This window comes from Leeia oryzae DSM 17879 (assembly GCF_000376945.1).
GTDB classification, from domain to species: domain Bacteria; phylum Pseudomonadota; class Gammaproteobacteria; order Burkholderiales; family Leeiaceae; genus Leeia; species Leeia oryzae.
In genome coordinates, this window is record NZ_AQXU01000022.1 from 57,142 (window position 1) to 255,009 (window position 197,868).

The following is a 197,868-nucleotide window of genomic DNA, read 5'->3' on the forward strand; positions in this document are numbered from 1 at the left end:
CAATGTCAACCCGGACACCATGCGCGGCATCCACCTGAGCGAACTGCTGGGCAAAGAGTTGTTTGAACGCAATCGTCCCTATTTCGAGAAAGCACTTCAGGGCGAGATGCAGATTTTCGAGCGGGCCATTCCCAAACCGGATGGTTCCGGGATGCGGTATTCGCTGGCCAATTACTTGCCGGATATCGTGAACGGAGAGGTGCGGGGGTTTTTCGTCTTTGTCTATGATGTATCCGATATTACCGAAAGCCGGCAGAAACTGGCGCTCGCGCTGATGGAAAACAAGGTATTGCTGGATACCATCAACGAGCAGATGCTGTATTCGGTGGCGGATCTGAACGACCACATCATCGAGATCAACGATAACTTCTGCAGGATCAGCGGTTACCAGAGAGAAGAACTCATGGGCCAGTCCCATCACATCCTGAATTCGGATGTTCATGATGCGGCTTTCTGGAAAGAACTGTGGGCGACCATTTTGTCCGGTAAACCCTGGCATGGCGAAATCTGCAACCGGACCAAAGACGGCCACCTGTATTGGGTCGATACCGTGATTGCGCCATTTATAGGGCCGGATGGCAAGATCGAACGCTATGTGTCATTGCGCACGGAAATTACCGCCAGAAAACAGGCAGAATCCGAGCTAAAGCAGGTCAATGCCTTGCTGAACAACGTGCTGAGATCTGCGTCTGAGTTTGCCGTCATCGCCACCGGGCTGGATGGACTGATTAGCGTGTTTAACGAAGGGGCAGAGCGGATGCTGGGGTATAAGGCATCGGAACTTGTCGGCAAATGTACCCCCTACGCATTCCATCTGCCGGAAGAGGTCGAGGCGCAAAACCGGCAACTCACCGAGGAGTATGGGATACCGCTGAATGGTTATACCGAGGTTTATCAAAAGCTCTCTGAAGTCAAATCGGCAGAAACCCGTGAATGGACCTATGTCCGGAAAGATGGCTCAAGACTGCCTGTATCGCTGACAATTTCTCCTATCCGTAACCATGACGGCAGCTTTGCCGGGTATCTGGGTATTGCCCAGGACATTACAGAGCGAAAACGCGTCAGCGAGGCGCTGCGGGATGCCAAGGCTGCTGCAGAGGCTGCCAGCGCGGCCAAGAGCATATTCCTGGCTAACATGAGCCACGAAATCCGTACCCCCATGAATGCCGTCATCGGCATTACCCATCTGCTTGAACGCAGTCCACTTGATCAGGAGCAACGGCTGCTGGTGGGCAAACTGCAAAATGCCGGTCGGTCACTGATGGGTATCATCAATGATGTGCTGGACATCGCCAAGATCGAGGCCGGCGAGATGCAGCTGGACAACATCTGGTTCAACCCGGGCGATATTTTGACGGAGCTCGCCGAGCTGTTCAGCCCCCAGGCCAGCGCCAAGCAGCTGGAGTTTGAAGTTGAAAGCAGTCCGGGTCTGCCTGCCTCTTTGCTGGGGGACGCCATGCGGCTCCGCCAGATTCTGATGAACCTGATCAGCAATGCCATCAAGTTTACTGACCGGGGCCAGGTCATGGTCCACCTGCGGCACGACTTCGCACCTGATGGTACGGTCTGGTTATTCTATACCGTCGAAGACAGCGGCTGCGGCATTAGCCTTGAAGCACAAGAAAAGCTGTTTACCCCGTTTGTTCAGGCCGATGTTTCTACAACGCGCCGTTTTGGCGGCACAGGGCTTGGCTTGTCGATAGTGCAACGTCTGGTGACCATGATGGGCGGTGAGGTTGGCGTTGAAAGCCATGCCGGAGTCGGCAGCAAGTTCTGGGTCCGCTTGCCGTTTGCCATGGCGGGTATGCAATCTTTGCCAGACACGCAGCCCGTTGAGGCTAAGGATAACCAGGTTGAGGTATGCGTGGTAGACGACAGCGATCAGGATCGCATGATACTGACGGGCATATGTCGGGCTTTGGGCTGGCAGGCCATTGGCTTGGCGAATGGCACCCAACTGCGCACCTTGCTGCAACAACGGATCAATGCTGGTGCAGCGTTACCGGATGCCTTGCTGGTCGACTGGCAAATGCCGGACATGGATGGTTTGACGTTGTTGGCGCTGCTCAAGGATGAACTCGGAACGCAGCCATTACCGGCGACCCTGATGATTACGGCCCACGATGCTGCATATGTCCGAAGCCGGGATGTACATCATCTTGTTGATCAGGTGCTGGAAAAACCCGTGAACAGCTCTGACCTTTTCAATGCCGTCAATGCCTGTATGGCCGGCAAAGAGGGTAATACGGAACGGCTGGTAAAGGCCACCCGCATCCAGGGCGTCAATACCCAATGGCTCTTGGGGGCACGCCTGCTGCTGGTGGATGATAGCGACATCAATCTGGATGTTGCACAGCGCCTGCTGAGTCTGGAGGGGGCCATTGTGCAGGTCTGCCGGGATGCGCCGACAGCGCTGGCGTTGCTCCGCGGGCAGCCAGACCAGTTTGATGCGGTGCTGATGGATATCCAGATGCCGGGCATGGATGGCTATGAGGCCACCCGGCTGATTCGTAATGACCCCGCGCTATCGACCTTGCCGGTTGTCGCGCTGACAGCAGGCGCACTGGAAGAAGAACGTCGGCAAGCCGAAGCCGCCGGCATGAATGCATTCCTGACCAAACCGTTAAACCCGGTTCTTATGGTAAAAATCTTGCGGCAAGTCGTAGAGCGTGCAAGAGGCAAGCCACTGCCGGTGCATCATCTGGAGACGGCCGAGCCAAACCCCTTATGGCCGACGATAGACGGCATTAACGAGACAGAGGTGACACACCGGCTTGGCAACGATGTTTCCCTGTTTTTGAGCATTCTGCAGCGGCTGTTAAACGAATTTGCGGATTTTGCATCCAGTGACGCCATTCAGGCAGCCCTGCAGGCGTCCCGTGAGCAACTGGCTGCACGAACCCATAAGCTGTGCGGTTCTGCCGGCTTGTTGGGTGCGCATCAGGTGTATCGGTTCGCCAGAGGACTGGAAACCTTGTTACGGAATAACGAGACGGAAGAAGCCGTTTTGCAGGCTATCCGCCTGCTTACACAGGCATTTGCAGCGTTGGCAGATAATGCCCGGGCAGCCCTGGCAGTGCAAAGTGCTGCCATGCCTGCCGAGAAGGTAGTGATACCGGGTCAGTCTGCCAATCCGGAGGCCATTCAAGAACTCGTCAGCATGCTCAGGCAACAGGACATGATGGCCATAACCCGTTTTAAAGAGATTCGGCCTGATCTGCTGGTGCTGGGAGGGCAGACCCTGTTTGACCGTTTAGGCAAGCTGATTGACAATCTGGATTTTACTCAGGCGCTGGAAATGCTTGAAAAAGCGGTTAAACTGCATAATGAACCCGCCCAGCGGGAAACGTAAGGATTGCACCATATGATGTCTCCTGATCCATCAAAGACCAATATACTGTTGGTTGATGATGATCCTTCTTCCATTCAGGTACTTAGCAAAGCCTTGACCGGCCTGGGGCGCATCCGTTTTGCAACCTCCGGTGCAGATGCCTTGCGCCTGGCCCTGGAAGTACCGCCGGACCTGGTGCTGCTGGATGCAGAAATGCCTGGCATGAACGGTTTTCAGGTGTGCCAGGCCATGAAGTCAGAACCGGTGCTTGCCAATATTCCGGTTATTTTTGTGACCGGGCATAGCGAAGAATCCATGGAAGAAAGCGGGCTTGCGCTCGGGGCGGTGGATTTCATCGCCAAGCCCATTCGGCCCGCGATTGTTGTGGCCAGGGTAAAAACGCATCTGCGCCTGAAACACGCCAGTGATGTTCTTTTGCAACTGGCCAATACCGATGGACTGACCGGGATAGCCAACCGTCGTAGTCTGGATCAGGTGCTGATTCGCGAGTGGCTGCGGTCCCGTCGGCTTCAGAGCCCGCTGTCGGTGCTGATGCTGGATATCGATTATTTCAAACTGTACAACGATACCTACGGACACCTGAAAGGGGATGAAACCCTGATCAGCATCGCCAAGGCCATTCAGGCATGCATGAGCCGCCCTTGTGATCTGGTCGCAAGATATGGTGGAGAAGAGTTCGTCGCCGTCTTGCCGGATACCGGCCTTACCGGCGCTTTGAACATCGCCTCGACCATCATGGAAAAGATAAAAGCACTGGCCTTGCCGCACACTGCGACTGACAAGGGATATGTAACTGTTTCTATCGGTATCGCATGTTTTAACGGCAAGCACATTCTCAGTTCAGAAGGCGTACTGACCAAGGCAGAAAGCCAGACCCTGAACGAAATCCAGAGCGTCGCAGAACTCTTGTCTGTCGCCGACCAGGCGCTCTACCAGGCCAAGGACGCTGGCCGGGCCAGCATTGCAGTTGGCAAGAGCCTGAAGCCGGTTGTCCAAGAACAGTAATGGCAAACGTCACTTTTATCTTTTTTTCATGAGCGCCAGTCCAGGTGGTGAGTGATGCCCGGCAGAATCAGCCATTTATTTTTTAATAGACGGCTTTGACTGGCAATGTTGATGAGAACATTGGGGAGGGACGGGAACGTACCCATAAAATCCTTACATTCGCGAGGATTTTTACAAGTAAACCTGCCAAAAAACTGAAATCCGCACGATCAAGTGGATTTCTTGCCAATCTTGTTGTTTTGATCCACAATCCTTACAAATGTGAGGATTTATCATGAAAATACCTATCGAAAATGCAGCCGCCATTGGTAAGGTGGTGCGCGCCAGCCGTAAGGCTCAGAAGATTCGCCAGGATGATGCGGCGGGCAGCATCGGTGTTAGCGAGAACTTCTTGGGCAAGATAGAGCGCGGTAGTGATTCCGTACAATGGGGAAAGCTCTTTCAGGTACTTGAAGGGTTGGGTATCCGAGTCATGGTGGATGTCCCGGAGAGTGTGGCTACCTATCTGAACCATGCTGAAACCGGCAAGGAGAAACCATGAACGGCCGGTTCTTGCGCGCATCCATCAATCAGATAGAAGTGGGTGTCTTGCAAGAGGTGAGCGGCCTGTGGAGCTTTCAATACACATCAGACTGGCTGGGTAACCCGGATGGGTTTGCACTAAGTCCACACCTGCCACTGACTGTTGAACCTTTGCTGGATGGGGCAAGCCAGCGCCCTGTGCAGTGGTATTTCGATAATCTGCTGCCGGAAGAAGGGCAGCGTATGCTGTTAGCCGGAGATGCCAAGCTCGATGTCGCAGATGCTTTTGGTTTGCTGGCCTGGTATGGGGCAGAATCTGCTGGCTCCGTTACTTTGCTGCCTCCGAATCTTGTGCCTCAAGTCGCTGAACCCCTACGGCCATTGCCGGATACTGCGCTGGAAGCGCGTATCCGCCAGTTGCCCAAAGCCCCGTTGACGCATGCAGCCATCAAACGCATGTCGCTGGCCGGTGCCCAGCACAAGCTTGCCGTCGTGCTGCTACAGGATGACCTGTTTGAGCCCGCCGGTGCAACACCGTCCACGCATATCCTGAAACCGGATCACCCGGATGAAGACTACCCCCATTCAGTGATCAATGAATGGTTTGTGATGCGCCTGGCCAAGCGAGTCGGCCTGGCGGTGCCTGATGTACACCGTCGCTACGTACCTTCCCCTGTGTATCTGATAGACCGCTTTGACCGGATTGTAGATGTTCAGGGTTGGCAGCGCCGACACGTCATCGATGCCTGCCAATTGCTAGGGCTAGACCGCAGCTTCAAATACAGCCAGGGCAGTATGGACAGTCTGGCCGCATTAGCCAATGCTTGCCGCAGCCCGGCGGTAGCGCGCGCCCGGCTTTTTGGCTGGCTCGTGTTCAATGTACTTGTTGGCAATAGCGATGCCCATCTGAAAAACCTGAGTTTTCTCGTCTCGCACGAGGGTGTCCAGTTGGCGCCATTCTACGATTTGCTCAGCGTGGCCACGTATGATTCGCCAGCCTTTGGCAAAAAGGGCTGGCCAGCACAAACCAGACTGGCATGGCCGATACTGGAGGTAAGCCACTTTTCGGATATTACCCGAGAATTGCTACTGAAGGCCGGTGCATCGTTAAATCTGGCCAAAGGCACGGCCGAGCGTTTGCTTGAGAACCTGCGTAGCCGCATTGTGCAAGAGGCGGACGTACTTTACACCGAGGTGGAAACTGAGAATGCCCGGATTGCCCAGATGCATCCCGAGTTGTCTGCAACGATGGCTGGGGAATCACGCTGTATCAGAGCTATTGTGCACAGCGTGATTAAAGAGATGGTCAGGCAGATGGCGCCAAGCGCGTAAATGGCTCCAACGGGTATTCCGCTATCCAACATATGCCGGTCCCTATCGACGACATGCCGCTCATGTACCTGCGTCCGTTGCAAAATAGCGAGACTCTGAACTAACTACTGCCCCTCGATGCTCAGAAGCATTTCGCGTGATTGCCCAGCAATAGCAAGAACGGCTAGACGCAGCGAGTAAATTGATATTTCGGATGTTGTGAGTGGTGCGTGAGGTGAAATCAGTCAAATATGATGTCTAAAAATAGTGAAATGAAATATTCATTTGGAATTATAATTTTGAGTTTATGCTATAGTCCTTAAAGCGTTGGTGCTAGACACAAAGACGCTCCTGAAAGCGTGTGATTTTCCTGTTGGAGAGGGCTATGGTTTATAAGTTTGTAACTCTGGCTGTTTTAAGTACGCTTTGTACATCGGTGTTCGCGGAAGAAAAGACGATTTCTCTGAATGAAGTCGAATCATTGAGACAGCAAGGGAATTCGATCAGAACATTCACGCCAGTCTTCAGCCAATTAGTGACATTTTCCTTTCCTAAAGGATTTGTGCCAGCATATGAGGCTGCACAGGGTAGCCAGTATATTCAAGAAGCCGTCTTGGAAGGTGAAAGTGTCAAAAAATGGTCCCAGATGATTACGCTGACAGGGGGAAAAAGCCTCGCTTCCAATCCAAATATCAACCCGGCGCGATTTGCCAGCGCAATGGCAAGTGGTTTCAAACGGGTATGTCCAGATTCATATGCCACTTCGGACCTTGGTGACATCAAGATTGGTTCTTACGATGGACATGTTTCAGTGGCTAGTTGCGGTATTGTCAACCCGACGGACGCGCTCTATAGCGAATCCATGCTCATGATTGTTATCAAAGGTGAGAAAGACTACTACACGATCCAGTGGGCGGAGCGGGGCGAGTCTTCGATGACACCGATCAAGTTTGATAGTGACAAATGGAATGATAGATTAAAGAGACTTTCACCTATCAAATTGTGCCCAATAGTCCCTGGTGAGCAGCTTCCCTACCCGAGTTGTACTAAACAATCCTGATGTGATCCATGAACCATGTTGTCGATACGTATCTGTTTTTTACTGCTGGAACAGACAACTGTGATTCAGGCGAGTGAATTTAAGTGCGGGGCATGAAGGGTTTTGTCGCAAATCCTCTGCCTTTTAATAATGATTATTGTGACGATTGGAGAAATAACATGCGTTTGATACTGGCGATTTTTTTGCCATGGCTTCAATTCTTTACCATTGGTCGGCCACTTGCCGGCATTTTTTGTCTGATTTTACAGTTGACGCTTATTGGCTGGATTCCAGCTGCAATCTGGTCTGTATATGCGCTTAGCCAGTACAAAACAGATAAAAAAATTGAAAAGGCGCTTGCAGGCGTGAAGTAGATATTTGCAGAAAATTGCTTGTCATTCCTAAGTGCCTTACATGCTCAGATCGTACGGTAGAAATAATGGGAAAAGGCCAATATCTCTGCCGTACTTGTGTGCAAAGCCGTGTACCCAGGTAGTTCACACAACAGATACACGTGCAGAGACATTTTTAGGGGATAACATGCCAACAAAGCTGTTACGCATCACTTTGTTACTTTGCTGTATTTCGATCATATCCGGCTGTTCAGTTGTCGCTCCAAGCCAAGGGTATCGTCAAGCCGGCTCGACAGCGGCTCCATGGCAAATAAGTGGCGAACTGTATGACTTCACGAATGTGAAGATTTTCATTAATGGTGCCAAGGTAATTGATGAGCGCCTTTCTCTACTGTCCGGTGATGGTGAGTTTCAGTCGCGATATGACGGAAAAAATATCGTGGCGAACTGTTCGACCAGTGCGGGGTTGCTAACTACTGCTACAAGGTGCATGGTTTTTGTGGAAAATGAAAAAGCTGCCACGCTCAGCTTTTAACCGTAAATCCCGCTCGATGCTCATGTGAAAATCATGCGGGCTGTCAGCCCGGCATACTGCGCCCAAAAGACTGTAAGGGTTGCCCTGATTACTGCCGCAAGGCTTTTGCCTGTGCCAGTTGTTCCAGATTCGTGACCCCTCTTGTCACCCTGCGCTCAGCCGGGATGCTGACTGCCTGCCCTTGCCAGTGCTGTTCGATAGTCATCCGTTGGGGCTGGTTGCGGAACTGGGCGATGAACTGGTTGATCTTTTCCAGCAGCCCGGCGTTTTCTGGCAGGGCGGCGACGGCGGCGGTGTAGCACCAGGGTTCGCTGGTGAGTGCTTGCGGCAGGATTTCCAGTTTGCCGTACCATGGACTATCAACGTTGTTGGCGGCCCAGTAGTAGATGGGCTGGTCGATCACGAAGGCATCGACAATGCCTTCTGCCAGTGCATCGTGAATGCGGGTCTGGTCTGAAAACACGATCAGGTTTTCCAGCTGGATGCGGCCGCCAGCCTGTTGTTGGTTGGATTGCCAGCGGATGCCCAGGTTTTCCAGCGCGGCAAAGGCGGTGGGGTCGTTGCCGCAACCCAGTACTTTGCCTTGCAGGTCTGATATCTGGCGGATGCGCTCGTCGCCCTTGCGACGTGCCATGATGAGCGGGAAGAAGGTGTACGGGTCTGAAAACGCGAGCCCGTGAAAAGCATCCGACGGGGGCAGGGCGCTCCACATGACATCGGCGGGGGGCTCGTTACGGTGCTTGCCAAAGTAGAGCATGCTCATGCACTGGTCCCAGGTTTGCTCTACAAACTCTACTTCTACACCCAGCCACTCGCCGAACGCCCGGGCGTAATCTATGTCCAGCCCCTGTAACGCGCCATGCCGCTGGTTGCGGAAAGACAAGCCGATAAACGCGGGCTCGATGGCGATGCGGATTTTCTGGCGGGTGAGGATATCGGCCAGCCGGTCATAAGTCGGGTCGGTAGAAATGAACTGGCGTTCCAGTAGCGCAGTGGTGCGTTCCAGCTGAACATCGGCTGGCTGGATGATGATGCTGGAGGTCTCACGGGTCAGGTCCACGCCGCGGTCGATGCGGGTGAGCAGCTGGCGGGCCCGCTTGGCCAGCTGGGGAGAGGTTTCCTTGATGACTTTGTTGGTGTCCAGCAGGTTGTCCACGTTCTGGTCTACCACCTGAAACAGCGAGGTCATTTGTTCCAGTGACTGGCTGAGATGGCCAGACAGGCGGGTCAGGTGTTTGTCACCATGGTCTGCGGTGCTGGCAACCCGTTGCTGGATTTCCGACAGGTCCATTTTTTCTGACGCGCGCTGGGCGCTATCCATGGTGCGCTGGGCCAGTTTGCGTACTTCTTCTGCCACCACGGCAAACCCTCGGCCGGCTTCACCCGCACGGGCCGATTCGATAGAGGCATTAAGCGCCAGCATGTTCACTTGCTTGGCGATATCGGCAATTTCGCCAAGAACTGATAACACTTCTTCCGATTTTTCTTCAATGCGCAACGTGGTTTCGGTCAGCTGGTGGCGGACCTCTGTGCCGACCTTGTGCACTTCTGCCGTGAGGGCTACCTGCATGTTATTGGCCAGTATGGTGCTTTCTTCCATGTGGCGGGCAGCGTCTTCCAGCGCTTCTTGCATTTTCTGGCTGCGTTCTTCGATCTCTGCGGCGGCCTGGATATTGGTCTGGATGCCGTCCGAGACATTCAGTTGCAAGAATTCCAGCGTGTACAGGCCGCGCGACAGCAGTTTGCCGGTGGCTTTCCAGTGGCTGGCGGCCAGTTGCCGGTTAACGGTTTCTGCAGGCGCTTCGTGGACGATGGTAAAGCCGGGGGATGATTTGAACCATTGCTTGAGCATTGCGGTTTAACCTCCTTGTTGTTCGGTAGAGATAGCGGCACGGATGACGGCCTGACTGGCTTGCAGGTTGTCTGGCTTGAGGCTGGCCGCCGGGGAGCGGATGTCGGTCAGGTAGGCGTGCATCTGCTGCAAATAGAGGGCGGTGCCGCCACCTTCCTTGTTACGGCTGAGCAGTTTGCTCGGGCCATGGAAGCGGTAGGAGTTGAGCATGGCGATCATGTCGAGTTCGCTGACACTGTCCGGGGTGGGGGCGACGGCCTTGCGCAGTTGCGGGAACAGTTCTTTCCAGCGGGCGTTGTTATTGATCCAGTTCACGGCGTCTATCCAGCCTTTGAAGAACCCGTCCAGTTCTGCGGGGGTTGCCAGGCTGGCGATGTCTGGCTGTGCCAGCATGCCTTCCGGGATGACACCGGGCCAGCGGGCGCTGTCTCCCGCTTCTTCTCCTTGGCCCTGACGGCGGGCTTCTAGCGCAAACGGGTCGTAACTGACAATCAGCGGGTATTTGCCTTTGATGAAATCCCGGGTCAGTGTGTCTGGCGGGGCTTCTTCCATACGGATGTCACTGGCTTTGAGGCCTTGTTCGTTCAGATAGCGGGACAAGAAGAACCCGATGGGCGCGGCATTCAGGTACACCCCGACGGTGGCGCCTTTCAGGGCCGCCGGTTTCAGGTGGTTACGGGCAATCAGCTTGTCGCCCCCGTGGGACCAGCCGGTTTCCGCCAGAATCACCAATGGCGTGCCGGCCTGCCTGAAGCTGAACGCATTGCCGATCATCGACATCATGATGTCGATTTTGCGGGCCCGGAAGGCCTTGAGGGCGTCTGTGTCTGACCCGAATGTGACTACTTCTACATCAACGCCGGCCTTTTGCCACAGGCCTTTGGCGCTGGCGACCTGCAAAGGGGCAAAACCTATCCAGGGAAAGGTGCCCACTTTCAGGGTTCTGGCCTCCAGATGGGTCAGTAACGATAGACTCAGGCAAATCCATAACACCAAGCGATAACGAAACATGCCGGGTTCCTTTTGACGGGCAAGCAGTCCTCTGCCTGCCCGTCAAAACGGGCAGGTGGCGAGTGGCAGATAGATGGGGGTTGGTCAGTACACGCTGGCGCTGCCGGTGCTGCTGTCCGGGACGGGCGTCGCATCCGGTTTGTATTTTTTGCGCAGGGCATCGGCTGCCTGTGCCAGCAGGGTGGTATCTACCCCCACGGCCACAAACAGGGCGCCCAGCTCCAGATAGCGTCTGGCCAGTGCCTCGTTGGTCATCAGAATGCCGGGCGCTTTGCCGCACGTCAGAATGGTGCCAATGGCGGTGGTAATGGCGGCCTGGACTTCAGGGTGCGTCGGGTTGCCGATATGGCCGAGGTCGGCCGACAAGTCTGCCGGGCCAATGAACACGCCGTCCACACCTTCAACGGAAGCGATGTCTTCCAGATTGTCTAGCCCTTTGCGGGTTTCGATCTGGACCAGTACGCAGACCTGGTCGTTGGCTTCGTGCAGATAGTTGCCGATACGGTTCCAGCGCGATGCGCGCGCTAGCGCACTGCCAACACCACGGATGCCATGCGGCGGGTAGCGGGTGGCCGCAACAGCCTGGCGGGCTTCTTCGGCCGTCTGCACCATGGGTACCAGCAGGGTTTGCACGCCCAGGTCCATGATCTGCTTGATGCGCACCGGGTCGTTCCAGGGCGGGCGCACAATCGGGTGGCTCGGGTACGGGGCGATGGCTTGCAGCTGAGCCAGCATGCTTTGCAGCTCGTTGGGCGCGTGTTCGCCGTCGATCAGCAGCCAGTCAAAGCCAGCGCCAGCGAGCAGTTCTGCGGTATAGGCGTTGGCAAGTCCCAGCCACAGGCCTGTTTGTGCCTGTCTGGCTGCCAGTGCCTGCTTGAAGGTATTGATGGGGGTATTCATCCTGTACGTCTCCAAAGGTACATATCCAGATCGGGGCGCTTACACAAAGCGGCAGCTGATGGCACCCAGCGGGCCGTAGTCCACATGGAAGGTGTCACCTGCACGCGCAGGTACCGGGCGGGTAAACGAGCCACCCAGAATCACTTGCCCGGGTTGCAGGGTGACGCCAAACGGGTGCAGTTTGTTGGCCAGCCAGGCCACGCCGTTGGCCGGGTGGTTGAGCACGGCGGCGGCCACGCCGGATTCTTCGATCACGCCATTGCGGTAGCAGATGGCCGATACCCAGCGCAGGTCGACTTCTGTGGGTTTGACCGGGCGGCCGCCCATCACCACGCCGGCATTGGCGGCGTTGTCAGAGATGGTGTCAAAGACTTTGCGCGGGCGTTTGCTGTCCGGGTCGATGGACTGGCTGCGCGCATCGATGATTTCTGCTGCCGGGATGACATAGTCGGTGGCGTTATACACATCAAAAATGGTGCAGTTGGGGCCGGATAGCGGCTTGGCCAGCACAAAGGCCAGTTCGACTTCCAGACGCGGGACGATGAAGCGGCTGGTGGGAATGTCCGAGCCGTCAGCAAAGAACATGTCGTCCAGCAGGGCGCCGTAATCGGGTTCGTCAATCTGGGACGAGTACTGCATGGCCTTGGAGGTCAGGCCAATCTTGTGTCCTTTCAGGGTACGGCCCTCATTGATTTTCATCGCCACCCATTCGCGCTGAATGGCGTAAGCGTCCTCGATGGTGATCTCGGGGAAGTCCAGCGACAGCTGGCGGATCTGCACGCGGTTCTTTTCGGCTTCGTGCAGGCGGTTGGCGCACAGGGTAATGATTTCCTGATTCAGCATGGTGTTCTCCGTAAGGTGGGCGGTCAGATGCCGCCAAAGCACATGTATTTGATTTCCAGATATTCTTCGATGCCGTATTTGGAGCCTTCACGGCCCAGGCCGGACTCTTTGATGCCGCCAAACGGGGCGGCCTCGTTAGAGATCAGTCCTTCGTTGATGCCGACCATGCCGCATTCGAGTTTTTCTGCCACCCGCCAGGCACGGCCGATGTCGCGGCTATAGAAGTAGGCGGCCAGGCCAAACTCGGTATCGTTGGCCAGGCGGATGGCATCCGCTTCGGTCTCGAACCTGAACAACGGGGCGATTGGGCCAAAGGTTTCGTCTTTGGCCACCACCATCTCGCTGGTCACGCCTGTCAGTACGGTTGGCTCAAAGAAGAGGCCGCCGCGCGCATGGGCCTTGCCGCCGGTGGCGACTTGCGCACCTTTGCCCAGTGCATCTGCCACGTGGGTCTTGACCTTGTCGAGCGAAGCCTGATTGATCAGCGGGCCTTGCTGGTAGCTGCCTTCCAGAGCCGGGCCGACTTCCATGCGGGCGACAGCGGCGGCCAGCTTGGCGGCAAAGGCGTCATAAACCCCGCTTTGCACCAGAATCCGGTTGGCGCAGACGCAGGTCTGGCCGGTGTTGCGGAACTTGGCAATCAGCGCGCCTTGCACGGCGGCGTCCAGATCGGCATCGTCAAACACGATGAACGGCGCATTGCCACCCAGTTCCAGCGAGAGCTTCTTGATGGTGTCTGCGCATTGCGCCATCAGCAGTTTGCCGATGCGGGTAGAGCCGGTGAACGACAGCTTCTTGACGATGGGGTTGGCGGTCAGCTCGCCGCCAATTTCGCCAGAACGCTTGCCGGGCACAATATTGATCACGCCCTTGGGAATGCCGGCTTTTTCGGCCAGTACCGCCAGCGCCAGGGCCGACAGCGGGGTTTCTGTGGCCGGCTTGACCACCACGGTGCAGCCTGCGGCCAGCGCCGGGCCCACCTTGCGCGTGATCATGGCGTTGGGGAAGTTCCACGGCGTAATGGCTGCCACAACGCCAATGGGCTGCTTGATGACGACCAGACGCTTGTCGCCGGACGGGCCAGGGATGATGTCGCCGTAGACCCGTTTGGCTTCTTCGGCAAACCATTCGATGTAACTGGAGCCGTAGAGAATTTCGCCTTTGGCTTCTGCCAGCGGCTTGCCTTGTTCTGCGCTCAGTAAGGTGGCCAGATCATCAATATGGGCCAGCATCAGGTCATACCATGTGCGCAGCAGGTTGGCGCGGGTCTTGGCGGTCAGGTCGCGCCACGCAGGTAGCGCAGCTTCTGCGGCCGCAATGGCGCGGGCAGTATCGGCCTGATTGGCAGAGGCGACTACGGCAATGACCTCACCGGTGGCGGGGTTGCTGACGTCAAAGGTCTGTCCGTCACTGGCGGCTACCCATTGGCCATCGATATAGGCGTGATGCTGTAGTAGGGATTGATCTTTCAATTGCATACGGGGGCCTTTCTGGGTCATCCATGCCGTAACGGCATCAAAGGGGTGGTCAGGTGTCTGAATGCCAGTAGTGCTGCCAGAGAACCGCAGGCGCATGCCAGCATCACCAGCGTCATGGCGTGGTCTGAATAGGGTTGCAGCGCGGCCACGCTTAGACTGGCCAGCGCGCCGAAACCGAACTGGGCAGAGACCGCCAGCGCACTGATCGCGCCAATCTGTTGCTGGTGGCGGCCCAGCAGCGTGGCCAGGCTGTTGGCGTTAATGGCGATGGTGAGGCCGACAAACACCACCACACAGGGCACCAATGCGAACAGGGAGCGGGTATCTGCGATAACCGCCAGTAGCCCGGCCAGACTGGCAATCGTGCTGCCAGCACAGGCAATGGAGAGCGGTGGGTAGCGTTTGAGCAGGCGGGTGTTCCACAGGGTAAAGACCGCCTGACCGACAATATTGGCGCCGAACAGAAAACCAAAATGCCGGCTATCCACGCCAAAACGCTGGATATACACAAAGGCAGAGCCGGTAATAAAGGCAAACATGCCGGCAAAGGGCAGGCTGAGCCCGGTGATCAGCAGCAGGTTGTGCTTGTCTTGCAGCAATGCCGCGTAATGCCGGAGCACGGTAGGCAAACCACCTGCTGCTTTGTGATGGTCCGGCAGGGTTTCCGGCAAATAGCGGTACACCAGCCAGGCGCTAGTCAGCCCTTGCATCGCCAGCAGGATGAACACGGACCGCCAGCCCCACACGCCTGCCAGCCAGCCCCCCAGTAGCGGGGCGATCAGCGGGGCAATCATGGTGACCAGCGCCATTTGCGACAACACATGGGCGGCGTCTTCTTTCTGGAACACATCCCGCACGATGGCACGCGCCATGACGGATGCCGCCCCACCACCCAGTGCCTGCATGACCCGCAAGCCAACCAGCACCTGGGCATCGTTCACCAGTGCGCAGAGCAGGCTGCTGACGACATATAGCAGAATACCGCTCAACAGCAGTGGCTTGCGGCCAAACCGGTCTGATAGCGGGCCATAGAACAGCATGCCGACACAAAATCCCACCAGAAAGGCGCTGACGGTGTGCTGCATGGTCTCTGGCGAGGCATGCAGTGCCAGGCCCATCATGGGCAGATTCGGCAGATACATGTCGATGGCAAACGGCCCGAAAGCCACCAGCAGACCCAGTAGCGCAATCAGCCAGCCATGCGAAATCTTGAGTGCAGGGGTGTTCATGGCATGCATCGCTGGTTTACTTGAAACGGGCATGCACGTTGTTGTGCTTGTAGTTCAGCACCGGGTGCAGCTCGTCTATCTCGAACGACAGTGCCAGATAGCGCTCGGCCATCAGGCCGGCAAAATGCTGTTTGATCATCTCGAACAGATGGTCCCCCACCACTTTGCGGGTGGCTTCATCCCGGCCAGTGCCAATCTTGAGCGTGATATGCACAAAGGCATAGTCTGCCGCTGCATCGGCCATGCGCCAGGTATCCAGCCAGTGAACCCGGCTGCGGATGCCGCCAATCGGGAAGATGCCCGTGTCGGCCATATAGGTGTGTACCTGCTCGAACAGGGCCGGAAAATCTGCTTGCTCGCGCAGGTTATCGGTACATTCGACGATGAAATGCGGCATGGAGGTGTCCTTTTAAACCGGGAAGATGGCGTTCAGCTGGCCGGTGCCGGAGCTCGGGAACAGCTCGGTAATGATCTCGGCTTTGCCCTGGTACTGATCCCACCCCAGCGCGCCCAGCAGCATGGCGGTATCGTGCATTTTGCCCTCGCCATTACAGTAAGCCGCGTACTCCGGCAGCATGGCGCAGAACTCGGCAAAGCGGCCTTGCTTCCAGAGTTCGACTACATGCATGTCAACCTGGCGGTCGAACTCGCGGGTGTAACGGAACATGCCGCCTTCGGCCAGACGGTCGTCAATAAAGGTATGGGAGAGAGACCCGCTGGCAAAAATGGCCACCGTGCCGTCGTAAGCGTCAATGGCGGCCTTCACGGCCTCGCCAAACTTGCGGCTGTCTTCCAGCGCGTGCACCTGGCACCAGCCCGCTACCGAGACCACCTTGAACTGCTGGTCTTCGTTCATGTAGCGCATCGGCACCAGCGTGCCGTATTCCAGTTCCAGGCTAGGGATGTTGTGCGCTTTGGCGCGTACATTGCGCGCAACTGCTTCGCGTGCAATCAGTTCGCCCAGCAATGGATTTCCCGGGTAGCTGAATTTCATGTCGCGGATAAAATGGGGCAGCTCGTTGCTGGTGTACACGCCTTCAAAGCGTTCGCCACAATTGATGTGGTAGGCGCTATTGACCAGCCAGTGGGTGTCAAACACCACAATGGTATCTACGCCCAGTGCGCGGCAGCGGCGGGCGATTTCCTTGTGGCCGTTAATGGCGGCCTCGCGGCACCCCTGGTTCGGGCCGGGCAATTCGGACAAATACATTGACGGCACGTGGGTGATTTTTGCGGCTAGTGCGAGCTTGCCCATGGTTTTTCCTTTTTGTGCTTTGCGTGTGCCAGTGATGTCATCATCGGCATGGTTTGTTTGCTTGTCCCCGTCATCCGGACGAGGACTGGTTTGCATTGCAGACAGTGGCTGACGGCATTGCAAACCAGACTGGGTTCAGTCATCGCGCTGTGCACCGTGTTGGCGGTATCTGCCGGGCAGACATGCGTGTGAAAGCGCAAGTCGGGGCAGAAGCACGCGGGGTGCTATGTTTAGCTGGCTTAGACCGGGAAGATAGCGTTTACCTGACCGGTGCCGGAGCTGGCAAAGTAGTCGGTAATGATCTCGGCCTTACCTTGGTACTGGTCCCACCCGAGCGCACCCAGCAGCATCGCGGTATCGTGCATCCAGCCTTCGCCATAACAGACTTTGGCGTAGGTCGGCAGCATGGCGGTGAACTCTTCAAAACGGCCTTGTTGCCACAAATCCAGCGCGCGCAGGTCAGACTGGCGGTAGAACTCGTCACTGATGGTAAAGAGACCGGCATTGACGTTCTTGTTGTCGTGGATGCGGTGCGACATGGAGCCACTGGCCACAATGGCAACGGTGCTGTCAGAGGCTTCAATCGCTTCGCGGATGGCTTCGCCCACCAGGCGGCTTTCTTCCATCGAACCCCAGGCTACCCAGCCGGCAATCGACACCACCTTGAACGCCGCATCGGTATTCATGTAGTGCATCGGCAGCAAGGTGCCGTATTCCACGTCCAGCGTCGGGATGTTGTGCGCGCGGGTGCTAACGCCTTTGTCAGAAGCGATGCGGGCAATGGCTTCGCCCAGCGCGGTATTGCCTTTGTAGTTGTAAGGCAGGTTCTGTATGAAATGCGGGAACTCGTTACTGGTGTATACGCCTTCAAACTGGCTGGCGGCATTGATGTGATACCCGGCGTTGACCAGCCAGTGGGTATCAATCACGACGACCGTATCCACCCCCAGTGCCTTGGCACGACGACCAATTTCCCGATGACCGTCAATGGCGGTCTGACGACAGCCATGGTTGGGGCCGGGCATCTCGGAAATCAGCATGGAGGGGACGTGTGTTACTTTTGCTGCAAGGGCGATTTTTCCCATGATAAGTGCCTCTCTGGTTGATAAAACAATGCGCTGTAGCACATGCGGCCAGCCTGTACCCATGGGTCAGGCGGGCCTTTATGGTTTGCAACTATGCAACCACCGCGCCTCAGGCACCCCATTTCGGGATCGGATGGCTGCCGTAAGACACGGCCACGTTCTTCGCTTCGCAGAACACTTCGTAACTGTAGTGGTTGCCCTCGCGTCCGGTGCCGGATGCCTTGACGCCACCAAACGGCTGGCGCAAGTCACGCACGTTCTGGCTGTTGACAAACGTCATGCCGGCTTCGATGGCTTTGGCCATGCGCATCACGCGGCCGGTGTTTTCTGTCCACAGGTAAGAAGACAGGCCGTATTGGGTATCGTTGGCAATGCGCAGTGCTTCCTCTTCGGTCTTGAAGCGGATAATGCACGGTACCGGGCCAAAGATTTCGTCCTGGGCAATCTTCATCTTGTTGTCGACATCGGCAAACACGGTCGGTTGCACCCAGTTACCGCCTCGCAGGTGTTCGGCCACATTCGGCGTATCGCCACCAAAGACCAGTGTCGCGCCTTCTTTCTGACCCAGTTCGATGTAACCGTTGACCTTGGCCTGATGTCCCTTGCTGATCATCGGGCCGATGATGGTGTTCGGGTCCAGTGGGTCGCCCACCGTCAGGCGGGCGGCACGGGCCGCAAAGTCCGCCACGAATTTGTCGTAGATACCGTCTTGCACCAGAATCCGAGAACCGGCAGTACAACGCTGGCCGTTATTGGAGAAGATCATGAAAATGGCGGCATCCAGCGCGCGTTCGTAGTCGGCATCGTTAAAGATGATGAACGGCGATTTGCCGCCCAGCTCCATGGAGAACTTCTTCAAGCCGGCCGATTTCACGATGCGGTTACCGGTGAGCGTGCTGCCGGTAAAAGAAATGGCCCGGACATCCGGGTGGCTGACCAGCGGCTCGCCCGCGGTGTTGCCGTAACCGTGCACGATGTTGAACACGCCGGGCGGAATGCCGGCTTCCAGCACCAGTTGCCCCAAGCGGTCTACCGTCATTGGCGATAGTTCGGACATCTTCATCACCGCCGTGTTACCAAACGCCAGGCACGGGGCAGTTTTCCAGGTGGCGGTCATGAAAGGCACGTTCCAGGGGGAAATCAGTGCCACTACGCCTACCGGTGTCCACAGGGTGTAGTTCAGGTGGCCGGTGTCAGAGTCGTAAGTCTCGCCATGCTGATGCTGGATCAGCTCGGCAAAGTAATGGAAGTTGTCTGCCGCGCGCGGAATCAGCGCTTTTTTGGTCTGGCCGATGACCTGGCCACAGTCGTTGGTTTCCATCTCGGCCAGTTCCGGCACGTTCTTGGTGATCAGGTCACCCAGGTTACGCATCAGACGAGCACGCTCTTTCACGGGCGTGGCGGCCCAGCCAGGGAACGCGGCTTTGGCGGCAGCCACTGCTGCGTTGACTTCGGCCTCACCACCGCTGGCCACGTCGGCCAGTACTTCACCGGTCGCCGGGTTGAGGGTCTGGAAAGTTTCCTGGCTGTCTACCTGCTGGCCATTGATCAGATGCTTGATCATCATGCTGCGTTCTCCTTCAACATTTGTTCGTATGCTGCTTCGCTGACAATGCGGTTTGCCAGACGGCCTACCTGTTCCACTTCTACCTCTACCAGATCGCCCGGCTGCACGTCCGACAAGCCTTCCGGCGTGCCGGTGCAGATCATATCGCCGGGGTTCAGGGTCATGAAGCTGCTCAGGTAAGACACCAGAAACGGCACGTCAAAAATCAGGTCTTTGGTACTGCCTTCTTGCCGCAGCTCGCCATTCACATAGGTGCGTAGCGTCAGGTTATGCGGGTCGGCCACGTCTGCGGCATCTACCATCCACGGGCCGATGGGGGTCAGCGTGTCGCGGCTTTTGACGCGCAGGTTAGGGCGGTAGTAGTTTTCCAGGTAATCGCGCACGGCGTAGTCGTTGCACACGGTGTAACCACCTACGTACTGCATGGCGTCTTCACGGCGGACGTTTTTAGCGGTTTTGCCAATCACCACCACCAGCTCGGCTTCGTAATGCATGTATTCAAGGTTATCCGGACGGACCGATACCTGGTTATGACCGGTGAGGGTGTTCGGGCCTTTGATGAACACCAGCGGTTCGGTGGGGGCCTTGAAGTCCAGCTCGGCAGCGTGGTCGGCATAGTTCAGACCCAGTGCAAAAATTGTGCCGCTGGCGGGGGGGAGCCACGTTACATCGGTGGCGTTCAGCCGGGTGCCATCGCTCAGGGTCAGCGCATTGGCATCGTCAACGGTGGCCTGGTACACGCGGTTCTGATAACGGACGGTAGCGTGCTTCATGCGCGGGCTCCTTTTTCTGCCACAACGGTGTTTTCCAGACGGCCGATCTGCTCGATCTCGACAGTGACGGTGTCGCCTGCTACCAGCGCCACGTCCCGCAAGCCGGTGCCGGTGATGATCAGATCGCCCGGTTCCAGGGTCAGGAAGTTGCTGATGTATTCGATCAGGGCCGGCACGCGGTGAATCAGGTCGGCTGTATTGCCGGTCTGGCGCAGTTCGCCATTAACGAATGTTTTGAGGGTCAGGGCCGTGACATCCACGCTGTCTGCACTGACCACCCATGGACCGACCGGGCAGAAGGTATCGCGACATTTGGCCTTGATGGCAGGGCGGTAATAGCTGGTTTCGGCCAGGCTGACTTCGTTGACCACGGTATAACCGGCCACGTACTGCATGGCATCTGCCTGCATAACCTTGCGTGCCTGCTTGCCAATGACCACGCCGAGTGCAGCGCCTGCATAGGCGGTTTCACCGTCTGCGGGGACTTCAATCACCCCCTGATGGGCATTGTGGGTATTTACCGGCTTGAAGAAGTACACCGGTGTCTTGGGCGGCGTTTTGTAAGGGGCTTCCTGCAGAGAAGGCGCCAGACGGTTCATGAGCGGGCGATTGTTGAGGGCCACGCCAATGTAGGTGCCTTCTGTGGCGGGTAGCCACTGGTAATGCCCCGGCTCTGCTGCAGGAGTGCCGCTCGGGTCGACGGCAACGGTCTTGATGATGCCGTTTTGAAGAATCCTTGCCTTTTTCATGCTGTCTGGCTTTCTTTCGATGTCGGATGGGGGCTGATCATTGATCAGGTAATCCCGATAAAGTTAACATGTTAACGTTATACGATCGCCAAAATGAAATGTCAATCAGCTGGCGCATCGGTCTGCCGATATTGGATAGTCATGCTATTGACGCTATAGATAGGCGTTGTGTTAAATTGACACTGTCTTGAAACTGCACCGGTTATCGCTGTTTCAGGGGCATTATTTCCCCTGTCATCGGGGATGGTGATCAGTCAAGATTTAATATGTTAATGATATTGCCTGGGCGGGTGGTCATGCGATGTCAGGTCTTTTAGGGTTTTCACGAGCTGTAGCGCCTTGGCCGCCCGTCAGTATTCTGCCGGCGCGGCGTTTTTTTGGAGGCATTCATGCTGGAAGCAAAACAGGTACTCACGCTCAGTGCAGAGACTGCCAATGCGCTGGTAACCGCGGCGCTAGCGCGTGCGCAACAGGATGGGCTGAATGTCTGTGTGGCGGTGGTGGATCATGCCGGACATCTGCTGGCATTTTTGCGTAGCGCGCAGGCGCCTTTGCATTCCACTGATATCGCCATTGATAAAGCCTATACCGCAGTCAGTTTTTCCAGAGCGACCCATCTGTGGGAGCCGCGTCTGGCAGAAGCGGGCCAGATGCTGAAAATGGGTCTGGCCAACCGTCCGCGGTTTGTCGGGTTTGGGGGCGGTTACCCGATCATGATCAGCGGCATGGCGGTAGGCGGTATAGGGGTTTCTGGCGGGACAGAGACACAAGACATGGTCTGTGCAACGTTTGCGCTGGATCTGGTCAGTGCCGGCGGAAAAGTTACGCGGTAGCGTCTGCTGTCGTGTGGGTGGGTATCGGATGAGCAGCAAGTCTAGCCGCAGTTTGATGCCGGTCAATTATCTTAATGAATGGTGGCTGTCGGGGTATAAGACCATGTTTGATGATATGCATTATCTGGCCCTAAGGCATATATTTACTGACTTTTCTGGATTTGGTGCTATCATTTTATTTCGATATGAATAAAAAGCAAACGCAATGAAAAAACTGCATACTTCACTGACCATCGCCCTGTTAAGGGCCCGTGAGACGACCATGGGCTTTTTTCGCCCTTTGCTCAACAAGCACGGCCTCACAGAGCAGCAGTGGAGAATCATGCGGGTGCTGGCCGAGAAGAACACCATGGAATTCCAGCATCTGGCCGATCTGACCTGCATCTTGCGTCCCAGCATGACCGGCATTCTGACCCGCATGGAAAGGGATGGACTGGTCATCAAGCTCAAGCCGACATCAGATCAGCGCAAAATCTACGTCGCCCTGACCGAGCACGCCCAGCAGATGGTCGAAAACATGGCAGATGAAGTTGCAGAAGCCTATCGCCAGCTGGAAGACCAGTTAACAGTAGAAAAAATTGACCAGCTGATGGCCTTGCTGGAAGAGGTCAGCCAGCTCAAGATACCAGAGCAGGAAGACGATACTCAGGAAACCGAAGCTGCCTGAGCCAGACACGGGCGGGTGGCAAATGGTTAACGCAAGCAATGTCTAATCCGACAATCCCCAATATCGATATTGGCAAGGTCTACGACCATCAATACGACGGGGCGGAAGTCCATTACGAATCCTTCGGGCGTATGGCCGACTTTTTTGGCCGGACTACCGCCGCCCATCATCACGACCGCTTTTATCAGATCCATTTTCTGGATTCCGGCTATATCCAGCTGCAGCTGGACCAGCAGTTTTACCTGGCCCGGGCACCGCTGGTATTTTTCACCCCGCCAGCCATTCCGCACGCGTTCTCGACTGAGCCGGTGGCAGAAGGCCATGTGCTGACCATCCGCCAGGACATTATCTGGGACATGCACACCGGCATAGCCAACGCGTTTCCGGCCGTCTACCTGCAGCAACCGTTCTGTCTGGAAGCCGCCCACCTGTCTGTATCCGGGCTGAAAGCTTTTGATGACATCCGCGCGCTGGTCAACGTGCTCAAAACCGAATTCCAGTCGCAGCACACCGGGCGCTCGTTTGCCCTGAGACAACTGACACAGTACATCGTGCTGGCCCTGTGGCGACTGGCGCCCAATTCCTCTGTGGCCCAACAGACCGGACGCGACGACACCCGCCTGTTTCTGCAGTTTACCAAGCTGGTAGATGCCCATTACACCGAGCACTGGCCCCTGAAAAACTATGCGGACCAGCTGTGCATTACCGAGGCGCGTCTGAACGAAGTCGCCCGCCGCGTGGCCAATCTGTCTTCCAAGCAACTGGTGTTCGAACGCCTGATGCTGGAAGCCAAACGACAATTGCTGTTTGCATCGTCCTCCGTGGCCCAGGTAGCGTACCGGCTGGGCTTTAAAGATCCGGCGTACTTCAGCCGCTTTTTTACCCGCCAGGCCAGCATGACGCCGCTGCAATACAAACAGGTCTCCGCAGAGAAAATGTCCCGGCTGGCCATTGCGCAAGATCCACCCGCCTGATCTGCCCGATGCCAGATGTGCCACCGCTTAACTTCTGGCTCATGCATGCTAAAATCTGTGCTTATCCTGGCCGGCCTTGCCGAAGATTGTCCAATTCCAGAGAGCATTTCATGAGCAGCGAACTACAGATCGAAGACATCATCGTGGGTGACGGTAAAGCGGTGGTTAAAGGCGCCCTGATCACCACCCAGTACAACGGGTATCTGGAAGACGGGACCAAGTTCGATTCGTCTTACGACCGTGGCAAGCCATTTCAGTGCGTCATCGGCAGCGGGCGGGTCATCAAGGGCTGGGATCAGGGCCTGATGGGCATGCGGGTCGGCGGCAAGCGCAAACTGTTTGTCCCTGCACACCTGGGTTATGGCGAGCGCCAGGTTGGCGCACATATCAAACCTAACTCCAACCTGATTTTCGAAATCGAACTGCTCGAAGTGCTGACCCGGGACGACTGATCTTCTATTGTCTTGCCTTGGGTGGCGTTAGCCTGGCACTGCCGGTTTTCTCCCGGCCAGCTGCTTCAGGCACGCCATCCACCACCCGGGCTGATCGGTCCGGGACATACTGCCAACCTGCAAGGTGTCGTTCATGCAGTAGGCAATATTCCCGCAATCATGGGCACAAAATGGCGCTGCCACCAGCGTGAACGCATCCGTATGCCCTGCATCACTTTTGATGCACGCCAGCTGATAGTGATACCCGTCTTTCCAGACATTGTCTTCCGTCTCTGATGTGGGGATCACCGATGCAATATCCGGCCCCAGTTCCGCAAACCGGCACGCATAGCCTTTCTCCGGATGTTGTTCGGCATAGACTTTCTGTGCCTTGCCCAATGCCATCACCGTTTGGCGTGCACGCGCCTCCTGTTTGCGGAGCTGCGATTCGCCAGCCCAAGGGATAGTGATAAGCGCCACAATGGCTAATAGCAGCGCAGCCGGCTTTACCACTGCGACATAACCAGTCAGAAAGCGCCTGCCCACCCAGCAGCCCAACCACGTGGGCAGTAGAATGAACCCCGCTATCAGAATGACCTCGAACGGCAACATCTGGTGAGAGCAGGTAAACACATCCGGCTTGGCTTCAGAAAGCACCAGATGCAGCAGCCAGCCACTGCCATAACCTTTCCCGCCGTCTGTCAGTATCCGGCGCTGCATGCCATGTGCGCCGGAGAGAATCCCCAGCAGAAACAGCACTACCAGCTGCACAACCATGGCAGATTCATTGCCACTGCAAGCGCCGGGTGTCGGCACCAACGGTAACCAATAGCTTGTCAGGCCAATGGCAAACGCAAGGCTTTGGGTTCTGAACGAGAGCTTGGGAGGTGAGGCGTCATTTTGCATGATGCATGCACGTCATGTGGCCGGATACGCTTCATGATAGTCCGGATGGGGCGGTATTGCAGAGAGAATGTGCCGCAGAAATGCAGTACAAATATTCGCTGTTTCCTGCATTCTCTAAAGTGTATTGATTTTGCAGGAAACATTTTCCAAAGGTCAGGTGGTGGGGATGTGCGTCATACCTTAAAACACCAACTGCCAGGACATGGCCCTGAATTGCGATATGCCGTGAGATACCGGTTCCATGCCATCAATGCGCATGCTGGTGGCGGTCACCCAGACCACGTGTGCAGAGACCATTTCGCACAGCATGGTGCGGCCATCTGCAGACCAGGCTTGCGCCATGGAGTCCATGGCGCTCCAGGTAATCGACCCTTCTACCAGTTCCGGGTGGTGAATGGCGCGTCCGTCCTGGTCAATCAGTTTTGCAAATTTTGGCATGTCACGTCTCGGTCATAAGGTGGATGGGGTTCTGTTTCGCGCCATTATCCACTGTCAGGCGCCTTTCCTTCAAATTTGCTGGCTACGGGTTATACCCGTCTTGTCATGCACACCAGGTGGCATTGCCCAGCGCCTTGGCCAGAAAATCGATCAGCAGGCGGACTTTGGCAGAGACATATTGCCGGCTGGGGTAGACCGCATAAATGCCGAATTCGGCTGATCGGTATTGCGGTAGCAGTTCAATCAGGGCGCCGCTGCGCAAATCGTCCTGCACCAGAAATGACGGTTGCAGGATGACGCCTTGGTCCCGTAACGCAACGGCCCTGCAGGTGTCGCCGCTATTGGTGCGCAGGGTAGGGTGAACCTGCACGCTGGTTTTCCCCTCCGGGCCTTCCAGGACCCAATGTTCCCCCATGGTCAGCAGGCTGTATGCCAGTACGGTATGGCTGGCCAGATCAGCCGGGTGGCTAGGCGCACCATGCTTGGCCAGATAACCCGGTGACGCGCACAGAATCATGCGGGTACTGGCCAGCTTGCGGCTGATGAGGGTAGAGCTGTGAAGGCTGCCGATGCGTACCGCCAGGTCATAACCTTCTTTGACCAGATCAACCACCCGGTCCGACAGGGTGACATCCAGCGTCACCTTGGGGTTTTGCACCATGAAGTCTGACCAAAGCGGAGCGAGATGCAAGATGCCAAAACTGACAGGCACATTGATCTTCACCAGCCCGCTGGCTTGGGCAGAGCTGGCCGTAATTTCGGACTCGGCTTCTTCCAGTTCATCCAGCAACACCTTGCACCGTGCGTGAAATGCGCGCCCTTCCTCAGTGAGCGACAGCTTGCGTGTGGTCCGGTGCAAAAGCCGCACCCCCAGACGCTGTTCCAGATCGGCCACATAGCGTGAGACAGCCGCTTTAGACATGTTGAGCGCATCTGCCGCCCGGACAAAACTGCCAGTATCCACCACGGACGCAAAGGTCTGCATTTCCAGAAATTTATCCATTTGTCTCGCTTTCAGGAACAATCAATCCCATTAAGCCATGTTTATCTTCTAGGTTGCAACGACTAAAGTTGAGTCCAAGCCTTAAGCGTAACCAGCCGGTTGCCAGAAAGGCATCTCAAACCTTGAAAGGAAATGGTATGAAAGTTCTAGTGATTGGTGCAGGCAATATGGGTTCCGGCTTTGTGAAACAACTGAGTGCAGCCGGGCATAGCGTAAGCGTCACGGCACGAGATATTGCAAAAGCCACAGCGGTAGCAAGCCAGTTTGCCAATGCCAAGGCAGTCGCGGCCAGCAATGCGGCGGAAGGACAAGATGTCGTGATTCTGGCTACCGGTTATGGGGATGCGGCCGCTGCATTGCAGTCGGTTGGCAGTCTGCAAGGCAAAGTGGTAGTTGATATTACCAACCCGCTAACAGCCGACTACATGGGCCTGACCATTGGCCATAGCACCTCTGCGGCAGAAGAAATTGCCAAGGCAGCCCCTGGTGCACTGGTGGTGAAAGCGTTTAACACCGTGTTGGCACAGGTATTGGCGCAAGGCGCATCGTTGGCAGACGGCAGCAAAGTGACCGTCTTTGTGGCGGGGGATAGCGATACCGCCAAAGCCACCGTCAAGTCGCTGGCAGAGAGCATCGGCTTTGCTACCAAAGATGCAGGCGGCCTGAAAAATGCCCGCTATCTGGAACCAGTCGCCGGCCTGAACATTTATTTCGCTTACGGGGCAGGGCACGGTACGGCCATTGCGCCAGCATGGCAGGGTTTTTAACAGGTTCTTAAGTGGTAGAAAGCTGCTGAATATTGCCCCATTGCCGACGACAGGTTGGCAATGGGGTTTTGCCATTAAGCGGTCTATTGATCAGTTGCTAAAGCGCTAATTGGCACTGGTATTTTGCAGTACCAGCCCTGGTGCCTGCTTGTCCATGGACTTGGGGCGGGCGTATTAGCGGCCCATGTATCCAAGATAATCCGCACCGCCAGAACGGATGCACGCAGGTGCACATCCTGGGTATCTGCAACCTGGCAGTATCCCCAGCACCATTCCAAATACCGGATAAATCTAAAAGTTGTATTGCTGATGCAACATACCGCATAATGAAATATTCAATGTGTCATTTTGAGTCATTCGCATGCTGCTCACCAAATTTACGGATCTTGGACTGCGTATCCTGCTTTATCTTACCCATCAGGAGCGTGATCTTCCTGTGACTATCGGGGAGATTGCACGTCAGTTTGAGGTGCCGCATAACCATTTGATCAAGGTGGTGAACCGTCTGGGCAAACTGGGCTGGATTCAGGCTACCCGTGGCAGAACGGGGGGGCTCAAGCTGTCCGTCAATCCGGCATCCCTGATGCTGGGAGATGTGATCGCCCAGCTGGAAGGGCATACGGAGCTGATCAATTGTGCAGCCCAGCCGTGTGCGCTGCACGGCAACTGCCTGCTGAAATCTGCGCTGGATGATGGTTTGCGTGCGTTTTATCAGCAAATGAATCGCTACAGCCTGACCGATGTGACAAAAAATCCGACCGGAGAAATCATCATCCGCATGCACCACCAGTTTGTTGGTGGCGCGTCTGTACCCGTGTCTCCATTGTCTTCTTGATCCTGATGGCGGTGTTTACCGCATCGGATGCCTTCTTTTGTCTATTTCCTTAGCTGACTAACTTTTTAAGTTGCATCTTATTTACAACTTAAAAAGTTGCATGTAGGATGCAGCTTTTGTGGGGCGGCTAGCCATACAGTTACCGCCACCCTTGTCAAAAAAACAGAACAAGGCACCTTTCCATGAATGTCCTCGCAATCCTGTTGTCTGCCTTCATCATTGCCATCATCGGCTTGATGTTCTTCATCTGGTCACAGCGCAAAAGTCTGGTCGATGGTGGTGATGCTGCAGCACGGGTTATCTTTGGTGCTGATGAAGTCGGTACCATCGAAGATCCGTCTGCCACACCTGCCAACCGCAAGATCCAGCAAACCCATCTTTATTCACACACTGCACCTGGCCACCGGATCAGTGACGAAGACCTGCAGGTTCGCATTCGTGCGGACCAGTCGAGCGCCCGTGTCACGCTGGCATTTTTCTGTATGGCCATTTTCTGGTTGCTGGTCGCATCGGCGTTCGGGCTGATCAGTTCCATCAAGCTGCATGAGCCGGACTGGCTGACGCAATCTCAATGGCTGACCTTTGGCATTACCCGCACGCTGCACCTGAACGTGGTGGCCTATGGCTGGGCGCCCATGGCGGCGCTTGGTGTATGTAACTGGATGCTGCCACGCTTGCTGAAAACGCCGCTGGCTGGCGCACGTTACGCCATTGCCGGGTTGATGATCTGGAATGCGGCGTTAATCGCCGGGCTTGTCGGGATTGCCAACGGTTACAACACTGGGCTGGAATGGCTGGAAATACCGTTGCCAATTGCCGTCTGGCTGGCCATTGGCGGTGCCTTGATCGGCATGCCGCTGGTGGTGACCCTGCAGCAGCGCAAAGTGGCGCATTTATATGTATCGGTCTGGTACATGGGGGCGGCGCTGTTCTGGTTTCCGGCGCTGTTGATCATCGCCAAACTGCCCATCCATCACGGGATCGAGCAGGCGACTGCCAACTGGTGGTTCGGCCACAACGTACTTGGTTTGTTTTATACGCCATTGTCCCTGGCCTCCATTTATTACCTGCTGCCAAAAGTCATCGGCAAACCGGTCGAGTCTTATAACCTGTCGCTTGTCGGTTTCTGGACGCTGGCATTTTTCTATGGGCAAGTGGGTGGTCATCATCTGATCGGCGGGCCTGTCCCTGGCTGGCTGATTGCACTGTCGATTGTGCAAAGCATGATGATGCTGATACCGGTTGCTGCATTTTCCATCAACCAGCATCTGACAATCCGCGGGCACTTCCATATGCTGAAGTATTCTCCCACGCTGCGTTTTATTGTCCTGGGCGGCATGATGTACACGCTGAGTTCCGTGCAAGGTTCTTTCGAAGCGCTGCGCTCGATGAATACCGTCACCCATTTCACGCACTTTACGGTTGCGCATGCCCATCTGGGGCTGTACGGCTTTGTCTCGCTGGTCATGTTTGGTGCCATTTATTTCATCATGCCGCGCATTACCAACTGGGAGTGGCCATATCCGGGCCTGATTGCGCTGCATTTCTGGCTGGTTGTCCTGGGGTTTGCCATCTATTTTGTAGCCTTGACCTCGGCCGGCTGGATGCAGGGCAAGTACATGCTTGATGCCAGCCGTCCTTTCATGGATTCCGTCCATGTAACCCAGCCCGGTCTCATCGGGCGTTCGATTGGCGGTGCCATCATGACCCTGGGGCATCTCGTTCTGGCGGTGCATTTTGTATTGATGCTGCGCCGTTCTGGCCCCAGACGTGAGTCTGCAGCCATTCTGAATCAGGCATCTGCTTAATCCGAGGTCATCATGCATAGCGAAACGAAACTCCTTGTCGGCAGTTCTGTGATTCTCAGCCTGGCGATAACCGCACTCGTTGCACTCCCTTATCTGCAAGAAGAAGACAGCCATCCGCCTGCCGGACTGATGCCGTATACGGATCAGCAACTGCGCGGGCGGCAGGTATATATCGAAAATGGCTGCATTGCCTGCCACTCCCAGCAGCCTCGTACCCGTTTGCAGGCCCCCGACTTTGATCGCGGCTGGGGCAGGGCATCGACTGCCGATGACTATTTCTATGACAAACCCACCCTCCTGGGGACCATGCGTACCGGTCCGGACTTGTTCAATATCGGGGCACGCCAACCCAGCAAGGACTGGCATCTTGGCCATCTTTACCAGCCAAGGGCGTATACCCAGGGCAGCATCATGCCGGCTTATCCTTTCCTGTTCATACTGAAGAACAAGGCATCGCCGGGCGACACCGTGGTCAATTTGCCGCCAGCCCAGGCCATACCGGGGAAGGTCGTCATCGCCAGACAAGAAGTGCTGGATCTGGTCACGTACCTGCAGGGAATGGATCACACCTATCCAGTCGACAAGCTGCCTAACCTCCCTGAGGTGGATAAGGGCACATCCGGCCAGACATCAACGGGGAGCAAATGATGAAGAAACTGACGGAGAAACCCCGGGCCCAAACCCGCGAGAATCCTGACCCGGAAGAACAGATCCGCCCCGTGCCGTGGGTATTGCTGATCGGCATTGCCATTCTGTTTACCTGGGCGGTTGTCTACATTGCCACCACTGATCTGACCGGGCCGGCAAACTGGGGGGACCAGCGTACGCTCGCGGACCTTGGCAAACCGGCCGGGCAGAAAGTAGATGGCGCGGCGCTGTTTACAGCCAATTGCGCTGCCTGTCATCAGGCATCCGGGACAGGTGTACCTGGCGTATTTCCGCCATTGGCCGGCTCAGAGTGGGTCAATGGAGAACCCAAGGTCATCGCGCAGATTTTGTTGCATGGCATTAATGGCCCATTAACCGTCAAAGGGGCTACTTACCATGGGCAGATGCCAAACTTTGGTGGCAAATTCAAGGACGAAGAAATCGCCGCGGTGCTGACGCATGTCCGTAGTCAATGGGGCAACCAGTCTCCGGCGGTTGATACGGATACCGTGAAAAATGCCCGGGAGACGTCTAAAGACCGAACACAACCCTGGAATGGCGATCAGGAGCTGAATGCCCTGAAAACCAGATAATCCGCTTCCAGATCATGGGCAGAACCTTATTCTTGACCTTGGCGTTACTGGCGGGAGCCCTAATGGCCGCTAGCGCATGTACCATGGGGTTTCGCGTATGGACATCAGAGTCTGCCAGGCGCTTGTCCGTTCGCCAGGCGCCGCCAGCGGTACCCGCTACCGCGCTGACGTTGACAGATGGTACGCCGGTGGTACTGGACCAGTGGCTGGCGGCACAGCGCCGGGTAACCATTGTCAGCTTCATTTACACGCGTTGTAACAGCTTGTGCACGGTACTGGGGAATGAATTCCAGCAATTGCAGGCCCGGATTGTGGAGCTTCATTTGCAGCATCGCGTGCAGTTACTGAGCATCAGTTTTGATCCGCAGGGAGATACGCCAGACCGGATACGCACTTACGCCCGTGCCATGGGGGCGAATCCGGCCATATGGCAGTTTGCACGGGTACAGCGTGCAGCTCAGTTGCAGCATCTGCTCAATGCCTTTGGCATCGTCGTGATACCTGATCAGCAAGGCGGGTATGTACACAATGCCGCGTTGCATCTGCTAGACCGGCATGCCCGGCTTGTGGATATAGAAGATCTGGATGCGATACAGCAAACGCTGATCAATGCGGAGGCACTCCCTTGAAACGTTTGATTTCCCTGGCAGATGCATGGGCCGGCAAACCTGCGCTGGCACTGTGGGCCGGGGTACTGTTGATGGGGGCAGCCATTGTCGGGCATGCTGTTCTGGAAGCCAGTATGGTGCTGCACATGCTGGTACAGTTTCCCTTGCTGATGCTGGGGGCTGCGCTGCTTGTGGATGCACTGCCTGCTACCAGCCGGAACAGACTGGGTAGTTTTAACCAACTAGGGATTTCCGGCCTGACATTTGCGGTCTTGATCAGTAGCGTATGGATGATTCCAAGAGCGCTTGATCTGGCCGTGCAGGTGGGTTGGGTGGATGGATTGAAAATACTCACGTTACTGCTCGCCGGCATGGCTGTCCGGCTTTCATGGCCCAGGGCGGTACTGTCATTACAGGCTTTTTTTCTGATTGGCTGGGCCATGATGACCGCGACCATCGGCCTTCTGTATCAGGAAGTCCCCATGCGCCTTTGTACCAGCTATTTGCAGGATGAGCAGACCAATGCCGGGATAGGGCTGGTGGCCTTGTCGGGGAGTCTTGTACTGGTCTGGTTTGGTCAGAGCCTAAGGCGCAAATCCTCAGTCTGACGACACATCCAGTTATCCTGACCTTGCCGTGCACGCTGCTGCACGGTGTCCGTTTTTGTCCCTGTGAGCACGTTAATTAAGTTTTATTAAGCTTCGTATTTTGGGGTGTAATAGGATGTGGTTCATCTCTACTCCCCCCGGTAGGAGCGCCGCTGTCATTCTATGATGACCCTCATCCCCCTGATTTACCCGTCAGAAAGCCCGTTCACAAGCTGGCACCTTGAACGTAACGTCCCCTTGGATGACGACTACACGTCAACCATGACCCGTTCCGGAGGGCAACCATGCAAATAAAAACGGATTGCAAACAGGGTCTGGCATTGCTGGCATTGTCAGGCAAGTTCGACTTTACGGCACGTTCACAGTTTGAGATCGCCTGTCAGCAGCTATTACGGCAGGCCGTGGTCAAGCGTATCCACATTGATTTTGCAAATGTGGATTTTCTGGACCGGTCCGGCATTGGCCAACTGCGGCTATTCAAGGCGCAAGCTGATGCGGCAGGCAAACCGGTGGCACTGTTGAACTGCAAAGGCCTGGTGCTGACCATCATGCAAGTCGGGCATCTGGACCAGATGTTCAAGATGGAAACCCCGGTCGCACCAGCATGCATGGAATACGCGTAGCGATCTGGCGCATAGCGCAGCGCCCGGATATCAGCTGCGCATCACCCCTTTAAAATGGTTTCTACCAGTGACGCCACATGTGCTGCTTCTGCAAACGTAGCGAGTGGCGTCGGCTGGCCAGCCAGCAACAAGTCCAGTGCATCCAGTTGTCCGGCATGCCAGTCGTCAGATTCGATCACGTCGTTGCCGAAATGGCATTCACCCCAGTTGCGTAACGACGCCGTCGCCTGTGTACCGACAAAGGTCAGTGCATTGTCATCGTCAATGTCGCCGGCAATGGCACCATCGACCGTCAACATAACATCTCCAAAGCGGATACGGGCCTGTACGGTATCCTCGCAGCCTGCCGCAGTTCGGGTCAGCAGGCTGGAAACAACCTCGCCCGGCCCCAGAATGCGCTGTGCCAGAAACAAAAAGTGCGAACCGACTTCCCGCAGGTAGCCACCATCTTGCGCCCCCGTTAACCAGCTGGCTGCGCCTTGCTGCCAGGGACGCGGCCAGCTGGCAAATCGCAGGTGCAGACGGGCTTCCCGAATTTCCCCCAGAGCCCCCGAGCTGACCAGATGTTGCAGGTGATGGCTGGCAAGGTGGGTAGCAAACGGGAAGTTTACCGCTTGCCGCACACCGGCGTCTTCAACGGCCCGGGCCAGGGTGGCGGCTTCCGTCAGGTCATGTGCCAGCGGCTTTTCACAAAACACCGCCTTGCCGGCGCGCAGACAGGCATACACGGCTTCGGCATGAAAACGGGGCGGGGAGGCGATATAGACGACCTGCACATCCGGATGTTCACAGACCTCGCGGATCGAACTGACGATGGGGATATCCAGACCGTTCACCACGCCAGGGTCGAACCCGATGACGGGCGTAAACTGTCCGTGCTGACGCATGGTGTCCAGCATGTTGCGGCCCATTCCGCCCAGTCCGATAAATCCGACTCCCCACATGGCACTGCTCCTTTTGGTCATCCGGCAGGTGTTACCGGCTACCACCAGATTATGCCTGCGGGGCCAGAGGGCGACAACGCTACTGGTTTTGCGGGGTAAGGTAGATGCTTTTGCTGCAGAAACAAAAAGAGCATGTCACCGTATGTACCGTGACATGCTCTAAGGGAAGGGCTAGCGTTGTGATCAGTCTGCGGCAAGCAACTTCTGCAATGCCTGGCTGGCATCCCGCATGCAGTTGATCTGCGCGGGCGTGATGCGAATATATCGCCGCACCGCAGGGAAGGTTGCGACCACTTCACTGCCGCCAAAATGCTCGATCACCAGCCGGATACCACTGGCATCGCCCATTAACTGGCAATGCTTGAAATCCAGTGGCATCAGGGCAGTTTGCACCTTGTCTGACACCTGCATTTTACGGATCAGCGATGCCGTGACGGGCGTATTGCCCCCCTTTACCGTGTAGACAAGGCCGGTGCGCTTGATGGCCCCCCCATGGCGGATATCGATGCGGAACGGGGCAACAGGCCTGTCTGACACGCTAAACGAGAATTCACTCACCACCGTATGCGCAAACAGCAGGGGTTCGATCTTCTCTTTCAGTTCGCCAGAGAACGTACCGTCCTTGCTGGCAAAACGCACATGCGACAAAGACTGCTGGTCAAACTGCATGTCGCCCAGATTGCGCATGACTTTTTGCAGCGTGGCGCCTACCCGGTATGCCTTAGGCTGCTTCGGAGCCCAAAACTGCCGCATTGTTTGCAGAACTGCCATGGAGAACCTCCGCTTTTCCAAATTCTTCTTCCAGTACGGTTTCGATATCTACCGGCTTGAACGGGTTTTGTTTCTGCACAACCACGGTCCAGAACAGCGCGTAGATCGCCGTGATGCCCAGAATAATGCCGAACGGTACAAACACGTCTGCACGGGTCATGCCGGGTGGTGCGATATACCACATGGCAATCAGGATACCCACGGTAGAGATGATTTGCGGAATCGGGAAGAACGGTGACTTGTACGCGCGTGGGAAGTCCGGGCGGCGAATCCGTAGCGATACGACTGAAAGTGTCACCAGAATGTAGGCCAGACCCCATGCACACACAGCTGCCAGTACCAGGGCAAAGATGCTGTCCAGGTTACCATCCAGATAAATGGCGTAAGAGGTAGGCATCAATACCGCCACCAGAATACCAACCCAAGGGGTCTTGAAGCGCGGGTGCAGGTAGGCAAAGAATTTAGGCAAGGCACCGTCCAGCGCCATCCCGTAAATGATGCGGGGCACCGCGGCAACCAGCGTGTTGATACAGGCACCACCGGCAAACAGCAGGCCCAGACCCAGCCAGATGCGGCCAAAAGGTCCCATCACGTGTTCAGCAAATGCCGGGATGGCCATCGGGGTATCCAGCAGATGAGCACCGTTCGGGTTTTTCGGGTCCATCGGGGTGTTTTCTACCTGGCGCAGTACCGCCATCCCGTACAGGAACATGCACGATGCCACACCCACCAGGCCAATGCCCATGGCGCGTGGCAGGGTTTTGGACGAGTTCTTCAGTTCTGGTGCCAGCGGGGTGACCAGTTCAGACCCCACAAACATGAACATGGCCAGACCCACCAGACTCAGGATGGCTTCCGGGTCGGCAAACGATAGCGGCGAGCCGAACAGGCTGTCCAGCTTGACTGCCGGCGCTTCCAGTACACCCGCCAAACCAAAGATGGTCAGCGTTGCCCACATGCCAAAGGTTAGAATCACTTCAACCTTGCCAAACACATGGATGCCAAAAGCGTTAAGAATGCCAAACAGGCAGACCAGACCCACACCCACCATCCAAGAGCCACCATGCGCTTCCATCACGCTGTTCATGTGCTCAAAGTTCACCAGCGCCATGATCCCGGACAGAATCGTCTCGGAGGTTCCGGCAAACAGGTGGACAATCAGGTAGGCAGAAATGGTCCCGACAATGGCGAGGAAGCGCCCCAAGCCGCAGGCGATATAGTCGTAAGTCGAGCCGGAGGTCGGCAGGATGGCGGCGGCCTCTGCAAAGGTGGTGGTCTGCGCCAGCATCATGATCAGCGCAATGACCATGGCCAGAGCAAAAGAACCGCCGCCCATGCCAAAGCCGCTGGTCGCGGTCAGAATTACCGGGCTGGCCATAATCACCCCCACCGAGCTTGCAAGCGCGGTGGGGAACCCGACTACCCCTCTTTCGAGATGAGCCTCTAGTTTTTTGTGCAGCGTCATTGTTCTCTCTCCTGGCAATGAACCCGTAGGTTGCAACTTGGTACAACGATATTGACCGGATACCACCTGCTTTTCTGTGTGACAGGCTTTATCCGGTCGCTGTGCTGAGCGTTTGCAACCGGGCGTTTGCACCATGTTGTCACAGCTTAATGCAACAACAGCACGTGTGCTAATTCCGTCCGGTTTTTTACGTCTAATTTTTCAAATACATGCGCCAGATGGGTTTTGACGGTAGGCAGTCCAATCCCCAGCCGTCTGGCAATGTCTTTATTGCTGGCTCCCTGGCAGACCAGGCCGGCAATATGCTGCTCGCGCTCGGTCAGGCTGGCAGCCCCTGTCGATGAATGCATGCCGGAAATGGTCTCGGTACTCATTTCCAGAAAACCTTGCAAGCGGTTCAGTAGCTGCAATTCATCCTGGCCAAACATGCCCAGTGTCATGTCCCGCAGCAAAGACAGCCCAAATCTGGGTTGTCCCTGGCTGCCTACAAAGACTTCGACAACATCCGCCATCTGGTAAGGTGACAAAAAACGCTGCCGGTAATGGTTGACTGCCAGCATGCCGGGCTGGCTTTCTGCAATCGGAACCACCCCTTGCCCCCGATAGCATCTCGCCGGATGCAAGGGGTCCAGCTGCTGGTACTGACCCAGATAGGTCTGGTGCATGTCCTGACGCATGTGCTGCAAAATGTAATCAGAGGGCTGAAGATTGGCATCAATCCGGTAAAATACACTGGCAGATACGGGCAGTACCTGACCGAGTGCACGCATGCAGCGGGTTGCAGTCTCTACATAAGACGATTGAAAACGGTTCATCATCCCTCCGATCTGGCGCCTTCAACCACAAGGCGCCGTCCCTGCCTTATTTCAGCGAGATTTTCGAGAAGCCGGCGTCCAGTGCTTCTACAATTTTCTCGATCTGTTCTTTCTGGATAACCAGCGGTGGAGACAGGATGATTTTGGTGCCGACCGGACGTACAATCACGCCGGCTTCGCGTGCCACTTCTGCTACCGCATTGGCGTAACCGCTCATCGGGTCTACCGGCTCACGGGTGGTTTTGTCGGTGACCAGATCCAGCGCCACCATCAAGCCCTTGCCGCGCACTTCGCCTACCGCTGCAAATTTCTTCTCGAACGGTTTGAGCAGCGACATCAGGTATTCACCCTGAGCGGCAGCATTACCTGGCAGATTTTCGTCCCGCACGATCTTCAGGTTGGCAATGGCGGCGGCGCAAGCTACCGGATGCCCAGCGTAGGTATAGCCGTGGAAGATGGCACCAGAGAAGTCCTGGTTGGCAGCAAATGCAGCTTCAATCCGCTCGTTGACCACGGTGGCACCCAACGGGATATAACCGGAAGAAATACCCTTGGCCAGACACATGATGTCCGGTTTAACGTTCCATAAACGGCTGCCAAACATGCTGCCGCTACGGCCAAAACCGGTCACGATCTCGTCAGCAATCAGCAGGACGCCGTATTTGTCACATACTTCACGAATCAGTGGCCAGTAAGTGGCTGGCGGCACAATCACGCCACCCGCACCCTGAATCGGCTCGGCAATAAAGGCCGCTACCGTATCCGGGCTCTGGAACAGAATTTCGCGTTCCAGCATGGCGGCGCAGATTTTGGCCAGTTCTTGCGGGTCTTCGGTGAACGGGTTGCGGTAGGTCCATGGGGTTTCTACATGGTAGCAACCTGGCAGCAGGGGTTCGTAGCTGCGACGGAACACGGTATTACCATTCACAGAAGCGCCACCAAAATGCGTACCATGGTAACCCTGTTTCAGCGAAATAAACTTGGTGCGATCTGGCTGGCCGACCACTTTCCAGTATTGGCGTGCCAGTTTCAGGGCGGTTTCTACGGCATCAGAACCACCGGAGCTATACACCACGCGGGCCATGCCTTCGGGCTTGAGCATGTTGATGATGTCGGCAGACAGCTCTTCTGCACGCGGGTGACTGATCCCGTCAAACAGCTGAAAGTACTCCAGCTCTTCCAGCTGGTCGGTAATCGCTTTTTTCACTTCTGGGCGGTTATGGCCCACGTTCACGTTCCACAATCCGGCAACACCATCCACCAGCTTGCGGCCGTTTTCATCAAACACAAAACAGCCATCCCCGCGCACAATGCGAATAGGTTCACGGCGTTTCATCTCGTTAGGGTGCAACATCGGGTGCCAGAACTTGGCTTGATCGTATGACATGATTTATTTCTCCTTCAAAGGCGAACAGGGGGCTGTCGGTTAGTACGCAATGCACACGGATTTGAGTTCGGTAAAGTTTTCGACGGCACCGCGCCCAAATTCGCGGCCAACGCCAGACTGTTTGTGGCCGCCAAACGGCATGTTAGGGTCGAGCGGGATATGGCTGTTGACCCACACCGTACCCGCCTGGATTTCCGGCACCACATGCATGACGGCAGACAGGTCGTTGGTCCAGACACTGGCGGCCAGACCGTAAGGGGTGTCATTGGCCAGCCGGATGGCTTCTTCCGGGGTATCAAACGGCATGGCCACCAGTACCGGGCCAAACACTTCTTCACGCACCAGCGTTTTGCTGTGATCCACATTGATCATTACGGTCGGACGCACAAAGTAACCCGGCATGTCTGGCGCGTAACCACCAGCCACCACGGTTGCGCCTTCCTGACGGCCGATATCGATGTATTTGCAGACGGACTGCTGCTGGCGTGCAGAGACCAGTGGGTTGATCTGGGCGGTTACGTCCATGCCGGCACCGACCGTCATCGAGTCTGCTGCAGCGGCCAGACCTTCGACAACCTGTTCAAACTTGCTGCGATGGATATACAGGCGGGATGCCGCGGCACAAACCTGGCCCTGGTTCAGGAAACCGCCCATCATGGCGCCCTGAATGGCTTTTTCAACCGGTACATCGCCAAAAATGATCATCGGGTTTTTGCCGCCCAGTTCCAGCGAGAAGCGGGTCATGTTATCCACCGCTGCATGGCCCACGGTCTTGCCGATCTCGGTCGAACCCGTGAATGAAATCTTGCTGACCAGCGGGTGGCTGGCCAGTGCCTGGCCGGCTACGCTGCCGCGGCCCGTCAATACGTTAACCACACCGGCCGGAATGCCGGCTTCCAGTACCAGCTCGCCCAGACGCAGGGCGGTCAACGGGGTTTCGGTAGAGGGTTTCAGGACAATCGTACAGCCAGCGGCCAATGCCGGAATCAGCTTCCAGATGGCAATCATCAGCGGGAAGTTCCAAGGCACAATCCCTGCCACCACGCCCACCGGTTCGCGGCGGGTGTAGGCGGTATAGCGCGCACCTTCCGGTACCGGAATGGAAACATCCATGGTTTCGCCGGTAATCTTGGTTGCCCAGCCTGCCATGTAGCGAACATATTCGATTGCAGCACCGACTTCGATGGCGCGGGAGATGTGAATGGACTTGCCCTGGTTCAGGGTTTCCAGCTGGGCCAGTTCTTCGGCGTGTGCTTCCAGTACATCGGCCAGTTTCAGCAGCATGCGTTCGCGGTCAGCAGGGCGGGCCTTGGACCATACGCCAGAGGTGAATGCGCGATGAGACGCCTGCACAACGTCATCCACATCCTGCGCATCGGCATCGGCAACCGTAGAAATGACTTCACCGGTGGCCGGGTTACGCACATCAATGCGTTTGCCAGCCCGGGTCGACGCAGACTTGCCATCTATCAGCAAACCATGTTGTTTCTGCAAAAATGCATTTACTTCGCCCAGAACGGGTACCAGATTTTGTGTCATCTCTACGTCTCCTAGAATCTTTCCGACAGGTCATTGGCCAGTCTGTTACTGACGGTGGCAGCATCTGGCAAGTCTGTTCATCAACTGGCGCAATGCGTGCTGCTGTTTGTAGGAGTGAATGTACTTCTTGTGCAGAAAATGCTTTATCCCAAATTGGCAAAGCGAGCTTTTCTGAAGATGGAAACGGTTGGGGGTGGCAACGCGCAAAAAATGGCTGGTCAAAAATGACGTGTATCAGGCTATTGCATCTGTTGCGACAACGTTATACATTAACTCATTAATAAATTAATAAAAAAATGATGAACTGCCTTTTTTCAGCGGGATGGCCGCCACAGGTCAAACCGAAAGAAACTTTGTAGTATGCTTGCAAAAAAGTGCACGATTTCACACACGCGCAATACCAGAGGATGCACATGTTTACCGAATCCAGACAGTTTGAAGATGCCCAGCAGCATGCCATCGCGGTACCCAGCTGGAAGCAGACTTACGACCAGATCACGGCCGGGCGCTTTCACAGTTCGCTGTCGCATGTCACTGTCGGGGACCTGAGCATTTTCAGAGAATTGCTGAATCAGCGGGTGGTGCAGTATGGCCAGGCACCGGCTCGCATGCTTAACTTCTGCATTCCGCTGAGCGTGCCGGGGGCGTGTTCGTTGCAGGGGCGCCCTGTTACGCTAAACTCGGTGTTGGTGCTGGGGGGAGGGGAGGAGTTCGTATTTCACTTACCGCCTAACGTCGATTCCATTCAGGTGTCTGTCCCTTATACGGATATCGAGATTCTGGCGCCAGAACTGGCCGAGCACCTGACCACCAGCCGTCAGCGCCATCCAGTCATAGAAGTACCCGATAACCGGATGGAGCCTGTTCGGTGCATGCTGACAGACGCCTTTGAGCAGGCGCAGGAAAACCCGGATCTGCTTGGCTTTGCGGGTACGCAAAAGCTGATTCGCCACCAGTTCATTTCCTTGCTGCTGGATTTGCTGAACGAGGTCACCACGGGCGCTCGCCACAATATCACCCATGCCACGCACAGCGATATCGTCAAACGCAGTCAGTCCATTGTGATGGCCAGCCCGGAGGAGCCCGTTACCGTGCTGGATCTCTGCCATACCCTGAGAGTCAGCCGCCGCACCCTGCAAAACAGTTTTCAGCTGATTACCAATACCACGCCAGTGGATTATCTGCGTTCCATCCGCCTAAACGGTGTACGGCGCATGCTGTCCAACCCCGCGACGGCAAACAACGCCGTACGCGAAGCGGCCGGGTACTGGGGGTTTTATCACTTGGGGCATTTTTCACGCGATTACAGTCGGCTGTTCAACGAGCTACCATCCGAAACGCGCGCCAAAGGCCTGGCTGCGCAAGTCAACATCAAATTGTCCTGATTGCAAATATTCGGTGCTTACCGGTTGAAATGGTCTGATTAGATGAAGCCTGGCGCTGGGTCAGGCTGCATGATGAGAGGCCGGGAGCCCGGCAGGAATGGGTGTTGCAGAAGTAGTAGACGGTGCAAGCCGCGCTTAGCGGATGGACATGGCTTCGCGATAGTTGGTTTCATCAAATACCAGTACCGAATTGGTATCTGACTCAATGCCCACACAGTCTACCGTGACCTTGACGTAACGGCCCAATCGTCTCCAGATGGCAGATGCCAGCCGTTTGCCAAAAAGCCGCTCCGTTTCCAGTACCGACATCTCCATCTCTGCCGACGCTGTCAGGATAAAAGCACCTTGCCATGGTTTCTGACTGAGCAGTTCTGGTCTGCGCCAGTACTGGTTAATGGCGTCAAGCGCGCGGTGACATTCAAGTTCACTCAGTGGCGCAAGGGTAATCGTAATACGATAGCTTTTCATAAATTCAGTCTAGCATGCACTTTCTGGTCATCACTGTTATCATGACATGTCATTTGAATAATGTAACGTTTTTGCAACGATTTTGACTTAAAGGCAACAACTCAATGCGTACTTTGTCATCCCGACTCGCTTTTTTCGCCGGTCTGGCGCTGTCAGCCACCGTTGGCAACAGCTTTGCCGCAGGTTATCCAGTCAGTGGCCAGTGCGATGGTTACCCCAGAATCAATGTCTCGACCCCCCCTGGGTTTTGTGTGGGCGTGGTGGCAGACGGCTTTACCTTTCCGCGCGGCATTTTGCCATTAAGCAACGGAGACGCTTTATTAGTAGATATGGGCGGTTGGCAAAATAACAAAGGGTCCGTGTGGCGATTACATTTCCAGAATAGCACCGTACAGAAAACCCGTGTGCTGGACAAACTGGACCGGCCGCACGGCATCGTGATGGGCCCGGACAAAAACGTTTACGTGGGCGTGGTGGGCGGCGTCATCCGCTTCAAACCAGATCAGACGCCCGCCGTAGCAGAACACATGATTGGCGGTACGTCTGGCATGCCTGCGCTGCCAGCTACCGGCCGCCATCCACTGGTCAGTCTGTTGTTCGACAAAGACGGACAACTGCTGGTGAATACCGGTAGCGAATCCGACAATTGTGATGCGGCAGCAGGTCAAAGCGTCTGCAAGGAGGCCGAAGGTAAAGAGGCACGCGGACTGGTACGCCGCTACCGCTTTGACAAACCTGGCGGCAAATTTATCGACTGGCAGGTATTTAGCAGTGGCTTGCGCAACTCGGTTGCCCTGGCCCTGCACGGGGAGAGCGGAACAATCTGGCAAGGAGAAAACAGCCGCGATGCCATTGGACGCAAACTTAACCTCCCCAATGATAATGACCTACCGCACGACGAGATCAACCGCCTGGAAGCCGGGGCCAATTATGGCTGGCCTTACTGTTACGACAACAACCTCCCTAGTCCGGAGTTCCCCAAGGCAGACTGCAAGAAGACCAGAACCCCGGTCAAACTGCTGCCCGGCCATGCTGCGCCGCTGGGGATGGCGTTTTATACCGCCCAGAAGTTCCCCGCCAGCTGGCAAGGTAACTTGCTGGTCGGATTTCACGGCTACCGTGATAACGGCCACCGTCTGGTCGCCTTTGCTACCGACCAGAACGGTGCCCCAACCGGCAACTTTAAATCGTTGATTGAAGGCTGGGGTGCCAAAGGTGCTCAACCCATGGGGGCGCCAGTGGATGTGCGCGTGGCCGCAGACGGCAGCGTTCTGATCACGGAAGACCGCAACGCAGACGTACTGCGACTGGTGTATATCGGGAAATAAACGGGGTAGCTGACAAAATTATGCGATCAGGATAAACACGTAGAACCCCGGTGAACGTTTGACGTTATGACATGTTGCATGCCAGAATCATAACGAATATTCGGTCATTTATCCGGGTGTGGTGTGAGATCTGCATCATGCCGCTGAAAGAAGGGGTTCGTATTGGCACTGGCTTATCGCACTGCAATTCGGCAGATTGTAGGCAGTATGTTTGTGTTCTGCTGTCTGGTGCCGGCTTCCCATGCCAGCAAGCCCCGGATCTCTTTTTACACGGAAGAATATCCGCCGCTCAATTTCAGCCGCCAAGGCACACCGGACGGGTTAGTGGTGGACGTAGTGAATGTATTATCCAGAAAAACCGGGACCAATATTTCCGTAACACTGGTGCCCTGGGCCAGGGGCTACAGACTGGCGCAGTTGAAGCCGAATACCGGCCTCTTTGCCACCACCCGCACCCTGGAACGGGAGCGGCTGTTTCAGTGGGTTGGGCCATTAACCACCACCGTGACCAGCTTTTATGCCTTGAGCCGCAATGAGAACTACCGGCACCTGACAATGGCGGATGCCAAAAGAATGGACAATATTGGTGTACCACTGGACTGGGCGTCTTATCAGGTGCTGGAGAAGGTAGGTTTTGACAACCTGGCCGCAGTGTCCGATCCGCAAGTCATGCTGAAACTGCTGAGAAGCGGGCGAGTACCCTTGATTGTGGCTGACCAGCAGAACATGCCGGCCCTGCTGAAAGCCGAGAACATGACAAGCGATCAGGTGACGGCAGTGTTGCCGTTTATCCGTAACAGCACCTACATCGCCTTTTCGCTGCAAACATCGCCAACGTTGGTCAAAAGCTGGCAAAAGGCACTAAACCAGATGAAGCACGAAGGTACCTATCAGGTCATGTTCAAAAAGTGGCTACCGGACGACACACCACCAGATCTGGTTGCGTTGCCGGACATTTCACCCGAACCCCTGGCGGAAGCTAAAAACCGTCAGCATTAAGCATACTGGCGGTTGATTCTGCCAAGCGGACTACACCATCAGCGCATGCGGTTCCAGGAAGCGATGGCGTCTTTTTTGTTGGCTTCCGGACGGCTAATGGCGGTGCAATTGCCGTCTTTTCCATATTTGGCGCATTGTACCCAGACACGGTTAGAGCCTGCCTTGCGGAGTTCTCCGGGCTGGCCGCATTTGGGGCATGGCTTGATATCGGGCAGGGTGGCGGGTGTCGAGGTCATCTTGATCCAGAGTGGGCAACTATCAGGTCTTCATTATAACCATGATGCACCCCATCTGCAGACAGCTACCCTTAAATTGGCCGGTCTGAATGCATTATTCCTGCATAATTCCCCCGAATAACCCCAAGAATCGCTACAATATGCGTCTTATTGTTGCCGAAAGGGTCTGAGCTTTTACGCTCTTGATATGGGTAGTCATATATTACTGGTGTTGTTGGCGTTGTTTCTGGTCGCACTCAATGGCTTTTTTGTGGCCGCCGAGTTTGGATTGGTCAAATTAAGGGCAACACGGGTAAAGGCGATTGCCAAAACACAAGGGTTACGAGGCCGGATTCTGGCAAAAGTCCATGGGCAGATGGATGCGTACCTGTCTGCCTGCCAGCTGGGGATTACCCTGGCGTCGCTCGGGCTCGGTTGGGTAGGTGAACCGGCCTTTGCCGAGCTCTTGACCCCGGTACTGAACCTGGCCGGTATCTTTTCCGAAGAGCTGGTTCACGGCATTTCTTTCTTCTTTGCGTTCTTTACCATTTCGTTCCTGCACATTGTGGTGGGGGAACTGGCGCCAAAGTCCATGGCGATCCGCGTGCCGGAGTCGGTGGCGCTATGGTCTGCCGTGCCGCTGTACGGGTTTTACCATGGCATGTATCCGGCGATCTGGGTACTGAACAACAGTGCCAACGCTGTATTGCGACTGGTGGGGCTGGGGAGCGGCCACGGACATGAAGCCCATTATTCGGCCGATGAACTGAAGCTGATTGTCCGCAGCGGCAAAGATACCAGCAACTTTACCAAGGCGGAGTGGAATATCCTGGCGCATACGCTGGATTTTGGCGAGCTGGAGGTCTCTGACCTGATGCGTCCGTTTAGCGAGGTGGTTGCGCTCAGCGCAGACAAAACGCTGGCAGAAAACCTGGACATCATTGCTCAGCACCGTTTCAGCCGTTATCCGTATCTGGACAAGGACGGTCACATCAAGGGGGTTATCCACCTCAAGCATCTGTTCTTGGCACTGCAAGGCAAACCGGAAGCACTGGACCTGGCCAAGCTGATGCGGCCGGTCGTGTATGTAGCGCCGGATATCCAGGCGATGGAGCTGTTTCGCCGCTTCAAGCTGGGCGGCCCGCATTTTGCCGTTGTTGCTTACCAGCCGGAAGACCCGCTAGGGTTCGTGACACTGGATAACCTGCTGGGCGCACTGGTAGGCGAGATCCGGGACGAGTTCCGCCAGCACTACAATGACTGGACCTTGCTGGATGACGGTACCCTGATCGGCAAGGGGAGCTTACCCATTTTCACGCTGGAGCGAGCGCTCGGTGTGGATGTGGATCAGGATGATGCAGATTCCGTCGGCGGCCTGATCATGTGGAAGCTGGGTGAAATCCCCAAAGAAGGCGACAAGATCAGCTTCGAGCAGTTTGATGTGGTGATCAAGAAAATGAGTGGCCCGCGCATCATTCTGGTTCGGGTGTACCCGCGCGTAGATGTCTCCGCTGTACATTCTCATTAGGGCCTGTTCACACTGTTTTCTCGAGATGCAGCGCAGACCTTTTTGACCGCAACCCGTAGGGAACCGGGTAAAACAACACCTCTCGTAGTTGCGCTCCTCACCCAGGCGCCCAGTCTGGGCTTCGTCACCCACCTGGATTGCCGTTGTTTTCACCCGGTTCACACTCGAAAAAATAATGTGAACTGGCCCTCATTTGGTTCAAAATATCTGTAGGGCTTGTTCTGGTTTTTCAAATGGCTGGCAGATCTGGGTGTGCTAGCATCATCTGATGACCTGCTGCATGCGCAGAGAAGCCCCATCACAAGGAATCCGGATCATGAGCAAACTGCCTACCTATTTTATCTCTCACGGCGGCGGCCCTTGGCCGTACATGCCGGATTTCCGCGCGAAAATGCGCATTCTGGAAGAGTCGCTGGTCGACATGACCCGGCAACTGGGGCATAAGCCCAAAGCCGTGCTGATGATTTCTGGTCATTGGGAAGAATCTGTCTATACCGTGATGTCCAGCCCCAGACCCCCCATGGTGTATGACTACTATGGTTTTCCGCCGCATACCTATGAGGTCAAGTATCAGGCGCCGGGTGATCCGGTGCTGGCAGAGCGCGTGCGGCAGCTGATTACGGATGCCGGTTTGCCCGCTGCGCTGGACCCTGAGCGTGGTTTTGACCATGGTACTTTTGCCCCTTTGGTGGTGATGTATCCGGATGCGGATGTGCCGGTGGTGCAATTATCCATGCGCAGCCACTACGATCCGATGGAGCATGTGAAGCTGGGCAGGGCGCTGGCGCCATTGCGCGATGAAGATGTGCTGATCATTGGTAGCGGACTTAGCTACCACAACCTGCGGATGTTTGGCCCGCAAGGAAAAGAAGCGTCAGAATTGTTTGATCACTGGCTGGCGGATGCCATGGCGTTGACGTCTACAGAGCAGCGGACTGCGATGGTCTGTGACTGGGCCAAAGCGCCGGCCGCACGAATTGCACATCCGAGAGAAGACCACCTGATTCCGTTGATGGTGGCGCTGGGCGCAGCAGAGGCAGAACCCGCCACGCAGGTGTACCACGAAGAAAATATCTTTGGCGGCATTACGGCGTCCAGTTATCGCTTTGGCTAATGTTTGCCGTGCTGGTTGTCGGGCTAAGCCCTGGCCGGTTTGTATTACGGTTAGCGAGTTAGCATGCCGCCGCTGGATTCCCGTACCATCAGTTTGGGCTGCGAGAAGTAATGATTATGCGTCGCAGGGTGGTCCCGCAACTGGTTGAGCAGCATTCTGGAGGCGATTTCGCCTTGCTGCTCCGGGTTGATGGCTAACGTGGTCAGCGGTGGATTGGTATGTTTGGCCGTGGCGATATCATCAAACCCGATCACGGCCATGTCTTTGCCGGCGCGTAAACCGCGATAATCCAGCTCGTTGAGCACCCCCATTGCCACCAGGTCGTTATAACAGACTACGGCGGTTGGCCCGTTTTCCATGTCCAGCAGGATTTTTGCACCGTCCTGCCCGCCTTGCATCGAGACGGGGGAGTCCACTACCCAGGCCGGGTTCAAGGAAATACCTGCCTGTTTCAAGGCTTCTTCGTAGCCCGACTGACGTTGCAGGCCAACCAGACTATTCTGGCTGCGGCCAATGAATCCGATGCGAGTGTGTCCCAGTCTTAGCAGATGTTCCGTCGCCATACGTGTACCATCTACGTTGGCAGCACCTACATAATCGTAATTCAGATCTCCCAGCTGCCGGACCATGATCACAAACGGCAGATGCATTTCCCGCAGCCGGTCTATTGTTTCTACCGAGGTTCCAAACGCAGGACACATCAAAATGCCGGCGGCGTTTTGCTCCCGGAACGATGCAATGACCTTTTCTTGCACCTGCGCGCTTTCAGCCGTATGGGCCATCAGGGTAATGTAACCAGACTGCAGCAGCACCCGTTCAATGCCGATCAGTAATTCGACAAAGAAGGGGTTGGTCAGGTCGTTAACGATAACCCCCACCACATTACTGCTTTTTTGCCGCAGATTAGCCGCCATGCGGTTGTAAACGTAGCCCAGTTTTTCTGCCGCTTTCCAGACTTTGGCAGCGGTTTCCGGCTTGATCAACGGGCTTTTTTTCAGTACCAGGGACACGGTCGATTTGGAGACGCCGGCTTCTGCGGCGATGTCATGAATCGTGATAGCGCTACCAGGGGCTTTGGACAGGGACATTGTCGGATATAAAAAAGTTGTTGACATTCGAATCTTACCATAATAATATTTTTGGAACGTTCCAAATAATGATTAAAACGATCTAAAGAGGTAGTACACATGAATCCGATCCGCTGGGCACTTGTGGGTGCCAGTACCATTGCCCGTGAATGGATGTGCCATGCCATCACGGCCGAAGGCGCCGGCCAGATACTGGCTGTCGTGAGCCAAAGCCAGGACAGGGCCGACAAGTTTGCGGCCGAGTTCAATATTCCCCAAGCCAGCAGCGCTTTGGACGATGTGCTGACTAACGCGGATATTGATGCTGTTTATATCAGTACCACCAACGGTCACCATTTTGCCCAGGCCATTGCGGCCATGAAGGCGGGCAAGCATGTCCTGTGCGAAAAACCATTGGCCCTGACGCTGGACGAAGCCCGTGAAATGGTGGCGGTTAGCCAGCAGGCGGGTGTGGTCATGGCCACTAACCATCATCTGAGAAACGCAGCAACCCATCGCAAGATGCGTGAACTGGTGCAGACCGGAGCCATTGGCAAACCTTTGTTTGCACGTGTGTCCCATGCTGTCTATCTGCCTGAGCATTTGCAGGGCTGGCGCCTGAACCGTCCGGAAGAGGGCGGCGGGGTGATTCTGGATATTACCGTGCATGATGTGGATACCCTGCGTTTTATCTTTGGCGCAAATCCCTTGTCTACTGTCGGGATTGGCCGTAACAGCCAGATGGCCATCCAGGACCTGGAAGATGGCGTCATGGCCGTGATTGAATTTGAAAACGGCGTGCTGGCACAGGTGCACGATGCCTTTACCACCCGGTTTGCAGAGACGGGCATCGAGATACATGGCACGGCTGGTTCGATTTTTGCCAAAAATGTCATGACCCAGAAAGCCGTAGGGACGGTTGAGCTGAAAACCGAAGCAGGTTTGTCTGCCGTGGCTGTGGAACATGAAAACCTGTATGTGCGTTCTGTACGCTGCTTCCACGAGGCTGTGCGCGGGCTGGGCCTGCCTGCTGCCACCGGCGAGGATGGCGTCTGGTCGCTGGCGACGGCGCTGGCTGTGCAGGAAGCCTGCCGCACGTATCGTCGGGTATATGTTGCAATTTAAGTTAGCAAGTTTGTGAGATGGGTGACCAAATGAAGAAGTTGATAAGCCTGAATGAAGCCGCCAGCCTGATTCAAGATCAGGCCGTGGTAACGGTGAGTTCGTCGAGCGGACTGGGATGTCCGGATGCCATGCTGGCTGCTATTGGCGAGCGCTTCCGGGCCACGGGCAGTCCGTCTGCACTGACCATGCTGCATCCGATTGCGGCGGGTGACATGTATGGCATCAAGGGGGTGGAGCATCTGGCACAGCCGGGGTTGATCCGCCGCATCATTGCCGGCTCGTTGCCGAGTGGTCCTTCTTCATTGCCCATGCCGGACATCTGGCGCCTGATCGTAGAGAACGAGATTGCCGGTTACAACGTACCCAGCGGCATCCTGTTTGACATGCACCGTGATGTGGCAGCCCACAAGCCGGGCGTGCTGACCAAAGTGGGGCTGGATACCTTTGTGGACCCGGACCGGCAGGGATGCGCCATGAACGACAAGGCTGCCAGTGAGCCGATTGTGCAGAAGGTACACTTTGGTGGGGACACCTGGCTGCATTTTCCGAATATCGTGCCAGATGTAGCGATTATCCGTGCGACCACCGCAGACGAAAAAGGCAATCTGTCCTTCGAGCATGAAGGGGCATATCTGGGCGGGCTGGATCAGGCGCTGGCGGTAAGAAATAACGGAGGTATCGTCATTGCACAGGTCAAGCGTGTCGTCGCTAATGGCTCGCTACGTACGCAGGATGTGCGCGTCCCGTGCAATCTGGTGGATTATATTGTGGTGGATGAGGCGCAAATGCAAACCACCCAGACCGCGTATGATCCGGCCATCAGTGGAGAGATCCGCCAGCCGGCACATATTTTTGAATACGCTGACTGGGGTACCGACAAGGTGATAGCCCGACGCGCGGCGATGGAAGTGGCGGAAGGCGATGCGGTTAATCTGGGGTTTGGCATTTCGGCCAATGTGCCGCGCATATTGCTGGAAGAAGGGCTGGATGGTGAAGCGACCTGGGTGATCGAGCAGGGGGCGGTAGGCGGCGTGCCTTTATTGGGGTTTGCTTTTGGCTGCTCGGCCAATGCGGATGCCATCATGCCGTCGCCAGACCAGTTTACGTATTTTCAGGGCGGCGGATTCGACCTGTCTTTGTTGTCTTTCATGCAGATTGACCGCATGGGGAACGTCAATGTCTCCAAGCTGGGGGCCAAGCCTTACCTGACCGCAGGTTGTGGTGGTTTTGTGGATATTACCTCGCATGCAAAATCGATTATTTTCTCCGGGTATTTCACGGCGGGGGCCAAGTTTGAAGTCGGTAACGGTGAACTGAAGATCACGCAGGAGGGCCGGTCCCGCAAGTTTGTGGAGGAAGTGGAACACGTAACCTTTAGTGGCAAAATTGCATTGGAACGTTCCCAGAAAATATTGTATGTTACCGAGCGTTGTGTGATGACACTGACCCAAGCGGGTTTGATGGTGACAGAAATTGCCCCGGGGATTGATCTGGAAAAAGACGTACTGGGACAGGCAGAGTTTCCGCTACTGGTATCTCCATCACTCAAGCGGATGGATGCCGCCCTGTTTACCAATGCACCGATGAACCTGACGCTGAGGAAATCCGCATGAGTACGCCAGAAGGTAATATTCGTCTGCATCAGGATGGGCAGATTGCTACCATCCTGATTGATCGACCAGCAAAACTGAATGCCTTGACGCCTTTCATGCTGAACGAGCTGGAAGCCGTGGTGCGTGAACTGGACGCCAGAACGGATGTCCGGGCGGTGATTCTGACGGGGGCCGGAGAGCGGGCGTTCTGCGTCGGTGCAGACATCAACCAGTGGTCCAGTCTGGAACCGTTGGGCATGTGGCGGTCGTGGGTCCGGAACGGGCATCGCATTTTTGATGCATTGGCGCAGTTGAGGATGCCGGTGATTGCAGCCATCAATCATCATGCATTTGGTGGCGGTCTGGAACTGGCGGCCACGGCGGATATCCGCATTGCAGACCCGTCTGCGACGTTTGCCTTGCCGGAGGCTGGCATTGCGACTTGCCCGGGCTGGTCTGGTACGCAACGGCTGGTTGGGCTGGTCGGTGTGGGGGCCGTGAAACTGCTGGCGTTTACCGGGCGCAAGATCAATGCCGAAGAAGCACGGCGGATTGGCCTGATTCAGGAGATATCTGCCGCTGGCCAAGTCTTGCCACATGCCCGGCAGATGGCCGAAGAGATTGCCCGCCAGGCACCGGTGTCTGTGCAGCTGACCAAGCAGCTGATAGATGCTGGTCAGGGAGTTGGTCTGGCCATGACGCTGGAAGCCATGGCCGGCGCATTGTCTGCCACAACAAAAGATGCAAAAGAAGGCTTGCGCAGCTTTCAGGAAAAGCTAAAGCCAGGCTATCAAGGAGAATGAGATGACATTGTTGAACACGCCCGCTAACCAGACGTTGCCTGCCGAACCATTTGTCGGGCAAATGCTGATCAATGGCCGGTTTGTAGAAGCCATGGCAGGCAAGCGAGATACCCGCTTCAGCCCGGCACACCAGATTGCGGTGGGATCGTATCCGCAGGCGCAGGCGGCTGATGTGGACCTGGCGGTGAAAGCCGCACGCACAGCGTTTGATGCGGGCATCTGGTCGGAGATTACTGCGGCAGAACGGGCAGATGTCCTGCTGAAAGTGGCAGACCTGATTCTGCGTGACCTGGAAACGCTGGCGTTGCAGGAGTCGCTGGAATCCGGCAAGCCGCTGGTACAAGCTCGGGACGAAGTCAAAGGCACGACCAATCTGTGGCGCTACGCCGCCGCACTGGCCAGAACCCTGCACGGTGAAAGCTATAACACGCTGGGCAAGGACATGCTGGGGGTGGTGCTGAAACAGCCAATCGGCGTGGTAGCCATGATTACACCCTGGAACTTCCCGCTGTGGATTTTGTGCCAGAAGCTGCCGTTTGCGCTGGCGGCGGGTTGCACGGCGGTGATCAAGCCTAGCGAATTGACCAGCGGTACGACCGTGATGCTAGGCAAGTTGCTGCAAGAAGCCGGTGTACCGGACGGTGTTGTGAATATCGTGACGGGCCTTGGGCCGGATGCCGGTCAGCCGCTGGTTGAGCACGAAGGGGTCGACATGATTACCTTTACCGGCTCTACCCGGGTGGGGCGGGCCATTGCGGAAGTTGGCGGCCGCCAGTTGAAGAAGGTGGCGCTGGAACTGGGCGGTAAAAACCCGCAGATCATCTTCCCGGATTGTGACTGGGACGCCGCAGTGGATGCCGTGGTCTTTGGGGTGTATTTCAATGCGGGCGAGTGCTGTAACAGTGGTAGCCGGATCCTGGTACACGAAGCCATTGCCGAGCAATTTACCGCGGCTGTTATCGACAAAGCCAAGTCGGTCGCCGTGGGGGACCCGCTGCATCCGGACTGTAAAGTAGGGGCGATTGTCAGCGAAGCACAGATGAACGGCATCTTGTCGCATATTGATGCCGCGCGTAAGGCGGGGGCCGAGGTGCGCTTGGGGGGCAAACGCCTGCCATCGGGTCAGGGTTATTATCTGGAGCCCACCATCATTACCGGGGTGTCGCCCGAGATGCCTGTAGCCAAAGAAGAAGTCTTTGGCCCGGTACTGGCGGTGCTGACTTTCAAGGATGTGAAAGACGCGATCCAGCTGGCTAACAGCACATGCTACGGCTTGTCGGCTGCGGTCTGGAGCAAGGACATGGACGTATGCCTGGAAACCGCCCGCGCGATCAAGGCTGGCACGATCTGGGTGAATACCTTCCTGGACGGATACGCCGAGTTGCCGTTTGGCGGATTTGGCGACTCTGGCTTGGGTCGGGAACTGGGCAAGTCGGCAGTAGAAGATTTTACGGAAACCAAAACGGTGCAGTTGCATATCGGACCGCGTCGTCACTGGTGGCTACCGAAGTAACACGGTAGTCATGACCGGCGAGTGCCAGCCGCGTCAACGTAGTTTGCGTTGGCATGGTGCTCGCCGGTTTGCAGAGAAGCTGGCTGACAGGCAGATATGTGCCTGAAAGCCGCTGGAAGTTGGTGTTGTGAGCAGTATCAACAATAAATGGAGAAAAGAGATGAAAAAGAGTTTCTTGCTATCTGCCGCAGTTGCTTTGGTTTATTCACAAATTGGAACGATCCAAGCCGCAACTGACAAAGAAGTAGAGGTCGTGCACTGGTGGACCTCTGGCGGGGAAGCAACTGCGCTGAAGGTACTGAAAGACGATATGCAGAAACGCGGCTTTGGCTGGAAAGACAGCCCGATTGCCGGTGGTGGCGGTGACCAGGCTCGTACCGTGCTGCGCGCCCGTGTTGCCTCTGGCCGTCCGCCAGAAGCCATGCAGATGCTGGGTTTCAATATTCAGGATTACGCAGAAGAAGGCCTGCTGGGTAATCTGGACAGCATTGCCAGCAAAGAGGGCTGGGACAAGGTCGTACCAGCACCGTTGTCTCGTTTCTCCAAATACAACGGTCATTGGGTTGCTGCGCCGGTCAATATCCATCGCACCAACTGGATCTGGGCCAACAAGGAAATCTTTGACAAGCTGAAACTGACCCCGCCAAAAACCTTTGACGAGCTGGTAGCGGTGGCCGACAAGATCCGCAAGGCCGGTTACATTCCGCTGGCACACGGTGGCCAGGCATGGCAGGAAGCGACCATTTTTGATAGCGCTGTTTTGTCTGCTGGCGGGCCAAAATTCTACAAGCAAGCGCTGATTGACCTGGACCCGAAAGCATTGGGCAGCAAGACCATGGAAAAAGCGTTTGCGCAAATGCAGAAACTGCGCGGCATGATGGACCCTAACTTCTCCGGTCGTGATTGGAACGTTGCAACCTCCATGGTGATTAATGGCAAGGCTGCCATGCAAATCATGGGTGACTGGGCGAAAGGTGAGTTCCTGAAAGCAGGCAAGAAACCAAACGTGGATTTCCTGTGCTTCCAGTATCCGCAAACAGAAGGCAGCTTTACCTTTAACTCTGACCAGTTTGCCATGTTCAAGGTGGGGGATGACCAAGCCGCAGGGCAAATGCAACTGGCCAGTGCCATTATGGATAAAGGCTTCCAGGAGAAGTTCAACATTGCCAAAGGGTCTATTCCGGCCCGCATGGATGTGAGCGGTGACAACTTTGACGCCTGCGGCAAGAAATCCATGGCTGACCTGAAAGTGGCGCTGAAAAACGGTTCTCTGCTGGGCAGTTTTGCCCATGGTCATGCCATGCCGGAGTCTGTGAAGTCTGCCGTGTATGACGTGGTGACCAAGTCATTCAATAACCTGCAGGTCACACCGGCCCAGTCTGTACAACAGCTGGTGAAAGTGGTGGAAGACAGCAAGTAAGTTGTACCGGATGTACCTTCCGCAGTCGGGGGGCTATGGAAGGTACATCATTGATTGATACGTCTCACTGCTTGAAAGGGGGCCATGATGACTATTGCCTCATCACCTCGACAAACCAGAGCAGCATCGTTTGCTGACTGGCTGGAAGTCCGATTGCCCAAGCTGGTTCTGGCACCATCGGTACTGATTACACTGGTGTTTGTATACGGCTTTATTGCCTGGACAAGCATCCTCTCTTTTACCCGTTCCAAGACCATTCCCAAGATGGAATGGGCGGGTGTCTTGCAATACGCCAAAGTGCTGGGGCACGAGCGTTGGCATGTGGCTGTCCATAACCTGATGATTTTCGGGGTGTTGTATGTCCTGATCTGCATGGTACTGGGGCTGCTGATTGCCATCTTGCTGGATCAGCGCATCCGCCACGAAGGGACGCTGCGCGCGATTTTCCTGTACCCGATGGCATTGTCGTTCATCGTGACCGGAACCGCCTGGAAGTGGATTCTCAACCCGGGGCTGGGGCTGGAAAAACTGGCACACGACTGGGGTTGGAGCAGCTTTCATTTTGACTGGATCATCAACGAGCAGATGGCGATCTATACCATCGTGATTGCCGGTGTCTGGCAGGCGTCCGGCTTTGTGATGGCCATGTTTCTGGCGGGCTTGCGCGGTATCGACCAGGACGTCATCAAGGCGGCCTCCATGGACGGTGCATCGCTGCCGCTGATCTACTGGCGCATCATCATTCCGCAACTGAAACCGGTGTTTGTCTCTGCGCTGGTGATCCTGACGCATCTGGCCATCAAGAGTTACGAGCTGGTCGTCGCCCTGACGGGGGCCGGACCGGGCTATGCGACCGAACTGCCGTCTACCTTCATGTATGCGCACACCTTTACCCGCAACCAGCTGGGCATGGGGGCGGCCAGTGCGGTGATGATGCTGCTGACGGTAGCGGCCATCATGGTGCCTTACCTGTACTCAGAGGTCCGTGGGCCTCGTACTTCCAGCCACTGAGCCGAGGAACAATCATGTCTAGCAAAAACTGGGATTCCCCGCAAATGGTGCAGGGGTCGGCCAACCGTTGGTCCCGCGTGATCATCTATGGCCTGCTGATCTTCTTTGCCGCGTTTTATCTGATGCCGCTGGTGGTGATGCTGCTGACGTCCTTCAAGCCATTGTCCGAGGTGTACGCCGGCAACATTCTTAAACTGCCAGCGCACTGGACAACCGCTTCCTGGGTAAAAGCCTGGGGCGAGGCCTGTGTCGGGTTGTCATGTGACGGTATCAAGGGCTACTTCTGGAACTCCATCAAGATGGTGGTCAGTGCCGTTGGCGTTTCTACCTTTGTGGGGGCCATGAACGGTTACATCCTGACCAAGTGGCGTTTCAAGGGTGACAACCTGCTGTTTGGCCTGATCCTGTTTGGCTGTTTTATTCCATTCCAGATCGTACTGATCCCGATGGCGGCCTTTCTGGGCAAGGCTGGGTTGGCTTCGTCCACCAGCGGTCTGGTATTTGTGCATGTGGTGTACGGTCTGTGTTTTACCACGCTGTATTTCCGTAATTACTACATCGCCTTTCCGGACGAGCTGGTGAAGGCTGCCATGATTGATGGCGCGCGGTTCTTCCGGATTTTCTTCCGGATTCTGCTGCCGTGCTCTGGCCCGATCATCACCGTGACGGTCATCTGGCAGTTCACCAATATCTGGAATGACTTCCTGTTTGGTGCATCTTTCACCACGGGGGATACGGCACCAATCACGGTGGCACTTAACAACATCGTCAACACGTCTACCGGCGAGCGCGAATACAACGTGCACATGGCTGCCGCCATGATTGCGGCGCTGCCAACCTTGCTGGTGTATGTCGTGGGTGGCCGGTATTTTGTTCGCGGTCTGATGGCCGGTTCGGTAAAGGGTTAAAAGATGTCTTCTCTACATATTCAACAAGTCCGCAAATCCTATGGTTCGACAGACATCCTGAAAGGGATTGATATCGGCATTGATGACGGCGAGTTCCTGGTACTGGTAGGGCCGTCCGGTTGTGGCAAATCCACCCTGTTATCGATGATTGCCGGCCTGGATACGGTAACGTCTGGCGATATCCTGATTGGTAACCAGCGTGTGAATGACCTGCACCCCAGCAAGCGTGACATTGCCATGGTGTTCCAGAGTTATGCGCTGTATCCCAATATGTCGGTGGCTGAAAATATTGCCTTTGGCATGGAAATGCGCAAGGTACCGAAAGCCGAGCGCGAAAAAGCGATTCAGGACGTGGCCAAACTATTGCAGATGCAGCATTTGCTGGATCGCCGCCCCAGCCAGTTGTCGGGCGGTCAGCGCCAGCGGGTGGCCATGGGCCGTGCGCTGGTACGCCACCCGCAGATTTTCCTGTTTGACGAACCCTTGTCGAACCTGGACGCCAAGCTGCGGGTAGACATGCGTACCGAGATCAAGAAGCTGCACCAGCGCCTGAAAGCCACCATTGTCTATGTGACGCATGACCAGATCGAGGCCATGACACTGGCCACCAAGATTGCCGTGATGCGCAATGGCGAATTGCAGCAGCTGGGTTCGCCATCCGAGGTGTATAACAAGCCGGCCAATACCTTTGTGGCCAGTTTTATCGGGTCTCCGTCGATGAACCTGATTCCGGGGCGTCTGGTGCCGCATGGTGATGGCCTGGCGCTGGAAATCGAGCACAATACCACGGAAGGCTTACAGATCCCGTTGCCGCCCCAGCCAGACAGTGTGACAGCGTATGTCGGTAAGGAGATCATTGCCGGATTGCGGCCGGAAGCCATTGGCAACGGTAATCTGCAGAAGCACGAACTGACCCGTCAGGTGCAGGCAGATCTGGTTGTGACGGAACCGACAGGGCCGGATACACTGGCCATTCTGAAACTGGGCGGTTTTGAAGTGACTGCCCGGCTGGAAGCTGACGCGACGTACCCGGCCGGGCATCGTGGCCTGTTTACGGTAGACCTGACCAAGCTGGTGATGTTTGACAGCCAGACCGAGCAACGGATTGCGTAAGCCATCTGGCAGCGGGAGTAACCCAATATGGAAACATCGCAAACAATAAAACGCCCCGTCGCACTGGTTACCGGTGGCCGAAGAGGCATTGGCGCAGCCATTGTGCGTACACTGGCACAGGCCGGGTTTGATGTAGCGTTTACCGGCCGCAGTGCGGATGCCGTCTCGCAGCAACTGGTGACAGAGATTGAAGCGCTGGGCGTCCGTGGCCTGGCATTGGCCAGCGAACTGCAAGATGTAGCAGCGCATCCGGCCCTGGTGGCGCAAGTGGCAGAGTGGGGTGGCGGGATTCACTGTCTGGTCAACAATGCCGGCATCGGTTCTCCGGTACGTGGTGACCTGCTGGATGTCACGCCCGAGGCGCTGGATCTGGTCATGGAGACTAATCTGCGCGGGACGTTTTTTCTGACACAACTGGTAGCCCGGCAGATGCTGGCGCAGAAGGATGAACTATCTTGCAGCATTGTCACGGTATCATCGGTCAGCGCAGACATGGCCTCAATAGAACGAGGCGAATATTGTATGTCCAAGGCTGCGCTGGGCATGCTGACCAAGCTGTTTGCGCTGCGTCTGGCTGCGCATGATATCGGTGTGTTCGAGGTCCGTCCTGGCATCATCCGCACAGACCTGACGGCGGGTGTAGCGGCCAAGTACGAGAAACAATTCGAAACTGGGCTGGTACCGGTGGCCCGCTGGGGAGAGCCAGAGGAAATCGCGCATATTGTGCGCAGCCTGGCCGACAGAGCGTTCCGTTTTGCAACCGGATCGGTTGTGTATGTGGATGGCGGCTTGTCCATCCCGCGTTTTTGATAAGGTTAGCCATCATGAATTTGCAATATGGTGATGTATCCACCATCGCTGATGCGTATGACTATATTGTGCTGGGCGGCGGCTCGGCCGGGTGTGTGCTGGCCACCCGGCTTAGCGAAGACCCTGCTTGCAAGGTCTTGCTGATCGAGGCGGGCGGTGCAGACCGGCATCCGTTTTTCCGCATGCCGGCCGGTTTTGCCAAAATGACCAAGGGAATCGGCTCCTGGGGCTGGTCTACCGTGCCCCAGAAGCACATGAACGGGCGGGTGCTGCGCTTTACCCAGGCCAAAGTCATTGGCGGCGGTTCATCCATTAATGCCCAGATCTATACCCGCGGCGTACCGCAGGATTACGATGACTGGGTCAGCAAGGGTGAGGCGGACGGCTGGGGTTTCAGGGATGTGCTGCCATACTTCAAGAAAGCAGAAAAGAACCAGCGCTACGCCAATGAATACCATGGTTATGAAGGGCCGCTGGGGGTTTCCAACCCGGTAAGTCCGTTGCCGATCTGCGAGGCCTATTTTCAGGCCGGGCAGGAGATGGGGATTCCGTTTAATCCGGATTTTAACGGTGCAACCCAGGCGGGTCTGGGCTACTACCAGCTGACCCAGTTCAACGCAGAGCGTTCTTCCACCTCCATTGCCTATCTGCACCCGGCGTCTGCCCGCAAGAATCTGGATATTCTGCTGAACACCCAGGTTATGCGTATAGTGGTAGAAAACGGCACTGCCACCGGCGTGGAAGTGCTCACTAAAAATGACCGTGAGCGTCGCCTGCTCCGGGCCAACGCAGAAATCATCGTGTCCTCTGGCGCGATTGGCTCTCCCAAGCTGCTGATGCAATCCGGCATCGGCCCGGCTGACCACCTACACCAGGTGGGTGTGCCTGTGGTGCATGACTTACCCGGTGTCGGTAGTAACCTGCAAGACCATCTGGATCTGTTTGCCATTGCCGAATGCACTGGCGAGCACACTTATGATCGCTTCACCAAGCCATGGAATGCCGCCTGGGCCGGTTTGCAATACCTGCTGTTCCGGCAGGGACCTGTGGCCTCCAGCCTATTTGAAACCGGCGGTTTCTGGTATGCAGACAAAGACGCCCGTTCTCCGGATATTCAGTTCCATTTGGGGCTGGGGTCGGGGATCGAGGCCGGTGTCGCCAAAATGCAGCACGCCGGGGTTACCTTGAATTCAGCTTTCTTGCGTCCGCGCTCTCGCGGTACGGTAAGACTGGCCAGCAGCGACCCAATGGCTGCACCGCTGATCGACCCGAATTACTGGGCAGACCCGTATGACCGTGAGATGTCGCTACGGGGGCTGCAAATGGCCCGCGATATCCTGCAACAAGCCGCGCTCAAGCGATTTGTGCTGGAAGAGCGCCTGCCGGGCCGTACGGTAGCCAGTGAAGCACAAATGCTCGATTTTGCCTGTCGTAATGCCAAAACCGACCATCACCCGGTAGGAACCTGCCGGATTGGCGCAGGTGCCGATGCCGTGGTGGATGCCGACCTGCGGGTACATGGCCTGAAGGGCTTGCGCGTGGCAGATGCCTCTGTGATGCCTTTTATCCCCAGCTGCAATACCAACGCCCCGACGATCATGATCGCGGAAAAAGCCGCAGATCACATTCGTGGAAAAGTCATTACCCAGGAGCACGTGTCATGAATATCGTATTACCCACCAAAGAAGGCAACGTAGAACGTTATGCCATGGTATCCAGCTTGTCTCCTGTCGTGACGGCCACAGCCCAGCCATTCAACCGCATTGCCTATGCGGCGGCGCACGTGGTGGTAGATCCGCTGAAAGAAACCAACCCTTGGGACGAAACCGCCCCGATCGACTGGGAAAGGACCCTCGCGTTCCGCGAATACCTGTGGGGGCTGGGGTTCAAGGTGGCAGAAGCCATGGATACCGCCCAGCGCGGCATGGGGCTGGGCTGGACAGATGCGGCAGAGCTGATCCGCCGTAGTGCCGCGCATGCCAGGACCTTTCCAGGGGCAGACCTTGCCTGTGGTGTGGGGACAGACCAGCTGGAAATCACCGACACCACCACGCTGGATGATGTACTGGCAGCATACCGGGAGCAGTTTGACGTAGTGGAGTCTGCTGGCAGCCGTGGCATCCTGATGGCCAGTCGCGCCTTGTGTACCGTTGCCCGTAGTGAGGACGATTACCTGCAGGTGTACGGCAAACTGTTGTCTGAAGCCAAAGACAAGGTGGTGCTGCACTGGCTGGGCGAAATGTTTGACCCGCTCCTGAAGGGCTACTGGGGGTCTGCGGATATCCCGACTGCCATGAATACCGTATTGCGCATCATTGAGGCTAACCAGGATAAAGTGGAAGGGATCAAGGTATCGTTACTGGATGCCAAATGGGAGATTGACCTGCGCAACCGCCTGCCCAAAGGTGTCTCCATGTATACCGGGGATGACTTCAATTATGGCGAGCTGATTGCCGGGGATGAACACCGTTACTCGCATGCCTTGCTGGGCATCTTCGACCCGATTGCACCGGTGGCAGCCAATGCGCTGACGGCACTCGCCCAAGGTGACCTGCAAAAATACCATGCGCTGATGACTCCCACGGTGGCGTTGTCCCGCGAAGTTTTCAAGGCGCCCACCCGCCACTACAAGGCCGGGGTGATTTTCCTGGCCTGGCTAAACGGGCATCAGGATCATATTTCCATGCTGGGCGGTTTGCAGTCTGCCCGCTGTGTCATGCACTATGTGAACATTTTCCGGCTGGCAGACCAATGCGGTGTGCTGATCCGTCCGGAACTGGCACTGCAGCGGATGCGGCGTTTCCTGACCGTGGCCGCTGGTCTTGGAGGTTAATACACGATGGATGACGCGCAATTACTGCGGCTGCTGTTTGATGCTGCCATTGCCGAGGCGCAACCTTCTGTCCGGCTAAAGCATATGCTGCCGGACCCGCCCAAAGGGCGTACCGTGGTGATCGGTGCAGGCAAGGCCTCTGCCGAAATGGCCTGGCAACTGGAGCAATGCTGGCCCGGCCCACTAACGGGTGTGGTCGTCACCCGTTACGGGCAACTGACCCCTTGCAGGCAGATTCGTCTACTGGAGGCCAGCCATCCGTTTCCGGACCAAAACAGCCTGGAGGCGGCGCAAGAGATCAAGGCACAACTCGTCGGGCTGACCGAAGACGATCTGGTGATTGCGCTGATCTCTGGCGGTGGTTCGGCCTTGCTGGTCGATCCGGTAGAAGGGGTGACGCTGGCAGAGAAGCAGGCCGTCACCAAAGCCATGTTTGCGGCGGGTGCCACCATCCGTGAGCTCAATACCGTGCGCCAGCAACTGTCACGCATCAAGGGTGGCAAACTGGCGCAGATGGCCAAACCGGCCAGGGTAGTCACTTACATCATTTCAGACATTCCCGGCGATACACCATCATTTGTTGCCTCTGGCCCCACCGTGGCGCCAACGCCAGCAGAAGATGCATGGACCATCATCCAGCGACTGGGGCTGAGCTTTTCACCCGCTGTAATGCGTGCCTTGCAGGCGCCAGCCAGTCTGGCTGCTGACAGTTATGATCACTGTGAAGTCCGCATGCTGGCTACGCCAATGCAAAGCCTGCAAGCAGCAGCTGCCAAGGCCCGCCAGTCTGGACTGGAAGTCATGATCCTGAGTGACCAGCTGGAAGGCGAGGCCAAAGAGATTGCATTGGCCCATGCCGGGATGGTCAGAAGCATCATGACTTACGATACGCCGATCAAACGCCCGGCATTGCTGCTGTCGGGCGGAGAAACCACAGTCACGTTTGCCAATGGCCCGTCAGGCAAGGGTGGGCGCAATACCGAATTCCTGCTGGCGCTGGGGTACGCCCTGCGTGATCTGGATAACGTCACCGCCATTGCTTGTGATACAGACGGTATTGATGGCAGCGAGAACAATGCGGGTGCCATCTGGCGGCCTGATAGTGCTGCACGTGTCCGGCTGCAGAAGCTTGATCCGCTGGCCAGTCTGTCTGCCCACGACAGCTACACCTTTTTTGAACAGCTTGGGGATTTGATCGTGACCGGGCCTACACAAACCAATGTGAACGATTTCCGGGCCATCTTGGTCCGCTAAGGGGCGGACAATCTTTTTGGGAGATGTTTTCATGAGCGAGGTATCAACCCCCTCTCTGCGCCAGACAGCATCGCTGTCGCTGGGGCTGGCCACCATCGGGGCAAATGCGATTCTGACTGCTTTGAACACCGCCAGCAAAGACGCGGTGGTTGCGGTAGCAGACCCGGCTGGCGACCTGATCTGCCTGAACCGTACCGATGGCGCACCTACACCATCAGTCAAGATTGCCATCGACAAAGCCACAACGGCCGCCAGAATGCAGGTCTCTACCCGGCAGCTCGGGTTGCAGTCCAAGGCAGAAGATTGGGATTTTATCTATTTTGCCGGCCAGCCGATGATTGGCTGGGCTGGCGGCTTGCCCGTCCGAATCGGCGGGCAGGTAGTAGGCGCCATTGCGGTGAGCGGTCTGGATGAGTTGTCCGACGAGCAGTTTGCCCGCATCGGCGTAGAAGCCATCGAAGCCGTGCTATAACTGACCCGGCCAACCGGTGCTGACCATCCAATTGACCAAGGACACCCCATGCTAACGCATATCGTACTTTTCAGATTCAAACCAGCTACAACGCCAGAGGTTGTCACGGCACTGGTGCAAGCGTTCCGGGATCTGAAGTCGCAAATACCGGAAGTTGTCAGTCTGGAAAGCGGCACCAACAACAGCCCGGAAAAGCTGGATAAAGGCCTGACACACGGTTTTGTCCTGACATTTGCCAATGCACATGACCGGGATGTGTATTTGGTTCACCCGATTCATCAGGCATTTGTGGCACAAGTCGGGCCACATGTGGATGACGTACTGGTGTTTGATTTTGACCATTAAGAAGCGGGATAAGCTTTGTAGGGCCTTGGCGGGGACTTGTTCCCCGTTTTTTTAAAAATTGGAACGATCCAATTTTTGTGCTGTGAATGACATCGATAACCATAAAAGAGGAGATGAGTCGATGAAAGTAAAGCAAGTACATGGCAAAAAGAAGGCGTTGGTAGTTGGACTGCTGTCTGCCGCATGTCTGGCAAAAACTGCTCATGCAGAAGACCGGATCGAGGTCATGCATTTCTGGACATCTGGCGGGGAGGCCGCAGCCCTCAATATTCTGAAGGATGACCTCAAAAAGCGGGGGTATGGCTGGCTGGACAGCCCGGTTGCCGGTGGCGGTGGAGAGCAAGCCAAAACCACGTTGCGGGCCCGCATTGCCTCTGGCAACCCGCCAGAGGCAGCACTGACACTAGGGTTTGATACCATCGACTACGCGACTGAAAATTTTCTGGGCAATCTGGACGCCTTAGCCGAAAAAGAAAACTGGGGCACCCTGATCCCGTCTGCGCTGCAGAAATTCAGCAAGATCAATGGGCATTGGGTGGCCGCGCCACTATTGGTGCACCGGTCTAATTGGGTGTGGGCCAACAAGGCCATTTTCACCAAGCTGAACCTGGCGCCCCCCAAGAACTTCAGCGAACTGCTCGCGGTGTCGCAAAAAATCCGCCAGGCAGGATACATTCCGCTGGCGCATGGCGGACAAGCATGGCAAGAGGCGGCACTATTTGACAGTGCCGTTCTGTCTGCCGGAGGCCCCGGTTTCTACAAACAGGCGCTGATCTATCTGGATCCGAAAGCCTTGGGCAGCAAAACCATGGAGAAAGCCTTTGAACAACTGAAGGCGCTCCGTGGCATGACGGACCCTAACTTCCCCGGCAGGGACTGGAACCAGGCCACATCCATGGTAATCAATGGCAAAGCCGCCATGCAGGTCATGGGCGACTGGGCCAAAGGGGAGTTTACCAAGGCCGGTAAGGTCGCCAACAAAGACTATCTGTGCTTTGCCTATCCCGGCACCGAAGGCAGCTTTGTGTTTCTGGGCAATCAATTCTCCATGTTTAAAACCTCTGGCGATGGCAAAAAGCGGCAATTGGCGTTGGCCAGTGCCATCATGAACAAGGATTTGCAGGAGAAGTTCAGCATGCTCAAGGGGTCTATCCCTGCACGGCTGGATGCATCCGATGCCAATTTCGATGATTGCGGCAAAAAATCGATGGCGGACATGCGCAAGGCGGCACTCACCAATAATCTGCTGGGTAGTTATGCTTTTGGTTTTGCGGTTAACGAGTCCATGAAAGGAGCAATCACCGACATCGTCTCCAAGGCATTCAATGACCCAACCTTTACACCAGCGATGGCTACCCAAAAACTGGTCGAAGTCGTGAATGACAACAAGTCATAACTGAACCGGCTGCCCATATCCGCGTGCTGCTGGTATGGGCAGGTTCGATCAGGAGAACTAGGATGCGGACGAAGCATGTTGTCTTTCCTGTCATTCTGCTGGTGATCTTGCTGTCTTGCCGGGCATTGGCCGAGACCGTCAATATCATTTATCCCCGCATAGAAGAACGGATGCAGGATGACTACGGGCTAAAGGTACTGGATCTGGCGCTGAAAAAATCCGGTCTGGATTACCGGTTAAGGCTGTCTGACGAGCTAATGAATCAGGACCGTGCCAAGAAATACCTGGAACTTGGAAAAATATCCGTGCTGGACTTTGGCACCAATACCAGCTTCGAGCAACGATTTCTGCCAGTGTACTTTCCGATTGATGGCGGTTTAAGCGGGTTCCGGTTATTGATCACCAACAGGAACCGCGCTGTTCAGGTGCAGGGTGATGCGATCACTGCCATGAAGGCCAATGTGGCAGGTCAGGGTGCAGGTTGGGCAGATGTCGATATCTTGAGGTTTAATGGCTTTAAGGTCACGGAAGCACCGGTATTTAATGCTTTGTTCCGGATGCTGGAGGCGCAGCGATTTGATTTCTTTCCGCTAGGGGTGGATGAAATTTACCGATTCTATGATCAGAACAAGGAAATCTACCAGAACCTGATCATTGATGAGCATATCGCCCTGCATTACCCGTTTGCACGGCTATTTTTTGTGAGCCGGAAGAATGTGGTGCTCAGAGATGCTATCTACAGAGGCTTGAAAATGGCGTTTGACGATGGAAGCCTGTTGACCCTGCTCAAAAATAATACGGCCTTCTATGCCTCCATGGCCAAATCCAGATTGAATTGCCGGCAGGTGATAGAGCTGGAAAACCCATATGTATCCGATGCATTTTCCCAGATTCCTAAAGCCTATTTCTGGGTAGCCAGCAGCTTAAGCGTACATCCGCCAGCACAATTGGCGTGCACGGTACCTGCATTCAAGGCATCACAGCTTGGCTAAGGTCCCTGAATCTGTCACATGAATGTTGTGACGGCAGGATTAAGGTTGGTTATTTCGGATACTCACGGGAGATAACCTCAATTAAAGATTTTCTTTCATCTTGGCCTGCGCAAACAGCCAGTTGCGCATGGATAAGATGGTCTCTGAATGTTTCCGTTCTTTCGGATACACAATATAGAAGCCCAGGGCTTGCCGCAGGCTGATGTCAAAAGGCTTGTATAGTCTGCCAAGCAGAATATCTCTTTCCACCAAAGGGTCACTCGCCAGCGCGACCCCTTGGCCAGCGATGGCTGCATCAATTGCCAGGGCAGACTGATTGAATCTTGGCCCTTTGCGGGTGTCAATTTTGACATCCAGCTTCAGCGCATGAATGAATTCATCCCAAAGGCTGTGCGCGTCATGCAGCAAGACCTGATCAGCAAGATCAGCAGGTTCTCTTAAAGGTTTTGCACCTTCTTTGCGGTGCGGGCTGCACACCACATACACATCCAGCGGAAATAGCAGTTCTGCTTCCAGCTCTTTGTCAAAAGGCGGCCGGCCAAGCCGGATGGCGAGATCCGCTTCGCCTTTCTGGAAAGAGGATACCTTCTCGCTGGCGATGACCTTTACATCCACGTGCGGAAACGCTTCCTGAAAACTCGACAGGTGCGGGATCAGCCATTTGCTGGCCAGCGAGGGCGTGGTACTGACCGTGATGCCGGAAGATTGCCGCATGAGGTTGTCAGTGGCAACGGCAATGGTTTCCAGCGCTCGCTGGATATCGGCAAAATACACGGCACCTGCTTCTGTCAGCGCCAGGCCTCTTGGCATCCGGTGAAACAACGGTTTTTCCAGCACTTTTTCCAGATGCCTGACCTGTTGCGCCACTGCACCCTGGGTCACAAACAGTTCTTCGGCCGCCAGCCGGAAATTAAGGTGCCTGGCCGAGGCTTCAAAAGCCCGCAGGGCATTTAGCGGTGGCAGGCGGTTTCCAAATCGGTTGGCACTCATGTGGTATTTCATGCTGTAGAAAAACTACTGGATAAAAGCAGAATATGTCATTAGTCATATTAACAGGAGTCCTCTACATTGGCTGCAAGAGGTTTTCATGACAACTGCCTGCCTTGTACGGCATGCCCAATTTGAAAAGGATGCAACATGCGTGATCTGAAAGTCGCTGTCATTACAGCTGGCGGTAGTGGTATGGGGGCTGCTGCGGCCAGAAAGCTGGCGGCAGATGGCTATAAAGTGGCCATTTTGTCTTCTTCTGGCAAAGGGGAAGCATTGGCGAAAGAACTGGGCGGGATCGGCATGACCGGTTCCAATCAGTCTAACGCCGACATTACTCGTCTGGTTGAGCAAACCATGGCAACCTGGGGGCGGATTGATGTGCTGGTGAATAGTGCGGGCCATGGGCCGCGTGCCCCCATCATCGATATCAGCGATGAAGACTGGCATAAAGGGATGGAAGTTTACTTCCTGCCGGTGGTCAGGACCGCTCGCTTGATTGCACCGATCATGCAAGCGCAAAAGTCGGGTTCGATCATCAACATTTCTACTGCTTGGGCATTTGAGCCGAGCGAGATGTTTCCAACATCAGCGGTGTTCCGCTCCGGGCTGGCAGCCTACACAAAAATTTTTGCAGATACCTTTGCGAAAGACAACGTACGCATCAACAACGTGCTGCCGGGCTGGATAGACAGTTTGCCGGCCACAGAAGAACGGCGCCAAAGCGTGCCTATGGGGCGCTATGGCACTGCGGAAGAAATCGCCAACGTGATTGCTTTTCTGGCGTCGTCTAATTCATCGTATATCACCGGGCAAAACCTCCGGGTCGATGGCGGTATCACAGCCTCTGTGTAGACACATCAGCCCGGTAAACCGAGACAGTTTAACCGGGCTGATGGGTGGCAGGTGCTTCAATCTGTGTGGGATGGCTGCAAATGTGGCGCTAATCTTTACCCTTGTATTTCAAGGCTTTACAAGGCGGATATGAGTGATCTCTGATGGTACTCCCAAACGTTTGGGCGGACCCCAATAACCTGTACCACGGCTGGTATATACCCACAGCTGTTCCAGTTTTTTCAGGCCGGCAGTAAAAGGCTGCTGCATGGGCACAAACAGGTTCCAGGGCCAGAATTGCCCGCCATGGGTGTGGCCGGACAATTGCAGGTCAAACCCGGCTGCGGCCGCTGCGGTCGCCGTTCTGGGCTGGTGTGCCAGCAAGACTTTGACACCGACATTGTCGGGTGATCCTTCAAGCGCCTTGTGCGGGTCGCTCCTCTGGGTTTCATCAAACTGGTGTGCGGTATAGTCGTTTACACCCGCCAGCAGCAAGGTGCTGCTTTGGCCGGGAATCAGCACATGCCGGTTTTGCAGCACGTCAATGCCAAGCCTTTCCAGTTCTTCAATCCAGGCCGGTGCCCCCGAATAATATTCATGATTACCCGTAACAAAATAGGTGCCATGCCGGGCTTTTAGCTGCGATAAGGGCTGGGTATGCTGTGATAGTTGTTGCACAGTACCATCTACCAGATCACCGGTAATGGCAATGACATCGGCTTCCAGGTGGTTGACCTTGTCTACAATGCGTTGCAGATAGCCGCGCTTGATGGTCGGCCCGACGTGAATATCGCTGATCTGGGCAATGGTAAAACCGTGGAGGTCGGCCGGCAGGTCAGGGATGGGGACGTCTACCGTTACCACTTTGGCACGACGCAGTACATTCACAAGCCCAACCAGCGATGCCGCGGTGGCCAGTGCCAGTACCCATTGTGCGCTTTCACCTACCCAACTGGCCTCCACATAACCAAACCAGCCCGCAACGGGCAGCAGGATATCCCGCAACAAGGTCAGGATCAGCAGCGATGAAAACCAGCCAAGGGCAAACAGGCCGGTCCAGGCAAGACGGGTAGACCAGACCGGAGAGGGGATGCGTCTGGCCAGCAAACCGGCCGGAATGGTTGCAACCGATACCAGTAGCAGGGAGGCAATAGTCCATGCGCTGGCTGCCGAGCCGGGCCAGTTCCCCAGCAAGCGCCAGCCAATATAGCCATGAAGACTGGACAGCAGCAACAGAACCGTCAGGATGAAACGCTTGGAAGGCATGATCAGACTTTAAAGACAGTAATGAGAATAAGATGGTCATGAACAGGCTTAGTTCAAGTGTGTTGACGTGAATTCAGATTCCCATGGCATGTTAAGCCTCGCTTAAGAATGGCTGTTTATGATGGCTTCACGTTGTTTAACTTTGGAGGCTGGCATGAAAACCGTTACTGCTGTGACTGCAAATGCACGTGAAGCGTACCTGAAAGCCCTGTTGATACTGGTATCATCGGCATTTGGTGCATTGGCGATCTCTTCCATGATCATGGGACTGCATCACTTTTTCTAAACTTTTTCCCGGTCAAGACATCCTGTCTTGACCCTAGTGGCTGGTATGGATCAAAACACATTGTTTGAAGACGAAGGCGTGTCTGTCGAGGCACGTGACAAGGCCGCCCGCAAAAGCACCATCGTCAGTGTGGTGGTGAATAGCGGGCTTACCGTGGTGCAGGTGATCACGGGTATTGTGGCTAATTCGCAGGGGATGATTGCGGATGGCATTCATTCTCTGTCTGATCTTCTGGCAGATTTTGTGGTGCTGTTGGCCAGCCACCATAGCAAACAGGCACCGGACGAGCGACATCACTACGGGCATCAGCGTTACGAGAATGCAGCGTCCCTGATTCTGGGCGTGATGCTGCTGGTCGTAGGCGTGGGCATGCTTTGGGCGGCGGTACACAAGCTGCAAACCCCAGAGCAGATTGCGCCAGTGCATATCAGTGCCTTGTGGGTGGCGGGGATTGCGCTGGTCGCCAAGGAAACATTGTTCCGCTACATGCTGCGGATTGCCCAGCAGGTGCGCTCTGGCATGCTGGTAGCCAACGCCTGGCATGCCAGGTCGGATGCTGCATCGTCTTTTGTCGTGGGGCTGGGCATTTGCGGTAATCTGGCCGGGTATCCCTTGCTGGACCCGATTGCCGCGCTGGTTGTGGGGCTGATGGTGTCCAAAATGGGCTGGTCGTTTGCCTGGGATGCCCTGCACGACCTGATGGATGGCGCTGCGGATGATGCCGAGATTGAACAGATCAAGGTGGTATTACTGGCAACACCCGGCGTACAAGGGCTGCATGACCTGAAAACCCGCAAAACCGGTGACATGATTCTGGTGGATGTGCATCTGGAAGTCGATGCCACGATAACTGTACAACAAGGGCACGATATTGCCGTACAAGCCCGCAAGGCTGTCATGCAGGCACTACCGGTGCTTAACGTGATGACGCATCTGGACCCGGTCGGGCATGTGGATTAGCGATTAACCGGTTTCGCCCAGATGCACCACTTGCAGGTCTTCCAGAAAAGCGGTCATGATGTCTGTATGGTGGCGCTTGTGCCGCGTCACCATATGAAAAGGCACATCGTAATGAAAACGGCCTGGGTTTAGCGCCCGCAGCAGTCCTTGCTGCACATACGGGGCGGCAAAATGCTCTGGCAGATACCCCAGATGGTAACCAGAAAGAATCAGCACCGCGACGGCTTCCATATTGTCGGCTTCGGCCGTGATGTTGATGTCCGGCACATTTTGTTGTGCTTCCGGTAGCGGGTAAGACCGCCAGGCCCAGTCGTGATGGGCCACTTCTTCCGCACTCAGATTCCCCGCGTGTTCATAAAGCGGGTGTCCTTTGCCGCAATACGCCACCTGCCTTTCAATAAACAGGCTGGTATAGCTTAGCGTAGGTACCCGGTGCCAAAAGTACCCCACGGCAATTTCAATATCCCCACTCAGCAAATGTTCTTCCAGGTCGCCCGGCGGGCGGACAGAAATCAGAAAACGCACGGCTTCGTTGCGTTTCTTGAAGCGGGCGATGGCCTGGCTGATGCGGGCGTTCTGGCTGATCGGCGTATGACCGATCAGGCCGATGTTGAGTGTCCCCACCAGCTGCTTGTCCATGTTTCGGGCCTGGGCACTAAAGTCGCTCACCGCTTCAATCAATGATCTGGCCAGTTCAGCAAACCGTTCACCTTTGGCAGTCAGCGCAAATCCGCTTCGGCCCCGGTCGCACAACCGGTACCCCAGTCGGGTTTCCAGGCTGGATAACTGGGTGCTAATAGTGGATTGACCCACGTTCAGCGTGACTTGTGCCGGGGTCACGCCGCCTGCATCCACCACCGCCAGAAAAACGCGGATCAAGCGCAAATCCAGATCACTCAGGTTGCCAAGCATGGTTATTTGTCCTTTGGGGTCGTGGCATTTCAATACATCGATAAATATCAATGTAAATGATGAAAAATTGGAATTTTAAAATATTGCAATCGCTTCATACTAGCAAAAAAACAGGCACTAGCGCATTGCTGGTGAATCAATGTTGTTGGAGACATCTTATGAGCGAACCATTTTTCCAGCCGCAAAGCGGTAACGACATGCCACGCTTTGGCGGTATTGCCACCATGATGCGCTTGCCGTATCAGCCCACCACCGAAGGACTGGATGCCTGCTTCGTCGGCGTTCCGTTTGATCTGGGCACCTCAAACCGGACCGGGGCACGCTTTGGCCCGCGCCAGATCCGTACCGAATCCGTCTTGCTGCGCCCCTATAACATGGCCACCCGGGCAGCACCGTTTGATTCCCTGCAAGTCGCCGATATCGGCGATGTGGCCACCAACCCCTACAACCTGGCCGATTCCATTCCGCGTATCGAAACCGCTTACGACGCCATTATTGCCAATGGCTGCCGCCCGATTACGCTGGGCGGGGACCATACCATTGCCCTGCCCATCTTGCGGGCCTTGCATCGCAAGTACGGCAAAGTGGGGCTGATTCATGTGGATGCCCATGCCGACGTAAACGACACCATGTTTGGTGAAAAAATCGCCCACGGCACACCTTTCCGCCGTGCGACCGAAGAAGGGCTGCTGGATACCAGCCGTGTAGTGCAGATTGGTCTGCGCGGGACGGGGTATGAGGCCGAAGATTTTGACTGGTGCCGCAATCAGGGTTTCCGCGTGGTTCAGGCCGAAGCCTGCTGGAACCAGTCGCTGGCACCGCTGATGAAAGAAGTGCGAGAGCAACTGGCCGGTGGCCCTGTGTACATCAGCTTTGACATCGACGGCATCGACCCGGCCTACGCCCCCGGGACCGGCACACCGGAAATTGCCGGTCTGACCGTGCCGCAGGCACTGGAAATCATCCGCGGTGCCCACGGGCTGGATATTGTGGGGGCCGATCTGGTCGAGGTTTCCCCGCCTTACGACCCGCAAGGCACCACCGCGCTACTGGGCGCCAATCTGGCATATGAACTGCTGTGCGTATTGCCCGGCGTGGCTTACAGAACCTGAGGAATCCAACATGACCCCGCAACAAGAAATACTGTCTGCCGCGCAGGCGCTGGTGAATGTCTTCGGACAGCACGATACCCGCGCATATTTTGAGGCGTTTTCACCAGATGCCACGTTCATGTTCCATAACGTGCCGCAGCGGCTGGATAACCGGGCTGCCTACGAGGCCTTGTGGGCCGAATGGGAAAAAGACGGCTTCAAGGTCTTGTCCTGCGAGTCTTCCAACCAGCATGTACAGCTGCTCGGCGACATTGCCATTTTTACCCACGATGTCAAAACCCGGCTTCGCAATAACGATGGCGAGTTTACCAGCGCCGAGCGTGAAACCATTGTGTTCCAGCATGTGAGTGGAGGTGCATGGCTGGCCGTCCACGAGCATCTATCCGCGCCAACTGTAGCTTGATGCTGATCGGGATAAACAGATGACAATGATGACCCCAGATATTTCCCAGCCCGTGTATGGCGTGCTGATCAATGGTGTTTGGTCTGCCGGCCAGGGCGAGGTGTTCACCGTGGTGAATCCATCTACCGCCCAGCCGCTGGCCACCGTACATACCGCCAGTAGTGCCGATGTGAATCTGGCCGTAGAAGCCGCCAGAAAAGCATTGCCAGCCTGGAAGCATGCCTCACCACAGCACCGTGCCGATTGTCTTAAACGGATTGCCCAGGGTATCGCCGCTGCCAAAGACGAGCTGGTAGCGATGCAGATGCAGAACAGCGGCAAACCGGCGTTTGAAGCCGAGCTGGATGTGGGCGATGCCATTGCCACTTTCGAATATTACGCAGACCTGATCACCCGGGATGACCGCCAGCTGGAGGCCAGCGTCGATGTACCGGATGACGGATTTGATGCCGGATATCTGCTGGAAGCCTGTGGCGTGGCGGGGCTGATCGTGCCATGGAATTTCCCGATGGTGACCACCGCCTGGAAAGTGGCACCTGCACTGGCAGCAGGTTGTACGGTGCTGCTAAAGCCGGCAGAACTCACCCCGCTGACCGAAATCATGCTGGCTCACATTATTCAGGATGCCGGATTACCAGCGGGCGTGTTCAACCTGCTGGTAGGGGCTGGGAGTGAAGTAGGGGCCGCTATTGTAGAGCACCCCGGGATCGACAAAGTGTCTTTTACCGGCAGTAATGCGGTTGGCCGCAAGGTGATGGCCGCCGCGGCGCGCCAAACCAAACCGGTTAGTCTGGAGCTTGGCGGGAAATCCGCACTCATCGTGTGTGGCGATGCCGACCTGGATAATGCAGTAGATCTGGCGTTAAAAGGCGTGTATTTCAATGCCGGGCAGATGTGCTCTGCCACTTCCCGCATTCTGGTTGAAGAAGGCATTTACCCTGCGTTCCGCGAGAAATTTGTGGCCGCCGCCGCGGCACTGGTTGTCGGTGCGCCGGATACGGACGCCGTAGAAATGGGCCCGCTGATCAGTGAAACGCAGCAAAAACGGGTATTGTCTTACATTGAGGCCGGCAAGGCTGCCGGCGCAGTGTGTCTGACAGGTGGACAGGCATTGGCCGGTCAGGCCGGGTTTTTTGTGACCCCAACCGTATTTGACCGCGTACCGGATGACAGCGCCATCTGGCGTGAGGAGATTTTTGGCCCGGTCGCGTGCCTGCGCATCTTCAAGGACGATGCAGAGGCCATTCGCATCGCCAACGATAGCGACTTTGGCCTGGTGGCTACCGTGGCTACCCGCAGCCAGCAAAGAGCCAACACGCTGGCACGGGCACTGCATGTGGGTATGGTATGGGTAAATTCGCCACAGGTGATCTTTCCGCATACCTCCTGGGGTGGCATGAAGCAAAGCGGTATCGGACGTGAACTGGGGCCGTGGGGGCTCAGGGCATTCCAGCAGTTGAAGCATGTAGTGACATTAAAAGGCAGCATGGCGGATTGAGTGCATCCAGACACTTGTCCGCCAGACGACGGCGGGTGGGTGTCCGGGGCGTGATATCGTCAAACGGAATACCAACCTGACTATAAGAGGAGACACACAGGATGGCACAACATAACACAGAGGCTACCGCACAAAAACGCGGTGGCATCGAGACCCGGTCGATTGATTACGTGCCGGAAAACGAACGGCATGGCAAGGTGTCGCATCAGGGGCCGTTCTGGTTCCTGGGCAACTTCCAGTTCTTTACCATTGCCATCGGCTTTATTGGCCCCAGCATGGGCTTGTCGCTGGGTTATACCGCGCTGGCAGGTGCCTTGGGGATTCTGTTCGGTACCCTGTTCATGGCGTTTCATGCATCGCAAGGGGCTGAACTCGGTTTGCCGCAAATGGTGCAGTCCCGCGCCCAGTTTGGTTATCGCGGCGTGGTACTGGTGCTGATCGGTACGCTATTTACCTTTGTCGGCTTTAATGTGGTCGATACGGTACTGGTGGCCAGCGGTTTGCACGGCATCTTTGGCTGGAACGAAACCTCCATCACGCTGGTGATTGCCATCATCAGCACCTTGCTGGCCATTTATGGCCATGACTGGCTGCACCGGATTTTCCAGCTGTGCTTTGTCATCAGCCTGCCGCTCTACATCATTCTGACACTGGCCATTTTCATGGGCGGGGCAGGGGGCAAGGCACCAGCAGTTGCACTGGGGTTCAATCTGGTGGCTTTTGCTGCCCAGTTTGCGGCCAGCGCCAGCTATAACATTACCTATGCACCTTACGTATCAGATTACTCTCGTTATCTGCCACGCCACACCAAACCAAGTTCCATCATTACAGCTGTGTTCTTTGGCGCGTCGTCTTCTGCCATCTGGCTGATTGCGCTGGGCGCATGGCTGGCGACCCATCTGGGCGCGTCGGATGGCCTGGTCGCACTGCATGATTCCGGTAACGCAGTCATGCACGGCTTTGGTTCTGCCGTTGCGCTGACCTCGGTTGCTGCACTGGTCGCGACCATGGGGCTGAATGCCTATAGCGGCATGCTCACAGTCGTAACCGCCATTGATGCCTTGCGCAAAGTCACGCTGGGCAAAGGTATCCGTATTGTCACCATCGTGCTGCTGGCTATCATCTGGGTTGGCATTTCATTGTCGATCAGTGGCGACGCCATCGGCATCCTGTTTGCGGTGCTGACGGTCATGTTGTACCTGCTGGTGCCTTGGACGGCGGTCAATCTGGTGGATTATTTCTTTGTCCGTCGCGGCAAATATGCCATTACCCACTTCTTTACCCCGAACGGTATTTACGGGGCATGGGGCGCCAAAGGCATTACCGCCTACCTGATCGGTTTTGTGGTGACCATTCCGTTCTTTGTATTGCCAGGCGTGTACACCGGGCCAGCTGCCGCGGCGCTGGGCGGGGTCGATCTGGCCTGGCTGGTCGGGCTGATCGTGTCTTCGCTGACCTACTTTGCGCTGAGCCGCTCCATTGATCTGGACGCAGAAATTCCGGTGATCGAGCAAAGCGAAAAAGACCTGAAAAAATTGCAGCAGGTAGACCATACGTCCGAAGAATCCGCCGTACCGGCAGGGGCGTCACTCTAAGAACCCATTGTTTTATATCGTCATGTAGTCGATCGGGGCATGTCAGGCAGTGAATGGCATGCCCGTTTTTTTGCATCATCCAGAGGTAAAAAAATGACCAGCCATATTCATTACTGGAACTACCCGACAGAAATCTATGCCGGAGAAGATGCCCTTGGCCTGCTTCCGTCGGTCTGCAAGCAACAGCATCTGAGACATCTCTTTCTGGTCAGTGATCAGGGCTTGGGCAAACTGGGCATTTCTGCCCGCGCCAAAGCATTGCTCGAAGCGGCCGATATCCAGGTCACCTTGTTTGAAGACGTGCAAAGCAACCCGACAACAGATAACGTCTACGCTGGGGTGGCCGCTTTTCAGGCCGGCCGGTTTGATGGCGTTGTTGCACTGGGGGGCGGTAGCGTCATCGACGCCGCCAAAGCCATTGCGCTGGTCTCCAGACAAGCAACCGCCCTTAGCGATTTTGACTGGAATGTCGCTTTTGAAAAATATCCCTCGCTGGGGAGCTTTCCGCGTCTGGGCGTACCGCCGCTGATCATTATCCCCACCACCGCTGGCACGGGCTCAGAGCTCAGCCGAGAAGCCGTGATCACCCACAGTGCCGAGCAAACCAAGCATGTGGTTACTCATGCAGAGCTGCTGGCCCGGGTAGTGTTGCTAGACCCGGCCTTGACTACCGGTCTGCCCGCACATCTGACGGCGGCTACCGGGCTGGATGCACTCACGCATCATATCGAAGCACTGGTGTCACCCCTGTATCACCCCATGTCCGCCGGTATTGCGCTGGAAGGCATCCGGCTGATCAGCCAGTTTTTGCCGTTGGCGGTCAAAGAGCCCGATAACATGGCAGCCAGAACCCAGATGCTGGTAGCTTCTGCCATGGCGGCGGTTGCCTTCCAGAAAGGGCTGGGAGGCGTACATGCCATCGCGCACGCGCTGGGGGCCAGATACCACAAGCATCACGGCTTGCTGAACGCCATCCTGTTGCCTTATCTGCTCAAGGCCAATGCGGCCGCTATTGAGGAACCATTGCGCTTGGTGGCCAGAGTGGTGGGCTTGCCAGGTGAGCGAGTCGATGATGTCATCGACTGGGTCGTTCAACTGCGGCAAGCATTGGGGATTCCGCATACGCTCGCAGAGATCGGCATGACGGGCGAGGAGAGCGATTTGATTGGTGCTGCGGCAGTGGCAGATTTGTCATCAGCCGATACCAATCCTATTGCCCTCACAGCAGATGACTATGCGCGCATTTTCCTGAATGCAGTGCATGGCCGGCTGACGGAGTCATAACAGATGATTGCATCACGATACCGTTTGTTCCTGTCTATCGGCTTGGCGACCGTTCCGTTGGTCATCATGGGCGTCGGGTTTGCATCGCCAGCGCTCGCGGTAGCGCCGCTTGGGTGGCTACTGGCTGTTACCGTACCGTTATGGCTGGCTTTGCTGTTGCAGGCATTCACCAGTGCACCCTCAACGACTGTGGTGGAAGCTTTGTGCCAACCCTTGCATGCTTTCAATGCGGGCATGGATGTCACCCAGCGGGCCAAGGCGTTCCCAGTTGCCTGGGCTGCGCCGTTGCGCGATGCTATCAACCAGATGCTGGCGGGTCTGAATGGCAATATCGCGTCAGATTTCCAGCTGGCAAAACAGGCTGAAGTGCGTGCGAACGACATGGTCAGTACCGCGGCCCAGTTGCAAGAAACAGTATCTTTGCAGCACCAGGCCGCCAACACCCTGGCCAGTACCGCGACACAGCTTGGCCATGCCATACAAGCGGCAGCACAGCAATCGGTGTCATCCTGCCAGCTGGCAGAACATGCCGGCAGCCTTGCCCAGACGGGGTCTGTCACCATTGCCCAAACCATTGCCGATATCCGCGACATTTCCTTGTCGGTCGCGTCAGCTGCCGAGCAGATTCGCCAGCTGGAAGCGCAAAGCGAGCGCGTCAGTCAGGTGGTTCAGGTTATCCGGGAGGTTGCGGACCAGACCAATCTGTTGGCGTTGAATGCCGCAATCGAAGCCGCAAGGGCAGGGGAACAAGGCAGAGGCTTTGCCGTGGTAGCCGATGAAGTCAGAAAACTGGCCGAACGCACCGCCAGCTCCACCACCGAAATTGCCACTACCATCCAGGCGATGCGCAGCCGCGCAGAAGCTGCAGTAAAAGACATGGGGGTTGCAGAAAAGCGGGTCAGTGCCGGAGTCAGCCGGGCGGATGATGCCGATCAGGCCATCCAGCAGATTCAGTCTTCCAGCCTGCAGATCGTAGAAGAAATCCGCATGGTTACCGGGCGCCTGAATGCCCAGCAAAGTGCCAGCGAAGAAATGGATCAGCACCTGTCAGGGCTGATGCAGCTGGCAACCCAGGCTGATGACTCTGCCAATATACTGGCCAATGGCGCCACAGAAATGCAAAAGCTGGCGTCAGAACAGGTCGGTGTACTGACCCAGTATCGTTTTTGATCATCTGCCTGCCGTCAGCGTGCCTGCCCTGTCAGATGGGGCAGGCACCTGACTACGCTTGCCAGAACACAGGTGTCTGCTCAAATGCAGCCAGCGTCTCCAGAAACCGGGCCTCGCTGGTGTTGTCATGCTGAGCCAGCCATTGTGTACACCGCGCCACGGTTTCTGCCAGCATGGCATCTTGCACGTTCACTCGCATTAACACAGCCGCCGCCACGGCACGGTCATTCATGCCGCCCAATATCTGTTGCATTGCCTGCAATCGGGTCACATAGCGACGCACCTGTTGGCGGGGGTACATCGGGGCAAAAGATTCCACGGTATAGCGGAGTGTCTTGATGCGTTTGCGCAGTTCGTGCCGTTGCGTCACATCAAGGCTCTCCCATTGATCCGCCAGTGTTCTGGCTTTCTTTAGATGGTGCGACAACGCCTTGCCAGCAAATGCCTTCAAGGCAGGCGCCGCGGTTTCCTTTTGTGCCGTCAACGTGGCCAGCCAGGCCAACAGGCTTAGCTGAAAGTGGTTATTCAGGTTTGAATTGGTGGTTTTGCGTGCCATTTGCCGATACTGCAGACATTGCTGCGTCACAGCCTGTTGCAACTGCAACAAGGCCCCCGGTTCCACCACATTGGCCTGTGCCAGCATCGGCAACGTATCCATCAAAAATACATCCGCATCTCTGACTAACCCCAATACTGACGCCAGTTCTTTCATCGGCAACATCACGGTTTGCCAATCTGCATCCGCAATGATTGGTGCAAAAATTTTCCGGGCAGACAGTAGCCGTCGTAAAGCGACCCGCGCTTGATGGATGAACTCCGGGTCTTCCTCCGTCAGCATGCCTGGCAAATTCTGCCGAAAATGCTGCAACGCTTGCGTTGCAATGGCCTGCAACGCAAGACGGGGTGTCATATCCTTATCCACCCACACCGGCGCGGCTTTTGCCGGTATCAGGGGGATGATCGGTTGGCCCAGATCATGGCCTCGCTCAGCCAGCGATAAGGGTTCCAGTGTCAGCGGCACAACAGGCAACAGCGCCAGCGCAAGCAGATACATGGCCTGCGGGTCGCCCTGTTTCAGTTCAATCTCGATTTCATTGATCCGGCATCGTGCTGTCCCCTGAGAGATGTGGCCCGTTTCCAGATGAATCTGCAGGATGTTGCCCTTGGCATCTTGTATCGGCCAGCTTGTCCGCCGGATCTCCAGAGTAAAGCAGGGCAATAGGGCCGCAGAGAGATCTGTTTGCTGAAAAAACTGCCTGATTCGCTTGTTCTGGATCGGCCCTGGTAACCAGGTTGCATTCACCAGACGGGTTTCGGACGCAACCTCACGGCCTTTCTTCACCGGGAACTGCAACGTTTGTAACCACTGGTCCTGGCAAGGGCTCAGTTGCAGGGTAATGCCTTTGCTTTTCAGCGCATGGTCGGGCGTGTCATAAAAAGTGCTGTGAACCTGTTCGCTACTGGGAATGGCATGGGGGAACCGCTCGCCCAGATACTTGCGGAGCACGGTATTTTGCTTGAAAGGGAGAGACAGTCTTAATCTACGCACAAACGGCATTCATCAGACTCATGGTCAGCAATCAGGTAGGGAAGGTTCTCTCCATCTTAGCCAATTTTGAGATGAAATGCGGTCAAGTTGCATCAAATAGGGCAGATATAAACCGCGCAGCTTGCGTACCATCAACAAAAACGGCCACAGTTTCCTGTGGCCGTTTTGCATCCAACCTGGCAACCGTGATTAACGGCTGATTGGCTTGTAGCGGATACGCTTGGGCTTGGCACCTTCTTCACCCAGACGCTTACGCTTGTCGGCTTCGTACTCTTGGTAGTTACCGTCAAAGAAGGTCCACTGAGAGTTACCTTCCGCCGCCAGAATATGGGTGGCAATACGGTCCAGGAACCAGCGGTCATGGCTGATCACGAATACGGTACCGGCAAATTCCAGCAAGGCATCTTCCAGCGCACGCAGGGTTTCCACGTCCAGATCGTTTGATGGTTCATCCAGTAGCAAGACGTTGCCGCCTTTTAGCAGGGTCTTGGCCAGATGCAGGCGGCCGCGTTCACCACCAGACAACATGCCGACTTTCTTCTGCTGGTCGCCACCTTTAAAGTTAAAGCGGCCCAGGTAAGCGCGGCTGCTCATCTCGAACTTGCCAACGTTGATGACCTCGTTGCCGTTGGAGACATCCTCAAACACGGTCTTCTCGCCAGACAGGCTTTCACGGCTCTGTTCCACAAACGCCATCTGCACGGTTTGGCCAATCTCCACTGTACCGCTATCTGGCTGCTCTTTACCGGCAATCATCTTGAAGAGGGTAGATTTACCGGCACCGTTCGGGCCGATGATACCCACAATTGCGCCCGGCGGTACAGAGAAGCTCAGGTTATCAATCAGCAGACGGTCACCAAAGCCTTTGGTTACGTTGGTAAAGTCGATCACCTTGTCGCCCAGACGCTCAGCCACAGGGATAAAGATTTCCTGGGTTTCGTTACGTTTCTGGTATTCAAACGAATTCAGCTCTTCAAAACGCGCAATACGGGCCTTGGATTTTGCCTGGCGTGCTTTCGGATTCTGACGTACCCATTCCAGTTCTTTGTTCAGCGCTTTCTGGCGGGCAGATTCTTGCGATTCTTCCTGCTTCAGACGGGCTTCTTTCTGTTCCAGCCAGCTAGAGTAATTGCCTTTCCAAGGGATGCCCTGCCCACGGTCGAGTTCCAGAATCCACTCGGCCGCATTGTCCAGAAAGTAACGATCGTGCGTTACAGCCACCACGGTCCCCGGGAAGCGAACCAGGAACTGTTCCAGCCACTCGACAGATTCTGCATCCAGGTGGTTAGTCGGTTCATCGAGCAACAGCATGTCAGGTTTGGACAGCAATAGTTTGCACAAGGCAACGCGGCGCTTTTCACCCCCGGACAAATGCTCGATTTTGGCATCCCACTCTGGCAGGCGCAGTGCGTCGGCCGCAATTTCCAGCTGCAGTTCGGCGTTATCGCCTGCACCCGCTGCAATAACGGCTTCCAAACGGGCCTGTTCTTCGGCCAGTTTGTCAAAGTCAGCATCCGGTTCTGCGTAAGCTGCGTAGACTTCTTCCAGTTTTTTCTGGGCATCAAAGACTTCGCCCATGCCGGATTCGACTTCTTCGCGCACGGTTTTCGCCGGGTCCAGCTGTGGTTCTTGTGCCAGATAGCCAATCTTGATACCAGGCTGCCACTGCACTTCGCCTTCAAATTCTTTTTCTACACCGGCCATGATCTTTAGCACGGTGGACTTGCCCGCGCCGTTCAGACCCAAGAGGCCAATCTTGGCGCCCGGGAAGAAAGACAGGGAAATATCCTTGATAATCTGCCGTTTAGGTGGCACGACCTTGCTCACGCGGAGCATAGACATTACGTATTGAGCCATGAAATGTGGGTTCCTGTTAACCAATGGTTAATTGCCGCTTTAACCACGCGATTCTACACCATTGCCCCGACTCGCACATGCCTGACCTGATCAAGTTCCAGCATGGCATCTGTCAGCTGTATGCAATATATCTTTCCTGTATCTGTTTGAAGTATGCTAATTTCCTAACCGGACGTAATGCACGCACGGTTTGTGGTGCTAATAACAGGCTCGGAAATTCTGTAAACTCACTTGCAAGGTGAGTAATAGGGGGTGACATTGATGACTCGGTGGGGGCACGTTGCATGGGTGTTTGGGTTGTTGTTGTCCGGCAAGGTCATGGCATTACCTGCCGAGGTAACCCTGGCATCAGATCAGTGGTGTCCTTATAACTGTGATGCAAACAGCAGTTCTCCCGGCATTCTGATCGAACTGGCGCGAGAGGCATGGCAGCCGCTAGGCGTTAAGGTCAATTATGAGATCATGCCCTGGGCCCGGGCAAAGATGCTGGCTACTCAAAAAGGCAGCATCGGTCTGGTGGGCGCGGGCAGGGGTCTGGATGAAAATGTCTTTGTCTATGGCAAGGTGCCTCCGCTGGTTTCCCCTTTTTGCTTCTATACCGCCATCAATTCTCGCTGGAACTACAGCGGGCTGGGCGCACTATCCAGTATCCGGCTCGGTACAGCATTGGGGTATCACTATGATGGCGAGGTAGGGCAGTACGTAGAAAACAGGATCAAGCAGGAGAGTAATCTGGTTCAACCCGCGCTGGGCGATACGCCCATACTGGTCAATATGGATAAACTGGCAGGTGGCAGGATTGATGCCTTGCTGGAAGACCGACTGGTGGTGCAGCACACCATTTACCGAAACGCATTAAAGGTGCAAACCAGAGAGTCCGGCTGCATTACTGCAGATGACACCATTTATGTGGTGCTGCCAAAACAGATTGGCCAATCAGCTATATTGATGGATCAGTTTGATAAAACCGTGGTGGCCATGCGCAAGGACGGGCGTTTTCAGAAGTTGCTGGCCAAATATGGGGTCACGGTGAAAGGATATTAGCCGATACCTGCCAGCTGCACAGGTATCATATCCAATTACATGGCCTGAACCACGGCCTTTTTGGGCAAACTGATATGCAGCTTGTGTGGGTAAAAGCGCATCACCTTTGCCACATAAGCTTGGGTTTCCTTGTAAGGCGGAACCCCTTTGTACTTGTCTACCGCACCTTCACCAGCGTTATAGGCAGCTGCCACCAGTTTGATGTCGCCGTTGTAGCGGTCCAGCAGCCATCTCAGGTAGCGGATGCCGCCCTTGACGTTCTGGCTGGCGTTGTAGGCATTCTTGACATTAAACCGCTCCGCAGTTGCGGGGATCAGCTGCATCAGCCCCATGGCATTGGCCGGGGATTTGGCGCTGGGTTCAAAACGGGATTCAACACTCACAATCGACAGGGCCAGTCGCGGGTCAACATCATTCCATCTGGCCACTTGCTGAATCATCTCAATCATCCAGCGCTTGTCTTTGGGCAAACTGGCCAACAGGCCTTCCAGTGTCGGGCCGGGCGGAGTCGGTGCTTTAGGGGGCAGGGCATCTGCCAAGACACAGCCAGGCAGCTGGTCAGATGCATAATGAATGGTTTCCAGCATGTCCACCGCTTCCTGATGGCCTTGCTGTGCTGCCATGGCCAATAACGAGGCAGCCGCAGCACGGTCTTCCGGCACACCCTGACCAAAAGCAAACAGCATGGCCAGACGGTACTGCGCTTCTGTAGAACCGCTCCTTGCGCCCTGACAATAGCGCACAGCGGCTGACCATGGGTCAACACCTTCCAGCCGGGTGGCTTCTGCTAACCAGGCTTGCTGTTGCGGGCCATCCAGATCATTGGCGTGGCTGCCGAGACTGACAGATAACATCAGTAACGAAGACCATCCAAGTGCAGAACGGCGGAGGCGGTTAAAGAACGGCAAAGACATGGGCTTTGAAATACCAGATTGCTTTTATTCGAGTCTTGATTGTAGTCCTTCTGTACCTGCTGCGTCTGTATGCTAGGTGGAAGTTTTACAAATTGTTGCAATGCTCGTCGCCCCGATAATGATGACGCAACCGGCAATCGCCTGTAGCGATGGCGTTTCGTGCAACCAAAGCCAGGCCAGTACAATGCCGTAGACCGGTTCCAGTGTGGCTGTCAGGCTGGCCAGCCTGGCAGAAATGCGCTGCAGGCTAAACATGAACATGCCATGGGAGAGGGCAGTAAAGACAATGCCTAGCACAATCAGGCCTAGCCAGGTTTGCGTGCTCAGGGTTAATGGCCAGGATACGAAAGGGGCCAGGCACAGGCAGGCCACCATATTCTGGAGCCACGCCAGACGGAACGCGCCCATCTTGCTGCCTTGCCAGCGGTTGACCAGTGCCAGCAGGGCAAAACTGAATCCTGATGCTATACCCCATAGCAAGCCGGCAATGCTGCCCGCAGACCATTCGGCACCGCGCAGCATCAGCCACATGCCAAATGCCACCGCCAGCGCCGCCCACCAGTCTCCGGCATGACGCTTTTCCTTGAACACGATAGGTTCAAGCCACGCCACAAAAATCGGGAAACTGGCAAAGCCCATCAAACCCACCGCGACAGAGGCTGCGCTGACCGAGGCAAAAAACGTCAGCCAGTGAATGGCGAGCAGCATGCCACACAGGATGACGCTCACGGGTACTGCTTTGAAGCTGAGCTGTTTCTGCGCATAGACCACAGGCGTCAGGGCCAGGGCGGCAAACAAGGTACGCCCGAAGACCAGAATCATGGGCGTCACCGCCAATGCCTTGCCAAATGTACCCGCGGTACCAAACAGCAACACCGCAAGATGCAGTGCCAGCAAAGGTAACAGATTGGAAGATTTCATGTGGCGATCCTACGTTGCCTGATAAAACAGAACAAGCCCGGGCAGGTGATGCCCGGGCTTGTCAGCATGATGTGCAGAACACCAAGATGCGTAATTTAGCGCAACACGACCGTACGGGTGCCATTGAGGAAGACGCGACGCTCAAGGTGGTATTTCACGGCCCGCGCCAGTGCCAGACACTCCATGTCACGCCCGGTGGTCAGTAACTGCTCTGGCCGGTACGCATGGTCTACCCGTTCAACCACTTGCTCAATGATCGGACCTTCATCCAGATCATCCGTTACATAATGCGCGGTGGCACCAATCAGCTTGACCCCGCGGGTATGTGCCTGGTGGTAAGGCTTGGCCCCTTTGAAACCCGGCAGGAATGAATGGTGAATGTTAATGGCCTTGCCGGAAAGCTTGGCCGATAGCTCTGGCGACAATACCTGCATGTAGCGGGCCAGAATCACCAGTTCAGACTCGGTATCCGCAATGATTTTCAGCAGCGCAGCTTCCTGAGCCGGCTTGGTATCGGCGTTGACCGGCAGATGGTAGTAAGGTACGCCATGCGCTTGGGCAATCGGTGCCAGATCCGGATGGTTGGAGACCACCGCGGTAACATCCATATGGATATCACCCATCTTCCAGCGATACAGCAAGTCGTTCAGGCAATGGTCCAGCTTGGAGACCATCAGCAGGACCTTCGGACGGCAATCGCTGTCACGCAGGTCCCAACTCATGCTGAATTTCTGTGCCACCGGTTCAAATTCTTTGCGCAGTGTCGCCAGATCCGGCTCTTCGTTGCTCATCAGATGGAACACGCAGCGAACAAAAAACAGCTTGGTGTCTTCGTCATCAAATACCGCGATTTCATCAATATAACAGCCGCGCTGGTCCAGAAATTGTGACAGGGCGGCAACCTGGCCAGCAGCGCTGGGGCAGGTAAACGACAAAATCAGCTTGTGGCGTTGGGTTGCGGTCATTGTCAGGGATCCTTTTTAATCAATATGCCGACATAGCCTATGTGAGGCATCGCCCGCCGGATGGTAGCAACCCGTCATGTTTTAGTATTTTTCAGACACTTGCGTATTTGTACGTAACTTGTCAGCTATGCCGCTGGCTGCTTTTCTGCATGCTTGTGATCTAGCGCCAGGCTGATCTGCTGCACCAGTGTCTTCAGTATCTTGATACGGGCAAAGTATTTGTTGTTGGCCTCCACCAGCGTCCACGGGGCAACATCCGTACTGGTTCTCTCAATCATGTCACACACGGCCGTCCGGTACACATCCCATTTCTCGCGGTTGCGCCAGTCTTCCTCCGTAATTTTAAAGCGCTTGTAACCAAGGCTTTCCCGGGCTTTAAACCGTGCCAGCTGTTCTTCTTTGCTGATGGTCAGCCAGAATTTCACCAGAATCACCTTGTGGTGATGTAGCTGCTGCTCGAAGTCATTGATTTCCCCATACGCCCTCATCCAGTCTGCCTCGGAGCAAAAACCTTCTACGCGCTCAACCAACACCCGTCCGTACCATGAACGGTCAAAGATGGTAATGCCGCCGTGTCTCGGAATTTGTCGCCAGAATCGCCATAGCCAGGGCTGGCGGCGCTCGTCTTCACTCGGTGCGGCAATCGGGATGATCCGGTATTGGCGTGCGTCCAGCGCGGCGGTCACCCGGCGGATACTGCCGCCTTTACCTGCAGCATCATTGCCTTCAAATACCATGGCAATGGCGTGTTTCTTGAATTCCGGATGACGTGTCAGCAAATTGAGCCGCCCTTGCCATTTTTCCAGCTCTTGCTGGTAATCCTTTTTGCTGAGCGGCTGGTCCAGTTGCAGGGTATCCAGAATATGCAGGTTATCGATGGGGGGCAGAATAGGGGGCGCTTCAATGCGCTGTTCCAGCACCTGGGGTTTCGCCATGTGTTCTTTGATGCGATACAAAATCTGCTGCCCCACCGTCAGGCTCCGGTAGGCTTCATCTTCTCCTTCAACCACTACCCAGGGGGCTTCGCCCGAACTGGTTTGTCGCAACACACGCTCGGAGACTTTGCGGTATTCATCGTAGTGTTTGTAGTTTTCCCAGTCCTGGTCTGTCACTCGCCAGCGGGTCAACGGGTCTTTCTCCAGTTCTGTCAGCCGCTTCTTCTGCTTGTCTTTGGATAAATGAAACCAGAACTTCAGTAACAGGGTGCCTTCATGCGCCAGCATCTTTTCAAAGCGGACAATTTCATCAATGTGAGAAGACAGCCGGTCATCGCTTTCGCCCTGCGTAACATAATCCTCGATCGGGTCCGTATACCAGGAGCCAAACAGAATGCCGATCCGGCCTTTTTGGGGTAGCGCTTGCCAGTACCGCCACATCCGGGGCCGGCTTTGTTCTTCTTCGGTGGGTGACGAAAAGGCCCGGGTGACAATCAGCCGCGGGTCCATCCAGCTATTCAGCAGATTGACCGTTTCTCCCTTGCCGGCTCCATCAATCCCGTTGATCAGAATGACAACCGGGAAATCCCCCCGTTCTTTGAGCTCATACTGAATCTCCAATAACGCTTCTCGCAGTTCTGGCGATTCTTTACGGAAGGTTTCTTTACTGATCTTGTGACCAATCTCTGCGGTTTCAAACATGATGCGACTCCAAAAGGGATTCAACAGAGGCTACAACCGGGTTATGTTGCTGTCAAAGCATATAGCTGAATTTCAAAGGAGAGAGCGAATGCCACGCTTGATCTTGAGCAAACGTTATTGCAATAGCGGGGAAAACAGAGGGGGCTAGGCTGCCAGAATGAGGTGTTACGAAAGCGACAGGCAAAAAAAGAGCGCGATCCTGAGACCGCGCTGCAAACTCCAAAGGAGAAAAGAGGAGACACTATCAAAAACCAAACTTGGTTCAGCTCTTGACGGTTCCCATTATGCCTACGGGCGCAATCGATTGCAAGCTTTTTTTGTGCATAGCAACAACTATTTTGAAGGCTAAGTAATGATACGGATATGGCCGTAGTCAAAAGTGGCTAAAACTTGTTGATGCTGTCAGTGCTCAAGAAAATTTATTGTATACAATATACTTTATGCTGAAAGTGTTTTATATTTAGCTACAATATGTAACAACACTCGTTATTAACCTGTTGGGTTTACGCCTCCAGTTCAGAAAGATAAAGATCATGAGCCGACATACTTTTCATTGCATTGACGGACACACCTGTGGAAACCCGGTTCGCCTGGTGGTAAGCGGTCATCCACCGTTAGAAGGCAAGGATCAGGGCGAGCGTCGGCTGCATTTCCTGAAAGAATATGACTGGATCAGAACCGGACTGATGTTTGAACCGCGTGGTCATGCACAGATGTCTGGCGCATTCCTGTACCCGGCAACCCGGCAGGATTGCGATATTGCCGTGCTGTATATCGAGACCAGTGGCTGCCTGCCTATGTGCGGTCATGGCACCATCGGTGTAGTGACCTTCGCCATCGAAAGAGGTCTGGTAACGCCGCAAACGCCTGGCACACTGCGTCTGGAAACGCCTGCGGGCCTGGTTGTTGCCAATTACGAGATGGATGGAGAATATGTGCGTTCTGTCCGTATCGTTAATGTACCGTCATTCCTGTTCCAGAAAGACGTCAAAATCCACATTCCGCAACTGGGCGAACTGACCGCAGATATCGCCTATGGCGGCAACTTCTACCCGATTATCGAGAGCCAGGCCAACTTCCGCGATATGGCCGATTACAAACCTGCAGAATTGATCGAGATGGGCCGTGCAGTTCGTCAGTACCTGAACGACCATTATGAATTTGTGCACCCGACCGATAGCAAAATTCGTGGTGTACGCCATTGCCTGTGGACGGGCGCACCCACCCAGAGCGGGTCGGATGCCCGTAACGCCGTGCTGTACGGCGAATCAGCCATCGACCGTTCTCCATGCGGCACCGGTACTTCGGCGCGTCTGGCACAGCGATACGGCCGTGGCTTGCTCAAAAAAGGTGACAAGTTCGTTCACGAAAGCATCATTGGCAGCCAGTTTGTCGGCCGTATAGAGGGGGAGACAAAAGTGGGTGACTACGATGCGATTATCCCAAGCATCGAAGGATGGGCTGTCATTACCGGTACCTCGCAGATCACCCTGGACTCACGTGATCCGTACTGCCATGGTTTTGAGGTTGCATAAATGAAACCCCAGCACATTGTTGTCATTGGCGCAGGTATTATTGGCGTGAGCTGTGCGGCCACCCTGAGAAGGGAAGGGCACGAAGTCACATTGATCGATGCCGTCTCTCCCGGCAAATCGACCTCGTTCGGCAATGCCGGCGCATTTGCGATCAGCGATATCATCCCGTTGTCCGAACCGGGTACGTTTCGCCGTATTCCCGGCTGGATGATGGACCCATTGGGGCCATTGGCCGTTCAATGGCGTTACCTGCCAAAACTGACCCCATGGCTGGTCCGTTTTTTGTGGGCAGGTCGTCCATCCAGCATGAAAAAACTGACCACTGCATTAGCCACTTTGCTGACCCGTGCAGAAGCCGACACCAACAAACTGGCTGAATATGCTGGAGTTGATGTCATCTGGCGCAAACATGGCTCGCTGACATTGTATGAAGACGAAAAGTCATTGCAGATTGACCGTGCAAAATGGCAAAAGCGCCGGGATTTTGGCATTGCCTGTGAAGAAGTCTCAGGCGATGCTTTGCGTGCTCTGGAACCCAATCTGAGCGAAAACTACCAGTATGCCGTGTATGTGCCCGGCTGGTCGCACGTAGATGACCCATACCTGTTTACCAAAGGTATTGCAGATAAGGCGATTCAAGATGGTGTTCACTATATCGCTGCTAACGTAGATGATTTTCTGATGTCAGATGGCAAGGTTCAGGGCGTCTCCCTGTCTGATGGTGAGCAGGTTCAGGCTGATCAGATTGTCATTGCTGCGGGTATTTGGTCAGATAAATTGCTCAAAAAGCTTGGATACAGCATTCCGTTAGAGAGTGAGCGTGGTTATCACGCAACACTTCCGAATGCCGGTATTCACTTGAACAAATACATTCTCTCGTCGGCAGAAGGGTTTGTCATTCTGCCTATGGCCAATGGCGGCATCCGCATTGCAGGCACTGTAGAGCTTGCAGACAAGGATGCACCAGAAAACTGGAAGAGAGCGCATGTGCTGGTAGAAAAGGCACAACGGATTCTTCCCATGTTCAATACAGACGGTGTAACCTACTGGATGGGCAATCGTCCATCAGTTCCTGATACGATTCCCGTGATTTCCAGAGCAAATAGACATTATAATGTCTATGTTGCGACCGGCCACGGTCATTTAGGACTGACGCTGGGCGCAACAACCGGACAGCTGATTGCTGATCTGGTCGCGGGCCGATCCGGTGGGTACCCCCAAGACGCTTACCGGTTGGACCGTTTCTAGCACGGAGGCATATATCGCCCCAGATATGCCGGCTTCCCGTTTTCGGGGTGTTTGAGGAGAAAAAACAGTATGAAAAGCAATAAACTCGCATTGTCCCTGATCGCCGTAGCAATGGCTGGTTCATGTGGACTGACGCTAGCGGATACCGTAGTTAAACTGGGCTTTGGTTCTCCATTGACTGGCCCACAAGCTCACTACGGCAAAGACAACCTGAACGGTGTTCAACTGGCTGTTGACGAATTGAATGCTAAAGGTCTGGTAATCGGTGGTCAAAAAGTAAAATTCGAAGTACTGGCAGAAGATGACCAGGCTGACCCACGTACCGGTACTCAGGTTGCACAGAAACTGGTTGACCAGAAAGTTAACGCCATCATTGGTCACTTTAACTCTGGCGTGACCATTCCTGCTTCCAAACTGTACGCTGATGCAGGTATTCCTGAGCTGGCTGTTGCTACCAACCCGCAATACCTGAAGCAAGGCTTCAAGTCTGCATTCCGTCTGGTTGGTAACGATGCTTTCCTGGGTAAAATTCTGGGTGAGTTCGCTGTTAAAACCCTGAAAGCCAAGAGCATTGTCGTTGTTGACGACCGTACCGCTTACGGCCAGGGCCTGGCAGACGAATTCGAAAAAGCTGTTAAAGCCAACGGCGGTAAAGTTGCTCGTCACGAATTCACCACTGACAAATCTACAGACTTTACTTCTATCCTGACCTCTATCAAAGGCAACAAGCCTGAAGTATTGTTCTACGGTGGTGCAGATGCACAAGCCGCACCAATGGCCAAGCAAATGCAAGCCTTGGGCATGAACGCCAAGATCATGGGTGGCGATATGCTGAATACCGACAAGTTCATTGAACTGGCCGGTGGCAAGCCTGCTGAAGGTCACTTTGCAGCTGTTGCTGGTGCGCCAGTAGACAAACAGCCAGGCGGCCCTGCATTCGAGAAGAAATACAAAGACAAGTACAAACAAGACATCGTTCTGTTTGCACCGCAGTTCTACGATGCCGTCTACCTGGTTGCAGAAGCCATGAAGAAAGCTAACAGTGTTGAGCCAGCAAAATACCTGCCAGCACTGCAAAAGATTTCTTACAAAGGCGTTTCAGGTACGTTCCAGTTTGATGCAAACGGCGAACCTAAAAATGCACCTGTTACCATTTACAATGTAAAAGGTGGCAAGTGGGACGTAGTAACTGTTAAGTAATCAGTGTTGCGAGGGAGCGTAATCTCCCTCTTGCCTGAATAACAAATGGGGCCGGATTTTCCGGCCCCATTTGTTTGTATTTTCACCCGCGGTGGCGGGTGGAGATCCGGTTAGGTGTGCATACATCTGCCATCAGGATTGCCGGGTTGTCACAATCGGCCCTGTCAAACCATCCATGCCCAGAGACTTCAGCATGAGCCATTCAGACTGGGTTTCGACACGTTCTGCAATGGTAGCAATACCCACGCTCTTGGCAATGACACAGATGGCTTTCAGCAAGTTCTGGTTACCGGCGTGCTGATCGATATTGCGAATAAAGCTGCCATCCACTTTCAGGTAGTCCAGACCTATCTCGTGGAGCATCGGAATACTGTTGAAATGCCGGCCAAAGTGTTCAATCCCCAGCTTGCATCCCAGCGGACGGATTTTGCTGCTCAGATTGGCAAGCGCCTGCAATTCGCTCTGGTAGCCTAACGTATTGACTTCAAACCATAATTGCTTGACCAATCTGGCATTCTGGTTCAATAGCACAAGCAACTGATCACAGAAATCTGGCTGGAGAATGGATTCAGCTGCAATATTGATGGCAACCGCCCCATGCTGTTGCTCCAGCATGGAGATGCCAAGACGTACTGTTTCCAGATCCAGCTGAGGAATCAGGCCGGCACGGCTGGCATGTGGCATGAACGTACCTGCTGCCCAAAGCTGGCTGGTGTCTTTGTCCTTCAGCCGCAACATCAGTTCCTGATGCAAGGCATGTCCCTCAATATCCACCACAGGGAAAGATGCCGTGGCAAAACGATGGGTTTTCAAGCCATCCAGAATATCTTTAACCCAGTCTTTTCCTGCTTCAGAGCTATCGGCAATGGCCACTTTCTCCAGGAAGGCACTGTTCTCGCCAATATCTTTTGCTTTGGCAAGTGCGGTTTCTGTCCGTGCCCACAGGCTTTCTGGCGTTTGCTCATGTGCGTAAATGGTTGCACCCAGATGGGCTACATTCGATTGTGGTGCAAAGCCTTGCCGATACAGTTCTTCGAGCGATTTGATCAACTGGCTGGCCAGTGCCATGCCCTCCTGCTCGGTTGTGCCTGGCAGCAAAATGGCGAAATCCGGGCCCGTCAGGCGTGCAGTAATGTAGTTATTGCCAGCTCCGGTTGCAGACTGGATCTTTTGCCCCACACGCTTGATCAGTTCATCTGTTTTGGTACGTCCCAACTGCTGGTTGGTTGTCGCCAGGTCAAACAGGCGAACCAGAAGCAACATGCCACTGTCCGGCACATCATCATCGTTCAGCGCGCTGATCAGACGGTTATCAAAGTGGTTTTTATTGGCTAGTGACGTCAGGGCGTCCTGACTGACTTCGTTACGCAGTTGCTGGATACGTGCAGCCTGTTCCTGCAACATGGCTTTTACCCTGAGCACCATGGCATTCATGGCTTTTGCCAGACTGCGCAGTTCAGGTGTTTTGGGTTCGTCTATCGTTACAAAGCGGTATTCGCAAATGCCATTGGCTTGATCCACCACACTGGCCATGGGCTTGCGGATTCTCCGGATCACCACTGAACCCAGAATGCCACTAAAGCAACCGGCGGCCAGAATCCAGGCAAACAGCTTGATGGAGCCTTCCCATAGCGACTGATAGGCAAAGCGGGTGTGGGCCACGATGGTGACTGTGCCGGCCTGCATCCAGCCATCAGACACCTGTGCAGTGGCCGGACTGGTCACAATCGGAAACAGGCTGACAAACCATTCCGGTACTTTGTCAGGCGGTGTCGTGTTGATCCGCTCAACAATGACCTTGCCTTTTGTGTCCGTATAGCGGATCAGGCTAAAGTGCCCATTGTCAAACAGTGCGCTGACCATCAGTTCACTGGTGGCCAGGTCTTTCTTTTGTTGGGACATGGACAGCGCAAGTGAAGCCGCACTGTCTGTGCTTTGGGTAAACAACTGTTGCTCAAGATAACCCTTGGCCGTGACGATACTCACCACGAAACTGCCAGCAAAGGCAATCAGTGCCGACAACATTACAGTGAGCCATATCTGTCTGAACAGCGACATAGTACCTCCTAATCAAAACCTTCTGCCTGCATGCGCAGTAGCAGATCTTTCCAGCGTGACAACCTGTCAACCGAATTGGATGCCGGGGCAGTTGAACCTGCTGCCCAGATACCATCACTGTTAAAACTGAAGATAGGTGCCAGGTCAGGCCTGCGGCTTGCAGGGCGAATGTCAGAAATCAGATTATCCAGAACCAGCGGTTCAGATTCTGGCGTCGCATAATAAGCCAGTACCATGTGCGCCTGAGTGATGGTACTGCTTGGCCCACCTATTTTGGCCCGTACATAAGTCAGTCTCAGTTTTTGGATCGGAACTCCGATCTCTTTGAGACTAAAATATTTTGCAATCACAAAATCTTCGCAGTCTCCGGCATCCTTGCCTATAATTTCCAGAGGGGTCGCCCAATAGTCGGCTTTCCCCCAGACGACCTGATCATCGCTAAATGTAATTTTCCGGTTAAAGAACTCATTGATCTGTTTTAGCTTGTCAGGTTCTGGCACAGTTTTGGTGTCATTCAGCAATGTCTTCCAGTCTTGCAGTAACCGGACATTCGATGCGCCAAATTTCTGTATCAGGGTTTTTTGCAAACGATCAAAGTCAAACCCGAATGCAAGACTAACCGTCAATAGTATTAACACTATTGCCGAGCCCGCTTTTAATAGCCTGTTTGCTAACAGGCCACTGGGTTTGATGTCGAAGGACATATCAAATTGGCGCTTTGAAATTAAGAATTTCTTTTCATTTTATTTGCTTCAAATTGTGTACAAATTCAGTTCACAAAAATTGACAAATGATATTGGTATGATCAGTATAATGTATTATTGCCTATAAAACTTCAAATTGCCACGCGTGCTTTTTAATCATGCAATGGGAGATAAACAAATGTTTAAAATGAAGCCCTTATCATTTGCCATGTTATTGCTGGCACTTGGTTCATACTCTGTAAATGCAAAACCTGTCTCCAGCCTGAAAGAAGCCGCAGAGGCAGCTGTACTGAACAATCCTGAAGTGCTGGCCAAATGGCATGACTATAGCGCTTCTGTTGAAGAGCAAGGTGTTGCCAGAAGCGGCTACTTTCCTAAAGTCGATTTGACCCTGTCTACCGGGCGTGAGCATCTGGAAACCCCGACTACGCCAGCAACTTCCTATAATCGCAATGGCGGAACCATTACACTGCGCCAAATGATTTTTGATGGCCTGTTTACGCCAAATCAGGTTAAGCAGCTGGGTTACGTCAAGCTGGCTAAATATTATGACCTGCTATCCACAACTGATGATACCGTTCTGGAAGTGACTCGCGCTTATCTTGACGTATTGCGTTACAGAAAGCTGGTTGAGCTTGCAAAAGACAACTACGCCATTCATAAAGGCATTTTTGGCCAGATTGAAGACCGTGTAAAAGCTGGTGTTGGCCGTCGTGTTGACTTGGAACAAGCGTCAGGCCGTATGGCATTGGCCGAATCTAACTGGCTGACCGATGCCTCCAACCTGCATGACGTGACTGCACGTTTCCAGCGCTTGGTCGGTGAACTGCCTGCAGACAATCTTGCCGATGCGTCCTCTCTGACCGAGAAATTGCCAAAAGCCGATGACGTGCTGCAAACTGCACTGAACAAAAACCCGGCTTTCCTGTCTGCAGTTGCCAATATTCGTGCTGCACGTGCGGATCTGGAGGTCAGAAAAGCCAATAACTTGCCGACGCTGGAGTTCCGTGCCAGCCGCGAGTTGTATCACAACACAGATGGTGTTTCCGGCGCTCACAAACGCAGCGTGGTTGAGCTGGTATTGAACTACAACCTGTTCAATGGTGGCGGTGACTCTGCACGCGCACGCCAGTTTGCTGAACGTGTAAACACCACGCTGGATCTGCGTGACAAAGCTTGTCGTGACATCCGCCAGACCGTGTCCATTGCCTGGAATGATGTGTCAAAACTGAAAGAGCAGCTTAACTATCTGGAACAGCATCAACTCTCTACAGAGAAAGCACGTGATGCCTACCGCAAACAGTTTGATATCGGACAGCGTACCTTGCTGGACTTGCTGGATACCGAGAACGAACTGTTTGATGCACGTCGCGCGCTGTCCAATGCCGAGTTTGATTATCAGCTGGCCCAGGCCCGTGTTCTGGCGACTAACAGCGCATTGGTACCAGCACTTAATCTGACCCCGGTTGACCGTGCCGCTCCTGACGAACTGGGCAAAGATGCTTCAAATGATGATGATCGTGCGACATGTGGCGACATGATGCCAGCACCGGGTTCTATTGATACCAATTCAGTAGCTGTGCCAAAATATACTGCCTCAACCTCTGCTGATGGCAGCTAATGGCTGAAGTCATCATGTACTAGCCTTACCCGGTACTTAGATGGTGTTTCTGTATCGGGCAAGTGAAGTGCAGACGACATAAAAAAACCGCGCATTACATGCGCGGTTTTTTTATGTCGGTAAATAACTGAATTGTTTGTCAGTTATTAGGACGGATATATTAAATACTTATAAATGAATGGGGTAACCAATTATTCATCCGCTAAAGCGGTTTGAGCCCTCTGGCCAGATACAAATGATGCAACAGGATTACCGCTATTCACCTATCGTCTGGACATTTACTGACAGAGCTTTGTTGTTGAGCTGCTGCATTGAGTCATTAGGAGGTTTTGTTATCGCTGATACTTCGCAACCGCTCTGTTATGCGCCTCCAGGGTATCTGAAAAGACAGAGCTGCCATCACCTCTTGCCACAAAATACAAAGCCTTGCTGTCGGCCGGATGTAACGCCGCATGAATGGATTCCAGGCTCGGAATCGCAATCGGGGAAGGTGGCAAGCCGGCACGGGTATAGGTATTGTAAGGTGTGTCAGTTTGCAGATGTGCTTTGGTCAGGTTGCCATTAAACTGGCTGCCCAGGCCGTAAATGACGCTAGGATCCGTTTGCAACCTCATGCCAATCTTGAGCCGGTTGTTGAATACGGCTGAAATCATGGGGCGGTCACTGGCAACGCCTGTTTCTTTCTCAATGAGAGAAGCGAGCGTTAGCGCTTCATAAGGTGTCTTGACGGGTAGATTATCCGCTTTGGCTGACCATTCTTGCTGTAGCAGCTTTTGCATTTCACCGTAGGCACGTTTTAATACACTGGAGGCTTTGCTCCCTTTGGCAAAGTGGTATGTATCAGGAAAGAAAATTCCCTCTGCATTCACCTCTGCTGGAATACCTAATATCGATGCCAGGTGGCCGGGTGCCAGATCGCCCAGATCATTTTGCAGGTCTGGATGCTTTTGAATTGACTGAAGAATTTGCGACAGTGTCCAGCCTTCAATCAGCGTAATGCTGGATTCGGTCACATCACCGCTAGTCAGCTTTTCCAGTAATTGCAAGGGGGAAGGGGCAGTGCTCAGGGCATAGCTACCTGCTTTAATCTGTTTGGATTGTCCGCTAAGACGAACGAGGAGGGTAAAGCGCCATGCATCCGGCAAGATGCCTTGCTGGGTGAGCTGCTCGGAGATGCTCCGTACGCTACTCCCGGCAGTAATGGTGAATTCCGATGTTTTGGTGTCTATCTCTAGCGGTGTCGTGAGATAGGTGTAGGTGCTAATACCCATAATGACTGCAACCAGAACCAGAATGGCTGCCAGTCGGCTTAACAAACGACTCATCCGCGTAATACCTCTAACAGGTCGCTCTCAAGGTTGAGCATGGTTTTAGCATCGCCAAGTGCGCCACCGGCAATCAGGAACGTATCTTCAACACGCTCACCGAGCGTGGCAATTCTGGCGGAATAGACGCTGACGTGGTAACTGGCCAACAGGGCGGCCAACCGGGACAACAGGCCTGGCCGGTCACCCGCGATAACACTCATGACATAGTAGTTGCCTCTGTCATCCGGGCGGATGTGTACCTGAGGCTCAATCGGGAAGTGTCGAAGAGCACGACTCAACCTGCCGGCGGAAGGTGGTTTGACCGGTGTCTGCTCGGTCAGTGTCTTGGTCAGGTCGTATTCCAGCAGGCTGATCAGATCACGATAATGTTCAACCGTTTCTTCTGGTGGCAATACCCTGAACGTATCAAGCGCATACCCGTGTTTGGTGGTAAAAATCTTGGCGTTCACAATGTTGAAGCGGCTTTTCTCGAACTGGGCACAAATGCGGGCAAAGAGATCCTGCTGATCAGGCATATAGATCATGACCTGCAGGCCTTCACCGCTATTATCCAGTCTGACCTTGACGACGGGGGTTGGCGTTTCTGTCCGGAAAAACAGGGTACGTGCGTGCCAGGCAATTTCCTGGGCATCATGGCGCAAGAAATAAACCGTATTCAGTTGCGACCACAGCTTCTGCGGCTTTTCATCATCAATCGCATACAGGCGAATCAGCCCCAGTGCTTCCTGCTGTCGTTCCTCGATGTAGTTTGGAACCGTATCTTCATCGTTACCGAGCCGGCGTCTGGCCGTCTGGAAAAGGTCTTCCAGCAGTTTGCCTTTCCAGCCGTTCCAGACCTTGGGACTGGTGCCACGAATATCTGCCACGGTCAGCAAATACAGGGCGGTCAGACGCCGCTCGGTTGCGACCATACGTGCAAAAGCTGCAACCACTTCAGGATCGGTAGTATCTTGCTTCTGTGCAATCTGGGACATGGTCAGGTGGTGTTCAACCAGCCAGGATGCAAGGTCGCAATCTTCTTCGGACAAACCATGCTGCTTGGCAAAGCGGTATGCATCACTCTTGCCCAGCTGGGAGTGGTCTCCCCCTCGGCCTTTGGCAATGTCATGAAACAAACCGGCTACATAAAGTACTTCTGGCTGTTCAAAGTCCAGCATCAACCGGCTGCAAAACGGATATTCATGGTTAAAGTCGGGAATTGCAAACCTGCGCAGGTTCCTGACGACCATCAGAATGTGTTCGTCCACCGTGTACACGTGAAACAGGTCATGCTGCATCTGACCAACAATACGACCAAATGCAGGAATGTATTTCCCCAGGATGCCTAACTGGTTCATTTGGCGCAAGACGGTAGTCTGACCGCGTGGTGCTGCCATGATTTCGATGAACTGTTCCCTGTTTAGCGGATCACGCCGGAACCCGTGGTTGATCTTGCCCCTGGCGTGCCACAAGGCACGTAACAGTTCACTGGACCATCCTTGCAGTTCTGGATGGATCTGGTACAGGTAAAACGCTTCCAGAATGGCATTGGGCTGCTGGTCAAAAAGATTGGGGTCTCTTAGGGTCAGCATGTTTTCAGATACTGCAAAGCGGGCGTTGATCGCCAGGCTTTCTACGGTATGGGGCGTGAAAATATGACTTTTCAGGCTTTGAAGCAGCATCTGGTTCAGCTGGCGTACCGTGCGGGCTGCACGGTAGTACGCTTGCATCAATTGTTCTGAGGCACGTCTTTTGGGGTGATCTTCCAGCCCGAAGCGTTTGGCCAGTGTGTTTTGCAGGTCAAAGATCAAGCGGTCTTCCCGCCGGTTCGCCGTTTCATGCAGTGCGATACGGATTGCCTGCAACACACGCTCAGCACGTTTTAATAACCGTACCTCAACGGGCGAGATGAGCCCTGCCTTGGCCAGTTGATCCCAGTTATCACCGAAGCCACAAGCGTGCGCAACCCAAGTCAGCACATGCAGGTCTCTCAGGCCTCCCGGACTCTCTTTGACATTGGGCTCAAGGTTGTTAGAAACACCAAAGTACCGCGCGTGCCGTTGCTGCTGCTCCAGTAGCTTGGCTTCAAAGAAGCCTTTTGCATCAAAATGTGTTTTTTGTATGTCGAGGAATCGGGTGAAGCGTGATTTGCTGCCTTCTAACAGCCTTGCTTCGGACAGGCTGGTCTGAATGGTGATATCAACCGCAGCTTCGTCCAGGCATTCTTGTTCGGTACGAACGCTATGACCGACTTCCAGGCCGATATCCCATAGCAGATGGACAAATTGCTCAATCCGGTTGGCATCCGCTTCTTCCAGTGCGGATGGCACCAGAATCAGCAGGTCAATATCAGAGTATGGATAAAGCTGTCCACGGCCATAGCCACCCACAGCCACCAGTAGCGTATCGTCAGAAAAACCGCCCCTGTGCCAGAGTTCGCCCAGCAACGCGTCAATCAGTTCGCTATGTGCTTCCAGTACCTCTTGAGGTTTCTCGTTGGGCTGAAACTTCTCTCGAAGTGAGAGGCGTGACTGGCGTAACCAGTCACGCAACCCGGCCGTTTCAAGCGGTAGCACATTCTCTGGCATGGTGGCGTATACCCCGAGGTCAGGCTGCTTTGATAAAACCTGGAGGAGGGGGGGTGCCTTCAGATTGCGTCAGAATTTCATAGCCGGTAGGTGTCACCAGAATGGTGTGTTCCCATTGTGCTGACAAGCTATGGTCTTTGGTAACGATGGTCCAGCCATCGTTCAGGGATTTGATTTCTTTTTTACCCGCATTGATCATGGGTTCAATGGTAAAAATCATACCAGCTTCGAGCACAACACCGGTACCCGCTTTGCCATAATGCAAGACTTGAGGGTCTTCGTGGAATTTCTTGCCAATGCCATGGCCGCAGAACTCGCGCACAACAGAGAATCCATGACCTTCTGCAAATTTCTGGATGGCTGCGCCAATGTCGCCCAGGGTGGCACCCGGTTTGACTTTGTCGATACCGATCCACATGCTTTCATAGGTGATTTCACACAGACGCTTCGCAAGGACGGACGGGGTGCCTAGCATGAACATGCGGCTGGTATCGCCGTGGTAACCATCTTTAATCACGGTAATGTCCAGATTGACAATATCACCGTTTTTCAGCACTTTGGGGCCGGGTACGCCGTGACACACCTGATGGTTGATGGAAGTGCAAATGGATTTCGGGTAGGGCGTATGCCCGCCCGGCGCGTAGTTGAGCGGGGCAGGGATGGTATTTTGTACATTTACCATGTAGTCATGGCAAAGGCGGTCAAGTTCTTCTGTTGTGACACCCGGTACAACAAACGGTGTTATGTAATCCAGAACCTCTGCAGCCAATCGGCCTGCAATACGCATTTTTTCAATATCAAATTCGTTTTTTAGGGTAATGCCCATAAGATGTATTCAAGCCGTATAGTAGTTAGCACGAGAACAGCAGGTCGAATGACAAATGACCGTATACCTGAGAGTTTGCCACGAAGAGAGCAGATGAGAAAGGGTTTTATTTGTGGCGTAGTGTTTGGTGGCTCCCCGACCTGGGCTCGAACCAGGGACCTGCGGATTAACAGTCCGTCGCTCTACCGACTGAGCTATCAGGGAACAAGAGAAGCAAGATAATAAAGATGTTACGACTTAAGATCAAGCCCCTTGGTGAAAAAAATGTGTTTCAAACCTTGTAGGGTCGCATAAATGCCTATTTTTTGGGCATAAAGCTCAGTTGGCATCCGTTTGCCTAGTGCTTCCCGGAACGCCAGATGGAAAAGATGATCCACATGCTGTTGAGTACCGCCATGATGAACGCCAGAAAACCGAGTGTTTTCGGGCCTCCCGGTACCGTCATGGCAATGGATGAGCCGATGATCAGTGCTGCAGTAACAATGCCGAGGGTAAGTCGGTTGGCACTTTTATCCAGCTGGTGTCCAAAGCTGTCCAGCCTTTTCAGATCAAGGTCAATTTTGACATTGCCACGGCGGACATCCTTCAAAAGCCGTGCCACGTCTTTCGGCAGTCCGGACAGCAGGTTGATGGTTTCTCTCAGGCCATGTTTGCCTTTTTGCCATAATGCTTCTGGCCTGTAGCGCTCCAGAATCACTTGTTTGACGTAAGGCGTCAGGTGTTCCACCATCCTGAAGTCCGGGTCAAGCTGCCTGCCAAGGCCTTCTAACGTGATGAGCGCCTTAAATAGCAGAGTCATGTCGGCAGGAAGTGCAATGCCGTGCTCGCGCATGATGGTGATAATGTCGTTTAGCAGCGCGGTAATGCGAATATCCTTGAGCGCAATATGCTCATAGTTAAAGATGAATTCGTTGATATCCGCAGCCAGCTGATCATCATCTACCCCACCGCCATCAACCCATTCTTGCAATACATCTGCAATGGCATAGGCGTCACGCCCTGCCAGAGACGCCAGCAGGTTGACGACCTGGTCGCGCCGGGTTTTGGATAGCCAGCCAACCATGCCAAAGTCGATAAAGGCAATCTGGTTATCCGGCAAATAGAAGACGTTGCCCGGATGCGGGTCGGCGTGAAAATAGCCATCGATCAGAATCATTTTCAGTACCGCATCTGCTCCGCGTGAGGCAAGCACCTGACGACTCAAACCATTGATTTCGATTTCTGCAATCTTATTCCCAGGGATGCCCTGGATCAGTTCTTGGACATTGACGGTTTCACTGGTAAGCGACCAATAAACAGCAGGTACATTGATAGTATTGTCATGTGTGAAGTTTTTGGAGAATCGCTCCATGTTGCGGGCTTCGGCAGCAAGGTCCAGTTCTCTGCGCAGGGACTTGGCAAATTGCTCCACAATCTGCTGTGGCCGATAGCGTCGGGTTTCGGGAAACTCCAGTTCAATGAGCTGAGCCAGATAGCCCAGGATTCTCAGATCGGCATCGATTTTGGGGCGAATGTTCGGGCGCCGGACCTTGACCACCACAGGTGTGCCATCCTGCAGACGGGCAAGGTGTACCTGTGCAATGGAACCGGAGCCGATAGGGTCTGGATTGAACTCGCTGAATACCTCTTCAGGCGGGGCGCCAAAGGCTTTGGTGAGTTCTGGTTTCAGTTTTTCATAAGGAACTGGCGGAACATGACTCTGCAGTTTCTCAAACTCGATGATCCAGTCCATGCCGAACACATCGGCGCGGGTGGCCAGTACCTGCCCCAGTTTGACAAAAGTGGGGCCAAGCTCTTCCAGGGCGCGCCGTAAGCGAACCGGTGCTTCGACAAGCTCTTCTTCTGTTTTTGTGGGGATGTGCAGAATCTGGCCTGCACGTTCGAGCAAGGAAGTGACTCCCAGTTTTCTTAGAAAGTCACCCATTCCGTAACGGATGAGAATTGTGCTGACTTCCCTTAGGCGGGGAAGGTCGCGCATCGCGCTTAGTGTCTCACGCAGCATGAACATACCCTGACGTTGATTCAGTTAACAGTATGGCATAAGAATGGAACTTCTACGGCAAATTCCTGTTCCAAGAAACTTTTGCGGTCGTGTGCGGCAAGTTGTTGTGTTGACGCCTTTATGTGCAAAATATTGACCATACGGTGCACGCGGCCTTTACAGACTGATCGATGTCCTTTAAAGTGCTTGCATGAAAAAAAATGTCATTACACTAAGTGCTTGTTTATTATTGGCTTTCGGTACTGCATTGGCGGATGAAGATCCGCTGAGCCAATTGATCTTCAATAAGGTCATGCCTGCCATGCAGCAGGACTCAAGCACAGACGGTAGTTCTACAGAGACGAGTGATAACAAGGCCGGGCAATTAAACTCTGACGAGTTGCTGACTGGTGCACTGTCTCTCATCGGCATCAAATACCGTTTTGGCGGCAATACGCCAGATACAGGGTTTGATTGCAGCGGTTTTGTACGTTATGTGTTCAGCCAGTCGCTAGGCATTGCGTTGCCCCGTAGCGCGGCAGAGATTAGCAACCTTGGCAAGAATGTCAGCCGGGATGAGTTGCAGCCAGGAGACCTGGTCTTTTTCAATACCATGAAGCGTGCTTTTTCCCATGTTGGCATTTATATGGGCAACGGCAAGTTCATTCATTCTCCAAGAACTGGCCAGTCGGTCCAGGTGGTGGATATGCGCGATTCTTACTGGAAAACCCGGTTTAATGGGGCCAGAAGGATTGCATCCATCAAGCAGTAGGCCTGGTTTTCCCGCCCCCGGATTCAGCCTTAATGAAAAAACAAAACCCGCTTTAGGCGGGTTTTGTTTTTTGTGATGAGCAGGTCGAGCAAACGTCCTAGACGGTTTTGTCGAACTCGATCAGTGCATAGGCGGAATGGTTGTGGATCGACTCGAAGTTTTCCGATTCGACCACGTATGCATCAATTCTGGGTTCTGCGTTCAGCTGGGCTGCAACGTCCCTCACCATGTCCTCCACGAACTTTGGATTGTCGTAGGCACGCTCGGTGACAAACTTCTCGTCCGGACGCTTCAACAGGCCGTACAGCTGGCAAGAGGCTTGCGCTTCCACAATGTCGATAATGTCTTCTATCCACACGGTGGTGTTGGTACGAGCACTGACCGTGACATGTGAACGCTGGTTATGGGCACCATAATCAGAGATCTTTTTGGAACAAGGGCACAGGCTGGTGACGGGGACCAGTACCTTGATGGTGAAGTTGAACTCGCCGTTCTTTACTTCGCCGATGAAGGTAACATCGTAATCCAGCAGACTTTCGACGCCTGAAATAGGCGCTTTCTTGTTGACGAAGTACGGGAAGTGCATTTCGATGTAGCCAGACTCGGCTTCCAGCTTCTCTACCATCTCACGCAGCATCGGCTCGAAATTCTCGACAGAAATTTCTCGCTCGCGGCTATTGAGGATTTGCACAAAACGGGACATGTGTGTCCCTTTGAAGTGCTGTGGCAGGTGCACATACATATTGAAGGTGGCAATGCTATGCTGGATACCGCCAGCTTTGTCAGCCAGTTTGACCGGGTGACGGATGGCTTTGATCCCCACTTTATTGATGGCAATATTGCGGGTGTCCAGACTGCTTTGTACATCTTCAATAGGCGCGGAAACGCTGGCGTTCATGACTGTCCTTGTTGAGTATTTTTCTCAAGTATAACGGGTATCAATACTTGAGTAAACTTATCGGGTATTGCTTATTTTACAGTGCCAACTACATGAGCACGATTAAATATTCCTAACGGACTGATAGCTTCAGACTATTAGATGCATTTTGATCCTAAAGATTATCCACTGGCAAGATAAAAGTCTGGATCTGTTCTGCGATACCTTTGGCATCCAGGCCGCATTCGGCAAGCAGCTTGGCATGATCACCATGTTCTACATATTGGTCCGGCAGGCCTAGCAGTAAAACGGCTTTCTGGCGTCTGGATGCGACTAACGCTTCCAGTACAGCGCTGCCTGCACCGCCGGCAATGACGTTTTCTTCAACGGTGACGATGACGTCATGGGTATCGGCAAGCGAGGTGATCAGCTCGATATCCAGTGGTTTGACGAAGCGCATGTTGGCGACAGTGGCATTCAGTGTTTCTGCGGCTTCCAGCGCGGGTGCCACCATACTGCCAAATGCCAGAATGGCCACTTTTTGCCCGTTACGTACAATCTCACCTTTGCCCCATGGCAGTGGTTCCAGATGGGCTTCCGGTGTACGGCCAGGGCCGGTTCCTCTTGGGTAACGAACAGCGGTTGTGCCCTTGTGCAAATAAGCAGTTGTGAGCATCTGCCGGCATTCGGCTTCGTTGCTTGGGGCCAGAATGCTAATTCCCGGGATGCAGCGCATAAAGGAGAGATCAAATGCACCGGCATGGGTAGGGCCGTCCGCACCAACCAGACCTGCGCGGTCAATGGCGAAGGTGACGTCCAGATCTTGTAGTGCGATATCGTGAATCAGCTGGTCATAGGCACGTTGCAAGAACGTGGAGTAAATGGCCACCACCGGTTTTTTGCCTTCGCATGCCAGTCCGGCTGCAAAGGTGAGGGCGTGCTGTTCGGCAATGCCGACATCAAAGTAACGCTCCGGGAAGGCTTGCTCAAAGGCGACCAGCCCAGAACCCTCCCGCATGGCGGGGGTGATACCAACCAGTTGTTCGTCTTGGGCTGCCATGTCGCACAACCAGTCACTGAAGACCTGCGTGTAGGTTTGTTTGGCCGGTGCTTTGCCGCTGGCCAAGCCATTGGCAGGGTCGAACTTGCTGACACCGTGGTAGGCTACCGGATCGTTCTCGGCCAGTTTGTAGCCTTGGCCTTTTTTGGTCACGATATGCAGAAACTGCGGGCCTTTAAGCGCACGAATGTTTTGTAGCGTCGGGATGAGTGCATCCAGATCATGGCCGTCGATCGGGCCGATATAATTAAAACCGAATGCTTCAAACAGCGTAGAAGGGGTAAAGAAGCCTTTGACGTGTTCTTCCCCTTTTCGGGCCAGTTCTTTCAGTGGAGGAGCGACATCCAGCACTTTTCCGGTCGTGTTCTTGAAGGCTGCATAGAATTTGCCGCTCATCAGTTTGGCCAGGTACGAGTTGAGCCCACCCACGTTTGGCGAGATGGACATGTCGTTATCGTTCAGGATGACCAGCAGATCCGTATCCCGGCCGCCTGCATTATTGAGGGCTTCAAACGCCATGCCGGCTGTCATGGCGCCATCACCGATAATGGCAACGGCTTTGCGGTCTTCACCGGACAGCCGGGCAGCTTCTGCCATGCCTTGTGCGGCAGAAATGGAGGTGCTGGAGTGCCCGACACCGAAGGTGTCGTATTCACTTTCTTCCCGCTTGGGGAAGCCGGCCAGGCCATGGCGCTGCCTTAAGGTTGGCATGCGATGTTTACGGCCGGTCAGAATCTTGTGCGGGTAGGTTTGATGGCCCACATCCCATACCAGGCGGTCATACGGCGTCTTGAAGACATAGTGAAGCGCAATGGTTAGCTCCACACAGCCCAGATTGCTGGCAAAGTGCCCGCCTGTCTGGCTGACGGATTCGACAACAAAGTCCCGAAGCTCTTGGGCAAGCTGAGGTAGCTGCTTGCGCGACAGGGCACGGACATCGTCTGGGCTATTGATTTGATCTAACAGGTCGTACATGGGATTGCTCAATATGTGCGCAAGACAATATAGTCTGCAAGTTCTTTTAGTCGCCGGGCTTTGTCACCAAAACCGACCAGCGCGTCATGGGCTTCTGCATGAAGCTCCCGGGCCATTTTCTTGGCATCGCTCAGCCCCATCAGGCTGACATAGGTTGGTTTATCTGCCGCAGCATCTTTACCGGCAGTTTTGCCCAGTGTGGTGCTGTCAGCCTCGACATCCAGAATGTCGTCGACGACCTGGAATGCCAGGCCTATCTTTTGCGCATATTTATCCAGCTGGGCATGCGCGTGCTCGTCTAGTGCCGATTGTGCATCAGGCTCGCAGTGAGCCCCCATACGAACTGCAGCACGGATCAAGGCACCGGTCTTCATGATGTGCATCTGTTCCAGCTCGGGCAGAGTGAGCGGTTTGCCAACGCTGGCAAGGTCAATGGCCTGACCACCCGCCATGCCGGCGGAGCCACTGGCTTCAGCCAGCAGTTTGACTTGCATGATGGACTGCGCGGCCGACAGCGGCAGGCGGGTCAGTAAAATGAAGGCTTGTGTTTGCAGGGCATCGCCCGCCAATAGTGCGGTGGCTTCATCAAACGCAATGTGACAGGTGGGTTTGCCCCGGCGTAATACGTCATTGTCCATGGCGGGCAAGTCATCGTGCACCAGCGAGTATGCGTGGATCATTTCCAGGCTGGCGGCAACGATGCCGACGGTATCGGGCTGACCGTTGACCAGCTCTGCCGCAGCAAATGTCAGCAGCGGGCGTACCCGCTTGCCGCCGCCGAGTGTGGCATAACGCATGGATTCATGCAGGCGTGCGGGGATGTGTTGGGCCGTGGGGAGCTGGTTTCCCAGCACCAGCTCCATGCGGTCTTGCAGTTCTTTCGCCCAGGCGGCGAATGGTAAATCATTCGCTGTCATCGCTGGTTTCCAGAGGCTGTAACTGGTTATCGGTCAGAATTTGCACTTTTTGCTGTGCCTCACTCAGCAGGCCCTGGCAGTACTTGAGCAGTTCGGTACCGCGCCCGTAAGTGCTCAGGGAAGCTTCCAGTGGCAATTGCCCGCTTTCCATTTGCGCGACAATACTTTCCAGCTCTGCCAGTGCTTCTTCAAAACTTTGTGTGCTTTTTGCTTTTGCCATGTCTGGCTCTTTTCTTTATTTCTCTTGGTGTGAAACGTGTATTGCCAATTATTTTGCCTCTAGCAGCGGCTTGAGGTAGTAGCCGGTATGGCTGTCCGGATGGGCTGCGATTTGTTCAGGTGTGCCTTCTGCCAGAATTCTGCCACCACCGGCACCACCTTCAGGCCCCAGGTCAATCAGCCAGTCTGCGGTTTTGATCACGTCCAGATTATGTTCGATAATCACCACGGTATTGCCGTGGTCGCGCAATCTGTGAACTACTTTCAGCAGTAGTTCGATGTCATGAAAGTGAAGGCCTGTGGTTGGTTCGTCCAGAATGTACAGCGTCCGGCCAGTGTCCCGCTTGGACAGTTCGAGTGACAGTTTCACCCGCTGTGCCTCACCGCCCGACAGGGTAGTGGCACTTTGACCAAGCTTGATGTAACCCAAGCCGACATCCAGCAAGGTTTGCAGTTTTCTGGCAATGGTTGGCACGGCGCTGAAGAACTCGGCCGCGCTTTCTACCGTCATTTCCAGTACTTCAAAGATGTTTTTGGTTTTATAGCGAACTTCCAGTGTTTCGCGGTTGTAACGTTTGCCATGGCAAACGTCGCATTCGACATAAACATCCGGCAGGAAGTGCATTTCCACTTTCAGGACGCCATCCCCCTGACACGCCTCACAGCGACCGCCCTTGACGTTAAACGAGAAACGGCCTGGGCCATACCCTCGGGAACGGGCTTCAGGCACGCCTGCAAACAGGTCACGAATAGGGGTAAACAGCCCTGTATAGGTGGCCGGATTGGAGCGTGGCGTACGTCCAATAGGACTTTGATCCACATTAATGACTTTGTCAAAGAAACCCAAGCCTTCGATGTGCTCGTAAGGCGCCGGTTCTTCGTTGCTGCCATACAGGTGACGGGCAACCGCGTGATAGAGCGTGTCGTTGATCAGGGTGGATTTGCCGGAACCGGACACGCCGGTCACACAGGTTAGTAGCCCGACGGGTAATGTCAGTGTTGCGTTTTTCAGGTTGTTACCGGTGGCACCTGTCAGCAGCAGCATTTTCTCCGGGTCTGGACTGATGCGTTTTTCAGGAACCAGAATCCGCTTTTTACCTGACAGGTATTGACCGGTAAGCGAGTTTTCTGCCTGACGAACTTCCTCTGGCGTGCCGGCAACCAGCACATTGCCACCGTGTACGCCCGCGCCCGGGCCGATATCCACGACGTAATCCGCTGCGCGGATGGCATCTTCATCGTGCTCGACGACAATCACGGAGTTGCCCAGGTCTCGCAGGCGCTTGAGCGTGCCCAGCAGGCGGTCATTGTCGCGCTGATGCAGGCCGATGGAAGGCTCATCCAGTACATACATCACGCCGGTCAGACCGGAGCCAATCTGTGAGGCAAGACGAATCCGTTGGGCTTCACCACCAGATAGCGTGTCTGCAGAGCGGTTCAGGTTCAGGTAATCGAGCCCCACATTATTGAGGAAGCCCAGTCGCTCTGAAATTTCCTTGACGATTTTCTCGGCAATGGCTTGTTTCTGGCCTTCAAACATCAGGGTGCTGAAGTGAGCATAAGCTTCACGCAGCGGCAGGCTACTGACTTCATGCAGGTTTTTGCCTGCCACCCGGACATTACGCGCTTCGACACGCAGGCGGGTGCCATGGCATGACGGGCAGGGCTGGTTGTTCTGATATTTGGTTAGTTCTTCGCGCACGGCTGAAGAATCGGTTTCACGGTAGCGGCGTTCCAGATTGGGGATAATCCCTTCAAACGGATGCTCGCGCATGAACATGGTGCCGCGCTCGCTCATGTAGCGGAAGGCGATGCTGGTTTTGCCGGAACCATAGAGCACAATCTGCTGGATGTTTTCTGGCAGCGTCTCGAAGGCGGCATCCACGTCAAAACCGTAATGCGTACCCAGGCTTTCCAGCATCTGGAAATAAAACTGGTTGCGCTTGTCCCAGCCTTTGATGGCGCCAGCGGCCAGACTCAGGTGCGGGAAGGCAACGACGCGTTTGGGGTCAAAAAAGGTAATCTGGCCCAGACCGTCACATTTTGGACAGGCACCCGCCGGATTATTGAACGAGAACAGGCGAGGTTCCAGTTCTGGCAGGCTGTAAGAACAAACCGGGCAGGCAAACTTGGCAGAGAACCAGTGTTCTTTGTCGGAGTCCATTTCGACCGCAATGGCGCGACCATCGGCATGACGCAGGGCGGTTTCGAATGATTCGGCCAGGCGCTGTTTGTGTTCTGCGCTGATTTTCAGGCGGTCAACAACGACTTCTACCGTGTGTTTCTTGTTTTTATCCAGTTTGGGGACGCTGTCGAGATCACAGACTTCGCCATTGACGCGGACCCGGACAAACCCTTGGGCGCGCAGTTCGTCGAACAGTTCGACTTGTTCACCTTTTCGGCCAATGACCACAGGGGCCAGAATCATCAGTTTGGTATCTTCTGGCAGGGCCAGCACATGGTCTACCATCTGCGATACGGTTTGCGAACTGAGTGGCTGGTTGTGTTCAGGGCAGTAAGGGTCTCCCACGCGGGCAAACAGCAAGCGCAGGTAGTCATGAATCTCGGTGACCGTACCAACGGTAGAGCGCGGGTTGTGGCTGGTAGCTTTTTGTTCGATCGAGATGGCGGGTGAGAGGCCTTCAATCAGATCGACATCGGGTTTTTCCATCAGTTGCAGGAACTGGCGGGCATAGGCAGACAGCGATTCTACGTAGCGGCGCTGGCCTTCGGCATAAAGCGTATCAAATGCAAGCGACGATTTGCCTGAGCCAGACAAACCGGTAACCACTACCAGTTGGTGGCGTGGAATATCCAGATTGATGTTTTTCAGGTTGTGCGTACGTGCGCCGCGGATACGTATGTATTCGGTCATGAATTGCCTGTGTAAAGCCCGGAAAGATCAATCCGCTAATATACCGGACTTTGACCTATAACCCAATCGAAACCCGCGAAATTAATGCAGCGCAGCAAGTTTTTTCTTGATCAGCGGCATCAGTTTTATGGCGGCTTGTTCGCCCTCCAGAATGGCCCGGTTTTTACTGTCAAAGTCGTCTGGGGCAATGTCGCCAACGTTGGGGGAAATCAGGATGTCTGCTTCTTTCAGTTCTTGCTCACGCAGGGTTTTGCTCATGATGGAGAGTGACTTGAGCAAGACTTCCTTGGTGGATGTGGCCTGAGATTTGCCTGGCTTGCCGGAGACATCGATGGCAATGGTAAAACCGGCCCCCATCTGTTTGGCGTAGCGGATGGGCACCTGACTGATGACGCCGCCATCGACATAGTCCTCACCATTGATCGTGACGGGCTGGAATACGCCGGGCACACTGCTGGATGCCCGGACGGCCTGGCCTGTGTTGCCACGCTGAAAGAGAACGGATTTGCCTAGCGTCAGGTTGGTGGCTACTGCGCCGAAGGGGAGTTTCAGTTTTTCGATGGGCTGATTGCGAACAGCTTTGTTGACATAGTCCTGCAAGGCCTGACCTTTGACGATGCCCCGATTGGGCAGGCTCCAGTCACTGACATTGGATTCATCCAGTTCAAAGGCCATTTTTTGCAACTCAAAGCCGTTATAACCCGCTGCATACAAAGCCCCGACCACGCTACCGGCACTGGTACCAACCACCATGTCGGGTTTGATGCCATTGGCTTCCAGCATTTTGATCACCCCAACATGGGCGAAGCCTCTGGCTGCGCCACCACCCAGCACCAGGGCAATTTTTACAGGGGCCTTGGGTTTGATGACGGGTTTGGGGGCAACGACTTGTGGCGAGGCCGGGTTTTTGACTGGTGGCGTGCTGCAGGCTGCCAACAAGGCAGCAAAGACTGGCAATAGCAAGCGGCGGATAAACGTAGGTGTCATGTGGATCAATTCAATGGGTAACTGGAGCAGGCCGCAAGCAGATGTCGTCTTACGTGCTCGCGGCGTTTTCAGGGCCGGTGCTCGAGGATGTCGACCTTACAGCCGGCTGGTACCAGATCGAACAAGGTAATCAGGTCTTGGTTCCGCATGCGGATGCAACCGTGCGAGCCGGGCTGAAGGATATCTACACGTTCTGGCGTGCCATGGATATAAATGTATCTTCTTTGGGTATCGACCGTGCCGAAGCGGTTAAAGCCGGGTTCTTCCCCGCAGAGCCACAGGATGCGTGTCAGAATCCAGTCCCTGTTCGGGTGGGCCTGGTCGAGCGCATCGTCAAAAATCTCGCCTGTGGGGCGACGTCCGACGAAAACGGTATTGTCCGGCATGCCTGCACCGATTTTGGCCCGGATACGATGCTTGCCTCTTGGTGTCTGGTAACTGCCCATCTGTTCGCCTGCCCCCTTGGCCGCTGTCGATACCTGAAAACTCCGGATGAGAGTGCCATCTGCAGAGATTAGTTCCAGAACCTGCTCGTCGAGCAGGATCCGGATTGCGACATCTGAGATGGGGCGGGGTATTGGCGTCATGGCTTATTTGGGTAAGCTGGTCTTCAGTTTGGCCCAGTCGGTATTGAGTGCCGGGTAATCTTTGGGATTGATACTCAGGGCCGCCAGGCGCTGCTTCAGACTGGCGACACGCTCTGCCGTATCCGGATGCGAGGAGAACAGATTAACCGTGTTTGCTCTGGTTTCTTTTTGTAGCTTTTCAAACATGCTAACCATGCCTTTGGGCTGAATGTGGTTTTTCAGGAGCAGGTCAAAGCCTTTTTCATCCGCTTCTCTTTCCTGATCGCGTGAAAAACGCAGTTCGCCCAGATCTTTGGCCATTTGGGCAGTCAGGGTACCGCTGTAGTCGCCTAGCGCAAATTCCATCAGGGCTTGCAGGCCAAGACCTTTGACCATGCCTTTCAGGCTGTGACGCTGTTCAACGTGCTGAACTTCGTGTGCCAGTACGCCAGCCAGTTCTTCCGGACTGTCACTGGCTTTGATCAGGCCGGTATTGACGACCACAATCCCACCCGGGACGGCGAACGCATTGATCGTCGGGTCCTGGTTAATGAACCAGCGGTACTGGTAAGTAGAGCCTGCGGTTAGCTGACTGCCGATGGATTCCAGCGCTGCCTGAAGCTGTGGTTGTTCAACCAGTTTGAGACCCGGTTTTTGTGCTTCGAAAATCGACGCACCCAAGGTGGCTTCCTGTTCTGTAGAAATCCGCTCGATGCCCCAATTGGCGATTTTATCGGCCTGCCACCAGAAAATGCCCAGCAGGGCGATGGGCAGCAACACGACCAGTGTGACGATGGTCCAGCCCAGGCGGGACAGCCAGCGACCTTTGCGTTGGCTGGTTTGCAGTTCAGCCAGCTGGTTTTCGAGCCCGATGGGGGGCTTGGCGATCAGTTTTTGCTGGGCGGCGGTATCACTCAGTACCACGCTCCAGTTTGCGCCATCCTGTTTCCAGGTGAAGTGCCATTGTGTCTGGTTAAAGCCGCCTTTGGACAACTTGACGGTGGTCAGTGGCACGGCCTGTCGGACGCCGTCAGCCAGACAGATAACCAGTGAACCCGGTACCAGTTCGACCAGCACGTCTTCCCCCTTGGCTTTGTCAGGTCCAAAGCATTGCGCAACAAAACTGTGGGCAGTCAGGCTGGCGGTGCGACGCATGAAGAATTCCTTTTCTGGTGAACTTGGTAAATGCCGCTTTTGCATTTTCAGGATGGTGGTTGCCGCATCCTGATGAATATGTTGTCTTATGTGTCTTGTACTGCATGGGCATGCACAGACGGCTGATGATTATATGCTTACCAGCCCGTCTGCGCACCGCTTTCTGTCTGGCACTGTGGTTTTATGCCAAAGCGCCGCGAGATGGCGAATAATTAATTATTATCTCCGTCCAGTAACCCGCCCAGCCCGCCTAACAATGAGCCTTCTTCGCGTCCACCGCCACCCTGGGCAAAGCGGGAGGCCGATACAATGCGGTCAGCCATGCGCGACAGTGGCAAGGACTGCAGCCACACACGTCCCGGACCCCGTAAAGTGGCAAAGAACAGGCCTTCGCCGGAGAACAGGGCACTTTTGAGTTTACCGACGTATTCGATATCGAAATCTACGGTAGCCTCCATGGCGACCAGGCAGCCGGTGTCCAGACGTAGTACTTCACCAGGAGCCAGCACTTTCTGGCATACCGTACCGCCCGCGTGGACAAAGGCCATGCCGTCACCGTCCAGTTTTTGCATGATAAAGCCTTCGCCGCCAAAGAAGCCGGCACCCAGTTTGCGCTGGAAGGCAATCCCGAGTGAGACGCCCTTGGCTGCGCACAGGAATGAATCTTTCTGGCAGATCAGGGTACCGCCAACATCGGGCAGGTTGATAGGCACTATATGGCCAGGATAGGGGGCTGCAAATGCAACATGCTTTTTGCCTTGGCCCTGATTGACGAAAACGGTGGTGAACAGAGACTCACCGCTGAGCAGCCGTTTGCCGGCCCCCATGAGTTTGCCGAACAAGCCTTTCTGCTGGTCGGAGCCATCTCCAAAGACCGTGTCCATGGTGATGCCGTCTTCCATGTACATCATGGTGCCGGCTTCACCCACGGCGGCTTCTTGCGGGTCTAGCTCGATTTCGACGTATTGCATATCGTTGCCAACGATTTTGTAATCAATGACATCCATGGCCATGGTGTGAATCTCCCGTAATGCGTTCAATATAAAAACAGATTAACCTTGATGAATCGTTCAAGACGTGTGCTGGGTCAATACCGGTCAACATCTGTCGCCACTTTTGAGGCGCCAGATATGCGTCAATTAGTAACTATATAGGCTGATATGGACATTGCAAGTAGCAGTGCGTTCATTTTCAGTCATTTGGCATGGCGTAAAGCTGTTCGGTCACTGCTGGTAGTCCGTCTGCCAAAGGGCCATGGCCCCGGCGTACCCGGGTGGTGCGGGTAATGGGGTTAGCAGGGTATGGGCTGCTTGTGGCAAAGCTGACTGAAGCACATATTCCCTATCGTCCGTCGGTAGCGTGGCAATTTTGTCCATATGCTGGCTTAAGCCGGTGCCCCATGCTTTCAGTACGGCTTCTTTGCCGGTCCAGATGCGGTAAAAGGTTTCTGCCGTCGGGTATTGTTGAAAACAGGCTTGTTCCGGGGTGGAAAAAAACTGGTCCACAATGCCTTGTAACGAACGCTTGGCATTGCACTTTTCTATATCCACACCAATGTCCATTTGCGAGGATATACCGATCACGCCGTAATCATGGCTATGCGATACATTAAAGTAGAGCGTGCCGTGATCAGGCAGAACCGGTTTGCCCTGATCCGTCAGCATAATACGGATGTCTGCGGCTGGCTCATTCAGATAATGGCTGGCCAGCAAGTGGCGTAAGGCTGCTCTCATGGCAATGAAGGCGTGTCGGGTACCTTGGTGCTTCATGCCGTTGGCGCGTGCTTGCTCAGCAGCCGGTAGCGCGGGTAGTAACAAAGGTACGCAGGGTTCTGCCGCTTGCAAGTCTACCTGCCAGACACGGGCAAGGTGATCCATCGGGGTGGCTAATGCGTGCAGAAGTGGCGATAATAGCGTGTTGTGTGGCATGGTGCTGTAGCGGGTATGTTGACCTGTAGCGTACCGCTAATTGCCGATTTTATCCAATCTAGATGCGCGTTATACGCTGTATTTTTGCCTGTTGATGGAGTTGCTGGTGACTTTAGACGAAGTTTTTGCAGATTCTGGCCCGTTGGCACAAGCGATGCCGGGGTTCAGGGTGCGTCAGCAGCAGCTGGAAATGGCCACCGCGATCGAGTCTGCCATCCGGGATAACCGCTGTCTGGTGACAGAGGCGGGCACGGGGACTGGCAAGACGCTTGCGTATCTGGTGCCGGCGCTTCGTTCTGGCGGCAAGGTGCTGATTTCGACAGGCACCAAAACCCTGCAAGACCAGTTGTACCTGCGGGATTTGCCTGCAGTACGCAATGCGCTGAAATTACCGGCCAAGATTGCACTACTTAAAGGCCGTAGCAACTATGTCTGCCATCATCACCTGAAGCGGTCGGTGGAAGATGGCCGTTTTGCCAGCAAGGAAGATGCTGCCCATTTACCCAAGATTATCCGTTTTGCCGAAAAATCCATGACGGGTGACAAAGGCGAGCTGGGCAGTGTGCCAGAGCAGGCCACGGTCTGGCAGCAGGTAACCTCTACCCGGGACAATTGCCTGGGGCAGGAGTGTGACGACTACGAGAACTGTTTTGTGGTGCGCGCCCGGCGCGAGGCGATGCAGGCGGATGTGGTGGTGGTGAATCATCACCTCTTTTTTGCCGATGTGGCGTTAAAGGATGAAGGGGTGGCCGAGTTGCTACCTGCCTGTAATACCATTGTATTTGATGAGGCGCACCAGTTACCGGATGTGGCGACTGTCTTCTTTGGTGAAACGGTGGCTGCAAGCCAACTGATTGAGCTGGCAAGAGATACCCGGCTGGAATCCATGCTGCACGCCAGGGATTTTTCTGCCTTGCCAGAGGCTGCACAGGCGCTGGAAAAATCTGTGCGTGACATGCGCTTGACCTTTAAGCAGGATGTGGCCCGCTTTGCCTATACCGAGGCGCAGCAGAACCAGGCGTTTGTGGAGCAGCTGGTGATCGTCAACGAGGCGTTGAAAACGCTGCGTGACCTGCTGGATACCCAGCAAAACCGGGCCGATGAACTCAAGCGTTGTACGGAGCGGGCAGCCGAACTGCTGGTGTTGTTTGAGGCCTGGCAGAATGCGGAAGAAACGTCGTTAATCCGCTGGCTGGAGTTGTCTCCCTCTGGCATGCAATTGCACAGTACACCATTATCCATTGCCCAGCAGTTCAGCCGGCAGCTTAAAACCGGTGTGCGAAGCTGGGTTTTTGCCTCGGCCACGCTGTCTGTGGGTGGCGACTTTACCCATTATTGTAATGAGATGGGCCTGTATGAGGCCGAATGCCAAAGCTGGGAAAGCCCGTTTAATTACCCCGAGCAGGCATTGCTGTATGTACCTCAGGATATGCCTGAGCCAAATTCGCCCGCGTATACCCGGGCAGTGGTGGATGCCGCCTTCCCCTTAGTCAAGGCCAGCAGTGGCGGTGCCTTTTTGCTGTTTACCAGCCTGCGGGCCATGCGGGAGGCGCACGAACTGTTGTCGATACGATTGGCGGGGGCTGGGCTCAAATTTCCGTTGTTGCTGCAAGGTGAAGCATCCAGAACCGAATTGCTGGACAAGTTTCGTGCGACGCCTAATGCCATTCTGGTGGCCAGCCAGAGCTTCTGGGAGGGCGTGGATGTGCCCGGAGATGCCTTGCGCCTGGTGGTGATTGACCGCTTACCGTTTGCCGCTCCGGATGACCCGGTATTGGCGGCCCGTATCGAGCACTTGCAGAAGAAAGGTATCAGTCCGTTTATCAGTTACCAGTTGCCGCATGCCGTGATTACCCTGAAACAGGGTGCCGGGCGCTTGATCCGTACCGAAACCGACCGGGGCGTGTTGATGATTTGCGACCCGAGGCTGGTCGATAAGCCTTACGGAAAACGTATCTGGCGTAGCTTGCCACCGATGAAACGCACCCGCGAAGTGCTGACGGCGTGTGAGTTTTTATCGTTAAAAACAGAAAACCTGTAAAAAAATTAAAAAATTTGTGTCTGATGTGTCAACCAAGCTGTATATGACCCGTTATTGAGTGTGTCAGGGGGAGCTCTCCCTGAAAGCAAGATGAAATTTTGTACTTAATTAATTTTGAAAGAATTGAATCATGACTAAACTGTTGTCTGCTCTGTTGGCTGCTGCTTTCCTGACTACTGGCGTTGCTTACGCTGCTGATGCTAAAAAAGAAGCTCCAGCTTCTGCTGCTAAAAAAGTAGAGAAAAAAGCCAAGAAAGAAGCGCCAGCTTCTGCTGCTAAAAAAGCAAAAAAAGCTAAAGCTAAAAAAGCTGAAAAAGCAGCTTCTAAGTAATTAATTACTTAGCTGTGCAGAAAAGCCGCTTGTGATTGCAAGCGGCTTTTTTATTTGCAGGTTTTGAAGCGCATTTAAATTTTTTAATTAATCGTGTCAACTGATCATTTGATAGGGCGTTATTGTAAGTGTCAGAGAGATAATTGCTCTGAAGGCGTTAAAAAGACAATCTTGTTGTTTTATTGCTTTTACTGGAGATGATTACCATGAAAACTTTGCTATCCATGTTGGTTGCTGCTTCTTTCCTGACTTCTGGTGTTGCTTTTGCTGCTGACACCAAAAAACCTGAAACACCTGCTTCTGGCGTGCATAAAATGCACAAAAAACCAATGCACAAAAAACCTATGCATAAAAAAGTAATGAAAAAACATGCAGAGAAAGCTGCTTCTAAATAAGCAGGGTGAGTTTCTGGGTTAAACCAGATTAAAAGACGCCGTAGCAGAGATGTTACGGCGTTTTGTTTTGTGATTCCGGGATGACAAATGGCGTCATTTCGGGTTTACTTGCCGCATGCTATATCTCTACCAATCCAATCGACTGGAAACCCTGTTTGAACTCTTGCTGGCCGTGGTCCGGCAGCCGTTATCCTCTCCTTTTACTCAAGAAGTCGTGGTGGTTCAGAGTAAAGGGATGGGACGGTGGATTACGCTCAAGCTGGCGGAAAAAACAGGTGTCTGCTCCAACATGAATTTTCAGCTGCCGGCTACGTTTATCTGGCAGTTGTTCCGTAGTCTGGACCCGGCTTTGCCGGCAAGGTCTGGCTTTACACCGGATGTGATGGCGTGGCGAATTGCCGATATTCTGGCGGATGATGCATTTCTGATGCAGCACCCGGCATTGGCTGCCTATGTAGCGGGCCAGGACCCGGTGCGCCGGTTTGAACTCTCTGACAAGATTGCGGATACCTTTGACCAGTACCTGATGTACCGGCCTGACTGGATTGAGGCTTGGGAATCGGGCCGTAAACTGGGGCTGGGTGAGGATGAGCATTGGCAGCAGCCACTCTGGCTGCGGTTGGCCAATGAAAATCTGGCCCCGCACCGGGTGCGGATGCTGGATAACCTGTTTGCAGCACTCAAGCGGGGGGAGCGACCTGATCACCTGCCCGAGCGTGTTGTCCTGTTTGGCATGAGTGCCATGCCGCCCGTGTATGTAGAAATCCTGCACCGCTTGTCTGACTATCTGGATGTGGCCTTGTTTGTGCTCAACCCGTGCGAAGTCCCCTGGGGGCATATTGGCAAGCAATCTGCAACCAAGCCCCAGCTAGATTTATTGCTGGGAGAGTCTGGCCCGGCGGGGCCGGAAGACTGGTATGTGGATGTGGATCATCCCTTGTTGGCTTCGCTGGGGCGACAGGGGCGGGATTTCATGGACCTGCTGATTGAACGCCATAGCGCAGAGCTGACCGACCTGTTTACGCCTGCCGATGGCACCACTGTGCTGGCGCAAGTCCAGAATGACTTGTTGGCATTACAAGTGCCGAACGGATCATTTGCCCCCGATGACGCGGATGATTCTTTGCAGGTGCACGTCTGCCATAGCCCGATGCGAGAGCTGGAGGTATTGCACGACCAGTTGTTGCGTCTGTTTGACCGTTACCCGGATTTGCAGCCAGCTGACGTAGCTGTGCTGATGCCGAATATTGAAACGTATGCCCCCTTGATTGATGCCGTATTTGCCGAGCGGGAAGGCGTGCCCTACATTCCCTACGGAATTGCTGACCGGGCCCTGAACAGCGAGCAACCGCTGGTTCAGGTGGTGAGTCAGATTCTGGCCTTGGTGGACTCCCGCTTTGAGGTCAACGAGGTATTGGCGCTGCTGGAAAGCGAGCCGTTAGCGCGCCGGTTTGGTTTGGCCGCACATGATTTGCCGGTATTGCGGGAATGGGTCATTGAAGCCGGTATCCGATGGGGCAGGGATGCCACCCATAAACGTCAATTGGGACTGCCTGAAGACGATGCCCACACCTGGCGGCAGGGGCTGGACCGCATGCTGCTGGGCGTGGCACTGCCGGTGCAGCTGGCCGGATCGGTATTACCCCTGTGGCAGGACACGCTGCCATGCGAAGTGGCCGAAGGCAGCAGGGCCAGCATGCTGGCTGGCCTGACAAAGCTGCTGGATGCGCTGTTTGACTTGACTGGCACCATGCAGCATGCCACCGATGCGGCGACCTGGGTACAGCGGCTGCACGCGCTGCTGGAAGACTTCTTTTTACCGGATACGGATGACGAGGCGGCGCTGCAGCCCGTGCGGGATTGCTTTACCCGGCTGCGTGAAGATACCGAGCTGGCCCGGTTTGCGGGGCAGATACCGTTAGCCTGGGTACGACGCTGGCTGGAGCAGGGCTGGAAGCAAGCGTATGGATCGACCGGGTTTTTGTCGGGCGGCGTGACCTTCTGCGCCATGGTGCCGATGCGCAGCCTGCCGTTTCAGGTTTTGTGCCTGTTGGGCTTGAACGATGGTGATTTCCCGCGTCAGCTGCAACCGCATTCGTTTGACCTGATGCACCGGCATTATCGCCGGGGGGATCGGTATCGCCGCTTTGATGACCGTTACCTGTTTCTGGAGGCCATCTTGTCGGCGCGGCATACGCTCTACATGAGTTATGTGGGAACGAGCATCCGTGACGGCTCGGTTTTACCGCCTTCGCCGTTGCTGGCAGAGTGTCTGGATGTGGTTCGCCAGACTTGCCAGCCGGCCACTGACTGGTTGAATGGACTGGTGATTCATCATCCCTTGCAGCCGTTTGATAGCCGCTATTTCTCTGCGGATGAGCGAATCGTCAGTTATGCTGCACCCTTTGCCCGCGCAGGCGAAATCGCCGGGCAGGGGCAGCTGGTGAGCCATCTGTGGATGCAACAGCCCCTGCCGACGGTTGAACTCCCTCCGCATCAATTGATGGACTGGTTAAGCTGCTTTCGTAATCCATCCCGCTATTTGTTGCAAAAACGGATGGGGGTAAGGTTGGGACTGGATGAGCCGCAAGCCGAGCAGGTGGAACCGTTTGCACTGGACTGGGTGTCTCGCCAGTCGGTGAGGGAGGGGATGGCAGTTGCCCGGCAATACGCATGGCAAACCGGGAAAGACGATGAACGTCTGGTAAAAGCCAGTGGCGTTTTGCCGGCCGGCGCATTGGGCCATGCCCTGTTTGATCAGGAAAAAACCGCACTGGCGGGCTTTTTGTCGCAACTGGGGCAGTTACCGCCTGCATTGCCGGACCGTCTGCCGATTGAGATTGAACTGGCGAGCGGACGACTGACGGGTTTGCTGGGGGGCTTGCATGATGTCCGGCTGACCCGCGAGGGATTATGGGGGGCCAAGGCGGACAAGTTGCGACCATGGCACGAGTTTGCCCTATGGGTGCAACATGTGGTGCTATGTGCGGCCAAACCTGCCGGCATCGCCCTGCAAAGCCAGTGGCTGGCGCTCAGCGACGATGATAAAACCCAATGCCTGCAATTTGCCGTGGTAGAACAGCCGCTGGAGGTTTTGAACGAGCTGGCCAATGCGTTTCATTTTGCCGCCTGTTATCCGCTGCCTTTCTTTATCAAGTCATCCCATGCCTGGTTATCGGCCGAGCAAATCGAGCACGATGGTCTGAAAGCCGCGCATCAGGCCTGGGATGTACCCGCAAACCGGCACAATGCGTTTCATAGGGGCGAGTGCGAGAACCCGTATTACGAGACCGTTTACCGCGGACAAGATCCCCTGGATGAAGAATTTACCCATTGGGCCCAAACCTTGTTGACCCAGATGTTTGCCCACCGTCAGATTACCACCGTGAAAGCAGGAGGGGATGCATGAGCCGCCCCGCCTTGTTTGATTTTCCGCTGCACGACCTGCAACTGATCGAGGCCAGTGCCGGTACCGGGAAAACCTGGACAATTTCCGGCCTGTTTGTACGCTTGCTGCTGGAAGGCAAGTTGTCGGTCGAGCAGATACTGGTAGTGACTTATACCAAAGCTGCTACCGCAGAATTGCGCGACCGGTTGCGCCAGCGGCTGGTGGATGTCAGAACCTGGCTTGCCACCGGGACGTCTGACGACGTATTTGGGCAGGCCTTGCTGCAGGACTACCAGACGCAGCCGCAACGTAACGCAGCGTTGCAGCAGGTGGAGTTTGCCATTCGTGGTTTTGACCATGCCGCCATTTACACCATTCACGGTTTTTGCCAGCGGGTGCTGACGGATGCGGCGCTGGAGGCGGGTGTGCCATTTGAGCAGGAGTTGCTGGCCGATGACCACGCCTTGCTGTTTGAGGTCGTGGCAGACGCCTGGCGCAACTGGGTGGCAGATGGTCATCCGGCCCTGATGGATTGGCTGGCCAGCCACGAATATACCCCGCAAAAAGTGCAAAACGAGCTGGGTCGATTCATCGGCAAGCCCTATTTGCAGCTGGCCGGTGTGCCAGTGGATGATCTGCCTGCGTTATGGTCACAGTTCGAGCAGGCCTATCTGACGGCCAGACCGTTATGGCTGAATCATGGGGAAGACATAGCCAAACTGATGAACAGCGATGGCCTCAGCAAAACCAGCTACAAGGCCGCGAACATCGCAGACTGGCTGAGCCGGATGGATACTTATCTGGCTCCGGAAGCTGCACATGCCGCGCCGTTATTCAAGGAAGCAGTCAAGTTCACACCGGAAGCCCTGGAGAAAGCGACCAAAAAAGGGCAGACGCCGCCGGTACATGCCTTTTTTGATGCCATGGCGCAATTGCTGGTGACCAGAAGCCAGCTTGGCAGCGGTCTTGAGAATACCTATAAAGCCTGGTTGGGCGAACTGTTGCAAACCTGTAATACCCTGCTGCCGCAGCGCAAGGCCAGTCGCGGCGTATTGTCGTTTGATGACCTCCTGAACCGGCTGGCAGAGGCCTTGCAAGGCCCGGCTGCCGCGGCATTGGTCCGGCGGGTGAACGATCAGTTCAAGGCGGCACTGATCGACGAGTTTCAGGATACCGACCCGGTGCAGTACCAGATATTCAACGCCCTGTATGGCAGCAGCGGTTTGCCCGTGTATCTGGTGGGCGACCCCAAGCAGGCCATTTACAGCTTCCGCGGAGCGGATATCTTTACCTATCTGGACGCGCGCCGGGATACCCGTGCGCAACACACGCTGGGCGTAAACCAGCGTTCTGACCATTTGCTGGTGAAGGCCGTCAATGCCTTGTTCGAGCGACCGCAGGTGCCGTTTGCCTTTGACGGGATTCATTTTGACCCGGTGGATGCGAAGCAGGAAGGGGCGTCTGCCTTGCAGGTGGGGGATGGTTTGGCCCCTATGTGCATTAGCCTGTTGCCTGACAATGGGGATGACAAACCCATCAGCAAAGAAAAAGCCAACGAATGGGCAGCCGAGGGATGTGCCAGTGAAATTGTCCGGTTGCTGAACCTGCCGCAGGCAGAAGCCAGCCTGAAAGGCCGGCCGCTCAATGGTGGCGATATGGCAATTCTGGTGCCCAGCCATCGCCAGGGACGGCAAATGATGCAGGCTTTGCAAGCCCGGGGCGTGGCAGCCGTCCAGCAAGCCACGGACAGCGTATTCAATAGCCCGGAGGCCATGCAACTGGCGACCGTGCTGGCGGCCATTTTGTCCCCAGCCAGCGAGAAAACTGTCAGCGCCGCACTGACGACAGAGTTGTTTGGTTTAAGTGGCGAAGCCTTGTTTGCCGAAAAACAGCTAGAAGTCGCCTGGGAAGCCAGACTGGCCCAGTTCGGCCGGTATCACGAGCTCTGGAAAAACAAAGGCTTCATGCCCATGGCACGCTTGTGGCTGGATGAAGAAAACCTGCCCGCCCGATTATTGGCGTATGCCGATGGTGAACGTCGGCTGACCAACCTGCTGCATCTGCTGGAGCTGATCCAGACAGAGAGTGTCAGTTGCCACGGCATGGACCCGTTGTACCAATGGTATGCCACCCAGTGCCAAGAAAATGGCGGGCATCAGGAAGAAACCCAGATCCGTCTGGAAAGCGATGCACACCGTGTCCGGATTGTGACCATCCATGCCAGTAAAGGGCTGGAATACCCGATTGTGTTTTGCCCGTTTGCCTGGGATGGTGCCCTGACCAAACCGGGCAGCTTACTGGCTTGCCGTAACCCGGCAGGTCAGCCGACCCTGTATCTGGATGCGGATGAAACCATCAAGGAACAGGTACGGCTAGAGCAGTTTGCCGAAAAGCTGCGTTTGCTGTACGTGGCATTAACGCGGGCCAAGCATCGCTGCTACCTGACCTGGGGGGCCTGCAAGGATCAGGAAACCGCTGCACTTGGTTGGTTATTGCACCCGCAAGACGCGGCAGACCACGGCATGACGCCAGCCCAGCGTTTTGCCCTGCATGTGGATGCCCTGAAAAAACAGACGCCCGGCACGGTCATGGCCGCTGTCATGCAATTGTGTGAAGCGCATCCCATGCTGTTCAGTGCGCAACCTGTACAGATCAGCCCGTCTGCCGTGTTGCGTCAGGAGATTGCCCCGCAAACATTGTCTGCACGTCAGTTTGGCCGTACGTTGCGCAGCAGCTGGTACATGAGCAGTTTTACCGCCATGACCCGTCATGTCAGCCATTACGCGCTGGAATTGCCAGACCATGATGCCATGCCGTTGTTGCCTGATGCGCCGGCAGAAGAGGCGCCAGCCACCTATGGCATGTTTGATTTCCCGCGCGGGGCGCGCCCCGGGACTTTCTTGCATTCCCTGTTTGAAGAAACCGACTTTACCCAGCCCCCCGGCGATGCCCAGGACCAGTTGATAAAGACACTGCTGACTGACAACGGCTACGGCGAGCATTGGTTGCCGGTGCTGCGGGACATGCTGAATCACACTCTGGCCCAGCCACTGGACGCCGCAGGACATGGTTTGCGGCACGTCAGCAATGCGGAAAGACTGGTAGAACTGGAGTTTACCTTCCCGCAACCGGCTTTTCCGCTTACCAGACTGGCCGATTTGCTGACGCAGCCGGACATGGCGGTCCCGGTTGCCTGCCAGCAGGCCGCCAGACAACTGGATGCCGCCACCAGCCATGGGTACATGAAAGGTTTCATGGATCTGGTGTGTCGCATCAACGGCAAGTTTTATGTGGTGGATTACAAGTCTAACTGGCTGGGTAATACACCGGCCCATTATCAGGAGCCGTATCTGACTGAGGCCATTGCAGCCGAGCATTATTACCTGCAATACCTGATCTATACCCTGGCACTGCACCGGTATCTCAAGCAACGGATTGCCGATTACGATTACGACCAGCACATGGGCGGCGTACGTTATCTGTTCTTGCGGGGCACGGCTACCGGTTTACCTGGCTGCGGGGTGTATCATGACCGGCCTGTGAAAGCATTAATCGAGGGACTTGATGCCCTGTTTGGAGGGCGTCCATGACAACCACCCTGATGAAATCTGACCATGCAACAGCTATCTCGTCCGGCGACATGTTGGGTACGCAGCTGGCGGATGCCTTGTTCCGGCTGGCTGCAGTTGAGGCCAATGATCTGCATGGATTGGTACAAAGACTGGTCGCGGCCATTCAGGCCGGGCATGTCTGCCTGACACTGGACGCCGAAGAATATGCCATTGCCCGGCAGGCCGTATCGTCTGCAAGCCGGCTGGTCGGGCTACCGGGCGAGTTTACGCCACTGATACTGGATGGCCGCTTGTTGTATCTGGCCCGCTACTGGTTTTTTGAGTCGCAGCTGGCGACCAGTCTGCAACAGCGCTTGGCCATTCCGGTGACGGTGCCCGATGAAGAGGCGCTGAAACGGGATCTGGACATCTTGTTCCCTGCTTCTGCGCAACAGCCGGATTGGCAAAAAGTGGCCGCCGCGGCTGCATGTGTGTCCAATGTCACCATTATTTCTGGCGGCCCCGGCACGGGTAAAACCAGTACCGTATTGCGGTTGTTGCTGGTCTTGCAGGCCAGCCAGAAACAACCTTTGCGCATTCGTCTGGCCGCGCCTACCGGTAAGGCGGCAGCCCGTATGGCAGAAGGATTGCGGCATGCCCAAGCCAAACTAACAGAGGCACAGCAGCAACATTTTGCGGCCGTCATACCCTCATTGCCGACAACGGCAGAAACCTTGCACCGGTTGCTGGTTCCTACAGGGCAGGGCAGCGGTTTCCAGCATCACCGCCAGCACCCGCTGGCACTGGATGTATTGGTGGTGGACGAGGCTTCCATGATTGATCTGGGCATGATGTACCGGCTGGTGGACGCATTACCGCCGAATGCCAGGCTGATTCTGCTGGGGGATAAAGAGCAGTTAAGCTCTGTCGAGGCCGGCAGTGTATTTGCCGACCTGTGCGCCAGACAGACGCGCAGCGTGCCCATGGCAGAGCGCTTGTCCGCTCTGACGGGCTTTGATCTGCCGGCCACACGCCTTGTCGCGACACAGCAAAGGTCAGATAACTTTACCCAGACAGAACTCAGTCAGCAGCATCAACACCCGCACCATCCGTTGTCCGAGCATTTGCAGCTGCTGACCCATAGCTACCGGTTTGCCAGCGAGGCAGGTATCGGCACGCTGGCACGCGGCATCTTGCAACAGCAACCGGACGTGGTCAGCCAGGCATTTGCGGAAAATGCCCAGTTGCAATGGGTGGATCAGGCGACACCGGAAGAGATGCTGGATGCCCTGACCGATGCCTATGCAGCGTATTTCGAGGTGATCCGCCATTACAATCCGCAGCAGGATACGCCTGCCGATGCCTTTGCTGCGTTTGATGCTTTCCGGATTCTGACGGTTCTGAAAGACGGGGCATTCGGTGCCAGTGGCATCAACCGTGCACTGGAAAGACGTTTCCAGTTACGGCACTGGATCAAACCCGGACAAACCACGCAGAGCGGCTTGTTTACCGGACTGGCCATCATGGTCTCCAGCAATGATTACAGCCTGAATCTGTACAACGGAGATATTGGCCTGATATTGCCTGATGCCCAAGGGCAGACAAGAGCCTGGTTTCCTGCACCAGACCACGGCTGGCGCAGTGTGGCACCAAGCCGTCTGCCAGCCTGGCAAGCCGCCTGGGCGATGACCGTGCACAAAAGCCAGGGGTCCGAGTTTGACCATACGGCCATTGTATTGCCAGATAAACCAACACCGCTGTTGAGCCGTGCCTTGCTGTATACCGCGGTAACGCGTGCCAAAACCCACGTCAGCCTGTGGGGTAAACCGTCATTGGTGCAAGAGGCCATTTTGCAGCATGCAGAACGGATGTCCGGGCTGGTAGCGCGACTTCAGGGCGACACAGAAACAATGTAAGCGGTTCATCTAGCCGTCGCGCTGTGTGGGTCATGATACAAAGCCCTCAGTTGGGGCCGCGGTTTATGCTAACCTCTGCACCTGTAAAATGGTGCTACAAAAGGGATGTACAACATATGCAGATAGATGGATTGCATTTCAGTCCGCTGGCGTCTTTGTTCGGTGGATTGCTGATCGGGCTGGCGGCGACATTGCTGTTACTGTTTAACGGCCGTATTGCTGGCATCAGCGGCATATTGGGCAATCTGCTCAAGCCATCTACTACAGGCCGTGCGTGGCTATTGTGCTTTGTGCTTGGGCTGATTGTGTCGCCTCTGGTGTATCGGCTGTTTCATGCCTTGCCGGCTTCCAGTGTGCTGGTGTCAGACAAGGCCCTGATCATCGGTGGCTTGCTGGTTGGCTTTGGTACCCGGCTGGGATACGGCTGTACCAGTGGGCACGGCGTATGCGGCATTGCCAGATTCTCTGGCCGTTCAATTCTGGCGACCCTGTGTTTCATGCTGGCTGGTTTTGTCACCGTATTTGTCGTCCGGCACATTCTGGGTGGTGTCTGAGTCTGAACCAAAGGTAATCAATATGCGTTTTCTGGTAGCATTTCTGACCGGTATCCTGTTTGGATTGGGTCTCATCATTGCCGGCATGGCCAATCCGACTAAAGTGCAGGCGTTTCTGGATTTAGCCGGGGTGTGGGACCCGTCGCTCATGCTGGTGATGGGAGGCGCCATTCCGGTGGCAAGTATCGGGTATTTTCTGGCCAAACGCCGTGGCAAATCGATTTTGGGTGATGTGTTGTCCATCCCTGCGGCCCGACATGTAGACCGTGGCCTGCTGTTGGGTAGTCTGCTGTTTGGCACCGGTTGGGGGCTGACCGGTATTTGCCCGGGTCCAGCCCTGCTGTTGCCGGCCTTTCATCTGTCTCAAGGGCTTAGCTTTCTGTTGGCCATGCTGGCGGGTATGGCGATATTTGAACTGTTTTCCCGGTTCGTACTGCACAAGCCGACAGACCAGCACTGATGCTGTTACGGGTATCTCCAGCCCGTTAGCGGGTGCTAGCATAACCGGACGTTTGTCTGATGTACGACTTAGACCGAGGTGCTCTGGATGAATCAAGCTTACTGGCTTAGAAATATCCGGCCTGATGCAGGCAAGCTGCAGGATATCCGGATAGAGAACGGATTGATTTCCGCGTACCGTGCCGCCAGCCAGACACCGGTAACGTCACCAGACATCGATGGCGAGCATCAGATCCTGACGCTCCCATTTGTGGAAAGCCACATTCATCTGGATAAAACACTGTGGGGTTTGCCATGGCTCCCCCATAGCGCTGGTCCGAACCTGCAATCCCGTATCGACAATGAAAAGCGAATCCTGCTCGGGCTGACTACGCCGGTGAGCATGCGTGCGGCTTCCTTGCTGGAGCACTGCATTGCCAAAGGCTCTCTCACGTTTCGTTGCCATGTGGATATCGACCCTTTGCTGGGTATGCAGCACGTTGAAGACATGCTGGCTGTTCGGGATAAATACCAGGACTGGGCTCATATTCAGTATGTTGCTTTTCCCCAGCGCGGACTAATCATCCAGCCTGGTGTGGCCGAGATGATGGCAGAAGCCCTTGCCAAAGGCCTGGATGTGGTCGGCGGGCTGGACCCGTGCGGCATCGACCGCGACCCGATTGCGCATCTGACGAGCATTTTTGAACTGGCTGCCAGCGCAGACACAGGGGTTGATATTCACCTGCATGATGCCGGCGAGCTTGGGCTGTGGGAAATTGAGCGCATTGCCGATTTTACCGAGCGCTATCAGCGTCAGGGTCGCGTCATGATCAGCCACGCTTTTTGTCTGGGGACGCGTCACTGGACGGCCTTGCAAGCGTTGGCAGACCGTTTGGCCGCACTGCAGATTTCCATCATGACCACTGCGCCTGCCGACATCGAGGCTCCGCCATTTGCACTGCTAACAGCCGCAGGCGTGAATGTCTGCCTGGGGTCTGACGGCATTCGGGATGCCTGGTCCCCCTTCGGGAATGGCGATATGCTGGAACGCGCCGCTTTTCTGGCCATGCGCTTTGATGCCCGGAAAGATGAAGACCTTCAAGCCGCCTTCACGGCAGCTACCCGTCATGGTGCCAAGGCATTAGGATTATCCGATCCGGGTTTGCAGGTGGGGAGTCCGGCTGACTTCCTGCTAATGCCCGGCGAGACGCTGGCAGAGGTAGTAGCCACACGCCCGGCGACACGGACAGTCATCAAGGCGGGCAGGGTGATTGCCAAAGGCGGGCAACTGTTGCATAGCCGGCTTGACCGTTAAGCACGCGATCCATCAACAGGGGAATGGCCATGCAAACGCGCACAGAGATTGCCATTGAGTTCTTGCACATGGTGGCTGCCGGGCAAGTGAACACGGCTTATGCCCGGCATGTGGCGGTAGACTTTCGTCACCATAACCCGTTCTTTCAAGGTGACGCAGCCTCTCTGGCCAATGGCATGCAGGAAAATGCCAACGCATTCCCTCACAAGCAATTACAGGTTCAACAGACCATGGCAGAAGGCGAGCAGGTCATGGTGCTTTCCCATGTCATGCTACAGCCTGATACACCTGGACTGGCGCTGGTCCATATCTTCCGCTTTCAGGGCGACAAGATCATCGAATTATGGGATATCGGACAGCCCATCCCGGCTGAGATGATCAACGAAAACGGGATGTTCTGACACATGGTTTCACTTGCCCCGGACAAAGTGCATATGGACGAAATTTGACGGGTTTGTATAAGATGCTTGCCGGTGTGTCCAACACATTACTATAAGGAAACAGGAATGAAACTGATCGGAATGCTGGATTCACCCTACGTACGCCGTGTGGCGGTCTCTTTGCAGTTACTCGGGCTGCCTTTCGAGCATCAGGCTGTCTCGGTGTTTCGCCACTTTCCAACCTTCCAGTCCATCAACCCGGTCGTCAAAGCGCCAACACTGGTGTGTGATGACGGCGAAGTGCTGATGGACTCCAACCTGATTCTGGAATATGCAGAACTGCTGGCCGCGCCGGACAAGCGTCTTTGGCCGACAGACCTCAAGGCAAGACAGCATGCGATTCGTTTGACGGGCCTGGCGCTAGTGATGGCCGAGAAGAGCGTTACGGTGGTCTATGAGCGGCTGCGTCCGGCAGACAAGCAGTATGCATCCTGGATCGAGCGCTCTATCTTGCAACTGACGGCCGCCCTGGACCAGCTAGAAGCCGAACTGGCGCGTGCACCGTTATCTGCCGCACCGGGGCAGATCAACCAGGCGGGCATCAGCATTGCCGTCTGCTGGTATTTTGCCGAGCAAATGCTGCCGGATATCGTGAAAGCGGCAGATTACCCGGCCATTGCCGCATTATCTGCCGCGGCCGAAGCGCTGGATGCCTTCAAAGCCGCACCGTATGGTGATGGCACCTATCCTCACCGATAGGTGGTACGGATGCATGTCGTAAATGTAACCTCTCTCTCGGCGCCGCTCCAGCAGGGTCTGGCAGCCTTGCTGATGGATTCCGTCATGCATGGGGCATCCATCGGCTTTTTGTGGCCGCTGACACAAGCGGACGCAGAAGCTTACTGGGGATCTGTCGGGCAGGCGCTGGATAAGGATCAACTGTTATGGGTGATCGAAGAACAGGGTGAATATCTGGGTACGGTACAGCTGGCCCGTTGCCAAAAGCAGAATGGTCGCCACCGCGCAGAAGTCCAGAAGCTGATGGTGCATAGTCAGGCCCGCGGAAGAGGACTGGCCAGCCGTTTGATGCAGCAGCTGGAGGTTCATGCCCTAACAGTTGGTATCTCTCTGCTGGTATTGGATACCCTGGCCGGGTCAGATGCCGAGCAGTTTTATCAGCAGCGGGGCTGGCACAGGGCAGGGCAGATTCCGGACTATGCGGCCGCCCCCGATGGGGCTTTGCACCCGACTGTCTATTTTTACAAGCATATCTAGTCAGCCAGAAATTGGCTGTGCCAGGCGGAAAACAAAAAACCAGCGCTTGCGACGCTGGTTTTTTGCTGGGCCCGACAGCCGGTTATCTGTTTAACACTTGAAGCGGCTGATGGATTTTTGCATGTTTTCAGCCAGCGACTCCAGCATGTTGGCCGTCTTGTCATTAGATACCGCCACTTCACGGCTCTGGTCGGTCATCTGTACGATCTTTTCCATATGCTCGGCTACTTGCTGAATCGCAATATCCTGCTCGGTAATCGAGTCGGTAATGCCTTGCACATGCTGGGCAATGTTACGTGTTTCAACGCCGATATTGCGCAGCACTTCTTCCATGCTGGAAGCCAGCTGGTGGCTCTGGCGCGCTTCATCATTGGCTTCTTGCATGATGCTGACCGTCCCGCCGACATCGGCCTGGATGGCAGAAATCAGGTTACGGATTTCTTCCGTCGCAGAAGAGCTTCTCTCTGCCAGCTTGCGAACTTCATCCGCTACCACGGCAAACCCGCGGCCTTGCTCGCCGGCACGCGCAGCCTCGATGGCGGCATTCAGTGCCAGCAGGTTGGTCTGGTCGGCAATTTCACGAATGGCCTGCACAATGCCGCCAATCTTTTGTGAACTGTGCTCCAGCGTACTGACTTTCACACTGGCATTGCTGATCAGGTCGGTAATCTTGTTGACGTTCCTTACTGTATCCAGCGTGGCGTTCAGGGCATGCGCGCTTTCTTCGCAAGCCTTGTTGACCACATGCGTGACGGTTTTTGCACTGGTGGCGGTTTCACTGACACTCACGGAGACCTGTTCGATGGCTGCTGCAATGGCAGAAGCAGCATCGGCTTCGGTTGCGGTTGATTTGTTGACCTGATCGCTAGATACCACCAGCGATACGGACGCATCGCTGATCTGTTTGCAAAAACCGTTCATGTCAGTGAGGATGTCGCGGAATTTATGCATCAGGTTATTGAAAGCCTGAGACGAGCGAACAACCTCGACAACACCTTCTTCCGGAACCGTACGGGTAAAATCATCCTTTTGCGCGGCAAACTCGGCAATCTCCACGGCCTTGTTCAGTGGGTGACGGATACTGCGGGCCACCCATGTGGCAACGGCAACGGTCAGGCCGATACCTGCAATAGCGGCCAGGCAAAATACCACCAGGGCCTGGAATGCCTTGTCCAGCTGAGCTTGTGCAACATCGTTTACATGCTTGGCCACTAAGGCCTCTACATCATGCAGGCCGTCAATCTTGGCCGTCATGGTTTTAAACCAGACCGTCGCATCAATATCAAAACCGCCCGTGGCAGACTTGGCTGCCATGATGGCGCGCATCTTGTTGACTTCCTGGCTGCTGGCAGACTGCTGTACGGCGGCCAGTGCAGCTTTTTCACTATCGTCTGCATTGGCGGCAAACAGGTCGTAGTAGCCTTCTTGTTTGTAGATTTTTTGCAGGATGCCGCGGTAAGCAGCGGGCTCAATCTGGTTGCTGACAAAAGCCTGGGTGCTCAGGGCACGCTCACGTCCGGTGTACTCTTTGGCGTAAACCAGGGCCAGAAAGGTGTTGGTACGGCGCACCAGTTCCGGGCTGGTATCCTGACGGGACAAGCCTTCGATCACGTGGGTCATCTCGGCAATGGTGGCGGTGTAATAAGCTGTCGTGTCTGTGGCCGCGATTTGCTGCTGGTCGACTTTGCCACGGATGTTACCCAGTTGATCGAGCTTCTGGCTGGCCTTGTCCATGACGGCGGCCATGCCTTTTAACTGACGGAATACCGGGTCCGCCATGGTATTTTTCAGCACTTCCAGATTACCATCTTCCGTTTTCCGAAGACCAGGTAGCACATCTGCAAATTTCTGCCCTTTGGACTGCACAAATCCGGCCGTAGCCCCCCGTTCTGCCTGCATGCCGTGAATGGCCTCGCCGGTGACTACCGCGAGGTGGGTCAGTTGAACCGTATTTTTTGCATTCTGCCAGGATTGAAACGAGGTCCAGACCAGAGAAACAGACGCGATCAGCAATGCCGTCAGCGGGACAACCGCCAGTATGAATAGCCGCTTTGCCAGTGTTGTGTGATGTTTTGTATTCATGTGAATCCCTTTTTTATGGCTGGATTTTAGCGTAGCTGTTTGCGGGGGGACTTTAATGTACATCAAGAATTGCACAGGATACACATTTTGGGGGACGACATAACCAGTACACCGGTGCAATATAGTACATATGCTCTGCATATCACAAAAATTAACATGGCGGATGCTGAAGATAGTGCTTGCGGAACTGGCTGGGCGTCATGCCCTTGATGCCTTTGAACTGCCGGTTAAAGTGTGCCAGCGATTCATATCCGGACTGGTTTGCAATCAGGGCAATGGGCTTGTCGGTCTGGATCAGCAACTGGCAGGCGTGTCCCAGTCTTAATCTGGCGATGTATTCGAGCACGGTACACCCCGTATGCCGCTTGAAAAACCGATGAAAAGCGCCGACTGAGAGGGCACTGACTTGTGCCAGTTCGGCGATGGCAGGCGGGTGCTGAAATTGCGCGTGCAGCAGGTCCAGTATGCGGTTAAGGCGATTTCTCCCACCGGTATCGGTCACCGTTGGTACTGCCTCGCTGGCCAGCGGGTTGGCTGCCGTGTCTTTGGTGAGTTCGATCAGGATTTGCAGCAGGACAGGAATCCGCGCAGGTTCTGATAACTGGTTGAGAGAACGCATCAGCGGCACAACCTGCGCTTTGACGGCATCTGAAAAAACCAGCCCACGATGTGCCCTGGAAAAATACTGATACAGCGGGCGCAATTCCGGCAGGATGGCGGCCAGTTTTTCCAGCCATTCGGTGGTAAACCAGATCACGATGGCCAGCATGGGCCGGGTGTCATCAAAGCGATGGCTGGCAGACCAGGTATGTGGCTGGTCTGGCCCGACCAGCACCAGATCCTGATCGGTAAAGTTATCCAGATGATCCCCGATGTACCGTTGACCCTGTGCATTGAGCGTCAGCGTCAGCTCAAACTCCGGATGGTAGTGCCAGATAAACGGAATCTCCGGCAGTTCCCGCCACAGTAGCGACCAGGAATGCCCTTGTTCGATGGTGACATGTTCTAAAAGTGGACGCATTGTTATCTTTTGTCGTATCAATACGTTAGTATCGTATCATTTTTGATGAGTCTGGTAGCACTCTGCTGCATGGTTTGGCATCAGAATGCGTTCATGGATGTTCAGCACAACGAGGAGACACCACCATGAATGACCGATACCATTATGGCGACCAGCGCCCCGGTAACCCGACCGTTGCCTATACCGATCAGGTCCAGTTGAGAGACCTGCAAAAAACCTTGCCCCTGCGGGTACTGTCTGATGCCGATTTTGCCCACTGGCAGCGTTATGGCTTTGTGGTGATCAAGCAGGCAGTCTCTCCGGAGCAAGTGGCAAAAACCACGCAGTTTTTGTGGGAGTTTCAGGAGCTGGACCCGACAAAGCCCGCTAGCTGGGACCAGCCGGAGCTAAGAAGTCACGAGATGAAAGAACTGAATGGTTCTGGCATGGTAGAGGCGTATCATCATCAGACCATGTGGGATAACCGCCAGACCCAACGGGTGTACGACGCGTTTGTCGATATCTGGGACCGTGAGTCGCTGTGGGTGACCATCGACCGCGCCAACCTGAATACGCCAAACCGTGGCAAGCGCAGTTTCAGCGGGTTTATTCACTGGGATGCGGATACCACGCTGGACCCGCTTCCCGTGAATGTCCAGGGGGTGTTGGCCTTATCGGATACCCATGAGCATTCTGGCGGGTTTCAATGCATTCCGGAACTATTCGAACATTTTATCGAATGGCGAAAAACGGCGCCTGCTGACAGAAACCCATGGCAACCCGACCTGGAGACTGTACCGTGGTCACCCAAGTTCGTACCCATGCAGGCGGGCGATTTGCTGATCTTTAACAGCCTGTTGGCTCATGGTATCCGCCCGAACCTGTCAGAACAGGATGTCCGTCTGGCGCAATACATTTCATTTACCCCGGCCGATGCCGGTAACATCCGTTTGCGGGATGAGCGAATCCGCTCATGGTATTTGCGCGAGCCTGCCAAGGGGTATGCCTTTCCGGGGGACCCGCGGCATTGGGAGCAAACCAGGTATCCGCGTGCGACGTTGACACCACTGGGGGAGCAGATTCTGGGACTGCGGGAGACACAGGATGGTCCCAGGGTAGTGGCACCGGAAAATCTGGCTCAAGGTACATAAGCCAGAGGGCCGCGAGTAACAGTCACAAGACATGCGGCACTTGCCCTGAAGGCCGGTGCCGCCATCGTCGTTTACAGCACAGGCCTGGCCAGGCTGAAACGGTCTTGGGTGGTGGTGTAGTCATCTCCTCCCATTTTACCAACGGCTTGCAGCAAGTCTGGCTGAATTTTGCCATCCAGCAGAATATCGTCCTTGACACTGATGTGGACCAGATCCAGTAACACCAGCTGTCCACCCATGGGCTCTGTGCCAATCGAGATGACCTCGCGCAGGGTGCATTCAAACCGGACCGGGGCACCCGCCACACCCGGCGCTTGTACGCACTGGCTCTTCACCTCCGGGATGCCGACCGCAGAAAATTCGCTGACGCCAGGCGGATAATTGGCGCAACTGGCATTCATGACATCCGCCAAAGACTGGCTGACGATATTCACCACGCATTGCCTGGTGGCTTTCAGGTTACGCAGGGTGTCTTTTTCGGTTTGGGTTCTTGGGGTCACATGGTTAAACGCCAATACAGGCGGGTTAACACTGGCTACTGTAAAGAAAGAGAACGGCGACAAATTGGTAACGCCATGCGCATCAATGGTGCTAATCCATGCAATGGGGCGGGGCACAATGGCACCCACCATCAGTTGGTAACAGTTTTGCGGCGGGAGTGTACTTGGGTCAAATTCCATGATGTAGATCGTCAGGGTATGAGATTGAAATGAGATAGCGGGAGATTGTGCACCAGATCAAGCAAGCTGAGAAATACGCGTCGTCAAATCAGGAGTGATCCGTTTTGGGATTTGCCGCCAGCATTTTGCGTTTTCTGGACTGGATACGGAAATACACATGCAGCCGCCAGATGATTTGAACCAGGCAATAACCGGTAACGCCAATCACGCTGGCAATACAGAAGAGGCCAATCACAAATGGCCAGCCCATATGGCTGAGCCAGGTTGTAATGGCATCGCTCCATTGATGAAATGACAAATGATGCAGGTCAGGGAAATCAACCGGCTGTTTGCTGACGTCGTGCGTTATCCAGCTGCCAATGGTCAGTGCCGCCAGGTAGATCGGGATAATGGTGATCGGGTTGCTGTAAAAGGTAAACGCCACCGCCACCGGCATATTTACGCGGAAGATCACCGACAGCACAATCGCAGACACAATCTGCAACGGGCCGGGGATCAGCCCCGCAAACGCACCTGCTACAATGCCGCCGCCAATGCTGTGCGGGGTCAGGCGCCAGAGCTTGTCATGGGATAACACCGGACTCAGCGGTTTCAGAAACCGGTTATGGGCAATGAAGTCACGTGTGGGTTGTAACCACCGGCGAAGCTGTTTTCTGGGCACGATATTACTGCCATTCCTGTCTGTGTGGGTAATCGCTTAGAGCTATCCGGGTGCGGACTGGTTCCCGCCACCTTCAGGTGGGCGGCAGAGCATGCTGTGTGGTCTGGTTCCACATCCAGGCATCCCATGGGGGTGTCTCGCCTATTTCGTCACTCAGATAATCCACAAAAGCCCGCGCTTTGGCGGGCAAGTGCCGCCTGCTTGTGTACACCGCGTACAGGTTCAGGCTGGCCGTCGGGTAGGGGATCAGCAAGGGAACCAGCGCACCGCTTTTCAGCGCATCACCTACCGAGAAGGTTGGCTCCATGATAATGCCTTCCCCGCGAATGGCTGCCTGTTTTAGCAAGTCACCGTTATTGGTCATTAACGTACCGCTGACTTTTATCTCTTTGCGGTTTTCACCGGACCCAAACGACCAGACATCCGGATTGTGCCCGTTGGTATACACCAGGCAGTTGTGCTGTTGCAGCGCATCTGGTGTCGTTGGGGTGCCATGCGTTGCCAGATAGTCCGGAGATGCACACACGCACAAGTGAATGGTGGTAATGCGTCTGGCAATCAACGTGGGCGACAGCTGGTTGCTGATGCGCAAGGCCAGGTCGCAGCCTTCTTCGATCAGGTCGACTATCCGGTCTGCCAGCGAAACATCCAGTTTCAGGTTTGGATGTGTGGCCTGGAACCCGGAGATGAGCGGCGACAAATGCAAAATGCCAAACGTCACCGGGGCATTGATGCGCAGGGTGCCGGTCAATTGCCGTGTTTCGCAACGGATGCTGGATTCGGCTTCTTCTATATCGGCCAGTATCTGGTAGCAGCGTTCCAGATAGCTTCTGCCAGCCTCGGTCAGGCTCAGCCGCCGGGTGGTCCGCTGCAGTAATCGGGTGCCAAGGTGCTCTTCCAGCTCGGCCACCATCCGGGATGTCGCCGTGTTGGAGATATCCATCTGCTGTGCCGCTTTCACAAAACTGCCGGCTTCTACCACCCGTACAAACACACGCATAGATGCAAGCATATCCATGGCAGACCCTTTGCACATCGTCATGACGAGAATGAATCTTATTGTGCCATATATCGGGATAAATAATTCCGGTTTGCAATATTTATCCAAATATTCAAAACAATCATACTTCGTTCATCAAAGTTTGTCGGAATAACTTACCGGTAAACGCCAAACAACCCGCTAAAGGAACGAAAATGATTGATAACAAAACTGCCCCATACGCTGCTCTGGTTCTGCGCCTTGCCCTGGGTAGCATGTTTATTGCCCACGGTCTACTGAAGGTGATGGTCTTTACCTTGCCGGGTACGGCCCAGTTCTTTGCGACGGTCGGCTTCCCCGGCTGGCTGGCATACCCGACTGCTTTTGCAGAGCTTGCCGGTGGCGCCGCCTTGATTCTGGGCGTGTATCCGCGCCTGGTAGCCGCTGGCCTGATCCCGCTACTGATTGGCGCAAGCACGGTACATCTGGGGAATGGCTGGTCATTCACCAACCCGAATGGCGGCTGGGAATATCCGGTGTTTCTGGTCGCTGCGGCACTGACATTGGCCTTGCTGGGGGATGGTGCATTTGCGCTGAAAACCTTCACACGCAAAGGCTGAACCCGGAACATACATTGAACAGACATGCCCGGAACCAATCCCGGGCATGAACATCACGAAAAGAGAAACATCATGAACACCCGTTTGCCCACTTACTTTGTGTCTCACGGCTCTCCCATGCTGGCGCTAGGTGCTGGCAGATTCGGGAAAGCATGGCAAGATATCACCCAGGAAATCACGCCACCCAAGGCCATATTGATGGTGTCTGCGCACTGGGGCACGCTGGCACCGGTTGCCAGCGCGGCGGAAAAACCAGAAACCATTCACGACTTTGGCGGCTTCCCGCGTGCCCTGTTTGAAATTCAGTACCCGGTGCCAGGCGCACCGTGGCTGGCAGAGCGGGTGGCGGAACTATTACAGGCAGAAAACTGGCCCGTCACGATTCATCCGGATCGCGGTCTGGATCATGGTGCCTGGGTGCCCCTGCAGGAAATGTATCCCATGGGGGAGGTGCCGGTCACACAGTTGTCCATCCAGCCTCGGCAAGACCCTGAGTATCATTACCGTTTGGGGCAACTACTGGCGCCGCTGCGGGACGAAGGCGTGCTGATCATTTCTTCCGGCAGCATGACGCATAATCTCGGTGACATTGACTGGCATCTGGGGGAAGAAGACCCAAGCATCGCCCCCTGGGCTGAGGCTTTCCAAAGCTGGATGCACGAACGTCTGGATAACAAAGACATCCCGGCACTGATGGATTACCGTAAACAGGCGCCATACGCCGTGCATGCCCATCCATCTGATGAGCATTTGCTGCCCTTGTATGTCACGCTGGGGGCCGCGAGTGATGCACCCGCAACCCGCACCTTTGCCGGTGCCATGCTGGGTACACTGGCGATGGATGTGTACCGGTTTGGGTAATGGTGATACGAAACAGAACCCCTCAGCAAAACCGTGTTTTGTTGAGGGATCCGCATGAAGTCCCCGATACCTGTCAGACCGGCTATTCAAATATCTGATTCTTGGTGCTTTTCTCGGAATCTGTCCATTGCCTAATCATTAAAATTCGATTGCAAAAGATTCGTATGGTGCGAGTCTTGTCTTATTCTCCAGATCGTGACGAATGGTGTAGTTACTGATGATCCCTTTGCCTTTGATCGTGTTCAATTCACGCGGCAGGTTTAGCTCTATGGGCTGTGCACTGAAGCTGTTGACGACCAGCAAACGCTGCTCACCAAGGTGCCTGAGGTAGGCGAATATCTGCGGGTGATCTTCCAGCAAAGGCTGATAGTCCCCATAAGTGAGTAGCGCGGAAGTTTTGCGCAGCCGGATGAGTTGCTGGTAGTGGTAAAAGATGGAGTCAGGATCTGCCAGGGCGGCTTCTGCATTGATTTGCGGGTAGTTGGGGTTGAGCTTTAGCCAGGGAGTGCCGGTGGTAAAGCCTGCGTTGGCCTGGTGATTCCATTGCATCGGAGTACGTGCGTTGTCCCTGCCGTTGGCGTAAATGCCTTCCATCATCTCTTCGTGCGGTACGCCGGCGGCGATGCGTTCGTGATAGTGGTTGAGCGATTCGATGTCCTGATAGTCGTCAATGCTATCAAAGCGGACATTGGTCATGCCGATTTCTTCGCCCTGATAAATATAGGGCGTGCCTTTAAGGCAATGAAGTGCCGTTGCCAGCATCTTGGCGGAGGCTACACGGTATTTGCCCGGGTCACCATATTTGGAGACGGCACGTGGCAAGTCGTGATTGTTCCAGAACAGCGAGTTCCAGCCGCAGTCTGCCAGTTCTGTTTGCCATTTACCGATAATGCGCTTGAATTCGACCAGATCGAAGGGACGCGGTTTCCATTTGCCATGAACCGGGTCCCATGTCTGCGTGATGTGTTCGAACTGGAAGATCATCGATAGTTCTTTGCGGGCCGGGTCGGAGTACAGTTTGGCGATTTCGGGTGTGGCGCTCCAGGTTTCTCCGACGGTGAGCACGTTGCGTGACCCGAAGCTTGCCTGATGCATGTCTTGCAGCAGCGGGTGCAGGCGCGGGCCATTGGTGATTATTTTTTGGTCTACCTGTTTGCCGATCAGGTCGATCACGTCCATGCGGAAGCCACCAATGCCTTTGTCGAGCCACCAGTTCATCATCTGGTGTACTTCTTGCTGTACGGCCGGATTTTCCCAGTTAAGGTCTGGCTGGCGTTTTGAAAACAGGTGATAGTAGTACGCCTCGGTTGTCGGGTCCCATTCCCATGCACTACCGCCAAAGAAGGAACGCTGGTCATCCGGTGGAGACCCGTCTGCCAGGGGGGCGCGCCAGATATAGTAGTCCCGGTACGGGTTGTCTCTGGATGATCTGGCGGCGATGAACCAAGGGTGTTCGTCAGACGTATGGTTGACGACCAGATCCATCAGGATGCGGATGTTGCGTTTGGCGGCTTCTGAGATCAAGGTTTCCATGTCAGCCAGCGTACCAAACTCGCTGGCGATGTCTTGATAGTCTGAAATATCGTAGCCGTTGTCATCCATGGGGGATTTGTAGACGGGCGACAGCCAGATCAGGTCGATACCGAGTTTTTGCAGGTAATCGAGCTTGTGGATGATGCCGGTCAGATCGCCAATGCCATCGCCATTGGCATCGCAAAAGCTGCGCGGGTAGATTTGGTATACCACGCTGTTGTGCCACCACTGCGTGTTTGTATCCGGATAAGTTTGGTCAGGCATGACGAAGTGACTCCATGTTTGAACGTGTGCTGATGGTGCGCTGCCCGGGTTAATGGTGCATTACAGTTTTCGGCTTGCCGGTTCATGTTTGAAACAGGTCCGCTGGTCTGGTTTTGCGTACCCCTCTCTCTCCTGTTTGTCTTTTCCATTATTTCGATTGTTAACGCTTGGGCTGATTTTCGTCATTAGGGGTTAACAGGCGAGCGTTTTGATGTTGATGCCGGACAAGGTGCAGGCCTTGCCGTGCCGGATGGCCCTGCTTTTTGCCGGGTCATCACGACAAAACATCAAGATTGCATGTACATGGAGAGAGAGAATGAATGTGAAGTTGGTTTGTGTTGCATTAGTCGGGTTGTACTCTTGCGCGGCGTTTGCCGAAGTGTCGATCAGCGGCAAGATTTCTGGTGCCTATGCATGGCGCCAGAGTGTGGATGCCCCTTCACAATACGGAGTGAAAGATGCCGGTTCTGAAATCGACTTTTCGGGCAGCGAAGACCTTGGTAATGGCATGACGGCCATCTGGCGGATGAATAACAATATTCACGTGGCGGCTTCTCCGCTGGGGACGACACCTGCCGGTGATACGTTTGCATCCGGCGATACCTGGCTGGGATTATCGGGGCCGGCAGGGACCATCAAGCTAGGGCATGGCATCAATGCGTATGGTGATGGGTATTGGAACGGTAACTTTTATGATCTGGGGGACCATGGCCCAGACAAAGGGGTGGGTGGCGTCATCGGCAAGGGGGATGCAGGTGGTCAGAAGGGGGCCATCAAGTATGAAACGCCTGTTTGGGGGCATGTCAGCGGGGCTGTCAGCTATGCATTTGCCGAGCGTGCCGGGGCCGGTAATGGCAATGCCTGGGCTGCCAGTGCAAACTGGGAGGATACGGCGTTTGGGGTGCATGTCGGCTACACCCGTCAGGCGCTGGTGGACAGCAACCAGAATGATGCCGGGCACGTGGCAGACTGGCTGCTGGCCGGCAAGTTCATGCCGATTGCGGGGCTGACCCTGAGTGTCGAAGATAACCATTCCCGATTGTCTGCCAATGCACTGACTGGCTCGGTGCTGTCGTTTGCCGTGCCGTCAGGCAATGCAGCCCAAAACAGTGTGTCATTAAGGGCGGAATACAAGCCGCAGCGTCTGGCCCTGCGTGCCGGTTATATCCATACCAGCAACTACCGGTATGACCCGGGCGTGAAGCGTGACGAATATCTGCTCGGTGTGGGATACAGTTTGTCCAAACGCAGCAGCATGTTTGCCGAATACCTCCACAGCAAGGTCAGTAGTGATGCCCGTGCCAGTAAAGGGCTGGAGTTTGGTTTGCGGATCAACTTTTAAAGCAGGAAGTGCTTCTGATATTGGCTGCTGACGTGTTGGCAGAGCAAGTGGGGAATGGACGGCAGATGTCCATTCCCCGCCTGTGCTGGTGCAATCAGGAGCGCAATGAGTGGTTTTTTGCCTGTTGACCCCTTTGAAATATGCGGTTCACACAGGCGTGGTGATATCTGTGGCCAAGTCAGAGGTAATGATGGAATATCCCGCATACTTGCTGCTCATGTGGCGGCGGCTGGCAGAGTAGGGGGCGCAACCGGTATGATCTGCCATCAACTATAATGATGCTACATATAAAAAAATGACGCCATGTACGTCAATACAAAGGAGAGACACAGACGTGGAGGAGAAACATCGTATTCTGATTCTGGATGATGATCCGGATGTGCGAGAGTGGCTGCAAGGTGTGTTTGAATCGGCCGGTTTTGCAGTGTCTGCCGTGGAGGATAGCAAAGCGATGCAGGAGCGGCTGAATGCGGCTCCTCATTCTTTGGCGGTGGTTGATCTTAAGCTCAAGGGTGAGGATGGCCTGGCGGTTGCACGCATGCTGCGAAAGGGCTCTCCGATACCGATCATCATGATCAGTGGCCAGGGTGACGAGACAGACAGGGTGCTCGGGCTGGAGCTGGCGGCGGATGACTTCATCAATAAGCCTTTTTCTGCACGCGAGTTGCTGGCCCGGGTACGTGCCCAACTGCGCCGAACAACGGAATTGTCGATTCCCCGCCCGGCAGCCATGGCCGGTAGCGGCCCGCGTTTTAGTTTTGATGACTGGGTGCTGGACATGGGCACCAGAACCCTGACGCGTGGCGAGGGAGAGCCCTGTATTCTGACGCAGGGAGAATTTGCTTTGCTGGCGGCCATGGTACAGCATCCTTCCCGCATCTGGTCGCGAGACCAGCTGTTGGAGCAAACCCGCGGTTTTGATGCCGATGTATACGACCGAACCATTGATGTGCTGATCCTGCGTTTGCGCCGCAAGATCGAACCAAACCCGCAGCAACCTTCTTATATTCGTACCGAGCGCGGCATGGGGTACGTTTTCTCTGCTCCGGTTACCCGGCTGTGACACGCCTGCCGCGCCTGTTCTATTTGCCCGGTCTGGCCAGTGTACGCGGCCGGCTGATCGCGACTTTTCTGCTGCTGTTCTGCATTACGCTGGGGGTGGTGGCCGTTGGCGTGCTGGGTTTGCGAGCCAACCAGAAGGCGCTGGACGAGTATGAGGCGTATGTGATTCCGGAAATTGCCCGCGTGCTTGAGCTGTCGGAAAAAGTGGCGCGGTTGGCGGCAGTAGAACCCGGAATGACATTAACCGAAAACTCGGCCTTGTTGCATGATGATACGGCATTGCTAAAGGGCCTGCTGGGCGATATCCGCCGCTTGTCACTGGACCTGACCGGCAAGGGAGGCGAACGTCTGGCCATTTCTGAAGAGCTGGATGGTATCGACACGGATCTGACCCGCTTTCTGGTGTTGTCCGGCAAGCAGCGCCAGCTCAGAATCAAGTTGGGTGAGATGGGACGAACGGTGGACCGGATTGGCGGTAGCATCTACCGGCATCGTGCTGAAATTGCGCAAACGGCGCCGACGCTGCTGAACATCTGGGTGAATACGACGCTAGGGCTGCAGGCGGCCGAGCACGCGGCGCTGGGGATGGCAGAGAGTGATAACGAGGCACTCTGGTTGCAGGTGATGGTCAGAGGAGAACAATTGCGCCAGCCGCAATTGGCGGATGCACTCCGGCAGCTTGATGAAGGGCCGCGCAATGTGTTTGACCTGAGAAGGGATTATCTGGCGACCGAGGATCAGATCAGCTATCTGGTGGCGCTGATGCGCAGCCATGCCGAGCACCTGAGCAGTAACGCCACCCGATATGTGGAAGAATTGCGCAGCGTGGCACGGCAACGCCGAGACGCCATGCGCAAGGTGGCGCTTTCCAGCCAGTCCGGCTTATGGGTTCTGGCAATGGCGGGCGTGCTGCTGGCCGTGGCGGGCATTATTTATGTCGGACGGGTGTTGCAAAAAATCCAGTCGATGACGCGCATCATGGCGCGGCTTGCTTCGGGTGATACATCACACCGGATTCCGTCGACCGACCGCCCGGATGAAATAGGCGAGCTAGCACGTGCGTTTGAGGTGTTTCGCAGTAATCTACTGGAAAAGCAGCGATTGGCTCAAGGGTTGGAGGCGCAGCGCCGGCAGCAGGAAACCGTGTTCAATTCGATGAATGACGGGGTCTCTGTGCATGATGCGCAGGGGGGGCTTGTGACGTGGAACCCGACCTTTGTCAAATTACTGGGTTTACCGGCGTCTGCCTTGTATGTTGGCATGACGCTGGCTGAACTGCGCAGGGCGGTGCCGGAGCCCGTGCGTTGGCGTGCAGTATCCCGACAGACGGCGACCCGCATTGCTGGCGGTGGTACGCGCATTGCCAGTTCTGCCGAGCTGCATTTGGCGGATCAGCGCATTCTGGAGTTTCATAGCCAGGCTTTGCCCGGCGGCGGCTGGGTAGCGGTGTCCCGTGACCTGACCAGCCGCCGGGCGGTGGAGGCTGAGCTGCGCCAAGCCCAGAAAATGGATGTGCTGGGTCAGCTTACCGGTGGTGTGGCGCATGACTTCAATAATTTTCTGGTGGCGATTCTGGGGAATCTGGAGCTGCTGCAACCCCGGCTGAATGACCATCCGGAACTGCAGGTCATGGCCGAGCGCGCGCGCAGGGCGGCGGAGCGCGCCAGCAGGCTGACCCGGCGGTTGCTGGCGTTTGCCAGACGCCAGCCATTGCAGGCCGAGAATATTTCGGTGCCAGAGATGCTGGCCGAGATGCTGGATTTGATCGAGTACGCTGCCGGTGCCAATATCGAGGTTGTACTTGCGCCTTGTGATGTGGCCCTGTGGGTTCATGTTGACCGGGGGCAACTGGAAAACGCCATACTCAATCTGTCTCTCAACAGTGCAGCCGCAATGCCAAATGGCGGGAGGCTGCTGCTGGCGGCAGAGGCTGTTGTGGCGCCTGCGTGCCTGCCCGAGGTTGCACAGGCGGTTGTCCTGCGGGTAAGCGATAGCGGGACCGGGATTCCGCCCATGCTGATCGACAAGGTGATGGAGCCATTCTTTACCACCAAAGCGCCTGGCGAGGGTAGCGGGCTTGGTCTTAGCAGTGTCTATGGTTTTGTACGCCAGAGCGGTGGCGACATGCAGATTCATAGCGTCTTGGGGCAGGGGACCCAGGTAGAGTTATGGCTGCCGGCTGTTAATCGGCCTGTCGTACCGACTGCGTTACCCCAGACGCCGCTGCTATTGCCAGCCAAGCAGGGCCGCGTGCTGGTGGTGGAGGATGACGCAGAGGTGCGTGAGACCACATTGAGCCAGCTAGTAGCGCTGGGCATGGTGGCCGATGCGGTTGACAGTAGTGTTGCTGCGCTTGACTGGCTGACCACAAATGGTCCGGTGGACCTGATATTGTCGGATATTTCGCTGGGCGCAGGCGGGAATGGTATTGCGCTGTCCGCCGAGATCCGTCGCCGTTGGCCTGGGCAGCGTATCGTACTGACCTCCGGTTTGCCGCAAGAGGTACACCAGCGTCATCCTGACTGGTGTGCAGACCTGCCTTTTCTGGCCAAGCCGTTCGATCTGGCTGCGCTGGCCACCTTGTTCAACTGAATGCCTCCGATGATTGTCGGTCAAATATTTCAAATGTTAATCCAGCCCCGGGTTTTCGAAATTACCAGTTAACTCGTCTGCAGTGTAATGAAGTTGCCTGATTAGACAATTTCAACCGTTCGTGCCGGTCGCGCCCCCGGGTGCACCTGCGTTAGCGAGACAAGAGGAGAAACAAGGTATGAAGATCAAGACTGGTATCCTGGCGGTGATCGCCACCCTGGCAGCAGGACACGCTTCAGCAGCGGTGCTGAGACTGGAATGCGGTGCACCCGGCCCCGGACAAGACGTCTGCATGACCTCGGCCAAGGAATGGGCTAAGAAAACCGGTAACGAGATTCAGTTTGTCGCGACACCCAATGACTCGAACGAACAGCTGGCACTCTTGCAGCAATTGCTGGGCAGCGGCTCGGACAAAATTGATGTCTTGCAGATTGACGTAGTCTGGCCCGGTATTCTGGCCAATCAGTTGCTGGATCTGAAAGGCTATAGCAAAGGGGCCGAAAAGCAGCATTTTGCCAGCATCATTGCCAATGACACCGTGGGTGGCAAGCTGGTGGCAATGCCTTGGTATATTGATACCGGTATGATGTATTACCGCAAGGACCTGCTGGAAAAATATAACCAGAAACCCCCTGTCACCTGGGATGAAATGACCGCAACGGCCAAGAAAATCCAGGATGCGGAGCGTGCGGCCGGTAATGACAAGCTTTGGGGTTTTGTGTGGCAGGGCCGTGCTTATGAAGGCCTGACCTGTGATGCCTTGGAGTGGTTGAGCAGCTTTAATGCGGGCACCATCGTAGACCCGTCGGGCAAAATCTCGGTTAATAATGCCAATGCAGCCAAGGCACTGGATACCGCTGCCAAGTGGGTAGGGAGCATTTCACCCAAGGCTGTGCTGAACTTTGCCGAAGAAGAGGCGCGCGGCGTGTTCCAGTCTGGCAATGCCGTGTTCATGCGCAATTGGCCTTATGCCTGGTCGGTCATGAGCCAGGATGGCAGCGTGGTCAAGGGCAAGATTGGCGTGATGATGCTGCCAAAAGGCGGTGCCGCCGGCCGTCATGCTGCCACACTGGGCGGCTGGCAACTGGCTGTTTCCCGTTATTCTAAAAATCCGGCACTGGCGGCCGATCTGGTCATGTACCTGACCAGTGCGCAGGTGCAAAAATTCCGTGCCATCAAGGGGTCGTTTAACCCTACCATGCCTGCCCTGTATCAGGATAAGGACATCATCAAGGCCAGTCCGTTCATGGCCGAACTTTACCCCACCTTTGCCAGCGCAGTACCGCGTCCTTCTACCGTGACGGCGACCAAGTACAACCAGGTCAGCAATCAGTTCTGGAATGCGGTTCACGATGTGCTCTCTGGCAATGCCAAGCCGACTGACGCCTTGGCGCAGCTGGACGGGTCGCTCAAGCGGCTATCGGCAAACGGCACCTGGAAATAATTCCCTGTTGAACTGAGCGCTGGCCATCTGTGATGGCTAGCGCTGTGGAGAACTCATATGTCAAGCGAATCCCTCTCTCTGGACGGGCGCGCTAGCCAGCGGCCGTCCGTAGCGGTCAGACGCGCGTCCCCGCTGGCGCAGCAGCGCCGTCGGCAAGCCTGGTTGCTGGTGCTACCTGCCATGCTGATGCTGGTGGTGATTGCAGGCTGGCCACTGCTCAGGACTGTCTGGTTCAGTCTGACCAGTGCGCAATTGTCGGACCTGACACAACACCCGTTTGTCGGGCTGGACAATTACATTGGCGAAAACGGTGTACTGCGTGATGGTGAATGGTGGCATGCAGTGGGCAATACGCTGATCTTTGCCGTTATTTCCGTGTCGCTGGAAACTGTCCTGGGACTGGGAGTCGCGCTCTTGCTCAATACACCTTCACGGGTACGTAGCCTGCTGCGTGCGGCTGTGTTGGTGCCATGGGCCATCCCGACCATTGTATCTGCCAAGATCTGGAGCTGGATGCTGAACGACCAGTACGGGGTAATCAATGCCATCTTGCTGCATCTGGGCGTGATCGATCATCCGCTGGCGTTCATTGCCGATCCGGATCTGGCTTTTCCGACCATTATCCTGGTGGATGTCTGGAAAACCACACCTTTCATGGCCTTGCTGATGCTGGCGGCCTTACAGATGGTGCCTTCTGACTGTTATGAGGCGGCCCGGCTGGATGGTGTGCCACGCTGGCGGGTATTCCGGCATATTACGCTGCCGCTGATTCTGCCAGGCGTGCTGGTGGCCATGGTGTTCCGCATGCTGGATGCGCTGCGCGTTTTTGACCTGATCTACGTGATGACGTCAAACAGCCGACTGACCAAGAGCATGTCCATCTACGTACGCGAACAACTGGTCGATTTCCAGCAGGTGGGTTTTGGATCAGCCTCTGCCATTGTGCTTTTCCTGCTGATTTCGACTTTCACCATCGCGTACATGGTGTTTACGCGTCGTCGCATGCAAGGAGTGTGAGATGAAAAAACTGACTCTAGGTACCTTGCTGTATTACGTGCTGGTCTCGATTGTACTGGTGGCCTGTCTGTTCCCCTTCCTGTACACGATCGGCTCTTCGCTCAAGCGCGGCAACGAACTTTTTGCCACTTCGCTGTGGCCCGCACATCCGTCATTGAGCAATTATGCAACGCTGTTTCATGACCAGCCGTTTGGTGCATATCTGCTGAATTCGGTACTGGTTTCCGGTGGGGCTGTCGTGTTGTCGCTGCTGGTCTCTGTGCTGGCGGCCTATGCCTTGGGCCGTGTGAGTTTCCGCGGCCGTGGGGTACTGATGATGTGCATTCTTGGCGTATCGATGTTCCCGCAGGTGGCCATTTTGTCCGGCCTGTTTGAGCTGGTGCGCTGGCTGGGCCTGTACGACCGTCTGGGTGCGCTGGTGTTGACTGACCTGATATTTACGCTGCCATTCACCATCTGGGTGCTGGTCACCTTCATGCGTGAATTGCCCAAAGAGCTGGAAGAAGCCGCATTGATGGACGGTGTTGGCGTCTTTACGCTGATCTTCCGCATCTTCATGCCGCTGTTGTTACCGGCGCTGGCCGCGACATCGCTGCTGGCATTTATCGGTGCATGGAACGAATTCCTTTTTGCCCTCACGTTCACGATCTCTCCAGAACAGCGGACAGTACCGGTGGCCATGTCCATGATCGCCGGTGCGTCCAGTTTTGAATTGCCTTGGGGCACCATCATGGCCGCCTCGGTCATTGTGACGGTTCCGTTAATCTTGCTGGTGCTTGCTTGCCAGCGCCAAATCGTTTCCGGCCTGACGGCTGGCGCAGTCAAAGGATGAATATTATGGATAAGCAGCAAAATGAATGGTGGCGCGGTGCGCTGATTTATCAGGTGTATCCGCGCAGTTTTCAGGATACCAATGGCGACGGGATTGGCGATTTACCCGGTATCACCGGGCGGCTGGAGCATATCGCCCGTTTGGGGGCTGAGGCTGTTTGGATTTCTCCGTTTTTCAAGAGCCCGATGGCTGATTTCGGGTACGACGTATCCGATTATCGCAGTGTTGACCCGATGTTTGGTGATCTGGCCGACTTTGATGCGCTGGTGGCGCGTGCCCATGCACTGGGTTTGAAAGTGCTGATTGATCTGGTCTTAAGCCATACATCCGACCAGCACGCCTGGTTTCAGGAGAGCCGCGCCAGCCGCGATAACCCGCGCAGTGACTGGTATGTGTGGGCTGATGCCCAAGCGGATGGGAGTCCACCTAACAACTGGCTGAGCGTGTTTGGCGGTTCATCCTGGCAATGGGATACCCGGCGCCTGCAATATTATCTGCACAATTTTCTGGCCAGCCAGCCTGACCTGAACTTTCACAATAAAGACGTGCAGGATGCATTGCTGGATGTCGCACGGTTCTGGCTAGACCGTGGCGTAGACGGCTTTCGTCTGGATGCGATCAATTTCGGTACCCATGACCCTGAGTTGCGCAATAACCCGCCACTGCCAAGAGAAATGGAAAGCCCGGGCGCGCCACGCAGCAACCCGTATACCTACCAGCGCCACCTGTATGACAAGACCCAACCTCAGAATCTGGTGTTTCTGGCCCGTTTGCGGGAGTTGATCAATCAGTATCCGGGCGCCATGACGGTTGGGGAAATCGGTGATGACCTGCAGTACCCAACGCTGGCAGCTTATACCCGCGGTGACCAGCACCTGCATATGGCCTATGTGTTTACGCTGCTGACCGAGGAATGTAGTGCACCTTACCTGCACCGCGTCATGACCGATTTTCTGGCAGAAGCAGGAGATGCCTACGCCTGCTGGTCGCTCGGCAACCATGATGTACCGCGTGTGGTGAGTCGCTGGGAACAGCTTGGCGGATCGACAGAAGAACGGGCACGTTTGCTGTTGGCCTTCCTGCTGGCCTTACCAGGTGCCGTATGCCTGTATCAGGGAGAGGAATTGGCGCTACCAGAGGCTGACGTACCGTTCGAATTACTGCAGGACCCTTATGGAAAAGTCATGTGGCCAGAATATAAAGGACGCGATGGCTGCCGAACACCCATGGCATGGGATGCCAGTACCAATGGCGGTTTCAGTGAGGGAGACCCCTGGTTACCAGTCGCGGCAGAGCATATCGAACGGGCCGTGGCCAACCAGGAAATGCAGGCCGGCTCGACCCTGGCATTTTACAGGCATCTGATCGAATGGCGGCGTGCTTACCCGGCACTGCGCTTTGGCGGATTACGCTTGCTACCGGCACACGAGCAGGTTTTTGCATTTGAACGTGAGTATCAGGGCGAGCGCATCCTGTGTGCATTCAACTTTTCTGATCGTCCTGCCCGTTACGAGCTGCCTTATGATCTGAACCTGGAAACGCTCAGCCAGACCAGTTTCCAGTCTCATGCTGGTCACAGTGTGGTTGGGCTACCCCCATTGCAGGCATGCTTTGCCCGCATCAAGGAAGGAGTATAAACATGTGTGCGATCCAGTTATCCGGTATCCAGAAAGGATTTGGCAGTACATCGGTGCTTTCAGGAGTAGACCTGAGCATCGAGCAGGGGGAGTTTTGCGTTTTCATTGGACCATCGGGTTGTGGAAAATCAACCTTGCTACGCATCATTGCAGGCCTGGAAGACCCAAGTGAAGGGGATATCCGTATCGATGGCGTCCGCGTCAATCATCTGGAGCCGGCCAAGCGGGATGTGGCCATGGTCTTCCAGAGCTATGCCCTCTATCCACACATGACAGTGAAGCAAAACCTGGAATTTGGCCTGAAACATCAGAAACTGCTAACGGCCGAAATCGACAAACGGGTGGCTGCCGCCGCAGAAACACTGCACCTGACACCACTGCTGGAACGCAAGCCTGGCGCGCTCTCTGGTGGTCAGCGCCAGCGAGTGGCGATTGGTCGTGCGATTGTGCGCAAGCCCAAAGTTTTTTTGTTTGACGAACCGTTGTCCAACCTGGATGCCACCCTACGGGTGAAGACCCGGGTAGAGATCGCCAAGCTGCACCGCGCGCTCAACACCACCAGCATGATCTACGTGACCCATGATCAGGTAGAAGCGATGACGCTGGCCGATAAGATCGTCCTTTTACGTCCGCTTGCCGGACAGGAGCACATGGTCAGTATCGCCCAGGTTGGAACGCCACTTGAGCTTTATCACCATCCTGCCAACCGGTTTGTCGCCAGTTTTATCGGTTCACCTTCGATGAATTTTATTGCAGGAGAGGTGGCGGCGCTGGCCAGTGATGGCATCGTCACGGCAGTGGCTGAACACCAGATCAATGCTGCTGTCGCCCCTGGGGCACTGAAGGCAGGGGACAAGGTCACGCTAGGGATTCGTCCCGAGCATATCGAGCTTGGCAGCGGTTCGCTCACGGGGAACGTGGCCCATGTAGAGTATTTGGGCGAGCATGCCTATGTGTACCTGGAAACTGAACTCTCCCGTCAGCCGCTTGTTGCCAAGAGCGCGCACCAGGACATTGAGATTGGCTCGCTGCTACGCTTCAACCTTCCCGCCACCAGCCTGCATCTGTTTGATGGTAATGATGTGGCACTGCCAAGGTTATTGGGGAGTGTACGCCAGGCAGCCTGACCAACGGATGTGCTTGCCAGAAAACCGGCCCGCCTCAAAGTCGGGCTGGTTTTTCGGATATTTCACTGCTGATAATCATGCAGGGCATGGGTATCTAAAGAGAGAGGGGATTTGGTAAAGATGCGGCTGACGCGCCCGGATTCATCAGGGGCGCTTTCTGCTATCCCCAAACCCCAAGGCTGAACTTTGCGGGGTTCATCACAGGCTGTCTAGCACGAAGAGGCCGGGTTCTCCGGCGAGCAGGCACTGCCGGTAATCTGGTCCAGCAAGCGCTTTAGCTCGGTAATTTCTTCTAGCGTAATCCCGAAGTGTTCAAACATCTGTGCCGGGATCGGTTTGGCTTTTTCTTTCAGGTTGCGGCCGGTACTGGTCAACAAGATGCGAACTTCGCGTTCGTTCTCTGCCCGGCGCTGGCGGATGATAAACCCGGAGTGCTCCAGGCGTTTCAGCAGCGGGGTAAGGGTGCCGGAATCCAGCGCCAGCTTCTCGCCAATCTGCTTGACGGTAATATCGTCTTTCTCCCACAGCACCAGCATCACCAGATATTGCGGGTAGGTCAGGTCCAGACCCGCCAGCAGGGGCTGGTACGTACGTGTCATTGCCCGAGACGCCGCATAGAGGCGAAAGCACAGCTGGGCATCCAGTTTTAACAGATCATCAGGGTTCATGAATGGCTTGCAATAAAGGGCAAGCGTCCATTTTACGGATGCTTGCCCCAGGCTGGCAACCCGGGTTGCCACATTAAAGAATCAGCTTGAACCGGCAATGTGCTTAGATGACTTCAATCTTGACATCGACATTGCCACGGGTAGCGTGAGAGTAAGGGCAAATATCCTGATGAGCCCGGTCTGCCAGGGCTTGGGCCACGGATTTTTCCAGGCCTGGCAAAGACACCGTCAGTGCGGCCGTAATGCCAAAACCACCCGCTGCACGCGGACCAACGCCAACCGTGGCGGTGACAGAAGAAGCGGTGATGGCGATTTTCTGTTCTCTGGCCACAAAGCGGATGGCTGATTCAAAACACGCGGCATAACCAGCGGCAAACAGTTGTTCCGGATTGGTGGCTTCTCCGCCTGGCCCGCCCAATGCTTTTGGCAAGGCCAATGCAACGTCCAGTTTGCCATCATCTGCAACAACCCGGCCTTCACGGCCACCGGTTGCGGTTACGTTTGCGGTGTAAAGTGTCTGAATGCTCATGGTCAATATCCTGTCTGTGTAAGTGAGTGAGGCTAACGGTTTGCCCGAAGTCGCGGTTGCGATGGATGAAATATATCAAACAATTAAATTGTACACAATACAAATATCAACAAATAAATTGTGTAATGTTAGAAGAGGTAAAAAATACCCCGGCATGGGCCGGGGTAGAAGAGGGGGGTCAGACTGCAGGAACTGGCTTGACCCGGAACCAGACTGCATACAGGGCCGGCAGGAACAAGAGCGTCAGAATGGTGGCTACCAGTAGTCCGCCCATGATGGCATACGCCATCGGACCCCAGAAAATGCTGTGGGTGAGCGGGATCATGGCCAGAATGGCCGCCAGTGCTGTCAGCATGATGGGCCGGAAGCGCCGCACGGTCGATTCGATAATGGCCGTCCAGGGGGCCATTCCTTCATGGATGTCATGCTCTATCTGGTCAACCAGAATCACCGAGTTACGCATGATCATCCCCGCCAGGGCAATGACGCCAAGGTTGGCGACAAAACCGAATGGCTGCTGGAAAACCAGCAACACCAGCGTGACACCAATCAGGCCGAGCGGTGCCGTCAGCAGCACCAGGAACATGCGCGAGAAGCTCCTGAGCTGCAGCATTAGCAGGGTGACAACGGCAAACAGCATCAAGGGCATGACGGCTGCAATCGAGTCTTGGGATTCTCCGCTACTTTCCTTGCTGCCGCCCAAGTCGATTTTGTAACCGGCCGGGAGTGTTTTTTCCAGTTCACGCAGCTTTGGTTCAATCTGGTCAGACACATCAGGTGCTTGCAGGCCATCTGCAATATCGGCACGTACGCTGATTTCCGGAATCCGGTTTCTGCGCCAGATGGTGCCTTCTTCATACCCTAATGTCACGCTGGCAATCTGCGATAAAGGCACGGTTTTGCCACTGGCGGTACTGATGGGCAGATCCGCCAGCCGTGCTGTATCCGGCGATTCCTGCTTGTCCAGGCGCGCCACAATATCGATACTCTGGTCGCCTTCACGGTAATGGGAGAGGGTTTCCCCGGCCAGCATCATGTTCAATGTCTGAGACACCCCCGCAGTAGACACACCCAAGGCACGTGCTTTGTCCTGATCCACCTTGATGTTCAGGATTTTAGCCTGACCATTGATATCCAGATTCACATGGCGCGTATTGGGGTTGGCGCGCATGATGCTGGCTATCTGGTAGGCAATGCGTCTTACCTTGTTTTCATCCGGCCCGTTGATGCGGAACTGCACGGGATACCCCACTGGCGGGCCGTTTTCCAGCCGGATGGCGCGCCCGCGTACCGCTGGCATGCGCTTTTCAAACAGTTCATTCAGCTGTGCCAGCAGTGCCTCACGGTCTTCCAGCGATTTGGTCATGATCATGAGCTGGGCATAGTTGGCGCTAAACAGCTCCTGATTGAGCGGCAGGTAAAAACGCGGACTGCCCTGGCCGATATACGCCGTCACATTTTCGATGTGCGGGTTGTTTTTCAGGTGCTCTTGCAACAAGCGGGCTTGCTGTTCTGTGGCCGTCTGAGAGCTGCCTTCCGGGAGCCACAGATCTACCATCAGCTCCAGGCGGTTAGAACTGGGGAAGAACTGTTTGGGCACGTACTTGAACCCCATGATGCTGGCCACAAAAATCAGCAAGGTGATCGAGATCACGGTTTTGCGATGCGTCAGACACCATGCCAGCAGTACCCGGAAGCGGCGATAAAATGGCTTCTGATAGACGTCGGCATGGTGATCATTCGCTTTGCGTTCCGGCAGCAACTTGTAACCGAGGTACGGTGTAAAAATGACCGCAACAATCCAGGAGATCACCAGCGCAATGCCTACCACGGCAAAAATACTGAAGGTGTATTCACCCGCGGCCGATTTGGCGAGCCCGACCGGTAAAAAGCCGGCCACGGTAATGAGGGTACCGGTGAGCATCGGGAATGCCGTTGCTGTATAGGCGAAGGTGGCGGCCGTGATCCGGTCGTAGCCTTGTTCCAGCTTGGCGGCCATCATTTCTACCGCAATGATGGCATCATCCACCAGCAGGCCCAGGGCAATAATCAGCGCCCCCAGCGAAATCCGTTGCAGGTCAATATCAAAGATATACATGCCGACAAACGTCATGGCCAGCACCAGCGGGATAGACAGCGCAACCACAATGCCTTCTCTGAGCCCCAATGCAACAAAACTGACCACCAGCACAATGGCTACCGCTTCTCCGAGCGATTTCATGAATTCATGCACGGCATTCTGTACCACCAGCGGCTGGTTGGAGACCTGATGCACCTCTACCCCAAGCGGGAGTTGCTGGCTGATATGCGCCAATGTTTGCTGCAAGGATTCCCCCAGCTTGATGACATCGCCCCCTTTGGCCATGGCCACTGCCAGCGCAATGCCAGGCTGGCCCTGATATTGAAACTCATAGGTTTTAGGGTTCTGGTAGCCGCGATGCACCGTTGCAATATCCCCAAGCCGTAAAGTCCGGCCTGCAACCGTCAGGGGGGTATTGGCTACGCTATCGACACTGGTCAGGCTGCCAGATACCCGCAGGTTCAGTCTGTCCATGCCTTCTTCGATAAAGCCGGCAGGCTGCACCCCGTTTTGCCGGGTCAGCACGCTGGCCACCAATTGCGGGTCTATCCCCAGCGTGGCCAGCTTGCTGCTGCTTAAATCCACGTAAATGGTTTCAGGCTGGATGCCAATCATTTCGACTTTCTTGACCGCAGGAATACCCAGAATCTCCTGTCGGGAGCGGTCTGCATATTTACGCAGCTCTTCCATGCTGTAACCTTTACCAGTAAACGCATAGATAGAGCCAAAGGTATCGCCGAATTCATCGTTAAAGAACGGCCCTTGCACACCTTCTGGCAGGGTGTGCCGGATATCACCCACGTTGCGCCGGACCTTGTACCAGATATCCGCCACCTCTTTGGGCGGGGTGTCCCCGCGCACTTCAATGAACGACAGGCTCTCCCCTGGTTTGGCAAAAGAGCGGACCGATTTCAGATAGGGCGTTTCCTGAAGTTTGCGCTCGATCTTGTCGAGCACCTGATTCTGCATTTCATCCGCTGTGGCACCAGGCCAGATGGCACGGACAATCATCAGCCGAAAGGTAAACTCCGGGTCTTCTTTCTGACCCAGTTTGCCAAACGTGATCGCCCCGGCCAGCATGAACACCAGCATGAAATACAGCACCAGCGTCTTGTTGCGCAGCGCGATCGCCGACAGGTTGAAGTTTTTCATGTCAGATGTCCTCTGCCGGACGCACTTTTTGCCCCTCATGCAGCAGGTTGGCGCCTGCTACCACAATCAGCTGGCCATTCTGCAAGCCAGACTGGACCTGTACCATGTCTTTGTTTACGCCAGCTGTCTTGATGCTGACAAAATGCACCTGCCGGGTCTGGGTGTTGTAGGTCCATACCCCTTGCCCATTACCGCCATTAAACAGTGCCGTGAGTGGGATAACCGGCAAACTGCCAGGCTGACGTGCTTGAATGCGTACTTCTCCCGTCATGCCGGCCTCGGCAGGCGCCGCATCTGGCAGGCGGACTTTGGCCGTAAAGGTGCGGGTAGTGCTATCCGCTTCTGGCGACACCTCGCTGAGTACACCCGCCCAAGCTGTATTGCCCAAGGCATTGATTTTGATGGTCAGACCCGGTGCTGTCTTTACGTCAGCCAACCGGTTTTCCGGGATGCTGATCCACAAGGTTTTTGCCCCTGTGGCAGACAATTTGCCAATGACCTGACCCGCCGCCACCACCTGCCCGGGCTCCAGGTTCAGCTGGCTGATTACCCCGTCGTATTCTGCTTTCAGACTGGTATAGCCAGCCTGGTTCTGGCTCGTTCTGGCATTGGCCATGGTTTGGTCCAGCTGCGCATTGCTGGTGTCGAGCAGGGTTTTACGGCGCTCAAATTCGGCAGGGCTGATAAACCCCTTGTCCAGCAGCGCTTTATAACGCACCAGATCTTTACCGTTCTGGCTACGTTCTGCCGCAGCTGCCGTCACCTGAGCGTTGGCAGCGCTGCTGCCGGCTTGGTAATCACTGGCATCCAGTCTGGCAATTAATTGGCCCGCCTTGACCGCATCACCCAGCCTGACAGATTTTTCACTCACCTTACCGCTTACCCGGAAGGCAAGCGGGGTTTCTGTTGCCGCATGTACTTCGCCGGGCAACACCAGCAGATTCTCTGCCGGCGCAGTTTGTACTGCCATCAGTTTGACTTGCCGTATATCTTGCCAGGCCGCTTGCGGGGTTTCTTTGGTACAAGCTGCCAACCCAAGAACAGTCATGCCAGCCACAACGAGACTGGAAAAAGGAACGGGCAGGGGATGAGTTATGGCAGACGGCTTCATGGGGTGTTTCCTTCGGTTGGCAAGGGCTGGGGTTCCACAGGCTTTTTTAGTCCCTCGGTCATGATATCCAGCATGGTATTGATGTATTGCTTGTAATCGATCTGGAAAACATCCGAAAAGCAATGCTTCTTGACCACCGCATAGACCATCGGCGACATCAGCAAATGCGTCGCATCTTGCGGATCGACCTCCCTGATCTCCCCACGGGCAATACCCGTGCGGATCAGCGATTCCAGGTATTGCGTAATGGGGATCAACACTTTGGTTTCATAGTAGTTGGCCACATCCGGGAAGTTGCCGCCTTCCGCAATCATCAGCTTCATGATGGCCGAGCTTCTGGTTTCCAGCACGGTAATCCGCCAGTGGTGCGCAATTTGTGCCAGTAGCCCGAGAACAGGCATGTTCGGGGCACTTTCAGACAGGCTCAGCAATTCTTGCAGGCGCGGTTCAATATCCGTTTTGATGATTTCGCAAAACAAGTCTTCCTTGCTGGCAAAATACCGGTAGGTGGTCCCCTTGGTGACCCCGGCTTTTTGGGCAATATCTTCCATCCGCGTGGCAGCAAAGCCTTTCTCAGAAAATAGCGCCAGCGCAGCCTCCATCAATTCAGAAGGCCTGGCATCTTTGCGGCGTACCCAGCGGCTAGGGCACAGGGAGGATAATCCGTCACTTGTCATTGTTCTTCCTGAGTTCATTCAATGCCGGTACATGATGTTTTGGCTGGTTAAGTGCTTGTGTATGCCCGCACTGTCACACCAGAATCATCAATAAATAAATAACCGGTTATTTATTTATTGCACTTTAAGGGATACCTCTACAAGAGTCAAGCCAAGTTATATGTCATGAAGTGGCAGGCAAAGCCTGTCAGCCGCATGGGAAATGGAACCAGAAAATAAAACCAGCAAGGCAGGGCAATGAATGGAGCGTAGCAATATCTGCCAAAGCAACACCCTAAAGGTACACATACAAGACTCTTCACACAGGTTCACACATGAAGTATCCGGTTAATCTTGGTACACTCCACGCTCACCCCAAAATGCCAAGATCAGAATGTCTCATTTAAAATACCTGACCGGATACCCGCCACACCTGCTGCAGCAAGTGCAGAAACTGGTCGAAGAGGACAAACTAAAGCCATACCTCGCGCAACGCTATCCGGCAACGCACCAAATTCAGAGCGACCGCGCCCTGTATGATTACGCCAATAACCTGAAACAAACCTACCTGAAAAATGCACCACCCATCGACAAAGTCTATTTTGACAGCACCCTGGGTCTGACACATCACGCCCTCGGGTTGCATACCACTGCGTCGCGCGTGCAGGGCAGCCGGCTGAAAACCAAAAAAGAAATCCGCATTGCTTCGCTGTTTCGGCAAGCCGCGCCAGAGTTTCTGGAAATGATTGTGGTGCACGAACTGGCCCACTTCAAAGAAAAGGAGCATGGCAAAGCCTTTTACAAGCTTTGCGAGCACATGCTGCCCGGCTATCACCAGATCGAGTTTGATCTGCGGTTGTATTTGACTTTGCTGGATGCTTAGCTGGGGCGGGTTGATAGCCGATTAGCGCGTTGAAAGGTGGTCAATTCTGCATAAATAAACCGCAGGAAAGAGCTTTGATTGACGTCTTTAGTCCAGAAACGTCCATGTATCTGCACCATCAAAGCGCCGGACCCGGACTGAGGCAATCAGTGCAGGGTCAAAGTTCCCCAGATTGATACCATGTTTGACCCCTGGGGTCGGATTCAATGGCTCCCAATGCGTGACACACCCGCATAGCTTGCAATGAATCGTCCGTAGCGTCTTGTCACCCCAAATGTACTCGGCTGTGTGTTCGGGATGCCCCTCAATCTTGACCGTGCCGAACTCAAAATACACCCAAGGCCCGCCAATCCGCCGGCAAAGCGAGCAGTTGCAATCCGTAGCCACTTCCGGCGTAGACGGTAGTGTCAAACGTACTGCGCCACAGTGGCATGAGCCTTGATGCATTTGGTCTCCTCGGTGTCGATCACATGATTGCTATTAGCAAAGAGCTGAATGGCTGCATTTGCTTATGCTAAAAGTCGCAATACGTTTATTCAGTCTTGAGTTGGCTGACGATCTTTTCCCAATTGTTTTCAAAGGGTTCTGCCTGCGAACGAGTAAGATTAATTACACCAGGCCTATCACCATATTCTACCCCGTGCTTTTCCTTATAGCGCTGATCATAAGCAGCATCTAATGGTGCAAGTATGTTGTGCAATTCTGTTTGGGTGAGAATGAAGAATCTTGGAGGCGCATCATTCAGCTCAGGAATCAACACAAAAACCCAAGGTTTGTCTGCAGGATGAGGCACTCTTCCGCCAACAACCCATTTCGGTTTTGACGTGCTTTTGACTTCGATAAGAACAGCACGTTCGGATGAACTAGAGAATGCAACTACATCCGCACTTTTTGCATTTCCATAGGTAACAGAGGCCGCAATATTCAAACGCTGTAGTTGGGCGGCAACAAAATACTCTCCCGCCATTGCCAAATGATACTTCTCTGCCTGTGTAGCCATCGATTTAGAAAATAATTGAGTTAATTTGAAATGATTATACTGAAACGTATTTACTGCTCCCAATCTTTAATGTCAAAAGCCGTTTTGTATCTTCACTACTTTTCATTCTCAACCTGCGCCTCTATCTCTGCCAAAAAATGCTGCAAATGGGCGGCGCTGGATTTTTCCCATGTGGCCAGGCCCATGGCCAGATAGGCATCCGGATTGTCTATCGGTATATAGCAGACATGCGGTATCTGCACACAGGATAGCGGGGAAGGCAGCAGGGAGACGCCGACACCGGCGGCGACCAGGCCGATCTGGGTGGTGGCTTCGCGGGCTTCCTGGGTGATGCGGGGCTCGAAGCCGGCTTGCAGGCACAGGCGGCGGATGAGGTTTCTTAGCCCGGAGCCAGTGCCGGGCGGGTAGCAAATAAAGGGTTCATCTTGCAGGTCTGCCATGCGGATACTGGCTTGGCGGGCCAGCGGGTGGCTGTCGTGTACCACCAGCCTTAACTGGTCGCGGCCAATTTCCTTGAGCGAGATACCCGTCGGAGCATCAAGGCCGGTAAAGCGGACAAAGCCTACATCCAGCTTGTCTTGCTGCAATGCTTGGTATTGGTCCAGCGTAAACATCTCCCGTAGTGTCAGGCGTACATCCGCAAATTGCTGCCGGTAGGCGTGGATAACCCGCGGTAGCAGGTTGCTAAAGGGGAGCGAAGACGTAAAGCCGATCCGCAGTTCTCCAGCTTCCCCCAGACCAATCCGCCTGGCTTCCTGGCTGGCGGATTCTGCGTTGGCGAGTATTTGCCGGGCCTGGGCAAGAAAGTGCTTACCCGCGGGTGTTAGTGCGACATGCCGCTTGCTGCGTTCAAACAGCGGGGTACCGATTTCCTGCTCTAGTGCCTGTATTTGCTGGCTAAGCGGTGGCTGGCCAATGTGCAGCTTTTCTGCTGCCCGGCTAAAGTGCAGTTCTTCTGCCACTGCCACAAAGTAGCGCAAGTGTCTTAGTTCCATGGCGATTTGCCTTATTAATACTTTAAAAATATAAATAATGACTTAAATATATATTGGACGACTAATAAACGCGAGCCTAATATCATCTCATCCACACAAGATACAGAAAGCAGGTTTGCCATGCCATCCAGTTCTTGTACCCTTAATGCAATGATTATCCATGCTCCAACACCATCGTCCGACATTGCCGGCAAGCATCAGGCAGGTACCGCTGCGTACCGGCGCGCCAATGGCGCCATGTTTTTTGGCGGGTTTTCGACTTTTGCCTTGTTGTACGGTTTTCAGCCGCTGATGCTGGTGTTCTCGCAAGCGTTTGATCTGTCTCCCGCCCAAGCCAGCGGTGTGGTGTCTGCTTCTACCGGGGCACTGGCGCTGTCACTGATTCCTGCCAGTCTGGCGGCAGACCGGTTTGGCCGTAAACCCTTGATGAACGCCGCGCTGGCGTTGTCTGCCATCCTGACCTTGCTGGCGGCTTTTGCTGATTCGTTTGGCCAGTTACTGGTTCTGCGGGCTTTGCTGGGCATCGCCATGGCCGGCTTGCCTGCCGCAGCCATGGCCTATCTGAGTGAAGAAATCGAGCCTCAATCTCTTGGCCAGTCCATGGGGCTGTATATTGCCGGGAGTGCGCTGGGTGGCATGGGGGCACGCTTCTTGTCTTCTGCCCTGGCCGGCATGTATGGCTGGCAGGTGGCCGTCGGGGTGCTGGGCGGCATCGGCATGGTGGCTGCGGTGCTGTTCTGGAAATTCCTGCCGCCTTCCCGTCATTTCAAACCGGCAGCCATTGATGCACGACAGTTTGTGCAGGACGTGCAGATGCACTTTAAAGACCCCGGACTGCGCTGGCTGTTTGCCGTGTCTTTTACCCTGATGGGTTGTTTTGTCAGTCTGTACAACTATCTGGCGTATCGTCTGGCGGCTGCACCGTTCGGGCTGTCGCACGGGCAGATTGGCTTGGTGTTTACCTTATACATTCTGGGCATGGTGGGTTCTACCTGGTCTGGCCGCTGGGCGGACCGTGTCGGGCGCCGCAATGTACTATGGCTGATGCCTTTATTGATGGTGGCCGGCTTGTTGCTGACGCTGTCAGATCAACTGGCCTGGGTGATGGTCGGGGTAGGGGTATTTACGTTTGGCTTCTTTGGTGCACATTCGGTAGCCAGCAGCTGGGTTGGGCGCCGCGTCGTCAAGGCGCGAGCCCTGGCGTCGGCCATGTACCTGTTCTTCTACTATCTGGGTTCCAGTAGTCTGGGCACAGTCTCCGGCATGATGTGGGGCGTGGGCCACTGGACAGCGGTGGTTAGCCTGTTGCTGGTGATTTTGCTGGCAGCAACCGGCATTGCCTTGCACTTGCGCCGTTTGCAGCCGTTGCCAGTGGCGTGAGTTATTGCCAGCCCTGAAGCCAGATGTTTTGATCCAGCAGTGCCTGCCATGGCATGGTATAGCGCTTGCCGGAGTAGATGGCTTCCAGCTCGATCATATCGGGCGGTGAGTCCGGATTCTCTGGCTCTACCAGCGTTACCACCAGAAAGTGTTTTTCCTTGTGTTGGGGGGTAACGGCAGTCCATTTGCTCATCAGCAATTTTTTGGGGTTCAGGCGACGGGTATCCGGCATAGAGGTCTCGCTGGCAAAATGTGGGTTCAGCATAAGCCGGAATGCGGCCGATGGCTAGCGGGAGAAGGGTTGTATGCCCAGTCCATCATCGGTCACCAAACAAAAAGCCGACCACACTGGTCGGCTTTTTGTTTGCAGCTTGTGGCGTATCTTGCAGATCAGAGATCAATAGCCGGCGTTAATCAGGTCTTCACGGGTCAGCAAGAAGACAAACTGGTCACCACTGGCCGTGTCCAGCCAGGTAAAGGGTAGTTCCGGGTAACTGGCTTCCAGATCTTCGCGATTAAAGCCGATTTCCACCACCAGCAAACCACCCGGGATCAGATAGCTACTGGCTGTTTCCAGAATCACCCGTGTTGCATCCAGCCCGTCTTCACCACTGCCCAAGGCCAGTTCTGGCTCGTGCAGGTATTCTGGCGGGAGAGCATCTACAGACTCAGCATTGACATACGGCGGGTTGCTGATGATCAGGTCGTACAGTTTGTGCGGTACATCGGTAAACAAGTCAGACTGGATCAACTGCAAGCGGTTTTCCAGACCATAGTCGGTCACGTTCTTTTCTGCCACTGCCAACGCATCTTCCGATAAATCCACCGCATCGACTTCTGCATTCGGGAACACTTCTGCCGCCACAATCGCCAGACAGCCAGAGCCGGTACACATGTCCAGCACGCTGACGACTTCGTCCGGGTTTTCAATCCAGGGGTTTAACTGGTCTTGCAGCAGTTCTGCAATGAAAGAACGCGGTACGATTACCCGTTCGTCCACATAAAAGCGGAAGTTGCCCAGCCATGCCTCGTTGGTGAGGTAGGCCGCTGGCTGGCGGGTTTCTACCCGTTTCTGGATCACATCCAGTACGGTACGGATTTCGGTTGGAGTCAGGCGTGCGTCAATGTACGGTGCCAGGTCATGAATCGGCAAATGCAGGGTATGCAAGACCAGATAACTGGCTTCGTCATGTGCATTGGTGGTGCCATGCCCGAAAACCAGCCCGGCTTCTTGAAAACGGCTGACAGAGAAACGAATCAGGTCTCTGATGGTACGCAGGTGCAAGCTGGCTTCGGTAAACATGTTGGCTTTCTGACTTAGACGTTGGCGTGCTTGCCCAGCAGCTGGACCAGCGCACCATGATAAATGTTCGACAGTTTTGGAATGTCTTCTACCGCAACACATTCATTGATTTTATGAATGGTGGCGTTCACAGGGCCGAATTCTACCACTTGCTTGCAGATCCGTGCGATGAAGCGGCCATCAGATGTACCGCCCGTGGTCGACAACTCGGGTGTCAGCCCGGTTTCTGCCTGAATGGCCATGGTTAGTGCGTTAGAGAGTTCGCCCGGTGCGGTAAAGAACGGCTGGCCAGAAATGCTCCACTCCAGGTCATAATTCAGATGGTGTTTGTCCAGAATGTCATGCACCCGTTTTTGCAGACTGGCCACGGTCTGTTCGGTAGAAAAGCGGAAGTTGAACATCAGTTCGACCGTGCCCGGAATAATGTTGGTTGCACCCGTGCCGCCCTTGATGTTGGAAGACTGCCAGCTGGTCGGCGGGAAGTAGTCATTGCCCTTGTCCCACTCGGTAGCGGCCAGTTCGGCCAGCGCAGGGGCAATCAGGTGAATCGGGTTTTTGGCCAGGTGAGGGTAGGCAATGTGCCCTTGAATGCCTTTAACCACCAGATTGCCGGACATGGAGCCACGACGGCCATTCTTGATGGTGTCGCCGCATTGCGCAGAGGAGGTCGGTTCGCCCACGATGCAGTAATTGATTTTCTCGCCACGCGCTTCCAGCATGTCCACAATCTTCACCGTGCCATCGGTGGCTACGCCTTCTTCATCCGAAGTAATCAGTAGCGCAATCGACCCTTTGTGGTGCGGTTCTTCGGCCACAAAGCGTTCGATGGCGGTGACAAAAGCCGCCAGTGAGGCTTTCATGTCCGCTGCGCCTCGTCCGTAGAGGTAACCATCCTGAACCGTCGGGATAAACGGGTCTGTATGCCAGTCGGTCAGCGGGCCGGTTGGCACCACATCGGTATGGCCGGCAAAACACAGAATCGGCCCGCTGGTACCGCGACGTGCCCAAAAGTTGTCCACGCCGTTGCTGTGCAAACGCTCCACCACAAAGCCAATGGCTTCCAGCCGTTCGATCATCATGTCCTGGCAGCCGCCATCCACCGGGGTGACAGAATGGCAGGCGATCAGTTGTTCGGTCAGTAATTGCGTCGGGTTCATGGCGGCTTCTTTATATCGTGTTCGGTTGGCGGTAGTGTAAGGCGTTGGTGTGCTTTGGGTCAGGCAAAGGCTTTTGCGTAGGCGGCTTCATCAAAACCGAGCAAGGCATGCTGTTCGGTGACGATGACAGGGCGTTTGATGACACTTGGCTTTTCCATCATCAGGGCAATGGCGGATGCCTCATCCGTCACAGCGGCTTTTTGTTCATCAGTTAGCTGGCGCCAGGTTGTACCTGCACGGTTGACCAGTTTCTCCCATGGGAAGTGCTTCAGCCAGTCACGCAGCAATGCTTCGCTGACACCTTGTTTTTTAAAGTCATGAAACGTGACATCCATCTGATGATCTGCCAGCCATACGCGGGCTTTCTTGACGGTATTGCAGTTGGGGATGCCGTAAACGGTAATGGTCATGATGGGTTCCGTATCTGGGGGCGGCCAGTCGTCCGCATCAGGCGTACTGGCTAAATGCTAATCGTTACTAATGATAAGACACAAATTGGGGCGCATCATAATGTGATACGCCATTTCGCTCAAGCACAAATAATAAGCACAAACAGGGCAGACCAGATGCAGTGTGGTTCCGTAACAAATGTCTGCTCAATATTGTGTGGCATTGTCCTCTGGACTGTTTCTTGACAATCAGTCTGGTTCATCGTTATTGACGTGCAAATCAAAGTCAAACGTGACCTCCTCATCCCGGGAGGATTTGGGTTGCTCGGCTGAATGTGTAGCTGGCGTACTGCCACCGCCGCCGCCACGTTCGTCTTCCATCTTCTGGTAGGCTTTGTCATCGTTATTGATGCGCCATGCCAGGTTGGTCGGACTGTCGGCGTTAGACAATGCTTCCTGCAGGCTGATTTTGCCGTCTTTGTACAGACGGAACAGTGCTTGCTCGAAGGTTTGCGACCCTTCCGAGACGCTGTTTTCCATCGCTTCCTTGATCAGGTCGATCTGGCCTGTCCGGATCAGTTCTGCAATCCGGTTGGTGTTTAGCAGTACTTCTACCGCCGGCACCAGTTTTCCGTCCACCCCTTTGATCAGACGCTGCGAAATCACCGCCTTGAGCGAGACAGACAAATCCAGCAACAGGCTGCTTCTGGCCTCGTGCGGGAAGAAGTTGATGATCCGGTTCATCACGTGATAACTGTTGTTGGCATGCAGCGTAGACAGAATCAGGTGGCCCGCCTGTGCGTAATTCAGCGCATGCTGCATGGTTTCCCGGTCGCGGATTTCGCCAATCATCATCACATCGGGTGCTTCACGCATGGCGTTTTTCAAGGCATGGCTATAGCTGTGGGTATCAATGCCCACCTCGCGCTGGTTGACCATGGACTTGTTGTGCTTGAACACATACTCGATCGGGTCTTCTACCGTCAGGATATGCCCCGGCCTGCTCTGGTTGCGGGATTCCAGCATGGAAGACAGGGTGGTAGACTTGCCGCTCCCCGTAGAACCCACTACCAGAATCATCCCCAGACGAGAGCTGATCAGCTCTTCCAGCACGGGTGGCAGATTCAGGTCAGCGATGGTGCTGGCTTTTTCCTTGATGTAACGGATCACAATGGCCACATCGCCACGCTGTCGGAAGACGTTAACCCGGAAATTACCGGTACCTTCCAGATAATGACCAAAGTTCATTTCCAGATCGGTTTCGAAGCGGGCGATGCGTTCGGCATCCATCAGTCGGTAGGCCACCCGTTTGACCTGATCACCGCTTAGCACCTGCTGGCTGACAGGGTGAAGCACACCTTCAATCTTGATCTGGATGGTGGTATTGGCCGAAAAGAAAACATCCGATGCCTTGCGCTCGGCCATGAGTTTCAGAATGGGTGTAATGTCCATGTCAGCCTTGAAAAATCCCGAAATAAAAGCAGGTAGGCAAGCGCATGGCGATTCTGTTGCCGCGCTTGCAGAGTCTGTGAGCCACTGTATCACAGCAGCATGACGCAATAAATCGCCAGACCAGAAAAAGCATCGGCCATTTGCGCAGCTAAACCGGTGAAACTGATACAATAGGCCTGCCGCAATGCAGCAATTCCGGGTGGTTGATGCCCGTTTGCCATGATATTGCCAGTTCCAAATACAGCTTGATGTTTCGCGCTTTCTGATGAGGTTTCCATGCCTAAGGCAATGGCCATTCTGTTACTGATGCAACTGCTGGGCGAATGTGCCGTCCGACTGCTGCATATGCCTGTGCCCGGCCCGGTCGTCGGCATGATGCTGATGTTCTTCTGGCTGGTCTGGATGCAAGGCCCTGACAAAGAAGTTGCGGGTACCGTCCATGTATTACTGCAAAACCTGACCTTGCTGTTTGTGCCTGCCGGTGTCGGCATCATGGAGCACGGTGCCCGTTTGCAAAAAGAAGGGTGGGGTATCATTCTGGTGTTGGTCGTCAGTACCCTCCTGACCATGATGGTCACCGTGGTGTCTTACCATTATTTGTCCAGATGGGTAAAACGCATGAACCCGTCATCTGGCGACGGTTCCGGAGCACGTTCATGAGCGGCATCTACGCATGGATTCCCGGCATTTCACCGTACCTGATTACGCTGACCCTGACTTTGCTGGTGTATATTTTTGCCTGTTATTTCCATCAGTTAAACAAAAAGGCCATGTGGAGCTACCCGATCATCATCTCGGTGGTGTTATTGGTGAGCATTCTGACCTTGACCGGCACACCTTACAAAGCCTACTTTGAAGGGGCCAGGTACATTCACTTTCTGTTAGGTCCGGCCACGGTGGCGCTGGCGATTCCGCTGTATGCGCAGCTGCCGAATTTGCGCAAAATGTGGCTGCCGATCATCGGCAGTATTTTGCTGGGTGGGATTGTGGCCATTCTCTCGGTTGTGTTTCTGGGGCGCTGGGTCGGGCTGACGCATGAAACGCTCATGTCCATGGTGCCAAAATCCGCCACCACCCCCATTGCCATGGCACTTGCCGAACAGTTGGGGGGCTCTGGCTCGCTGGCTGCAGCCATGGTGCTGCTGACCGGTACGTTTGGTGCCTTGGCGGCCAGACCCATGTTCAAATTGTTGCGGCTGGATGAAGACCACGGCGCGGGTCTCGCCATGGGGACGGCATCCCATGGTTTTGCAACGGCCAAGGCCTTGCAAGAGAGCATGGAGCGGGGTGCCTATGCCGGGCTGGCCATGGGGGTCAACGGGGCGCTGACCGCCTGGATTGCGGCGCCCTTATTGCATTGGATAGGCGTTGTATGAACCAATATGATTTTCACTGCCATTCATCCATCTCCGATGGCCTGCTGCTGCCGCAGGACGTCGTCCAGCGGGCCTTTGACCGTGGCGTCAAGGTACTGGCGCTGACGGATCACGACGAGCTAAGCGGCCTGGCTGTTGCCCGTGAGAAAGCAGAATCCCTGGGCATGACCTTCGTGAACGGGGTCGAGATATCAGTGAACTGGGGCAAGCACACGCTTCACATCGTCGGGTTGGGGGTGAATCCGGATACGCCACTTTTGTGTGACGGCCTGGCGCATATTCGTAGTGGCCGCACCGATCGTGCCCGCAAGATGGCGGAAGGCTTGGCCAAGGTTGGCATCACCGGGGCTTTTGAAGGCGCCTTGCCGTATGCCGAAAATGCAGACATGATCGGGCGGGCGCATTTTGCCCGTTTTCTGGTCGATAAAGGCCACGCCCGCAGCATGCAGGCCGTGTTCAAGAAATTTCTGGTACCCGGCAAACCCGGCTATGTGCCACATATATGGGCCAGTCTGCCCGAGTCGATCGAATGGATACATGCCGCGGGTGGCTTGGCTGTGCTCGCGCATCCCGGCCGTTACGAGATGGGCAAAAAGCAGATGCATGAACTGATCGAAATCTTCACCCGCTTTGGTGGGGACGGTATTGAAGTCGCCACCAGTAACCATACGCTGGATCTGGTGGGACGGTTTGCCCGGCTGGCAGAAGAGTTCGGCCTTTGGGCTTCGGTTGGGTCGGATTTCCACGGTACCGGGCATTATGGGGACTTGGGAACTTTCCCTGCATTGCCATCCTATTGCAGGCCGATCTGGGAGGCACTGCATGTGGGCTTGCCAGATGAAGTCGTCGATGAGACTGATGAGATGCCTCAGGATTTGCTAAACTAGTCGTCTGTTTCGTGAAGTGATTGAATAACGCGCCGGTTTAGTACGCAGCTGCCGGTCGATATACTGGTGAGACAGACCATTAACCCTTGTTGCTAACCCATTGAAAGACATGCAGGCAGTTGATCGCACGGTTTATCCGCCAGTCACAAAAAGACCGGCAGGGCAAACATAAGAACGGCGAGACAGCAAACCCTCATGTAACCAACGACCCATGTCACAGTTTTTTCAGATACATCCCGATAATCCGCAAGCACGGCTGATCAAGCAGGCTGTTGATATTGTGCGCAATGGCGGCGTGATCGTCTACCCGACGGATTCCTGCTACGCGCTGGGTTGCCATATGGGCGACAAGAGTGCGCTGGAGCGCATTCGCCGTATCCGCCAGCTGGATGACAAACATCACTTCACGCTGGTGTGTCCGGACCTGTCGGCCATTGCAAACTATGCCAAGGTGGATAACCAGCAATATCGCCTGTTAAAGTCGATTTTGCCCGGTAGCTACACCTTGTTGCTGCAAGCGACCAAAGAAGTGCCCAAGCGCTTGATGCACCCAAAGAAAAGTACCATCGGCCTGCGCGTACCAGACCATCCCGTCACCCTGGCGCTGCTGGAAGAACTGGGTGAGCCGATGTTGTCCGTCACCTTGCTGCTCCCTGGCGAAGAAGATCCGCCTTTTGATCCCTATGAAATCCGCGGTACATTAGAGCATCAGGTCGACCTGATTATTGATGGCGGTTTCTGCGGTATGGAACCAACCACCGTTGTAGACCTCACAGAAGGTACGCCAGAGCTGATTCGTGCCGGCAAGGGGCCGCTCGAACCGCTTGGCTTGTCAGTCGACTAAGGAAAAATATGGACCAGGATTTTTTGACGCTCGTTACGCTGTATGCATTGCCGGTCATTCTTGCCATCACCCTGCACGAAGCCGCTCATGGCTGGGCTGCCATGAAACTAGGCGACAAAACCGCCCTCATGATGGGGCGTATCACGGCCAACCCGCTAAAACATATTGACCCGATCGGTACCATTCTGGTGCCGCTGATCTGTCTTATCTTGCCTGGCAGTTTCATGTTTGGCTGGGCTAAGCCGGTGCCAATCAATACCCGCAATTTCAAGAAACTTCGCCGTGACATGCTGCTGGTGGCTGCAGCCGGCCCCATGGCCAATATTCTGATGATGATGGCGTGGCTGCTCATCTTCAAACTTAGCGCGACAAGCGATCTGGGTATTTATAGCGAGCCACTGCAACGCATGGCATTGATGGGCGTCATCTTCAATACCGTACTGGCTGCCTTTAACCTGATCCCGATTCCGCCGCTGGATGGCGGGCGCATCCTGACCAGTCTGCTGCCTTATCCGTGGGATGTCCGCTTGAACGGGCTAGAGCGCTATGGCTTCATCATTCTGATCGTGCTCATGACGACACATTTGCTCGATTTCATCCTCGGGCCGATTTATGCCGCCGTCGGAGCATTGCAGCATCTCATTCTTTAACGTAACCTCTTAAGTCGTTTTGAGTTCAACGCATCATTATCAAAGTTTCACACCAACAGGGAAAAACGTAACATGTTCGCAGATCGCGTACTTTCGGGCATGCGCCCGACAGGCAGTCTTCATTTGGGCCACTATCATGGCGTGCTGAAAAACTGGGTTAAACTCCAGAGTGAGCACGATTGCTTCTTTATGGTGGCAGACTGGCATGCGTTGACAACCAATTACGACAATGTACAGATCATCCAGGACAGCGTCTGGGACATGGTCATCGACTGGCTGGCTGCAGGGGTAGACCCGGCCCAGGCCACCATCTTTATCCAGAGCCATATTCCGGAACACGCAGAACTGCATCTTCTGCTGTCCATGATTACGCCAAACGGCTGGCTGGAACGCATGCCAACCTACAAAGACCAGATGGAAAAACTGTCGCACAAAGACTTGAATACCTATGGTTTCCTGGGTTACCCGTTATTGCAAAGTGCCGATATTCTGGTGTACCGCAGCAATATGGTGCCGGTGGGCGAAGATCAGGTACCGCACATCGAATTTACACGGGAAATTGCGCGCCGCTTTAACCACCTGTACGGCAAAGAGCCTGGCTATCAGGAAAAAGCCGAAGCCGCGGTGAAAAAACTGGGTGGCAAAAAAGGCAAGCTGTACGATGAGCTGCGTACCCGCTATCAGCAGGACGGCGATGTAGAAGCGCTGGATGCAGGCCGTGCGCTGCTGGAAGACGCACAGAACCTGAGTCTGGGTGACCGCGAGCGTCTGTACGGTTTTCTGGAAGGCGGCGGCAAGATGATTCTGCCAGAATCACAGCCATTGCTGACTGAAGCCTCCCGCATGCCGGGCCTGGACGGACAGAAAATGTCCAAGAGCTACCATAACACCATCACCCTGCGTGAAGATGCCGATTCTGTGGCCAAAAAGGTCAAGCAAATGCCAACCGACCCGGCGCGTATCCGTCGTACCGACCCGGGCGATCCGGAAAAATGCCCGGTCTGGAAACTGCACGAAGTCTACAGCAACGATGAAGTCAAAACCTGGGTACAACAAGGTTGCAAGAGCGCCGGCATTGGCTGTATCGAATGCAAGCAACCAGTGATTGACGGCGTGCTGGCAGAACAGCGTCCGATGCAAGAGCGCGCCAAGATGTATCTGGAAGACCCGACACTGGTACGCAATATCGTGGCCGATGGTTGCGAGCGCGCCCGTGAAGTCGCCCGCGAAACCATGCGCGATGTGCGTGAAGCCATGGGTCTGGGTTATAGCTGATCAACCCGCTGTTGATGTCTCCTGTCATCATGACCAGACATGCCGGCAGTTATCTGCGTGAAATGCGCAGATACGTGTCCGGCTATCTGGCCACCGCTTGCAGGATGTAACCCGCATGTCTCAAATTGAACTGTCTGTCCCCATTGTCACGCCGCTGGCGCAGGTATTGGGGCAGCCATTCACTGAACTTCCCGCAGACCTCTATATCCCCCCCGATGCGCTGCAAATCTTTCTGGAAACCTTTGAAGGCCCGCTGGATTTACTGTTGTATCTGATCCGCCGGCAGAATCTGGATGTGCTGGATATCCCGATGGCTACGCTCACGGCACAGTACATGCAATATGTAGACCTGATGCAGGCACACCAGTTTGAGCTGGCCGCCGAATACCTGCTGATGGCCGCCGTGCTGATCGAGATCAAGTCCCGATTGCTACTGCCAAGGCCCGTGGTGGTGGATGAAGATGGTTTTGATGACGACCCCAGAGCCGCGCTGGTGCAACGGCTGCTGGAGTACGAGCAGATCAAGGCCGCAGCTTATCAGCTGGATGCCATGCCGGTTGTTGACCGGGACTTTGCCTGGGTATCCGTATGGGTAGAGCAGCAAATTGCCCCGCGCTTGCCGGATATCGAGGTAGGGGATCTCCTGAATGCCTGGCATAGCCTGTTGCGCCGTACCCGCCTGAACCAGCACCACCATGTCACAGCGGAAGGGATTACGGTCCGGCAGCGGATGAGTGACATCCTCAGGCGTCTGCAAGAAGGCGCCAGCTTGCCTTTCGAATCTCTTTTTGAAGTGAACGCCGGCCGCCTTGATCTGGTGCTCAGTTTTCTTGCCATGCTGGAATTGACCAAAGAAGGTTTGGTCAGCCTGATACAGACCCAACCTTACGAGAGTATCTTTGTCCGGCTGGCCGAACGCTAAAAAGATGAGCATCCTGCTCGCATTCGGCTAGTCTGTCTGCTAATACTATTCATAGTGGTACCTGCTGCATAAAACCACGCATCTTTGATAGATTCGAATGACATGACGTCTGCATGCTGTATCATGTCATCTGTTGCTGGCCTGTTTTCGTCTCTCGCCTTTGCGGGTTTCAATCAATTAAGGCTGTTGCCAAAATCTTTTCCATTACCCAAAAGGCAATCTGTATGTTGAATATTTTTTCGGGAAAACCTGTCCGTCTTCTGGCCGCTGGTCTGCTGGCCATTTCATTGTCAGGCTGTGTTGAAGTCAAAACCAAAGCGACAGTCGAGCGCGATGGTGCAGTCAGCTTTGTGACCGAGTATGACTTCAGCAAAATGATGGACATGATGAAAGGCCTTGGCGGTTCTAACCAGAACGCACCCAAGGAAATGAACTGTGCCGAGATGGGCAAGGAAAAACCCGAAAACGTGAATTGCAAGGATATTGCCCCTAACAAGGTAGAGTTCTCGGGCACCTTGCCCAAAGAACAGGCCAAAGGCGTGACGGTGGATGGCAGCAAATATAAAGTCGATGCCGTGGCCTTGTTCAGTGAAATTGCCAGCATGGGCAAGGGTAGCGGTGCAAATGCACCCAAGTCTCTGCCTAACGGCGCAGAAGCACAGCAAATGAAATCTATCGGCATGGTGTTTGAGATGGAGTTAAATATGCCGGGTTCTGTTAAAATGGTCGATGGTAAAGCACCAGCCGAGTCTGGCCCGGTCAAGATCGACATGCTCTCTTTGCCGTCTGGCCAGACAAGTTATATCGTAGAGTCCAGTGCATTCCCATGGCTATGGGTTGCTGTGGGTGCCGGTATTGTGGTGATTCTCGGAGGTTTTGTATTCATGCGTCGTCGTTCTGCTTAAGCCATGCTGACAACGCCAGAAACAGCCAAACTGATTCTGGAAGCGGCTCTACTCTCTGCAGTAGAGCCGCTGTCTTTTGCCCAGCTGAAAATGGTGCTGGGGGAAGAATGGCAGAATGACCAGATCCGCAAATTGCTGCAAGAGTTGCAAGGCGAGTGGGCGAACCGGTCGGCAGAGCTGGTACAGCTGGCATCTGGCTGGCGGTTTCGTACCCGGCCGGAGTTTCAGCCCTGGCTTGCCCGGCTGACCACCGAAAAGCCGCCAAAATACTCGCGTGCCACTCTGGAGACGCTGGCAGTCATTGTGTACCGCCAACCGGTCACCCGGGGTGAAATAGAAGAAATTCGCGGCGTAACCGTCGCAAGTAGTATCATTCAGACATTGATGGCCAGAGGGTGGATTGAAACCGTTGGCCATCGGGAAGTACCGGGTCGTCCTGCGTTACTGGCCACCACGCACCAGTTTCTGGATGATCTGAATTTGAGAAGTTTAAACGAGCTCCCGCCGTTGTCGGAGCTAGTGCAAGTGATGAGTCAGGAAAGTTTACCTAATGTCTAAGCGAAGTTCGTCCCAAGGTCCGCGTCAGCCCGTTGCCAAGGTGGGTAGCCGCCAGCAGCAACGCACTCAGGCGCCACAGTCGCCGGGTTATCAGGGGAAAAAGAGTGGGGCTGGTTTTGAAAAGCCGGCACCATCAGCACGCCCCTATGGCGCCAAACCCAAGCCGGCAGACCGTGCCGGACAGGGCGAGGGCGGTTCGCCTGACAACAAGCTAAAGCGGGACACAACGGGCAAAAAGCGGCCGCCACGCAGTGCCGATATCGAGATTATTGGTAAAAAGGCGCCTACCGGCTTCCGCGCCCCGGGCACCAAGGGTGCACAGACCAATAAAGCGCGGCATGTGACGCTGGTCAAGCGGGAAGACCGCGACAAACATATTCCAAAGCACAAGGTAGAGGTTTCTACCGAGCCACAACGCTTGCAAAAGGTTCTGGCTCAGAGCGGGCTGGGTTCTCGCCGCGACATGGATGCCATGATCGAAGCGGGTCGAGTGACGGTGAATGGCGAGCCTGCGACACCGGGGACCAAGATCGTACCTACCGATGTCGTGAAAGTAGACGGAAAACCAGTGCGCTTGCGTATCCAGAACCGCTTGCCGCGTATCCTGATTTACCACAAGCAGGAAGGCGAACTGGTTACCCGTGATGACCCGCAAGGGCGTACAACCGTATTTGAGCGCTTGCCGCGCGTACAGGGCAGTTACTGGACCGTGGTTGGTCGTCTGGATTACAACACCAGTGGCCTGTTACTGTTCACCACCTCCGGTGACCTTGCCAACCGTCTGACGCACCCGCGTTTTGAGGTGGAGCGTGAATATGCCGTGCGTGTGATGGGCGAGCTGACCCAGGAGCAGATGCAAGAGCTGAAAAAAGGCGTTGAGCTGGAAGATGGCCCGGCCAAGTTCGAGTCGCTGGTTGATCAGGGCGGTGAAGGCTTGAATCACTGGTATCGCGTGATCCTGAAAGAAGGCCGTAACCGTGAAGTTCGCCGCATGTTTGAACATTTTGGCCTGACCGTCAGCCGTCTGATGCGCGTTCGTTTTGGTACGCTGCATTTGCCGCCGCGCCTGAAGCGTGGCACCTGGACCGAGCTGGAAGAATCCGAAGTGCTGGCCGTGCTGCAATGGGCTGACCTGGCATAATACCGGTTGGCAACTCGGGAGCCTGACGCATGATTGAAGACAGCCAGCAAGCCTTGACCCCCCAGCAACTGCAGGCTGCTTTTCTGCAGTTTAATGAGGCATCCCTGCAGCTGTCTGCCCAGTTTGACAGTCTGCAGCAGCAAGTGGCTCACCTGAGTAGCGAGCTTGCCGCCAGCAATGCCGCGTTGCAGGCGCAACTGCAAGAGAAAGAAGCACTTGCCCAGCGGGTGTCTTCGCTGTTGGCCGTACTGCCCGCCGGTGTACTGGAGCTGGATGCAACAGATGTCATTACTGCCACCAACTGGGCTGCAGAGCATCTGCTGGGTGCAGATTTGCCAGGGCAGCAATGGCAGCATGTGGCAGACCGGATGCTGAAAGATACATCGGTACCGCAAGAGTACGAACTGGTAGGGCATTCGCAGTTGCATGGTTTGCGATTATCACTGCAGACCACCGCTTTGCCGGATGGTCGTGGGCGTCTCATTCTGCTGACAGACCTGTCAGAGCATTACCGTTTGCAGCAACAACTGGCGCAACACCGCAAGCTGGCGGCCATGGGAGAAATGGCTGCAGGTCTGGCACATCAGCTGCGTACGCCGCTTGCCACCGCCATTTTGTATGTCGGGCATCTGAACAAACCGCAATTGCAAGACCAGCAACGCCTTAAATTTGCAGACAAGGCCAGAAGCCGGCTTTTGTATCTGGAAGGTCTGATTGCGGACATGCTGCTGTTTGTCAGAGGCGACAATAGCGAGAAAGAAACCTTCCTGATTGGCGACTGGCTATTTGAAGCGGTACATACCATCCAGCCGGTGGCAGAAGAGAAGCAGGTTGATATCAAGCTAGCCATGCAGCTGGATCACCAGACGTTGTTTGGCGACCGCAAGAGCCTGCTGGGTGCGCTGGTCAATGTGCTGGAGAACGCATTGGCATTTTCGCCGGCGGGTAGCCATATAGGCATTGAGGCCCATCTTCAGGGACAGCGCTTGCTGGTGACGGTGCTGGATGCCGGGCCTGGCATTGCAGATGAGATTCTGGAGAAAGTCTTCACGCCGTTTTTCACCACTAGGCAAGAGGGTACCGGCTTGGGGTTGGCGATTGTCAAAAGTGTGCTGGAGGCGCATGGTGGAGACATTACGTTGCAAAACCAGCCCGCAGGTGGTTGCGAGGCCTGTATTGAGCTGCCGCTGAAATCGTAATTTGGCATGGGCAGCGATGGCACGCAATAAACACGCATAAAACAAAACCCGGCAACCAAGGTTAGCCGGGTTTTGTTTTATGCAGAACGTCCAGGCAAGATTACTTCGGAATCGCGCCGTCAACACCTTCTACATACCAGTTAAAGCCGTGCAGTTCGTCATCAGACATGGTTTTACCGGCTGCCACTTTCATGGCACCGGTATTGTCTTTCAGCGGACCTTTGAAAATGGCTGACTTGCCTGATACCAGCTCGGCCTTGCGTGCGGCCAGTTTTTTCTTCACATCGTCAGACAGGTTCTTGTTCAGAGCGCCAAGGTCGATCATGCCTTCTTTCAGACCCCACCAGATCTGGCCGGATTTGTACTGGCCAGCCATCACGTCTTTGGTGACTTTGGTGTAATAAACGCCCCAGTTGATCTGACTGGCTGCCAGGTGGGCATCTGCACCAAATTTGCTCATGTCAGAGTCCCAGCCAAATGCATGCACTTTTTTATCCTGTGCAGTTTGTACCACGGCCGCAGAGTCCGTGTTTTGCATCAGGGTATCTGCACCTTGAGAAATCAGGGTTTCGGCTGCCTGACGCTCTTTGCCCGGATCATACCAGCTGTTGATCCAGATCACTTTTACAGTGGCTTTCGGGTTGTTGGCACGCGCACCCAGCGTAAAGGCGTTGATGTTGCGGATTACTTCCGGAATAGGCACGGATGCAACCACCCCCATTTTGCCGGTCTTGGAGGTCAAGCCTGCCACGTAACCAGCCAGGTAGGCGCCTTCATAGGTACGTACATCGTATGTACCCATGTTTTTCTCGGTTTTGAAGCCGGTCGCATGCAGAAAGGTGACTTTAGGGAACTGTTTTGCCACTTTCTGGGTGGCGTTCATGTAACCGAATGAGGTGGTGAAAATCAGCTGGTTACCATCTTGTACCAGTTTGCGGATCACGCGCTCGGCATCTGCACCTTCCGGTACGCTTTCCACATATGTGGTTTTTACTTTGCCTGGCAGCGCCTTTTCGATGGCCTGACGGCCCTGGTCATGTGCAAAAGACCAGCCGGCATCGCCAACCGGACCCACATAGACAAAACCAACCTTGAATGGCTCGGCAGCATATGCCGAAACACCAACACCCAGCGCCATGCAAGCAGCAACGGCCGATTTGATAACGAGTCTGCGAGAAATCACGGAATACTCCTTTTTTGATAATTATTTGGTAACCCCATCAATCTCTTGTGGATCATGACATGGTTACCCACCCAATTTTTCAATCATGAAGCTTGCTTGCTTCTTTTAAAAACCGCAAGTGTAGCGGACAGAAATCGTGATCAATATGGCTGATTTAATTGTGCACAAGATTCCATGATCCGGGTCAATAATGCCTGGTCAGCCAGCGTATCCAGCCACCACTGTAATGCCTTGCCGGAGTGGCTGCTGCGCCATGCCAGGTGGAAGTTCGCTGCAGAACGGGTTTCATTGACGTCTTTCTTGATCAGGCGGCCACTCTGCAAATAGGGCTCCGCCAGTGCCTTCGGCAAGTAGCCGCATGCCAGTCCGGCAAGTTGCGCCGTCAGCTTGGCTCGCATGTCCGGCACCACCAGTGCTTCCTGCCCTGACAAAATACCCGAGGTACGAGGCGGCAGGCTGCGGGAGCTGTCTGCGGCGGCCACTGCCCGATGCCACTGTATATCACTGGCCATCAAAGGTTCTGGAAGCTGCGCCAGCGGATGTTGCGGAGAAATACAGAAAATGAACGGTTGCTGTCCCATGGGGCGCGTGATGATGCCGCTGCTGGCAGGCGGGTCCCCGGGGGCACCGATGACCAGATCGGCACGCTCGTCCACCAATGCGTCCCAGGTGCCGCCAAAAACTTCATGAGAAATGCTGATTCTGGTGCCGCTTGCCTGTTCGTAAAAGGATGTCAGTAACGGGTAAAGGACAGATACCGGGAAGAGGGTGTCCAGTGCAATGGTCAGTTGGGTTTCCCAGCCGGTAGCTGCACGTTTGACTCTGGATTCCAGTGCATTGGCTGCCCTGAGCAAATGCCGGCCTTCATGGAGCAGTTCCAGACCTGCCGTTGTCAGGCGTGCCCGATGACCTGCGCGATCAAAGATCTGCACATTCAGGTCTTGTTCCAGCTTCTGGACAATATAGGTAATGGCGGAGGGGACTCGGTGCAAGGCTTCTGCGGCGGCAGAGAAACTGCCTTCGCGGTCAATGGCGTCAAGTACTTCGAGTGCATCCAGACTAAGACGAAGCATGAATTTCCTGTCGCAAATCATGCAGAATCAACCCTGTCCGTTTTACGGCTATGCCTGGCCAAACAGGAGTTGAGGGGGGTAAATACAATGTCAGGCAGAAAACTGGCAGATAAACACGGGTATCAGAAACCTGTAATGCTTATCTGCCGCATGGCTGTTTATTTTTCAGGGCAACCTGACAAGATGGCTTTCAAGGCTGGCAGGTCGGTAATTTCGACCTCTTTGTTGCTGACCCGGATAAAGCCCTGATCCTGGAACTTGGAGAAGCTCCGGCTAATCGTTTCCAGCTTCAGCCCCAGATAGCTGCCAATCTCTTCACGTGTCATCCGCAAAATGAAATTTTTGGATGAGTAACCACGCAAGGCAAAACGCTGGGAAAGGTTGATCAGGAAGGCAGCCAGACGTTCTTCCGCTTTCATGTTACCCAGCAGCATCATTACGCCATGGTCACGGACGATTTCACGTGACAACACTTTGTAGAAATTATGCTGCAAAGATGGAATATTGCGACTGAGCTGTTCGAGCTCGGTAAACGGAATTTCGCAGACTTCGCTGTCTTCCAGTGCGATGGCACTGCACGTATGCGAGTCACTGCTGATGGCATCCATGCCCAGCAGTTCACCTGCCATCTGGAAACCCGTTACCTGTTCGCGGCCGTCTTCCGAGACAACGCTCATTTTGAAGAAGCCAAGGCGAACGGCGTAGAGCGATGACATCGGGTCACCTGCACTATAGAGCTGTTCACCTTTTTTGATACGGGTGCGCTGACTGATCAGTGTTTCCAGCTGGATCATTTCTTCTGAAGATAAACCCAGTGGCAGGCAAAGTTCTCTCAAGCTACAGCTAGAACATGCTACCCGAAGATTTTTCAGGGATACTTCTTGGATCGGAATGGTACCGGTTGTGGTCATTACAGCTCAGCCTGTTACGAGTCTTGCTAATTCTACTCAAATTTTGACTTTACTTATACATTATCCAATCTTTTTTTTGCTGAATACGTCTTTGGGTACTTGTTTATTTGTGCAATTCTCCACTAATCACTTTTGTAATCATTTATCTTGATTGTTGAAATCAATTATTTTGATGTCTATCGTGAGTGGCGGGGCGGTTAAACTGCATCCTGACGAAGATGCTCACCAAGAGGGGTGCGGGTTCCCATTGATACGGATCAAGCGCCAACCCTCAGCAGGGTTGATGCATATCAACACCTGAAAGGACTTAAAGCGTCATAGTTCAGCCACGATATTAAGAGATTCATTGTAGCTATGACGCCACTTCGCCTTGATCAATACGATAGCGTAAATGTTGATTTCCCCTCTGTGGTTGTACCCAGAGCCTGGAATCATCCATTGATCCTGTCGCTTGATGATATTGCGGTTTTTCCTACCGCCAAACAGTACCGCCAGCCCCGGTTGAATGATGCTGCACTATCCCGTGCGTGGCATAAGCCGGCTGTTGGCCGTTTGGCCTTGCCGCTCAGTCTGACGGAAGTCTGGCCTGACCAGGTGGTGGACGAGGCCGGGTTGACGGCTGCCATTGCGGCGGAATGGCAAATGCGACATGACACGCTTGATGGCCGCAAAGTGAGATCGACCACGTTGCAACTGCCGGTTGCCGGGCTGGATGCAGAGGCCATTATCGCGCGCTGGTGGCAAAGTTCCGGCAAGGCAGTCACCGAACTGGGCGGGCAACGCCAGATTCGTTTGCGTTTTTATGGCGAAACAGGCCGACAGCTGGTGGATTTGCCTGAGGGTGTGGATGTTTATCTGCAGGCGATCAACCCGCAGGATATTCATTACCATGCGACGCAATTGTCGGCCCTATGGCGTTTAAGAAGCAATACGACAGGTCGTTTGTCGGTGGATATCCTGATCGGGGCGGGTGAGGCGGTTGGCGTGCCAGCCATCGAATATGTCCGCAGCCTGATGGATTTGTCGCCCGAGCGGGTTTGCCTGAGGCTGCCGCCGCTAAATACCTTGAGTGCAACCCGTCTTGGGCAGCAGAAAGATGCGCTTTACCATGTGATCCAGCTGCTGGAAGACAAAGGCTATGGTCATCTGGCGGGGGGCTGGTTCGTTAAGCATGGTGATCCGTGGTTGTCTGCCCAGCGGATTGGCCGGTTGATTCTGAACACGACCGGTAACTGGGAAACCATGAATGTTGACTGGATTTCGGTCGGGCCGTCCGCGTGCTCCATTATCGGGACGGTACAGTCCTGGAACAGCGAAGAGGCACGGTATATCGAGCAAATCCAGGAAGGGCGTTTGCCTTTGGTGACGGCCAGAAAGTTGCCTCTGGACATGCTGGTCCGTCGCGCGGTCGTGGAGCAGTTGCTGTGCCTGGGGTATCTGGATTTCCTGACGTTTGAGCTGGCGTATTTCATCCAGTTTGACCAGTACTTCGCGGCCGAGCTAAAACGCCTGCAACCACTGATTCAGGCCGGGTTGCTAGAGAAACGCCAGCGAACCCTGTGGTTGACCGAATCTGGCCGGTTACTGGCTGACCATATTGCCAGACAGTTCTTCTCTGCCTGAAATTGATAACCTGCTTGTACATGGTTCAAACCTGATTCATCAAGGATGGTTTGAACCATGAAATCCCCGTTTGCCGTGATCGTGTCATCCCTGTCTTTATCTGGTACTGCATAAGCCTGTCGCTTGCGGTAAAATCCCATCTGTCTGTCATGTACTGATCGGAATTTCTGATGTACCAGGTCGCCTACCGTTTATCGTTGTCCCAGCCTCACGCCCACCTGATTGATGTTGAACTCGACATTCAGCATCCGGCATCCGAAGGCCAAAAACTGTTTTTGCCAACCTGGATTCCAGGTTCTTATCTGGTTCGCGAGTTTTCACGACAGATCGTGACTATTTCTGCAACGTGCGGGCAAGTGCCGGTTGCGATCCGCAAACTGGATAAAGCAAGCTGGCAACTGTCTGCGGTGTCCGGCCCGGTGACTGTCCGTTATCAGGTTTATGCGTTTGACGAGTCTGTGCGTACCGCTTACTTTGATGCCGACCGCGCGTTTCTGAATCCGGCAGCACTTTGCCTCGGTGTTGAAGGGCAGACAGACGTGCCAGCGAGCCTGGAGATTATCCCGCCAGCTGGTGATGCCTATCAGCAATGGGAAGTGGCTACCGGCTTGCCAAGAGAGAATGCTGATCAGCTGGATGACTGGAGTTTTGCACCTTTTGTGGCAAGCAATTATGACCATCTGATTGATTGTCCGCTTGAATGTGGTGTTTTGGAGCGCTACCGCTTTGATGTTTGCGGTACACCGCACGACATGGTGATTTCGGGTGGTCATTATGGGGACGCCAAACGCCTTTTGGCAGATACGGCCAGTATCTGTGAAACCCAGATCCGCTTTTTTGCAGAGGATGCCGCCAAGCCTGCGGCACCCTATGCACGTTATGTGTTTTTGCTGAATCTGGTGGCAGATGGCTATGGTGGACTGGAGCATCGTAACTCGACTGCGTTGATTGCCAACCGGGCGGACATGCCGGGCAAGGATGAACCCGTAGAACCGACGAGTGGCTACCAACAGTTACTGGGGTTGATCAGCCACGAGTACTTCCATAACTGGAACGTGAAACGGCTGAAACCTGCTGCCTATGCGCCATATGATTTGTCTCGGGAGGCGTACTCCCGGTTGTTGTGGGCCTTTGAAGGGATCACCAGTTATTACGATGATTTGATGCTGGTTCGTGCCGGGGTGATTTCCGAATCGCAGTATCTGGAGACGCTGGCCCGCAATATCACCAATACCTTGCGCAGCCCCGGGGCGCTGAAGCAGAGTCTGGAAGATGCCAGTTTTGATGCATGGATCAAATATTATCGCCAAGACGAGAATAGCCCCAATGCATTGGCCAGTTATTATGTCAAAGGCGGGTTGTTTGCCTGTCTGCTGGATCTGACGTTACGCAAGCAAGGAAAGTCATTAGACGGTATCATGCTGGCGCTATGGCACCGGGTGGGCAAATTGTTCGACCAGACCGGGCAGGGGCTGGACGAGTCGGCTTGGGAACAAATGGCCATTGAGGTGACCGGGCTGCCGTTGCAATCTTTCTTTGATACGCATTTGCGTACCGCGAGTGATGTGGTTTCTCCGCTGCTGGCATTGTTGCCCGAATTTGGCGTGGCTGTGCAAAAGCGCATAGCAGAAGGCAGTACAGACAAGGGTGGCAAATATCTGGCCAAAGTGCCAAAGGCCAAACCGGTACTGGGTGCGCGGTTGGGTGCAGACGCGCTTGGCATTCGGGTGCAGACCGTCTATAACCAGAGTGCCACTGAAAAAGCCGGGCTGCATGTGGGCGATATCCTGATTGCGCTGGATCATGTGAAATTGACGCATGGCAGTCTGGATGCCACGCTGGGACGCTACCAGCCAGGCCAGACCGTGACCGTGCATGCTTTCCGCAAAGATGCGCTACGCAGTTTCGCACTGACACTGGATGCACCAGCCGAAGATACGGTTGGACTGCAAGTGAACCAAGATTTACCTGTAACATCTAATTTACGTCAGGCCTGGTTAAAGCCGGCCTGACAATGATTTGTCTGGCCGATCGTCAGACAAAATGACAACCCTGGCCGAACGAGCCGGGGTAGATAACAACCATAAAACGAGATGCGAAGAGAAATATGCGTAACGACGCCCCACAAACCATTTTCCTGAAAGATTACCAGCCGTCTCCTTACCTGATAGACCGGGTGGATCTCAAATTTGATCTGCAGGATGACTACACGCTGGTCTCTGCGCGGATGATGATGTCCCGCAGCAAAGCCAGTATTGCCGACAATCAGTCTCTGGTGCTGGATGGAGATGATCTGACGTTTGTGTCGCTGCGCATTGATGGCGAACCGTGGCCGGAAGACAAGGTGCATGTTTCTCCGGACCAGCTGGTGATCGATGATCTGCCAGAGAGTTTTTTCCTGGATATTGAAACCCGGATTCTGCCGCACAAGAACACGGCGCTCTCCGGTCTGTACAAGTCTGGCCATAACTATTACACCCAGTGCGAAGCACAGGGTTTCCGCCGGATCATGTATTACCTGGACCGACCCGATGTAATGGCCCGCTTTACGACTACCATCATTGCCGACAAGCAGCTGTACCCGGTACTGTTGTCTAACGGTAACCAGGTCGGCCAGGGTGACTCTGGCAAAGGGCGCCATTGGGTAAAGTGGGTAGACCCATTCCGTAAACCTGCGTATCTGTTTGCCTTGGTAGCGGGTCGTCTGGTGAAACTGGAAGACCGTTTTGTTACGCGTTCCGGCCGTGAAGTAACCTTGCAGATCTGGGTAGAGTCCGGCAATCTGGACCAGTGCCCGCACGCCATGCAATCCCTGAAAAATGCCATGCGCTGGGACGAAGAACGCTTCGGGCTAGAGTACGACCTGGATATCTACATGATCGTTGCCGTGAGCGATTTCACGATGGGCGCCATGGAGAATAAAGGCCTGAACATCTTTAACACCAAATACGTACTGGCCAAGCAAGAGACCGCGACTGACGTTGATTTCGCTGGCATCGAAGCGGTCATCGGGCATGAGTATTTCCATAACTGGACCGGCAACCGGGTGACCTGCCGCGATTGGTTTCAACTGAGCCTGAAAGAGGGGCTCACGGTATTCCGTGACCAGGAATTCAGCATGGACCTCGGGTCTCGTGCTGTCGAGCGTATCGACCAGGTGCGTACCTTGCGTACGCAACAGTTCCCGGAAGATGCCGGCCCGATGGCGCATCCGATCCGTCCGGACAGTTATATCGAGATCAATAACTTCTACACCGTGACCGTCTATGAAAAAGGCGCAGAAGTCATCCGCATGCAGCATACTTTGCTGGGCGAAGAGGGCTTCCAGAAAGGGATGGATCTGTACTTCCATCGTCACGATGGCCAGGCAGTGACGACCGATGATTTTGTGGCAGCGATGGCGGATGCCAACGATGTGGACCTGAAGGTCTTCAAGCGCTGGTACTCGCAAGCAGGAACGCCCGTGCTGCACGTGACCGAACACTATGATTCGGCCAAGGGTGAATACACACTGGTATTTAATCAATCTTGCCCGGCAACGCCTGGCCAGCCCGACAAACTGCCATTCCATATTCCGGTGAAACTGGGGTTGCTGGATGCCGACGGGCAGGAAATTGCCTTGCAGCTCAAAGGTGAATCTGCCACAACAGAAACCGAACGTGTCATTTCCGTGAAGGATGCCACGCATACCGTGACCTTTACCGGCGTGACTTGTCACCCTGTACCATCGCTGCTACGCGGGTTTTCTGCCCCGGTGAAACTGGTGTTTGATTACACCCCGGCGCAGTTGGCTTTCTTGCTGGCACATGATACCGATGCCTTTAACCGCTGGGATGCGGGGCAGAAACTGGCCCAGCAAACCTTGCTGGCGTTGGTGGCCGATGTGCAAGCCGGCAAGCCGCTGACACTGGATGCCGAGCTGACCCGTGCGTTTGCCAAGGTGCTGGAAGACGATACGCTGGACCCTGCGTTGGCAGCAATGATTCTGACCTTGCCAGCAGAAGCATGGCTGGCGGAAGTCATGGATGTGGCTGATCCGGATGCCATTCATGCCGCTCGCGAGTTTGTGCGCAAGGAGCTGGCAACCAAGCTGCAGGCGGACCTGTATCAGCGTTATGTACAGCTTGGTCAGGACAAATATGTCTGGAACGGTGAGGCATCAGCCAAACGTGCATTGCGAAATGTGTGCCTGGCTTACTTGTCTGACCTTCAAGGCGAGAAGGCGCTTTATCTGGCCAAACAGCAGTTTGATATGGCCGATAACATGACCGACCAGCAAGCCGCGCTGGCCGTGCTGGCGCAGCATGATCATCCGCTGACGGAAGCCGCACTGAAAGACTTTGCCGAGCGCTGGAAAGCCTACCCGCTGGTGATGGACAAATGGTTTGCCTTGCAGGCGACCAGCAGCCGTCCCAATACGCTGGAGGTTGTGAAGTCGCTGCTGGTTCACCCGGCGTTTACGCTGACCAACCCTAACAAGGTGTATGCGTTGATTCGCAGTTTTGCGGCGGCTAACCCGCTGCATTTCCATGCCAAAGATGGGCAGGGCTACGAGTTTATCGCAGATCAGGTGATTGCCTTGAACGCCATTAACCCGCAAGTCGCGTCCCGTGTGGTGAGTGCGTTTAATCGCTGGAAGAAATACGATGCGGCGCGTCAGGCGCAAATGAAAGCTGCACTTGCACGCATTGCCAGCCACGAAGGCCTGTCTTCTGACGTCTTTGAAATCGTTACCAAGGCACTGGATGCTTAAGCCGTGTTAGCGGCAGTTTGCTGATAAAACAAAGGCAGCTTCGGCTGCCTTTGTTTTATCCATCATATGACTCGCATCTTGCCGGTTATGCCACTTTTATGCTCATGAACACCTGCATGGCCCGCAGTACGCCAAAGACAAAGCAGGCAATTGCCAGCAAGGCCATTTGTGCCGGCCAGGTCTGACTAAGCAAGGCCGCGTAGAGTAGTGCAAACAGCGTTTCAGAAATGATGAGTTGGCCCGCCAGGCCAAGGGTCAGGTTTTGCGAGGCGATGTTCCATAGCCATGTGGCAACCCAGGTGCTACCTATGCCAAGCGTAATCCAGATGATCAGCAACCGCGTGTCTGGATGCAGCAAATGCTGGATGGTTTGCCGGTCAAAGAGCGGCAGGAAAAACAATAGGCTGATGCCAGTGCCTAATCCGATCAGGGTTGACCAGTCGGCCCCGCTGATGTCAGGGTGCTTTTTCAGGAACCGGGTATTGAGAATGGCATAGGTACTCCAGCTGGTCACCGCGCCTACCGCAAACAGTACACCAATCAGGAATGTCATTGCAGAACCTGCATGACCTGCATGCAAACCCTCCAGATTGATCAATACCAACCCGGTGATGATGGCCAGCAAAGGCATCGCCAGTGTGCTTAATAAGCCATGGCCTTTATGTCTGAACGCATCAGTCAGTGCCAGCCAGATGGGGGCGGTACCCACCAGCAGGCTGGGAATGGCCGGGTTCGACCATTTTACTGACCAGACGACCAGCGAATAGTAGAGGCTATTACCGAGTAATCCGAACAGGATGGCGGTCTTGTAATGTTGTCTGAACAGGGGCCACAGAGATGTTTTCCGCTTGCCCAGCAGGATGAAAACGCAGAATAGGGCATAGACCGCATAGCGCCCCAGACTGATGGCGAGGCCAGGAGTATCTGTTGTCAGCATGGGAGCTGCAAATACCAGTCCCCAGAGCGCGCCTGTTGCCAGGCCCGCGAGAATGCCGGTCAGGGTTTTTGAATAAGCAGATGAAGCGGGAAAAGACATGTCTTGTGACAGCAACTGGCAGGTGCGACAACGCCGGCCATGCTGAGGTATCCGGTTGCAAAGAGTTTGCCATTATAGGGGAATCGCGCCGCGAAGAATATCAGACGGCAAGCGTCACCAACTGGGTGAGGGGGATTGAGAGAGGATTACTGGCCTGGCGCAGTTTTTTGCCAGTTTTCCAGCCAGTGGACCAATGTGCCGGCCGGCATCGGGCGACCTATGCTGTAACCTTGCAGAATATGGCATCCGTTCTTTAGCAAAATGGGCCAGGCTTCTGCGTGCTCAACCCCTTCTGCAACCAGCCGGATACCCAATCCTTCGCAGAAAACTGCCAATCCTTTGACAAAATGGGCATCAAACGAATTTTCCGTGATATTTTCGATAAAGGCACGGTCCAGCTTGATTTCAGAGATGGGTAATGCTTTTAACAGATTGAAAGAGGTAAAACCTGCACCAAAATCATCCACGCTAAACAGGATGCCATTGTCTTTGAGGAAGTTGACCTTGTCCTTGACGGTTAGCGGATTAATGATCAGCGTGGTTTCTGTAATCTCGAAGGTGATCAGGTGATGCGGGATTTTGTACTGTGCCATCAGGTCCAGTATCCGGTGCTCCATGTCGGGAGATTCCAGCATTCTGGGGGACAGGTTGATGGCAATCGGCAAGACAATATTCTTGCTTTGCAACTGTTGGCTTTGGATGAGTGCCAGTTCCAGGGTGGTATAGGTAAAACGCTCTATCAACGGGCTGGATTCTGCGGTCGGGATAAAGTCTATCGGGTAGACGATAGTGCCGTCTGCGCGTTCCCAGCGTGCCAGGGCTTCAAGGCCAACGACTTCATGGGTGAGCAGATCGACTTTGGGTTGAAAATGCAGCAGGATTTCGTTGTTATTCAGCGCACGTTCGATCTGCGTGGTTTGTAAAAGGCTGTTGCTGACTTCCAGTTCTTTGGAGTCAAAGGCCAAGCCTTTCAGGGTACGCTTGGCATGATACATGGCCCGGTCGGCCTTGCTCATTAGTTGGGACACATCTTCTATTTCATCCGTCACAATGACGGCGCCGATCGACACCCCGATCTTGAAGAAGTTATCGTCAATGCGAATCGGGTTGGCCAGTGAGGCGATCATTTTTTCGGCGATTTGCTGAATCTGGATTTCTGTATCTACCCCTTGAAGAATGGCGACAAACTCATCCCCGCCCAATCGGGCCAGGGTGTCCGTCTTGCGCATGACGAGCGCCAGCCGTTGGGCAACTTCCTTCAGGACAGTATCACCTGCCGCGTGCCCAAGACTGTCATTCACCTCCTTGAAGCGATTCAGGTCCATCATTAACAGCGAGTAGGGGTGCAGGTCCCGTTTGAACGCCAAATGGGTGTGTTCCAGCCGGTCAAAAAACAGATTCCGGTTGGGTAACTGGGTGAGGGCGTCATACAGGCTTTGGCGTCTTAATTTGTCTTCCGCTTCCAGCAGGTCGCGCTGAATGCTGGACCACTGCAGGCTTCTTTCCAGGGCCGAATGCAGTTTTTTGCTGTCGAGTTCTGCTTTGGAGAGGTAGTCGTATACCCCGCTGTGCAGTGCTTCGACCGCGCCACTTTCACTGTTGAACCCGGTCACCATGATGATTGGACAGTGTTTGCCGGAACTGATGTGAATGGTGGGAATCAGGTCTTTACCTTCACCGTCACCCAGCCGAAAATCGAGCAAAATGCAGTCAAAGGCAGCGGCATTCAACGCTTCCAGCGCCTCGTTAAACGAGACGGCTTCGGTGATCTGATTCGGCCGAGGTAACCGGCTGAGGATGCGGCGCATCTTCTCGCGGTCTACATCGTCGTCATCAACAATCAGTATCTTGACGGGTTCATCTGGCATGACTACGGCCCCATTCGGGAACAACCTTACTTGCTTGGAAGCGAGACAGCATCTCCATACGTTTTTAGCAGGTTCATCAGCTTGGAAAATTGTGGTCCGACAGCAGATTTCACCATATAGCCGGCAATGCTTTCCTGATAGGCACGGTTCAGGTCGGCATCTGCGCTGGACGTAGTCAGTACAAAGACCACCAGATTCTGCAGGGCAGGGTCAGATCGGATGGTCGACAGGAATTCAAAGCCGTCCATGCGGGGCATGTTCAGGTCCAGCAAGACCAGAAACGGGCTGGCAATATGCTTGTCCGGATGTTCCATCTTGAGGATATCCAAAGCCTCTACACCGTCTTCGGCATGTACCAGCATGCAATCAATGTCGTGCTTTTTCAAGCTACGCATCACGCCTTCTGCCGCAACATCATCATCATCCACAAGCAATACATTGATGGGTTTTTTGTCCATGTCGATTGTCCTGATACCATGTTGAAGGTGTAACTGCCTGCTTGAGCTTATTCTTCAATTTCCTTGAGCAAAACGCTTGGCCAATACAAGGCAAAATGCGCGCCAGCCAGGTCACGGCTGTCTTGCAGTTCGATTTTTCCGCCGTGGCAAGTCACAATGCGCTTGGTCACCGCCAGCCCGATACCATGACCTTCCGATTTGGTTGTTGCCCTGTGGAACATCCTGAAAATGCGCGGTTTGGCATTGTCTGCGATGCCCGGCCCACTATCTTCAATATGAAACACGCAATACCGGCCATCATTGCGTACCGATACCCGAATCTCGCCCGTGTCGCTGCCCATATGCTTGATGGCGTTATCCAGCAGATTTCGCAGACAGGTTTGTAGCGGAACTCTGGGGCTTTCAAAGACAGCCACGTCGGGTGATACGTCGAACGTAATATTGATGCCTTCAGGTGCATTCACCAGCAACAGCAAGCCTTCAAGGATTTCCAGCGGCTTGATGGTGGAGAGCTGTTTGTCGATCGTCCCGGCGCGGGCATAAATCAGCAAATCATCAATCATGCGTTCTGCACGCTCAACCCGTAACTGGATGCGGTCAAAATTCTTCTGAATGCTGTCTGGCAGGTCAATCGGTTCCAGATCCTCCCGAATCCAGACCAGCAGATCGGCAATGCCTCTTAGCGGAGAGCGCAAATCATGAGAGGCAACATAGGTAAATTCTTCCAGGTTGGCGTTGGTTTGGCGCAGCGTGTTTTCCAGATTCTTCCGCATGGAGATATCGGTGATGGCGGCCAGGGTGATATAGCTGTCTTCTTCACGGATGGGGGTGAGGGCAATTTCAACCGGAAATTCTTTGCCGTTTTTGTGCAATGCCAGCAAGTCACGCCCGGAGCCCATGGCACGGACGCTGGGGGCTTCCTGGAATTCATGACGATGGTTGACGTGGATTTTCCGGTTACGTTCTGGCAGCAGGATTTCGAGTTTCTGACCGATCAGGGCGCCAGGTTCATAGCCGAACATCAGGTTTAGCTGTTCGTTCACCATCATGATCTGGCCGTTCACATCGGACATCAGCACGCCAAACGGCATGGATTCAACTACATGCCGGAAACGGTGCTCCAGCTTTTTACGGACGGAAATATCGCTGACAAACGCCATGGCTTGTGCGGCGTCGCCTTCACCAATCACGCCAAGACCGATTTCGATCGGGAAGTTGTGTCCTCTGGCATGTTGTGCCTTGAGCTCTCTGCCAAGGCCCATGGCACGCGGGGTAGGTTGATCAAGATACTGGTTTCTGAACAGGATGTGACGGGCCTGAATGTCATCTGGCAATAACATTTCGACTGGTTTGCCGACCATATCTGCTTTTGAGTAGCCAAACATGTTCACCAAAGCATCATTGACATAGGTAATGAGGCCATCTTTGCTGATCACTAAGACCCCGATCGGTGCCGCATCTACAATGCTGGCAAGATTGAGGTTTCCGGTGTTGGCGGGCATGTGTTACCTCCTCATGCACAGAGCGTGCAGGTGCGCAAACTTCCCTGTCTTAACTCTAGTGCCAGGCCGCGGATAATTCAAATTAAATATTTGTATTGATTTTTATTTGTTCGTCATTCTGACGAATGAGGCAGCAGACAGTCGTAGCATTTCACGGAAAGGGCAGGAGCAGGAGATCCCCTTCCATGGCACCGGTATAACAGTTGTGACTGCTAATCAACCCGTTAGTTTCCAGCGTAAGACGAGATTAATTCGTCGATCACTTCTGCATATTCAGAAAAATGAGACTTCGCAGCAAGAGGCAGTAATGCAGAGAAATGGCGTAACTTGCCGTTAAAATCGTTGAGCGTCACGGATAAAAGGGATGGGTTGTCTTCCAGGTGCTGAATCTCTTGCTGGAGCAGAGCGTGGATTTCTTCGGCAAGCAGCCTGGCCGGCGCATTGCTGGACGATGGCCATGTTTTGATTGCACTTCGGATATCCTCTTTTAAGGAGGTCATCGTTGCCAGATAAACAGGAATCAGTGCATTCATGTGCGATGGGCTTCCAGCGGGAGGGCGTCTAGCGAAAGTGTTTCAGCAAGTATAGCGCTATCAGTCAGTCTGGATAAATCTGTCCTGTTGCTTCTGCTTTTACCCGCGCCATCCCGTATTTCTGCACAATATCTCGCATCATGAATCTGCCTGATCCTTTTTGGCATAGGCCAGCAGCGGAAGGTCATGCCAGAAGACACTACCAGATTAAATGGACAAAATATCGCTTTTGGATGTGGTGCGCCTCGATGATGGATTAGGGCTACATGGCAAGCGGGGAGGCGTGTTGTCAAAAAAAAGGGCGAGGCGATGCCCGCCCCGCCCATGAGTACAAGTCTTGTTTGCGCAGATTAAAAGGTAACGGGTTGTCCGCTTTCCAGCGATTCCCGCATGGCGATCGCAATTTTGGCGGCTTCCCGGGCATCTTCCAGCGTCAACGGAGACGGTTTGCCCTGCTGGATGGCGTCGACAAATGCTTTGGCCTCGATCAGGAAAGCGTCGTTGAACCGGGCAAAAAAGTCGGGCAAGCCATTGATGCGTTGTTGCTGGTTACTTTCTTCAATCAGGGGGACGGCTTGCAGATTACGTCCAACACGCAAGGCACCTTCTGTCCCGGTCAGGTCCATGGTGGCTTCATAGCCACGGTAAGACGTGCGTGAAACAAAGAAGCTCGCCAGTACGCCATTGTCGAATTCTACTGTTGCGCTGGCGGTATCGACATCATTGCAACTTGCCAGACCGGGGTACTGCGTGCGGGTACCGTTGGCAAAGACCTTCACCGGTTTGGCGCCATCGACCATCCAGCGGACCAGATCAATATCGTGGATACAGCAATCCAGAAAGAGACCGCCAGACGTCGGTGCAAATTTGACAAAGAATCCATCCGGATCAATCGGGTCGTGAGATTCGCAGTGAATACGGTACAGCGTACCGAGTTTGCCATCTGCCAGGCGGGATTTCGCGGCAGAATAACCAGCATCAAAACGGCGCATGAAACCAATCATGGCCACCTGGGCTGGGTGGTTTTGTGCCAGCGCCAGAACGCGGTCACAGGTGGTCAGATCCAGTGACAACGGTTTTTCGCAGAACACATGCTTGCCGGATTTCAGCACGGTTTCAATCTGCTCGGCATGCAGTGATGTTGGGGTAACCAGCCAAACTGCATCCAGCTCAGGATGGGCCAGCAGTTCTTCAAGTGTGGCATAAATGCTGGTCAGGCCCAGATGAGCTTGTGCCCATTCGCGCTCTGTTTCCACCGGGCTGACTGCCGCCACCAGTTTTGCGCCGGGCACCCGGCTGGCAAGGTTTTCGGCATGGCGTTTTCCCAAACGGCCCAAGCCGACAATACCAATATTAACCGTTGTTGACATGTTGATCCTCTGTCATCGTGAAGGAGCCCCTGAGTGAGGGGCTCCTGTGCTTTTTTATATATCACCCATCATTGCCGGGCATTACAGGTTGACGATGCGACCTTCTTTCCAGGACAAGGTCGCGGCCTCGGCCAGCTCCAGCGCTTTCATACCGTCTGCAACAGTCGTTTTTACCGGCGTGCCATTGGTGATGGCTTCTACAAAATGGGCCATTTCCAGGGCGTATGCATTACGGTAGCGTTCCAGGAAGAAATGTTCCGGCAAGTCTGTGGTAACGGTATTGGCGGTATAGGCGGTTACTTCGGATGGACGGTGGTTACCTGCTTGCAACATACCCAAATTACCCATCACTTCAAAACGCTGGTCATAGCCATAGGCTGCTCGGCGGCTGGTATTGATCTGGCACAAACGGCCTTTTTTGGTCCGGATCGTTACTGCTGTTGTGTCAACATCACCGGCTTCCGCAATCGCAGGGTCTACCAGGCAGGAACCTTCTGCATACACGCTGACGGCCTCGTCATCCAGAATCCAGCGGAAAATATCAAAATCGTGAATCAGCATGTCCTTGAAAATGCCACCAGAGCTTCTGATATAGTTAACCGGCGGTGCACCCGGGTCACGGCTGGTAATCACCAGCACTTCTGGCGTACCGATTTCACCCGCGTCAATGCGTGTCTTGACCGCCGCAAAGGTAGGGTCGTAACGGCGCTGAAAACCGATCAGTGCCGTTACGCCGGCTTTGGCCACGGCATCGGCACAGGCTTTGGCACGTACCACGTCAAGATCGACCGGTTTTTCACAGAAAATATGCTTGCCGGCTGCTGCTGCGCGCAAGATCAGGTCTGCATGGGTATCTGTTGATGACCCGACAACCACGGCCTTGATGGAAGGATCTGCAAATGCGGCTTCTACGCTGGTCACGGTGGCACCATGCTGGGCTGCCAGTGCTTCTGCGCTAGGCGCATGTACATCAACAACATATTTCAGTTTTACGCCTGGTTGTTTTACCAGGTTTCCGGCATGGATCTTGCCAATCCGGCCGGCGCCAAACAGTGCTACTTCAATCATCATATCCTCCAAGGTCCTTGGTTTCTTCAATATCCAGTTCCAGCCGGTAAGCCAGGGCAATAAACAGTGCCTGGCAGATGCAGATGGTGCTGGTGAGTGATCGAAAGGCAAACGCTGTGCCTTCCTTGACTGTTAGCAATGCATCGGCATAACGCGACAAGGGGCTTAGCTGGCTGTCGGTAATGACCAGCGCTTTGGCCTTGTGCTGATGTGCTGCACGCACGCAGTAACGAGTTTCTTTGGCATATGGGGTAAAGCTGATCGCGATGATGACATCACCCTCCTTGAGAGAGCGTATCTGCTCGCGGTACATGCCGCCGAGGCCGCTGATCAGGTGTACTCGTTTGTGGGTATGCTGAAGTGCATACACAATATAACTGGCAATCGAGAACGTTCTTCTGACCCCAAGTACATATATGTTTTCTGCTTTTAATAGCAGGTCTACCGCTTTTTCCAGCTCTACATCATTAATACCGACAGACAGATCATCCAGACCGGCCTGACAGGCAGCGATGAACTCCCGCGTCATGTCGCCTGCGCTCAATTCACCGGGTTGGGTAGAAATGATCTGGCGAATGCGTTGCCGATAGTTGTTGGCCGGCACGGCTTTTTTGGAAAAGTCACCGCGGAAAACAGCCTGCATTTCAGAAAAACCCGAAAATCCGAAGCGCTGCGAGAACCTGACAATGGCGGAGGGCTGCACGTCACAGGCGGCGGCGATATCGCTGATCTTTGTCAGCACCAGTTCTTGCTGATGTTGTTCTACATATTTGGCAATGATCTTGAGCTGTTTGCTCAAGGTATCGAATTCGGCTGCTATCCGCTTCATTAACTGTTCTGCGGGGGATAGATCAGTCATATGGCCTCCTGCTGGTTTCTTTTTTCTGTAGACAGATTATAAGCACGATTTTCTGAAAATGGAAAAATAATTCCGAAAAAAAATTCTAAAAGAAAAATAATTGCAAAAAAATTTCTTTTGGAATATAGTTTCCATCAAGCTGATTAGTGATCGTTGCTGTAGAAAAAAATGGCGGGATCGATTAAGCAGTGCTACAGGGAAACATAAACCCTGTTTTCATAACCATAAGGAGGATGACATGCAATCTGTATTCCAGAAGAAGCTGGTCCGTGGTGTCGCTGGCGCGCTGATGGCGCTGGCATTGGGCGCAAATGCTGCTGATGCAAAATTTGTGCTGGTCAGTCACGCACCGGATTCTGACGCTTGGTGGAACACCATCAAGAATGCAATTAAAGAAGCTGGTCAGGACTTTAATGTGGAAGTGGATTACCGCAACCCGCCAAACGGCGATCTGGCCGATATGGCGCGTCTGATTGAACAGTCTGCAGCACGCAATTACGACGGTGTGGTTGCTTCTATTGCCGACTTTGATGCACTGAAAGGTGCAATGGCAAAAGTTACCGCCAAGAAAATCCCTCTGATCACGATCAACTCAGGTACGACCAAACAGTCAGAGCAACTGGGCGCCATCATGCACGTCGGGCAGCCAGAATACGAGGCAGGCAAGGGCGCAGGTCTGAAGGCAAAAGCTGCTGGCATCAAGTCTTTCCTGTGTGTCAACCACTATGCAACCAACCCGGCTTCATTTGAACGTTGCCGCGGTTTTGCAGATGCAATCGGCGTTGACTACAAGAAATCCACCATCGACTCTGGCGATGATCCAACCACCATTGAGAGCAAAGTGTCTGCTTACCTGCGCAATAACGCAGATACACAGGCCGTGCTGACACTGGGCCCAACCTCTGCCGAGCCAACCATCAAGGCACTTCAGAAGATGGGCAAGTACGGCAAGCTGTGGTTTGCAACCTTTGACTTGTCTTCAGAAATCGGCAAGGGCATCAAGCAAGGTGGCATTCAGTTCGCCATCGACCAACAGCCGTACCTGCAAGGTTACATTCCGATTGCCGTGATGGCGATCATGAAGCGTGACAAGACAACCGATCTGGCCAAAGTTCAGGCCGCACTGAAAGCAGACAAGAAATTCCAGTACCGCTTGTCAGAGTACGGTCTGGCTCCAGCCTATGGTCCACGTCACATTGGCTCAGGCCCTGGCTTCGTGACCAAAGACAACATCTCCAAAGTCGAAAAATACGCAGGGCAGTATCGTTGATTTTCTGATGTTTACCTGATGTAGCAAGTGTAGTTGCAGTGATATGTCCATGTGTCATTCATGACACGCAAAATCATCAGCCCCCGCTGTCCTGGCGGGGGACTGATGCCAGAAATACATGCAGCGGGATGCTTGCATGAATGGTTTTTATCTCTATCCCTTGATTTTCCATGGGGGGTAGTACGCCCAGATTGAGGCAATCACGAATGAAATTGCCCAATAGAAACTCGAAAGAGGAAGTACGCAATGAAGGAGACATCTAAAATGGAGAATTCGGTTTCTCAACCTGCCCCGGCAGTGGGGGGGGATGAGCGGGTACGTCAGCTAGGCTGGTTCAAGCTCTTGATGAACAAGCCATGGTTTGCCGCCGCTGCGGGTAGTGTATTGGTATTTGCCGTGTTTGCCATTACGGCAGGCAGCTCTGGCATGTTCAACCTGGACGGCATCATGAACTGGTCTCAGGTTGCCGCGTATCTGGGCATTATCTCGATTGGTGCCTGTCTTCTGATGATCGCTGGCGAGTTCGATTTGTCCATCGGTTCCATGATTGGTTTCTCGGGCATGATGGTGGCCATTCCGCCTTTGTATTTTGGCTGGCCCGTCTGGCTGTCCGTCATCTTTGCCTTTGTCGTCAGCATGGCCATTGGCTGGCTCAACGGTTATCTGGTCATCAAGACCCGTTTGCCTTCCTTTATCGTGACACTGGCTTTCCTGTTTATCTTGCGCGGGCTGACCCTGGCTCTGGCCGTCATGTTTACCAACCAGACGATTGTGTCGGGTGTGGGTGACATCGCCATCAAGGATCCACTGGTCAGTAGTCTGTTCCATGGCGTTATCGGTACCGGCTTTTTTGAGTGGATGGCAGAAAAGGGCTGGATTGCAACCCAGGATGGCGGCAAACCATTGGTGGCCGGCATTCCGAAAGTCATCGCCTGGTGGGCTTTGCTTGGCGTCATTGCTTCTTTGATTCTTGCCAAGACACGTGCCGGTAACTGGATTTTTGCTGTCGGTGGTGATGCCAATGCAGCCAAAAACGTGGGTGTACCCGTCAAGAAAGTCAAAATTGCACTGTTTGTCTTTACCGCATTCTGTGCATGTCTGTTTGCCACGCTGCAGGTTTGCGACATTGGTTCTGCTGCGGCTGACCGTGGCATGCAAAAAGAGTTTGAAGCAACCATCGCCGCGGTCATTGGCGGAACGCTGTTAACGGGGGGGTATGGGTCTGTGGTCGGTTCCTGCTTCGGTGCCCTGATCTTTGGTGTTGTACAGATCGGCCTTGGCTATACCGATGTCAACTCGGACTGGTTCCGTGTATTTGTAGGGGTCATGCTGCTTGTTGCCGTGATCTTCAATAACTATATCCGCCGCCGTGCAACAGAATCGAGGTAAGTCATCATGTCCGCATCCCAATACATTCTTGAATTAGATAACGTCAGCAAGATTTTCGGCTCTGTCATTGCGTTGAATGGTGTGACCTTGCGTTTGCGTGAAGGCGAAGTGCATTGCCTGCTGGGTGATAACGGTGCCGGCAAATCCACGCTGATCAAGACGCTGGCCGGCGTACACAAGCCAACCAAAGGCGAGTACCGGGTCGATGGCAAACCAGTGCTGTTTGATTCTCCCAGCCAGGCGCTGGACAAAGGAATCGCCACGGTCTATCAGGATCTGGCACTGGTCCCCCTGATGAGTGTTGCCCGTAATTTCTTCATGGGACGTGAACCCATCGTCAAGCGGTTTGGCATTTTCCCGGTACTGGACCATCAGCACATGGAAGTGACTGCCCGTCAGAAACTGGGTGAAATGGGGATTCGCATCCGTGATGCAGAGCAACCGATCGGTACGATGTCTGGCGGCGAGAAGCAATGTCTGGCCATTGCGCGCGCCATCCATTTTGGTGCCCGGGTACTGATTCTGGATGAACCAACCGCTGCCCTTGGGGTAAAACAGTCTTTCAACGTCCTGAAACTGATTCACAAGGCACGCGAGCGCGGCATTTCGGTCATTTTCATTACCCACAACGTGCATCATGCCTATCCGATCGGTGACAGCTTTACCTTGCTGAACCGTGGCCAGTCCATGGGGACATTTACAAAAGATACCATCACCAAGGATGAGGTTCTGGACATGATGGCGGGTGGGGCAGAAATGCAGAAGATGATGGCCGAACTCGACGGCGTTCATATCTGATTGTCTGGCAAACATTGGTATAAGAGAAAGATTGTCATGCAAAACCAAACCAAGTTCGCCAATGACCGCGCCCTGGACCTGATCAGCATCGGTCGGGTGGCGGTGGACCTGTACGCCCACCAGGTAGGCTCAAAGCTGCAGGACGTGGCCAGCTTTGCCAAATACCTCGGCGGCTCGTCCGGCAACATCGCCTTCGGTACCGCCCGTCTGGGGCTCAAGTCCGCCATGCTGTCCCGGGTGGGCGACGAACAGATGGGCGAGTTCCTGATCGAGACCCTGCGCACTGAAGGCTGCGACGTGTCGCAGCTCAAGCGCGACCCGGATCATCTGACCGGTCTGGTCCTGCTGGGGCTGAAGGACCGCGACAGCTTCCCGCTATTGTTCTACCGTGACCACTGCGCCGACATGGCACTGTGCGAAGCCGACATCGACGAAGCGTTCATTGCCACCAGCAAGGCACTGCTGATCACCGGCACCCACTTCTCGACCCCGTCGGTACACGCCGCCTCGGTCAAGGCCTTGAAGGCCGCCCGTGCCAATAACGTGCGGACCGTGATCGACATCGACTACCGGCCGGTACTGTGGGGGCTGACCGGCAAGGGCGACGGGGAAACCCGCTTTGTCGCCGACGGCAAGGTCAGTGCCCATCTGCAGGGCATCCTGCCGTACTTCGACCTGATTGTCGGGACCGAAGAAGAGATCAACATTGCCGGTGGTAGCGAGGACGTGATTACGTCACTACGCACTATTCGCCAACTCAACCCGCACGCCACCCTGGTGGTGAAGCGCGGGCCGATGGGCTGCTGCGTCATCGATGGTGACATTCCATCCCATATTGACGACGCCTTCACCATCAAGGGCATTCAGGTAGAAGTGCTGAATGTACTGGGAGCAGGGGATGCCTTTATCTCCGGCTTCCTGTCCGGCTGGATTCGCGGTGAAGACTATGACGCCTGCTGCCGCTACGCCAACGCCTGCGGTGCGCTGGTGGTCAGCCGTCACGGCTGTGCCCCGGCCATGCCAACCCCGGTGGAACTGCAGTACTTCCTGCAGCAGCAACCGGCCAAACCGGCAGAAGACGCGACGCTCAACCGCCTGCACCGGGTTACCGTGCCGCGGCCCAAGCGCGACGAAGTGCTGGTATTCGCCTTTGACCACCGCAACCAGTTCTTCGATCTGGTGCAGAAGCTCGGCGCCGATGAAGGCCGCCTGCCGCAACTGAAGCAGCTGTTCGTGCAGGCCGTGGGCGAAGTCGAGACCGAACTGGGCCTGCAAGGCAAGGTCGGCATTCTGGCCGACGACCGTTACGGTCAGGATGCCTTGAATGCTGCTACCGGTCGCAACTGGTGGATCGGCCGGCCGGTGGAACTGCCGCTGTCCAACCCGCT

179 protein-coding genes and 1 tRNA gene (1 of these 180 only partly in view) are annotated in these 197,868 nt (G+C 54.7%); 99 read left to right on the top strand and 81 right to left on the bottom strand.

Going from position 1 to position 197,868, the window contains the following annotated elements; all coding sequences use genetic code 11:
- The 7 genes from F552_RS18940 to F552_RS0109035 form a co-directional block, all read left to right on the top strand.
- On the top strand, window positions 1-3,352 hold the 3' portion of the coding sequence (locus F552_RS18940) for a CHASE domain-containing hybrid sensor histidine kinase/response regulator (protein ID WP_018151409.1). It extends 1,580 nt beyond the left edge of the window; the window shows 3,352 of its 4,932 coding nt (coding positions 1,581-4,932); the start codon falls outside the window, past its left edge; its stop codon occupies window positions 3,350-3,352.
- A gap of 12 nt (window positions 3,353-3,364) precedes the next feature.
- Window positions 3,365-4,357, top strand: a complete 993-nt coding sequence (locus tag F552_RS0109010; RefSeq protein WP_018151410.1) for a diguanylate cyclase — start codon at window positions 3,365-3,367, stop codon at window positions 4,355-4,357.
- Between the two features lie 274 nt (window positions 4,358-4,631).
- Window positions 4,632-4,898 (top strand): helix-turn-helix domain-containing protein, encoded by a 267-nt coding sequence (locus tag F552_RS0109015; protein WP_018151411.1) that lies wholly within the window; start codon window positions 4,632-4,634, stop codon window positions 4,896-4,898.
- Window positions 4,895-6,211, top strand: a complete 1,317-nt coding sequence (locus tag F552_RS0109020) for a HipA domain-containing protein (RefSeq protein ID WP_018151412.1) — start codon at window positions 4,895-4,897, stop codon at window positions 6,209-6,211. The genes F552_RS0109015 and F552_RS0109020 overlap by 4 nt, the downstream gene beginning before the upstream one ends.
- Window positions 6,212-6,575: 364 nt before the next feature.
- Window positions 6,576-7,250, top strand: a complete 675-nt coding sequence (locus F552_RS0109025; RefSeq protein ID WP_156802271.1) for a hypothetical protein — start codon at window positions 6,576-6,578, stop codon at window positions 7,248-7,250.
- Window positions 7,251-7,408: 158 nt separating this feature from the next.
- A complete protein-coding gene (locus F552_RS0109030) occupies window positions 7,409-7,603 on the top strand; it encodes a YqaE/Pmp3 family membrane protein (RefSeq protein ID WP_018151414.1) in 195 nt (64 codons plus the stop codon).
- Window positions 7,604-7,769: 166 nt separating this feature from the next.
- Entirely contained in the window at window positions 7,770-8,117 is a 348-nt protein-coding gene (locus tag F552_RS0109035) for a hypothetical protein (RefSeq protein ID WP_026182550.1), read from the top strand.
- A gap of 88 nt (window positions 8,118-8,205) precedes the next feature.
- Here the strand turns inward: F552_RS0109035 and F552_RS18945 are convergent, their stop codons facing one another.
- From F552_RS18945 to F552_RS0109095, 12 genes are all read right to left on the bottom strand, one after another.
- A complete protein-coding gene (locus F552_RS18945) occupies window positions 8,206-9,969 on the bottom strand; it encodes a methyl-accepting chemotaxis protein (RefSeq protein ID WP_018151415.1) in 1,764 nt (587 codons plus the stop codon).
- A gap of 6 nt (window positions 9,970-9,975) precedes the next feature.
- A complete protein-coding gene (locus F552_RS0109045) occupies window positions 9,976-10,980 on the bottom strand; it encodes an ABC transporter substrate-binding protein (RefSeq protein ID WP_018151416.1) in 1,005 nt (334 codons plus the stop codon).
- An 84-nt stretch (window positions 10,981-11,064) separates the two neighbouring features.
- A complete protein-coding gene (hpaI, locus tag F552_RS0109050; protein WP_018151417.1) occupies window positions 11,065-11,880 on the bottom strand; it encodes a 4-hydroxy-2-oxoheptanedioate aldolase in 816 nt (271 codons plus the stop codon).
- Window positions 11,881-11,919: 39 nt separating this feature from the next.
- Window positions 11,920-12,723: a 2-oxo-hept-4-ene-1,7-dioate hydratase gene (hpaH, locus tag F552_RS0109055; protein WP_018151418.1), complete on the bottom strand. Its 804-nt coding sequence runs from the start codon at window positions 12,721-12,723 to the stop codon at window positions 11,920-11,922.
- A 23-nt stretch (window positions 12,724-12,746) separates the two neighbouring features.
- On the bottom strand, window positions 12,747-14,201 hold the full coding sequence (locus F552_RS0109060) for an NAD-dependent succinate-semialdehyde dehydrogenase (RefSeq protein WP_026182551.1): 1,455 nt from the start codon (window positions 14,199-14,201) through the stop codon (window positions 12,747-12,749).
- 17 nt (window positions 14,202-14,218) lie between these two features.
- Window positions 14,219-15,430: a Bcr/CflA family multidrug efflux MFS transporter gene (locus tag F552_RS0109065; protein ID WP_026182552.1), complete on the bottom strand. Its 1,212-nt coding sequence runs from the start codon at window positions 15,428-15,430 to the stop codon at window positions 14,219-14,221.
- Window positions 15,431-15,446: 16 nt separating this feature from the next.
- Complete coding sequence (locus F552_RS0109070) at window positions 15,447-15,827, bottom strand: tautomerase family protein (RefSeq protein ID WP_018151421.1); 381 nt, start codon at window positions 15,825-15,827, stop codon at window positions 15,447-15,449.
- Window positions 15,828-15,839: 12 nt separating this feature from the next.
- On the bottom strand, window positions 15,840-16,685 hold the full coding sequence (gene hpaD / locus F552_RS0109075; RefSeq protein ID WP_026182553.1) for a 3,4-dihydroxyphenylacetate 2,3-dioxygenase: 846 nt from the start codon (window positions 16,683-16,685) through the stop codon (window positions 15,840-15,842).
- Window positions 16,686-16,924: 239 nt separating this feature from the next.
- Window positions 16,925-17,770 (bottom strand): 3,4-dihydroxyphenylacetate 2,3-dioxygenase, encoded by an 846-nt coding sequence (gene hpaD / locus F552_RS0109080; RefSeq protein WP_026182554.1) that lies wholly within the window; start codon window positions 17,768-17,770, stop codon window positions 16,925-16,927.
- Between the two features lie 109 nt (window positions 17,771-17,879).
- Window positions 17,880-19,337 (bottom strand): 5-carboxymethyl-2-hydroxymuconate semialdehyde dehydrogenase, encoded by a 1,458-nt coding sequence (gene hpaE, locus F552_RS0109085; RefSeq protein ID WP_018151424.1) that lies wholly within the window; start codon window positions 19,335-19,337, stop codon window positions 17,880-17,882.
- On the bottom strand, window positions 19,334-20,110 hold the full coding sequence (locus F552_RS0109090) for a fumarylacetoacetate hydrolase family protein (protein ID WP_018151425.1): 777 nt from the start codon (window positions 20,108-20,110) through the stop codon (window positions 19,334-19,336). Before F552_RS0109090 ends, hpaE begins: the two co-directional genes overlap by 4 nt.
- Window positions 20,107-20,859 carry a fumarylacetoacetate hydrolase family protein gene (locus F552_RS0109095; RefSeq protein ID WP_018151426.1) on the bottom strand — a complete coding sequence of 251 codons (753 nt, stop codon included), beginning with the start codon at window positions 20,857-20,859 and terminating at the stop codon, window positions 20,107-20,109. The genes F552_RS0109090 and F552_RS0109095 overlap by 4 nt, the downstream gene beginning before the upstream one ends.
- Window positions 20,860-21,248: 389 nt before the next feature.
- On the opposite strand from F552_RS0109095, the gene F552_RS0109100 reads away from it, so the two are divergent.
- The 4 genes from F552_RS0109100 (at window position 21,249) to F552_RS0109115 (ending at window position 23,785) form a co-directional block, all read left to right on the top strand.
- On the top strand, window positions 21,249-21,692 hold the full coding sequence (locus F552_RS0109100; protein ID WP_018151427.1) for a GlcG/HbpS family heme-binding protein: 444 nt from the start codon (window positions 21,249-21,251) through the stop codon (window positions 21,690-21,692).
- Window positions 21,693-21,897: 205 nt separating this feature from the next.
- Entirely contained in the window at window positions 21,898-22,359 is a 462-nt protein-coding gene (hpaR, locus tag F552_RS0109105; RefSeq protein ID WP_018151428.1) for a homoprotocatechuate degradation operon regulator HpaR, read from the top strand.
- Window positions 22,360-22,397: 38 nt separating this feature from the next.
- Window positions 22,398-23,333 (top strand): 4-hydroxyphenylacetate catabolism regulatory protein HpaA, encoded by a 936-nt coding sequence (gene hpaA, locus F552_RS18950; RefSeq protein ID WP_018151429.1) that lies wholly within the window; start codon window positions 22,398-22,400, stop codon window positions 23,331-23,333.
- A 110-nt stretch (window positions 23,334-23,443) separates the two neighbouring features.
- Complete coding sequence (locus F552_RS0109115) at window positions 23,444-23,785, top strand: FKBP-type peptidyl-prolyl cis-trans isomerase (protein WP_018151430.1); 342 nt, start codon at window positions 23,444-23,446, stop codon at window positions 23,783-23,785.
- A 27-nt stretch (window positions 23,786-23,812) separates the two neighbouring features.
- Here the strand turns inward: F552_RS0109115 and F552_RS0109120 are convergent, their stop codons facing one another.
- From F552_RS0109120 to F552_RS0109130, 3 genes are all read right to left on the bottom strand, one after another.
- On the bottom strand, window positions 23,813-24,670 hold the full coding sequence (locus F552_RS0109120) for a hypothetical protein (RefSeq protein WP_018151431.1): 858 nt from the start codon (window positions 24,668-24,670) through the stop codon (window positions 23,813-23,815).
- Between the two features lie 180 nt (window positions 24,671-24,850).
- Window positions 24,851-25,108 (bottom strand): hypothetical protein, encoded by a 258-nt coding sequence (locus tag F552_RS0109125; protein WP_018151432.1) that lies wholly within the window; start codon window positions 25,106-25,108, stop codon window positions 24,851-24,853.
- A gap of 103 nt (window positions 25,109-25,211) precedes the next feature.
- The gene (locus tag F552_RS0109130; protein WP_018151433.1) at window positions 25,212-26,111 is read right to left on the bottom strand and encodes a LysR family transcriptional regulator; all 900 of its coding nucleotides are present in this window, start codon (window positions 26,109-26,111) and stop codon (window positions 25,212-25,214) included.
- 137 nt (window positions 26,112-26,248) lie between these two features.
- On the opposite strand from F552_RS0109130, the gene F552_RS0109135 reads away from it, so the two are divergent.
- The 8 genes from F552_RS0109135 to F552_RS18965 all read left to right on the top strand — a co-directional run bounded on the left by F552_RS0109135 (window position 26,249) and on the right by F552_RS18965 (window position 32,601).
- Complete coding sequence (locus F552_RS0109135) at window positions 26,249-26,878, top strand: NADPH-dependent F420 reductase (protein ID WP_018151434.1); 630 nt, start codon at window positions 26,249-26,251, stop codon at window positions 26,876-26,878.
- 361 nt (window positions 26,879-27,239) lie between these two features.
- Window positions 27,240-27,713: an RrF2 family transcriptional regulator gene (locus tag F552_RS18955; protein ID WP_018151435.1), complete on the top strand. Its 474-nt coding sequence runs from the start codon at window positions 27,240-27,242 to the stop codon at window positions 27,711-27,713.
- A gap of 182 nt (window positions 27,714-27,895) precedes the next feature.
- The gene (locus F552_RS0109145) at window positions 27,896-29,521 is read left to right on the top strand and encodes a cbb3-type cytochrome c oxidase subunit I (RefSeq protein ID WP_018151436.1); all 1,626 of its coding nucleotides are present in this window, start codon (window positions 27,896-27,898) and stop codon (window positions 29,519-29,521) included.
- 12 nt (window positions 29,522-29,533) lie between these two features.
- Window positions 29,534-30,169 (top strand): cbb3-type cytochrome c oxidase subunit II, encoded by a 636-nt coding sequence (locus tag F552_RS0109150; RefSeq protein WP_018151437.1) that lies wholly within the window; start codon window positions 29,534-29,536, stop codon window positions 30,167-30,169.
- The gene (locus F552_RS0109155; protein WP_018151438.1) at window positions 30,166-30,762 is read left to right on the top strand and encodes a c-type cytochrome; all 597 of its coding nucleotides are present in this window, start codon (window positions 30,166-30,168) and stop codon (window positions 30,760-30,762) included. Before F552_RS0109150 ends, F552_RS0109155 begins: the two co-directional genes overlap by 4 nt.
- Before the next feature lie 62 nt (window positions 30,763-30,824).
- Window positions 30,825-31,391: an SCO family protein gene (locus tag F552_RS0109160; protein ID WP_018151439.1), complete on the top strand. Its 567-nt coding sequence runs from the start codon at window positions 30,825-30,827 to the stop codon at window positions 31,389-31,391.
- On the top strand, window positions 31,388-31,978 hold the full coding sequence (locus F552_RS18960) for a hypothetical protein (RefSeq protein ID WP_018151440.1): 591 nt from the start codon (window positions 31,388-31,390) through the stop codon (window positions 31,976-31,978). The genes F552_RS0109160 and F552_RS18960 overlap by 4 nt, the downstream gene beginning before the upstream one ends.
- A gap of 284 nt (window positions 31,979-32,262) precedes the next feature.
- Window positions 32,263-32,601 (top strand): STAS domain-containing protein, encoded by a 339-nt coding sequence (locus tag F552_RS18965; protein ID WP_018151441.1) that lies wholly within the window; start codon window positions 32,263-32,265, stop codon window positions 32,599-32,601.
- Window positions 32,602-32,642: 41 nt separating this feature from the next.
- Here F552_RS18965 and F552_RS20060 read toward each other — a convergent pair whose 3' ends face one another.
- The 6 genes from F552_RS20060 to F552_RS0109200 form a co-directional block, all read right to left on the bottom strand.
- Complete coding sequence (locus F552_RS20060; protein ID WP_018151442.1) at window positions 32,643-33,545, bottom strand: Gfo/Idh/MocA family protein; 903 nt, start codon at window positions 33,543-33,545, stop codon at window positions 32,643-32,645.
- A 183-nt stretch (window positions 33,546-33,728) separates the two neighbouring features.
- Entirely contained in the window at window positions 33,729-34,316 is a 588-nt protein-coding gene (locus F552_RS0109180) for a DUF3156 family protein (RefSeq protein ID WP_083917465.1), read from the bottom strand.
- Window positions 34,267-35,781, bottom strand: a complete 1,515-nt coding sequence (locus F552_RS0109185; protein WP_018151444.1) for an APC family permease — start codon at window positions 35,779-35,781, stop codon at window positions 34,267-34,269. Before F552_RS0109185 ends, F552_RS0109180 begins: the two co-directional genes overlap by 50 nt.
- A 146-nt stretch (window positions 35,782-35,927) precedes the next feature.
- Window positions 35,928-36,596 (bottom strand): helix-turn-helix domain-containing protein, encoded by a 669-nt coding sequence (locus F552_RS0109190; RefSeq protein ID WP_026182557.1) that lies wholly within the window; start codon window positions 36,594-36,596, stop codon window positions 35,928-35,930.
- Between the two features lie 46 nt (window positions 36,597-36,642).
- On the bottom strand, window positions 36,643-37,983 hold the full coding sequence (locus F552_RS0109195) for an aspartate aminotransferase family protein (protein WP_018151446.1): 1,341 nt from the start codon (window positions 37,981-37,983) through the stop codon (window positions 36,643-36,645).
- A 39-nt stretch (window positions 37,984-38,022) separates the two neighbouring features.
- Window positions 38,023-39,522: an aldehyde dehydrogenase family protein gene (locus F552_RS0109200; RefSeq protein WP_018151447.1), complete on the bottom strand. Its 1,500-nt coding sequence runs from the start codon at window positions 39,520-39,522 to the stop codon at window positions 38,023-38,025.
- Between the two features lie 33 nt (window positions 39,523-39,555).
- Here F552_RS0109200 and F552_RS0109205 point away from each other — a divergent pair, with 33 nt between their 5' ends.
- Together F552_RS0109205 and F552_RS18975 are read left to right on the top strand one after the other, a co-directional pair.
- Window positions 39,556-39,750 carry a hypothetical protein gene (locus tag F552_RS0109205; protein ID WP_018151448.1) on the top strand — a complete coding sequence of 65 codons (195 nt, stop codon included), beginning with the start codon at window positions 39,556-39,558 and terminating at the stop codon, window positions 39,748-39,750.
- Window positions 39,751-39,935: 185 nt separating this feature from the next.
- On the top strand, window positions 39,936-40,907 hold the full coding sequence (locus F552_RS18975; RefSeq protein WP_018151449.1) for a helix-turn-helix domain-containing protein: 972 nt from the start codon (window positions 39,936-39,938) through the stop codon (window positions 40,905-40,907).
- A gap of 135 nt (window positions 40,908-41,042) precedes the next feature.
- Here the strand turns inward: F552_RS18975 and F552_RS0109215 are convergent, their stop codons facing one another.
- Window positions 41,043-41,375, bottom strand: coding sequence for a hypothetical protein (locus F552_RS0109215; RefSeq protein ID WP_018151450.1), 333 nt, complete (start codon window positions 41,373-41,375; stop codon window positions 41,043-41,045).
- Window positions 41,376-41,479: 104 nt separating this feature from the next.
- Between F552_RS0109215 and F552_RS0109220 the strand changes: the two genes are divergently transcribed.
- Together F552_RS0109220 and F552_RS18980 are read left to right on the top strand one after the other, a co-directional pair.
- Window positions 41,480-42,703: a PQQ-dependent sugar dehydrogenase gene (locus F552_RS0109220; RefSeq protein ID WP_018151451.1), complete on the top strand. Its 1,224-nt coding sequence runs from the start codon at window positions 41,480-41,482 to the stop codon at window positions 42,701-42,703.
- Window positions 42,704-42,865: 162 nt separating this feature from the next.
- Window positions 42,866-43,702: a substrate-binding periplasmic protein gene (locus F552_RS18980; protein ID WP_018151452.1), complete on the top strand. Its 837-nt coding sequence runs from the start codon at window positions 42,866-42,868 to the stop codon at window positions 43,700-43,702.
- Between the two features lie 38 nt (window positions 43,703-43,740).
- On the opposite strand, the gene F552_RS0109230 is transcribed toward F552_RS18980, so the two are convergent.
- Window positions 43,741-43,938: a Lar family restriction alleviation protein gene (locus F552_RS0109230; protein WP_018151453.1), complete on the bottom strand. Its 198-nt coding sequence runs from the start codon at window positions 43,936-43,938 to the stop codon at window positions 43,741-43,743.
- A 187-nt stretch (window positions 43,939-44,125) separates the two neighbouring features.
- On the opposite strand from F552_RS0109230, the gene F552_RS0109235 reads away from it, so the two are divergent.
- Window positions 44,126-45,445 (top strand): hemolysin family protein, encoded by a 1,320-nt coding sequence (locus F552_RS0109235; RefSeq protein WP_018151454.1) that lies wholly within the window; start codon window positions 44,126-44,128, stop codon window positions 45,443-45,445.
- Window positions 45,446-45,761: 316 nt separating this feature from the next.
- Window positions 45,762-46,559, top strand: coding sequence for a DODA-type extradiol aromatic ring-opening family dioxygenase (locus F552_RS0109240; protein WP_018151455.1), 798 nt, complete (start codon window positions 45,762-45,764; stop codon window positions 46,557-46,559).
- A 50-nt stretch (window positions 46,560-46,609) separates the two neighbouring features.
- On the opposite strand, the gene F552_RS0109245 is transcribed toward F552_RS0109240, so the two are convergent.
- Window positions 46,610-47,674 (bottom strand): LacI family DNA-binding transcriptional regulator, encoded by a 1,065-nt coding sequence (locus tag F552_RS0109245; protein WP_211208255.1) that lies wholly within the window; start codon window positions 47,672-47,674, stop codon window positions 46,610-46,612.
- A 72-nt stretch (window positions 47,675-47,746) separates the two neighbouring features.
- Here F552_RS0109245 and F552_RS0109250 point away from each other — a divergent pair, with 72 nt between their 5' ends.
- From F552_RS0109250 to F552_RS0109325, 16 genes are all read left to right on the top strand, one after another.
- Window positions 47,747-48,751 (top strand): Gfo/Idh/MocA family protein, encoded by a 1,005-nt coding sequence (locus F552_RS0109250; RefSeq protein ID WP_018151457.1) that lies wholly within the window; start codon window positions 47,747-47,749, stop codon window positions 48,749-48,751.
- A gap of 29 nt (window positions 48,752-48,780) precedes the next feature.
- Entirely contained in the window at window positions 48,781-50,364 is a 1,584-nt protein-coding gene (locus tag F552_RS0109255) for an acyl CoA:acetate/3-ketoacid CoA transferase (protein WP_026182558.1), read from the top strand.
- Window positions 50,361-51,146, top strand: coding sequence for an enoyl-CoA hydratase/isomerase family protein (locus F552_RS0109260; RefSeq protein WP_018151459.1), 786 nt, complete (start codon window positions 50,361-50,363; stop codon window positions 51,144-51,146). The genes F552_RS0109255 and F552_RS0109260 overlap by 4 nt, the downstream gene beginning before the upstream one ends.
- Before the next feature lies 1 nt (window position 51,147).
- Window positions 51,148-52,659 carry an aldehyde dehydrogenase family protein gene (locus F552_RS0109265; RefSeq protein ID WP_018151460.1) on the top strand — a complete coding sequence of 504 codons (1,512 nt, stop codon included), beginning with the start codon at window positions 51,148-51,150 and terminating at the stop codon, window positions 52,657-52,659.
- A gap of 160 nt (window positions 52,660-52,819) precedes the next feature.
- Window positions 52,820-54,079, top strand: a complete 1,260-nt coding sequence (locus tag F552_RS0109270) for an ABC transporter substrate-binding protein (protein WP_018151461.1) — start codon at window positions 52,820-52,822, stop codon at window positions 54,077-54,079.
- An 84-nt stretch (window positions 54,080-54,163) separates the two neighbouring features.
- Complete coding sequence (locus F552_RS0109275) at window positions 54,164-55,090, top strand: carbohydrate ABC transporter permease (protein WP_156802273.1); 927 nt, start codon at window positions 54,164-54,166, stop codon at window positions 55,088-55,090.
- 14 nt (window positions 55,091-55,104) lie between these two features.
- Window positions 55,105-55,998, top strand: a complete 894-nt coding sequence (locus F552_RS0109280) for a carbohydrate ABC transporter permease (protein WP_018151463.1) — start codon at window positions 55,105-55,107, stop codon at window positions 55,996-55,998.
- A 3-nt stretch (window positions 55,999-56,001) separates the two neighbouring features.
- Window positions 56,002-57,111 carry an ABC transporter ATP-binding protein gene (locus F552_RS0109285; protein WP_018151464.1) on the top strand — a complete coding sequence of 370 codons (1,110 nt, stop codon included), beginning with the start codon at window positions 56,002-56,004 and terminating at the stop codon, window positions 57,109-57,111.
- Window positions 57,112-57,138: 27 nt separating this feature from the next.
- On the top strand, window positions 57,139-57,921 hold the full coding sequence (locus tag F552_RS0109290) for a 3-ketoacyl-ACP reductase (protein WP_018151465.1): 783 nt from the start codon (window positions 57,139-57,141) through the stop codon (window positions 57,919-57,921).
- Between the two features lie 14 nt (window positions 57,922-57,935).
- Window positions 57,936-59,585, top strand: a complete 1,650-nt coding sequence (locus F552_RS0109295) for a GMC family oxidoreductase (protein ID WP_018151466.1) — start codon at window positions 57,936-57,938, stop codon at window positions 59,583-59,585.
- On the top strand, window positions 59,582-60,754 hold the full coding sequence (locus F552_RS0109300) for a dihydrodipicolinate synthase family protein (RefSeq protein ID WP_018151467.1): 1,173 nt from the start codon (window positions 59,582-59,584) through the stop codon (window positions 60,752-60,754). The genes F552_RS0109295 and F552_RS0109300 overlap by 4 nt, the downstream gene beginning before the upstream one ends.
- Window positions 60,755-60,760: 6 nt before the next feature.
- Window positions 60,761-62,008, top strand: coding sequence for a glycerate kinase type-2 family protein (locus F552_RS0109305; protein ID WP_018151468.1), 1,248 nt, complete (start codon window positions 60,761-60,763; stop codon window positions 62,006-62,008).
- 31 nt (window positions 62,009-62,039) lie between these two features.
- A complete protein-coding gene (locus F552_RS0109310) occupies window positions 62,040-62,480 on the top strand; it encodes a GlcG/HbpS family heme-binding protein (RefSeq protein WP_018151469.1) in 441 nt (146 codons plus the stop codon).
- A 48-nt stretch (window positions 62,481-62,528) separates the two neighbouring features.
- On the top strand, window positions 62,529-62,825 hold the full coding sequence (locus F552_RS0109315) for a Dabb family protein (protein WP_018151470.1): 297 nt from the start codon (window positions 62,529-62,531) through the stop codon (window positions 62,823-62,825).
- Window positions 62,826-62,946: 121 nt separating this feature from the next.
- Window positions 62,947-64,221, top strand: coding sequence for an ABC transporter substrate-binding protein (locus F552_RS0109320; protein ID WP_018151471.1), 1,275 nt, complete (start codon window positions 62,947-62,949; stop codon window positions 64,219-64,221).
- 62 nt (window positions 64,222-64,283) lie between these two features.
- On the top strand, window positions 64,284-65,213 hold the full coding sequence (locus tag F552_RS0109325; protein ID WP_018151472.1) for a hypothetical protein: 930 nt from the start codon (window positions 64,284-64,286) through the stop codon (window positions 65,211-65,213).
- A gap of 81 nt (window positions 65,214-65,294) precedes the next feature.
- On the opposite strand, the gene gcvA is transcribed toward F552_RS0109325, so the two are convergent.
- Window positions 65,295-66,203 carry a transcriptional regulator GcvA gene (gcvA, locus tag F552_RS0109330; RefSeq protein WP_018151473.1) on the bottom strand — a complete coding sequence of 303 codons (909 nt, stop codon included), beginning with the start codon at window positions 66,201-66,203 and terminating at the stop codon, window positions 65,295-65,297.
- A 147-nt stretch (window positions 66,204-66,350) separates the two neighbouring features.
- Between gcvA and F552_RS0109335 the strand changes: the two genes are divergently transcribed.
- Window positions 66,351-67,055, top strand: coding sequence for an SDR family oxidoreductase (locus F552_RS0109335; protein ID WP_018151474.1), 705 nt, complete (start codon window positions 66,351-66,353; stop codon window positions 67,053-67,055).
- Between the two features lie 108 nt (window positions 67,056-67,163).
- Here F552_RS0109335 and F552_RS0109340 read toward each other — a convergent pair whose 3' ends face one another.
- The gene (locus F552_RS0109340; RefSeq protein ID WP_018151475.1) at window positions 67,164-68,300 is read right to left on the bottom strand and encodes a metallophosphoesterase; all 1,137 of its coding nucleotides are present in this window, start codon (window positions 68,298-68,300) and stop codon (window positions 67,164-67,166) included.
- Window positions 68,301-68,454: 154 nt separating this feature from the next.
- On the opposite strand from F552_RS0109340, the gene F552_RS20940 reads away from it, so the two are divergent.
- Together F552_RS20940 and F552_RS0109350 are read left to right on the top strand one after the other, a co-directional pair.
- Window positions 68,455-68,586: a hypothetical protein gene (locus F552_RS20940; protein WP_018151476.1), complete on the top strand. Its 132-nt coding sequence runs from the start codon at window positions 68,455-68,457 to the stop codon at window positions 68,584-68,586.
- A 45-nt stretch (window positions 68,587-68,631) separates the two neighbouring features.
- A complete protein-coding gene (locus F552_RS0109350; RefSeq protein ID WP_018151477.1) occupies window positions 68,632-69,546 on the top strand; it encodes a cation diffusion facilitator family transporter in 915 nt (304 codons plus the stop codon).
- Between the two features lie 3 nt (window positions 69,547-69,549).
- On the opposite strand, the gene F552_RS0109355 is transcribed toward F552_RS0109350, so the two are convergent.
- Window positions 69,550-70,458: a LysR family transcriptional regulator gene (locus F552_RS0109355; RefSeq protein WP_018151478.1), complete on the bottom strand. Its 909-nt coding sequence runs from the start codon at window positions 70,456-70,458 to the stop codon at window positions 69,550-69,552.
- Between the two features lie 158 nt (window positions 70,459-70,616).
- Here F552_RS0109355 and speB point away from each other — a divergent pair, with 158 nt between their 5' ends.
- The 6 genes from speB (at window position 70,617) to F552_RS0109385 (ending at window position 77,520) form a co-directional block, all read left to right on the top strand.
- Window positions 70,617-71,570 (top strand): agmatinase, encoded by a 954-nt coding sequence (speB, locus tag F552_RS0109360; protein ID WP_018151479.1) that lies wholly within the window; start codon window positions 70,617-70,619, stop codon window positions 71,568-71,570.
- 10 nt (window positions 71,571-71,580) lie between these two features.
- Window positions 71,581-71,973, top strand: a complete 393-nt coding sequence (locus F552_RS0109365) for a YybH family protein (RefSeq protein ID WP_018151480.1) — start codon at window positions 71,581-71,583, stop codon at window positions 71,971-71,973.
- A gap of 19 nt (window positions 71,974-71,992) precedes the next feature.
- A complete protein-coding gene (locus F552_RS0109370) occupies window positions 71,993-73,471 on the top strand; it encodes an aldehyde dehydrogenase family protein (RefSeq protein ID WP_033375228.1) in 1,479 nt (492 codons plus the stop codon).
- A gap of 101 nt (window positions 73,472-73,572) precedes the next feature.
- On the top strand, window positions 73,573-75,066 hold the full coding sequence (locus F552_RS0109375) for a purine-cytosine permease family protein (RefSeq protein WP_018151482.1): 1,494 nt from the start codon (window positions 73,573-73,575) through the stop codon (window positions 75,064-75,066).
- 93 nt (window positions 75,067-75,159) lie between these two features.
- Complete coding sequence (locus F552_RS0109380) at window positions 75,160-76,350, top strand: iron-containing alcohol dehydrogenase (protein WP_026182563.1); 1,191 nt, start codon at window positions 75,160-75,162, stop codon at window positions 76,348-76,350.
- A gap of 3 nt (window positions 76,351-76,353) precedes the next feature.
- Window positions 76,354-77,520, top strand: a complete 1,167-nt coding sequence (locus F552_RS0109385; protein WP_018151484.1) for a methyl-accepting chemotaxis protein — start codon at window positions 76,354-76,356, stop codon at window positions 77,518-77,520.
- Window positions 77,521-77,572: 52 nt separating this feature from the next.
- On the opposite strand, the gene F552_RS0109390 is transcribed toward F552_RS0109385, so the two are convergent.
- Together F552_RS0109390 and ettA are read right to left on the bottom strand one after the other, a co-directional pair.
- The gene (locus F552_RS0109390; protein ID WP_169333586.1) at window positions 77,573-79,069 is read right to left on the bottom strand and encodes a CYTH and CHAD domain-containing protein; all 1,497 of its coding nucleotides are present in this window, start codon (window positions 79,067-79,069) and stop codon (window positions 77,573-77,575) included.
- A gap of 189 nt (window positions 79,070-79,258) precedes the next feature.
- On the bottom strand, window positions 79,259-80,926 hold the full coding sequence (ettA, locus tag F552_RS0109395; protein WP_026182564.1) for an energy-dependent translational throttle protein EttA: 1,668 nt from the start codon (window positions 80,924-80,926) through the stop codon (window positions 79,259-79,261).
- 261 nt (window positions 80,927-81,187) lie between these two features.
- Between ettA and F552_RS0109400 the strand changes: the two genes are divergently transcribed.
- Entirely contained in the window at window positions 81,188-81,970 is a 783-nt protein-coding gene (locus F552_RS0109400) for a substrate-binding periplasmic protein (RefSeq protein WP_026182565.1), read from the top strand.
- A 35-nt stretch (window positions 81,971-82,005) separates the two neighbouring features.
- On the opposite strand, the gene F552_RS0109405 is transcribed toward F552_RS0109400, so the two are convergent.
- The 4 genes from F552_RS0109405 to pap form a co-directional block, all read right to left on the bottom strand.
- On the bottom strand, window positions 82,006-82,884 hold the full coding sequence (locus F552_RS0109405; RefSeq protein ID WP_018151488.1) for a lytic transglycosylase domain-containing protein: 879 nt from the start codon (window positions 82,882-82,884) through the stop codon (window positions 82,006-82,008).
- 72 nt (window positions 82,885-82,956) lie between these two features.
- Complete coding sequence (locus F552_RS0109410) at window positions 82,957-83,805, bottom strand: DMT family transporter (protein WP_018151489.1); 849 nt, start codon at window positions 83,803-83,805, stop codon at window positions 82,957-82,959.
- A 95-nt stretch (window positions 83,806-83,900) separates the two neighbouring features.
- Entirely contained in the window at window positions 83,901-84,770 is an 870-nt protein-coding gene (purU, locus tag F552_RS0109415; protein WP_018151490.1) for a formyltetrahydrofolate deformylase, read from the bottom strand.
- Between the two features lie 125 nt (window positions 84,771-84,895).
- Window positions 84,896-86,407, bottom strand: coding sequence for a polyphosphate:AMP phosphotransferase (pap, locus tag F552_RS0109420; protein WP_018151491.1), 1,512 nt, complete (start codon window positions 86,405-86,407; stop codon window positions 84,896-84,898).
- A gap of 533 nt (window positions 86,408-86,940) precedes the next feature.
- On the opposite strand from pap, the gene F552_RS0109425 reads away from it, so the two are divergent.
- From F552_RS0109425 to F552_RS0109435, 3 genes are all read left to right on the top strand, one after another.
- A complete protein-coding gene (locus tag F552_RS0109425) occupies window positions 86,941-87,942 on the top strand; it encodes a 4-hydroxyproline epimerase (RefSeq protein WP_018151492.1) in 1,002 nt (333 codons plus the stop codon).
- Complete coding sequence (locus F552_RS0109430; protein WP_018151493.1) at window positions 87,943-89,190, top strand: NAD(P)/FAD-dependent oxidoreductase; 1,248 nt, start codon at window positions 87,943-87,945, stop codon at window positions 89,188-89,190.
- Window positions 89,191-89,259: 69 nt separating this feature from the next.
- Window positions 89,260-90,390, top strand: coding sequence for a branched-chain amino acid ABC transporter substrate-binding protein (locus tag F552_RS0109435; RefSeq protein ID WP_018151494.1), 1,131 nt, complete (start codon window positions 89,260-89,262; stop codon window positions 90,388-90,390).
- Between the two features lie 132 nt (window positions 90,391-90,522).
- Here the strand turns inward: F552_RS0109435 and F552_RS0109440 are convergent, their stop codons facing one another.
- Together F552_RS0109440 and F552_RS0109445 are read right to left on the bottom strand one after the other, a co-directional pair.
- Window positions 90,523-92,448, bottom strand: coding sequence for a bifunctional diguanylate cyclase/phosphodiesterase (locus F552_RS0109440; RefSeq protein WP_026182566.1), 1,926 nt, complete (start codon window positions 92,446-92,448; stop codon window positions 90,523-90,525).
- Between the two features lie 8 nt (window positions 92,449-92,456).
- A complete protein-coding gene (locus F552_RS0109445) occupies window positions 92,457-93,152 on the bottom strand; it encodes a transglutaminase-like cysteine peptidase (protein ID WP_083917466.1) in 696 nt (231 codons plus the stop codon).
- A 178-nt stretch (window positions 93,153-93,330) separates the two neighbouring features.
- On the opposite strand from F552_RS0109445, the gene F552_RS18985 reads away from it, so the two are divergent.
- Window positions 93,331-94,773, top strand: a complete 1,443-nt coding sequence (locus F552_RS18985; protein ID WP_018151497.1) for a TolC family outer membrane protein — start codon at window positions 93,331-93,333, stop codon at window positions 94,771-94,773.
- A 332-nt stretch (window positions 94,774-95,105) separates the two neighbouring features.
- Here F552_RS18985 and mltG read toward each other — a convergent pair whose 3' ends face one another.
- From mltG to F552_RS0109480, 5 genes are all read right to left on the bottom strand, one after another.
- The gene (gene mltG / locus F552_RS0109455) at window positions 95,106-96,098 is read right to left on the bottom strand and encodes an endolytic transglycosylase MltG (protein WP_018151498.1); all 993 of its coding nucleotides are present in this window, start codon (window positions 96,096-96,098) and stop codon (window positions 95,106-95,108) included.
- Window positions 96,095-98,668, bottom strand: a complete 2,574-nt coding sequence (locus tag F552_RS0109460; protein WP_018151499.1) for a [protein-PII] uridylyltransferase — start codon at window positions 98,666-98,668, stop codon at window positions 96,095-96,097. Before F552_RS0109460 ends, mltG begins: the two co-directional genes overlap by 4 nt.
- 19 nt (window positions 98,669-98,687) lie before the next feature.
- Window positions 98,688-99,494: a type I methionyl aminopeptidase gene (gene map, locus F552_RS0109465; protein WP_018151500.1), complete on the bottom strand. Its 807-nt coding sequence runs from the start codon at window positions 99,492-99,494 to the stop codon at window positions 98,688-98,690.
- A gap of 128 nt (window positions 99,495-99,622) precedes the next feature.
- Window positions 99,623-99,698, bottom strand: a tRNA-Asn gene (locus tag F552_RS0109470).
- A 133-nt stretch (window positions 99,699-99,831) separates the two neighbouring features.
- On the bottom strand, window positions 99,832-101,382 hold the full coding sequence (locus F552_RS0109480) for an ABC1 kinase family protein (RefSeq protein ID WP_245546675.1): 1,551 nt from the start codon (window positions 101,380-101,382) through the stop codon (window positions 99,832-99,834).
- Window positions 101,383-101,686: 304 nt separating this feature from the next.
- Here F552_RS0109480 and F552_RS18990 point away from each other — a divergent pair, with 304 nt between their 5' ends.
- Window positions 101,687-102,247: a C40 family peptidase gene (locus F552_RS18990; protein WP_018151502.1), complete on the top strand. Its 561-nt coding sequence runs from the start codon at window positions 101,687-101,689 to the stop codon at window positions 102,245-102,247.
- A gap of 97 nt (window positions 102,248-102,344) precedes the next feature.
- On the opposite strand, the gene folE2 is transcribed toward F552_RS18990, so the two are convergent.
- The 10 genes from folE2 to F552_RS0109540 form a co-directional block, all read right to left on the bottom strand.
- On the bottom strand, window positions 102,345-103,145 hold the full coding sequence (gene folE2 / locus F552_RS0109490) for a GTP cyclohydrolase FolE2 (RefSeq protein ID WP_018151503.1): 801 nt from the start codon (window positions 103,143-103,145) through the stop codon (window positions 102,345-102,347).
- Window positions 103,146-103,299: 154 nt separating this feature from the next.
- Complete coding sequence (dxs, locus tag F552_RS0109495; RefSeq protein ID WP_018151504.1) at window positions 103,300-105,159, bottom strand: 1-deoxy-D-xylulose-5-phosphate synthase; 1,860 nt, start codon at window positions 105,157-105,159, stop codon at window positions 103,300-103,302.
- An 8-nt stretch (window positions 105,160-105,167) separates the two neighbouring features.
- Window positions 105,168-106,076 carry a polyprenyl synthetase family protein gene (locus F552_RS0109500; protein ID WP_018151505.1) on the bottom strand — a complete coding sequence of 303 codons (909 nt, stop codon included), beginning with the start codon at window positions 106,074-106,076 and terminating at the stop codon, window positions 105,168-105,170.
- Window positions 106,063-106,296 carry an exodeoxyribonuclease VII small subunit gene (locus tag F552_RS0109505; protein ID WP_018151506.1) on the bottom strand — a complete coding sequence of 78 codons (234 nt, stop codon included), beginning with the start codon at window positions 106,294-106,296 and terminating at the stop codon, window positions 106,063-106,065. Before F552_RS0109505 ends, F552_RS0109500 begins: the two co-directional genes overlap by 14 nt.
- Before the next feature lie 48 nt (window positions 106,297-106,344).
- Complete coding sequence (gene uvrA, locus F552_RS0109510) at window positions 106,345-109,170, bottom strand: excinuclease ABC subunit UvrA (protein WP_018151507.1); 2,826 nt, start codon at window positions 109,168-109,170, stop codon at window positions 106,345-106,347.
- Between the two features lie 81 nt (window positions 109,171-109,251).
- Complete coding sequence (locus F552_RS0109515) at window positions 109,252-110,157, bottom strand: patatin-like phospholipase family protein (RefSeq protein WP_018151508.1); 906 nt, start codon at window positions 110,155-110,157, stop codon at window positions 109,252-109,254.
- A 68-nt stretch (window positions 110,158-110,225) separates the two neighbouring features.
- Window positions 110,226-110,744, bottom strand: coding sequence for a L,D-transpeptidase (locus F552_RS0109520; protein WP_018151509.1), 519 nt, complete (start codon window positions 110,742-110,744; stop codon window positions 110,226-110,228).
- A 3-nt stretch (window positions 110,745-110,747) separates the two neighbouring features.
- Window positions 110,748-111,878: a M48 family metallopeptidase gene (locus F552_RS0109525; RefSeq protein ID WP_018151510.1), complete on the bottom strand. Its 1,131-nt coding sequence runs from the start codon at window positions 111,876-111,878 to the stop codon at window positions 110,748-110,750.
- Window positions 111,879-112,090: 212 nt separating this feature from the next.
- Window positions 112,091-112,891, bottom strand: a complete 801-nt coding sequence (locus F552_RS0109535) for a TIGR00266 family protein (protein WP_018151512.1) — start codon at window positions 112,889-112,891, stop codon at window positions 112,091-112,093.
- A 210-nt stretch (window positions 112,892-113,101) separates the two neighbouring features.
- Window positions 113,102-113,806, bottom strand: coding sequence for a 4'-phosphopantetheinyl transferase family protein (locus tag F552_RS0109540; protein WP_083917469.1), 705 nt, complete (start codon window positions 113,804-113,806; stop codon window positions 113,102-113,104).
- 106 nt (window positions 113,807-113,912) lie between these two features.
- Between F552_RS0109540 and yoaA the strand changes: the two genes are divergently transcribed.
- The 12 genes from yoaA to F552_RS0109600 all read left to right on the top strand — a co-directional run bounded on the left by yoaA (window position 113,913) and on the right by F552_RS0109600 (window position 129,390).
- Window positions 113,913-115,847, top strand: coding sequence for a DNA repair helicase YoaA (gene yoaA / locus F552_RS0109545; protein ID WP_211208256.1), 1,935 nt, complete (start codon window positions 113,913-113,915; stop codon window positions 115,845-115,847).
- Between the two features lie 130 nt (window positions 115,848-115,977).
- The gene (locus F552_RS0109550) at window positions 115,978-116,178 is read left to right on the top strand and encodes a hypothetical protein (protein ID WP_018151515.1); all 201 of its coding nucleotides are present in this window, start codon (window positions 115,978-115,980) and stop codon (window positions 116,176-116,178) included.
- Window positions 116,179-116,384: 206 nt separating this feature from the next.
- Window positions 116,385-116,573, top strand: coding sequence for a hypothetical protein (locus F552_RS0109555; RefSeq protein WP_026182569.1), 189 nt, complete (start codon window positions 116,385-116,387; stop codon window positions 116,571-116,573).
- A gap of 115 nt (window positions 116,574-116,688) precedes the next feature.
- Window positions 116,689-119,982 (top strand): exodeoxyribonuclease V subunit gamma, encoded by a 3,294-nt coding sequence (recC, locus tag F552_RS18995; RefSeq protein WP_018151517.1) that lies wholly within the window; start codon window positions 116,689-116,691, stop codon window positions 119,980-119,982.
- Entirely contained in the window at window positions 119,979-123,551 is a 3,573-nt protein-coding gene (gene recB, locus F552_RS0109565; protein ID WP_018151518.1) for an exodeoxyribonuclease V subunit beta, read from the top strand. Before recC ends, recB begins: the two co-directional genes overlap by 4 nt.
- Window positions 123,548-125,428, top strand: a complete 1,881-nt coding sequence (gene recD / locus F552_RS19000; protein WP_018151519.1) for an exodeoxyribonuclease V subunit alpha — start codon at window positions 123,548-123,550, stop codon at window positions 125,426-125,428. Before recB ends, recD begins: the two co-directional genes overlap by 4 nt.
- A 116-nt stretch (window positions 125,429-125,544) precedes the next feature.
- Window positions 125,545-125,982 (top strand): YeeE/YedE family protein, encoded by a 438-nt coding sequence (locus F552_RS0109575; protein ID WP_018151520.1) that lies wholly within the window; start codon window positions 125,545-125,547, stop codon window positions 125,980-125,982.
- Window positions 125,983-126,004: 22 nt separating this feature from the next.
- Window positions 126,005-126,442, top strand: a complete 438-nt coding sequence (locus F552_RS0109580; RefSeq protein WP_018151521.1) for a DUF6691 family protein — start codon at window positions 126,005-126,007, stop codon at window positions 126,440-126,442.
- A gap of 87 nt (window positions 126,443-126,529) precedes the next feature.
- A complete protein-coding gene (locus F552_RS0109585; RefSeq protein ID WP_026182571.1) occupies window positions 126,530-127,735 on the top strand; it encodes an amidohydrolase family protein in 1,206 nt (401 codons plus the stop codon).
- Window positions 127,736-127,764: 29 nt separating this feature from the next.
- Window positions 127,765-128,136 (top strand): nuclear transport factor 2 family protein, encoded by a 372-nt coding sequence (locus tag F552_RS0109590; protein WP_026182572.1) that lies wholly within the window; start codon window positions 127,765-127,767, stop codon window positions 128,134-128,136.
- Between the two features lie 105 nt (window positions 128,137-128,241).
- The gene (locus tag F552_RS0109595; RefSeq protein WP_018151524.1) at window positions 128,242-128,874 is read left to right on the top strand and encodes a glutathione S-transferase family protein; all 633 of its coding nucleotides are present in this window, start codon (window positions 128,242-128,244) and stop codon (window positions 128,872-128,874) included.
- Window positions 128,875-128,883: 9 nt separating this feature from the next.
- Entirely contained in the window at window positions 128,884-129,390 is a 507-nt protein-coding gene (locus F552_RS0109600; RefSeq protein ID WP_018151525.1) for a GNAT family N-acetyltransferase, read from the top strand.
- A 90-nt stretch (window positions 129,391-129,480) separates the two neighbouring features.
- Here the strand turns inward: F552_RS0109600 and F552_RS0109605 are convergent, their stop codons facing one another.
- On the bottom strand, window positions 129,481-131,472 hold the full coding sequence (locus F552_RS0109605) for a methyl-accepting chemotaxis protein (RefSeq protein ID WP_018151526.1): 1,992 nt from the start codon (window positions 131,470-131,472) through the stop codon (window positions 129,481-129,483).
- A 151-nt stretch (window positions 131,473-131,623) separates the two neighbouring features.
- Window positions 131,624-132,493, bottom strand: a complete 870-nt coding sequence (locus F552_RS0109610) for a helix-turn-helix domain-containing protein (RefSeq protein WP_018151527.1) — start codon at window positions 132,491-132,493, stop codon at window positions 131,624-131,626.
- Window positions 132,494-132,618: 125 nt separating this feature from the next.
- On the opposite strand from F552_RS0109610, the gene F552_RS19005 reads away from it, so the two are divergent.
- Window positions 132,619-133,623: a phytanoyl-CoA dioxygenase family protein gene (locus F552_RS19005; RefSeq protein ID WP_018151528.1), complete on the top strand. Its 1,005-nt coding sequence runs from the start codon at window positions 132,619-132,621 to the stop codon at window positions 133,621-133,623.
- Between the two features lie 71 nt (window positions 133,624-133,694).
- On the opposite strand, the gene F552_RS0109620 is transcribed toward F552_RS19005, so the two are convergent.
- The 3 genes from F552_RS0109620 to F552_RS0109630 all read right to left on the bottom strand — a co-directional run bounded on the left by F552_RS0109620 (window position 133,695) and on the right by F552_RS0109630 (window position 135,982).
- Window positions 133,695-134,303 (bottom strand): flavin reductase family protein, encoded by a 609-nt coding sequence (locus F552_RS0109620; RefSeq protein ID WP_018151529.1) that lies wholly within the window; start codon window positions 134,301-134,303, stop codon window positions 133,695-133,697.
- 88 nt (window positions 134,304-134,391) lie between these two features.
- A complete protein-coding gene (locus F552_RS19010; protein WP_018151530.1) occupies window positions 134,392-134,964 on the bottom strand; it encodes a DUF2062 domain-containing protein in 573 nt (190 codons plus the stop codon).
- Between the two features lie 73 nt (window positions 134,965-135,037).
- Window positions 135,038-135,982 carry a LysR family transcriptional regulator gene (locus tag F552_RS0109630; protein ID WP_033375235.1) on the bottom strand — a complete coding sequence of 315 codons (945 nt, stop codon included), beginning with the start codon at window positions 135,980-135,982 and terminating at the stop codon, window positions 135,038-135,040.
- A gap of 176 nt (window positions 135,983-136,158) precedes the next feature.
- On the opposite strand from F552_RS0109630, the gene F552_RS0109635 reads away from it, so the two are divergent.
- Together F552_RS0109635 and F552_RS0109640 are read left to right on the top strand one after the other, a co-directional pair.
- Window positions 136,159-136,563, top strand: coding sequence for a DoxX family protein (locus F552_RS0109635; RefSeq protein WP_018151532.1), 405 nt, complete (start codon window positions 136,159-136,161; stop codon window positions 136,561-136,563).
- Window positions 136,564-136,635: 72 nt separating this feature from the next.
- Window positions 136,636-137,424, top strand: a complete 789-nt coding sequence (locus F552_RS0109640; protein WP_018151533.1) for a DODA-type extradiol aromatic ring-opening family dioxygenase — start codon at window positions 136,636-136,638, stop codon at window positions 137,422-137,424.
- 138 nt (window positions 137,425-137,562) lie between these two features.
- On the opposite strand, the gene F552_RS0109645 is transcribed toward F552_RS0109640, so the two are convergent.
- On the bottom strand, window positions 137,563-139,221 hold the full coding sequence (locus F552_RS0109645; protein WP_018151534.1) for a glycoside hydrolase family 13 protein: 1,659 nt from the start codon (window positions 139,219-139,221) through the stop codon (window positions 137,563-137,565).
- A 316-nt stretch (window positions 139,222-139,537) separates the two neighbouring features.
- On the opposite strand from F552_RS0109645, the gene F552_RS0109655 reads away from it, so the two are divergent.
- The 8 genes from F552_RS0109655 to F552_RS0109695 all read left to right on the top strand — a co-directional run bounded on the left by F552_RS0109655 (window position 139,538) and on the right by F552_RS0109695 (window position 150,274).
- The gene (locus F552_RS0109655) at window positions 139,538-140,563 is read left to right on the top strand and encodes a porin (RefSeq protein WP_026182574.1); all 1,026 of its coding nucleotides are present in this window, start codon (window positions 139,538-139,540) and stop codon (window positions 140,561-140,563) included.
- 334 nt (window positions 140,564-140,897) lie between these two features.
- Complete coding sequence (locus F552_RS0109665; RefSeq protein WP_018151537.1) at window positions 140,898-141,626, top strand: winged helix-turn-helix domain-containing protein; 729 nt, start codon at window positions 140,898-140,900, stop codon at window positions 141,624-141,626.
- Window positions 141,623-144,217 (top strand): PAS-domain containing protein, encoded by a 2,595-nt coding sequence (locus F552_RS0109670; RefSeq protein ID WP_018151538.1) that lies wholly within the window; start codon window positions 141,623-141,625, stop codon window positions 144,215-144,217. Before F552_RS0109665 ends, F552_RS0109670 begins: the two co-directional genes overlap by 4 nt.
- A 178-nt stretch (window positions 144,218-144,395) precedes the next feature.
- On the top strand, window positions 144,396-145,661 hold the full coding sequence (locus tag F552_RS0109675) for an ABC transporter substrate-binding protein (RefSeq protein WP_018151539.1): 1,266 nt from the start codon (window positions 144,396-144,398) through the stop codon (window positions 145,659-145,661).
- A 57-nt stretch (window positions 145,662-145,718) separates the two neighbouring features.
- Complete coding sequence (locus tag F552_RS0109680; protein WP_018151540.1) at window positions 145,719-146,678, top strand: carbohydrate ABC transporter permease; 960 nt, start codon at window positions 145,719-145,721, stop codon at window positions 146,676-146,678.
- 1 nt (window position 146,679) lies between these two features.
- Window positions 146,680-147,510, top strand: coding sequence for a carbohydrate ABC transporter permease (locus F552_RS0109685; protein WP_018151541.1), 831 nt, complete (start codon window positions 146,680-146,682; stop codon window positions 147,508-147,510).
- A 5-nt stretch (window positions 147,511-147,515) separates the two neighbouring features.
- Window positions 147,516-149,147, top strand: coding sequence for an alpha-glucosidase family protein (locus F552_RS0109690; protein WP_018151542.1), 1,632 nt, complete (start codon window positions 147,516-147,518; stop codon window positions 149,145-149,147).
- A gap of 2 nt (window positions 149,148-149,149) precedes the next feature.
- Window positions 149,150-150,274: an ABC transporter ATP-binding protein gene (locus F552_RS0109695; protein ID WP_018151543.1), complete on the top strand. Its 1,125-nt coding sequence runs from the start codon at window positions 149,150-149,152 to the stop codon at window positions 150,272-150,274.
- 209 nt (window positions 150,275-150,483) lie between these two features.
- Here the strand turns inward: F552_RS0109695 and F552_RS0109700 are convergent, their stop codons facing one another.
- The 5 genes from F552_RS0109700 to F552_RS19015 all read right to left on the bottom strand — a co-directional run bounded on the left by F552_RS0109700 (window position 150,484) and on the right by F552_RS19015 (window position 156,491).
- On the bottom strand, window positions 150,484-150,942 hold the full coding sequence (locus F552_RS0109700) for a MarR family winged helix-turn-helix transcriptional regulator (RefSeq protein WP_018151544.1): 459 nt from the start codon (window positions 150,940-150,942) through the stop codon (window positions 150,484-150,486).
- 103 nt (window positions 150,943-151,045) lie between these two features.
- The gene (locus F552_RS0109705; protein WP_018151545.1) at window positions 151,046-151,471 is read right to left on the bottom strand and encodes an organic hydroperoxide resistance protein; all 426 of its coding nucleotides are present in this window, start codon (window positions 151,469-151,471) and stop codon (window positions 151,046-151,048) included.
- Window positions 151,472-151,649: 178 nt separating this feature from the next.
- Entirely contained in the window at window positions 151,650-154,703 is a 3,054-nt protein-coding gene (locus tag F552_RS0109710; RefSeq protein WP_018151546.1) for an efflux RND transporter permease subunit, read from the bottom strand.
- A gap of 1 nt (window position 154,704) precedes the next feature.
- Entirely contained in the window at window positions 154,705-155,814 is a 1,110-nt protein-coding gene (locus F552_RS0109715) for an efflux RND transporter periplasmic adaptor subunit (protein WP_018151547.1), read from the bottom strand.
- Window positions 155,811-156,491: a TetR/AcrR family transcriptional regulator gene (locus F552_RS19015; RefSeq protein ID WP_018151548.1), complete on the bottom strand. Its 681-nt coding sequence runs from the start codon at window positions 156,489-156,491 to the stop codon at window positions 155,811-155,813. Before F552_RS19015 ends, F552_RS0109715 begins: the two co-directional genes overlap by 4 nt.
- A 373-nt stretch (window positions 156,492-156,864) precedes the next feature.
- On the opposite strand from F552_RS19015, the gene F552_RS0109725 reads away from it, so the two are divergent.
- Entirely contained in the window at window positions 156,865-157,353 is a 489-nt protein-coding gene (locus tag F552_RS0109725) for a M48 family metallopeptidase (protein ID WP_018151549.1), read from the top strand.
- Between the two features lie 87 nt (window positions 157,354-157,440).
- Here the strand turns inward: F552_RS0109725 and F552_RS19020 are convergent, their stop codons facing one another.
- From F552_RS19020 to F552_RS0109740, 3 genes are all read right to left on the bottom strand, one after another.
- Window positions 157,441-157,800 carry a GFA family protein gene (locus tag F552_RS19020; protein ID WP_033375239.1) on the bottom strand — a complete coding sequence of 120 codons (360 nt, stop codon included), beginning with the start codon at window positions 157,798-157,800 and terminating at the stop codon, window positions 157,441-157,443.
- A gap of 85 nt (window positions 157,801-157,885) precedes the next feature.
- Window positions 157,886-158,416, bottom strand: coding sequence for a hypothetical protein (locus F552_RS0109735; RefSeq protein WP_211208257.1), 531 nt, complete (start codon window positions 158,414-158,416; stop codon window positions 157,886-157,888).
- A 32-nt stretch (window positions 158,417-158,448) separates the two neighbouring features.
- Window positions 158,449-159,348, bottom strand: coding sequence for a LysR substrate-binding domain-containing protein (locus F552_RS0109740; protein ID WP_018151552.1), 900 nt, complete (start codon window positions 159,346-159,348; stop codon window positions 158,449-158,451).
- Between the two features lie 120 nt (window positions 159,349-159,468).
- Here F552_RS0109740 and F552_RS0109745 point away from each other — a divergent pair, with 120 nt between their 5' ends.
- Window positions 159,469-160,728, top strand: a complete 1,260-nt coding sequence (locus F552_RS0109745; RefSeq protein ID WP_026182578.1) for an MFS transporter — start codon at window positions 159,469-159,471, stop codon at window positions 160,726-160,728.
- Between the two features lies 1 nt (window position 160,729).
- Here F552_RS0109745 and F552_RS0109750 read toward each other — a convergent pair whose 3' ends face one another.
- The 6 genes from F552_RS0109750 to F552_RS0109775 form a co-directional block, all read right to left on the bottom strand.
- Window positions 160,730-160,993, bottom strand: a complete 264-nt coding sequence (locus F552_RS0109750; protein ID WP_018151554.1) for a TIGR02450 family Trp-rich protein — start codon at window positions 160,991-160,993, stop codon at window positions 160,730-160,732.
- A gap of 132 nt (window positions 160,994-161,125) precedes the next feature.
- Window positions 161,126-162,031 carry a 50S ribosomal protein L3 N(5)-glutamine methyltransferase gene (prmB, locus tag F552_RS0109755; RefSeq protein WP_018151555.1) on the bottom strand — a complete coding sequence of 302 codons (906 nt, stop codon included), beginning with the start codon at window positions 162,029-162,031 and terminating at the stop codon, window positions 161,126-161,128.
- Between the two features lie 14 nt (window positions 162,032-162,045).
- On the bottom strand, window positions 162,046-163,188 hold the full coding sequence (gene dapE / locus F552_RS0109760) for a succinyl-diaminopimelate desuccinylase (protein ID WP_018151556.1): 1,143 nt from the start codon (window positions 163,186-163,188) through the stop codon (window positions 162,046-162,048).
- Window positions 163,189-163,247: 59 nt separating this feature from the next.
- Window positions 163,248-163,598 carry an ArsC family reductase gene (locus tag F552_RS0109765; RefSeq protein ID WP_018151557.1) on the bottom strand — a complete coding sequence of 117 codons (351 nt, stop codon included), beginning with the start codon at window positions 163,596-163,598 and terminating at the stop codon, window positions 163,248-163,250.
- A gap of 228 nt (window positions 163,599-163,826) precedes the next feature.
- Window positions 163,827-165,029: a PilT/PilU family type 4a pilus ATPase gene (locus F552_RS0109770; RefSeq protein ID WP_018151558.1), complete on the bottom strand. Its 1,203-nt coding sequence runs from the start codon at window positions 165,027-165,029 to the stop codon at window positions 163,827-163,829.
- A gap of 89 nt (window positions 165,030-165,118) precedes the next feature.
- Window positions 165,119-165,325, bottom strand: a complete 207-nt coding sequence (locus tag F552_RS0109775) for a hypothetical protein (protein ID WP_018151559.1) — start codon at window positions 165,323-165,325, stop codon at window positions 165,119-165,121.
- Between F552_RS0109775 and F552_RS0109780 the strand changes: the two genes are divergently transcribed.
- From F552_RS0109780 to F552_RS0109830, 11 genes are all read left to right on the top strand, one after another.
- Window positions 165,306-165,689, top strand: coding sequence for a CidA/LrgA family protein (locus F552_RS0109780; protein ID WP_026182580.1), 384 nt, complete (start codon window positions 165,306-165,308; stop codon window positions 165,687-165,689). The two genes, F552_RS0109775 and F552_RS0109780, sit on opposite strands and share 20 nt — an antisense overlap.
- Window positions 165,686-166,405 (top strand): LrgB family protein, encoded by a 720-nt coding sequence (locus F552_RS0109785; RefSeq protein WP_018151561.1) that lies wholly within the window; start codon window positions 165,686-165,688, stop codon window positions 166,403-166,405. The genes F552_RS0109780 and F552_RS0109785 overlap by 4 nt, the downstream gene beginning before the upstream one ends.
- Window positions 166,402-167,292 (top strand): 3',5'-nucleoside bisphosphate phosphatase, encoded by an 891-nt coding sequence (locus tag F552_RS0109790; protein WP_018151562.1) that lies wholly within the window; start codon window positions 166,402-166,404, stop codon window positions 167,290-167,292. Before F552_RS0109785 ends, F552_RS0109790 begins: the two co-directional genes overlap by 4 nt.
- A gap of 211 nt (window positions 167,293-167,503) precedes the next feature.
- Entirely contained in the window at window positions 167,504-168,136 is a 633-nt protein-coding gene (locus F552_RS0109795) for an L-threonylcarbamoyladenylate synthase (protein ID WP_018151563.1), read from the top strand.
- A gap of 8 nt (window positions 168,137-168,144) precedes the next feature.
- Window positions 168,145-168,786 (top strand): site-2 protease family protein, encoded by a 642-nt coding sequence (locus tag F552_RS0109800; protein WP_018151564.1) that lies wholly within the window; start codon window positions 168,145-168,147, stop codon window positions 168,784-168,786.
- Between the two features lie 72 nt (window positions 168,787-168,858).
- Window positions 168,859-170,061, top strand: coding sequence for a tryptophan--tRNA ligase (locus tag F552_RS0109805; protein WP_018151565.1), 1,203 nt, complete (start codon window positions 168,859-168,861; stop codon window positions 170,059-170,061).
- A 115-nt stretch (window positions 170,062-170,176) separates the two neighbouring features.
- Complete coding sequence (locus tag F552_RS0109810; protein ID WP_018151566.1) at window positions 170,177-170,983, top strand: segregation and condensation protein A; 807 nt, start codon at window positions 170,177-170,179, stop codon at window positions 170,981-170,983.
- Between the two features lie 224 nt (window positions 170,984-171,207).
- On the top strand, window positions 171,208-171,888 hold the full coding sequence (locus F552_RS0109815) for a hypothetical protein (protein WP_026182582.1): 681 nt from the start codon (window positions 171,208-171,210) through the stop codon (window positions 171,886-171,888).
- A 3-nt stretch (window positions 171,889-171,891) separates the two neighbouring features.
- Window positions 171,892-172,446: an SMC-Scp complex subunit ScpB gene (scpB, locus tag F552_RS0109820; RefSeq protein WP_018151568.1), complete on the top strand. Its 555-nt coding sequence runs from the start codon at window positions 171,892-171,894 to the stop codon at window positions 172,444-172,446.
- Entirely contained in the window at window positions 172,439-173,587 is a 1,149-nt protein-coding gene (gene rluB / locus F552_RS0109825) for a 23S rRNA pseudouridine(2605) synthase RluB (RefSeq protein WP_018151569.1), read from the top strand. Before scpB ends, rluB begins: the two co-directional genes overlap by 8 nt.
- A 29-nt stretch (window positions 173,588-173,616) precedes the next feature.
- Window positions 173,617-174,786 carry a sensor histidine kinase gene (locus F552_RS0109830; RefSeq protein ID WP_018151570.1) on the top strand — a complete coding sequence of 390 codons (1,170 nt, stop codon included), beginning with the start codon at window positions 173,617-173,619 and terminating at the stop codon, window positions 174,784-174,786.
- Between the two features lie 100 nt (window positions 174,787-174,886).
- Here F552_RS0109830 and F552_RS0109835 read toward each other — a convergent pair whose 3' ends face one another.
- The 3 genes from F552_RS0109835 to fnr form a co-directional block, all read right to left on the bottom strand.
- Entirely contained in the window at window positions 174,887-175,969 is a 1,083-nt protein-coding gene (locus tag F552_RS0109835) for a BMP family ABC transporter substrate-binding protein (RefSeq protein WP_018151571.1), read from the bottom strand.
- Window positions 175,970-176,109: 140 nt separating this feature from the next.
- Window positions 176,110-177,042, bottom strand: coding sequence for a LysR family transcriptional regulator (locus F552_RS0109840; RefSeq protein WP_018151572.1), 933 nt, complete (start codon window positions 177,040-177,042; stop codon window positions 176,110-176,112).
- A gap of 158 nt (window positions 177,043-177,200) precedes the next feature.
- Window positions 177,201-177,953 carry a fumarate/nitrate reduction transcriptional regulator Fnr gene (fnr, locus tag F552_RS0109845; RefSeq protein ID WP_018151573.1) on the bottom strand — a complete coding sequence of 251 codons (753 nt, stop codon included), beginning with the start codon at window positions 177,951-177,953 and terminating at the stop codon, window positions 177,201-177,203.
- Window positions 177,954-178,307: 354 nt separating this feature from the next.
- On the opposite strand from fnr, the gene F552_RS0109855 reads away from it, so the two are divergent.
- From F552_RS0109855 to pepN, 3 genes are all read left to right on the top strand, one after another.
- Window positions 178,308-179,576, top strand: a complete 1,269-nt coding sequence (locus F552_RS0109855) for an oxygen-independent coproporphyrinogen III oxidase (protein ID WP_156802274.1) — start codon at window positions 178,308-178,310, stop codon at window positions 179,574-179,576.
- A gap of 170 nt (window positions 179,577-179,746) precedes the next feature.
- Complete coding sequence (locus F552_RS0109860; protein ID WP_018151576.1) at window positions 179,747-181,588, top strand: M61 family metallopeptidase; 1,842 nt, start codon at window positions 179,747-179,749, stop codon at window positions 181,586-181,588.
- 95 nt (window positions 181,589-181,683) lie between these two features.
- Entirely contained in the window at window positions 181,684-184,329 is a 2,646-nt protein-coding gene (gene pepN, locus F552_RS0109865; RefSeq protein ID WP_018151577.1) for an aminopeptidase N, read from the top strand.
- An 85-nt stretch (window positions 184,330-184,414) separates the two neighbouring features.
- On the opposite strand, the gene F552_RS19025 is transcribed toward pepN, so the two are convergent.
- From F552_RS19025 to F552_RS0109905, 8 genes are all read right to left on the bottom strand, one after another.
- Window positions 184,415-185,365, bottom strand: a complete 951-nt coding sequence (locus F552_RS19025; protein ID WP_018151578.1) for a DMT family transporter — start codon at window positions 185,363-185,365, stop codon at window positions 184,415-184,417.
- Window positions 185,366-185,511: 146 nt separating this feature from the next.
- Window positions 185,512-187,233, bottom strand: a complete 1,722-nt coding sequence (locus F552_RS0109875) for a two-component system response regulator (RefSeq protein ID WP_018151579.1) — start codon at window positions 187,231-187,233, stop codon at window positions 185,512-185,514.
- Window positions 187,234-187,259: 26 nt separating this feature from the next.
- A complete protein-coding gene (locus tag F552_RS0109880) occupies window positions 187,260-187,691 on the bottom strand; it encodes a response regulator (protein WP_018151580.1) in 432 nt (143 codons plus the stop codon).
- Between the two features lie 47 nt (window positions 187,692-187,738).
- Window positions 187,739-189,193, bottom strand: coding sequence for a sensor histidine kinase (locus tag F552_RS19030; RefSeq protein ID WP_018151581.1), 1,455 nt, complete (start codon window positions 189,191-189,193; stop codon window positions 187,739-187,741).
- A 224-nt stretch (window positions 189,194-189,417) separates the two neighbouring features.
- The gene (locus tag F552_RS0109890) at window positions 189,418-189,726 is read right to left on the bottom strand and encodes a hypothetical protein (protein ID WP_018151582.1); all 309 of its coding nucleotides are present in this window, start codon (window positions 189,724-189,726) and stop codon (window positions 189,418-189,420) included.
- A gap of 350 nt (window positions 189,727-190,076) precedes the next feature.
- Window positions 190,077-191,096 carry a Gfo/Idh/MocA family oxidoreductase gene (locus F552_RS0109895; RefSeq protein ID WP_018151583.1) on the bottom strand — a complete coding sequence of 340 codons (1,020 nt, stop codon included), beginning with the start codon at window positions 191,094-191,096 and terminating at the stop codon, window positions 190,077-190,079.
- Between the two features lie 81 nt (window positions 191,097-191,177).
- The gene (gene iolG / locus F552_RS0109900; protein WP_018151584.1) at window positions 191,178-192,167 is read right to left on the bottom strand and encodes an inositol 2-dehydrogenase; all 990 of its coding nucleotides are present in this window, start codon (window positions 192,165-192,167) and stop codon (window positions 191,178-191,180) included.
- Window positions 192,157-193,023, bottom strand: a complete 867-nt coding sequence (locus F552_RS0109905; protein WP_018151585.1) for a MurR/RpiR family transcriptional regulator — start codon at window positions 193,021-193,023, stop codon at window positions 192,157-192,159. The genes iolG and F552_RS0109905 overlap by 11 nt, the downstream gene beginning before the upstream one ends.
- A 238-nt stretch (window positions 193,024-193,261) precedes the next feature.
- On the opposite strand from F552_RS0109905, the gene F552_RS0109910 reads away from it, so the two are divergent.
- The 4 genes from F552_RS0109910 to F552_RS0109925 all read left to right on the top strand — a co-directional run.
- Window positions 193,262-194,293 (top strand): sugar ABC transporter substrate-binding protein, encoded by a 1,032-nt coding sequence (locus F552_RS0109910; protein WP_018151586.1) that lies wholly within the window; start codon window positions 193,262-193,264, stop codon window positions 194,291-194,293.
- A 246-nt stretch (window positions 194,294-194,539) separates the two neighbouring features.
- Entirely contained in the window at window positions 194,540-195,682 is a 1,143-nt protein-coding gene (locus tag F552_RS0109915; protein WP_033375243.1) for an ABC transporter permease, read from the top strand.
- Window positions 195,683-195,688: 6 nt separating this feature from the next.
- Complete coding sequence (locus F552_RS0109920; protein ID WP_018151588.1) at window positions 195,689-196,480, top strand: ATP-binding cassette domain-containing protein; 792 nt, start codon at window positions 195,689-195,691, stop codon at window positions 196,478-196,480.
- 36 nt (window positions 196,481-196,516) lie between these two features.
- Window positions 196,517-197,868, top strand: a 1,352-nt coding sequence (locus F552_RS0109925; protein WP_018151589.1) for a bifunctional 5-dehydro-2-deoxygluconokinase/5-dehydro-2-deoxyphosphogluconate aldolase, incomplete at its 3' end; no start/stop codon positions are given.

Bases quoted from the DNA above. Each gene is read 5' to 3' on its own strand.
- F552_RS18965 (WP_018151441.1), top strand. From the start codon at position 32,263: ATGCAAATAAAAACGGATTGCAAACAGGGTCTGGCATTGCTGGCATTG.
- F552_RS0109770 (WP_018151558.1), bottom strand. From the start codon at position 165,029: ATGGACATTACACCCATTCTGAAACTCATGGCCGAGCGCAAGGCATCG.
- F552_RS0109605 (WP_018151526.1), bottom strand. From the start codon at position 131,472: ATGAATACAAAACATCACACAACACTGGCAAAGCGGCTATTCATACTG.
- F552_RS0109380 (WP_026182563.1), top strand. From the start codon at position 75,160: ATGACCAGCCATATTCATTACTGGAACTACCCGACAGAAATCTATGCC.
- F552_RS0109525 (WP_018151510.1), bottom strand. From the start codon at position 111,878: ATGCGTCGCACCGCCAGCCTGACTGCCCACAGTTTTGTTGCGCAATGC.
- F552_RS0109655 (WP_026182574.1), top strand. From the start codon at position 139,538: ATGAATGTGAAGTTGGTTTGTGTTGCATTAGTCGGGTTGTACTCTTGC.
- recB (WP_018151518.1), top strand. From the start codon at position 119,979: ATGAGCCGCCCCGCCTTGTTTGATTTTCCGCTGCACGACCTGCAACTG.
- F552_RS0109150 (WP_018151437.1), top strand. From the start codon at position 29,534: ATGCATAGCGAAACGAAACTCCTTGTCGGCAGTTCTGTGATTCTCAGC.
- F552_RS0109160 (WP_018151439.1), top strand. From the start codon at position 30,825: ATGGCCGCTAGCGCATGTACCATGGGGTTTCGCGTATGGACATCAGAG.
- F552_RS0109010 (WP_018151410.1), top strand. From the start codon at position 3,365: ATGATGTCTCCTGATCCATCAAAGACCAATATACTGTTGGTTGATGAT.
- F552_RS0109700 (WP_018151544.1), bottom strand. From the start codon at position 150,942: ATGAACCCTGATGATCTGTTAAAACTGGATGCCCAGCTGTGCTTTCGC.
- F552_RS0109580 (WP_018151521.1), top strand. From the start codon at position 126,005: ATGCGTTTTCTGGTAGCATTTCTGACCGGTATCCTGTTTGGATTGGGT.
- mltG (WP_018151498.1), bottom strand. From the start codon at position 96,098: ATGAGTCGTTTGTTAAGCCGACTGGCAGCCATTCTGGTTCTGGTTGCA.
- F552_RS0109600 (WP_018151525.1), top strand. From the start codon at position 128,884: ATGCATGTCGTAAATGTAACCTCTCTCTCGGCGCCGCTCCAGCAGGGT.
- F552_RS0109215 (WP_018151450.1), bottom strand. From the start codon at position 41,375: ATGAAAAGCTATCGTATTACGATTACCCTTGCGCCACTGAGTGAACTT.
- F552_RS0109575 (WP_018151520.1), top strand. From the start codon at position 125,545: ATGCAGATAGATGGATTGCATTTCAGTCCGCTGGCGTCTTTGTTCGGT.
- F552_RS0109135 (WP_018151434.1), top strand. From the start codon at position 26,249: ATGAAAGTTCTAGTGATTGGTGCAGGCAATATGGGTTCCGGCTTTGTG.
- hpaI (WP_018151417.1), bottom strand. From the start codon at position 11,880: ATGAATACCCCCATCAATACCTTCAAGCAGGCACTGGCAGCCAGACAG.
- F552_RS0109630 (WP_033375235.1), bottom strand. From the start codon at position 135,982: ATGGATATGCTTGCATCTATGCGTGTGTTTGTACGGGTGGTAGAAGCC.
- F552_RS0109200 (WP_018151447.1), bottom strand. From the start codon at position 39,522: ATGACACAAAATCTGGTACCCGTTCTGGGCGAAGTAAATGCATTTTTG.
- F552_RS0109130 (WP_018151433.1), bottom strand. From the start codon at position 26,111: ATGGATAAATTTCTGGAAATGCAGACCTTTGCGTCCGTGGTGGATACT.
- rluB (WP_018151569.1), top strand. From the start codon at position 172,439: ATGTCTAAGCGAAGTTCGTCCCAAGGTCCGCGTCAGCCCGTTGCCAAG.
- F552_RS0109020 (WP_018151412.1), top strand. From the start codon at position 4,895: ATGAACGGCCGGTTCTTGCGCGCATCCATCAATCAGATAGAAGTGGGT.
- F552_RS0109520 (WP_018151509.1), bottom strand. From the start codon at position 110,744: ATGACGCCAATACCCCGCCCCATCTCAGATGTCGCAATCCGGATCCTG.
- F552_RS0109915 (WP_033375243.1), top strand. From the start codon at position 194,540: ATGAAGGAGACATCTAAAATGGAGAATTCGGTTTCTCAACCTGCCCCG.
- recD (WP_018151519.1), top strand. From the start codon at position 123,548: ATGACAACCACCCTGATGAAATCTGACCATGCAACAGCTATCTCGTCC.
- F552_RS0109340 (WP_018151475.1), bottom strand. From the start codon at position 68,300: ATGCCTTCCAAGCGTTTCATCCTGACGGTTCTGTTGCTGCTGTCCAGT.
- F552_RS0109765 (WP_018151557.1), bottom strand. From the start codon at position 163,598: ATGACCATTACCGTTTACGGCATCCCCAACTGCAATACCGTCAAGAAA.
- F552_RS0109800 (WP_018151564.1), top strand. From the start codon at position 168,145: ATGGACCAGGATTTTTTGACGCTCGTTACGCTGTATGCATTGCCGGTC.
- F552_RS18975 (WP_018151449.1), top strand. From the start codon at position 39,936: ATGTTTACCGAATCCAGACAGTTTGAAGATGCCCAGCAGCATGCCATC.
- F552_RS0109320 (WP_018151471.1), top strand. From the start codon at position 62,947: ATGAAAGTAAAGCAAGTACATGGCAAAAAGAAGGCGTTGGTAGTTGGA.
- F552_RS0109715 (WP_018151547.1), bottom strand. From the start codon at position 155,814: ATGAAGCCGTCTGCCATAACTCATCCCCTGCCCGTTCCTTTTTCCAGT.
- dapE (WP_018151556.1), bottom strand. From the start codon at position 163,188: ATGAACCCGACGCAATTACTGACCGAACAACTGATCGCCTGCCATTCT.
- F552_RS0109060 (WP_026182551.1), bottom strand. From the start codon at position 14,201: ATGCAATTGAAAGATCAATCCCTACTACAGCATCACGCCTATATCGAT.
- F552_RS0109265 (WP_018151460.1), top strand. From the start codon at position 51,148: ATGACATTGTTGAACACGCCCGCTAACCAGACGTTGCCTGCCGAACCA.
- F552_RS0109690 (WP_018151542.1), top strand. From the start codon at position 147,516: ATGGATAAGCAGCAAAATGAATGGTGGCGCGGTGCGCTGATTTATCAG.
- F552_RS0109185 (WP_018151444.1), bottom strand. From the start codon at position 35,781: ATGACGCTGCACAAAAAACTAGAGGCTCATCTCGAAAGAGGGGTAGTC.
- F552_RS19030 (WP_018151581.1), bottom strand. From the start codon at position 189,193: ATGCCCGCCAACACCGGAAACCTCAATCTTGCCAGCATTGTAGATGCG.
- hpaE (WP_018151424.1), bottom strand. From the start codon at position 19,337: ATGATGATCAAGCATCTGATCAATGGCCAGCAGGTAGACAGCCAGGAA.
- F552_RS0109710 (WP_018151546.1), bottom strand. From the start codon at position 154,703: ATGAAAAACTTCAACCTGTCGGCGATCGCGCTGCGCAACAAGACGCTG.
- F552_RS0109180 (WP_083917465.1), bottom strand. From the start codon at position 34,316: ATGGCAGTTCTGCAAACAATGCGGCAGTTTTGGGCTCCGAAGCAGCCT.
- F552_RS0109035 (WP_026182550.1), top strand. From the start codon at position 7,770: ATGCCAACAAAGCTGTTACGCATCACTTTGTTACTTTGCTGTATTTCG.
- F552_RS19025 (WP_018151578.1), bottom strand. From the start codon at position 185,365: ATGTCTTTTCCCGCTTCATCTGCTTATTCAAAAACCCTGACCGGCATT.
- F552_RS0109155 (WP_018151438.1), top strand. From the start codon at position 30,166: ATGATGAAGAAACTGACGGAGAAACCCCGGGCCCAAACCCGCGAGAAT.
- map (WP_018151500.1), bottom strand. From the start codon at position 99,494: ATGGGCATTACCCTAAAAAACGAATTTGATATTGAAAAAATGCGTATT.
- F552_RS0109240 (WP_018151455.1), top strand. From the start codon at position 45,762: ATGAGCAAACTGCCTACCTATTTTATCTCTCACGGCGGCGGCCCTTGG.
- F552_RS0109745 (WP_026182578.1), top strand. From the start codon at position 159,469: ATGCCATCCAGTTCTTGTACCCTTAATGCAATGATTATCCATGCTCCA.
- F552_RS0109045 (WP_018151416.1), bottom strand. From the start codon at position 10,980: ATGTTTCGTTATCGCTTGGTGTTATGGATTTGCCTGAGTCTATCGTTA.
- F552_RS0109025 (WP_156802271.1), top strand. From the start codon at position 6,576: ATGGTTTATAAGTTTGTAACTCTGGCTGTTTTAAGTACGCTTTGTACA.
- F552_RS0109920 (WP_018151588.1), top strand. From the start codon at position 195,689: ATGTCCGCATCCCAATACATTCTTGAATTAGATAACGTCAGCAAGATT.
- F552_RS0109290 (WP_018151465.1), top strand. From the start codon at position 57,139: ATGGAAACATCGCAAACAATAAAACGCCCCGTCGCACTGGTTACCGGT.
- F552_RS0109300 (WP_018151467.1), top strand. From the start codon at position 59,582: ATGAATATCGTATTACCCACCAAAGAAGGCAACGTAGAACGTTATGCC.
- hpaA (WP_018151429.1), top strand. From the start codon at position 22,398: ATGTCTAATCCGACAATCCCCAATATCGATATTGGCAAGGTCTACGAC.
- F552_RS18955 (WP_018151435.1), top strand. From the start codon at position 27,240: ATGCTGCTCACCAAATTTACGGATCTTGGACTGCGTATCCTGCTTTAT.
- hpaH (WP_018151418.1), bottom strand. From the start codon at position 12,723: ATGCTGAATCAGGAAATCATTACCCTGTGCGCCAACCGCCTGCACGAA.
- F552_RS0109310 (WP_018151469.1), top strand. From the start codon at position 62,040: ATGAGCGAGGTATCAACCCCCTCTCTGCGCCAGACAGCATCGCTGTCG.
- F552_RS0109095 (WP_018151426.1), bottom strand. From the start codon at position 20,859: ATGAAAAAGGCAAGGATTCTTCAAAACGGCATCATCAAGACCGTTGCC.
- folE2 (WP_018151503.1), bottom strand. From the start codon at position 103,145: ATGAACGCCAGCGTTTCCGCGCCTATTGAAGATGTACAAAGCAGTCTG.
- F552_RS0109100 (WP_018151427.1), top strand. From the start codon at position 21,249: ATGCTGGAAGCAAAACAGGTACTCACGCTCAGTGCAGAGACTGCCAAT.
- F552_RS0109220 (WP_018151451.1), top strand. From the start codon at position 41,480: ATGCGTACTTTGTCATCCCGACTCGCTTTTTTCGCCGGTCTGGCGCTG.
- F552_RS0109355 (WP_018151478.1), bottom strand. From the start codon at position 70,458: ATGCTTGGCAACCTGAGTGATCTGGATTTGCGCTTGATCCGCGTTTTT.
- F552_RS0109750 (WP_018151554.1), bottom strand. From the start codon at position 160,993: ATGCTGAACCCACATTTTGCCAGCGAGACCTCTATGCCGGATACCCGT.
- F552_RS0109795 (WP_018151563.1), top strand. From the start codon at position 167,504: ATGTCACAGTTTTTTCAGATACATCCCGATAATCCGCAAGCACGGCTG.
- F552_RS0109375 (WP_018151482.1), top strand. From the start codon at position 73,573: ATGGCACAACATAACACAGAGGCTACCGCACAAAAACGCGGTGGCATC.
- F552_RS0109705 (WP_018151545.1), bottom strand. From the start codon at position 151,471: ATGAGCATTCAGACACTTTACACCGCAAACGTAACCGCAACCGGTGGC.
- F552_RS0109065 (WP_026182552.1), bottom strand. From the start codon at position 15,430: ATGAACACCCCTGCACTCAAGATTTCGCATGGCTGGCTGATTGCGCTA.
- F552_RS0109445 (WP_083917466.1), bottom strand. From the start codon at position 93,152: ATGTCCTTCGACATCAAACCCAGTGGCCTGTTAGCAAACAGGCTATTA.
- F552_RS0109305 (WP_018151468.1), top strand. From the start codon at position 60,761: ATGGATGACGCGCAATTACTGCGGCTGCTGTTTGATGCTGCCATTGCC.
- pap (WP_018151491.1), bottom strand. From the start codon at position 86,407: ATGTTTGAAACCGCAGAGATTGGTCACAAGATCAGTAAAGAAACCTTC.
- F552_RS0109740 (WP_018151552.1), bottom strand. From the start codon at position 159,348: ATGGAACTAAGACACTTGCGCTACTTTGTGGCAGTGGCAGAAGAACTG.
- F552_RS0109090 (WP_018151425.1), bottom strand. From the start codon at position 20,110: ATGAAGCACGCTACCGTCCGTTATCAGAACCGCGTGTACCAGGCCACC.
- F552_RS0109235 (WP_018151454.1), top strand. From the start codon at position 44,126: ATGGGTAGTCATATATTACTGGTGTTGTTGGCGTTGTTTCTGGTCGCA.
- F552_RS0109910 (WP_018151586.1), top strand. From the start codon at position 193,262: ATGCAATCTGTATTCCAGAAGAAGCTGGTCCGTGGTGTCGCTGGCGCG.
- F552_RS0109635 (WP_018151532.1), top strand. From the start codon at position 136,159: ATGATTGATAACAAAACTGCCCCATACGCTGCTCTGGTTCTGCGCCTT.
- F552_RS0109295 (WP_018151466.1), top strand. From the start codon at position 57,936: ATGAATTTGCAATATGGTGATGTATCCACCATCGCTGATGCGTATGAC.
- F552_RS0109500 (WP_018151505.1), bottom strand. From the start codon at position 106,076: ATGACAGCGAATGATTTACCATTCGCCGCCTGGGCGAAAGAACTGCAA.
- F552_RS0109830 (WP_018151570.1), top strand. From the start codon at position 173,617: ATGATTGAAGACAGCCAGCAAGCCTTGACCCCCCAGCAACTGCAGGCT.
- F552_RS0109695 (WP_018151543.1), top strand. From the start codon at position 149,150: ATGTGTGCGATCCAGTTATCCGGTATCCAGAAAGGATTTGGCAGTACA.
- uvrA (WP_018151507.1), bottom strand. From the start codon at position 109,170: ATGACCGAATACATACGTATCCGCGGCGCACGTACGCACAACCTGAAA.
- F552_RS0109270 (WP_018151461.1), top strand. From the start codon at position 52,820: ATGAAAAAGAGTTTCTTGCTATCTGCCGCAGTTGCTTTGGTTTATTCA.
- F552_RS0109385 (WP_018151484.1), top strand. From the start codon at position 76,354: ATGATTGCATCACGATACCGTTTGTTCCTGTCTATCGGCTTGGCGACC.
- F552_RS0109410 (WP_018151489.1), bottom strand. From the start codon at position 83,805: ATGAAATCTTCCAATCTGTTACCTTTGCTGGCACTGCATCTTGCGGTG.
- iolG (WP_018151584.1), bottom strand. From the start codon at position 192,167: ATGATGATTGAAGTAGCACTGTTTGGCGCCGGCCGGATTGGCAAGATC.
- F552_RS0109145 (WP_018151436.1), top strand. From the start codon at position 27,896: ATGAATGTCCTCGCAATCCTGTTGTCTGCCTTCATCATTGCCATCATC.
- F552_RS0109120 (WP_018151431.1), bottom strand. From the start codon at position 24,670: ATGCAAAATGACGCCTCACCTCCCAAGCTCTCGTTCAGAACCCAAAGC.
- hpaR (WP_018151428.1), top strand. From the start codon at position 21,898: ATGAAAAAACTGCATACTTCACTGACCATCGCCCTGTTAAGGGCCCGT.
- F552_RS0109070 (WP_018151421.1), bottom strand. From the start codon at position 15,827: ATGCCGCATTTCATCGTCGAATGTACCGATAACCTGCGCGAGCAAGCA.
- F552_RS0109540 (WP_083917469.1), bottom strand. From the start codon at position 113,806: ATGCCACACAACACGCTATTATCGCCACTTCTGCACGCATTAGCCACC.
- F552_RS0109230 (WP_018151453.1), bottom strand. From the start codon at position 43,938: ATGACCTCGACACCCGCCACCCTGCCCGATATCAAGCCATGCCCCAAA.
- F552_RS0109285 (WP_018151464.1), top strand. From the start codon at position 56,002: ATGTCTTCTCTACATATTCAACAAGTCCGCAAATCCTATGGTTCGACA.
- F552_RS0109780 (WP_026182580.1), top strand. From the start codon at position 165,306: ATGCCTAAGGCAATGGCCATTCTGTTACTGATGCAACTGCTGGGCGAA.
- F552_RS0109260 (WP_018151459.1), top strand. From the start codon at position 50,361: ATGAGTACGCCAGAAGGTAATATTCGTCTGCATCAGGATGGGCAGATT.
- F552_RS0109685 (WP_018151541.1), top strand. From the start codon at position 146,680: ATGAAAAAACTGACTCTAGGTACCTTGCTGTATTACGTGCTGGTCTCG.
- F552_RS0109880 (WP_018151580.1), bottom strand. From the start codon at position 187,691: ATGGACAAAAAACCCATCAATGTATTGCTTGTGGATGATGATGATGTT.
- hpaD (WP_026182553.1), bottom strand. From the start codon at position 16,685: ATGGGCAAGCTCGCACTAGCCGCAAAAATCACCCACGTGCCGTCAATG.
- F552_RS0109435 (WP_018151494.1), top strand. From the start codon at position 89,260: ATGAAAAGCAATAAACTCGCATTGTCCCTGATCGCCGTAGCAATGGCT.
- F552_RS0109815 (WP_026182582.1), top strand. From the start codon at position 171,208: ATGTTGAATATTTTTTCGGGAAAACCTGTCCGTCTTCTGGCCGCTGGT.
- F552_RS0109405 (WP_018151488.1), bottom strand. From the start codon at position 82,884: ATGTCTTTGCCGTTCTTTAACCGCCTCCGCCGTTCTGCACTTGGATGG.
- F552_RS0109255 (WP_026182558.1), top strand. From the start codon at position 48,781: ATGAAGAAGTTGATAAGCCTGAATGAAGCCGCCAGCCTGATTCAAGAT.
- F552_RS0109890 (WP_018151582.1), bottom strand. From the start codon at position 189,726: ATGAATGCACTGATTCCTGTTTATCTGGCAACGATGACCTCCTTAAAA.
- F552_RS0109350 (WP_018151477.1), top strand. From the start codon at position 68,632: ATGGATCAAAACACATTGTTTGAAGACGAAGGCGTGTCTGTCGAGGCA.
- gcvA (WP_018151473.1), bottom strand. From the start codon at position 66,203: ATGAGTGCCAACCGATTTGGAAACCGCCTGCCACCGCTAAATGCCCTG.
- F552_RS0109905 (WP_018151585.1), bottom strand. From the start codon at position 193,023: ATGACTGATCTATCCCCCGCAGAACAGTTAATGAAGCGGATAGCAGCC.
- F552_RS0109775 (WP_018151559.1), bottom strand. From the start codon at position 165,325: ATGGCCATTGCCTTAGGCATGGAAACCTCATCAGAAAGCGCGAAACAT.
- speB (WP_018151479.1), top strand. From the start codon at position 70,617: ATGAGCGAACCATTTTTCCAGCCGCAAAGCGGTAACGACATGCCACGC.
- F552_RS0109365 (WP_018151480.1), top strand. From the start codon at position 71,581: ATGACCCCGCAACAAGAAATACTGTCTGCCGCGCAGGCGCTGGTGAAT.
- F552_RS0109315 (WP_018151470.1), top strand. From the start codon at position 62,529: ATGCTAACGCATATCGTACTTTTCAGATTCAAACCAGCTACAACGCCA.
- F552_RS0109460 (WP_018151499.1), bottom strand. From the start codon at position 98,668: ATGCCAGAGAATGTGCTACCGCTTGAAACGGCCGGGTTGCGTGACTGG.
- F552_RS0109550 (WP_018151515.1), top strand. From the start codon at position 115,978: ATGACTAAACTGTTGTCTGCTCTGTTGGCTGCTGCTTTCCTGACTACT.
- recC (WP_018151517.1), top strand. From the start codon at position 116,689: ATGCTATATCTCTACCAATCCAATCGACTGGAAACCCTGTTTGAACTC.
- F552_RS0109645 (WP_018151534.1), bottom strand. From the start codon at position 139,221: ATGCCTGACCAAACTTATCCGGATACAAACACGCAGTGGTGGCACAAC.
- F552_RS19020 (WP_033375239.1), bottom strand. From the start codon at position 157,800: ATGCATCAAGGCTCATGCCACTGTGGCGCAGTACGTTTGACACTACCG.
- F552_RS0109680 (WP_018151540.1), top strand. From the start codon at position 145,719: ATGTCAAGCGAATCCCTCTCTCTGGACGGGCGCGCTAGCCAGCGGCCG.
- F552_RS0109125 (WP_018151432.1), bottom strand. From the start codon at position 25,108: ATGCCAAAATTTGCAAAACTGATTGACCAGGACGGACGCGCCATTCAC.
- F552_RS0109555 (WP_026182569.1), top strand. From the start codon at position 116,385: ATGAAAACTTTGCTATCCATGTTGGTTGCTGCTTCTTTCCTGACTTCT.
- F552_RS0109590 (WP_026182572.1), top strand. From the start codon at position 127,765: ATGCAAACGCGCACAGAGATTGCCATTGAGTTCTTGCACATGGTGGCT.
- F552_RS0109425 (WP_018151492.1), top strand. From the start codon at position 86,941: ATGAGCCGACATACTTTTCATTGCATTGACGGACACACCTGTGGAAAC.
- ettA (WP_026182564.1), bottom strand. From the start codon at position 80,926: ATGGCTCAATACGTAATGTCTATGCTCCGCGTGAGCAAGGTCGTGCCA.
- F552_RS0109790 (WP_018151562.1), top strand. From the start codon at position 166,402: ATGAACCAATATGATTTTCACTGCCATTCATCCATCTCCGATGGCCTG.
- F552_RS19005 (WP_018151528.1), top strand. From the start codon at position 132,619: ATGAATGACCGATACCATTATGGCGACCAGCGCCCCGGTAACCCGACC.
- F552_RS0109640 (WP_018151533.1), top strand. From the start codon at position 136,636: ATGAACACCCGTTTGCCCACTTACTTTGTGTCTCACGGCTCTCCCATG.
- F552_RS0109595 (WP_018151524.1), top strand. From the start codon at position 128,242: ATGAAACTGATCGGAATGCTGGATTCACCCTACGTACGCCGTGTGGCG.
- prmB (WP_018151555.1), bottom strand. From the start codon at position 162,031: ATGTTTACCGAAGCCAGCTTGCACCTGCGTACCATCAGAGACCTGATT.
- F552_RS0109675 (WP_018151539.1), top strand. From the start codon at position 144,396: ATGAAGATCAAGACTGGTATCCTGGCGGTGATCGCCACCCTGGCAGCA.
- F552_RS0109895 (WP_018151583.1), bottom strand. From the start codon at position 191,096: ATGTCAACAACGGTTAATATTGGTATTGTCGGCTTGGGCCGTTTGGGA.
- F552_RS0109585 (WP_026182571.1), top strand. From the start codon at position 126,530: ATGAATCAAGCTTACTGGCTTAGAAATATCCGGCCTGATGCAGGCAAG.
- F552_RS0109430 (WP_018151493.1), top strand. From the start codon at position 87,943: ATGAAACCCCAGCACATTGTTGTCATTGGCGCAGGTATTATTGGCGTG.
- F552_RS0109805 (WP_018151565.1), top strand. From the start codon at position 168,859: ATGTTCGCAGATCGCGTACTTTCGGGCATGCGCCCGACAGGCAGTCTT.
- F552_RS0109370 (WP_033375228.1), top strand. From the start codon at position 71,993: ATGACAATGATGACCCCAGATATTTCCCAGCCCGTGTATGGCGTGCTG.
- F552_RS0109195 (WP_018151446.1), bottom strand. From the start codon at position 37,983: ATGTCATACGATCAAGCCAAGTTCTGGCACCCGATGTTGCACCCTAAC.
- F552_RS20060 (WP_018151442.1), bottom strand. From the start codon at position 33,545: ATGTGGGGAGTCGGATTTATCGGACTGGGCGGAATGGGCCGCAACATG.
- F552_RS0109335 (WP_018151474.1), top strand. From the start codon at position 66,351: ATGCGTGATCTGAAAGTCGCTGTCATTACAGCTGGCGGTAGTGGTATG.
- F552_RS0109280 (WP_018151463.1), top strand. From the start codon at position 55,105: ATGTCTAGCAAAAACTGGGATTCCCCGCAAATGGTGCAGGGGTCGGCC.
- F552_RS19015 (WP_018151548.1), bottom strand. From the start codon at position 156,491: ATGACAAGTGACGGATTATCCTCCCTGTGCCCTAGCCGCTGGGTACGC.
- F552_RS18990 (WP_018151502.1), top strand. From the start codon at position 101,687: ATGAAAAAAAATGTCATTACACTAAGTGCTTGTTTATTATTGGCTTTC.
- F552_RS0109610 (WP_018151527.1), bottom strand. From the start codon at position 132,493: ATGCGTCCACTTTTAGAACATGTCACCATCGAACAAGGGCATTCCTGG.
- F552_RS0109030 (WP_018151414.1), top strand. From the start codon at position 7,409: ATGCGTTTGATACTGGCGATTTTTTTGCCATGGCTTCAATTCTTTACC.
- F552_RS0109400 (WP_026182565.1), top strand. From the start codon at position 81,188: ATGACTCGGTGGGGGCACGTTGCATGGGTGTTTGGGTTGTTGTTGTCC.
- F552_RS0109115 (WP_018151430.1), top strand. From the start codon at position 23,444: ATGAGCAGCGAACTACAGATCGAAGACATCATCGTGGGTGACGGTAAA.
- dxs (WP_018151504.1), bottom strand. From the start codon at position 105,159: ATGTACGACCTGTTAGATCAAATCAATAGCCCAGACGATGTCCGTGCC.
- F552_RS0109725 (WP_018151549.1), top strand. From the start codon at position 156,865: ATGTCTCATTTAAAATACCTGACCGGATACCCGCCACACCTGCTGCAG.
- F552_RS0109810 (WP_018151566.1), top strand. From the start codon at position 170,177: ATGTCTCAAATTGAACTGTCTGTCCCCATTGTCACGCCGCTGGCGCAG.
- F552_RS0109250 (WP_018151457.1), top strand. From the start codon at position 47,747: ATGAATCCGATCCGCTGGGCACTTGTGGGTGCCAGTACCATTGCCCGT.
- F552_RS18985 (WP_018151497.1), top strand. From the start codon at position 93,331: ATGTTTAAAATGAAGCCCTTATCATTTGCCATGTTATTGCTGGCACTT.
- F552_RS0109860 (WP_018151576.1), top strand. From the start codon at position 179,747: ATGTACCAGGTCGCCTACCGTTTATCGTTGTCCCAGCCTCACGCCCAC.
- F552_RS0109275 (WP_156802273.1), top strand. From the start codon at position 54,164: ATGATGACTATTGCCTCATCACCTCGACAAACCAGAGCAGCATCGTTT.
- F552_RS0109015 (WP_018151411.1), top strand. From the start codon at position 4,632: ATGAAAATACCTATCGAAAATGCAGCCGCCATTGGTAAGGTGGTGCGC.
- F552_RS0109440 (WP_026182566.1), bottom strand. From the start codon at position 92,448: ATGTCGCTGTTCAGACAGATATGGCTCACTGTAATGTTGTCGGCACTG.
- F552_RS0109840 (WP_018151572.1), bottom strand. From the start codon at position 177,042: ATGCTTCGTCTTAGTCTGGATGCACTCGAAGTACTTGACGCCATTGAC.
- F552_RS0109505 (WP_018151506.1), bottom strand. From the start codon at position 106,296: ATGGCAAAAGCAAAAAGCACACAAAGTTTTGAAGAAGCACTGGCAGAG.
- F552_RS0109875 (WP_018151579.1), bottom strand. From the start codon at position 187,233: ATGCCAGATGAACCCGTCAAGATACTGATTGTTGATGACGACGATGTA.
- hpaD (WP_026182554.1), bottom strand. From the start codon at position 17,770: ATGGGAAAAATCGCCCTTGCAGCAAAAGTAACACACGTCCCCTCCATG.
- pepN (WP_018151577.1), top strand. From the start codon at position 181,684: ATGCGTAACGACGCCCCACAAACCATTTTCCTGAAAGATTACCAGCCG.
- fnr (WP_018151573.1), bottom strand. From the start codon at position 177,953: ATGACCACAACCGGTACCATTCCGATCCAAGAAGTATCCCTGAAAAAT.
- scpB (WP_018151568.1), top strand. From the start codon at position 171,892: ATGCTGACAACGCCAGAAACAGCCAAACTGATTCTGGAAGCGGCTCTA.
- F552_RS18945 (WP_018151415.1), bottom strand. From the start codon at position 9,969: ATGCTCAAGCAATGGTTCAAATCATCCCCCGGCTTTACCATCGTCCAC.
- purU (WP_018151490.1), bottom strand. From the start codon at position 84,770: ATGACCGCAACCCAACGCCACAAGCTGATTTTGTCGTTTACCTGCCCC.
- F552_RS20940 (WP_018151476.1), top strand. From the start codon at position 68,455: ATGAAAACCGTTACTGCTGTGACTGCAAATGCACGTGAAGCGTACCTG.
- F552_RS0109190 (WP_026182557.1), bottom strand. From the start codon at position 36,596: ATGAACCGTTTTCAATCGTCTTATGTAGAGACTGCAACCCGCTGCATG.
- F552_RS0109855 (WP_156802274.1), top strand. From the start codon at position 178,308: ATGACGCCACTTCGCCTTGATCAATACGATAGCGTAAATGTTGATTTC.
- F552_RS0109515 (WP_018151508.1), bottom strand. From the start codon at position 110,157: ATGACACCTACGTTTATCCGCCGCTTGCTATTGCCAGTCTTTGCTGCC.
- F552_RS0109785 (WP_018151561.1), top strand. From the start codon at position 165,686: ATGAGCGGCATCTACGCATGGATTCCCGGCATTTCACCGTACCTGATT.
- F552_RS0109325 (WP_018151472.1), top strand. From the start codon at position 64,284: ATGCGGACGAAGCATGTTGTCTTTCCTGTCATTCTGCTGGTGATCTTG.
- F552_RS0109245 (WP_211208255.1), bottom strand. From the start codon at position 47,674: ATGTCAACAACTTTTTTATATCCGACAATGTCCCTGTCCAAAGCCCCT.
- F552_RS0109535 (WP_018151512.1), bottom strand. From the start codon at position 112,891: ATGGCCATGGATGTCATTGATTACAAAATCGTTGGCAACGATATGCAA.
- F552_RS0109620 (WP_018151529.1), bottom strand. From the start codon at position 134,303: ATGGAATTTGACCCAAGTACACTCCCGCCGCAAAACTGTTACCAACTG.